This window comes from Sphingopyxis sp. LARHCG72 (assembly GCF_052871675.1).
The window spans coordinates 1-225,508 of sequence record NZ_JBIXJU010000001.1; the positions used below are offsets into that span (position 1 = coordinate 1).

Below are 225,508 nucleotides of genomic sequence, written 5' to 3' on the forward strand. Positions count from 1 at the left end.
TGCCCTCCCGAGCGTGCGAACGGCAGATATCCAAGCTCGTCGAGCACGATCAGATCGAGCCGCGACAGCTGCGCCGCCAGGGTCCCGCCTTTGCCGATCCGGGTCTCCTCTTCGAGGCGTGTCACCAGATCGACGGTGTTGAAGTAGCGGGCGCGAGCGCCCCTTCGCACGACATTGGCGGTGATCGCGATGGCGAGGTGGGTTTTGCCTGTCCCCGTGCCGCCGACCAGCACGATATTGCGGCGAGGCGGGAGGAAGGAGCCGTCATGAAGGGACCGGATCATCTCCTCATTGATCGGCGTGCCCTCGAAGCTGAACCGCTCCAGGTCCTTCACCACGGGCAGCCTCGCAGCCGTCATCCGATAGCGGATGGAGGCTGCATCCCGATGGGTCGCCTCGGCGCGGAGCAGATCGGTCAGTATCTCCATGGTGGTGCGCTTGCGCTGGAGGCCGGTGGTGACCGCCTCGTCGAACGCCGCCGCCATGCCCTTGAGTCCGAGGCCGCGCATCGTGTCGATCATATCATGCCGCTGCATCATAGCCTCGCAGCAGATCATAGCGGGCACAGTCGGCGAGCGGAGGATGCTGCAGCATCCGGTCTTCCGAAGTGACGATGCTGTGGGGTGTCGCCGGCTCGCGGCGCCGGGAGAGGATGTTGAGGATCAGCTCGTCGCTGGCCGTTCCGTTCGCCAACGCTTCGCGCACGGCAGCCTCTACCGGCTCCAGGCCATCGGTGAGCACCGCCGAGAGGACCCGCACGAACCTGCGATCGGCCTCGTCCCCGGTGCCGAGCCTTCGCCGTAATCGGTGCAGGGCGGGCGGCAGATCCCAGTCCTGGAACGGTGCGCCGTTACGCAGCGCGCCGGGCTTGTGCGCGAGGACCGGCAGATAATGCCAGGGATCGTATATCGTGCGGTTCCGACCGAAGTGGCGCTCATGCTCCCCGACGATCGCATCGCCGCAGCGTATGACGATGCGATCGGCATAGGAGCGCACCTGAACGGTCCGGCGTGCGGCCGTCGACATGACCGAGTAGCGGTTGCGATCGAAGCTGATGAGGCAGGTGCCGGTGACGGCATGCTCGCTCTCATGGAAGCCGTCGAACGGTGCCAGGATCGGCTGCAGGGCCGGTCGCTCCATATCCAGCGCCTCGGCGACGGTGATATCCCCGCGTTCGGGATGGGCATGATGCTCGGCCCAGCGCCGGCACTCGGCCTCCAGCCACCCGTTGAGCTCGGCCAGGCTGGCGAACCGGAGTCGCGGCTGGAAGAAGCGGCCTCGGATCGTCTGGACCTGCTGCTCGACCTGGCCCTTCTCCCATCCCGCCGCCGGCGAGCAGGCGGTCGGCTCGACCATGTAATGATCGGTCATGATCAGGAAGCGGCGGTTGAACACACGCTCCTTGCCGGTGAACACGGCCGTCACCGCCGTCTTCATATTATCGTAGATGCCGCGTCGCGGCACACCGCCGAAGAAAGCGAACGCCCGGGCATGGGCATCGAACAGCATCTCCTGGCCCTCGCGCGGATAAGCCCGGACATAAGGTGCGCGCGAGGCGCAGAGGCGGACATGCGCCACCTTCACCCGCATCGGCTTGCCGGCGATCTCCACATCCTCGTGGCTCCAGTCGAACTGGTAGGCCTCGCCGGGCTGGAAGGTCATCGGGATGAACGCCGGTGCGCCTTCGCCCGCATCCTTCCGCCGCGCAGCACGCCAGCGCGCCGCATAGCGGCGCACCGCATCATAAGACCCTTCGAACCCCTCGCGCACCAACAGATCATGGATACGCGTCATCCGCAGCCGATCACGGCGGCCGCTGCCCTCGTTCTCCTCGAGCAGCGCATCGAGACGATCCTGATAAGGACCGATCCGCGGCAGCGGCTGGACTTTGCGCTGATAGTTGAACGCCGCCTCCGGCGACCGGATCGCCTTGCGGACGACCTTCCGCGACAAACGAAGGTCACGAGCGATCGCCTTGATCGCCTTACCCGCTGCATGCTCACGCCGAATCCGAACCACTGTCTCCACGATCAACATCCCGTTCTCGCCAACTGATCAAAACCAGTCGGCCGACTAAATCCCCGGGATGAAGGGGTCCTTTTTGCACGCCGATCACCCCACGAAGGGGGTGCCTATTGCACGCTGATCCTCATGATTCGACATCAACCTGACATCGATCGAGGATGTCTGCCTGCGAGGGCTCGGTCATATCGTAAAGCGGCGCTGCGGCATGCAGTTGTTTGATCTCGTCGAGTACCTCGCGCTCGATGCGCTTATGCGCCGAGCGGACATCCTCGTCCGGAGCATCCGGATGACCCGCGTCCCAATCAGCCACGGCCTCGGTTTCTCGAAGGAACAATTCCCGCCAATAAAAGCGCTTGATCTTACTGGTCCGACCCGGAATCGCAGCCGCGGGCGCGGGTTCAAGCGCTAGGCCCCGGCAGCCGTTGCAGACATTGGGCTGAAACGCGATCGTCACGGGCACCCGTAACTGGGTGTCAAGTTCGCGGCCTTCGACAAGCTGGTGAGCGAGAAAGCGTCGCCCAAATGCCTCGTCGCAACTGCACATCATGACCTCCCCGCAATCGGTGCACCGATATTTGCGGATCAATTCATGCTGGTTGAGACAGGCAATGGCGCCGTGCTTGCATACGTTCGACTGACTCATCGACGCATTTCCTACGCGCCGGTGAGGACATACAATATTTCGGAGGCCTCGGCGCTCTCCGCTGCCGCCCCTGATAGACTTGCGGGTTTGAACTTCAGATGCGTCAGCAACTCGTGCGCCAACTCATCTTCACGGCGAGTTACCGCAAAAAGCGACTGGCCCTTCACCAAAGTCCGCAGCTTCGTGAAAAGCCTGGTCAACTGGCCCTTCCTTCGGTGATCTTTGTGCAAATAGAGCCAGTCGACGCGAACCCTGAACGCCTTGGGATCGGCGGATGCGCCCATTCGCTTGAACAATCGCGCTCGCCACGCGGCTCGCGGCTTACCTAGCCCAGCCACGGCGACAACCTTACCCCTATAGATGGAATAGCCGACGCGAAATGCACCGGCCAACTCTTTCCGAATCCGCGCGGGATCATGATCACCGGCAACCGCCGCGGCGATCGCATCGAGCATTTCTGGTGAACAATCCGCCGGCGCCACCCACTTCGCCTTGTAATTCTTGCGATCTTCCCGATCACATATGATCCTCGAAGCCTCAGCGAGGGCAGCCTGACCATCTTCGACAGTAAGCTCACGCGCCGGCTTTCCCCGCATCGTGTAGGACAGCTTTTGCTTGGCTAGGACGGCCTTGAGGATGTCTTTGTCCTCGCTGATCTGCTCGATCAGGTTTTCCGTGAGCTTCTTCAGCTCCCGATCGCGAACGGGGTCTTCGCGCGTGTCCTGGCGGAATATCGCGCGTAAACGATCACCGATATCGATAGTCTCGTCATCGACCCGCTTCGTATAAGCGAGAATCGTGTCGATGGTGCTCGAAGTATCGTCGAGATTGGACTGCGCCCAGCCGAGCTCGTTGCTCATGCTCCTGATCGTAGCGGAAAGAGAATCTTCGAGACTCTCGAGTTCCTCCGAAATGCTGGCGGCAGCCGTTTCGAACCGCTCGGCGAAGACCCGCGCTTCGGATTCGAGGAATATTTCGAGAAGTTCGCCGGGATGAAGCGCCCGATTGCGCGATCCGTCGCGCCGGCAGTAAATTCCCTTGGGGGTGCAATGCGGTTTCGTTGAGCTCGAAGGCACTGAAATGCGCAAGATAGGCTTGTCGTTCAAATTCTCGATGATGATGTCGACTGAAACGGGCGGCAGGCAGCTGATAGCCTTATTGAGAATCTGCAGCATCATGCTGTCGCCAATGTCGCAGCCAAGTACGACTCCAACCTGCGCGCCGGCGACACTTTGTTCGCCGACACCAGCCAATATAGTGCCACCCTCCGCCGCGTTGGCGAATGAGACGAGATCCTCGGCACTGATGCCATCAGGCGCGCGCTTGAAATCTACAAGCTGACCTTCGCCAGACGCGAGGAACTGGCGCGATATGACGCTCAATGTTTTCAGACGTTTTTGATCGGCCATGCTGCTCTCAAAACTGGCTCTTGAACGAGCGGGACACGCTGAACTGCGGGAAATATGGCTCTCGAAGTGACCCTTGCAGCAATTCGAAATATTGGGCCCAGGCAAACTTGTTCATTATCTGGTCCGGCCGTTCGAACGTATAAAGGTCTAAACCTTCGACGGAATCGGTAATCCGATACCGCGCCTTCGCTACGGGTTCGATATAGGCTCTTATGGCATAGCGAATATTATTGAGATACTCGGCGATATTGCTGGCATGGAATGCGAGCAGATGGGTGTGAAACCAGTCCCAGCAATCGGGCAGCGCGAGATAGGCGTCACTTTCGTCGATCGTGATTCCGTTCTCTAACAAGATGGCGCACAACCGGTTTGCCTGACCGCGGAGGCGCAGGAAATTGTGCTTTCCGATATCACCGCTCATCCGGATGAAATCGATTCGCTTAATCCTGAGATCTACCTCCACCTCGATATTCGAAAGCCATACGCGCGGTATGAACGCAATCTCCTCAAGCCAGTCCGCGAAGTCGCGAACGACCGATTCCAACGGGGCGATCTCGGTTCCGATTAGTGGAGATCCGCAAATCTGCCGCAGGTAGAAGAGAGTGGTGAACTCAGTTGCCTTGTTACCATCCTCTGGTCTGTCGAGGCCGAAGGGAAGAGCGTCCTTCCCCCGGGCCGTGACAGGCGACAAGAAATCGCGGAGCAATGTGCTGAACTGTCGTAAAGTTTCGGACGTTTTGGGAAGCAGGTTGGTATCACTTCGCTGTTCCCCGAGAGGGCAGAAAATCGCATGATTGACCATTTCATCGATCATTCCCATCACCGCGCCCAGCACGATGGCTTCTTGCTCGATCCGTGTGTATGTCGTCGCCATGGTCGTCCGATAGCACATTTCAAATCCAGATCGCTCGCATAGCGAAGATCGATTCAGCGGCTTGGCGTAGGGTCTAGTTGACATCGTCGTCGGCCTTCACCGCTTGAAGCGGGCGAGGATTTCTTCAGGTGACGCCAAGGCTTCCAGGGGCCCGGCCACTCGCGGTCAGCCCGAGCCTCCTGCGCGCGTAACCTCTCCCTCATTGGCCGCCTAATTGCGGGCCTCGGTTCGCCTAATGCCGTCAACCCCCGCGGGGGTTCGCCCTCGCGTTCCGCTCGGTGACGGCGGCTCACGGCCCCTCCTTCTGGCGTCATCGGGAAAGGTCCCGAGCAACCAAGGAGACTTTAAATGGCAAGCATCGCAAATCTCACTGTCAAGGACGACGGAAGCCTCGAAGGCAACCTCGCAACCCTCATGGTCACTGCTCCGATCGCAATCGTACCGAACGGCCGCAAGACGAAGGACAGCGAACCTGACTACCGCGTCATCAGCCGCAAGAATGGTTTCGAGCTCGGCGCCGGCTGGGTGAAGACCTCACAGGCCGGCGCCGAATATATCTCGGTATCGCTCTCGGCCCCCGAGCTCGGTCAGATCTTCTGCAATGTTGCGAATGCGCCGGGCGACGACCCCATGAAGAAGGTGTTGATCTGGAACGCTCCGAGCTGATCGAACATTTGGCTCCGCCGTCAGGCGGAGCCAAACTTCCCCATCGCGTCGAATTCCTTGGGCGAAAGATAGGTGCGCATCATATCTTCGCGTTCCTCATGGCTGAATTCGGATGCGCGGTCGGGGTCCATCCCTTGTTCCAGTCTCACCCGCATGGTCTCGTGCATCGCGATCGTCAGCTCGGGATAGCGACGAATTCCAAGGCCGATGATTTGCCCGTTCCGCTTCGCGGCAAGCTGTTCATCGCTCTCGATCCACTCGATCTTGGGATCCGGGATGAAAATGATCTCAGTCTCGCCGAGCGATGACGGCGTGATGCACATATATTCATGCCCATTGGTGAGAACGCTGTGAAGGATGAGGTCCGCCCCCTGGATCCACCAGCCGACGACGGCCTTCGACTGATGCGTCCAGTCGTTCGCTTCATACCACCGCGCATTCGCATGACAGTGGTTGGCCGGCATTCTCATCCATTCGAGGTCTTTTGCTGGCATCCGGCGCGCCCGAAAGGCGGGGAGAGCCGCAACCTCCATCACGAGGGCCCGCTCCCAAGGCGATGGCGGACACGTCCAGCCTTCGATCTGTTCGAGAAGCCTTTCGCGCAACAATTTCTTTCGCCGTTTCGCCTCGCCCATTTCCTATCCGCTCCATGATAGTTGCAAGTGAGGGATGTCGCACTGGCAGGCCGAGGCTGCAAGATTCCTGCACCCATCATAGCGGCCCCATCCCGCTCTCGATTGCCGCTAAACCCTTGGCCGAGGCCGGGCCTCCTTCAATCAACCCGCAAGGGGTCCCTGCGCTGCGCTTGGGCCTTCGCTGCGCTGCGGTGATTGCGGCCCGGCCCCGTCCAGCGGGGCGACTGTCGAGCGGGAATGGACCCGCTCCCGGACAGGAGCCTCGATATGCCGCTTTCCACCGCCCAATCGCTCGGCTGGAACCTCGCCCGCACGATGATGACCATCATCGTCCTGATCGAAACCGCCCAAGGATATTCGGTGATGCCGCTCGATGAATTCGACGGCGATCCCAGCTGCATCGTCTGCGAATATGATCCCTTCGCTCGCTGACATCGGCGAAAAACCCCCAAGGTGGTTCCAGTTGCGGTTCCGCCTTCGGGGCGTGCCTGCTATAATCGAAGAGCAGAATGCGCTGTGGTGGAGGTGGCGAGCGCGTCCGACGGGAGGACGCTTGTGACCTTGATGATCATCCTCGGCGGCGTGGCTGCCCTCTATCTCATCTGGCTTCTGTTCCGGCTCGCGGCCTTTGCGCTGCCGGTCTATTCCGCGGTCGGCGCCGGCCTCATTCTGCACACGCAAGGCTATGGATCCGCCGCCATGCTGCTGGCCGCCTTCACCACCGGCCTGATCGTCTATCTGACGGGTCAGGCGGTCTTGGTGTCGGTCAGGTCTCCCCTCCTCCGATTCCTTGTCGCCCTATTGTTCGCCGTGCCCGCGGGCTTTGCGGGATATCAGGCGATGACGGGGCTGCTCGGGCTGATGATCGATGACGGCATCTGGACAAATTGCCTGGCCATCTTCGCCGGTCTTGCCACTGCCTCCGCCGCATGGCGCAGTCTCGCGGGCGCTGCGCCGGCATCGGGACTCTCGGCACCGGACCCGCAATCAAAGGAACTCAACCCTGCGACGCCGCAGGCCTAGGCTTCATTTTCCTTCCCGTCCCGGCAACCCTATCCTTTCTTCCGGGCACCAGCACGGCCTCTCGACATGCGCGATCTGGCAGCAAGCCGCTGACGCTGGGCCAGCTTGCCGCAACGGCGCGCCTTCGACTTTCTTCCCCCGGCGTGCCGCCGTTCCTCGCGAGCCAAGAAAGCCGGGTCGCGCCGTCCTTCGCTTTGCTGCGGGCCCTTTGGGCTGCGGCGCCGTCCCCTTGCTGCCCACCGATGCGCATCGAGGCCGCGCTGGTGCGGCCGAGAGCAAGGAAAGGATAGCATCATGACCAAGATCGGCAGCTTCACGAAGGCCGCCTCCGGCGAATATCAGGGCGAGATCGTCACCCTCTCGGTGCAGGCGAAGAAGGTTCGCATCGTCCCCGATGCCAATGCCAGCGGCAACGCGCCGAGCCACCGCGTCCTCATCGGCGAAGCCGAAGTTGGCGCCGCCTGGCCGAAGACCACCCAGGACGACCGTCCCTATCTCTCGGTCAAGCTCGACGACCCGACCTTCTCCGGTCCGATCTTCGCGCAGCTCTTCGCGGGCGAAGGTGAAGCGCATGACCTGGTGTGGAGCCGTCCGACCCGGCGCGGCAACTGATCCGCAGGCCATCGCCGCCCGGCACCCGCCGAGCGGCGATAGTCTCAATTTGGGGCCTTTTCCCGGCGAAATCGGGAAGCGATGGGTTAAGTGTCGGTGCTTTTGCGCCGATAACCAGAAGCGGGGTCGCTGCGGGCATCGGCAGATTGTCTTTGCTTTGCACTCGCTTAGCTTCGGGAGGTGCGCATGCAGCCCATAGTCGACTGGCGGTCGCCAGATTTTCTGAAGATATTTGAACGATATGATCGCGCGGACTTCGCGCAGGAATTCCTGCGCCGCAATCCGCGCTATCGCGCCGCTTATCGTGCCGGCTCCGCGCCCGGGCGGTCGCGGACCGCGCTTCGCAGGCTCGCCCGCCACTGGGGGTTGGTCTTTCGCCTTTGATCCCGATACCCGGGCCGAGCAGGCGCCCGCCCTTTGGCGCCCCGAACTCTGTCCGTCGATCACCATAGCGGCGCCCGCCCCGTCCGGTTTCCCGGGACCCGCCTTGTCCGACGTCGCTGCTTCGGGCGGCATTGCCGCCGAATGGCTCGCATACCGTGAATGGCATCTCGTGCTCGCCATCGGCGGCCGCCGCTACCGGCTCTGGATCGCCGATTGCCTGCACAATGAGGCGCTCGCCTATGTCGTGCCGGCCGACGATCATATCGCTGAACGCCAGGCTGCGACCGGGGCACTCCACGGATGGATCATGGCGTGCTCCGCTTCGGTCCCGCCGGGTCAGCCCGGTCCCACCGAGCGCTGGCGGCTGGTGCAGTGGTTGCGTTTGCTCGACGCGCTCGACGAAAACATAGCCCCGCGCGACCTCGCCGCGACCCTCATCCTGCCCGACGCCGGCTCCTATACCGCTGCCGAGTGGGATGCGTCGAGCGAGCGCCGCCGCCTCGCGCGCTGGCAGCGTAGCGCGATCGCGATGCGCGATGGCGGCTATCTCACCCTGCTCGCGGGCGGCTGATCGGGACATTCCGCAGCGCGTCACTTTGTCCGTTCCTGAATCGCGTCCCGATTTCCGATGGTCGCCGCCTGCCCGCCGCCCCCCTCCCGGGTGTCCGGCGCGGCATCAGGAGACCCTCGATGAGCGATTTCGCCGCCCCCATTGTCCCACGATTTCTGAAAACACCCGACGCCGCCGTCCATCTCGGCTTGTCGGCCCGCACGCTCGAAAAGCATCGCTGTTACGGAACCGGCCCGGTCTATCGCAAGCTCGGTGGCCGCATCGTTTATGCGATGGAGGATCTGAACGCCTGGGCCGAAATCGGCCGGCGTCATTCGACCTCCGATCCGGGCAAAGGCACCATCCTTCCCGCACGCCCGGTGCAGCGCTGATGCGCAGCGGACAGGCTTCGAGCGGGACGGCTGGCTGCGCTGCGCCGCCGCTGGGTGCGCCGCAGGTCAGCCTGACCGAGGTCGAACTGACCTGGATCGACGGGCGCCTCGAGCAGTGGATTCGCTTCGGCCGCATCGCCGCCGAGCGCATTTTGAGCCGCAGCACCAAGCGGGTCGCCTTCCGTCCCGGCGCGACCTTTGCCTTCGTTCGCTGGACGTCGAACGACTATGGCACGGTGCATTCAAGCATTGTGATCGCATCCGCGGTTGCGACGGGGTCGTCCTATTCGACGCTGCCATTCGTTCGCCCCGGCGCCGATCTCCTGCTCCGCATCGACGGTTGGCCCAAGGTTCAACAGGTCCTGCAAGCGATCGATGCGGTCGAGGCGACCGGCATCGACGCCTGCGATGCGGCGCCCGATCATTGGCGCCATGTCGGCAACCGCATCGCGGCGGGCATGCCGTTCCGTCCCTATGGGACCGATCGCCATACGGCATGGCTTCGCCGCCGGGCGCTCGAGGCATGAACCGCCGCTATCTCCGTGCGACCGTCGCAGCCGCGTCGCTCTTTGGCACTCTCTTTGTCGCTGACGCCTGGCTGGCGCCGGCGCCGCGCCTGCTGTGGAACGCCAGCGCGAGTGCGCCGATCGGTCTTTATCGGATCGACCCGGGTGCGACTCCGAGAGCGGGCGATCTGGTCGCGATCCGGCCGCCCGCGCCGCTTGGCGGCTGGCTTGCCGAGCGCCACTATCTCCCTGCTGGCGTGCCGCTTCTGAAGCGCGTTGCCGCGCTTCCCGGTGCGCGCATTTGCCGCTCGGGTGTCTTCATAACGATCGATGGGCTTGCCGCTGCGCGCGCCATGGCGCGCGATCGCCTGGGCCGGGCGCTGCCGCTTTGGTTCGGCTGCCGGATCGTTGGCCCGGGCGAGCTCTTCCTCCTCAACGCCGCGCCGGACAGTCTCGACGGGCGATATTTCGGACCGCTGCCCTCCGCCGGGCTGATCGGCGTCGCACACCCCATCATGACCCGCCCGGCTTCCGGCGAGCCGCTTAGCGGCCACCGGCCCTCCCCGAACCAGACTTCATCCCAAGCTGAATAGGAGATCACGCATGATTATCGGAACATTCCGTCGGCAAGACGATGGCTACGCCGGCCACATCCGCACGCTCGCTTTTGATGCGGAGATCAACATCGCGCGCGCGCAGATATCGGAGACCGAGGACGCGCCGACGTGGCGCGTTTATCTCGGCGACGCCGAGGCCGGCATCGAGATCGGAGCGGGCTGGACGCGCTGCGGATCGCGCGGAATCTATCTCGCGTTGCAGATCGACGATCCACTGTTCGCCGCACCGATCAGCGCCAATCTGTTCGATTCGCGTCAGCTTGACGGCCCGCATTTGCTCTTCTGGTCTCGCGCCGACGCGAGCGAGAAGGGCTGAGCCGTGGCGCGCACTCTTCGCGCTCGTACCGGCTTCATGCTCCACTGGGCGTGTTCATGCGGTGCGCTGCTGGCAGCGCTCAGCGCGCCCACGAGCTGCACCGCCGCGACAGCGGCGACAGCGGAAACCAGCCACCCTTATGCAGCGCCGGTCGCCGAAGCATCGCAGCGCTTCGGCATTCCGGAGCGCTGGATATGGCGCGTCATGCACGCCGAAAGTCGCGGCAATCAACGCGCGGTCTCGCGTGCCGGCGCGATGGGGCTGATGCAGATCATGCCGCCAACCTGGGCAATGCTGTCGGCACGCCATCGCCTCGGCAACGATCCGTTCGATGTGCGCGCGAACATACTCGCTGGCGCGGCCTATCTGCGCGCCATGTGGGACCGCTATCGCGATGTGCGGCTAATGCTGGCAGCCTATAATGCCGGGCCGGGACGCGCCGATGCCTATGCGGCGGGGCGGCGCGGCCTGCCCGCCGAAACGCTTGCCTATGTCCGCCAGATTGCGCCCGAACTCGGCGCCTCGGACGGGCCTTCGTACGTCCGCGCTCCAGCCCTCGCTGCGCCCGGCTGGCGCAACGCATCGTTGTTCGCCGCGAGTCCACAGCTCACCGACACGGCCGAAACGCGCACGGCCGCTGCACCGACGTTGGGCGACAAAGCCGCCTCGTCGCCCGTACGGACCATGCCCGTTGCTCCGTCGAATCCGTTGTTCGTTTCGCTGTCTGGGCGAGCCGAATGACGGGGGTCGCGATCTGTCCGGGCGCAGTGATCGTCTGCCTGTTTGGGGCGGTTTTGGATGGCTGGAGGGGAAATCTGAGAGGGCGAGATAAAAGACGTGCCAGCTTCCGGCACGTAGGTGGTTGGTTTGATGCGATAATCCCATATGGCTCTGGCGCGTCCCTGCCATACATCTCCTCCGAAAATCCATATGGGGCAAAGACTTGCCGTCTGGCAGCCGCCCAATGAGCTCCGGCGACAGCGATTTTCGGATTCGGCCGGGAAGAGGGCGCGACGCGGGCCGGGGGTCGGGCGGCAAGGGGCAGCGGCTCGCGGCGCAGGTTCGCCGCGCCGCCGCGCGGCAGGGGCTCACGCCTTTGCGCAAGGGTGGCCGTGGCGGCACGCAGCGCCTCGGACGCGGCCGGCGCGCCGTAGCGGTGGCGCGTTTTCGGGCGAATGGCCGCCGCGTCGTCGTCAAGGCGCGCGTCGTGCGGCACAAGGGCATGCGTTATCGCGCCGCGCCGCTCGCCAAACATATATCCTATCTCGAACGCGACGGCGTCGCGCGCGACGGGCGCGAGGCCTCGCTGTTCGACGCCGAAGGCGACGCAGCAGACCGCAGCGCCTTCGCCGCGCGCTGTGACGGCGACCGGCACCATTTCCGCTTCATCGTCAGCCCCGAAGACGCTGGTGCGATGGACGATCTACGCGGCTTCACCCGCGACCTTATGAAGGACATGTCGCGCGACCTCGGGACCGGACTCGATTGGGTCGCGATCGATCATTGGAATACCGACAATCCGCACATCCACATCCTGGTTCGCGGCGTCGCCGATGACGGGACCGATCTTGTCATCGATCGCGCCTATGTGAGCGAGGGCATCCGCTTCCGCGCCGAGGAGCGCGTGACACTCGAGCTGGGCCTGAGAAGCGAGCGCGAAATGACCCAGGCGATCGAACGCGAAGTCGATGCCGAGCGCTGGACCAGCCTCGACCGGCAGATCGAACGCGCGACCGCCGAGAGCGGCGGGCTTCTCGATCTCCGCCCCGCACCTGACGGCGATCAGGCATCGGACCGAATGCTGCGCGGTCGCGCGGCGACGCTCGAGCGGCTCGGTCTGGCCGAGTGTCTTGGCCCCGCCATATGGATGGTCGACCCGGGCGCCGAACGCGCGCTGCGCGATCTCGCCGAACGCGGCGACATCATCAAGACGATGCACCGCGCGATGCAGCGGAGCGGGATGGCCTTCGATACGTCCGCGCTTGCGCTGCACCGGGAGACGCCGCCCGATCCGATCGTCGGTCGCCTCGTCGCGCGCGGCCTCGACGACGAGATCGACGGCAGCGCCTTCGCGATCGTCGACGGTGTTGATGGCCGCACCCATCATATCCGCTTCGACGACATCGAATGGACCGGCGATGCGAAGTCGGGCGCGATCGTCGAATTGCGGAGCTGGGAAGGGCGCGGCGGCACTTCACGGCTGTCGCTCGCGGTGCGATCCGATCTCCCGCTTGGCGAGCAGATCGGAGCGAATGGTGCGACCTGGCTCGACCGCCAGCTCGTCGCGCGCGATACCGCCCTCGCGGGATCGGGATTTGGGCTCGCGGTGCGTGATGCGATGGCCGCGCGCGCAACTTTCCTTGAAGGCGAAGGCCTCGCCCGGCGGCAAGGCCAGAGGCTCGTCATGGCGAGCGGTCTCATCGACACTTTGAAGCAGCGCGACCTCGATGCGGCGCAATCCGCCATCGCCGCACGAACAGGCCTCGCGCATCAGCCTTCGGCGAATGGCGAACATGTCAGCGGCATCTACCGCGAGCGCGTGTCGCTCGCGTCGGGGCGCTTCGCGATGATCGACGACGGGCTTGGCTTCCAGCTCGTTCCATGGCGCCCCGCGCTCGATCGCCACCTCGGACAGCATGTCGCCGGCACGATGGCTTCGGGCGGCTCGATCGACTGGTCGCTCGGGCGTGGTCGCGGGATTGGTATTTAATGAAAGGAATGCTGCAATGAACGATCGTATCCTCTGGGGCCAGATCGCCGCGGTCGGGGCGATCGTCACCACCGCGATCTGGACCGCGACGCAGTGGACCGCCGCCTCGCTGGGATTTCAGCCCGAACTTGGCGCGCCCTGGTTCCGGATCGATGGCTACCCGGTCTATCCGCCGCCCGCCTTCTTCTGGTGGTGGTTTGCCTTCGACGCCTATGCGCCGGCCATCTTCCTCAAGGGCGCCGGCATTGCCGCATCGGGAGGTTTCCTCTCGATCGTCGTCGCGATTGCCATGTCGGTCTGGCGCGCCCGCGAGCGGCGGCGCGCCGAAACCTATGGCTCGGCGCGATGGGCGAGCGAGCGCGAAATCCGCAAGGCCGGCATGCTCGGGTCCGATGGCGTCATTCTCGGTCGCATGGGCAGCGCCTATCTCCGCCACGATGGCGCCGAACATATTCTCTGCTTCGCGCCCACAAGATCGGGCAAGGGTGTCGGGCTCGTCGTCCCGACATTGCTCACCTGGCCGGGGAGCTGCATCGTTCACGACATCAAGGGTGAGAATTGGCAGCTGACCGCGGGCTTTCGCGCACAGCATGGCCGCGTGCTGCTCTTCGATCCCACCAACCGCGCCTCGGCCGCCTATAATCCGTTGCTCGAAGTCCGGCGCGGCGAATGGGAAGTGCGCGACGTACAGAATGTCGCCGATGTGCTGGTCGATCCGGAAGGCAGCCTCGAAAAACGAAATCACTGGGAAAAAACAAGCCACGCACTGCTCGTTGGCGCGATCCTCCATGTTCTTTACGCCGAACCCGACAAGAGCCTCGCCGGGGTCGCGGCCTTTCTGTCCGATCCGCGCCGGCCGATTGCCGCGACGCTCCACCGGATGAAGGCGACCCGCCATCTTGGCGACCGGCCGCACCCGGTCGTCGCCGCGGCGGCGCAGGAACTGCTCAACAAGAGCGAGAATGAACGCTCGGGTGTCCTGTCGACCGCCATGTCCTTCCTCGGCCTCTACCGCGATCCGGTGATCGCGGCGGTCACCGGATCGTCCGAATGGCGGATCGCTGATCTTTTGGCAGGTCCGGAGCCCGTGTCGCTCTATCTGGTCGTGCCGCCCGGCGATATCAGCCGGACGAAGCCGCTCATCCGCCTCATCCTCAACCAGATCGGGCGCCGGCTTACCGAGGAACTCGGGCCGCGCGATCGATCGCGGCGGTTGCTTCTGATGCTCGACGAATTTCCTGCGCTCGGGCGCCTCGACTTTTTTGAAAGCGCGCTCGCCTTCATGGCGGGGTACGGGATCAAGGCCTTCCTGATCGCGCAGTCGCTCAACCAGATCGAGAAAGCCTATGGTCTCAACAATGCGATCCTCGATAATTGTCATGTCAGAGTAAGTTTCGCGACCAATGATGAGCGGACGGCCAAGCGAATCTCGGACGCGCTAGGCACCGCCACCGAAATGCGCGCGATGAAAAACTATGCTGGCCACCGCCTCTCGCCATGGCTCGGTCATCTCATGATCTCGCGAACCGAAACGGCGCGCGCGTTGCTGACACCCGGCGAGGTGATGCAGCTCCCGCCCGACGAAGAGATCGTCATGGCGGCTGGCGTCGCACCGATCCGCGCGCGCAAGGCACGCTATTATCTTGATCGCCGATTGATGGCTCGGGTCCTACCGCCGCAGTCCGTCGGCGGATCGCCGAAGCCACGCACCGATGATTGGTCGCACTTGCCGGCGCCGCAGAGGCCTCCTCCCAAGGAGGCGAAGGCCGATGAGGAGGAAAGCGAAGCGAGCGACACAGAGAATGCCGGCATCCGGCAGGAACCCGAACTGCCGCTCCACGAAGATATCGCGCCAGTTCCACCGGCGCCCACGAGCGAATTTGATTTTGGCGAGGTCGATAGCCAGGGCGACGCTGCCCGCCTTCGTCAGGCCGCCGAACGCCGCATGGCGCGAAACGCCCGCTCGGCCTCGCTCGATCCGGATGACGGGATCGACCTGTGACCAAGGCCAGCATCAAACAGACCTACCGCCTCGATGCCGAGCTGGTCCGACTTGTTGCCGAAAGGTCGCGGCAACGCCGCGTGACGCGCACCGAAATTGTCGAGGCGGCGCTCGCGTCGCTGCTCTCGGCCGATCATGAGGAACGATTGGAGGCGGCGCTCACCAAACGGATCGACAAATTGGCGCGCGGGCTTGAACGGCTCGAATGGAATCTGGACCTGTCCAACGAAGCCTTCGCGCTTTTTGTCCGTTTCTGGCTGACGAGCACGACGCCACTTCCGGATACGGCTCTGCCCGCGGCGCAGGCGACGGGGCGCAAGCGGTGGGAAGGTTTTGTGGAGTCGCTAAGCCGTCGCATGGAGGCTGGCCCGAAACTCGCCGAAGAACTGTCTAGAGACGTAGGCAACAGCTTTTCTAACTGAATCACGCGGGCACTGTCCATGCACGGGACGCGCTATGGCAGCCTGTCATTTCCAGTTGCCGCGATTTCTGCCAGTTTGACCCATGTCCTACCTTGATCCGACCACCTGGCGCGCGTTTACCCCAGAAGAGACGAGCGCCTATCTGGATGAGCTGGGATTAAAAAAGGGCGCGAAGAAGCGCGGTGGTCGCAAGGGCGGCAACAGGCCTGTCCTTGTGCTTCAAAAGACGATTTCGCCCTTTGATGCCTATACCTATCTCCACGCGCGATTTGGTGCGCCGAACGGTCTTCAGACTTTCCTGGCGCGAGACGATTCCGACAATCTCTTCCACTGGGATTATTATCTCAAGGCTGGCGACGCGATGCTTCAGTTCATCGGTGCGACCGAAGAAGTGCATGTCTGGTTCGAAGGCAGATTCGCCGATGCCGATTGCCTGACTTTCATCGCGAACATGCGCGCCGATTTCGGCCGAGTCAGCCAAGAAAAGGGGCGGTTCGCGTCCTCGCTCGAAAAATGGAACATCTTCCCGAACCAGTATCTCGCCATCGCGAACCGCTGCGCCGAGCTCTATGAGACGATATGTGATGCCCTGCCGAAGATCCAAAAGAAGATTGTGGCAGACAATCTCGCCACCCAGAATCTGGCCCGGGAAAAGAACAACAAATCCCATGGCAAATTGATGGCCGCAATCACCACGGCGCCGACCGAGCTTTCGGTCCTGATACCTGTCATGTTCGAATCCTTCATCGGCTTAATCGTCGCCGGTTTCATTCGGCCGGAGATCAAGCGCGACCAAGCGGCCTTCACGGCATTTGTCCGGCTCCCTCTCAATCAGAAGCTCGAGCGCCTGGCGGACAATTGCCGCGGGTTTGCACGGCCGATCGAGCAGAACAATCCTGTCTTCGGTCGATACTGGTCCGTGGTGAACCGGAGGAATGACCTCCTGCACGGCAATGTGGACCCTGTTCGCGACGCGCTGGAAGTGGTCTATTTTCATGGTAAGCGCCCGCTCTACAAATCGGGAGGCGACCGAATTCGCCAGCTTTGGCTACGGCTGATCGACCAATATAATCCCCAGGGCGTGGTCGATGATTATCTCGCGATGCATGCCTTCATCATCGAAATCATGGATCATCTGACCCCTGCCAACTGCAATACCCTCGGACTGATCATGGAAGACTCGCAGCCCGGCTGGGACAACAAGCGCAAGATTTACGGGATCCTCTTTCCCGAGGTGGTGTCTACTTCGGTGTTCGGCGAGCTCCGATATGATTGGCAGCTACAGCCTCCCGTCAGGCCCAAGCGGGCAGTCTGATCAATCAGAGGCAGGTGGAAGAGCGCTGTCGATGAACGCAATTCGTCTGTCGATAAGCCTGCGCTGCTCTTCGAGTTGATTTCGATTTCCCGATAGCTTGATGTAGGACAGCAGTGCGCTGTGATTGGCGAGGTCCTGTCCTTCGAATATCCAGTGATTGATGTGACGCGAAAGCAGCATCCGCAGAAACTGACATTGGTGGTGGAGATCATCGCCGGCGCCACCGGCATGAACATAGTCATTCCGAAGCCTCGCGATATGTTCGAGCTTCCACCTCGACAATGTCGGATTGCCTTCAGCGAACAGGGCTCGGTCGAGCACCTTTTCGTTCGATCCCCCCTTCGCATCAGCCTCGACATAGAGCTGCTCCAGCGCGGACCAGTAGCGGAGGAGTCGGTGACTGCTGTCACGCGAGGCGAAGCCGTCCTGCAACAGCATCGTCGCGCGAACGAGGACGTCACGAAAAGGATGGTTTGCAAGCGCGGCCAAGGCGCGGCGCACATAGGGGATTATTTCAAGAACCCGTGACATTCTGAGCGGGTGCGTCTTCCAGCTCTCCTCGTCATAGTCTGTATTGTACCAGATCCGATCTTCGCCCCGGAAAGATCGACGCTCGAACAGAAACTGGTTCGGGCCCAGCCACAATCCGCCCTCGGTCCAGTTTCTCCCGCCCCATTCATGATAGCGACCCCACGTCTCATAGAGATTGGCAAGCCCGAGTACGAGTTGAAGGGCGTCCATCATCCGGTCGACAGCCCGCTGTTCTTCGCGCTCGTCACAGGAGAGGATGATGTGGCCGAACTGCTCGGGCCTCCTCGGGTAAATCCTGCCGACGCCGCTCAGAAGATACTCTTCAACCCGGAGCCAAGGCGGGAGGTTCGCGGTACTCCGGATGCTGACGCCATCCCACTCGAGCCGGAATCCGGGCGTATGCGACATGTTCTGCGCTCGGAACTTGGTCCACATTGTGAATTTGCGTCGGGGAACGGCCAAGGCGACGCGATGGATCGCGCTGGCGTGCTCGATCAAGGCATCAGCTGTGAGTGGTCCGGCACGGCGGCATCGAATTAACGCCTTTCTGAACAATTGGACTGCTTCCGACCGACTGATCGAAGGCGCTACCGAAAAGGCATCGGGGAGAATCTCATAAAGCTCCTGGAAGTCGTGCCTCGTATAGCTGAGCCCCTGTTCGGAGAGTTCGGTATGATCCTCGAAGTCCCGCAACAGCGCGACCAACGCGCGGTCGGGTACAAGCTTTCGGCGGGCTATTGGCATAACGAACCTTCCCGGCGACACGATCGCCTGTCTTCATATGGCTACGGCCGCCGAGGTCTAATCTCTAATCGTAGCATCGCGAGCAATTATTCGGGTTTATCCGAGAAATAGGCGCGTAGGCGATGCGCGGTGTCAGGTCGCAGCCGGACGAAGCTGCGGCGGGCATCCATTAGATCAGGCGTCCGGTCGACAAGGCCCGCGTCGCATAGCTTCTGGACGAGGCGGAGGGCGCTGCTCATCGGAATTGTCGAGGTCACGCAGAGGTCACTGGTGGATAACGGCTTTCCCTCTCCCTCATGGATGAAGAGATCGATGAGCATCTCCCAAGCGGGTTCGCCGAACAATTCCTCCGCCCCGATGAGCTGGCGGCGCAGTAATCGGCGGCGAAGCGTCGCTCGCGCATTCTCCAGCGCGACGCCGCTACCATCATTGGTTTCCTGAATCGGCGACTTGAGCGTGACGCGGGCTGTTCGCGATCGCTGGCGGGCGATCTGGTCGCGGCTGGTGATGTGACGCGTGTGGCATGCACCGACGACAATATGGTCGACGAGATTGATGTCGAGCGAACGCGCAATCGCGTCGATGTGCTGCGTCGCTTGCTCGTCCTCCTTGCTCGGGGTCGGATCGCCGCTCGGATGATTGTGGATGAGGATGATGCCCGCGGCGTTGAGCTCGAGCGCCCGGCGGAAGATCGTGCGGGGGTAAACGGCCAGGTGGGCCAGCGTTCCATCTTGGAGGCATTCGTCGGCGATCAGCCGATGGCGTGCGTCGAGGAAAAGGATCCGAAGTCTCTCATCCTTGAGCGATCCCATCGATGCAATGAGATAGCGGCGCAGGTTGGGGTCCAGCGGATCGATCGCCACCGCTTCCAGTTCACCCCGCATCGCTTCGAGGAACATATTATGCGCTCGGATCAACAGGAGCGCCGCGTTCGAATTTGCCCCGAGAACCCGGGCAAGCGCTTCGGGCGGCTGCGACCAGATATTGCCGAGACTGCGAAACTCGGCCAGCAGCGCGGACGCTATCGCTTCGCTGCCGTCGGGGTCGATCGCCGAGATAAAGGCACCCAGGACGGATCGCTGCCGTTCCGTTTTAGCCGTCGTTGATGCCGCCAGGTTGCCACGACGAGGAGCGGCGCCAGAGGCCAGGAGCCGGCAACCTGCATCGTCAGATAGGCTGCCGAGTGCAGGTCCATCTCGATCGCGCGTGTCGAATGCGCGATGAGGGGCAGGAATTGCAGCGCCGCCGCGATCATCGGCCAGAAGCGATTCGCCATCAGCGCGATGGCCAGCGTCGCTGCCGCCGCGGCGAGATCGATCAGCAGGTGCCCGGTGTCCACTGCGAGATATTGCACTGGAACGAACAAGTGCAGCGCTTGGTCCGTCAGAAGCATGGCGAGCAGCACGCCCGCCATCGCCCGTTCGGGTCCCCCGCCTTTGCGCATCGCATAGGCAAGGGCCACCAGCAGGATTGTCACGAAGAAAGCGATCCGCAGCATCGTGATCACAGACCATGCCGATGGCTCCTGGTCAATCTCGTCAAAGAGCAGCGGCAAGTGCCGCAGAATTGGGCGCAAACTCCGGGCACTCATGGAGATCGAGCCCCGCCGTCTCGCGGCCGATTTCGGCAAGCTCCCCATGAACGCGCAATATGTCGCCACTGACGCCGACGAGGGCCACTTGCGCCTTGGCCAGCCGCTGGATCGTCGCATGACCTCTGGCAGCAGGGACGCCAATCGTATCACGGCGCGCCGTGACCACGGTCGCCATCAGCGACGACACGGCGATCAAAGCGTCGTCGATCTGGGTTTCGGCGGCGGGCACCGCCTTCTGGAGTCGCGCTGCATTCAGGTTGATCGGCTGGGTCATAACTTCTCCTTTCCGAAGACGCGATGCGTCTCGGTTCAATGAGCACAAAGGGTGAAGGGATTAGCTGGAGAGCAGCCGCGTCAGCGTCTGCCCGATGGCGAGACCTGCAAGGATGATGAGAAGCAGGAACAGCAATATCGCTGCCACAATCGCCATCCTCTTTGTTGCTTTGTAATCGCGCCTCCAGATAGTCCCGGACGGCGGGCTGCTGCCCGATCGTTCGGCGTCGGTCCCGAGGCTGGCTAGCAGTCCCGGGTCGTCGGCCGAACGCCCGTCTGGAAAGTTGGATGGCACCAGCCGGGGCGGTTGGGGAAGTATGATCGGATCACATAGTATCCGATCATAGGTCTGTTTGAGGCGCGCGTAGATGATAGCGGTCTCGTCGCGGCCCGAGGCTCCCAGGATATCGCGCGCCGCGGTCAGCCTGAGATCGACGGCCTGCTTGGAAATGTCGAGACGCCGCGCGATCTGCTTCGATGTTTGCCGCTCGAGCAGCAAATCGAGACAAGCGCGCTGCTTGTCGGTCAGGCGCGCCCAGCGCGCCGCCTCGTCAGATGGGTGCGACCCCGAATCAGTCATTGTTACACTGTTGTCAAAATCGCGCGCAGCACAAGCTACCGGTTCCACTTCGCGGTTGCTTGCCCGACGTCACCTGCGCGGCGACTACGCCACTCCCTGTCTTTTTATCCCATTGTACGACGGCGCGAAAAGCTTGTTGAACTCCCGACTTTTCTGCGTCTCTTACTCGTCCCCGTCGAGCCGGGCATGTCGTCCGGCCCCAAGAAACGGGGTCCCTCATGGGCGCAGAACCGAACCGGCTGGAGGCACGTCATCGCAGCGCGCGCATGCTGCGCACGGCGCTGGGCGATGCGATCGCCGAATGGCTCGCCGATCCCCAGATCATCGAAATCATGCTCAATCCGGACGGGCGGCTGTGGGTCGATCGGCTGGGCCACGGTGTTGCGGAAAGCTGCCAGACGCTGACCCCTGCGGACGGCGAGCGCATCATCCGGCTCGTCGCCCATCATGTCGGCGCCGAAGTGCATGCCGCAGCCCCGCGCGTCTCGGCCGAGCTGCCCGAGGGCGGTGAGCGCTTCGAAGGCCTGCTGCCGCCAGTCGTGACCGCGCCGACCTTCGCGATCCGCAAACCCGCAATCGCGGTCTTCTCGCTCGAAGATTATGTCGCGGCCGGCATCATGGCTGCCGGCGAGGCCGAGTTGCTTCGCGCCGCTGTCCGTGATCGCCGCAATATCCTCGTCGCGGGAGGGACCGGAACCGGCAAGACGACGCTCACCAATGCGCTGCTCGCCGAGATTGCCGGGAGCCGCGACCGCATCGTCCTGATCGAAGACACGCGCGAACTGCAATGCGCCGCCCCCAATCTCGTCGCGATGCGCACCAAGGACGGGGTCGCTACGCTCTCCGATCTTGTCCGTTCGTCCTTGCGGCTGCGCCCCGACCGCATCCCGATCGGCGAAGTGCGCGGCGCTGAGGCGCTCGACCTCTTGAAGGCCTGGGGCACCGGCCATCCGGGCGGCGTCGGGACGATCCACGCGGGCAGCGCGCTCGGCGCGCTCCGCCGCATGGAGCAGCTGATCCAGGAAGCCGTGGTCACGGTTCCTCGAGCACTGCTCGCCGAAACCATCGACGTGGTTGCCGTCCTCGTCCGCGACGGCACCGGCCGCCGCCTGTCCGAACTGACGCGCGTCGACGGGCTCGACCCGGCGACCGGCGAATATCGCCTCATTCCCTCTGTTCCCACAGGAGACCTCACATGAAATTTGCCCGTCCCGATCGCGCGATGTTGGGCGCTGCCGCCTTCGCCATCGCCTTCGCCCTCGCGGCGCCGGCCCACGCCGGCGGCTCGTCGATGCCCTGGGAGGCCCCGCTCCAGTCTATCCTCGAGAGCATCGAAGGCCCCGTCGCCAAGATCGTCGCGGTGATCATCATCATCGTGACCGGGCTCAGCCTCGCGTTCGGCGACACGTCGGGCGGCTTCCGCCGGCTGGTCCAGATCGTGTTCGGGCTGTCGATCGCCTTCGCGGCGTCGAGCTTCTTCCTGTCCTTCTTTTCCTTCGGCGGCGGGGCGCTCGTCTGATGAGCCGGGAAGGGGAGGTGCCGGGCTTCTTCGCGCCGGTCCACCGCGCGCTCGCCGAACCGATCCTGCTTGGCGGCGCGCCGCGCAGCCTCGCCATCGTCAACGGCACGCTCGCCGGGGCGATCGGCCTCGGTCTGCGGCTCTGGCTCGCCGGCCTCGCCATCTGGGCGATCGGGCACGCTCTCTCGGTCTGGGCCGCGCGCCATGATCCGCTGTTCGTCGACGTTGCCCGGCGTCACCTCAAATATCCCGTCTGGATGCAGCCATGATGAACCTTTCCGAATATCGTACCAAATCCGCTTCACTCGCCGATTTCCTGCCTTGGGTGGCCCTGATCGCCGAGGGGGTTGTCCTCAACAAGGATGGCTCATTCCAGCGCACTGCGCGCTTCCGCGGCCCCGATCTCGACAGCGCGACGCCCGCCGAACTCGTCGCGGTGACCGCGCGGCTCAACAGCACGCTGCGGCGGCTGGGTTCGGGATGGGCGGTGTTCGTCGAGGCGCAGCGCGTGCCCGCGCTGTCCTATCCCGTGTCGGACTTTCCCGATGTGGTGTCCGAACTGGTGGATGTCGAACGCCGCGAGCAATTCCGCGAGGAAGGCGCCCATTTCGAGAGCTTCTATTATCTGACGCTCTTGTGGATGCCGCCCGCCGAGGAAGCCGCGCGCGCCGAGGCCTGGCTCTATGAGGGGCGCTCGAAGACCGGTGTCGATCCCAAGGAATTGCTGAAAAGCTTCATCGATCGCACCGGGCGCATGCTCCATCTCGTCGAAGGCTTCATGCCCGAGGCCGAATGGCTGGGTGATGGCGACACGCTGACCTATCTCCACAGCTGCATCTCGACCAAGATCCAGCGCGTCCGTGTTCCCGAAACGCCCGCTTATCTCGACGCCCTGCTCGCCGACGAGGCGCTTGTCGGCGGGCTCGAACCGCGGCTTGGGGATCATCATCTGCGCACGCTGACGATCACCGGTTTTCCGACGGTCACTTTCCCGGGACTGCTCGACGAGCTCAACCGGCAAGCTTTTGCCTATCGCTGGTCGTCGCGCGCGATCATGCTCGACAAGACCGATGCAACCAAGCTGCTGACCAAGATACGGCGCCAATGGTTCGCCAAGCGCAAGTCGATCGCGGCGATCCTCAAGGAAGTGATGACCAACGAAGCGTCGGTCCTCATGGACAGCGATGCGTCGAACAAGGCGGCCGATGCCGACATGGCGCTCCAGGAACTTGGCGCCGACGAAGCTGGCATTGCCTATGTCACCGCGACGATCACGGTATGGGATCGCGACGCCGCGCTCGCGGCCGAGAAGCTGCGGCTCGTCGAGAAGATCGTCCAGAGCCGCGACTTCACTTGCACGGTCGAGGGCGTGAATGCGCTCGAAGCCTGGTTCGGCAGTCTCCCCGGGCATGTCTATGCCAATGTCCGCCAGCCTCCCATCTCGACCCTCAATCTCGCCCACCTCATACCCTTATCAGCGGTGTGGGCGGGGGCGGAACGGGACGAGCATTTCGGTGCAGCCCCCTTGCTTTACGGCAAGACCGAAGGCTCGACCCCGTTCCGCCTAACTCTTCACGTCGGCGATGTCGGCCATATGCTCGTGGTGGGGCCGACCGGCGCCGGCAAGTCGGTCCTCCTCGCGCTGATGGCGCTCCAGTTTCGCCGCTACGAAGGCAATCAGATATTCGCCTTCGATTATGGCGGGTCGATCCGCGCCGCGGCGATCGCAATAGGCGGCGACTGGCAGGATCTCGGTGGCGCGCTCCACGATGCCGGCAGCGCCGGATCGGTCGCGCTGCAGCCGCTCGCGCGCATCGACGAAGCCGCCGAACGCGCATGGGCGGCGGAATGGCTCGCGGCTTTGCTCGCGGGCGAAGGCGTCGACGTCGATCCGGCGGCGAAGGAACATCTCTGGTCGGCGCTGACTTCGCTGGCGACCGCGCCCGTCGCCGAGCGCACGTTGACCGGTCTCGCCGTGCTTCTCCAGTCGCAGGAATTGAAGCTTGCGCTCGCGCCCTATCTGGTCGGCGGTCCCTGGGGCCGGCTGCTCGACGCCGAGGCCGAGCATCTTGGCACGGCGCGCGTCCAGGCGCTCGAAACCGAGGGCCTGGTCGGCGCGTCCTCTGCGCCGTCGGTCCTTGCCTATCTTTTTCACCGGATCGAAAGCCGTCTCGACGGGTCGCCGACGCTGATCATCATCGACGAGGGCTGGCTCGTCCTCGACAGCCCCGCCTTCGCGGCGCAGCTGCGCGAATGGCTGAAAACGCTGCGCAAGAAGAATGCGAGCGTGATCTTCGCGACCCAGAGCCTTGCCGATATCGAAGGATCACGCATCGCACCGGCGATTATCGAAAGCTGCCCGACTCGCATTTTCCTGCCCAACGAGCGTGCCGCCGAACCGCAGATCGCGCGGATATATGAGCGCTTCGGGCTCAACGAGCGCCAGATCGAAATATTGAGCCGGGCGACCCCGAGGCGCGACTATTACTGCCAGTCCCGGCGCGGCAACCGGCTGTTCGAGCTGGGCCTCGGCGACGTCGCGCTCGCCTTTACCGCCGCCTCTTCAAAGACCGACCAGATCAAGATCGGCGAGTTGATCGAGACGCGCGGCCATGCCGACTTCGCCGAATTCTGGCTCCGCCACCGCGGCCTCTATTGGGCCGCCGATCTCCTCGCCAACCTCGAAACCCCCGACCAGCTCAAGGAGTCCTTGTAATGAAGAATGTGAAGAATCGCGCGCTGCTTGCTGCCCTGCTCGCCGGATCGGCTGTCGCCGCGGGCGGGGTTTCCGTCCCCGCCGCGGCGCAGATCGGCGGCATCGTCCATGATCCCCGCAATTATGCGCAGAATATCCTGACCGCCGCCCGCACCCTCGAGCAGATCAACAATCAGATCACGATGCTGCAAAACCAGGCCACGTCGCTGGCGAACGAGGCGCGCAATCTGACGAGCCTGCCGGTCTCGACGCTGCAGGAATTGCAGGGTCAGGTCGATCGCACCCGCCAATTGCTGAGCGAGGCGCAGCGCGTCGCTTATGACGTCGGCGATATCCAGACCGCCTTCGATGCCCGCTACAAGGGCGCGGCCTTGTCGGCCCCACAGGCCGCGATGGTCGCCAATGCCGAGGCGCGCTGGAACGACAGCGTCGGCGCGTTCCAGGATGCGATGAAGGTGCAGGCCGGTGTCGTTACCAACATCGGCGGCACACGCCAGTCGATCGGAACCCTCGTCTCGGCGAGCCAGTCGGCGACCGGCGCCTTGCAAGCGGCGCAGGCGGGCAACCAGATCCTCGCCGTCCAGTCGCAGCAGCTCGCCGATCTGGCTGCGGCGATTGCCGCGCAGGGCCGTGCGCAGATGCTCGACGCGGCGCGCGGTGCCGCCGTCGAAGCCGAAGGTCGCGAGCGCTTCCGCCGCTTTCGCAAGGGCAATTGAGATGGGCCGTGCGGCGAAGATCGCGGCGGTCGCGGTGCTAGGCGGTCTGCTCATGACGCTAGCGATCCTGCACGCCTCTTCGCCGCCCGCGCCGAGTGCGTCCGCCTCGACCGTGCCTGCGGCGGACGCGCTACCGGCCGCTGCCGCCGTCTCGCAGCGTTGCCGCAGTGTCACCGTCGCCGACGCCGAATGCGAGGCAGCTTGGGAGGCCAGGCGCCGGCATTTCTTTGGCCAGAAGGACTAGCCCGATGGAAGACACCGGCGTGATCGACCAGTTTCTGGCGGTCTTCTCGACTTATATCGACAGCGGCTTCGGCCTGCTGGGCGGTGAGGTCGGTTTCCTCTCTTCGACCCTCATCGTCATCGACGTGACGATTGCCGCGCTGTTCTGGGCATGGGGCACCGATGAAGATGTGCTGCAGCGGCTCGTCAAGAAGACGATCTACATCGGATTTTTCGCCTTCATCATCGGCAATTTCCAGGCGCTTGCCGTCATCATGCTCGAGAGCTTCGCCGGTCTCGGGCTGAAGGCGAGCGGCGGGGCGATGGCGATTGGCGACTTCATGCGTCCCGGCGTGGTGGCAGCGACGGGCATCGACGCTGCGCAGCCCCTGCTCGACGCCTCCGCCGATTTGGTGGGGCCGGTCGGCCTCTTTACGAACTTCGTCCAGATCATGATCTTGCTGATCGCCTGGGTGATCGTCGTGCTCGCCTTCTTCATTCTCGCGGTGCAGGTCTTCGTCACCATTTTGGAATTCAAGCTCGTCACGCTCGCGGGCTTTGTGTTGCTGCCCTTCGCTTTTTTCGGTCGCACCGCCTTCATGGCCGAGCGCGTGCTCGGCCACATCATATCGTCGGGCATCAAGGTGCTGGTGCTCGCGGTCATCACCGGCATCGGCGTGACTCTGTTCGATCGCTTCATGCAGGCCGGACTTGGTCCGGAACCTGACATCGAACAGGTGATGGCGATCGCGCTCGGGGCGCTGACGCTGCTCGGGCTCGGCATTTTCGGTCCCTCGATCGCCAATGGCATCGTCGCTGGCGGCCCGCAGCTTGGGGCCGGTGCAGTGGCAGGAACCGCGGTTGCGGCCGGCGCGACGCTCGCTGCCGGGGCGGCGGGGGCAACACTCGCAACGGGAGCCGCCGCAGCGGCGGCGCGTGGCACCGTCGCGGCCGGCGCGCGCGGAGCCGGCAGCGCGTCGGCCGCCTATGCCGCGGGATCGGCCGGGAAGAGCGGGGCGAAGGCCTTTGGCGCGGGGCTGGCCAATGTGGCGCGGACTGCGGCCAGCGGCGCTGCAGCTCCGGTTCGCAGCATGGCCGAGCGCATCCGGTCAAACTTCGCGGCTGGCCGCGATGGTCCCGCCGACAGCGCTGCGCCCGCGCGCAGCGCGGACGGACCCCCGGCTTGGGCCGCCGCGATGCGGCGGCGCCAGGCGATGACGCAGGGCGCGACCCTCGGCGCCCAGACCCTCAAGGGCGGCGACAGCCATGGCGCCGGATCGGCGCCCGACATCAGCGAAAAGGACTGATCCCATGTTCAAAAGGCCTTCCAATCATTACGGCCGCGCGCCCGAGCCCGTCACGCCCTACCAACGCGCTGCGCAAATGTGGGACGATCGGATCGGTTCGGCGCGCGTCCAGGCAAGGAACTGGCGGCTCGCTTTCTTCGGCTCGCTGATCATCTCCGGTGGTCTTGCAGGCGGCCTGGTATGGCACTCGGCCCGCGGGACGATCACGCCCTGGGTGGTCGAGGTCGACGAGCTCGGCGAAGCGCGCGCCGTCGCGCCCGCCGACGGCGACTATCAGCCGACCGATCCGCAAATCGCCTTCCATCTCGCGCGCTTCATCGAACATGTCCGGAGCATTCCCGCCGATCCGGTCGTGCTGCGCGCCGACTGGCTCCGCGCCTATGATTTCGCGAGCGCCACCGGGGCGCAGGCGCTCAATGACTATGCGCGGACCAATGATCCCTTCGCCGAGGTCGGCAAGTTTCAGGTCGCCGTCGATGTTTCGAGCGTCATTCGCGCCTCGAAGAACAGCTTCCGCATCGCATGGAGCGAGCGCCGCTATCAGGACGGCAGCCTGATCGAGCGCTCACGCTGGTCGGCGATCGTCACCGTTACGCTCCAGCCGCCGCGCACCCCCGACGCGATCACGAAAAATCCGCTCGGGCTTTTTGTCACCGCCATCAACTGGTCAAAGGAACTCAGCCAATGACGACGTCACATTCTCTCCCGATCGCGCTCGGGGCCGCCCTTGCCCTATTCGCCGCGCCCGCCGCCGCAAGCGATCCGGCCGACCCGCGCCAGCGCGTCGGCCGCGCCAACGTCGAGGCGCGCGTGCAACCCGATCGCCAGGGCTATCGAAATGCCATCCAGCAATATGCCTGGTCAGAAGGCGCGCTCTTTCAGGTCTATGCCGCGCCGGGGCAGGTCACCGACATCGTCTTGCAGGAAGGCGAACAGCTCGTCGGTCCGGGACCCGTCGCCTCGGGCGACACCGTGCGCTGGATCATAGGCGACACGGTGAGCGGTACGGGCGCGCGGCGACGCGTCCATATTTTGGTGAAGCCAATTCGCTCGGACATCATGACCAACATGATCATCAACACCGACCGGCGTACCTATCATGTCGAACTGCGCGCGACCGCCGCATCCTATATGGCGTCAGTCTCCTGGACCTATCCCGCCGACGAGCTCATCGCCTTGCAAGTCGCCGAAGCCGAAGCGGCGCGCGCCGCTCCCGTTGCCGGGGCGATCGATCTGACGGCGCTGAACTTCCGCTACCGGATTGCGGGCGACAAGGTCGCTTGGCGTCCGGTGCGCGCATTCGACGACACGCGCCAGCTCTTCATCGAGTTTGGCGCGGATATCGCATCGGGCGACATGCCGCCGCTGTTCGTCATCGGCAGCAGCGGCGAGGCCGAACTCGTCAACTACCGGGTGCAGGGGCGCTATATGATCGTCGATCGCCTGTTCGAGCGCGGCGAACTGCGCTTGGGCGCCGGGAAACAGGCGCGCACCGTCCGGGTCGAGCGCGAGACGCCGCGCCGTAGGAGCCGGCCATGACCGAGCAGCAGGATCCCGCCGTCCCGTCCGCGGAGGTGCCGGGTGGGGATGATCGGGCCGCGGCGCAGCACGAACCCGACGCCTTCCGTTTGCGCGGTGAAGCGCCCCAGGTCATGCGCCTGTCGCGCAAGACGCTGGCGACCATCGGCGCGGCCGGGGGGTTTGCGATCGGCGGCGCCTTGCTCTGGGCGCTGCAACCCTCGCCGTCCAAGACGGCCGAGAATCTCTATTCGGCCGATACCGCGAACCGCGCCGAGGTCGTGACGGGCGGGCCCGCCGATTATGGTAAGGTGCCGAAGCTGGGACCGCCGCTTCCCGGCGACCTCGGCCGGCCGATCGTCGCGGCACAGCGCGATGGTGAAAGCGTCCCGGTGCCCGCGATGGGCAGTGCGCCTGGCACGCGCTCACCCGCCGACGAGGCGCGCGACCGGGCGCGGCAGGAGCGCGAAGCCGCCACCGCCAGTCGTCTCTTTCTTGGCGGAGGGTCCGCGGGTGCGGGCATGGCCGAGGCGCTGCGCGGATCGGTCGAGCCTGCCGTGGCCGCGCCGGCGACGGTAGCCGGTGAGCGGAGTCCGGACGCGGCGCGCCGAGCCTTTCTCGAAGGCGGCGCCGGCAAACCGAACGAAAGTCCCGAACGCATTGGCGGACCCAGCTCGCCCTATATCCTCCAGAGCGGGAGCGTCATCCCCGCCGCGCTGATCACCGGCATCCGCTCCGACCTTCCCGGGCAGGTCACCGCGCAGGTGACGCAGAATGTCTATGACAGTCCGACCGGCCGCATCCTGCTGATCCCGCAGGGTGCGCGCCTCGTCGGCGACTATGACAGCGAGATCGCCGCGGGGCAGGAGCGGCTTCTGCTGGCTTGGGACCGACTGATCTTGCCTGGCGGTCGCTCGATACGGCTTGAGCGCCAGCCTGGCGCCGACGCACGCGGCATGGCGGGCCTCGCCGACCGCACCGATCATCATTGGGGATCCATGCTGCGCGCGGCGCTGATCTCCACCTTGCTCGGGGTCGGCGCTGAACTTGGCTCGGATGGCGATGACGCGATCGTGCGAGCGCTTCGCGACGGGTCGCAAGATACAGTCAACCAGCCGGGGCGGCGGCTCGTTGAGCGCCAGATGAACATCCCGCCGACCCTCACCATCCGACCCGGTTTCGCGTTCCGGGTGCTGGTGACCCGCGACCTAATTCTCGAGCCCCAAGGAGGAGCGACATGACCAAACTCAGGCTCGGCCCGGTCGCCGACGACAAGCCCGTGAAGCTCGCCATCGAACTGCCCGGCGCGCTTCATCGCGAGCTGATCGCCTATGCCGAGGTGCATGCGAAGGCCACCGGCCTCCCCGAACCCTTGCCGCCCGAGAAGATTGCCGTTCCAATGATTGAACGGTTCATGGCGACCGATCGGGGCTTTGCGACCGAGCGGCGCAGGCGTTGAGGCTCAGCGGTCATGCGGGAGCATTGACGGGCGAGGGCGACCTCGACCGGCGGATGAACTGACGACCAGCGTTTCGCCGCGATCATGTCTTTGCCTGACGCCCGGCGCCGAGCGACCAGATGATATGATAATCGCTACGCCGCGCGACCGAGCGTAATGAAGCGCTCGAGATGATGATCCTCGTCGCCGAGTTGGTGACCGATCAGGGTGAGCCGCTTCGCATAGTGCGAGACCGGCAGTTCCCAAGTCATGCCGATCCCGCCGTGCATCTGGATCGCTTCCTCGGCGACGAGCGTGCCGACTCGGCCAATCGTGTATTTCGCAGCCGAGGCGCTGCGTTCGCGCGCGTCTCGTGAACCCTCGAGCGCGGCGGCGGCGTTGATCGCGGCAGAGCGGGCTTGCTCGATCTCGAGCGCCACCGTGGCCATCCGGTGCTGGAGTGCCTGGAACTTTCCGATCGGTGCGCCGAACTGCTGGCGTGTCCGCAGATAATCGAGCGTCGCGTCGCGAAGGACCGACATGACACCGACTGCCTCCCAGCAAAGCGCCACGAGACCAGCCGCGACGGCGTCCTCCACGAGGGGAAGCGCATCGCGCGCGAGAAGCCTCGCGGCGGCTGCGTGCAATCCCAGTTCGCCGGCGCGGCCGCCGTCGATCAGCGGATAGTCCCGGATGTCGACGCCCGTAGTGCCGGGTTCGACGAGGAAGAGGCCAATTGCCTGGGTCTCCGAGGCGCCTTCGATGCGCGACGTTACGAGAATGGCATCCGCGGATCCGAGCTGCGGGACGACCGCCTTGTCGCCCGTCAGCTCCCAGATGTCGCCCTGCGCGCGCGCGACCGTGCCGACATCCTCGAGATCGTAACGCCCCAACGGCTCCTGATGCGCGAAGGCGATCGTCATGTCGCCCCCGATCAGTCGTTCGACCAGATCGACCGAGGCCTCCGCGCGCGACAGAAGCCGGCCGCCCATCAGCGCGCCAAGAAAAGGCTCGACGACGAGCCCGCGTCCGATCTGCTCGAAGACCACGGCAATATCGAAACCGCCCCCTCCGAAGCCGCCCTCGGCCTCGCCGAACAAGGCCCCGACGACCCCGAGTTCGGCCAGGGCTTCCCAATGCTCTTTCGACCAGCCGCGGTCGGACGCGCTGATAAGGTGCCGATCTTCGATTCCATAACGCTGCATCAGATAGCGGGCGAGCGTGTCGGCAAGCATCTGCCGCTCTTCGCTGTGATTAAAGTCCATCGTCAGAGCTCCAGGATTGCTTTGGTAATGATTTCGCGCTGCACCTCGTTCGAGCCGCCGAAGATCGAGAGCTTGCGATCATTGAGGTAACGGGGGGTCACCGAGGCTGCATATCCGGGACCGACGGGTTCGCCGTTGAACCCCTCTTCGAGCGCCTCCGCAACGAAAGGCTGGGCATAGGGTCCCAGCGCGCGCCGCGCGAGGGCATCGATCTCCTGCCGGATTTCGGTGCCGCGGATCTTCAGCATCGAGCTTTCGGCGACCGGGGCGGCGCCGTGACCGGCCGCCGCGACGACGCGCAGGTTGGTGGTCTTCATATTCTCAAGTTCGATCTCGAGCCGCGCGAGGCGTGCCGCGAACAACGGGTCTTCGGCAAGCGGCAGGCCGCCCTTGCGCTGCGTCTCCGCGATCTGGCGAAGCTGCTTGAAGGCCGCCATCGACCCGCCGACGCCTGCGATATTCGTACGCTCGTAGGTCAGCAGAAACTTGGCGTAGGTCCAGCCCTTATTCTCCTCGCCGACGAGGTTCGCGACCGGGACGCGGACATCGGTGAAGAAGACCTCATTCACCTCCTGCTCGCCATCGAGAAGGGTGATCGGACGGATTTCGATCCCCGGCGTCGCCATGTCGACAAGAAGAAAGGAGATTCCTTCCTGCCGTTTGCCGCTGCTGCTGGTGCGGACAAGGCAGAAGATCATGTTCGCGTACTGGCCGAGCGTCGTCCAGGTCTTCTGGCCGTTAACGACATAATGGTCGCCATCGCGCACGGCCGTGGTCTTGACACTGGCCAAATCCGAGCCCGCTCCCGGCTCGGAATAGCCCTGGCACCACCAGTCGCTGCCGTCGAGGATGCGCGGGAGCCAGTAGCGCTTCTGCTCCTCGCTGCCATATTTGATGAGGACCGGCCCAAGCATCGACACGCCGAACGGCACGATGCGCGGCGCGTTGGCGAGCGCGACTTCGACCTCGAAGATATATTTCTGGGTGACGCTCCAGCCGGTGCCGCCATATTCCGCGGGCCAATGGTTGGCGAGCCAGCCCCGGCCGTTCAGGATGGCATGCCACTCCTCCATGTCCTGCTTCGTCAGGCGCTTGCCCGTCCGCACCTTCTCCGAGAGGCGGGGCGGAAGATGGTCCCGAAGGAAGGCGCGAACTTCCTCGCGGAAGGTCTCGTCCTCGCGGCTGAACTGCAAATCCATTGGTCAATCCTCGAACAGTCTCGCGCGGTGCCGGCGCCGTGCCCGCAGCCGCGAATGGCGTGGCGCGGCAGCGCCGCGGCGAAAATTCAGAAAGCGGCGATTCCGGTCATCGCTCGGCCGATGATCAGCGCATGCACATCATGCGCGCCCTCATAGGTGTTGACCGTTTCGAGGTTCATCAGGTGACGCATCACATGATATTCGCCCGAGATGCCGTTGCCGCCATGCATGTCGCGGGCGGCGCGCGCGATATCGAGCGCCTTGCCGACATTGTTGCGCTTGATGATCGAGATCATTTCGGGTGCGAAGCGATCCTCGTCCATCAAGCGACCGACACGGAGCGATGCCTGCAGACCGAGTGCAATCTCGGTCTCCATGTCGGCGAGCTTCTTCTGGAACAGCTGGTTGGCGGCCAGGGGCTTGTCGAACTGCACTCTGTCGAGGCCATATTGCCGCGCTGCGTGCATGCAGAACTCGGCGGCTCCGAGGCTGCCCCAGCTGATGCCGTAGCGCGCCCGGTTCAAGCATCCGAACGGCCCTTTCAAGCCCTGAACATTGGGCAGCAGCGCGTCCTCGCCCACTTCGACGTCGTCAAGAACGATCATGCCCGTGACCGAGGCGCGGAGCGACAGCTTGCCCTCGATCTTGGGAGCCGACAGACCTTTCGCCCCCTTTTCGATGACGAAGCCCCGGATCGCGCCGTCGTGCTCCTGCGATTTCGCCCAGACGACGAAGACGTCGGCGATTGGTGAATTGCTGATCCAGGTCTTCGAGCCCGACAGCAGATAGCCCGAGCCGGTTCGGACCGCCTTCGTCTTCATCCCGCCCGGGTCCGAGCCGGCATCGGGTTCGGTCAGGCCGAAGCAGCCGATCCATTCGCCACTCGCAAGCTTGGGAAGATATTTTTGACGCTGCTCGTCCGAGCCATAGGCATATATGGGGTACATGACGAGGCTCGACTGGACGCTCATCATCGAGCGATAGCCGGAATCGACCCGCTCGACCTCGCGGGCGACCAGCCCATAAGCGACATAGCTTGCCCCGACGCCGCCATAGGCTTGCGGAATTGTCGGGCCGAGCAGACCCAGCTCGCCCATCTCGCGGAAGATCGCCGGATCGGTGTGCTCGTTCTGGAACGCGTCGACGATACGAGGCGCGAGGCAGTCCTGCGCATAGGCCCGCGCCGTGTCGCGGACCATCCGCTCCTCTTCGGTCAACAGCTCGTCGATCAACAGGGGGTCGGTCCAGTCAAAGGCTTGCACTTGCTTGTTTCCTTTCCATGACGGTGTCGGAGTGCCCGGCGGGCGCATGGTCGTTCGGCCCGGATGGTCGCTTGGCGATCTCGACGGCCCGCTCCTCGATCACCCGCAGGCCATGTCCTTCCAGACCGACCAGCGAATGATGCGTGTTGGTGAGAAGTACCATGTCCTGCACGCCCAGATCGGCGAGGATCATCGCGCCCACGCCATAGTCACGCAGTTCTTCCATATCGAATTCGATGGGCTCGCCGGCCTTCATCTTCACCGCGGTCGTGAACGGGGCGGCGCGATCGCGGTTGATGACAACCACGGCACCGCTGCCATGTTCGGCGATCATCTCCATCGAGCGCGACAGCATATGCCCGCGGCTTGTGTCTTCGCCGAACATGTCGGTGAAGGGGCTAAGCGCGTGCATACGGACAAGCGTCGGGGCGGTGGGATCAATCCGTCCCTTGACCAGTGCGATCTGCTCGGTGCCGGTTGCCTTGTTGCGGTACGCGCGCACCGTCCAGTCGCCGCCCCAGCGGCTCGCGAACGACGCTTCGCTGGCGACTTCGATCAGATGATCGTGTCGGCAGCGATAGGCGATCAGGTCGCGTATCGTTCCGATCTTGAGCGAATGGCGCGCGGCAAAAGCGACGAGTTCGTCGAGACGCGCCATGGTGCCGTCTTCATTCATGATCTCGCAGATCACCCCGGAAGGGTTAAGGCCGGCAAGGCGCGCGACGTCGACGGCCGCTTCCGTATGTCCGGCGCGAACCAGTACGCCGCCATCGCGCGCCACGAGCGGGAAGACGTGGCCGGGCGTCACCAGGTCATGCTGCGTCTTCGTGGCGTCGATCGCGACGGCGACGGTGCGCGCACGATCGGCAACCGAGATGCCGGTTGTTACGCCTTCGCGTGCCTCGATCGAGACAGTGAACGCGGTTTCGTGCCGCGTGCCGTTGTTGCGGCTCATCAGGCCCAATCCGAGTTCGTCGACGCGCGCCTTGGTCAAAGCCAGGCAAATCAGGCCGCGGCCGTGTTTTGCCATGAAGTTGAGCTTCTCGGGGGTCGCCATCTGGGCCGGGATGACGAGGTCGCCTTCATTCTCGCGATCCTCGTCGTCGACGAGGATGAACATCCGCCCGTTCTTCGCCTCGTCGATGATCTCCTCGGGCGAGGAGAGATAGGCCGAGCGGAGCGGCGTCACCTTGCCCGCAGCCTGCGCCGAGGGCGCTTCACGAGTGCGACCTGCCGCGTTCATGCCGCGACCATCTGTTTCATGCGGGCGAACCCCAGTACCTGGCCCGCGACGGTGGCCAGCTGCGTCCCGTCCTTTTCCGATCGGCAGCGACCATCGTCGGCGAAAAGCCCTTCGCTGGTGTTGAGCGTGGCTCCGAACGGCGTCGGCCAGCCGCGCAGCGCGTGAATGATCGTGCGCATTGTGACCAGCGCTGTTCCGGCGGCTTGCCAGCCTCCGGCAGTGATGATGATGCCTACCGGCAGATCGGCTAGATACGGTCGATTGCCTGACCGGGCGAGCTCGAGCGTGTCGAACGCGTTTTTCATCACCCCCGAAATGGCACCATGATAGCCTGGACTGGCGACGATAACGCCATCGGCGTCCGCGAGTGCGGCGATCAGTTCGACCTGTCCCGGCGTCGGACCCGCCGGACCGGGATCGAAGACCGGGAGCGTCGCAAGAAAGGCTCCGCCTAGGAGCCTCGTATCGGCGCCGCCCCCTTCGGCAGCTCGTAGCGCTTCGGCCAGTGCAAGCTCAGTGCTCGATCCGGCTCGGACCGTGCCGCCGATGCCCACGATGACCGGACGACGTCGCGCATCTCTCGAATCGACAACCTTCATCTCGCCTCTCCTGACCTCTGATTTTGCCAGAATATGAGCAGATGACCAAAATTAGTCAATATGAATAAAGTTTGCTTTTGCTCTCTGTGGCTGGGCGAAGTCCCGAGGCTCGGCGGCATACTCCCCTCGAGGCGCGACTTGCCTTCCGCTGGGTGAATATCATTATCCTCGAAAGGCTGTCGCTCGATCCATCAATCGATCGGTCAATATCGTTCAAGTCGCTCGCTTACACGAAGCAGAACTGCGACAACGTGGCGCAGACCGTCATGGAGAATTGTGGGACCTTCTCGTCGTAAAGGAGCGAGCGACGATGGTGGGCGGCAAATCTGACATTCGGGTTGATCAGCTCGCGCGAGGTCGCGCGCGATCGCTTCAGCTGATCGCGGAGCTGAAGAAAAGATGGCACTCGATCAACGTCCATGCCGACGATTCGATCGATGACGTTATTCTCTTTCGGGAGATTATACAGCTGCGGAAAATTCAGAGTGTCATCAAGATGGCGACACATTCGGTTGGCTCACGCTCTTCACTGTGTGTGTGAGAAGTCTGAGGGCGCCGACGTGGTCAGCTTGTGCGCCGTAATCGTGGGAGATCGAGGACAACCCAAACCCCATTCCGCTTCTCGACCAGTTGCTGGTCCTTGAAATAGGTAATCTCGCGCTGGACACTCTGGCGCGTAACGTCGAAGATGTTGGCTATGTCCGATTGGGTGAACGGGAAGTCTAGCTCGATCGGTTTGGACGCATTTTCACCCAGGCAGCGTTCAGCAAAGCCGACAAACATGTGAGCGATCTGAAAGCGCAGCCGCGTGGTCGCGCGCATCTCGCGTGCGGCGAATTGCCAGCTTATGGCTTCGGCGAATTTGCGGCACAGGGCTTCGGGAATTGCACTGTGGCTGTTATAAAGCTGCCAGAAATCCCGCTCATGGAGCGCGCGGATGCGGCTGGGCACCATGGCGATCGACGTGTGATTGTAGGGCCGCCGCGAAATCATCGCGGTTTCGGCGTAGCAATTGCCTGCGACATAAATGGTAATCAGCGCCTGGCTACCGTCTTCGTGCATGCCAGTCAGGCGCACATATCCGGAAACAACCTGGAATATGCGCGTCGCATCGCGGCCCGCCTCTGCTATGACGTCCCCCACCGCGACATCGAACTCGGTCATGCGCGCAAGCACCTCGGCCCGCACGGTTTCAGGCAAGTCCCCGATCCAATTCTCGTAGGAGAATATTCGCTGCATCGCGCGTTGTTCTTTTTGCCTCCCCGCCTTTCACATAGCACCAATTTTTCCATGGGCCATGTAACATAGATGTCATGCCCCACCGAGCGTCGTGATGCACAAGGCACCTCGAATCGGGATCGGCCAAAGCCGACCTAGTGAGGGAGACGATCAAATGGCATCGACGAAGATCAATCTATTGCGCGCATCGAGCGCGCTCCTGCTTATCATGGCCAGCCCGGCATGGGCGCAACAGGGGCAGGAGGCGCCGTCGCCAGATTCCCAAGCCGATGACGCATCGGGGATTGGCGAGATCATCGTCACGGCCCGACGCCGCGAGGAGTCTTTGCAAAGCGCACCGGTCACGGTGACGGCCTTTACCGGCGAGCAACTCGCCGCCAAGGGTGTCACCGATTTCAGCCGGCTGGCACAGGCGACGCCTGGCATCAATTTCGACGCCTTCCCGAAGGCAGCGCCGCGCCCGTTCTTCCGCGGCGTCGGCAGCAGCAACCAAGGCGCCGGCGGCGATCCATCGTCGGTCGCCTTCCTCGATGGCGTCTATCTGGGTCGCGCGGCGATGCTCGGCATCGACTTTTACGACATGGAACGGGTCGAAGTCCTCAAGGGTCCGCAAGGGACGCTCTGGGGCAAAAATGTTGTGGCGGGCTCAGTCAACTTCGTAACCGCCAAACCCGTCGACATAGCCGAGGCCAATGCGCAGCTGACCTTCGGCGAATATGGCCAGATGAACGGCAATTTGATGCTCAACGCGCCAATCACGGATGGTCTCGCTGCCCGGCTGACGCTTGGCGCCGTCACGAACGATGGCTTCCGCCGAACCTTCGACGGTCGCGCGCTCGACGACGAGAATAAGCTCAGCGCGCGTCTTCATGTCCGCGCTGAACTGGGTCCCGACACCTGGTTGCTTCTGACGGGCGATATCGCGAACCAGGATCTCTCCGATAGCTCGCGCTATAATGTGATCGTCAACCCGTTCACGCCGGGTGAGGGCTATGAGGATTACGCCAAGCCGCGCCGCGCCAATCCCGATCGGTTGGGCTTCACCAAGTCGCGCACTGGCGGCGCGCGCGCTGAGCTGTCGACCGATGTGCTTGGTTTCGCCAACTGGACCACCGTCGCCGCGTGGCGCGCGCTCGACTATGATTTTTCGAACGACCTCGATGGCACCGACCCCGCCACCAACGCGGCCAACGGTTTGCCCGTGAGCGGAATCCAGGTGCTGGCGAAGGAGCATGCCAACTCCTATTCGGTCGAAAGCCGTCTTTCCTCGCTTCACGATGGGCCGGTCAGCTGGGTCGCTGGTGTTTTCTATAACCGTGACGAAGTGTCGCGGGAGCGCGAGAGCCAGCTGTCGGCGACGCCAACGACGGTCAACCGCTTCTTCGGCAACTCAATCAACGACAGCTATGCGGTGTTCGGCGAGGGGCAGTACAAGTTTGATTTCGGCCTTCGCCTGTTCGCAGGTGGTCGCTTCACGCAGGAAAAAAAGATCTATCGCGCTAGCCGCCTGCAAGGTGCGCTCGCGGCGCCCGCAACCTCCTACGACACCGGCGACGCGCCGGGAATCTTCGACAAGGGCGTGTTCACCTATCGCGTCGGCGCCGACTTCCGCTTCAGCAACAATGTCTTCGCCTTCGGCACCGTGTCGACGGGGTTCAAGTCGGGGGCGTTCCAGGAGCAGCCCGGATCGGCGGCTCTCGCTCGCATCCCGACCGACCCCGAGCGGCTGACCAACTATGAGATCGGGCTCAAGACAGACTGGCTCGATCGCAAACTGCGCGCCAACGTTTCGGCCTTCTGGATGGATTACCGCGACTTCCAGACGATCAAGGTCGTGCCCGATGCTACTCAGGGTCCGGTCGGAACCCGCGTGACGGTCGATTCCGCGGATGCCACGATCAAAGGCGTCGAAAGCGAGTTCATCGTCCAGCCCGTCGACTGGTTCGACGCGACGGTGCGCTACACCTATCTCCACCCATATTTCACCCGCTTCATCCAGACGGCGGGATTCCTCGCCGATGGCTCGCCGGTGTTCGTCGATGGAGCGGGAAATCGTCTGAGCCGGACACCCAAGCATGCGGTAACCGCCACCGCCGGCCTGCAATCGTCGCGCGATGCCGCGTGGGGCTGGCTCCGGGCCGAAGTGACGATGGATTATCAGAGTGACGTGTTCGAAAACAATATCAATGACTTCAAGGAATATCGCAAGCCGCGCACGCTCTGGGATGCGAGCCTCACCTATCATCTCGACGACCGTTATTCGGTCCAGCTCTGGGGACATAATCTGACCGACAAGGAATATCGTATCTGGCAGACCAACGGCGGAACATATCAATATGTCCAATATGGCGCGCCGCGGCAATTCGGCGTGACCCTGCGGGCGAAATTCCTGTGATGGCCGCGAATCGCGCATCGACATGCAAAATCTTCGTCCCCTCGGGTGTGCTGGGATCGGGATGCCCCGAGGACGCGCTCGAACGCGGTATCTCGCTTGCGCCTGATTGCATCTCGGTCGACGGCGGATCGACCGATTCGGGCCCCTATTATCTGGGCACCGGAACATCGAAAATGACGCGGCGGGCAACCAAACGGGATCTGCGCCAGCTGATGCTCGCGCGCGACCGACTGCAAATTCCGCTGCTCGTCGGATCGTGCGGAACCTGCGGCACCGATTCGGGCGTCGACTGGATGGCCGATATCGCGCGCGAGATCGCGCGGGAGGAGGGGCTGACCGCGCGTCTCGCGCTGGTATATTCGCAGCAGCGCCCCAGCGATCTCTTGCCGCTGCTTGATGCGGGGAAGGTCACGCCGTTGGAACCGGCGCTGCCGCTAACACATGAGCGATTGCTCGAATGCGATAACGTCGTCGGTCTTCTGGGATATGAACCGCTTGCTGATGCGATTACTGGGGGGGCGGACATCGTTCTTTCGGGCCGCACAACCGATACCGCCGTGCTCGCCGCAGTGCCATTGATGCGCGGTTTTCCGGCGAGCGCCTCATGGCATGCGGCGAAGACGGCCGAATGCGGTGGCCTCTGCACGGTGCAGACGCGGCTGGGCGGGGTGATGCTGACGATCGACGCCGAGGGTTTCGAAATAGAGCCCTTGCACGCAGATAATCGGTGTACGCCCTACACGGTCTCGGCACATCTGCTCTATGAGAACAGCGACCCCTTCCGTCTCAAGGAACCGGGCGTTATTCTCGACGCAAGCGAAGCACAATATGATGCGATTGATGAACGCGTAGTGCGGGTGACCGGCTCGCTTGCCAAGGCCATGCCATACACCCTCAAGCTGGAGGGTTCAGGCGGGACCGGATATCGGACGATGGTTTTCAGCGCGATAGCGGACCCGAAATTGCTCGCGCGCGTTGACGAGTGGCTCGGCAATCTCGAGGCCTATCTGCGCGCCGGGATCACGTCGGTGCTGGAGGTCGATGCGCAGGATTATGATCTCGAGTTTCGGGCCTATGGTCACAACGCACTAACCTCGTCGTCGTCGGTCGCTACACCGCACGAGGTGGGGCTCATGACCCTTGTGTCCGCGGTGACGCAAGAATTGGCTACCGAAATCGCCCGATATTGCAATCCTATCTTGCTCCACTTTCCGTTGAACCATGACGATCCGATGCCGAGCTTCGCCTTTCCCTTCTCACCGGCGGAGGTCGAACTCGGCCGCCAATATGAATTCAAGCTCAACCATGTCGTGCAACTCGACAGGCCGGATCAGTTGTCGCGGACGGTGATCGAAGTGATCGGGGAGAGCGACAATGACTAAGCTTGGCGAAATTGCAAAATATGTCCGTTCGAAGAACGCCGGCCCCTTTTGGGTGACGATTGATATTTTCTGTGCCGATGCCGAAAGCTTCGAACGGATCGCGCGCGCGCCACAACTGACGCCGAGGGCGATCGCCGCATTATATGACGTTTCGGAAAACGAGATCCGGCAGTTCCATGTGCCCGCGCTTAACGTGTTCAAAGTGAGTTTTCCGCGCCCGACGGCCCAAGGCTCGCTCCGCGACGTGGACTCTCACGCCGGTCAGTATTTCGTGCCGCTTCTGTCGCTCGAAATTGATTAGGAGACATCGCCGTGTCGCCTGCAATTCTTGGCTTTTCGATGGTAATCCTGTTCATGATCCTCGTGATGACGAGGCGCATGGCAGCGGTTCCGGCACTGATCTTCGTTCCGCTGCTCTTCTCGATTCTCGCTGGTCACGGCCCGGAGACGGGAGAGATGATGATGAAGGGAGTGACCCAAGTCGCCACAACCGCGGTCATGTTGATTTTTGCCATCCTCTATTTCGGGACAATGATCGACGCCGGTTTGTTCCAGCCCCTCGTCAATCGGATCGTCGCCTGGGTCGGCAATGATCCGGTGCGCGCGACGGTCGGGCATGCAACCCTTGCCAGCGCGGTCGGGCTCGACGGCGATGGTACGACGACTGCCCTGGTCGGTGTCTCGTCGATGCTGCCTGTCTACAAGCGGCTGGGCATTGATGTCATGGTGTTCGCTGTCATTGGCAGCCTGTCCTTCATCATCATGAACTTGAGTCCCTGGGGTGGTCCAGCCGCGCGTGTCGCGGCGTCTCTCCACGTCGATCCTTCGGCCCTCTTCATCCCGATGCTGCCCGTCGCGGCGACGGGGCTCGCATTTGTGTTCCTGCTCGCCTGGTGGTTCGGGCGCCGCGAACGGGCGCGCATCGGCCACATCGATCCCGCAAGGACGTCGTCACCGGAGGACCAACTTGATGCCGCCAGAATTGCGGAAATATTCCAGGCGGACCCGACTGCCCTTCGTCCGCGCCTCATCTGGTTCAACCTCGCTCTGACCCTGGCGCTGATGGCCATGGTGGTGGCCCACTTGGCTCCTCTTCCGGTTCTGTTCATGGGAGGTCTGGCTGCGGCCTTGATCGTCAACTACCCGAAACTTGCCGATCAGCGCGCCCGGCTGACCGCGCACTCGGGCAATGCTCTCAGTGTCGGTGTCATGGTCCTGGCGGCGGGTGCCTTCACAGGCGTCATGGCTGGCACGGGAATGATCGACGGCATGGCGAAATCGATCCTGGCAGTCCTGCCCCCAGCCGTTGGGCCTTATCTCGCGGTGATCACCGCGTTTATCTCCATCCCGATGAACTTTTTTCTCTCGAGCGACGCGTTCTATTTTGGCGTGGTGCCGGTGCTTGCCGAAACGGCAGGTCATTACGGTATCTCGCCCGAAGAGATTGGGCGTGCGTCCTTGCTCGGACAGCCCGTCCACTCTCTAAGCCCGCTGGTGGCCGCAGTATATCTGAAATGCGCCCTGCTGGGGATAGAACTCGGCGACTTGCAGCGCTTTGCCTGGAAGTTTGCCTTGATGCTCTGTTTTGTATTCATTGGGGCCGCGCTGCTCTTTGGCGTCATTCCGCTTTCCGCTTAGGCGAAACGCCGGGCAGCGCATGGCGACGCGGGGCGGCGGCCCTTCGTGATCGAGCGCGATATTTGATCCACGTTCCGTGTGTGGCTGTGCGGACGCATCGTTGCGCGGCGGTCCGTTGCGTCCCACGACGCCGGGCGCCGCCTCCATACCGCGAAGATGGGTGCTTGCCCCGTAAGATGATAGAGGCCGAGAGCGATGGTCTGAGCCCGCGCGACATCGAGCAAGGTCGAGATCGCCTTGGAGCATGGGAGGCACGGGCAAGGGCTGGATGATAATCTTGCTGCAGACGACAACTTCCTTGTCTGCTTAGTTTCCAACGGTTCCGGCGAGCAAGGCTTGATCGGCCATGAGCTGAGCGGCCAGCCATTCCGCGACCACCCGGAAACGCATGATGCTGGCGGTCTCCCGATGCGATAGCAGCCAGATATCCAGGGCGGGCAGTTCTTCGACGCTGAGCCGGTGGAGGCCGGGACCTTTGACGGAAATGCAGGGGAGGAGGGCAAGGCCGAGCCCCGCCTTGCACGCCTCGACGAGGATCGGAATCGCGCTCGAGCGCAGCTGGACCCGAGCATTGGGGGCCGCCTTCGCGATCCAGCGCATGGGCGAGGCGTCCGCGAGGTCGTCATTATAGAGAAGCCAGGGCTGCTCCCCCCAGGCTTCGGGGCCGATATGGGCAAATTTTTGATGCCCGTAAATCGCGGCGCCCAAGCTCCCGACGCGGCGCATCCGGATCGCAGCATCTTCGTCGGGGCGTGAGAGCCGGAGCGCCAGATCGGCTTCGCCTCGCGAGAAGGATAGCCTGCGATTTTCCGGGATCAGCTTGATCTCGAGCTGCGGATATAGTTCCAGCAAGCCGGGCAGCCGCGGTACGAGCCAGTCGGAGAGCAGCGCATCGACCGAGGTGATGCGCACCGGGCCGCTCACATCGCCTGCGGTTTGGCGGGCCTCCTGGAACAGCGCATGGACCTTGCGCTCGATCTCCTCCGCCGCCTCGACGACCGCCAGACCCGCGTCGGTCGGCTGATATCCGTCGAGATCGCGCGTGAACAATTGGGCTCCGAGGCGCTCTTCAGCGGCCGCGAGGCGCCGGCTGACGGTCGAACTGTCGACGCCAAGCGCCTTGCTGGCGGCGCGGAGGCGCCCCTCGCGGGCGATGGCGAGCAGGAGCGGGAGATCATTCCAATCGACGCGGGTTCGATGCTTCACCATGCCGCTGCGTTTATGCAACGCGGGGATGCGAATTACCATAGCGCCAAGCGGGGAGCCGCCATGGCATATCGTCGCCAGACGTCAGGGCGTTGCAGGCCGCGATGCCGCTGTTCCGGGTGGAGCGCGAAGGCTCTCGCCCAGCGGCGCGACAAGGGCCTGCGAACGCTAACCCTGAGCCTCAGGAGAAGAGCTATGAAATTTACCCAGATTCGCAGCGCGACCGTTATCGTGGAATTTGGCGGCAAGCGTTTCCTCATCGATCCCATGCTCGCCGCCAAGGACAGCTACCCGGGCTTTCCCTTTTCGGTGAACAGCCACTTGTTCTGGCCACGCGTCGACCTGCCGGTGCCCGCGACCGATTTGCTCGACGTCGATGCCATCATTCTCACCCATTTTCATCCCGATCACTGGGACGATGCGGCGACCCAGATTGTCCCGAAAGACAAGCTGATCTTCACCCAGGGCGAGCGGGACTCGGCGATCCTCGCAAGCTTCGGATTCACCAATCTGCGGATCCTCACCGCCGCGACCGAGTTCGAGGGCGTGACGCTGAAGAAGACCCAGGGCCGCCATGGCGACGAGAAATTGTTTGACGGGCCGTTCGCGGAAGCGATCGGCGATGTGTGCGGGGTCGTGTTCTCCCATCCCGATGAGAAGACGCTCTACCTCGCTGGCGACACCATCTGGTATGAAGGCGTTCAGGAAAATCTCGACACACACCAGCCGGACGTGATCATCCTGAACAGCTGCGACGCGCGCATGATCGAGCCCACGCTGGGCGAAACCTCGATCATCATGGGCAAGGACGATGTTTACAAGGTCTGCAAGGCAGCCCCGTCGGCGACGATCGTCGCAAGTCATATGGACGTTGTGAACCATGCGTGCCTCGGTCGCGCGGAGCTCAAGGCCTTCCTCGACGAGACCGGGCTTGCGGGACAGGTCCGCATCCCGGCGGACGGCGAAACCTTGCGGTTCTGAGGCCGGCGCGGCGCGACGACCCATGCGCGTTCGCCGGGTTCTGCACGCCGCGTGCGGTCGCTCTGCCGGTTGTTTCGCGCGTGCCCGCGAAATCCGCCTTTTCTGATGGAGAATAGCATGTCGATTGAAGAGAATAAGAAGCTGGTAAAGCGCTTTTACGAAGCCATCGAGCGCATGGATTTCGACGCCTTGCAGGACATGGTGCACGAGGATTTCGTCTTCTACGCCCAGATCGACAATCCGCGCCCCGGCGTCCAGGGCCTGATCGATTCCGAAAAGCCCGCCTTCGAGGCGTTCGACAGCTTTGAGTTTCCGGTCGTCTCGATGGTTGCCGAAGGCGACCAGGTCGCCGCCTATATGTACTTCATCGGCAAGGGCTATAATGGCAGCAATCCAGCCATTCCGGCGAACGGCCGTGACTGCAAAATCTCGCTGATGCATCTGCTGACGTTCAAGGACGGCAAGATTGTCGAGAAGCGGGCGCATTTCGACTCTGCGGACGTGATGCGGCAAATTACCGAATAGCTCCGGGTCGCGTGAGCTGGTCAGGGGGCGGGGCTTGGTCCCGCTCTCTGGCTACACGAGAGAGCCGCCGTTCGGATTCCCGTCGTGCATTCTTCGAACATTCGAGTGCTTATTCGCGGGTGATGAATATCGCCTCGGTCCGGTTGCCGACGCCGAGTTTGCGGAATGCCTTCTGCATATGCCATTTCACCGTCGGCTCTGACAGCGCCAGACACTCCCCGATCTCTCCATTGGTGAGCCCGCGCGCCGCGATGTCGATGATCTCGACTTCTCTCGCGGTCAATAATTTGCGCATCGACCCCTGCGATGCGAGGGGCTGCGCGCTCGAACCCTCCGGCCGATTGTCTATCGCCGCCTGCAGCCGTTCCATCTGTGACGAAAAACTGCGCATGCTGACATCGGGCCGATTGCCCGCCTGCCGGACGAGACCGATGGCGACCTCGCCCTCGTCCAGAAAGGACCGGATGAAGCCCGCCGGCAGCCCCGCGCGCAATGCCGAGATCATCTCGTTGAGCGCCGCTTCGGGCCTTCCAAGGTTGGCGAGGCACACCGCGTGCAGGATGCAAAGCTTCAGCCAGCGGCGGCGGAAACCCATATTCTTGGCTTGCGCCATCAGCCGGACAAGGCGCGGCGAGAGACTGTCGCACTCGCCGCGGGCGAGCGCGAGCCTGATCGGCAGGATATCGCGGGTCACGGCCTCGACATAGGTCATGAATTCGGTGGGAGGGGCCGGAGCGATCTGCGAAATAATATGGTTCGAGAGTTGCTCATCGCCGACGCTGAGCGCCAGATGGGCTTGTTCCCACTGGAAGGTTGCAATCATCCTGGGCAAATCCCGCTGTGCCGACATCGCCTGCGCTTCGGCAAGAATCTTGTTTGCCAGCGCATGGTCCTGACGCAGCGCCGCGATCCGGGCGGCCGTCAGATTGATGTTCAGCGCGCATTCGGACCAGCCGACCTTGGTGACCGTCTGGATGCGCCCTTCGATCGCCTGCTCGGCGTCCGCAATGCGGTTCGCCTCGTACAGCGCCTCGCAAAGGCCGCTGGCGCACAGTCCCGCTGCGTGAGAATAGGGTCCGCGTTCGGCGACGGCGTTTCCCAACGCCAACTGATGGCCCGCGATCGCATCGTTCAGGCGAAGCTCGGTCATCGCGATGATACCATCGACGACCTGGAGATAGGCGTGATTGACCGACCTGTCGGAGAGCTGCAGCGATCGCCTCGATATATCCAGCGTTCGCCGCGCCTCCTGCAGACTGCCATAGGATATCTGTGCAGAGGCGACGACAAGCGCCATTGCGGTGGTCTCGAAGCTGTTGAGCCGACGCATCGCGGGCAGGGCTTTTTCGCCCTTGGCGAGCACGTCATCGAACCGATCCGCCGCGCCATCGTTGAGAATTTCGATGCTGGCGAAATTGTCCTGAAGCAATGGTGTCAGACCCGGACCCTCGGCGAGACGGGTGTTGAACTGGACAAGCGTCTCGGTCACGAGCCGGTGATGGCCAGCAAACACCTTCGCCCATAGCCAGGATGCAAGGGCATGGGGGTAGCGGATGGCTTCCTCGATCGTCATCCGGTTGCTCCAGACGAGCAGCGTTTCAAGGTCGCCCCAACCGACATAGTCCATCGCCACCGATTCCAGCAGGCGCAGCGCATTGTCACGGTCGCCGCCCCGCATCGCGAACTCGATCGCGTCGAGCCAGCGGCCCTGCCCGGCGTACCAGGCGCTCGCCGCGCGATGAACCGTGGCGACATGACCTGCCCCCAGCAAGGCGAGCTGGCCGCGCAGAAACTCGCCGAACACATCGTGGAAGCGATAGCCCGCCACATCGCGGTCCAGCTCGACCCGGCTGAGGAACAAGCCCGCGTCCTCGAGGCGGGCGAGCACGGCAGCACTATCCTGCCTGTTGGTAATCGCGTCGCACAGATCGGCGGTCAGCACGGGAAAAATCGAGATGTGGCGGAGGAAGTCGCGCAAATCTTCCGGAAGCCGGTTGAACACGTCGTCGCGAAGATAATCGGCCATAGCCCCCTGCGCGGCGGCGTGATTGGCAAATCCAGCGATGTCGGCCTTGTTCTGAAGCGCCAGGCAAGCGAACTGCAGGCCGGCCGCCCAGCCGTCGAGACGCTCGCCCAGCCGTATCGCCTCGTCGGTGGAAATTCGGGCACCGAGGCGTGACCCGAGCATCGCGCAGACCTCAGTGTCGTCGAACTTCAGATTCGTGCCGGTCACCTCTCTCACACCGCCTTCGAGGATCAGCCGTGCCTGCCCCATGGCCGGGATGGCCCGGCCCGCTGCAATGATCGAAAAGGAAGGCCCGGTCTGCCGAACGAGGCCTTGCAGCAGACTGACCGCCTCGTCGGAAATGACGCATTCGAGCTCGTCGAGGATCAGGACCAGTGGCCGGCGCTGATCGTGTCGCCGCGCGAGGTCCTCGAAGATTCTTTCGCCGGACGATATGGCCGCTGCCGCGCCAGCCGCGCGGCGCAGTGCTGCGGCGAGGTAGGCGCTGAGCCGATCAGCGGCATTGTCCGCGCCGTCGAGCGTAAGCCACGCAACATCGACCCCGGTCAGGTGCAGCGCTCGATGCCACTGCGCCAGAAGAATGGTCTTTCCGGAACCGGCCGGGCCTTTGACGAGCGTCAGCTTGGGGAGTTCGTCGATGCCACCGAGGCTCAAGCGAGCGCGTGGAATCGTCTGCACCGGCGACCGCGGAGGTGCGAGCTTGCTGCCGACAATCGGGACTTGGCCCTTGGTGATTTTCGGTCGCGCCACAGGCTGTCCCGCTCTCCAATCCTCTTCGAATTTTGCGCGTGCAAATAGTCCGCAAAATCTCATCTACCATACTTTCGTATGGTGCGCTCTCCTTCTTGTGGCTTAGCTTCATGCGGTTCGCTGCGTCCTAGCGGAAGGCAGCTCAGCAGGAAAACAGGAGGAACAGAAACGCGCCAGCCTATCCCGGTGGCCTAGCCGACCCCGGCACTTTCAGACCACCGACCATGGGAGGTACATCGCGCCGGGCATTTCCCGGCTCCCGCTGCCGCCCTCGGGTCTTTGCTTCCAGAACCGACGGTCCCAGCGCGATCGCTCTTCTGGATCCATGCAGAGGCATTGGTCGACATCGCCCAGAAACAGAGGCGGATCGACTTTGGATAGCGCGGCGCGAACGAGCGCCTGCCGGCTTCGAACCCGGGAGGTGTGGTCGGGGACTGCCGAAAGATCGTGCGGGCCGTCCCCTCTTCGGGAGGAGCAGGATATGCACATCGAGTCGATCGCGGACCGGTCCGTTCAAGCTGTCGGAAGCCGGCGGCAGCCGCATCTGAGCCGCCCGGCCGCGGGGCAATTTGCGGCCACGCGTTGGCTGACCCCGTTGCCGACGGCGTTTACGACTTCATCAGCCGTTCGAACCTGTACCCAGGTGGGTGAGTTGACGCTCTGCCAGTTCGATGTCGCGCGGCCCTTTCTCGTTACGGAGCGGAAGCTCAACCATGGCGCAGGCCGCGATATCGTCGGCGTTTGTGCCCTCGTCACCGGTTCCGCGATCCTCAAATCGAACGGCGATATGGCCCCCGCCCATGTCGGCGACCTGATCCTCTTCGAGGCGGGCAAGAGTTTCGAACTCTTGCTGCAGGCCGACAGCAGCTGTCTCATCGTCACACTTCCGGCAGGCGTAATCCGCCCGGCTGCGTCCTCGTCGTCGCCGCCGTTGCCGGCCTATATGAACGGCGCGGAGGGCCCGGGACTCTTGCTCTCCGGCATGCTGCGAACCTTGCCAGAGGCGGTCCGGCATCTCGATATCGCTTCGCCAAGCGCTACGGCGATCGTCTCGGGGATCGAGAGTCTTCTTCTGTCGACGGCGATGCAGATTAGCGCCAGCCGCGAACCGGCGCTCGCCAGCTATGGTCGCGTCGAGCAGGTCAAGGCCTATATCCTGGCCCACCTGAGAGACCCCGATCTTTGCGTGGAGCGGATAGCCCGAGGCCTCCACATCTCCGTGAGCACGATACACCGCGCCTTTTCCAAGGAACCTTATTCGGTCATGTCCTGGATCTGGGCGATGCGCCTCGATGGCGCGCGGCGCGATCTGTCTGACGCCATGAAATCACATCGCAATATCACAGAGGTGGCGTTCAGCTGGGGGTTCAATGACACCGCACACTTCAGTCGGTCTTTTCGGTCCCGCTTCGGCCATACGCCGCGGCAGCAAAGGAACCGGCCCGCACCATGCCTCGTGGTGGTGGAGGCCTGACGCGCGAAGGCTGTGGATGTGCGGGCCGTCAACCGGGAGGGGCACATGGGTGCAATCCATCCCGCGCCGACGGGCCAGAAGCGCATCAGGCCTGCCGTTTGAGCGGTGGCGCGCGGCGGTTCTTGCGGGGCGGAGTGGCGGCTTCGGCCTGGCCGCCGCCATCCGCCTGCTGCGGGTCGGCTTTGTCCCTTTCGGCGTCGCGCTCGAAGAGCAGGCGATATTCCTCGTCGGTCAGCAGCGTCGGCGTCTTCCACGGCTGTGTCCTATCCTCTCGCTGCCAGCCGAACGCGGCCAGCTGCTCAGGCGTGACCGTCTTGGCCAATGTGACGAGCGCATGGCAGGTTATGGCGCTGTAGAGCGGCAGCTCCGATGCCCAAGGCTTCTCGCAACCGATGAACATCGTCGAGCCTGCGACACTCGCCGAGATATAAACCGCCAATGCGTCGCGCTCCTGGTCCGTAAGGCCGGGGTTCATTTCGGCGATCAGCTTCTTCAGCGACTGACGCTCCAGCAGATAGATGCTGTCCACCGCCTTGGCGACGAACGGGTCGTGATTGGACAGCGCCCACAGGTGGGGGAAAAGGCGCGTCGTCCGCCGTGTCTGGATATCGTCGAGCAGGAACCGGATGAGGCGTTCCAGCTTCTGTTCGGCAGAAAGACCCTGTTCGCGCAGGATCGCAACAATCTTGTCCGCATAGGGGACAAGCACCATGTTGATCACGTCCTGCAGCAGGTCGGTCCGGCTCTTGTAATAATAGCTTACGGCGCCAATCTGGATTTCGCACCGGCGGGCGACCTCGCGAAGCGTCAAGGCCTGATACCCACTCTCGACAATGATATCGAGCGCCGTCTCGAGGATCTGGACAACGCGTTCGCGGCCTGTCTGGTAAATCCCCGAACCCGTCCGCGTGCGAAGGCGATTAGCGCCGAACATTCCATTTCCTCATATTGCGAGACGGCCTCTCGATTGTGCCGTCCCATTCGACCGACCGGCCAGACTGGCTCGCAAGGTGACACGGCGACGGGTCGCCGCACAACCCCTTGTATTATCGACCGGCCACATTTTGATCAATTGACAAATATTGAACAGGATGCATAAAGTTCAAAAAACGACTCAGGGAGGATTCAATGGCACGCGAACTTCTGCTCAATGCTTTTGCAATGAACTGCGCAGGGCATCAGTCCCAGGGGATGTGGCGCCATCCGCGCGACAAATCCGAAAACTACAAGCACACCGACCATTGGGTCAAACTCGCGCGGACGCTTGAGCGCGGCAAATTCGATGGCCTGTTTCTTGCCGATGTCGTGGGCGTCTATGACGTTTATGGCGGCGGCCCGGACACGGCGCTGCGCGAGGCCGTGCAGGTGCCGACCAACGATCCGCTGCTCATCATCCCGCCGATGGCCGATGCGACCGAGCATCTCGCCTTCGCCGTCACGGTCAATCTTTCGCATGAAGCGCCGCTGCCGTTCGCACGCCGTATGTCGACCCTCGATCATATGACCGATGGGCGCATTGGCTGGAATATCGTCACCGGCTACCTCGACAGCGGCGCCAAGGGGGCCGGCAAAAGCGAGCAGGTCACGCACGACACCCGTTACGACATCGCTGAGGAATTCGTGACGATCCAGTATGATTTCTGGGAAGGCAGCTGGGAAGATGATGCGGTCCGAAAGAATCGCGAGGAAGGCGTCTTCACCGATCCGGCGAAGGTCCACCGGGTTGTTCACGAAGGAGAATATTTCCATGTGAATGCGGTTCATCTTTGCGAGCCTTCGCCCCAGCGCACCCCCGTCCTTTACCAGGCCGGCGCGTCCTCCAAAGGAACCGCATTTGCGGCGCGGCACGCCGAATGCGTGTTCGTCGTCGGGCATTCGAGGCCGCGGCTGGCGGAGAGCGTTGCCAATCTGCGCAAACTCGCGGTGGAAGCCGGCCGGGCGCCGAACGACATCAAGATTTTCGCGCTGACGACCGTGATCACGGGCGCGACCGATGAGGATGCGCAGGCGAAGGCGGAAGAGTATAAGGAATATCTGAGCTCGTCCGGGGCGCTGGCGCTGATGGCCGGCTGGACTGGAATCGATTTCTCCAAGCCCGACCAGGTCGGCGCGGCCGCTGCGGGCAGCAACAGCATCCAGAGTGCTGCCGCCATGTTCACCCAAGGCGGCCCGTCGGCGCACCGGGATGTCGACAGCATCGCTCGAAGCGTCGCCTTGGGCGGCGGCGGTCCCGTTCTGATCGGCAGCGCGAAGCATATTGCCGACGAACTCGTGTCCTGGGCCGAGGAATGCGATCTCGACGGGTTCAATCTCGCCTATGCGGTGATGCCCGAAACTTTCGAAGACGTCGTCGACCTGGTTGTTCCCGAGCTCCAGAGCCGCGGTTCCTTCAAGACGGAATATGCCCCGGGAACATATCGCGAGAAGCTGTTCAAGCGCGGGCCGCGTCTTGAAAGCAATCATCCTGCCGCACGCCTGCGGCATTGAGCGAAGCGATAGGTCGGGGCGGCGACGGCTGCCCCGACGCCCTGTCTGCACGCGATAACGGGAGGCTCGATTGACTCACCGACCTGCCGAGGGTTCTGTCATGGCGCCCGCTGGTCCCGCCGCCCTGCCGCCGGCATGGGTCGGCGGACTTGCGGGAAAATGGCCTTCTATCGGCGTCATCCTCGTGGCGCAGTTTGCGGCCATGGCCGTCTGGTTCGCATCGGCCGCCGCGGCGTCGGCGCTGGCCAGAAGTGCGCCGCTGTCGGGTTTCGAGGCAGCGCTGCTGACAAGTGCCGTACAGGGAGGCTTTGTCGTCGGCACGCTGGCAAGCGCGCTTCTCGGACTTCCCGACCGCTTCGACCCGCGGCGGCTCTTCATGATCTCTGCGATAACCGCCGGTATCGCCTCGGGGGCGCTGGCTGCGTTGCCGCCCACCGGCGCGACGATCCTTGGATTGCGGTTCCTGACCGGGGTCGCGCTCGCAGGCGTCTATCCGATCGGCATGCGGCTCGCTGCAACCTGGGCATCGGGCGACCTCGGCCTGCTCGTCGGTCTGCTGGTCGGCGCGCTGACCCTGGGGTCTGCAAGCCCGCATCTCCTTGCCGCCTTCACGCAGTTCGATTGGCGCCTGATCTATATCGCGGCGTCGGGGTTCGCGATCTTCGGGGGTGTCGCAATCCTTCTCGCTGGCGTTGGCCCCAACGCCCCGAGAGCGGCGCGCATCCGGCCGGGGAGCGTGGCGCAGGCGTGGCGGAACCGTCCGCTCCGTCTCACCAACCTCGGTTACCTCGGACATATGTGGGAACTTTACGCGATGTGGACGTGGCTCGCGATCTTCCTCGCCGAGAGCTTTCGGATATCGGGCGTGGCAGACGGTCACAGCCTCGCCGAACTCGTCACCTTTGCAGCGATCGCGGCCGGGGCGCTCGGCGCCTGGATCGGCGGCGTCTTCGCCGACCGTTGGGGCAGGACGACGGTCGCCATCGCTTCGATGGCGGCAAGCGGCGCGTGCGCGCTCGCAATCGGCTGGTTGCTCGGCGCAGAGCCATGGATGGTCAGTGTCATCGCCGTCATCTGGGGCATTACGATTATCGCGGACTCGGCGCAATTTTCAGCGAGCATCGCGGAGCTCAGCGAACCGGATTCGGTCGGCACGATGTTGACGCTGCAAACCTGCGCCGGATTTCTACTCACCTTGGTCAGCATTCAGTTGGTGGCGCCAATAACCCATGCGCTTGGCTGGCCCGCCGCCTTCTCCATGCTGGCCATCGGGCCGGCGCTGGGATGCGTGGCCATGGCTCGGCTGCGCGCCAGCCCGGACGCGATCCGGCTCGCGGGAGGACGCCGGTGAGCCTCACACGAATTGATCTAAGTCAGGGCGCGGCTGCCCGGCCCCAATGGAGCGAGATGCGGTAATATGTCGTCCGAAAAAACCAAGCTGCCCGCGCACGTCGATGTTCTCGTCTTGGGGGCAGGCATTTCCGGTATCGGCGCTGCTTATGAATTGCGCCGTCAATGCCCGGACCTCTCCTTCGCCGTTCTCGAAGCGTTCGAGAGCTTTGGCGGCACCTGGCTCGCGCACCGCTATCCCGGCGTGCGCTCCGACAGCGACCTTTTTACCTATGGGTTCAGCTTCAAGCCGTGGACCGGCCGTCCCATCGCTTCGCGAGATGAGATCCTCCAGTATCTGGGCGAGGCGATCGACGAAAATGGGCTGGGGCCGCATTTTCACTATGGTCACCACATCCTGTCGGCGGACTGGCGGAGCGATGAAGGCAACTGGCGCGTTGAAGGCGTGTCTGGCCCCGAACAAACGCCGTTCGAGATCCGTTGCGGTTTCCTCTGGACGTGCCAGGGCTATTATCGTCACGGGCAGGGCTACACGCCCGACTGGCCGGGGATGGACCAGTTCGAAGGGCGCATCGTCCACCCACAGACCTGGCCCGAGGACATCGATCTGACCGGCAAAAAAGTCGTCGTGATCGGGTCGGGCGCCACTGCGGCCACGCTTATCCCCTCGCTCGCGCCGGTCTGCGAACATGTTACGATGCTGCAGCGCTCGCCTACCTATTTCTCGCCGGCACCCAATCGCGATCCCCTTGCTGATACGCTCCGCGACTTGGGAGTCGAGCCCGCGATCGTGCATGACATCATACGCCGGAAGGTCGTTCGCGACCAGCAGATCATGCTGACGCGCGCCTTGGAGGATCCCGAGGCCGTCAAGGCGGCCATGCTCGAAATGGTCGAGGCCTATCTCCCGCCCGAGCAGGTGAAGGCGCACTTCACCCCCACGTACCGGCCATGGCAGCAGCGGGTCGCCCTTGTGCCGAATGGCGACCTGTTCAAGGCCGTGCGCTCGGGCAAGGCAAGCATGGTAACCGATCGCATCGAGACATTTACGCCGACGGGGCTGCGCCTCGTCTCAGGGAGCGAACTTGCGGCCGATGTGATCGTGACGGCGACGGGGTTCGAAATGGCGGCGCTCGGCGGCATGCTCCTCAAGATTGACGGCGAACCTCGAAACTTCGCCGACAGCGTGAGCTACCGGGGAATCTTGCATACCGGGATCCCGAACATGGCGCGGACGCTGGGCTATTTTCGGGTTTCGAGCTGGACCCTCCGGGTCCATTTGGTCAGCGACTTCGTCTGCCGCCTCCTCAATCACATGCGGGCGATCGGCGCTTCGAGCGTCGAGGTGGAGGTTGCGCCGGAGGATGTCGGCAGGGAGTTCAAGCCGGGCATGGACAGCGAGGTGTTCAATGCCGGTTACATCCTGCGCGGGCTCCATCTCATGCCGAAGCGCGGGCCCCGGTCCGAATGGCAAGGCAGGGACTATTGGGCGGAGCAGACCGATCTCCCCGCAGTGTCGCTCGAAGGCGATGTCTTTGGTTATCGTGACGCCGCAGGCCGACCGATCGGCAATGGTTGCCGAACCGACGCGCACTGAAGCCCCGGGCCGAGGAGACAGGCCAGCGCCCGTCTTGGGACGGGCGAGATGTCCTGGAACTTCGCGGCCGGACGCGTGCGACCGACACTTCCGTCGCCTTCAGCCCGACCGCGAGAAAATTCAGGGGAGCGGGATGGCAGCGCGATCGCCGTCACCCCGCGCGCCTGTTCAGCCGGCCGGTTTGGGCTCGTACCCAAGGATTGCCTTGGTCTCGAGAAACTCGTGGAAGCCATATTCGCCCCACTCGCGCCCATTGCCGCTCATCTTATAGCCGCCGAACGGTGCGTTCATATCGCCGCCGCCGCCATTGATCGACACCTGCCCGGCGCGCAGCTTCGAGGCAACTTGGCGCGCCTTCTCAAGGTCGGCGCCCTGCACGAACGCGGCAAGGCCATATTCGCTGTCATTCCCGATCTCGATCGCTTGCTCGACGCTGTCATAGGCGAGGATCGCGAGCACCGGGCCAAAGATTTCCTCTTTGGCAATGGTCATGTCGTTGGTGACATCGGCAAAAACGGTCGGCTGCACATAATAGCCCTTGTCGAGCCCCTCGGGTCTTCCGAGCCCGCCGCTGACCAGCGTTGCGCCTTCGTCGATTCCGGCCTGGATCAGCCCCTGGATCTTGTCGAACTGGGTCTTGTTCACGACCGGGCCAAGCTTCGCCTTGCCCTGCGGATCGCCGACGGTGATCTCGGCCACCGCATTGCGAGCGGCAGCAACCGCCTCATCCATTCGGGCGCGCGGCACGAGCATGCGCGTCGGCGCATTACACGACTGGCCCGAATTGGTCATGATCGTCGCAACTCCGCGAGCGACGCCCTCGGCGAGCGCTTCGTCGTCGAGGACGATGTTGGGACTCTTGCCGCCGAGTTCCTGGGCGACGCGCTTGACCGTCGGGGCCGCCGCTCTGGCGACCTCAATGCCCGCGCGGGTCGAACCGGTGAAGGAGACCAGATCGATATCCGGATGGGCGGCGATCGCTGCGCCGACTTCAGGGCCGTCGCCATAGACCATGTTGAAGACCCCGGCCGGCACGCCGGCGGCGTGCATGATTTCGGCAAATATCTGGGCGCTGAACGGGGCCACTTCCGACGGTTTCAGCACCATCGTGCAGCCGGTCGCGATAGCCGGAGCCACCTTGCAGACGATCTGGTTCATCGGCCAGTTCCAGGGGGTAATGAACCCGCACACACCGATCGCTTCCTTGACAATACGCGTCGGACCACGGTCGTCCTCGAACCGGAACGTCTTGAGAGCTTCGATAGCTGCGCCGAGATGGCCCAGACCGATCGGCGCCTGCGCCCGCTGCGCGAGGAAGGTCGGTGCCCCCATTTCCTCGGTGATGGCGGCCGCGAGGTCGTCAAAGCGCGCCTTATACTCTTCGACAATGCGACCGAGTACAGCCAGCCGGTCTTCGCGACTCGTCTGACTCCAGGAGGCAAAGGCATTGCGCGCGGCCTTGACCGCCCGGTCCACGTCGGTGGCCGAGCCAAGAGCGATGCGGCCGACGGTTTCTTCGGTTGCCGGATTTTCGACGTTGAGCGTCCATTGCTCGGCAGGATCGACCCACTGCCCATCGATATAGAATTTGAGGTGCTCGCGCATCTTGGTCCTCTCACTTTCCTGTTGATTGCACCGGAAAGCTGATCGCGATCGGATCCGCCCCAGTGCGCTTTTTCCATCGGCACGCCTTGGATTAAGGGCGTCCAGACTCGCTAAAAAAGCTACACTGGACCCAAAATTTCGTCAACTGACTAAAGTCATTCAGATGTTCAAATTTGTGCTTCCGGCGCTCGATGCGGACATCGGCAGCTGCGGGGCATCGCGCGACCTATACCCCGGCTTTCCGTTCGAAGGACTGCCCCGAATCGAGCGTGCGCCACAGGTCGGGACCGCCCAGAATTTCGCTGGGCGTGAGCAGGCAATTATCGAGGTCGCGTTTGAGCCGATCAAAATCGATATGTCTGCCGATGAAGACAATTTCCTGCCGGCTGTCGCCTGCGGGCTCGATCCAGGTCTCCATGATCGCGTTGCGCCGATATGCGTCCCCCGGCCATTCCACTTGGGGCACGAACCGCCACCATCGCCCGGCGAAATCCCACCGAAAAGATCCTCCGGTCTGGCTGATCCGGCCGACTTCGCGGAACTGACTGGCAAGCCAGAAGCTGCCCTTGCAGCGAAGCAGCTCGCCATTGTCCCAGGTGGCGTTGAGGAAGGCGGCGAGGCGGTCGGGGTGAAAGGGAATCCGCTCCCTATACACCCAACTACCGATGCCATATTCCTCCGCTTCCGACCGGTCGTCCGCAGCGCCGTTCATTGGCATCATCCAGTCGGCGGACTGGGCGAGTTTCGCAAGGTCGAAGCGACCCGTGTTGAGAATCGATGCCGGCTCGATATCGCCGTTGGCCATTGGCAGGATGTCGGCGGCAGGATTGAGCGCTTGCAATATCGTCCTGACGCGCTCGAACCCCGCCCTGCCAATCACATCCAGGCGGCTGACGAGGATGACGTTGGCGAATTCAATCTGGTCGACAAGCAGTTCGGCGATCGGCCGCGGCCCGTCGATCGTCGGCGCCGGCGACCCCGCTGCCGGGCCCGAACGCAGCATCGTCTCCAGGTTGCTGCCGTCGACAACCGTGACCATCGTGTCGAGCTTCGCCAACTCGCTGAGGCAGAAGCCATTGCTGTCGAGAAAGGCAAAGGTCTCCGCGACGGGTAGCGGTTCCGAAATGCCGGTGGATTCAATCAGCAGATAATCGAAGCGCCCCTGCCGCGCGAGATCGCTGACCCGCTCGAGCAGGTCCGCGCGCAACGTGCAACAGATGCAGCCGTTGCTCATCTCCACCAGTTCGTCGCGGCCCCGCTCGAGGGCGGCCTCGCGTTCGACATCGTCATGGTCGATATTGATCTCGCTCATGTCGTTGACGATGACCGCTACGCGCATGCCGCCGCGGTTTTGCAGCACATGGTTGAGCAAAGTGGTTTTTCCGGCCCCCAGAAAGCCGGACAATATGGTGACGGGAAGGCGCACCGCGCTCTGCGCCTCCATCGAATCAGGCCTGTGTGCCATCCGTTTGTGCGGCGAGGGAATCCTGAGCCGCCTCGACCCGCGTGAGATAGCCCTCGAAGAGGTCGACGACCACCGATCCTTCGCGCGCGCCTTCCCCCCACAGCGCCTTGGCGCTGAATTCGACATGATAGGTCGGCTGGTGGGCGGCGTCCTGTTGGCCATGTCCGATTGCATCGGGAAAGGGCCATGACACGGTTGTGCGATGAAGGACCGTACCACGCTTGCCGCGGCAATAGCCGGGAACGCGGATATGGCCTTCGATGTGCTCGTCGCGCACCTGCACCTCGTCGCCGATGTCGAACGGAGCGGTATTCGCCCGGGCAGGCGCGGGCCTTCCCGGGTTGTTCGAGGGCGCAGCAAGCTCGAAGTGCGATCCAAGCGCTTCGTCCAGCTCTTCTTGCGTAATCAGACCCTTTTCGACGAGGAGCGTGGCGGTACCGACGATGATCCGGTCGAAATAGGGGGCGGAGAAATACTGCCGCGCGCTCATGCGCTCGATCGCATGGCGCAATTCGTCGGTCGCATAAGCGGCGAGAAGTCCGCCCCCGACGACGGTCAGACTGTAGCCAAGATGTTCCCAGTCTTCATGAAACACCGGCTTGTAGCTCTTGCTGTTGATCCGGTGCGGCACCTTGCCAAACCCCTGAACCCCGCCGAGGTCGTGGATCCCGTCCATCGTCAAACTCCCTCTGTACCGCGCGGCAGATCGACGGCGCGCGGCCGCGCGACACCGATCAGCACATCCTTGGTGATGAGCGCGGCGAGTTCTTCCTCCGACCAATCATCGGTGCCCGCAGGCCGCACGGGAAGAACCATGTAGCGACTTTCTGCCGTCGTATCCCAGACCTTGACGACGACATCGTCGGGCAGGTCTTCCCCCAGTTCGCGCAGGACATCGGCGCCTTCGCGAACGAGACGAGCCCGAAATTCGAAACTCTTGTACCATTCCGGTGGCAGGCCAAGGACCGGCCACGCGGTGCACGAGCACAGGCTGCAGACGATCACGTTCTGCAGCGTTGGCGTGTTCTCGAGGGCTACGATATACTCGCCCTGCATCCCGGTGTATCCGAATTGCTGGCAGGCGGCGGTCCCGTCGCGCAACAGGAGTTCGCGAAACTCGGGATCGGTCCAAGCGCGCGCCACGACCCTGGCGCCGTTCGCTGGATCCCATTCCACCTCCATCGTGTGCGTGAAGGTATCGATGAACGCTTCGGGCACATATCCTCGCTCGGTCATGACCTTGAGCAGCGCATTGGCTCGACCACTGGGCGTATTGGCCAGCAGGTCGTGTGAAGTCTCTTTCATCGTTCGGCCTCGCTATGTTGATCGGCGATCCTGCGCCAAGATTATGCGTCGCTTACTTGGCCAAGCTTGAACAGGTTTCATACTCCAGGCGATACGCGTCTTCTGCAAGAGCGTCTTGCCTGGAAATGGCGTTTACTTGCTTCAGAATGTCACGCGCGCGCGGACGGCGCAGCGCCCGCAGACATCGGGTCTGCGACACTCAGGCAAGCGGCCCGCCATTTGCAGACAAGCCGACAAGTCTTCCGGTCGCTACAGTCGAGACAAATTGGGAGATCCGCCATGACGCATAAAAATGTTGACGTTCCGACCGCTGCGGCGACTGTGCCAGAGGCGCTGTTGATGAAGGCGATGGGCGGCCTCATAAAGTTCCGGCAGATGCGCCCGAATTTCTTTATCGGAAGTGACAATCCGGAGTTTCATGGGCCAACCTACAAATATTGTGATGGCGGCGACCCGAGTATCGCCGTCTCGCGGCATCCTGCGGTCCAGAGCGAGGAAGTCCGGCTGATTACCGGCGTTTGCCAGCCTGGGCAGGGCGCGCCGCTTCACAACCATACAGGCGAAGAGCTGATGTTCGCGGCGAGTGGCTCTTGGGTTGTCTATTTTGATGCCGAGGAGAAGAACAAGGTCTTTCTGGAACCGTGGGATGCCCTGGTGCTGCCGGGCGGCGTCCCGAGGGGCTGGCGAAATGTCGGCGACACATTGGGCTGCTTCCTCAACATCAGCGCCGTTACCGACAAGATGTCGCTCGTTCGCGCCGGTTGACCGGCGCAGCCTTCGAGGCGCCGCTCCTCGCAGTGCCCGCCCCCGCGGGAGGGGGCTTCAATCGAAACGCAAAGGTCAAGGTGCCGAACATGAACGCAGCGAATGACGAAATAGTCTTTCTCGATCTTCTCGAAGTCGGGAGGCGGATCCAGTCCGGCCTGATCCGCTCGGCCGAGGTAACCGAGCTGATGCTCGCGCGGATCGAAAGCCTCGACCCCAAGCTGAAGAGCTATGTGACGGTGACGGGAGACGCTGCGCGCGAACAAGCCCGCAACGCGGATGCCGAGATTGCGGCCGGGCATATTCGCGGCGCCCTCCACGGCGTTCCGGTCGCGGTCAAGGATCTGCTGTGGACTGTCGGCGCGCCGACGAGCCACGGAATGCCGATCCACCGCGACTTCCGCTCGGCGGAGAACGCAACGGTCGTGGACAGGTTGCTCGACAGCGGCGCCGTCCTGCTCGGCAAGTTGCAGCAAACCGAAGGCGCCTATGGCGCGCATCACCCCTCGATCGCGGCCCCGGTAAACCCTTGGGGCGAAAGCCTCTGGTCCGGGGTTTCGTCCAGCGGTTCGGGCGTGGCTCCCGCGGCGGGTCTCTGCTTCGCCTCGATCGGGACCGATACGGGCGGGTCCATCCGGTACCCGGCAGCCGCGAACGGCATCACCGGGATCAAGCCGACCTGGGGCCGGGTCAGCCGTTATGGTGCCTTCGAGCTCGCCGGTTCGATGGACCACATCGGGCCCCTCGCGCGAAGCACCGCGGATGCGGCCGTGGTCCTGCAGGCCATGGCCGGAGCCGATTCCAGGGATCCGACAGCCAGTCTCGCACCGGTGCCCGATTATCTTGCCATGATGACGCGCGGCGTGCGCGGCCTTCGTGTCGGCATCGACAGGCGTTGGACCATCGACGCTGCAGATGACGCAACTGGCGAATGCCTCCTTGGCGCGCTCGATAACCTCCAGAGGCTGGGTGCTCAAATCGAGACGGTTTCATTCCCCGCACCCGAGCAGGGCGTCGAAGATTGGGTGCCTCTGTGCGCTGTCGAAACCGCTTTGGCGCATGCGGATATCTTTCCGTCCCGTCGCGACGAATATGGCCCGAGCCTCGCGGCGCTCATCGAACTTGGTTCAGGCATGCGCGCGCCCGATTATCAACGGCTCATTGCCCGCAGGAGCGAACTTCGCGGGCGGGTCGATGCGTTGTTTGGGGACGTCGACCTCCTGCTTGTCCCGGTCGCCGCGCGTGCAGGCGTCACCGTTGATCAGATGAGCATGTTGGGCGACGATCTCCAGCTCTTTTCCGACATGATGCGATACACGACTCCCTTCGACCTGACGGGCCATCCGACCATCACCCTGCCGGGCGGCAGGACGCCAAACGGGGCGCCCGTCGGGTTCCAACTCGTCGCAGGGCAGTTTCGTGAAGATCTCCTCGTGCGGGCCGGCTGGGCCTATCAACAGGTCACCCGCTGGCACCTTCAGCACCCTGACATCTCCTAAGGAGCGGGATCTCGGAGGCGGATGACCCGGCCTCCGACCCGCGGGGCCACAAGCGGCTTGGTACGCGCCGCCGTTGCGCATTCCGCGTGCGGATTTGCCACCGGCCACGGCGGCCGTTCCGTCCTTCCCGGTCATATGGGTCCGGCGATCTTCTCCATGCGCGTCGCGCAATGCACTTTTGAGACTCTCGGCCAAAAAATTGGCGCCTGCAGACAGGAACCGGGCCGCGATGCCGTGCAGAGATGGCGCGGTACGGCGTACGGCATCCCTTTCGACTCCCCCCGCCCGGAAGCAAGCGTTCGCCTTTCTGCTGATGTTCTCGGGAGTATGAAATAATGCCAAGACAGAATCTGCTTTTAACGACCGCGCTTTTCCTGGCGCTTGCGCCCCAGGTTGTTCACGCCGCGACCAATGAAAAGCAGGACGCGGGGGCTGTCGAAAGCGAGGCCCAGACTTCCGAGAGCGGCGGACTAGGCGATATCGTCGTGACCGCACAAAGGCGCTCCGAGAATCTGCAGAATGTGCCTGTTTCCATTACCGCGCTCGGACGCGACACGATCGAGAATGTCGGCCTCGATTCCGCCGCCGATCTGGCCGCACTCGTGCCGAGCCTGCAGGTCCAGGGCGTGCTGGGCAAGTTCCAGCCCATCTTCGCCATCCGTGGAATCAGCCAGGCCAGCTATACGGCCAATCAAGTGGGCCCCATCGGCGTCTATGCGGACGAAGCCTACATCGGTGAGGCTTTCCTGCACGGGGCAAACCTGTTCGATCTCGAACGCGTTGAAGTCCTCAAGGGCCCGCAAGGCACGATCTACGGCAAGAATACCACCGGTGGTGCCATCAATCTCGTTTCGCGCACGCCGCGGATCGACGACAATATTTCCGGAAATCTCACGGCCGGATATGGCAATTACAAGGCGGTGCGGCTCGATGGCGGAATTGAGGGCACCCTCGTGCCCGGCAAGCTCGCCGTGCGCGTTGCGGCATATTTCGAAGATGACGAGGGTTATCAGCGCATCGTCAATTTGGGGCAACGCGCGGCCGAAACGCATAGCTGGGGCATTCGCGGCACGCTGGTGTTCGAACCGTCGGACAATTTCCAGTCGATCCTGCGCTATACGCATTCCGAAACGGATCAGACGCCTGCGATGAATCGACCGATCGGCGCGATACCTGTCGGGCCTGGCGGTGTCGGGGTGGATCTCAGCGGCTATTCCCGGCCGGCCACACTCGGCAGGCGCGATTTCGAATCGGACAACGACGGGCAATATCTGCGCGTCAGTTTCGACAAGCTGACGCTGACGAACACCCTCGGCCTGGACAGCTTCGACATCGTCTCGGTGTCGTCCTACCACCGCTCGAAGAAGCGCGTGTTCGTCGATATCGATGGCGGAGCGGGCGCTCTCGCAGACCATGATTTCGACAATGACACAAAGGCTTTCTCGCAGGATCTGCGTCTTGTAACTACGGGCAGCGGCGACGTGAAGTTCATTGGCGGCCTCTACTACGGCTATGAGAAAAACGCCCAGCGAAACACCGCCTGGCTTTACCGTTCACGGCTTCTGGGTCTCGAAGGCCTGCTGCCCTTGCTCGGGACGACGGATCCGGCGACGATCGCCTACATCTCCAATTTCTACAGCCAGTACGGCATGATCGAGGCCCGTCAGACGCTCAACCATAAGAGCTATGCGGCCTATACCGAGACTCGCTGGCAGGCGACCCCGCGCTTTGCGGTCATTGCAGGCCTGCGGTACACGCGTGATCGCGACGGTCAGATCTTCTATAATATCTCGCGCTATGCCAGCCGCGGGGGAGCGCCTATCGGCTCTTATATTCCCGGCAACATCACCGCCGGAACGGCGAACCCCATCGACGCCGCGTTCGACGCCGGTCTGACCACCTACCTCGACGGACCCTATACCACGGCCTCGGCGCCGCAGCTTTTCGTCACCAACAAGCGCGTTACCGGGAAGCTCACGCTCGAATATGAAGCGTCCGATGATGTGATGCTCTATGGGACCTACAGCCGCGGCTACCGAAGCGGCAACTTCAACGCGGGGATTCACTATCTCTTCCGCCAGCCGAACGACACGGCCTATGCCCGCCCCGAGACGATCGACGCCTATGAAATCGGGATGAAGAGCGACTTGCTCGATCGGCGACTGCGCTTGAACCTCGCGGCTTTCCAATATGATTACAAGAACCAGCAGTTCGAGGATGTCCAGGGCATCGCGACGGTGTTGCTGAATGCCGGCGCGTCGCGGCTGCGCGGGATCGAGATGGAGGCCACCGTCGCACCCGTCGACAGGCTGACGATCGCCCTCAACGCCACCTATCTCGACGCCAAGTACAAGAAGATTGTCCTCAGCGGCAACGACCTGTCGGGGAACCGGTTGATCTCGGCGCCCAAATATTCGGGTAGCGTCGCCGTCGATTATGCCGTGCCGGTGGGCGGGGCAATGGAATTGCGCTTTCATGCCGACAGCTCGTTCCGCAGTCGCCAATGGTTCTCGGCGTACAACGACAAGGCGGGCTACGACCGGATCGGTCAGAAGGCCTATGCCCTGGTGAACGGGCGTCTTGCCCTGTCGAGCGATGCGGGATGGGAGGTTGCCCTCTGGGGCAAGAATCTGTTCGACAAGAATTTCGTGACCTACGGGATCAACATCCAGTCGGCTTATGGAATGGACTATCTCATCGACGGCGCGCCGCGGACCTATGGTGTCGAACTGTCCTACAAATTCTGACCCAGTTTCGGGCCGGCGGGCTTATCCCCGCCGGCTCATGCGCAACAAATCAGGAGCGATGCTGCCAGGCCATGAATGACGGCGCCGAACAGAAGGGCCACCGCGAGCATTTTACCGCCGAGGAGCTCGGCGGCGGCTGGCGGAGCTGGGACCTCAACGACTCAACGCGTTTCAACAGCGCCATCGAGCCGCTGATGGTGCGCGTAGATCCTCCGACTGAAGACGGTCGCCCGCGTGCACGGGTGCGGATGGTTCCCGAACGCAAACACAGCAATCTCGGCGACAATGTGCATGGCGCAGCTATCGTGAGCCTCGTCGATATCGCCCTCTTCACCGCATGCCACCAGTTCGGATCGCTCAGCGCGGCGCGTTCGGTTACGCTTGATCTCTCGCTACAGTTCGTCGGTGCCGGCCGCCTTGGCGAACCACTCGATGCCGTTGTTGAAATGATACGCCAGACCAAGCGCCTGATTTTTCTCCGCGGGCTCGTCGTCCAGGGCGAAGACGACAGACATATTGTCGCCAGCTTCTCCGGCACCATCCGCAAGGGAACGGAAGCGCCTCTACTCCGATCTTGAAGGAGATGTGCAATGATACAAATTCGGCCAGTCTTGCGTGCATTCGCCCTGCCCGCAGCGATCTTCGGGGCGGGCCTCGCAGCCCATGCCCAAATCGCCCTGCCATTGTCGGCGAACAGCCATGCTTATGAAGCCTCGCCGGATGTTTACCAGCTGATCGGGGAGGACGATCATTTTCGGGTCATCCTGGCACGATGGAAACCGGGGCAGAGCGACGCGTGGCACACGCACCATGGCGACCTGGTCAACTACGCGCTCACGGACTGCAAGCTCGAAGGGCAGATTCCAAGCGGACAAAGCGGTGCGTTCGAGCGCAAGCAGGGCGAGGCTGGATTCAATCCGAAAGGCAGTATTCACAAGGTCAGAAATGCCGGAGACGGCGATTGCGTGCTGCTCATTGTCGAGCGCAAATAGCTATGGGGCGGGAAGCGACAATGGGTTCGCGAACCGATCATTGGCAGTCGCGCCCCACGCCCGCCCTCTCACGATGGGCCCGAAATCGGCCGGGCTCGATGCTGTTGCTGCCCGGCATACGCCGACCCGTTTCAACAGGCGGGCGCTTTGCCGACTATCTTCAACAGCCCCTCTCGTTAACGCGACGCAATCGACCAGAAAATCAGCGACCAACTCACCAGGATGGCCGTGCTCGAAAGGCCGCCCAGCGTGGCGGCGCTGCGCTGAACCGGACCCCCGGCAAACACGAAGGCGTTTATGCCAAATGCCCGAAAGACATAGGGCAGAGGGTTGAGCCAGGCACCGAATGCCATCAGCCACAGGACATAGGGCGCTGGCGTGATGGCGAACAACAGGATCAGCAGCCCCGCCAGTCCCTGCATCAGACCGAGCATCATCCAGTCGATGTGCGCCGCGCCGATCTGCTTGAAATTGACGCCGCCCGCCTCGCCTGCATCGCGGTTCGGACGGCGGGGGAACAACATGATCACCCCGATCCAGGCGGAGAAAAAGATCGAAATGGACCCGCTCAGGGCGAGAAATTTTGCGCTTTCAAGACTTGTCATTCTTGGTCCTCCTGTTGATCGGGACCTAGGGCCTTTGGTGTCGGTATCCTTGAATAAACGTGCATTTGGTGACGGCGCGTTTGCGATGTTGCGGTGGAAGAACATGCTTGAAGAGGTTGGCGCGACGGCCCGCGTGCGCGTGCGGGCAACACGAACGCAGGTGCATTCCAATCTCGCGGCCTGCGTTCTCTTTGGCCGCGAGCGCTCGCTGTCGATCGAGACGTCGAACGGCGCTGTTTGGGGCGATGCCATTCTTGTCGATCCCAACTGGGCGCATGTTGTCGATTTCCATGGCGGCATCGCCGAGGTCATCTATCTCGCGCCTCATCAGGGTCGCCGGCACGGCGCCCGCGCCCTTCCCAAGCCGGCCGTGCGGATATTGGAAGATCAGATCGATCGCTGGTCCGTGAATAGTGCGGCCGATCTTGTCGACTGTCTTGGATTTGCCGAGCCGCTAAGCGACCCTGCCATTTCGGCGATCCGGCACCGGATCGACTTCGATCCCATGATGCGCCTGGGCGAGATCGAGGCAAGCAGGATTGCGCGACTGGAACGGACGACCATGTTGCGGCGGTTTAAGCAGCAAACCGGAATGACGTTTCGCGCATACAAAAACTGGGCAGCGCTGAAGCATGCCGCGCGTCTGATCGGCGAAGGGGAAGCCCTGGGCGTCGCAGGTCTTGACGCAGGCTTCGCTGACGCGGCCCATTTCTCGCGTCAGTATCGCGCCACATTCGGCTTGTCGCCCACCGAAGGGCGGAACTGCGTGGTGTAAATATCGCGTGTCGCCGCGGCGCAACGATGACCCCTTTGGGCGTCTCCGGCAGCCCATATGATCGCGGAGAAGGTCCGGGAAGAGCGGGCTATAGGGTTCGACCGAGCGAATGTTTCCCGCTCATGGTCGGACCGGTTGCGCCGGGCGGGTTAACGCTACACCAACGCCGACACGTCCGCGGCCACGCGCTCGCCCGACCGGATAGCGCCGTCGATGTAGCCGACCCAGGCGTCGGCGGTCTCAGTCCCGGCCCAATGGATGCGCCCTACCGGCTCGATCAGCGCGGACCCGAAGCCCGTCAGCACCCCAGGCCCGGGCACGGCCACATAACCGCCGCGATGATGCTCGGAGAGGGTCCAGACCTCTTCGACATAATCGACAGGCGAGCGGGCAACATCCCCAAAGTAGAGCGCGATATCGTCAAGCACGCGCGCGCGGCGCTCCTCGGCCGACCTGTCAGCCCAGCGCTGCGCCGGCCCGCCGTCGAAGAATCCCACCAGCGCGCCGCCCTTTGTGAGCGTGGTGCCGCGATCGAACCACGGACCGAACTCCGTCCGGTCGGAGACGACAAGCCCAGAATATCCCTGTTCGCGCCAGAAGGCGGTCTTGTACGCGACGGCGACCTTGATCACACAGCCCATGGGCATCCGCTGCGAGAGGCCGTCGCGGCGCGCCGGAAGGGGCGGCGAATAATCGATGCGCGCCGCCATCGCGGGCGGCGCAGTAACGATGATGCGCTTCGCTCGCCATGTCCCGTTCGGCGCCGTGACGGTGACGCCGTCCTTGTCCTGCTCGATGCGGGACACCGGGGAACCGAGGACGACGGCGTCGCCCAGCTCGTCGGCCATCTTCGCCGCGATCTGCCAGACGCTTCCAGTGAAAAGCTTGTCCTGTGCGCCGCCCCTTGTCCCAATGAGCGCCTCAAGACTGCCCGCGGATGCAATATAGGCAAGATAGAAGAGGAAGGAAATTTCGTTCGCTTCGCACGAAAAAACGGCGCGCGTGACCCCGCGCAACATTTCACGGGTGGGTTCGCCAGACGTGTTGGCTCGGATCCAGCTTTCCACCGTCTGCGCATCCCATTCGGCTGCCGAAGGCGCCAGCCAGGGCCGCGGCATCTCGATTTCCCCGGCGAGGCTATCAAGTTTCGCGACAATACCGCCGAATTCTTCAAGATCGGACGGGGCGAGGCCCGGCGTTTCCCCCTTGTATCGCGCCTTGCGACCGCAGATATCGATCACATTGTCGCCGAAATCATATTGCTGCTCGGTCGTGACCCCATAATGCGCTGCCAGCGCGAGGAGATGCGTCTGGGTGGGGCCCACCCATTGGCCACCGATGTCGATCCTTTCGCCGGCCAGCGTCGCTGGTTTCGTGCGGCCCCCGACGCGGTTGTCCGCTTCGAGCACAACGACCGAGCGTCCGGCTTTGCGCAGCGCCCGCGCGGCGGTGAGGCCTGCGAACCCCGCGCCCACCACGACCACATCGACCATGGTCTGTTTTGTAGCAGATGCCGACGCCGCGGTCGGCCCGAGACCAGCCACGGTTGCGGCTCCGGCGGTGACTGCGATGGCTTGACGACGTGAGATCTTCTTTTTCTCCCGGTCCATTGTCACTCTCATGCTTTGGCGCCAAAGCCTCTAGACTCCGGTGCGCCGAGGTTTATGTCCGTACGCGTACCGATGCATACGCCTGGGAATGACAAAGCGTCAAGGAAACGGTTTTGGCAGAGTCGAAAAATGCAGAAGCGCGCGTGGATGTACGCGACCGCACCCGGCAGCGGATCGTCGCAGTCGCGCGCGAGCTGTACGAGGAAAAAGGCGTGCAAGGACTGAGCATGCGCCTCATCGCGAAGCGTGTCGGCTTGCCCACTATGACGCTATATGGCTATTTTCCGAACAAGATCGCCATCGTTCGGGCCCTCTGGTCGATGGCCTTTGATCCTTTGTTCGCGGCTATGCGGAAGGCGGAGCGCGCCCCGGCGGAGCCGGTCCAGCGCTTGAGTCTCGTGGCCAACAGCATCGTAGACTATTGGCTGGAGCATCCGGATCTCTATCGCCTCGTGTTTCTCGTCGAAGATCGCCGCGAGCGCGGGGATCCCAATTGGTTCATCTCCGAGACCGATGTCGTGGCATCCTACATGCGCCTGGCGCCCTTGATTGCCGCGGCGCGCGGAACGCCGGATATCGACTGCACCGCCGCGGCCGAGGCGTTGAACTGCGCTCTCACCGGCATCGCGCACATGAGGATTACCGTCAGCGAATATCCTTGGGCGCCGTCCGCCAGCTATGTCGACCTGATCTTGGCAGGTGTCATCCATGGCCCACTTCCTGCGCGGGACTTAGCGTCACCTGGCCAACGCTCCGCGGCGCGTTGAAGGGGGAGGCGTCGCCGACAGATCGGGCGGCGCCAAGGGTGCTATGCCGCCAGCGGCAATGCGCAATAATCCGGCCTTATCGAAGCCTTGCCCGCCGGATCTCCGTCAGGCTGCGGCCGACCGCGCAAGGTCCCGCAATATCCTGTCGCAATCTTCGGTCAATTCTCTGACGATAGCGGCCGCAGGGAGGATCGTCTCGATGCGTCCGACGCCTTGACCCGACCAGAGCGACAGCCCTTCGATGTCGCCTTCGGCATCGGGTCCAGGGGTGGTGGAGCTATATCTGAGCATCCGACCGAAGGAACCCGTCGCCAGCGTTTCATTTTCGCCCGGCCGCGTCCCCGTTACCGGACGTCCCGCTGCCTCCCACATTTCATAGGTCGAGTTGCGCAATATGCGGTGCGGGGCATCAGGCCACCCGATGTCGAACAGGCTCGTGTGCACGGTCGCCGTTTCATCCGCCGCCAGCAACAGTTCCTGGTAGCGCGGATGCACTGAGGCTTCCTCGCTAGCGAGAAAGCGCGTCCCGACCCAGGCGCCCGAGGCCCCCATTGCCAATATTGCCGCAACGCCAGCGCCATCGACGATGCCGCCTGCTGCCAGCACAGGGCGTGAACCCACGGCTTCGACCACCGATCGCACCAGGGGAAGCGTTGCGATCTCGCCGCGCACATGCCCGCCGGCCTCCCAACCTTGCGCCACCAGAATATCGACCCCGGCGCGAGCTGCCAGACGCGCTTCGGCGGCAGAGCTGACCGTTGAAGCAACGAGCGCGCCCGCCTCATGCACGCGCTCGACGAACGGCGCCGGATCGCCCCAGAAGAAGGAAATCAGCGGCACCCCCTCTTCAAGACACACGGCTAGTCGCTCATCCTGGGGGAATGCGAGAATGAGATTCACGCCAAAGGGGCGCGATGTAAGCATCTTTGTGCGACGGATTTCCTCGCGTACGCCGTCGGGAGAGTGCCATGACAGGGCGAGCATCCCAAATCCTCCCGCGTTGCTGACCGCGGCTGCCAGCGCCGGGCAACTCGCACCGCCCATCGGCGCTTGAATGATCGGCACCTCAATACCGAGCTGATCGCAGATCGTGGTACGCATCATGTCCCCCTGATTGACGGTTCATGCCGTATGTGCCCCCAGATTCTTCGCGTAAAGTCGGCTTCGACGATTTTTGGTCAGTCCACACGGTTTTTATGTTATCGGGCCTCACCCAAGCGCTGCTCGGCTCGGCGTCCCCACGTTCGAACCCGACCTTGCTTGGCTACGCATCGGCATATCGTCTGGAATTTTTCCAGGGGTCGTGACCCGCGTTACTGCGTGGTGATGCCGGTTTCATTTCTCAGTCGCCGCAGGGGCTCCAGCGTCCGAGCGGTCACTGCACGGCAAAGCAAATCGGCAGCGACCCGCTCGCTCCGCCGGCATGAAGAGGGACCGAATTTGACTGATCGAACACTGCACCCCGAAACCCTCGCGCTGCATGCGGGCTGGCGCGCCGACCCGGCTACCGGCGTCGTCGCACCGCCGATCTACCAGAGCACCTCCTACCAGTTTCAGGACGCGGACCATGCCGCGCGGCTGTTCGCGCTGGAAGAGCTCGGAAATATCTACACCCGGATCGGCAACCCCACGACCGACATTCTTGAGAAGCGCATCGCCGCGCTCGAGGGCGGGGCGGCGGCCGTCGCGGTGGCATCGGGCCAGGCGGCTTCCGCTTATGCGGTCCAGAATCTCGCGTGCGCCGGCGATAATATCGTCAGCGGCACCGACCTTTACGGCGGTACCTATAATCTCTTCGCGAACACCTTGAAGAACCAGGGCCTTGAGGTCCGGTTCGTCGACCCCGCCGACCCGGAGGCCTTTGCAAGAGCCAGCGACGATCGAACCCGCGCCTGGTATGCCGAGACTTTGCCGAACCCGAAACTGGTCGTCTGCCCGATCGCCGAAATCGCGGCGCTCGGTCGGCCGCTCGGCATCCCGCTCATTGTCGATAATACGGCCGCGCCTTTGCTGGCGCGCCCGTTCGACCATGGCGCCGCGATCATCGTCTATTCGACGACCAAATATATCGGGGGCCACGGCACATCGATCGGCGGCATGATCGTCGATGGCGGGAATTTCGACTGGAGCGCGTTGCCGGAACGGCAACCGATGCTCAATACGCCGGATCCCAGCTATCATGGCGTCGTCTGGACTGAGGCGGCAAGACCGTTGGGGCCGATTGCCTACGCGCTTCGCGCGCGAACCGTGCTTCTGCGCGACCTCGGTGCGGCCCTGTCTCCCTTCAACGCCTTTCAACTGCTTCAGGGGCTCGAGACACTGCCGCTGCGCATGCCGCGTCACTGCGAGAATGCCGTCAAGGTGGCGGCTTATCTCCAGACGCGGTCCGATGTCGTCCGCATCATCCACCCCTCGGTCCAGACGGGCGTCGAGGCCGAGCGCGCCCGCTTCTATCTGACTGGCGGTCTGGGCGGTCTGCTAGGGTTCGAGCTGGCCGGCGGACGCGAGGCCGGGCGACGCTTCATCGATGCGCTCGCGCTCTTTTATCATGTCGCCAATATCGGCGACGCCCGGAGCCTCGCGATTCATCCGGCATCGACCACCCATTCGCAGCTGTCCGAAAGCGAACAGGCTGCCACCGGCGTATCGCCGGGCTATGTCCGCTTGTCGATTGGCCTCGAACATATCGACGATATTCTCGCCGATCTCGCCCAGGCGCTTGACAAGGCGTCTGGCTGAACCGCCGCCGGTATTGCACGGGATTCGCCCGGCGGCCGCCGTATCCGGGATGCGCTGAGGTCAATGACCGGCGAGGGACAGCGCGTCCGCTCGCCGGTCATCGGTTCTGCTATCGAGCGAGATAGTCGTTCGTGGGAATGACCGAGCCATAAGCATAGGCGAGCGCCGACATATTGGCGGCATGGACATGCGCTGCCGGCACCGTAACGCCATCGAAATCGACCTCGCGGGTCGCGCAGGCATCGTGCAGAACCGTCACGCCATAGCCGAAATCGGCGGCGGCGCGTGCGGTTGCGGCGACGCACATGTGGCTCATCGCGCCGACGATCACGACATCCTTGACGCCCTTCTCGTCGAGGATCTGCTTCAGTCCGGTGTCCCGGAATGCGTTCGGATAATATTTCTGCACAAGCGGCTCGCCCTCGGCCGGGCGCACAGCGGCGTTGATTTCGGCGCCTTCGCTGCCCGGCTGGAAGATGGGCATGCTTGGATCGCCGGACAGATGCTGGACGTGCACGATGAAGCCGCCATCGGCGCGCGTCTTGTCGAGCACGCGCGCAGCGTTGGCGGCGGCCGCATCGACACCCTCGAGCGGCACATTGCCCGTGGGCCAATATTCATTCTGCAGGTCGATGACGATAATTGCGGGATCGCTCATGGGTTTTACCTTGGTTCGAGTTTCGAGACCCTTCCAAACTGGCGGTCGCGCGCGCATATTTGAACGGCCACAAGCGACAAAATCGGGGCCGGTAACGACATGCACGCGAATGAAGTGATTGAAATCGGCATCGTCGATTATGCGGGCGCCCAGATGGCGGCGATACTCGGACTGAGCGACCTCTTCATGGTTGCGGACGGTCTGGCGCGAACCAGGGGTGCCGACGGACCACGGCTTCGAATCAGCCACTGGAAGCTCGACGAGCGGGCCCTTGTCCCATCCCGGGTGTATGACAGTCTCGAGCGGGGGGATGGCATGCCGCGCGTTCTGATTTTGCCGCCGGCATTGGGCGCGCCGATCGAGCCCGCCGCGGCCGTGCGCTACGCGAGCTGGCTCAAGGAACGGCACGCGGCCGGTGTGATCCTCGCGTCGATATGCGCGGGCGCGCTCGTTCTTGGAGAGGCGGGCGCATTTGCAGGGCGGACCGTCACCACCCACTGGGGCTATGGCGCCCTGTTGCATTCGCGCTTTCCTGAGATCGCGCGCGTGGAAACCGACCGCCTGATCATCGATGATGGCGACATCATCACGGTGGGCGGGGTGATGGCATGGACGGATCTCGGACTGACCCTTGTCAGTCGCTTCCTTGGTCCTACGATCATGATCGATACCGCGCGCCAACTTCTCGTTGACTCGCCGGGGCGCGAGCAGCGCTACTACAGCCCCTTTGCGCCGCGCATGGACCATGGCGACGAGGCCGTTCTGCGGGTTCAGCATTGGCTTCAGAAGACCGGAGCGAGCGATATGAGCCTGTCCGCGCTGGCAAGCCAGGCGGGTCTGGAGGTGCGGACATTCCTGCGCCGCTTCCAGAAGGCCACCGGCTTGACGTCGACCGCTTATTGCCAACGAATAAGGATCGGGAAAGCGCAGGAGATGCTCCAGTTCAGCACCCGGCCGCTGGAACGTATCGCATGGGATGTGGGATATGCCGACGCCAGTGCTCTGCGACGGGCCTTCGTGCGGATTGTTGGCTTGACGCCGAACGAGTATCGGCAACGCTTTCGGGCCTAATCGGCCTCGAAGAAGACCGCCGCTTCGCATCAACCCCTTCGGATCAGGGGCGGTCGTCTCGCTTGTCCCGTCGGGCGCCATATCGAGGCTGGCGTTTTTCGAGGAACGCCGCGATGCCCTCCGCCGCGTCATCTTCCATCATATTTTGGGCCATGACCTCGGCGGCAAGACGATAGGCATCGCCGCGCGCGATCTCCTGCTGCGCATAGAAGAGGGCTTTTCCGTGCCGGAGCGCCGCGGCGCTTTTCGCCTCGATCTCGCGGACCAGCGCGGCGATTCGGTCGTCGAGTTGCTGCTCGGGAACGGCATCGTTGACAAGCCCCCAGTCGGCGGCGGTTTCTGCGTCGATGAAGCGCCCTGTCGCGAGCATTTCGAACGCGCGCTTCGGTGCGATGGTTCGCGACAAGGCGACGGCGGGGGTCGAGCAGAACAATCCGACGTTGATTCCCGAGACGGCGAACCGGGCCGCGCATGACGCGACCGCGAGGTCGCAGCTTGCAACGAGCTGGCAACCCGCAGCCGTCGCGATCCCGTGGACGCGGGCGATCACCGGAACGGGGAGCGCGGTTATCGCTTCCATCACGACCGTGCACTGCGCGAAGAGCCGCCGATAATAGTCGAGCGATGGAGAAGCCTGCATCTGCCGCAGGTCATGTCCCGCGCAAAAGGCCTTTCCAGCGCCGGAGATAACTACGCAGCGAGCCGTGTCGTCGTGCCGGATAGCCATCAGTTCCTGTTCAAGCGCGCTCAGCATGTCCTCGCTGAGCGCGTTGAACTGCAGCGGCCGATTGAGGCAAAGGTCGATCCTGCCGCCGGTACGCGTGACGATAACCAGGGGCTCGCAGGGGGTCGGAGCGGTCACCGGCCGGGCCTCGCGCGCACGACGACGTCGGCGGTGACCGAGTTACCGATGAAACAATTCGTGTGGGCCGCGGCATGCATCCGGTCGATCGCGGCGGCGCTTAGACGTTCGTCGCCGCCGAAGCGGATGGCTGGATGCAACTCGATGCGGCTTACCACCAATTTCCCGGCCGAGTTTTTCTCAAGATGGCCGATGGCGCGATCTTCATAGGCCTCGACCGTAAACCCTTCCTGCTCGGCAACCGCGAGAAAGACCAGCATGTGGCAGCTGGACACGGCGCCCACCAGCAGTTGCTCGGGATCGGCGCACACCGGGTCGCCCCCGAACGCGGCCGGCGCTGAAACGGCGAGAGCCTGACCGCCATTGAGCGTGACGATGTGGTTGCGGCTGTAGGTGGACGTATCGATCGGATGCGCCGTGCGGCGCCAGTCGAGCAATGCCACATGTGTCGACATATCTTCATCCTTTACGTGAGCGGCGGGCAGCCGGCTGGAAACAGGTGACTGCGAGGCGCATGTTTGGCGCTAGCCCTAAAGGCATATCTTCGCTTACCCGGGCAGCCTTTGCGGCGCGAGGCCGGCGCCCGAATCTGGTTTCACCTTCGCGGCCTTTTTTGCGACGAATTCACCGACGCGCTGCTGGACCTCGTCGCCGCTCTGGACGACGGCAATCATCAAGCCCTCGGCGAACAGACCATCGGTCGTGGACATGTCGGCAATCCGGCTGATCGAGGTGACCATCGCATAGTTGGAGAGCGGCGCGTTGCCAGCGATTTTCTGCGCCAGCTCGAGTGCGAATTCCGCCGCTGGCATGTCGCCCCTGGCAGGATCGCAGACATGGTGGGCGAGCCCCAGCCGATGCCCCTCATGGACGTCGACGATCCGGCCTGTCAGCATCATTTCGACCATGCGCGGGGCCGAAACAATGCGGGCTGTGCGGACCGTCGCGCCGCCGCCGGTGAAAATCCCGCGCGTGCCCTCTGGCAGGGCGAAATAGGTGCTGACATCGGCGACGCGGACATGCGCCGCGCTCGCGAGCTCCAGGCCTCCGCCGACGACAGCGCCCTGCAGGCAAGCAATGACCGGGATTCCGCCGAACTGGATCTTGTCGAAGGCGCGGTGCCAGCCTTGGCAAACGCGCATGAACTCGACCGGTGTCCTTTTCTTGTCAAAATGCTCCTTGAGATCGAGACCGGCGCAGAAATGTTCGCCTTCCGCCTTCAGCAGGATCGCCTTGATATGATCGGGAACCGACGAAAAATATTCCTCGATCTCGGCCAGCGTCGCTTCGTCGATCGCGTTGCGCTTGCTGGCTCGGTCGAGCGTAACGACACCCACGGCGCCAATTTCTGCTGTCTTGAGATATTGGAAAGACATCTTGTTCCTTTCAGGTCGCCGGGTATGTCGTTGAGGCGTCGGCGCGCCCGGCGTTCGGACAGGCGGAGCGGCGCTTGGCGCCCGCTGTCCGACGTTGCGCGGGTCTGGCGCGGCGGCGGCGGGTCGCGGCGGCGCGGTCCGCCGAAGCGCCGGAGCGGAGGGCTCTTCGTCCCGGTTCGGGCGAGCCCGGCGAGTTCATCGTCTGACGAAAACCGATTTGCCGCGGAGGATCGTGTGCAAGACCTTCGTGTTGCGGATGAGATCGGGCGGCACCGTGAAGAGATTCTGGTCGAGGACGATCAGGTCCGCGTCCTTCCCGACTTCGATCGAGCCGGTCCGCTTTTCGAGGCCAAGTCCGAAGGCACCGTTGATCGTTAAAATTTCCAGGCCGGTAATCAGGTCAACCGCCTCGCCGCGGCCGATATATCCGCGGTCCGGTGCGCCCGGGTTCTGGCGGGTCACGAGCGCCTGCAGCGCGAGCCAGGGGTCAGGCTCGGGAATATTGTCCCAGTCGCTGCCATAGGCCACGACGTCTCCGGCATCGAGCAGTGAACGGATCGGAGATGTTTCGCGAAGACGCTTTCGGCCGAGGACTCCTTCGGTGCTGGCCATGAGATCGTTAGGAAACAGCACCACGGGCGGCGAATTTTCGAAAACGACGTCGAGAGCGCGTGCCCGTCCCCGGTCCGCGCGGTCGACGCTGAACGTGTGCGCAATGACATGTCGTCGTCCGCGGGTGCCGTTCGCACGCCGCGCCGCCTCGATCGCGTCGAGCGACGTGCGCACTGCCGCATCGCCCATGGCATGGATCATGATCGCCAGACCGAGCCGGTCCATCTGAAGGACGGCATCGAACAGGGCCATCCGGTCGATTGCGGCGTGTCCATAAGTCGGCGCCATCGCATAAGGTTCGAGATAGGGGGACCCTGCGCCCAGCGCGATGCCGTCGGCGTAGATCTTGGCGCCGTCCGGATCGATCAATTCGGTTTGTGGCCCGCGCTCCTCGCGGCTGTCGAACCGCCCGAGCATAGCAGCGGGAGGGGCGGGGGCTAGGTTCGGGTTGAAATCCCACTGGGTCCGAACCCGAACTGTGAGCTTGCCTTCCGTCTCGAGATTGCGAAAGGCCGCGACTTCTTCTGCGCTCGCCTGCGCCGATTGGATGCTTGTTACGCCGAACGCGTTCAGCTTGCCGAACACCGATTGCGCCGCCGCCTCGATCGTTGCTTTGTCGGGCTTGGGCTTCGCGCTGAAAATCAGCCCCATCGCAGACTCGCGGAAAATGCCGGTCGGCTCGCCTGTTTGGGGATCGCGCACGATCGTCCCGCCCGGCTTTGGAACCGTGCTGCGATCGACGCGCGCGGCTGTCAGCGCCGCCGAATTGACCCAGACCACATGATTCGTGTTGTCATGGAGATAGACCGGGTTGTCGGGCGCCACATGATCGAGCATCGCCTTGTCGAGCGTGGGGGCGAGGACAGAGTTCCATTCCGCGCCTTCGATCCACTCGCCGGGTTTCTTGGCCGCAGCGCATTTGCCAACGATCGCGAGCAGTTCTCCGATCGGGGCGCTTTCGGAGAATTTGCAATAGGTGCGCTCGGCGAGCCCGCCGCGGACAGGATGGATGTGCATGTCGGTGATCCCCGGCATCGCCATCCGGCCCTTGAGATCGATCACTTTGGTGCCGGGTCCTGCGGTCGCACGGACCGCGTCGTTGCTGCCGACGACGAGGAACTTGCCGTCGGCGATCGCGACCGCTTCCGCCGTGCTCGAGAAGGCATCGGCGGTAAAAATCCGGCCGTTAATCAAAATTGTGTCGGCGAGCGGTGTATGCTGGACGGCAGCATTGTCGGCTTCCTGGCCCATGGCCGGAAGCGCCGCCGCCACGCCGAGGGCAAAGAGGGCAAGCCCGCACTTTGCCGACAGGCGGAAGTGGTCGAAGCCTGACCTTGAGGCGTGGCAGAGCCGATGTTCGATGCGTCGCATGACATTCTCCCGTCGCTTGCCGAACTTCGCACCCGCATCCTGCTCGGTCTCCGATCCGCGCCATCCCTTGATCAGGCCGGCAAAGGCGCAGGCGGAAAGGGCGAAACGACCGGCGGTCCTGTCTCAGACCTTGCGAACATAATGCGCTCGTCGGCGTTGCAGCGTGACGTACGCGTACGCCGGGGTCAAGCCAGATATTATTCACTCGACTAATTTTGTTCACTGAATATGATATTGGTCGAGACAGACGGCGGGGCGAGTCCGCCTGGTACCGTCGATTCAACAGCCGCCCTTAGCGTCTAGCGGGGCGGCGCCTCGATCTGGAAGGGGAATGCCCGTGCGCAAGACCGGTTTTATCTGGAATGAAAAATTTGCCTGGTTCGAACTGGGCAATTATGGCGGCATTATCCCCGCGCAGGCATATCACATGCAACCGGACCAGCATGTTTACGATCCCCAGGTCGTGCGTCGGTTCCGCAATCTCGTCGACGTCAGCGGGCTGCTCGACAAACTTGTCGATCTTCCTTTCGCCGCCGCAACCACCGAAGATATCGGCCGCGTCCACACGGCGGCCCACATCGACTCGGTCGTCGCGCTGTCCGCCCATCCGACCGGTGGCGATTCTGAGGACAATGCGCCGATCCCGTTCGGGGCATTTGAGATCGCATCGCTTGCCGCAGGAGGCGCGATTGCCGCGGTCGACGCGGTGATGGCGGGCGAGGTCGACAATGTGTACGCGTTGCTGCGGCCCGCAGGACATCATGCCCGGCCCGACCGCTCGATGGGCTTTTGCATCTTCTCCAATGCGGCGATCGCGGGGCGGCATCTGCTCGACGTGCGGGGCGCCGGGCGAATCGCTTTCGTCGATTGGGACGTTCATCACGGAAACGGCACCCAGGCCGCGCTTTATGACGAACCGCGCGCGCTCACTATATCGCTTCATCAGGAGCGGCTTTACCCGGTCGACGATGGCTTTATCGAACAGATCGGTGACGGCGCGGCGACCGGAACCAATCTCAACATCCCGCTGCCAGCCGGCTCGGGATCCGAGGCCTATTGCGAAGCTTATGATCGCATCGTGATCCCGGCGCTCCGGGCTTTTCGCCCGGACATCATCATCGTACCGAGCGGCTTCGACGCGGGCGCCATGGATCCGATGGGCCGCATGATGGTCCATTCGGACGGCTATCGCCAGCTCACCCAAAAGCTCATGGCCATTGCCGACGAGATTTGCGGCGGGCGCCTGGCCTTTCTACATGAGGGCGGATATTCTCGCTGGACGGTGCCATATTTCGGTCTGGCGGTCATCGAGGAGCTGTCGGGAATCTCGACCGAAGTCGTCGACCCTCATCTCGATTATCACAAGCTCGTCGCCGGCCAGGACGTGCTGCCGCATCAACGCGCCGCGATCGAGGCGGCTGCAGTGAACCTGGACCGCGTGCCCGTCCACAGCTGAGGTCTCGGCGTGTCGCACTGGGTGCGACACGCCAACCGATTGGCGGCCTCGAAATGACGAACATCGACATTGCCAGGGTCTATATTCTGGCGGTCTAGCAACGCGACCATGATGCGTTGGATCGCTGTTGACGCCGACAATCGTCTGGCCCCCGCCGGGCGACAATCGCTTTCCGGCACCCCTGTCGCCTGGCCGCCGTCCGCGGTCGGCTCGGTCAGATCATGGGGCGTCCGAGGGAAGCTTCCCGATAACCGAAGCTAGACCCTTCCTCGCGAATCGAGATTTGATCTCGGTGGTAATCGAATTTTCCGGGGGAGCACGACGGCGCAAAACTGCCGCAGCCCGGCGTCGATCTGCTTCGCATCACGGAGGGCCGGCTCGCCGAGGTCTCGCGCTTGTCGTCCGATCCCGCCGAGGAATATGCCTTCTGGGGCAGATAAGCGGCGCCATGACCAGAGCGAGCAAGGCCGCGCCGGCGTCTCGCCCCTGTTGGCAGGCTGGTGCGGCGCTGACATCGGCAGCTCTCTGTGCACGGCCGCTTTGCGTCGGTTGCGCGGTCGCTACAGAGGATGGCCGCGCTCTACCGTGCTTGTGAGCCGAATATTTTGTTATCTCGTGACGCGCCTCGCGCGGCAGCGAAGGGCAAGCTTCCGTCCAGTGGTTGGCCGCCGAAACGGCTCGCCTCCGGTGCTCGTTCTTTCCGGTTCCTGGCGACGGTCAACGCATGACCGCCGACGACCCCAATGTCGTCGGCGGTCATGCGCAATCTAAATTCCGACCGGTCAGAATTTGGCGCCCACGGTCACGCCGTAAGTCCGCGGTGCACCGACATGATTATAGTCATAACCGAAGCCGGCCTGCAGATCGATGCGCGAGGTGAAGTAGAATTTGTTGGTAAGATTCTTGCCCCAAATCGATGCGTTCCAGCGGCCGTCGGCCGATTCCCAGTCGATGCGGCCCGACAGGATCACATAGCTTTTCTGGCGGAGCCGGGGAATGTTCATCACTTCGAAATATTGGCTCGACGAATAGTTCATGTCGCCATGGAGGCTGAGCTTGCCGCTCGCGCTGTCCATCACCGTTGCATCGACACCACCGGTGAAGGTGACCGCGGGCGCGGTTGAAAGCTCGTTGCCGCTGACGTCGACACCGCTGACCACCCCGCGCTTGATCTTGGAATCGAGCAGCCCGAGTCCGGCGCGCAGCGTCAGCATGTCGGTCGCGCGGACGGTCAATTCGGCCTCGCCGCCGAGGATGCGCGATCGCGGAATGTTCACGAGCGTCTGGGTGCCGGTTACCGAATTCACGTTGATGAATTGCTGGTTTGTATAGGTGTAGTTGAAGGCCGCCATGTTGAGCGTCACGCGCCGGTCGGCGAACTGGCTCTTCAGGCCCAGTTCGAAAGCCTCGATCTTCTCCGCCTTGGCAACGGTCAATTCCGACACATCATAAAAGGCCTGCGCATTGAAGCTCGGCGCGCGGAACCCGCGGCTGTAGTTGCCATAGACCATCACGTCGGGATTGATCTTATAGTCGGCTCCGATCTTGCCCGACAGATTCTCGGTGCTGTAGCTGAGCCGCGACGAGGGAATCAGGTTCGTGACGAGCACGCCATTGGGGCCAAAGAGGTTCGACACGAAATTGCTTTGCGTGCCCTTGTCGTGCGTGAAGCGAAGGCCGCCGCGCAGCGTCAACTGGTCGGTGAGTTCGAAGCTCAGGTCCGAATAGAGCGCATAGCTCTTTTTGAGCTGGTCGAAGCTGTTGCTGGAAAGGCAGGCGGCGGGGAAGCCGATCGCGCAATCGCCCTCGGTGACGCCCGGCGACCCGTCGAGTTCGAGGTCGGTGGCGACGCCGAGGGTTGTCGCGTTATAGACTTTCTCGCGATTGAAATAGGCGCCCAGGATGAAGTCGAACGGGCCGTCGAAATCGCTGGTCAGGCGCAAATCCTGCGCGAACTGCGTCGCGCGGGCCGTGTAGGGGATTTCGAGCAGTTCGGTCCCGATGCCGTCGGTATCCTCGAAAAAGCTGAGCCGGCCCTTGTCCCACGAAGTCACGCTGGTGATGGCAAGCGTGTCGCTCAGATCGATCGTGCTGTTCAGCGACACGGCCCACGTCCGTGCATGGCGGCGGTCGGTCCTGTTCGCTTCGATCTCGCGGCGGCCGAGCCCGGGCCGATTTATCGCCGCGGGTTCGGAGTAAATGCCATAGTTGCGAGGGTTCTGGAAGCTCGTCGCGGCGCGCAGGATGAAGCGCGCGCTGTCGCTCGGTTCGAACAACAGGCTCCCGCGCACCGCATATTCGCGCACGCTCGCAAGGTCGGGCTTGCCGGGCAGCTGGTTCTTGAACCAGCCGTCGGCACGTGCGGCGGTGAACGCGACGCGCGCTGCGAAAGTTTCTCCGAGCGGCAGATTGATCGCGCCGCTCGCTTCATGACGCTGATAATTGCCATAGCCGAGATTGAGATAACCCTCGGTCTCGCCGAGCTCCGGTGCCCGGCTGATCAGATTGACCGCGCCGCCTGTGGTATTCTTCCCGTAAAGCGTACCCTGCGGCCCACGCAGCACCTCGACGCGCTCGAGGTCGTACATCGCGACGCCGAGGAAGGCGAAGTTGCCCTTGTAAACCTCGTCATAATAGGTCGCGACCGGGCTCGCCTGGTTGAGGCTGAAGTCCGACATCGACACACCGCGCAGCGCAAAGATCGGCGCATTATCCCCGACGGTCGAGGTGAGCTGGAGGTTGACGATCTTGCCCGCAAGCTCGTCGGCGTTCGTAACCCGCTGCTTCGCCAGCGCATCGCCGCCGATCGCGCTGACCGCGATCGGGACATCCTGCAGGCGCTCGGAGCGCTTCTGGGCCGTTACGACGATGTCGGTGCCATCGGTCGTCTCCGCCGCCGCCTCTTCCGGGACGGCCTGCGCGGTTGCTTCCTGCGCCAGCGCTGGCGCCGACACATCCGCAAGAAGGAGCGCGAGTGCCGAACAAGCGGTGCTCCTGGTAGTGAACTTGATCATTGGAATTCTCCCTGTTTTATTATTTGTGTTGATCCGCGTTGAACCGGGCGACCAGGCTGGCGCGCAGGACGGCCGCTTCGGTCCGCAATGGCGTTTGTCGCAGCCGTCCGACCTCCGCCGCTGTATAAGGCTGAAAGCCGGCCGGTATGTTCGCGGGGTCGAACCGCACGAGCGACCAGTTCAAAACCTCGGCAAGCTCGGCGTCGGGCAGCGCCGCAGTCGCGACGCCTGGGACCCGTGCGAGATACTCTCTGCCGCCGGGCACCTGGAGGAATTTTGCCACGAACCCGGCCATCGTCGGCGTCGTCTGCGGCGTTCCCGTCGCGTCGGCGCGGTGACATCCTTGGCACGTCAGGATCCAGTTTTGGCGTGCCCGCGCCGCGCTCTGAAGAGCGGGATTGGTGTCCGGATCGCCCAGCGCCGGAGTCATGGCAACCGCGCCAATCGCCAGAATCAGCGCGGGAGCGGCCAGCAATCTCATTTCCCGGCGGCGCTCGTCCGCAAACGGGCGACCGCTGCGCTGTTGAGCGATGCGCTCCCGGCGCGGAACCCGGCGACCTCCTTGGCCGAGAAGGGCTTGGCGGCCGAACCCCGCAGCACATGGTTGAGAACGGCAGCGACCTGCTCGTCGTTGAGCCCGCTCTGGGCCGGCATCGTACCGCGGAACGGCTTGCCGCCGACCGTGATCGGGCCCGACACACCGCGGATCACCACCAAAGCGAGATAACGGCGTCCCGTTGGCGAACCCGCCAGCGCTGCGACATCGGCTTTCAGCGGCGGGAAGGCCCCCGGTACGCCCGCTCCAGTGGGAAGATGGCACGCGGCGCAGCGCTTGAAAATCGTCGCGCCGTCCTGGGCATGAGACACAGAACCGGCGGCAATGGCACCGGCCAGGGCCAGGAGAATTGCAGCGCGGCGCATCATTTCTGCTCCAGCGCGACGCCAAGGATCACCGCGGTCGAGCAATTATAGATCGCGCTCGCGGTGCCGAGGCACCAGTTGATGTCGTTGTTCGCCTGCGGACGGACCATCGGCCGGTCGCCTTCGTTCCGATTGCACGAGCAGCGGCCGCACGCAGAGCGGCCGCAGCAGTCGTTGTAGCTGATGATATAGGCGCGATTGTCGGCAGGGTTCATGCAGGTGCCGATCCAGGTGATCGGAGACATCTCGGTTCCCGGCGGACAGGTGCTCGCCGAGCCGCCGCAGCAGCTGCACAGAAAGCCGTCGATCGCGCAGTAACGCCAATAATCGCATTTGGTCTGGTCGCCGGGATCCTGCGGGTTCCCGGTCGTTTGGGGCGCGATCGGATCGGCACCGCCCCCGCCGCCATGCCCCTGCGCCTGCGCCCGCGATACGGGGAGGACAGGGATCACCGCCGCTCCCGTAAGCGCGCCGCCGATCAGCGTCAGCAGGCTGCGCCGCGACGTCGCGCGTGCGACGCGGCGCGTCATCTTTTCCGAGAATTTGTCGAGACCCGACATGATAATCCCTTTCTGTCCTGCCGTGCTGGATCAGCCGCGCGCGAGATATTCCTGGATCGAAGCGACGCGGCGCTCCTTGGCCTCGAAAAGGCTCTCAAGATGCTCGCGATTGTTGACGAGACCGAGCGAGGCGATGTTGCCTTCCTCATCGATCAGCACCGCATAAGGGAGCTTCGAGACGCCAAAGGAACGACCGAGGTCTTCCGAGAGGACATAATCGAAGCCGGTCAGTCCTTCGGCCATCACCAGACGGCGATGCGCCGCCGCGTCGCCGTCGCTTGCCAGAACCACGTCGAGCCAACCCCGCTCGGCACTGCTCGCCGAACGAACGACGGGCAGCAGCGTCTTGCAGACCGGGCAATCGGGCGACAGGAAGAAGATGAGCTGGCCGCGACGCTCGCGCTTGCCGCCGATCGCGACCTTTTTGCCCTCCAGCGTGTCGAGCGTCATGGCGGGCGCCCTGTCGCCGACATTGACCTTTTGGTGGAGCGTCAGCGCGCCGGCGGGCGCGATGCGTTCGTGAAGAACGCCGACCTGCCGCGCCAAGGCGGCGACAAGCACACCCAGGACCAGGATGGCGATCCACAGCAGGATTTGCGACGTGAGGAAGAATCCGGTCATCGGGCGACACTCCTGGTGGGGGCGGGAAGTTGTGCGATCTCGCCCGCCGCAAAGAGCAAGGCGAGGAACGCGAGGGCGGCGAAGGCCGACCGAATGTCGACGCCGCCGCCGCCAACGGGAGAGACGAAGAGCGCTAGCGCCGCAGCGCCGAGCATGAAGGCGCGGGCAATGGCAAAGCGGCCAATCCCACCGCGTCGCTTGCCGAATTCGCAGCCGCAGTCGATACCGCCGTCGCCGCGACGGCGCGCTGCAAATAGCGCGGCGCCATAGGCTGACCAAAGGAGGGCCGCGAGCAACGCGCCGACCGGCCGCGACGCAGGAAGGACAAGCGCGAGCGCGGCCGCCGCTTCGAGAGCTGCGGCGGCCATCGTGACCGGCATGGCGACGGCCGGGTGCAGGCGCAGAAGGCCAGCGGTCGCCGCGGCGAGGCGCGCGCGTTCGACAAGCTTATGCGCCGCCGAGGCGGCAAGCACCGCAGCGAGGAACAAAGCCGCGACCTGGATGACCGTCGTCACCGCCGCACCGCCGTCATCGTTATTGGCGTATGCGCCACGCTCGCGACCGTGCGCACAAACGCGCCCGTTGCAGCGTCATAAACGTCAAGCGATCCGTCGGGGCGCGACGCGACGAGAAGCGGTTTCGCCTGCTGCGTCGCTTCGACCGAGATGCTGTGGTTCTTGAGGGCGATGCGGCGGACAAGCGTCTTGGCCACCGGGTCGATTACCCACGCCTCGGTGCCGCCATCCTTGTGCGAGCCTTCGCCGCCCTTGGGGTTCATCAGGACATAGAGAAGGCCGGCGCGGTCGGCCGAAATGACCTGCCAGCCGCCGGGACGCCATTCGGGCGTTCCGCCGGACTGGGCGGGAATGGGGAAGCTTCCAAGGACCTTTGCCGCTTCGCCGTTAAAATTGATGGCCCGCAAATTGCCTTTGAAGCTCACGAACCAGCCCGTTCGGCCGACCATTGCCGGCGTCATGAACAGCGGATCGCTGTCGATGTCATTGAAGGCTTCGCTGGTGACGGTTGCGCCCGGCTTGCCTTGGGCATCGAGCGCGATGCTCGACATCGTGCCGTCGGCGCATAGCGAGGCGAACCCGCGCGCACCCGTCGGATAGATCAACGAACAGCCGGGCAAATCGACTTCGGAGATGACCGCGCGGCTGTCGAGGTCGACGACAGTCACCGAAGAGCCCGGCGTGAAGTTGAAGATCATTGCCCATTTGTCGTTGTTCGTGAGCTGCAGGCTGTTGACCAAAGTCACGAACTGACCGCGCTTGCCGCCGGGAAGCACGATCTCTCCCTTCGGCGTCAAAGTCTTGGTATCCCAGACAGTGATCACGTCGGTGCGCTCGCCACGCGTCTGCCGCGAATAGAAGGTCTCCCCGACATAGATTTCGCTGCGCGTCGGTGACGGCGTGATGCTTCCGAAATGCGAGATCGGGATCTGCCCACGCACATTATTGTTGTCGGCCGCGACGTCGACGATCACGCCGCGCGCGTCGATCAGGCTGTTGCCGTGAAAGTCGTGAACGAAAACCCAGCTGTCGGGGTAGGACGCCGGAAGTTCTGCGACCGAGGGCACCGGCTCTTCGGCGAGCGGCTGCGGAAAATCTGCCGCAACCGTCATGCTGGCGGACATCGTCAATGCAGCGAAGGCTGCTGCTCTCGCAACGCACTTCATCCGGGCACTCCCCTATATTGATCGCAATGGGCTCTGATGGCCAATTGGTATATATTGATCGTAGGTGCAAAGTTAGTCAAGTGACTAATATAGACATGCATGTCCAAAGTTCGGGTAGCGTGGCAGGGCGCCGGATTTTGCAAGGATTCCATGTTATCGCGGCGTTCAGAGCCCATGCGGGGCGATCTCATCTACGCTGGAAATGCCGCGGTCGGGTGACTTGGTCGTCTCGATCTGCAAGCGTCGACGGCGCCCGAATCGGCGCGCGCAAAAGGGGGTAGGCAGTTCTTCCGACCGCTACCCGAGCTATGGACTGCAGCTGCGTGTCATCGCCTCACACGGAGGCCCCTTCGAGCGCTAAGGCGCGTTGAGGTAACGTAGAATCTAGGTCGACCATTTTGGCCTTTTGGTGCGTCATTGGGGTCGCAAACTGTTTCAGCCGTTTCCGCTGAGTGCAGCGCTACTCCTCGGTCTGCGCTGCACACCGTGGTGGTTGTTGCGACCCACCGCTCAAAGAACCTCTGCACCCTGAATCATGCACTCTCGGAAACCTCTGATTCCGCTCAGACATCCGACAAAAATTCTCTCATTGACTAAAATTGGTCATGAAGCATAATGTTCAATCCCGTGTCGGATTGCTTATCCGCCTTCGCTTCAGTCACGCACGCTCGCCATTTTCGGAGAAGACCTGTGAAGCCTTTTGAACCGATCATCCCGGCGGCTTTCGCGCAGGTTTATGAGAGCTATCAGTTTGCACCCGCGGTTCGGGTCGGCGGCGATGTTCATGTATCCGGCGTAGTCGGCTTCAACGAGGATGGCACCTTCCCGCCAGATTTTAGAGACCAGGCGCGCAATATATTCAGGCTGCTTGAGCATATCCTTTCCGAATGCGGCGCGACGCTTGACGACGTGTTCAGCATGACAAGCTACCACGTCGGCGATCTGCCGAAGCAGATGCGTACCCTGATCGAAGAGAAGACTGCCCGATTGGGCACGCCGCATCCAGCCTGGACCGCGGTCAGTGTCAGCGGACTCGCGGTGCCCGAAGCCATCCTCGAGATCGCTTTCATCGCTCGGCTGCAGGGACAATCTTGATCGTCGCCGCGGGAGCTGCACCCGGTAGAGGTCGAATACTGGCCTGCGGGAATTCCCGCCGATCCCTCAGGAGATGCCCATGACGACGCAATTGTTCGGCTGTGTTTGCGGCCAATATCATGCGCCGGGAAAAGCGCTTGGAATGTTCGAAAAGCGAGTGTCGGTGCCGCTTCCCTTCTACGTTATCGAGCATCCGCAGGGCGTCGCGCTGTTCGACTGCGGTCTTCACACCGACATCGGCAACCCGGAAGACCCCTATTTGAAGGGCCTGCGCGCTTATGGGATCGACGTCACTACTGAACCGGAAGAATCGGTTACGAATCATCTGGTACGGCTCGACATCGACCCGGCGCGAGTCCGCTGGGTCGTGCTCTCGCATCTCCACTTCGACCACGCCGGAGGCCTTCATCAGGTGCCCAATGCCACGATCGTCGTGCAAAGGCGCGAATGGGAGGCCGGTTTCGATGACGAGGTTGCAGCGCAGCACCATCTGCCGAGACGCTTCTTCGATCTGGGCCACAAGGTGAAGCAGATTGACGGCGAGTATGACATCTTCGGCGACGGGTCGGTGACATGCATACCGACGTTCGGCCACACGCCTGGTCACCAGTCGCTGCGCGTGCGCAGCGAGCAAGGCGATCACATCCTGGTTGGCGATGCCTGCAACAATCACAAGATTGCCGAAAGCCGACACTTTCCTTCGCCGGCGGACCCAAGACATGCCGAGATGAACCAATCTCTCGACGCGCTTTTGGCGCTGCGCGATGCGAGCACGGTCATGATCTACGGACATGACCCTGAGCAATGGCGCGATACGCCGCTTCTGCAGGGCTTTCGCACCTGACATTAATCCTATTGCCCGGGCTAGGGACCGCGCTGCCGCGCCGAGGGATAGCCCATCTCGCATTCGCTGTCTCCGGGGTCAGCTGGCGACTGCAGCCAGCGGCTTCGCCCGTCCCCGCAGCCGTGGTGCGATGTCCTGCGGCGAAGCGCGGCCCCTGCGGCGGCCGTAGAGAATGCGGATAGTGGCCAGGTGACGGGTTGAAATCTGGGGAGAGGGGGAGCCGGCCAGATCATGCCAAGTTGGTCGGCCCGAGCGTTTCAATAATCCGGCAATCATCGATTGTGCCTTGTTGGCAGGTCGTAAGCATACGGTTCAGTTCCGTCCGCATCTTTCCGAGATCGGCGATCTTCATGTCGATTTCTGCGAGATGCCGCGTCGTGATTTCATCGACCGCGCCGCATGGCCGGGATCGATCGTCGGCGAGCGTCAGAAGTTCCCGAACGTCGTCGAGACGGAAACCCAGATCGCGGGCGCGACGAATGAACAAGAGGCGTTCGCCCTGCTCCTTGCCATAGCTGCGATAATTGGCCGCCGTCCGCGCCGCCCGCGGTAGAAGGCCTTCTTTCTCGTAAAAGCGGATGGTCTCCGTTTTCGTCTTTGTAATGCGTGCAAGCTCGCCGATACGCATGATGCCAACCTTATAGTTTCTGCAAGGTGGGCATAGGATCCCGCTGGCCGTTGCTCAATGCCCGCCGAATTTGAACCGGACGCCGCCATTGACGACGAACCCGTCAGTCGGTGCCCAGGCATCGACCGTCCAGCTGCCATCGGGCGCACGCTGGGGCAGCAGAAGCGGGTCATATTTGGTCTGGCGGATGTTCAGGATATTCTCCGCGTTCACAAATAGGCTGAATTTGCCGAGATTGATTTCGCCGAGCGCTCCCAGTTCGAAATAGGGGCGGCTGCGCGTGCGGTAGGGATTGTCGTCGAGCTGCTGGCGGCCGGTGTAATAGGCCTCGATCCCGATGCGGCCCCTGCCATGTTTCTCCCACATGCCGACGAGGCCCGCGGTGTGGCGCGGCGTGCGCGGCGTGGTGCGGCGTCCACTGCCCCCGGGATCGGGTTCGCTTGCATCGAGGAAGACATAGCTGCCGGTCACCGAGAAGCTTTGCCAGCGGTAGCGCAGCGTCAATTCGCCGCCCCGCGTGCGCGTCGTGCCGAGGGCGTTGACGAGGCGGACGCTGTCGGCGTCGACATCGACGAGCTGGACGGCATTTTCGATGCCCGACGCGAAGAGGGTGAAGCTCGCCTCGACCGGACCTTTCGCATATCCGAGATCGAGCGAGGCGGTTTTCGCGGTTTCGGCTTTGAGCGGTCCGAGCGGTTCGAGGCGCGACAGGCCCGCCGCCTCGATCTCGTCGACGAACGGGGTGGGGGCATAGAAACCCTTGCCGAGCGAGGCGCGGATCGTCCACGGCCCGGGGCGATAGAGCGCCGAGACGCGCGGACTGAAACGCGTGCCGTAATCGCTGTGAAAATCGACGCGCGCGCTGCCCGCGAGCAGGAGTTCGTCGGTCAGTTCCTGTTCGACTTGTCCGAAGATGCCGGGGACGGTGTAGCTGTAGTCGAAGGCCGGAAAGGCGCGCGAGCGGTAGAGGTCGGCCTGAAACGCTGCACCTGCAAGCCAGTTCGTCGGCCCGCTTTCCCCGGCGAGCGAGGTTTCGGCGAAGAAGGTATGCTGCTTGTCGGTTTCGGCGCTGGTGCCGAAAAGCTGCCGGTGGCGCTGCGTCATCGCCGACGCGCGGACGCCGATCTTGCCGAGATTTTCGGCCGGAAACTCGGCGACGAGCCCGGCATCGAAGCGGCGGCTGTCCTGCGTCAGTGGAAAGGGTTGGCCGTCGGGGGCGGTGCGGCCGGCGAGCGTGCCGCCGGTCCGGTCTTCGTGCGTCGCGCCGACGGTGACCAATGCGGTTGCGCCGTCGTCGCCTTCCCAGAAAAGGCGCGGGCGGACCGTCCAGCGGTCGAAGCCCGGCATGTCGATCCAGCCGTCATCGTCGAGATCCTTGCGCGTCTGGCGGTGATAACCGCCGGTGAGCGAATAGCTCCAGTTCGCGCCGAGCGGCCCCGATGTATAGCCGGTCACGTCCTGCCCATCGCGGGTTGTCGCGTTGAGCAGCAATTCGGCTTCCGCGTCGGCCTTTGGGCGGCGCGAGACGAGGTTGATGACACCGCCCAGCGCCGAGGGTCCGTAAAGCGCCGACGCCGAGCCCTTGATCACCTCTACCTGGCCGAGGTCGGTCGGTGGAATTTGAAGCAGACCGATCGACGAGGGCTGGCCGCCGTAGAGCGGCAGGCCGTCCGACAGCAACTGGGTGTAGCGGCCCGACATGCCCTGCATGCGGATGTTCGACGATCCGAGCGCGGGCGAGGTGACCTGCACGCGCACGCCCGGCGTTTCGGCGACGAGCATCGAGACATTGCCCGGCGTCATCAACAGCTTTTCTTCGATTTCCTCGCGGCCGATGACCTCGACGCGGATCGCCTCGTCCTGCACGCTGCGGCCTGAGCGGGTGGCCTGGACGACGATGTCCTCGCCTTCCTCGGCTTCGTCGTGACTTTCCTGCGCTTGCGCGGAAGGCGCCCAAAGCGAGATACTGTGAAGTATTGCTCCCGCGGCGACAGGCAGGACTTTTGTAGATTTCACGTCGGCTTCCCAGGCTTAATTCGGTTGGCCGCGCATATGCGGGCCGAGCCGGCGCGTCATAAAGGTTGATGTAGCTATAAGGTCAAGCGTTCTCCCGCTTACCGTTTTCGCCTGGAGTCAGGCCGTCCGGATGAGACCGATATCACCAGTGCTAAAAGCTGATCGCCGCGTTGATCGAAATATTGAATGTGTCTCCGCCGGTCGGAGAGTTCGGCGCATCGCACAGTTACGCAGCCAGGCGCATCATACGATGTTTTTCAGCGCCGCAATTGAGCAATCGTTCAATCTCGTCGGAGGTGCGCTGGACCGCGAGCTTCAGCGCTTCGTCGATATGAACATAGTCCTGCGTAACATTCTGTGAGGCGTGGCCTAGCATTGCGCGGATTGTGAGTTCCGAAAATCCGAGGTCGCCAGCGACGCTTCCGAAAGTATGACGAAGCGTATGCGGCGTAACGCCCTTGATGCCGGCCAGCACGCATACGCGCCTCAGGCAATCGCTGACCGCGGTGAACGGGCCGTCGCCTACCGCTGAGGGAAACAGGTGCGGGTTGCCGGCAATCTCCGTCTGCGCTTCGAGCACCCGGATTGCGGCGGACCCAATCGCACGAATTTGCGCGCCGCCCTTGGTGTCGGGAAACATGACATAGCCGCGATCGGGGTGCAGCCAGCTGCGGTGCATCGCTTGGCCTTCCTGACGGCGATAGCCGGTCAGGAGCAAGGTGCGTAACACGCCAAGGGCGATCGGATTTTCCCCGCCAGCCTCGGCATAGGCGATTGCCTTTCCGAGCATCTCGATCTCGGGGGCGCTCAGGCGCCGGGTCCTTTTCTTTCCGGCGAGTTTCTTGGCCCCAAGCGTGGGATGGGTTTCGAGCAGTCCCTTATGCTTGGCGTGGCCGAGGATCGCCTGAAGCGTGCCGACGCAGCGACCTGCGACGCCGGGGCCACCGGTTACCTTTCCGCCACGGCCTCCCGTCCGGGGCTTTGCAGTCTTGCCGTTCTTTACGTCGGTCTGCATCTGCTCGACGATCGCAATTGTCAGATGCTTGACGATCCGGTTGCCGATCAGCGGCCCGATATGCGTGCGGATGCGGCTCTCATCCAGATCGAGCGACGATGTTTTGATGGGGACGTTCTTCCGGCCGAGAATGTTCCCGGCCCGAGCCTCTTCGAGATACCAGCTGCACATCTCGGAAACCGTCATACCCTTGCGAACCTGGCGGACCTTGTCGGCGGGATCTTCTCCGACAATGACCTCAGCCAGTTTCAGTTTCGCGAGATCGCGAGCCTGGTCGACAGTCAGCACGCCAAAGCGTCCGAGGTTCATACGACGCTTGATGCCCTCGGCATTTCGATACTGGACGACAAAGGTCTTGATACCCGACGCCATGATCCGAAGGCCGAAGCCCTTCACCTCGGTATCCCACAGAATGACTTGTTTCGCTTTTGGCGGAACGAGGGCGTCTATGGCCCGCTTGGTCAACTTCACTATCGGCATGCGCACCTCCTGTTGGAGACACAGCCTCGGAAATCGTCCGTGTCTCCAATGTGTCTCCAAATTCGCGGAAAAAGGGGACGACTGCAGGATACATTAGGTCGAATAGGTTTTCAATAAGTAGTGGAAAAATAGGGACATAGCGTAGTATCGGAACGTATCGAAAAGGTAGAACGGCAAGTTGCCAAGGTTGGGGTCGAGGGTTCGAATCCCTTCGCCCGCTCCAGTTTTTCCAGAAAATTTCACCCCCTTTAAAGGGATCGCTTCAGGCGCGGCCGCTCAAGCCCCGATCGCTGCGGTTTTTGGCGGGCTCCCGCCGCGCCGGCAGGGATACCCTTGTCGAATCGATAAAAGTCGAATCGATGGATGAGGTGTCACGGTTTGCCATCCGGTCGCGGACGCAGGACGATCGGTACGCTCCATGCCGCGAACAGCAGATAGGCGGTGATCCAGAGGATCGCCGACGCCTGGATGAACGGCATTGGATCGCCGGGCGCGAACGGCGCCGCGACGCGGACCAGCGCCGAAAGGTTGATCGCGGCATAGATCGCGACCGTCAGCCGATCGGCGACGAGCGCGCGGCCCGTATGCCCGCGGCAAACGCGCGACATCACCGCCAGCACCATCGTCCCGATCGCGCCTGCCGTGAGGGCGTGGATCGCCAACGTCTGCGGCACATGCTCCGGAACGAGCGTCGCGAGGGCGAGCAGCAGGCTTCCCGCCGCCATCCAGAAGTAGCCGAGATGAAGCACGAGGACGAGCGCGTCGGCCCGCGTGCGCCAGCCTTGCCAGTAAAGAAGGCGCGCTGTCGTGAGCGCGGCGCCGACGATCAGCGCCCACGCGCCGCCCCGTGCATCGGGTGCGATTGCCCAGGCACCGAGCCCGGCGAGCAGGATGACCGGCGCCGCGCGGGCAAGCGCAAGCGGCTCGTCCGGAGGCGACCGCAGATCGTGCTGGCCAAGCCAGTTGCGTGTGAAGGCCGGAATGATCCGCGCCCCGATCAGCGCAATCAGGCCGACGACGATCGCGAGCGCGAGGCGCCACCCAATACCCGGGGGGAGCCTGGTGTCGCCTATGTCCAGATACATCAGGAGATCGGCGCAACCGAACAAGAGAAGCAGCGCCACCATGACGAGGTTGCGCCGGTTGCCCACGGCAATCAGTTCGCGCGCAACGATGATCGCGACGCAGAGCGGGAACAGGCAGTCGATGATCGTAACAAGCCATGGCGGCAGCATCGGCGCGAGATTGGCGGCCCGGCCGAGACACCAGAGCAGCACGAGCGCGGCGAGCGGCGCCCCGCGCACCGGCGGACGCCCGGTCCAGTTCGCAACCGCCGTCAGCAGGAAACCGGCGATCGCGGCACCGCCGAAACCGAACAGCATCTCGTGGATATGCCATTCCATCGCGGGCAGGTGCGCCGGAACCGGAAAGCCTGCAGCGAGGCTGGCGACCCAGATGCCGAGCGCCAAGGCGCTCCAGAGGCTTCCCAGGAGGAAGAAGGGGCGGAACGCCACCGACAGAAAGGCGATGGGCGGGGTCTCGCCGGGCCGATCTTGCGTCGTCATGGCACGGCTCCGATATCCGCCGTCACCAACAGCCGCGCACGCCGGTTGGGCATGGCGTCAGTTGCCGCCGGAACGGGCAGCGAGATGCGCCTCGACAAGCGAGGTTATATGGTCCGAAACCGCCGTATGCAGCTGCGAATGGCCCTGCTCGATATGATCCTCGATATCGATCGCGCAGGCGCAGATATGACGATGCACCGCCGCCTCGACATGCTCGGCCAGCGGCCGCCCCGGTTTGCTGGCGCAAAGCGCGAGAGCCATCGCCACCGCGGCGTCCACCGCCTCCTTGTTGAACGGGTCGTCATATTCGTGCGGCATGGCAGTTTTTCCGTCAAAGCTCCGGCGGCCGGTCATGCGAGCGGGCCGTCAATCGTCGAACAAAATGGTGAGGAGCAGGCTGGAATCTTCAAGGCCGGTGACCGCGTGCGGTGTCCCGCGGTCGAGAAAGATCCAATCACCGGCACGAAGTTCGGCGGCGACGGGATCGAGCGACACCGCGCCTTCGAGGCAATGCAGCGTGACAAAGCCGGGCGTGCTGTGCGCGGGGATGGTCGCGCCCGCGAGCACGATAAGCCGGATGGCTTCGAACCGGTCGGACTTCACGAGCGCCGATGTCGCCGCGCGGCCGATCGCGGCGCCGAGCGGGCGAAGATCGACGATTTCGCCGGGCCGGGCATGATGAAGCGCCATTCGGAATCCTTCGTCGTTGCGTCAGCCTTGCGGGATGCCCTTCATATTGGGCAAGTGATGCGCGATGCCCTTGTGGCAGTCGATGCAGGTTTTCTGGCCCGTCCCCAGATATTGCTGATGGATCTGTCCGGCGCGGGGCGACTGGCGGGTGAGGTCCATCGAATCATATTGATGGCAGTTGCGGCATTCGAGCGAATCATTCGCCTTCAGCCGCGCCCATTCATGCTTGGCGAGTTCGAGCCTTTTATCGAGGAATTTCTCGCGCGATTCGATCGACCCGAAAATCTTGCCCCACACCTCCTTCGACGCCTGCATCTTGCGGCCCATCTTGTCGGTCCAATTGTGCGGGACATGGCAGTCCGAACAGACCGCGCGCACGCCCGAGCGGTTGTTGTAGTGGATCGTCGTCTTCAGCTCGGCGAAGACATTGTCGTTCATTTCGTGGCAGCTGGTGCAGAATGCCTCGGTGTTGGTCGCCTCCATCGCGGTGTTGAACCCGCCCCAGAAGATGATCCCGGCGATGAAGCCGCCGAGGGTCAGAAACCCCATGCTGAAATGCAGGCTGGGCCGCCACACCGTGGTCCAGAAGGGTTTGATCCAGCCCCAGACGCGCAGCCAGATCGCGCGAAGCCGCCCCCAGATCATTGCTTTTCCTCCTTCGCGAGGGTGGTGTTGAGGCCTTCGTACCGGTTACCGACCAAAGGTTCGGCATCGGTCTGGACGACATGGCATTGAACGCAGAAATAGCGGCGCGACGAGATTTGCTCGAGGACCTTGCCGTCGCGCGTCAGATAATGCGCGTCGCTGACCGGCGGCGCCTGGAATTTTTTCGCGGCCGACCGCGTGTGGCAGAGCATGCAACGGTTGGTGTTCACGGTGAGCTGGTAATTGTCGATCGCGTGCGGGATCGTCGGCGGCTGCATTTCGTAATTCACCGGACGGATGCGGTCGAAATTCTCGACCCGCGCCATCGGCAGCGGCGAGGCTTCCTTGTCGATCGGGACGCCGCGGCGCAGTCCGTCGATCTGTCCCGCCGCGGTGATGACGACCGGCGCGTCGGGCGCCTTGCGCGGCGTCTCCTCATGCTTCGATCCGCACGCGGCGAGGCTTGCGGCGGCGATCAGCGGCAGCAACGCGCGCAAGAGCAGCCCCCTCATGCCATCACCACCTTGACCGCGCATTTCTTGAAGTCGGTCTGCTTGGAAATCGGGCAGGTCGCATCGAGCGTCGTCTTGTTGATGAGCTGCGCGGCGTCGAACCAGGGGACGAAAACCAGCCCCGACGGCACGCGGTTGCGCCCGCGCGTCTCGACCCGGCTGCGCATCTCGCCGCGGCGCGAGATCACCTTGACCTCGTCGCCGCGCTTCAGTCCGCGTGCCTTGGCGTCGTCGGGGTTCATGAAGACGACCGCCGAGGGGAAGGCCTTGTAGAGTTCGGGAACGCGCATCGTCATCGACCCCGAATGCCAATGTTCGAGCACGCGTCCGGTCGCGAGCCACAGATCATAATCGGCATCGGGCGATTCGGCGGGCGGCTCGTAAGGCAGCGCCCAGATCACTGCGCGACCGTCCTTGTTGCCGTAAAATTGCCAGTCGGTCCCCGGCTTCACATAGGGGTCGGTGCCCTCCTTGTAGCGCCAGCGCGTCTCCTTGCCGTTCACCACCGGCCAGCGCAGCCCGCGCGCCTTGTGATATTCGTCGAAGGGCGCCAGGTCGTGGCCGTGGCCACGCCCGAACTCGGCATATTCCTCGAACAACCCCTTTTGCGGGTAAAAGCCGAACGCCGCCGCCTCGTCATTGGCATAGCCCGCCTCGACCTCGCCCGGCGCGAAGCGGTCGACCTTGCCGTTGCGGTAGAGCACTTCGAACAAGGTTTTGCCCTTGTAGGCCGGGTTGGCGGCGAGCAGCTCGGCGGGCCAGCATTCGTCGGTGGTGAAGCGTTTGGAAAATTCCATCAGCTGCCACAGGTCCGACCGCGCCTCGCCGGGTGCCTTGACCAGCTGGTGCCAGAATTGGGTGCGGCGCTCGGCATTGCCGTACGCGCCTTCCTTTTCGACCCACATCGCGGTCGGCAGGATCAGGTCGGCCGCCTGCGCGGTGACGGTCGGATAGGGATCCGACACGACGATGAAATTGTCGGGGTTGCGATAGCCCGGATAGCCCTCATTCTCGAGGTTCGCCGCCGCCTGCATATTGTTGTTCGCCATCACCCAATAGGCGTTGAGCTTGCCGTCCTTCAGCATCCGGTTCTGTTCGACGATGTGATAACCGACCTTGTCGACGATCAGCCCGTCGGGGAGTTTCCAGATTTCCTCGGCGTGCTTGCGGTGCTCGGGGTTGGTGACGACCAGGTCGGCGGGCAGGCGGTGCGAAAAGGTGCCGACCTCGCGCGCGGTGCCGCACGCCGACGGCTGGCCGGTGAGCGAGAAGGGGCTGTTCCCCGGCGTCGCGATCTTCCCGGTGAGCAGGTGGATATTATAGACCATGTTGTTGGCCCAGGTGCCGCGCGTGTGCTGGTTGAAGCCCATCGTCCACAGCGACATCACCTTGACCTTGGGGTCGGCGTAGAGTTCGGCAAGGTGTTTGAGCCAGCCCTTCTCGACCCCGCTGAGTTCGGCGGCATAGTCGAGCGTATAGGGCTCGACGAATTCCTTGAACGCGTCGAAATCGATCGGGGTGCTGCCCGTCGGGTCCTTCGAATTCTTGGCCTTCAGTTCGAGCGGATTGTCGGGACGCAGCCCGTAACCGATGTCGTCATTGCCGCGCTTGAAGCTGACATGCTTGCGGACGAAATCCTCGTTGACCTTGCCCGACTGGATGATGTGGTTCGCGATATAGTTGAGGATCGCGAGGTCGGTCTGCGGCTTGAAGATGATCGGGATGTCGGCAAGGTCGAAGCTGCGATGCTCGAAGGTCGAGAGCACCGCGACCTTCACATGGTCGTGCGACAGCCGCCGGTCGGTGACGCGCGTCCACAATATCGGGTGCATCTCCGCCATGTTCGAGCCCCAGAGCACGAACGCGTCGGCGGCTTCGAAATCATCGTAGCAACCCATCGGCTCGTCCATGCCGAACGTCCGCATGAAGCCGGTAACCGCCGACGCCATGCAGTGGCGCGCATTGGGGTCGATATGGTTCGACCGGAACCCCGCCTTCATCAACTTGTTCGCGGCATAGCCTTCCCAGACCGTCCACTGGCCCGACCCCGCCATGCCGATCCCGGTGCCGCCCTTCGCCTTCAGCACGCGCTTGAACTGCGCCGCCATGACGTCGAACGCCTCGTCCCAGCTCACCGGTTCGAAATCGCCATCCTTGGAAAACTGCCCGTCCTTCTTGCGGAGCAGCGGCGTGGTCAGCCGGTCGGTGCCGTACATGATCTTGGAAAGGAAATAGCCCTTCACGCAGTTGAGCCCGCGATTGACTTCGGCATCGGCATCGCCGTGCGTCGCGACGACACGATTGTCCTGCACCGCAACCTGCACCCCGCAGCCGGTGCCGCAGAAACGGCACGGCGCCTTCGACCATTTGACGTCGGTCGGCGCCGCGGTCGTCGCCGTTTCGGCAAAGCTCGCGGGAACCGCGATGCCGGCGGCCGATGCCGCGGCCCCCACCGCGCTGGCCCGGATGAAATCACGGCGCGTCGTCATAAACGGCTCCCCTGTTCGGCGCTGGATTGGACGATGTCGCCGAGCGCGCTGCGCGGTTCGGCATGATGATAGACAAGGCTGACCCCGACGACCCCGGCGAGCGCCTGCACCGCGTCCATGCACGCGAGCAGCTCGCGCGTCCCGCCGCCTTCGTGGAGCAGGATCGCGCGCCCCGCTTCGCGCGCCGCAATCTCGGCGCCGGGCGTCGTCGCGGCGAGATGCTCGATCGCGGCGAGCGCGCCCGGCCGGTGGTGGACGATGAAGCTCGCGATATGGACTTCGTCATCCATGGAGTTGCTCCGGTGCGGTCAGCGAAATCGCTGCGACGGGGCAGACCCCGACGCACGCGCCGCAACCGGTGCAGCGCGCGGGATCGAGTTCGGGAAGCGCGCCGCCGACGGCGGCGCGAAAGCGGATCGCCGCTTCGCCGCACGCATCGCGGCAGCTGAAACAGGTCACGCCATTCTGCGCGAGGCAGGCGTGGGCGATGCCCGCCTTGATCGTCCATGGGCCGGGCAGCCTGCCGTCGAGCGCACCGGTGTCGCAGGCCTCGACGCATTTTTCACAGAACAGGCATTCGCCCTGCCGCGGATCGAAAAGCGGATAGTCCCCGTCGCCGCGGACCAGCACATGTTCGGGACAGGCGGCGATACAATCGTCGCAGCCGGTGCAGAGATCGACGAAGCGCGCCTCGCCGAGCGCCCATGGCGGGCGTAGCGGGGATGGCGCCGCGGGCCGCCCGCGCAGGAAGGCGCGGCGGTCGGGCGAAAATGCCGCCGTGCCGGTCATACCCCCGGCGGGCCGTTGAGAAGTTGCCACATCCAGACGAGGAAGCCGTAAGCGGCCACGGTGAGTACCGCGAGCACCGGAAACAGCACCACGGTCATAAAGAGGAAGAGGCGCAGTTCCCTTTTTCTCGTCCCCGTATCAGCATTTTGACTCATCGACGGTTTCCCCCGTTCATATGCTCAAGCTGTTGTTGAAGTTTAACAGACCCTTCGCCGGTTTGCCATGCCTGCCGATCTGCTGCGTAGCTGTTTAGAGGCCTCCCTTCGTTGTGACCGTGGTTTTGATCGCTAGAGTGTCATGATCTGGAACGTCATCCCGCCTCCCGGCTAGTCGCCGACGACCACGACATCGGGAATCTCGTAACGCTCGGTCCCGATCGAAATCAGGTTGAGGTCGGAATCGCGTCGCGATCTGATCTGCGCCTTCGCCGAACCGTCGGCCTGGTTGGCGTCGAAGCCGATCGGCTTGCCCGCAGTGTCGAAGAAGATCGCGCGCTGTCCGCCGCCCGGCCAGAAGATCGTGACCGTCGCGCTTCCGTCGCCAGAGCGCACGACCCCGAAACGGCATTCGGTGGTCGGTTGCCCGGCACTACGCGCACAGGGCACGGTCCCCGTGGCGTTGAAGTTCGTTCCGGCGACGAGCGCGTCGCCGCCCTCATCGCTCACTTCGTCGGCGGGCGCGGGAACCGGCGCGGTCATGCCGCGCGCGGCCGGGACGGAAATCAGCGTCACGCCGTCGACTTCGCCGACGACCTTGCCGGCAATCGTCGTGATCGCGGTCGCGGCCGGATCGCCGGGGCGGCCGGGGCAGCCCACAAGCGCCGCCGAATCGTCGAGAAAGTCGGAGGTTGCCGCCGATTCGCCGACGCGGCGGCATGGTGCGCCGGGGGCCGGATAGCCGTCGCCGACGGTGACAAGCGATGCGGGCCAGGCGAATTCGTCCGCGGGTTTCTTCGCGTCGGGGCTGCCCGACCCGCAAGCCGACAAGGATATGATGGCGATGCCCGCGAGCAGGGTGGGAGCGGATTTCCGGACGGTCATCATTGTCCTCCTCGAAACGCGATCGGGCAACATATGAACAGCGGACAGGATCGGGAAAAGCGATGTTTCGCCCCCTGTCTCCCAATGTTCATCGCTTTTGCAAGTTTCAATTCAATGATACATGGATGGAAACCGGTTGCAAGTTCAAACCCGGCCCCAACTATACTGAATCTATTCGTACCGACTGCATGAGCTGCCGGTCCCGATGTGAGGAGCAAAGGTGATGAGGAAGACCCTGATGGCCGCCGTCCTGGTTGCCGCGCTCGCCGTGCCGTCGCTGGCGCAGGCGCCGATCCGCACCGAACGCGTGCAATTTGCCAAAGGCGCTTCGTCGAAGGCGATCAAGGCGTCGATCAAGGGGTATCAGACGGTCGACTATGCGCTCGGCGTGCGGGCCGGACAGACGATGACGGTAACGCTGACGACGAGCAATGCGTCGGCCTATTTCAACATCATCGCGCCGGGCGCCGACGCCGCGCTGTTCACCGGATCGATCGACGGCAACCGTGCCAGCGTCCAGATCCCGTCGAGCGGCGATTACAAGGTGCGCGTCTACCTGATGCGCAACGCCGCGCGCCGGAACGAGACCGCGAATTACACGCTGACGATCGGCGTCAGGTGATCGTCTTTCGCGTGCTCGCGGCGCTTTATGCGCTGCTGTGCCTGATCGCGCTCCTGTTCGTTCCGGCGAGTATCTATGGCTGGTTCGGCGTTGCACAGGATCCGCTGGGCGGCGTGTTCGCGATCCTGCTTGCGCTGCCGTGGAGTGCCGCGTTCGGGCATTTGCCGACCTTGGGGACCGCCGCCACGATGGTCTTGCTGATCGCCGCGATGGCGCTCAACATCCTGATCCTGCTCGGGATCGGCAGGCTGGCCGCGCGGTGGCGGCCCAAGCTTTAGAGGGAAGATTTCTTTGGCATTGCACCTGATTCCGCTCGGCCTGTTTGCGCTGTCGGTCGCCCTCCCCACGAGCGCACTCGCGCAGGGCGCGCATGCGACGTCGGCGGTCGAGCTGGCACGCGAGGCCGGGCGGCTGCAGCCCGGCCAGTGGGTTTGGGCGCCCGAAATTTCGCCGAAGGGCCCGGTCCTCGTCGTCGTCGACCTGTCGGCACAGGTCGCGACCGTCTATCGCAACGGCGTGCGGATCGGGGTCTCGACGGTCTCGAGCGGGAAGCCGGGGCATGAAACACCGACGGGGGTGTTCACGATCCTCCAGAAGGACCCGCACCATCGGTCGAGCACCTATAACAATGCCCCGATGCCCTATCAGGAACGGCTGACGTGGGACGGCGTCGCGCTCCATGCCGGCGGGCTGCCGGGTTATCCCGAAAGCCACGGCTGCGTGCACCTCCCGCTCGAATTTTCCAAACTGCTGTTCGGGACGACCCAGCTCGGCGGGACGGTGATCGTCAGCGGACGGGCGGGCGAGCCGATCGGCGGGGCCTCGGCGGGGGTCTTCAGCCCCGCCGGTGAACGGCGCGGGACGCATGTGCCGCTCGCCCCCGACGAAAGCTATCGCTGGCAACCCGAATTGTCGCCGACGGGGCCGCTGACGATCATCCTGTCGCGCAGCGACGGGCGCGCGATCGTGATGCGCAACGGGATCGAGATCGGCCGCGCGCGCGTCGAACTACCCGATCAGAATTTCGAAACGCATGTGCTGAGCTACATCGCGGGCGCGGGCGGCGCCGAAGGGCATTGGACCTATGTCGCGGTCCCGGGGCACGATGGCGACCAGGGGCGGCCGCTCGATATGAGCATCGCCGACAAGGCGCGGATTCCTGAAGCCTTTCGCAAGGCGGTGCTCGGTGCGGTCACCTCGGGGACGACGATGCTGGTGACGCAGGCGCCCGTGCTGCCCGCGTCCACCGGCGGCAAGCTGACCGTGCTGGCGAGCGAAGAAGCGAAATGATGCGCGCGCCGCGCATCGCGGCCCTCGCGCTGGCCATGCTGGCGGCGTTGCCTGCGTATGGGCAGCCGGCGGCGGTGCCGCCGCCCCCCGACCAGCCGGTCATCGATTGCGCGCGACCCGTCTATGCGATCGACACGATGATCTGCGACGATCGCGACCTGGGCGCGGCGAATGCCGAAATGAACGGCCTGTTGGCGGGGCTGTCTTTCGCCGGGCTCGATCCCGACCGCATCGAGCCGCAGGCCGACTGGGTGCGGCGCCGCGCTCTGTGTGCGCTCCAGTCCGACGGGCGCGCCTGTGTCGCCGGTGCCTTCGCCGAACGCCTTGCGATATTGCGGGCGCTGCGCGGTCCTGCCGCGGCGAACGCCACGAAGGCGCAGTGCCGCGGCGCGGGGCGAGCGGAGGGCATGACGGTCGAGCGATATCCCCCCGCGATCCTGTTGCGCGACACCGAAGGCCGCGTGCGCCTCGTCGCGGTGGCGCCGGGGGCGTCGTCGTGGCGTCCCTTCGTCATCATCGAACGCGATGCGGGCCGGCAGCTCGTGATGAAAGCGAAGGCGGCGCGGACAAGCTGCAAGATCGCGCGAGCGGCCCGATAGTGGGGGACGCGTCCATCGATCCCGCGAAATCAGGGCCTTTTGGCGAGCAACCACCTTTGGGCTGACACGTTGACCCGGTGATTGCGAAAGGAAAACAGGATGCGAAATCTCTTTCTCCCGCTCGTTCCGCTGGCGCTCGTCGCGGCGTGCACCGACAAGAATGATGCCGCCGAGGACAAGATGGAACGCACCGCCGAGAAGAGCGCGATCGCGGCCGGTCCGGCTCCCGTCGCCCTCGGCCTCAGCGAAGCGCAGCTCCTCGATGCCGAACTGATCGGCAGCGACGGTACCGAACTTGGCGACGTCGCCGCAGTGATCAAGGATGCGGGCGGCAAGGTCGACCGGCTGCTCGTCGAGATCGAGGACAGCCATCCCGACCGCTTCGTCCATGTCCCGGTCGCGGGGCTCAAGACACTCGTGCGCGGCGATGACACCGACCTGTCGACGCCGATGACCAAGGCCGAACTTGCCGCCTTGCCCGAGGTCAAGCTTCCCGCGCCTTGAGCGTGAGGGGCAGTCCGGCGGTGAGCAGGACGACCTCGTCCGCCGATGCGGCGACCGCCTGGTTGATCTGTCCCGCCGCATCACGGAACTGCCGGGCGAGCGCATTGTCGGGGACGATGCCCAGCCCGACCTCGTTGGCGACGAGGATCAGCGATCCCTCGAACCGGGCGACCGCGGCGCAGAGCCCGGCGGTCGCGGCGGGGATGTCGGCGTCGGCGAGCAGCAGGTTAGACGCCCACAGCGTGAGGCAATCGACGAGCACAACCGCCCCGCCGTCGTTGAGCGCATCGATTGCGGCGGGCAGGTCGCGGGGCGCCTCGACGGTGCGCCAGCGCGCGTCGCGGTCAGCGCGGTGCTGCGCAATCCGCGCACGCATCTCGTCGTCGAACGCCTCCGCCGTCGCGACGAAGACGGGTTTTTCTCCCGCCGCTTCGGCGCGGGCTTGCGCATAGCGACTCTTCCCCGACCGCGCGCCGCCGATCACGAACAGTACGGTCATGCGCCCGCCTCCGCGATCCGCAGCAGCCCGTCGATGTCGGCGTGCGCGGCGAATTCTTCCGCGATTTCATCGAGCGCGGCATCGAGGTCGGCGGCATAGTCGCGCCCACCGCCTGCGACGCCGATCCGGGCGAGCAATGCGCGCCGCATGTCGGACGATGCGAACAGGCCGTGCAGATAGGACCCGATCACATTGCCGCCCCGGTTGATCGCGCCGTCGTATGCGCCGTCGTCGAGCCGCGCAAAGGGGCGCTCGATACCGGGACCCGAGGTTTCGCCCATGTGCATTTCATATCCCTCGATCGCCGCACCGAGCGCGGTGCCGCGGATATGGCGCAGCGTCTTCGCTGGCGAGAGTGTCGTTTCGACGTCGAGCAGGCCGAGCCCGTCGATGGCCGCCGGTTCGCCTTCGAGCCCGAGGGGGTCGGCGATACGCCGCCCGAGCATCTGATAGCCGCCGCAGAGGCCCACGATCAAACCGCCGCGCCGGTGATGCGCGAGGATGTCGATATCCCAGCCCTCGGCGCGCAGCGCGGCCATGTCGGCAATCGTCGCCTTCGAACCGGGCAGGACGATCACTGCGGCCTCGGCGGGGATCGGCCGGCCGGGCGGCACCATGACGAGTTCGATCCCGGGTTCGAGCTTCAGCGGGTCGAGATCGTCGAAGTTCGAGATGCGCGGCACGATCGGGCACGCGATCAGCTTGCGCCCCTCGCGCGGATCGGCGGGGCGCTCGAGGATCACCGCATCCTCGCTCGGCAGGCGCGCGGCCGCTTTCAGCCAGGGAATGACCCCGAATCCGGGCCAGCCGCTGCGCGCCTCGATCGCGCGATAACCATCGTCGAACAGCGCGGGGTCGCCGCGGAACTTGTTGATCAGGAAGCCGCGGATCATCGCGGCGTCTTCCGCCTCGATCACCGCGCGCGTGCCGACGAGCGAGGCGATCACGCCGCCGCGGTCGATATCGCCGATCAGCACGACGGGGACGTTCGCGGCGCGCGCGAAGCCCATGTTCGCGATATCGCCCGCGCGCAAATTGATCTCGGCGGGCGATCCCGCGCCCTCGACGACCACGATGTCGCATGTCGCGCGCAGCCGGTCATAGCTTTCGAGCACCTCGGTCATCAGCGCGCCGCGCGCTTCGCGGAAATTACCGCTGCCGAGCGTGCCGCGCACGCGGCCGTGGACGATCAATTGCGACGTGCGGTCGGCCTGCGGCTTCAGCAGCACCGGGTTCATGTCGCTGTGCGGCGCCACCCGGCACGCGATCGCCTGCAGCGCCTGCGCGCGCCCGATCTCGCCGCCGTCGGCGGTGACCGCGGCATTGTTCGACATATTCTGCGGCTTGAACGGACGGACGCGGAGCCCGCGGTTGGCGAGCGCGCGGCACAGCGCGGCGACGAGCACCGACTTGCCGACGTCGGAGCCGGTACCCTGCAGCATCAGCGCAGCCACAGCGCGCCTCCCGCGATCAGCCACAGCAGCAGGCAGGCGCGCACAAAGATGGCGAGCGCGCGGTCGATGTCCTCGCCGCCCGCGTCGCTGCTGCTGTCGCCGATCCATGGTTTGTCGTGCATGACGCCGTCATAGGCGATTGGCCCCGCGAGCCGAAGCCCGAGTGCGCCTGCCATCGCCGCCTCGGGCCAGCCGGCATTGGGCGACGCATGTTTGCGTGCATCGCGCCACAGAATGCGCCAACCGCCCCCGCCCGCGAGGCACAGCAGCACGCCCGACAGGCGCGCCGGAATCCAGTTGGCGAAATCGTCGGTCCGCGCGGCGGCCCAGCCAAAGGCACGCCATCGGTCCTCGCGGTGGCCGATCAGGCTGTCGGCGGTATTCACCGCCTTATACGCCCACACGCCGGGCAGGCCGAGGAGGAGGAGCCAGAAGAGCGGCGCGGCGACGCCGTCGCAAAAGCTTTCGGCGAGGCTTTCGATCGCCGCGCGCGTGACGCCGCATTCGTCGAGCGCGGCGGTGTCGCGCCCGACGATCATCCCGACGGCGGCGCGCGCGCCGGTCAGGTCGCCCGCGTCGATCCGCTCGCCGACCGCGCGGACATGGTCGAACAGGCTGCGCTGCGCGAGTGCGGGCCAGGCGAGGATCGCAACCCCGACCCACCCCCACGTGCCGAAGGCAGTGAGCAGCAGGTGCTGCGCGGCCCAGCCCAGACCCGCCGCGACGAGAAGCAGGATGAGCAGTGTCATAATGCCGAGCGCGCGCCGCGTCGCGAAGCGATAGGCGCGCCGGTTCCATCGCGCCTCGCAGTCACCGATGACGCGCGCGAACAGCCCGACCGGATGGCCGATGCGGTCGTAGAGCGGCTTGGGCCAACCAAACGCCGCGTCGAGCGCAAGCGCGGTGAGCGCGACGGGTTCAGCCATCGACGAGCGCCGCGTCGAGCCGCTCCAACGCAACGGCATCGGCGGGAAGGCCGAGGCGCAGCCAGCGCGGCTGGTCGGCGAAGGGACGGGTCAGGATCGCGCACCGGGCGAGCCGCTCGAACAGCGCATGCGCATCGTCGACCTCGATCAGGCGAAAGAGCGGGCAGGCGCCCACCGGACGATGGCCCCGGCGAACCAGCATCGCATCGAGCGCGGCCGCCTCTTCGCCAAGGCGCTGCCGCGCCGCGGCGATCCAGCCGGCGTCGGCATAGGCGGCGGTGCCGATCGCGATCGCCGCCGCCGACAAGGGCCATGCGCCCAGCCGTTCGCGCAATGCTGCGACGATCGCCTGCGGGGCGAGGACGAAGCCGAGCCGCACCCCCGCAAGGCCAAAGAATTTACCGAACGAGCGGAAGACGACGAGCCGCCGACCGTCGCCCGCCGACGCCGCGATGCTTGATGCCGGATCGGCGTCGGCGAAGGCTTCGTCGACCAGCAGCCAGCCGGATCGGCGTTCGAGCAAATCCTGCATCGCACCGGCGGCGAGGGCGCGGCCGTCGGGATTATTCGGATTGGCGAGGATCAGGTGGCCAGCGCGGTCGCCCATATCGGGCCAGGTCACCGCCGCGCTGCCCGCGATCATCGCGCCATGCGTGCGATAGCCGGGGGCCATATGCTGCGCGGGGCCGCCGATGAGGGCACCGACAAGGCGCAGGCCGATTTCGGTGCCGGGCACTGCGCAGACATGGCGCGCATCGACGCCGAAATAGCCGGCGGCAACCGCTTCGAGCCGCGCGAGATCCTGCGTGTCGGGCAGTCGCTGCCAGTCGAACGCCATGGTCGCGGCACCCGGCCAGGGATGCGGGTTGATCCCCGTCGACAGGTCGATCCAGTCGGCACCGCCGAAACGACGCTTCGCGGCTTCGAGGCCCCCGCCGTGCCAGGTCCAGGGGTCGCTCATGCCATATGCGCCAGCAGCAACGCCGCGGCGAGCAGCAGGCTTTCGCCGATCTCGATCCCCGCGCCGTGCCCATCGCCCGAAATCCCGCCGATCTTGCGCAGCAGCCACCAACCCCAGAGGAGGAAGACGAGCGGCGCGACCAGCAGCGACGGCAACGCCCATGCCGCTGCGACGAGCGCGAGGCTCCAGAACAGGAAATCGAGCGGACGCACGGCGTTGCGGAAACGCGAGCCCAGTCCGGCGTGGAGGTCGGGCAGCGCGCGCGACCAGACGAGCGGGCCGATCCGCGCGGCAAAGGGTATGAGCGCGATGGCAACGAACGCTTGGCCGTCGAGCAGCGCGTGGAGCAGCACGAGCTTCGTCATCAGTTGCAGCGCAATCGCGACCACCGCGAAACTGCCGACATGCGGGTCGCCGAGCACGGCGATGAGGCGTTCGCGGTCCTTATGCGCCGCGCCGCTCGCATCGGCGATATCGCCGAGCCCGTCGAGATGGAGCGCGCCGGTGACTGCAACCCACAGGACCAGCGCGGCGAGCGCCCCCGTCCATGGATCGATCCGTGCGCCCGCCCAGCCCGCGCCCGCGACGAGCGCGCCGACGATCAGCCCGACGGCGGGAAACCAGCGCATCGACGCCGCGAACTCGTCGCTCGACACCGTTACGCGCGGCGTCGGCAGCCGCGTCAGGAACTGGATCGCGACGATGAGGCCCTTCATGGATAGAGCCCCGCGATCTGCGCGCCCGGCCGTTCGCCGGGCCAGACGCGGAGCGAAAGCAGCGAGGCATAAGGGAGGTCGAACGCCCAAAGCTGGCGCTGGTCGAACCCGCACAGGGCGTGGAGCGCGGCACGCATCGCGCCGCCGTGGGTGACGATGAGCGTCGGGACGGGCGCGAGGTCGGCGAGGGCGGCCGACACGCGCGTGACGAGCGCCGACCAGCGCTCGCCGCCCGGCGGCGGATTTGCGTCGGGATCATCCCAGAAACGGCCGAGCGCGTCCGGATCGACCGCGCTGCCCGGCTTGCCGTCCCACGCGCCGAAATCGAGTTCGCGCCAGCGCGGATCGATGGCGAGCGGTATGCCCGCGGCCGCGCCGATTACTTCGCCCGCCGCGCGGCTGCGCCGCAGGTCCGTTGCGATCAGCCGCTCGATGCCGAGGCCGCCGGCTTGCGCCGCGCACGCGGCGATGCCGTCCGCTGTCGGTGCGCCATCGGTGCGGCCCATCAGCAATCCCGGCGTTTCGGGCGCGCCGTGGCGCAGCAGATGGAGCGCGAAATCGCTCACAGCGATGCCGAAACCTGCGCTTCGGCAAAGGTCGCCATCCGGTCGTGCGCCGCGAGCGCGCTGCGCACGATATTCGCGGCGACCGCGGCGCCGCTGCCTTCGCCCAGCCGCATGTCGAGCGACAGCAAAGGATCGAGCCCGAGCAGCGCGAGCAGGCGCTTGTGCCCCGGCTCGGCCGAACAATGGCCCGCGATGCAATGGCCCGCGATTGCGGGATTGTCGGCGGCGAGCGGCGCAATCGCCGAGGTGCAGATAAAGCCGTCGAGCAACACCGGCACGCCGAGCTGGCGCGCGCGCAGGATCGCGCCGGCGATCGCCGCAATCTCGCGCCCGCCGACACGGCGTAACGTCTCGAACGCCGACCGCGGCGCATCCATGTGAAAGGCGAGCGCGCGTTCGATGACCTCGACCTTGCGCGCGACGCCTTGCCCGTCGACGCCGGTGCCGGGGCCGACCCATCCCGCCACGCCGCCGGCGAGGCTACGCGCGCATAGCGCCGCGGCAGCGGTCGAATTGCCGATGCCCATCTCGCCGAGGATGATCAGGTCGAGATCGGCGTCGACGACCGCGGCGCCGCGGTTCAGCGCATCGAGGCATTCGGCCTCGCTCATCGCTGCATCGACCGTAAAGTCGGCGGTCGGCCGGTCTAGGTCGAGTGCGACGACCGTCAGCTCAAGCGCCGCTGCGCCCGACAGGGCGTTGATCGCGGCGCCGCCGTTCGCGAAATTGGCGACCATCTGTGCGGTAACGCTGGGCGGAAACGCACTGACGCCGTGGACGGTGACGCCATGATTGCCCGCGAAGATCGCGGCGCGGGCGTGGGTGATTTTCGGCCGCGCCTTGCCTTGCCAGCCGGCGAAAAAGATAGCCAATTCTTCGAGCCGCCCCAGCGAACCCGCGGGCTTGGTCAACTCGCCCTGCCTGATGCGTGCGTCGGCCGCGGCCCCGTCATCGGGTTCCCGCAAGTTCGCGAGCGCGAGCTCGAAGGCATGGGCGGAAGCAAAACTGGTCATTCGGCGACGAATCCTGGTGGCGGGGTACGCGTGATGAAATGCCCTTTGACGCCCTCGGGCCAAAGCGAAAAGGGGACGCGGCCATGCTCGCTCGCGGCATAGTGGACGGCATAGTCGAGGATCGCGCGCGCCGACGCTTCGTCGCCGGTGAACCGGCCGAGGACATATCCGACCTTGTCGGGCGCGCGCAGGTGGACGGTGCAATGGTCCTGGCACGCGAAGAGGCACGCCATTTCCTGCACCGCGATGCCGGCGTAGCGCGGCTCGTCCCGCTTGAGGCTTTTCAAGGCCTCGACGAGCCGCGCACCGCCACGCACGCCTGTCGCGTCGTCCCGGGACGTGCGGCTGTGGCGGCAGGTGTTGCACACCACGACCGCCGGGCCCGGGTCGACGCGCGTCAGCATCAGGCGGCTGCCGCTTTCGGCGGCGCCGGGACCCCGATCGCGACGAGCGCGCGATACAGGGCATAGAGTCCGATCAGGATCGCACCGTTACGCACGAACTGTTCGGCGAGCAGGTCGGGCGCCATCGCGGTATGCAGCCCGCCGAGGACGAGCGCCCAGCCGAGGATGATCGCCTTGAACGCCGTGAACCCCGCCGCATAGGCGAGGCCGAGCCGCGCCGCGACCGAACGGTAGGGGAGCGCCTGCAACGCCGCATAGCTTGCGAGCGCCGATCCCACCGCCGCGGTACCGAGCCCGGCGCCCCACGCGAGCGTGCTTCCGTCGCGCGGATAACCGAGCAGGAAAAAGCCGACGAACTGGCTCGCCGCCCACGCGAGCAGCATCAGGGCGATGCCGCCCCGGCGGTGCATATGCACCGCCGCGAGCGCCGCGAGCGAGGGAAAGGGCGTCGCGCAGCCCAGCGCGAGCGTCGTCACTGTGCTCGCCGCGGTGAGCAACGACACCCAGAGCGCCGACGCGCCGCGCTGCGACAACGCGGCCATCAGAAGCGCCCCCTTATGCCGGCATAGATGCTGCGGCCGAGCGAGCCATAGCGGAACGCGGTCATATATTGCTCGTCGAAGATATTCTCGGCGCGCGCGAACAGCTTGACCTCGTCCGACAGCGCGAATTCCGCGCGCAGGTCGACGAGCGTATAGTCGTCGAGCCGCTGGGCGTTGCTCGCATTGTCATAGCTTTTGCCCGACCAGCGCACCGCCGCGCCGAGTTCGAGTCCGAAGTCGAAGCCATAGCTTGCCGAGGCGTTGGCGGTATTGCGCGGACGGCGCGGCAGCCATTTGCCGAAATTGGCGGTACCCGGCGACCGGTCCTCGGCGACGATCCAGCTGTAATTGCCGTCGATCTTCAGCCCGCCGAGCGCCAGTGCGGCGGTGGCTTCGACCCCGTGCGCCTCGCTGCGCGCGACGTTCGAATAATAGCCGAAACGCCGCGTCGTCGGGTCGCCCGGCACGAAACACATCGGGTTGGTCGTCGTCGACGAACAGCTGTTGTAGATGATCTGGTTCTTCGTCTTGCGGTCGAACCAGGTCGCGCCGACGACGAATTTGCGGTCGAACAGATATTGTTCGATGCCCGCTTCCCAGCCATGCGCCTCTTCGGGGTCGAGCCCGACATTCCCGTACTCGCTGAACTGCTGGTAGAGCGACGGCGCCTTGAACCCTTCGCCATAGCTCGCGCGCAGCACCGTGCCGGTCGACAGGCGCCACACGCCGCCCGCAGCGAACAGCGTCTGGCTGCCAAAGCTGTCATGATCGTCGTAGCGGACGCCGCCGTTGAGCGTGAGCCCGTCCACCGGCTCGACGCTGAGCTGGCCATAGACGCTCGTCAGCTCGGCCTTGCCGCGCGCGAAGGCGGGTAGCGGTGTGGCGAGCGAGGCCGCGGGCGAACGGCTGCGGAAATCCGACCGTTCATTCTCGGCCCCGAAGATCGCGGTGATGCGATCGGTAAAATCGAAGCTGCCCTGATATTCCCAGCGCTTGTTCTTGCCGTCGGCCTCGAAGCTTTGCGGACGCGCGCGGTCGGGGTTGAAATTGTCGCGGTTGGTGTCGGTATAGGCGTAAGCGACGCGGTTGCGGAAGCGCCCGTCCGCGAGGTCGAAATTCAGCCCCGCATAACCGACGAATTCCTTGTTGAGCCCATAGTCGTTGCTGTCGACGTTGAAGCCGTCGAATTCGACCCGGCCGCTCGAATAATAGCCGCGCACATCGACGCTGACATTGTCGGCGAGCGCCAGTTCGGCGCGGCCCGACACGCTGTGGTTGCGATAGCCGTCGCGCTCGACCCCGCCGAACGCCTTTGCGTGCGACGAAATGCCGTCGGTGGTGAAGCGCTGGCCGCCGATGCGCCAGCTCAGAGGTCCGGTACGGCCCCCGATCGCCGCGCGCGCGTTCACGGTCTCGCGCGATCCGGCCTCGAGATCGAAGCTGCCTTCGAGGCTCTTTTCGGGCGAGGCGGTCACGACGTTGACCACGCCGCCGATCGCCTGGCTACCCCACAGGATCGACTGCGGCCCGCGCAGCACCTCGATGCGCGCAATGTCGCCCGCGAGCAAATTGGTGAAGTTGAAGCCGCCGCCGGTCGACGACGGGTCGTTGAGCTTCACCCCGTCGATCACGACGACGCTATGCTCGGATTCGGCGCCGCGAATGCGCAGCGAGGTCGACGTGCCGTACCCGCCGTTGCGCGAGATGCTGATGCCCGGCGTGCGGAGCAGGAGTTCGGTCACCCCGATGTCCTGCGCGCGGTCGATCGCTTCCTTGTCGAGCACCGCGATCGACGAGGGCACCTCGTCGAGCGTCAGCGGTGCGCGCGTTGCGGTGACGATGATGCTGTCGCCATCGGCGGCGACGGCGTGCGCGGTCGCCGCTTCGTCGGCGGCCGCGGCGGAGGAGGCCGCGACGGCGGCAAGGCAGATCGAACTTCGGAAAATCACTTTGAACATTGGGTACCCCATCGACAAGGCCGCCCATGTGCACGGTCGATGCGGTTGTCCCGGGGACGCACGCCATCGCCCGCGCCCATGCGCAGCCAACTTTGTCGTCATGCGGGTTCACCCCCGTCCGCCCGGCACACCCTGTCCGGTCGAAAGACGACGGCGACGGGCAGGTCTCCTGGCTTGCGGGTCAGCGCCGGTCGGCCGCCTTCTCGAGACCGGAATCCCAATGGCAAGTGGCCGATGGCTCGCCGCGTACAGTTGCAGGGGCAGCCGGGGTTTTCCCGTTCCCTCTTCGTCCCCGTCGCCGGGGAACCTGTCGCTTGCCGCGGCCGTTAGCCCGATTTCCGGGGCGCGGTCAATTGCTGCAATGCAGCAGGGCGTTCGTCAGAACAGCCCCGGCAGGTCGCGCTGTGCCGCGCTTGGCCGGTCGGCCATCAGCATTTCTGGCCGCTCGGGCGCCAATGACCGGCTGCTGCGCGCGGCGGCGCCGGCGCTCGCGCCGGCGATGCGCGTGGTACAGGCGGTCCCGGACAGGAAGCCGATCGCCGCGCGCACCGATGCTTCGCGGGGATCGCCGAGCGGCAGGCTCAGGTCGTCGTTCGCGGCGCAGCTGTTCGCGATCTTGGGCGCCAGCCCGTCATAATAGTCGCTTGCGCCGGCCGAATTGGCGGTCGCAAAGGCGATCACGCGCATCCGGTCGTCGCACTCCGCCCGGTCGAGCGCGATCTGGCCGACGGGCTTGCCATAGGTGTTGGCGCCGACGAGCGTCATGTTGGTACCGAGATAGGGCAGCATCGAATTGATCACGAGCTCGCTCGCCGATGCGGTCGATCCGGTGCCGATGAAGGCGATGCGCGTCGGTGCGATCGATTCGGGCTGCGCGGCGAAATAGCGCGTTTCATTGTTCGCCGACGCCTTCGACGGCCGGAAGACCATCTGCGAGAAAACCTCGCTCGAGGTGCGATTGCGCCCGAGCAGGTCGCCCATCAACCCGGCGGTCGAAACGAGCCCGCCGCCATTGTAGCGGAAGTCGATGATGACGTCGGTCACCCCCTGGTTCCGGAAATTCAGGAACGCCGTGCGAAGCTGCGGGTCGGCGGACGAGATGAAGCTGCGCAGGTTGATATAGCCATAGTTCCGCCCGCCCTCGCTGATGATCTTTGCACCATAGCGGTCGGAAACGGGGTCGAGCGAATAGTCGGCCTTGGCCACCGTGACGTCGCGCGTGCCGGCGGCGTCGGTGATGCGCAGCACGCGGCTCACGCCCGGATCGTTCGGGCCGAGCGCATTGGTCAGCCCCGCGGTCCCTTCGGACGCGACGATGCTCGATACGCTGCGCACGGTGCCGGCGGTCGTGCCGATCCCGACGATCGCGGTCCCGCGATCGATCCCCGCGGCAAAGGCGGGCGCGCCTTCATAGGCTTCGGCGATGACGATCCGCTGGTTCGCCGCATCATAGGCCATGCGAACGCCGAATCCGGCGCTCGATCCGTTGGCGTAGAAGGCGTTCTCCTCGGCGATCGAGGTGATGTAGGTGAAGAAACGGTCCTTGTTCAGTGCCCGCGCGGGCGCGACCAGCGCGTCGATATAGGATTGGACGGTGCCATGGCTCGCCGGATTGACGCCGCTCGCGACGTCGTTCGGGAACAGATACCATTCGTCGATCACCGCCTTGGCGAAGGACTGGCGCGCGGAGAGGCCGCAGTTAGCGGTCGGGGTCGGCGTCGGTGTCGGGGTGGGCGGAACGGTGATCGGGCCCCCGCTTCCGAGGCTGCCGTCGCCGCCTCCACCGCACGATGCCAGCATCAGCGCTGCCAGTGTCACGGCCGCGACCGACTGCCTCGACTTGCCCATCAATATTCTCCCCCGGATGCGACCCATTCGCGTTCTATTCCGTCTCCGCTTCCGCCCCGTCGCCGCGGCCTTTGAAGCCCTGCGCGATGACATAGAGTTCGGGCGACCCCTTGCGGCTCGCCGGCGGCTTGGCGTGCTTTACCGTCGAAAAATGACGTTTGAGTAAAGTCAGAAGTTCGCGGTCAGCGCCGCCGGCGAACACCTTGGCGACAAAGGCGCCGCCGGGCTGCAAATTCTGCACCGCGAAATCGGCGGCGGTCTCGGCCAGCCCGATCGTGCGGAGGTGGTCGGTCTGCGGATGGCCTACGGTGTTCGCCGCCATGTCCGAAATCACGAGATCGGGGGCGCTGCCGAGCGCCTCGATCAGCGCGTCGGGCGCCGCATCGTCCATGAAATCCATCTCGAGGATCGCGACGCCCTCGATCGGTTCGCAGTGGAGCAGGTCGATCCCCGCGACGCGCGCGCGCGGGTTCGCCTTGCGCACGACCTGCGACCAGCCGCCGGGCGTGATGCCCAGGTCGACGACCGCGCGCGCTTTCTTGAGGAAGCCGAACTTGTCGTCGAGTTCGATCAGCTTGTACGCGGCGCGCGAACGATAGCCCTCGGCCTGTGCGCGGCGGACATAGGGGTCGTTGAGCTGGCGTTGCAGCCAGCGCGTCGACGACACGCTGCGTTTGCGTGCGGTCTTGACGCGCACGTGCAGGCCGCCCCGGCCGCCGCCACCTTTTCCGCTGCCGCCGCTCATTTGCGATACTCGCGGCGGGTGACCGGAATGTCTCGGCCCTGCACCGCAAGGCAGCGCAATATGCCCTCGCGGATGCCGCGGTCGGCGACGCCGACGCGGGCCGCGGGCCACAGGTCGATGATGCTTTCGAGGATCGCGCAGCCGGCGACGACCAGGTCGGCGCGCTCGCGGCCGATGCACGCGATCTCGGCGCGGTCGGCGATGCTCGCGTCGGCAAGGCGGCGGCTGATGTCGCGCATCGCATCCGACGGGACGACGAGCCCGTCGACCGCGCGACGGTCGTAGCGCGGCAGGTCGAGGAAAACGCTGGCGAGCGTCGTCACCGTGCCGCTGGTTCCGAGCAGGCGGAGCGGTTGGCCAGCGAAGCGTTCGGCGCGCCCGGCAAAGGCGGCAAAGGCCTCGCGCGTCACTTCGCGCATATGCGCATAGGCGGCCTGGCGCCCGGCAAGGCTGTCCTCGGGCAGCGGGGCGTGCTCGGTCAGCGACACGACGCCCCACGGCACGCTGATCCAGTCGTGGATCTTGACGTCATGGTCGGACACGTCGACGTGCATCAGTTCGGTCGAACCGCCGCCGATATCGAAGATCAGCGCCGGACCGTCGCCGGGCTCCATCAGGTTATGGCAGCCGAGGACGGCAAGGCGCGCCTCTTCGGCGGCCGAAATGATGTCGAGGACGATGCCGGTTTCGCGGCGGACGCGCTCGGCGAGTTCCTCGCCATTGGTCGCGCGGCGGCATGCTTCGGTCGCGACTGCGCGCGACAGCGAAACGTGACGGCGGCGGAGCTTGTCGGCGCAGATCGCGAGCGCCGCGACGGTGCGGTCCATCGCCGCATCGCTGATCTTCCCGGTGCCGTGCAGGCCTTCGCCGAGCCGGACGATGCGCGAAAAGGCGTCGATCACGACAAGCTCGCCATTTTGCGGTCGCGCGATCAAAAGCCGGCAATTGTTGGTGCCAAGGTCGATCGCGGCATAGCTACGCGGCCGCGTGACCGGCATCGGGCGCGCATCGCCGCCCGCCTTGTTTCGTCCTTTTACCGCCGGGCCGGGCCGCGGCGGTCGCCTCGATGGCGCTGCCATTTGCCGCATGGCTATTATTACCTGTCTGCTCACGCGCCCGCAAAACCGCGGGCGTGCACTTGGCGGCAAACCTAGGCTTCCCCGGCCTTTATGGCAAGCTTCTCCTCCCGCGGCGGCACGGCGCAAAGAAAACCCCGCCCGGCGCGGGGCCGGACGGGGTGAAAGGGGGAGAGGAATTATTGGGGGTCGGGACTGCCTCTTAACGGCAGCCGTCATTCCCCTTGTCGATCGCGCGGCCGGCGATGGCGCCGACGGCGCCGCCGATGATCGTGCCGACCGTACGGTCGCCGCGGCCGGCGATTTCATGACCGGCAAGGCCGCCCGCGATCGCACCGATCACGGTGCCGCCGGTGCCCTTGTCGCACTGGCGATAGTTGCGGCGGTCGCCACGATAAGAGCGACGGTCGTTGCGGTAATCGCGGCGGTTGTCGCGGCGATAGTCGCGGCGGTCATAGCGACGGTCGTCGCGATCATAGCCGCTGTAATAGCTCGAATAGCCGTCACGGTCGTAATAGCCGTTCTGCGCCGCGGCGGGAGCCGCCATGCCCAGCGTCGCGGTGGACATCAGGGCGGCGATCGAGAGGGTCACCATCTTTTTCATTGTCGTTCTCCTTCGTCGTCATTGGCCCGACTGGGCTTTGTCGATGAAACGGTTTTGCCCGATTCGCATTGAGCGAAGCCTGAACATGGTTGTTGGCCAATGTTCAGCTTTCTGCGGTGAACTGCTTTCCTTTCCGGCAGCGGCGCCTTAACCCCGCGGCGATGCGCCGCCTGCTCCTCGCCGCCCTGATTTTCCTTGCCGTCGGCCCGGTGCCCGGCGCCGTGATACGCTATCCGCAGGAAGACCTGACCCAGAGCGCCGCGGCGCGCCCACTGGCCTTCGCGCCCGAAGAAGGCGGGGGCATGCGCTTTGTGCGTGGTTGGCGTCTCGTCAGTCCGCACAGTCGTTTCGGGGGTTTCTCGGCGATTGCGCGCACCGCGCCGGGGCAGTTCCTGCTGATCGGCGACAATGGCTATTCGACCCGCCTGTCGCTCGATAAGCGCGGGGCGGTTTCGGATGTCTCGATTCACGCGCTGCCGACGATCGATGGCCGCCCGGCTCGCAAGGCGGCCGCCGATACCGAGGCGATGTTCGTCGACGCGGCCAGCGGCAAGGTCTGGGTCGCGCTCGAAGGCATCAACGCGATATGGCGGCTCGATCCGGGGCTTTCGCAGATCGAATCGCGCCGCAAGCTCCCCGGACCGCGCTGGCCCGCGAATCGCGGGCCCGAAGCGATGGCGCGGCTCGCCGACGGGCGGACCGTGGTATTTTCGGAGGATGCCGACGACGATCCGCGCGGGCGCGCGGCGTTGATCTACAGCGGCGATCCCGCCGCACCGGGGCCGCCGCCCGTCCGCTTTTTTTACGATTCGGCCCGGCGGGGACTGGTCAGCGACGCGGCCGCGTTGCCCGACGGGCGCATCCTGCTCGTGCACCGACGGCTCGGGTTCAACCCGGTGTTCACCACGATCGTGGCGATCGTCGACCCGGCGGACATAAAGGCCGACGCCGTCGTGCGCGCGCGGACGGTCGGGCGCGTGCCGCGGGCGCTTGCCGAAAATTACGAAGGCGCGGCGATTTCGGTCGAAGAAGGCCGCACTTTTCTCTGGCTCGTCGCCGACGATAATTTCAACGTGTGGCAGCGCAGCCTGCTGCTCCAGTTCGAGCTGGTCGACCTGCCGTCCAAAAAGGCGCCGGACAGCAAAAAGGCGGCCCGGTAACCCGGCCGCCTGATTGCTTCAGCGATTCGAAAGCGCTTAAGCGGCCTTTTCGGCCAGCTTCTTTGCGACTTCCTTCTTCACCTTGCGTGCGCCAGCCGACAGCTGGTCGTCGCCGGCCTTGAGCAGCCAGTTGTCGAGGCCGCCATTATGCTCGACCGTGCGCAGGCCGTGGGTCGACACGCGCAGCTTCACGCCCTTGCCGAGCGCGTCCGACAGCAACGTCACATTCTGCAGGTTCGGCAGGAAGGTGCGCTTGGTCTTGTTGTTGGCGTGGCTGACATTGTGGCCAACCTGGCGGCCCTTGCCGGTCAGTTCGCAGATGCGCGACATGGTCTTCGTCCTCGTCAAAAAATTTCGGATCGGCGTCCGGGCACTTCCCGCAAAACGGGTAGAACAGGACCGGAGTGAGCCGGGAAAGGCGCGCGCTTATCGGCTTGCCGGAGATTCGTCAAGCGAATAGGGCGCTTTTATGCCCTCGTTCCCGCTCCCCGAACCCATGCGCCGCGCGCTCGATCTCGCGCGTATCGCCGCCGAATGGGGCGAAGTGCCCGTCGGCGCGGTGATCGTCAAGGACGGCGCGATTATCGCCGAGGGGCATAACCGCCCACGCGAATCGCACGATCCGACTGCGCATGCCGAAATCGTCGCGATTCGCGTCGCGGCGGCAAAGCTCGGCAACGAGCGGCTCGATGGCTGCGACCTTTATGTCACGCTCGAACCCTGCGCGATGTGCGCCGGCGCGATCGCGCATGCCCGAATCGCACGCCTCTATTATGGCGCCGACGATCCGAAGGGCGGGGCGGTCGTCCACGGCCCGCGGACCTTCGCGCAGCCGACGATCCATCATCGGCCCGAAGTCTATGACGGCATCGGCGAAAGCGAGGCCGCAGCGCTGCTGCGCGACTTCTTCTCGGCCCGTCGCTAGCCGAGCATTTCCCCGACCCACTGCGGCACCAGCCGCGTCGCCGGGCCATGCCGCGCTTCGTCGAACCAGTGGCTGCCCTGGCTCGGTTCCATATTGAGTTCGAGCGTTCGCGCACCCGCCGCGCGCGCCTCGCGTACGAACCCCGCGGCGGGATAGACCGCGCCCGAGGTGCCGATCGACACGAACAGGTCGGCGCGGTTCAGCGCGTGATAGATATCGTCCATCCGGTACGGCATCTCGCCGAACCAGACGATGTCGGGGCGCAGATGGCCGACGATGCCGCACGCGCTGCACGCTGGGCGATCGAGCAGCGGGCCCGTCCACGGGCTCCGCGTGTCGCATGCGGTGCACCAGGCGTTCAGATGCTCGCCGTGCATGTGGATCAGCCGCTTCGCCCCCGCGCGCTCGTGGAGGTCGTCGACATTCTGCGTGACGATCAGGAGTTCGCCCGGCCACGCCGCGTCGAGCCGCGCCAGCGCCTCGTGCGCGGCGTTCGGCGTCTTGGTCTGGATCGCTTCGCGCCGCATGTCGTAGAATCGCAGGACGAGGTCGGGATCGCGCACAAAGGCCTCGGGCGTCGCGACATCCTCGACGCGGTGCTGTTCCCAGAGGCCCCCGGCGTCGCGAAATGTGTCGATGCCGCTTTCGGCCGAAACCCCGGCGCCGGTCAGGATGACGATATTCTGGATCGGGGACATGCTATCCTGTTCTTCTTGATTCGGGGGCCACAGCCGCTAGGCGGACGGGTGCTGAACGCGCTTCAGCATGACGGGGGCAGGAAAGGCAAGCCATGACCAGCATCGGCATTATCGGCAGCGAAGGGCGGATGGGCGTCGCGCTCGCCGCCGCCATATCCGAAGCGGGGCAGCGCTATTGCGGCGTCGACCGCGGCGGCAATGTCGTGAAGCTCGCGAGCGAAAGCGACGTGCTCGTCGATTTTTCGTCGCCCGCGGCGCTCGAAGCGACGCTCGACGCGTGTGTCGCGGCGCGGAAACCGATCGTTATCGGCACCACCGGGCTCGAGGAGCGCCATCATTATCTGATCGACGATGCGGCGCGCGACATCGCGGTGCTCCAGACGGGCAACACTTCGCTCGGCGTCACCCTGCTCGCGCATCTGGTACGCGAGGCGGCGGCGCGGCTCGACCCCGAATATGATATCGAGATCGTCGAGATGCACCACCGGATGAAGGTCGACGCGCCGAGCGGTACCGCGCTGCTGCTGGGGCAGGCGGCGGCCGAGGGGCGCGGGATCAACCTTGCGACCTGCTCCGAACGCGGCCGCGACGGCGTGACCGGTGCGCGCGGCCATGGCAAGATCGGCTTTGCGAGCCTGCGCGGCGGCACCGTCGCGGGCGACCATGACGTCATCTTCGCCGGTCCCGAGGAAATGATCACCCTCGCGCACCGTGCCGAAAACCGCATGATCTTCGCGCGCGGCGCGGTGCGCGCGGCGCTGTGGCTGCTCCGCCAGAAACCCGAGCGCTATACGATGCCGCAGGTGCTGGGGCTGTCGTAACCGCGATGAAGAAAGCCGATATTTTCGAATTCTACCGCCGCCTCGCCGAGCTCAATCCGAGTCCCGAGACCGAGCTGCAGTTCGGCAATACCTATCAATTGCTCGTCGCGGTGGTGCTGTCGGCGCAGGCGACCGACGTTGGGGTGAACAAGGCGACGCGGCTGCTCTTCCAGGATGTGAAAACGCCGCAGGCGATGCTCGACCTCGGTGAGGAGGGGCTGAAGCAGCACATCAAGACGATCGGGCTGTTCAATGCGAAGGCGAAGAATGTCATCGCCCTCAGCGAAATCCTCGTCCGCGATCTCGGCGGCGAGGTGCCCGCCGACCGCGACACGCTGGTCGAGCTGCCCGGGGTCGGGCGCAAGACCGCCAATGTCGTGATGAACTGTGCCTTCGGGGCCGAGACCTTCGCGGTCGACACGCATATCTTCCGCGTCGGCAACCGCACCGGGCTGGCGCCGGGCAAGACGGTGCTCGCGGTCGAAAAGAAGCTCGAGAAGGAGACGCCCGCGCCCTTTCGCGTCGGCGCGCATCACTGGCTGATCCTCCACGGCCGCTACATCTGCAAGGCGCGCACGCCCGAATGCTGGCGCTGCCCGGTCGACGACCTGTGCCGCTACAAGCCGAAGACCCCGGCGCCGAAGGCCAAAAGGGCGGCGGCCTGAAATTCCGCTCGACAAGCGCGGCGCGAACCGATTGAACACAGCCGTTCAAAAAAGAGGGTCGAAAATATGCGCCTTGTTTCCGCGTTTCTTGCTTCCGCCGCCCTGCTCGCCGCTGCGCCCGTCCACGCCAAGCCGGCCGATACCGAGACGGCGAAGAAAATCCTGAAGGACAGTATCGCGATCCCGACCGTCGAGGGCCGCGGACAGGTGCCCAAGCTCGCGGCTTATTATGCGGGCGTGCTCAAGGCCGCGGGCTATGCCGACAGCGATATCGAGATCACGCCGATCGGCGAAACCGCGACCTTCGCCGCGACGCTGCACGGGACGACGAAGGCGAAGCCGATCGTCCTGCTCGGCCATATGGACGTCGTCGAGGCCGACCCCAAGGACTGGACCCGCGACCCGTTCGTGCCGGTCGAGGAGAATGGCTATATTTTTGGCCGCGGGTCGGAGGACAACAAGTTCGACGTGTCGATGATGGTCGCGACGATGGCGCAGCTCAAGAAGGACGGCTTCAAGCCGAAGCGCTCGATCATCCTGCTGCTGTCGGGCGACGAGGAAACCTCGATGACGACGACGCGCGCGCTTGCCGCGAAGTATAAGGGCGCCGAATTCGCCTTGAACGGCGACGGCGGCGGCGGGACGATCGGCGAGGACGGCAAGCCCAAATATTACGGGCTGCAGGCGGGCGAGAAAACTTATGCCGATTTCACGCTCGAGGTCACCAATCCCGGCGGCCACAGCTCGCGTCCGTCCGACACCAATGCGATCGTCCAGCTCTCGACGGCGCTCGCCAAGGTCGGCGCCTATCGTTTCACGCCGCAGCAGAATGAGCTGACGAAGATCGGCATGCCGATCGTTGCCGATCAGGTCGGCGGCGATATCGGTGCGGCGCTCAAGGCCTTTGCCGCCAACCCCGCCGATCCGGCGGCGATCGCGAAGATCCGCTCCGACCCCGAATATGTCGGGCAGATCGGCACCACCTGCGTGCCGACATTGGTCAAGGGCGGCCACGCCGAAAACGCGCTGCCGCAGCGCGCCACCGCGAACATCAATTGCCGCATCTTCCCCGGCGTCGCGGTCGAAACGGTGCGCGCCGAGCTCGAAAAGGTCATCGGTGATCCGGCGATCAAGGTGAACACCGATCCCGACGCCAGCGCGAGCGACGCCTCGCCGCTGCGGCCCGACGTCGTGGCGGCGGTGACGAAGGCGGTCCATGCGCGCGCACCGGGCCTGCCGATCATCCCGTCGATGAGCGCGGGCGCGACCGACTCCTATCATTTCCGCATCCAGGGCGTGCCGAGCTATGGCGTCGCGGGTCTGTTTTCCAAGGCGAGCGACAGCTTCGCGCATGGGCTCAACGAACGCGCGCCGGTTGATGCGATCGCCCCGGCGCTCGCGCATTGGGACAGCCTGTTGCGCGATCTGTCCAAATAGGAGCCGGTCCTAAGCCGACAATCCGAACTCCGGCGCCGCGCGCAACCGAGCGGCGTCGCGCAGCGGTGGCAGGCTGAAGACCCGGCTGTAGTCGCGATTGAACTGCGACGGGCTTTCGTAACCGACCTGAAAGCCCGCGCTCGCCGCGTCCATCGCTTCCGATACCATCAGTCGCCGTGCTTCGAGCAGGCGCAGCCGGGTGCGATATTGCAGCGGGCTGAAACGCGTCACGCTCTTGAAATGCGCGTGGAAGGATGACGGGCTCATCCCCGCCAGCCCCGCCAGATGGTCGATCCTGACCGGGTCGGCGTAATGATCCTTGATCCACGCCACCGCGCGGCCGATCTGGTGCAGCCGCGTGTCGGCGGTCGCGATATGGCGCAGCATCGCGCCCTGCGATCCGGTCAGCAGCCGATACAAAATTTCGCGTTCGACGAGCGGCGCCAGCGCGGCAATATCGTCCGGCGTGTCGAGCAGCCGCAGCAGGCGGAGCGCGGCGTCGAGCAGGCCCGCGCCGGTGTTCCCGACCGCGATCGACGGCGCATGGTCGCTTCGCGGCACGCGCGCATCGTGCGCCAACAGCAATTCGCCAAGCACTGTAACGTCGAGATCGAGCTTCAGGCACAGATAGGGATCGTCGGCGCTGGCATCGACGACCATGCCGCTCACCGGCAGGTCGACCGACACCACTAGGAACTGCGCGCTGTCGTAGATGAAGCTCGCATCGCCCAGCAGTACCCGCTTGCGTCCGCTGACTGCGAGGCAAAGCGACGGTTCGTACACGACGGGCATGGGCTCGCTCGGCTCGGAGCTACGGACAAGCGACACGCGCGGCAGCGAGCAGGGGTGAATCCCGTCGGTCGGGCGGTGTCGAAGCAGGATCGATTGCATTTCTCTGAGTATCGTCATGGCTCAGGTCTTGCAGTCTTGCCGCGCCCCAGCAAGCGCAAAGCATCTCATCCGGAGGATCGTGCAATCATCGCGGAGGCCCGTTCTACCACCGCCCGGCCGGATGGGTCCAAAAGCCGGTCAACGGACGGCAGAGGGCCGACCGGCTTTGATGGAGACGATCATGACCGCCACTACCGATAAAGTCATCCTGATCACCGGCGCGAGCAGCGGCATCGGCGCCGCGACGGCGCGCGAACTTGCCGCCACCGGCGCGAAACTGCTCCTCGGCGCCCGCCGTACCGACCGGCTCGAAGCGCTTGCGGCGGAAATCGTCGCTGCGGGTGGCACCGCCGAGTTTCGCGCGCTCGATGTCACCAGCCGCGCCGATATGCAGGCGTTTGTCGATCACGCGGTTGCGCGCTTCGGCCGCGTCGACGTGCTGATCAACAATGCTGGCATCATGCCGCTGTCGCCGCTCGCGGCGCTGGAGGTGCAGAACTGGGACGCGATGATCGACGTCAATATTCGCGGCGTCCTGAACGGCATTGCGGCGGCGCTTCCGCGCTTCACCGCGCAGGGGTCGGGCCATTTCGTCAACGTCGCCTCGCTCGGCGCCCATTATGTCGTGCCCACCGGGGCGGTCTATTGCGCGACCAAGTTCGCGGTCTGGGCGATCACCGACGGCATCCGGCAGGAACATCAGGACGTCCGTGCGACGATCATCTCGCCCGGCGTCGTCGAATCGGAGCTCGGCCATGACATCACCGATCCGGGCAGTGCCGCCGCGATGGCCGAATTTCGCAGCATCGCGATCACGCCCGACGCGATCGCGCGCGCGATCCGCTTTGCGGTCGAACAGCCCGCGGATGTCGACGTCAGCGAGATCATCGTGCGCCCGGTGAAGGGCAGCTTCTGACGCTTTCCGTCGGCGGCGTCGCTAGTCGAGCAGCGCCGCCACGGCTTTCTCCACCATCGACGCCGCCGCTTCCGCACCGAAGCTGGCGGCGTCGAGCGACAGTTCGAGCCAGAGGCCATCGACCATCGCGGTCAGCATGATCGCGAGCCGCCCGGCATCGGCGGCGCCACACGCATCGAGCAGTTCCCTCAGCCGTTCGCGATAGCCCGCGTAGCTTGTCGCATGGATCGCGGCCATCCGGGCATCGCTGCGGGCGAGTGCCCAAAAGGCGGTCCATGCGCCGAGCAGTTCGGGGTCGGTCACCGGCGGGCGGAAGCTCGCGGTGAGATACGCCATCAGCCGGGCGCGCGGATCGGGTCCTGCGCCCGCGACCGCGACCGCGAAAATCGCATCCATCCGGTCGCTCGTCGCCGCATAAGTCGCCGCGACCAGATCGTTTATGCCATCGAAATAGTGGCGCAAAAGGCCGGGCGATACCCCCGCTTTCGCGCAGATCGCGCGGACGTTCGTCCCCGCCAGCCCCTGTTCAGCGAGCACCGCCGCAGTCGCCTCGATCAGGGCCGCCCGGCGGGCGTCGGCGCTTTCGCGCGTAAAGGCTTGGCGAGCGGCGGTCATATTGTTATACATATGTATAACAAGGAACGAACCATGGCAACTGCACCGCTTCGCGATTCGAACATCGACCCGCTCGACGGCTGGTCGCTGCCGGCATGGACATACAGCGATCCCGATTTCTACGCGGCGGAAATGGAACGGATTTTCCGTCCGAGCTGGCAGGTCGTCTGCCACGACAGCGACATTCCGAACCCCGGCGACTGGCACAGCATCGACTATTGCGGCGAGAGCGTGATCCTGGTGCGCGGCACCGACCGGACCGTGCGAGCCTTCACCAATGTCTGCCGCCACCGCGGCTCGCGCCTTGTCGACGGCGCGGCGGGCTGCGCGAAGAAGCTGGTCTGCCCCTATCATGCCTGGACCTACGAGCTCGACGGCCGGCTGACCGGCGTGCCCGACAGCGCGAGCTATCCGACGCTCGACAAGAGCAGGGCGGGGCTCGTCCCGGTCGGCCTCGAACAATGGCGCGGCTTCTGGTTCGTGCGGCTCGAAGATGACGGCGGTCCGTCGGTCGCATCGATGATGGCGCCCTATGAGGTACAGGTCGCGCCCTATCGCTTCGAGGACCTCGGTGCGCTTGGCCGCGTCACGCTGCGCCCGCGCGAGGTGAACTGGAAGAATGTCGGCGACAATTATTCGGACGGCCTCCACATTCCCGTCGCCCATCCGGGCCTCACGCGCCTGTTCGGCAAAAGCTATGGCGTCGAGGCCGAGGAACGCGTCGACCGCATGTGGGGCGATTTGATCGACCGGCCGTCGGTCAACTGGTCCGAGCGCATGTACCAGCGGATATTGCCTGCGGTGCCGCATCTTCCGGCCGCCAATCAGCGGCACTGGCTCTATTTCAAGCTCTGGCCGAACGTCGCCTTCGACATCTATCCCGACCAGGTCGACTTCATGCAGTGGCTGCCCACGGGACCGACGACGTGCCTGATCCGCGAAATCTCCTATGTGCTCCCCGATGAGCGGCGCGAGATGAAGGCCGCGCGCTATTTGAACTGGCGCATCAATCGCCAGGTCAACGCCGAAGACACCGAGCTGATCACGCGTGTCCAGATGGGGATGCAGTCGAAAAGCTTCACCATGGGGCCGCTCAGCGACAAGGAGGTGTGCCTCAAGCATTTCTGCTCGCGGATGCGCGACATCATCCCCGAAGCGCGGCTTGAGTACGCGCCGGCGCCGGGATGGAGCCGCCGTTGAGCGCCGAGGCGCCCGTGGTGATCGTCGGCGGCGGCCCCGCCGGCATGGTCGCGGGGCTGCTCTTCGCGCGCGCCGGGGTGCGCGTCACCGTGCTCGAAAAGCACGCCGACTTCCTCCGCGATTTCCGCGGCGACACGGTGCATCCCTCGACGCTGGAACTGTTCAACGAGATCGGGCTGCTGGGCGAACTGCTCAAGGAACCGCACGCCGCGATCGACACGATGACGCTCAACCTGCTCGGGCAGCGCTATACGATCGCGACAATGAAGCACCTGCCCGTCGCGGCGCGCTTCGTCGCGATGATGCCGCAATGGGACCTGCTCGATTTCATCGCAGGGCAGGGCAGGCTTTACCCAACCTTCGACCTGCGCATGTCGACCGAGGCGACGGGGCTGACCTTCGACACCGCCGGCCGCGCCAGCGGTGTGACGCTCGCGAGCGGCGAGACCTTGCCCGCACGGCTCGTCATCGCTGCCGACGGGCGCCGCTCGGTGCTGCGCGAGGCCGCCGAATTGCCGCTCGACGATCTGGGCGCGCCGATGGATGTGCTGTGGTTCCGCATTCCGGTTCCCGCGGGCATGGACATGTCCGAAGTCGCGCTTGGCACGATCGACAAGGGGGGGATGGTCGTCGCGATCCCGCGCGGCGATTATTGGCAATGCGCGCGGATCATCGAAAAGGGCGGTTTCCCGCCGATCGAGGCGCGCGGGATCGCGGCCTTTCGCGACGAGATCGTCGCGATCGTGCCCGGCCTTGACGCCGGGATCGATGCGATCCAGAGCTTTGACGATGTGAAATTGCTTTCGGTCGCGCTCGACCGGCTGACGCGCTGGTCGCGCCCCGGCCTGCTCGCGATCGGCGACGCCGCGCACGCGATGTCGCCCGTCGGTGGCGTCGGGATCAACCTTGCGGTGCAGGATGCGGTCGCCGCCGCGAACATCCTCGCCGCGCCGCTCGCCCTCGGCGCCAATCCCGACCCGTTGCTTGCCAAGGTGCAGGAACGTCGCTGGAAACCCACAACGCGGATGCAGGGCCTCCAGCGTTTTGCGCATCAACGCGTGATCGAACCGATGCTGCGCGGAGAGATCACCCGCGTACCCTTCGCGGTGCGCCTGCTCGACCGCGTTCCGCTGCTGCGCCGGATTCCGGGCCGGGTCCTCGGCCTCGGCTTCGGCCGCCAGCATGTCCAATCCCCGCTTGCGAAAGACTTTCCATGACCAAAGCCTATGACGCGCTGATTATCGGCGCCGGCCACAACGGCCTCGTCTGCGCCTTCTATCTCGCGAAGGCGGGGCTGAAAGTGCGGATCGTCGAGGCACGCGACGTCGTCGGCGGCGCCGCGGTGACCGAGGAATTCGCGCCGGGCTTCCGCAATTCGGTCGCGAGCTACACGGTGAGCCTGCTCCAGCCCAAGGTGATCGCCGACATGAAGCTCGCCGATCATGGCTATCGCGTCATCGAGCGGCCGATCAGCAATTTCCTGCCGCAGGAGGATGGCGGCTATCTCAAGCTTGGCGGCGGGCTCGAACGCACGCAGGCCGAGTTCCGCAAATTTAGCGCGCGCGATGCCGAGGTGCTGCCGCAATATTATGACGCGCTCGAAAATGTCGCCGAACTGCTCCGCGACCTCGCGCTGCGCGTGCCGCCCAATGTCGGCGAGGGTCTGCGCGCCTTGCTCGACGGTGCGCGGCAGGGGCGGCGTTTCGCGGGGCTCAGCCTCGAACAGCAGCGCGACGTACTCGACCTGTTCACCAAATCGGCGCGCACGATGCTCGACAGCTGGTTCGAAAGCGAGGCGGTGAAGGCCGCCTTCGGCTTCGACGCCGTCGTCGGCAATTATGCCAGCCCTGACACGCCGGGCAGTGCTTACGTACTTCTCCACCACGTCTTCGGCGAAGTGAACGGCAAGAAGGGCGCGTGGGGCCACAGCGTCGGCGGGATGGGCAAGATCACCGAGATCATGGCGAAGGTCTGCCGCGATCATGGGGTCGAAATCAGCCTCGAAAGCCCGGTTGCGAAGGTGCTCGTCGACGGCGGCAAGGCGGTCGGGGTCAAGCTCGTCGGCGGCGAAGAGATTGCCGCGGCGCGCGTGATCGCCAATGTCGGGCCGAAGCTGCTCTACGAGCGGATGATCGACGCATCCGACCTGCCCGCCGATTTCCAGCGCCGCATCAAGGGCTTCAAGGCGGGCAGCGGCACGTTCCGCATGAATGTCGCATTGTCGGAGCTGCCGAAGTTCACCTGCCTTCCGCATAACGAAAAGGATGGGCCCGGCGAGCATCACCAGTCGGGGATCATCCTCGCGCCGACGCTCGATTATATGGACCGCGCCTTCCTCGACGCGAAACAGCATGGCTGGTCGAAGGCGCCAATCGTCGAGATGCTGATCCCCTCGACCGTCGACGACAGCCTCGCCCCTCCCGGCCAGCATGTCGCCAGTCTCTTCTGCCAGCAGTTCGCGCCCGAACTTCCGGACGGTCGCGACTGGGACGACGAGGAAGACGCCGCGGCCGACTGCATCATCGACACGGTCGAGCAGCACGCACCCGGCTTCCGCGCGAGCATCATCGCGCAGACGCGCCTGTCGCCCAAGGGGCTCGAACGCAAGTTCGGGCTCGTCGGCGGCGACATCATGCACGGCAATATGAGCCTCGACCAGCTCTGGGCGGCGCGCCCGGTACTCGGCAACGGCGGCTACCGCGGGCCGGTGAAGGGGCTCTATATGTGCGGCGCGGGGACGCACCCCGGCGGCGGCGTGACCGGCGCGCCGGGGCACAATGCCGCCGAGGTGATCCTACGCGACCGGGGTTTCTTCGCGCCCCGGTGGCGCTAGCGCCGGCACTGCGCCGAAACCGATCGCCTGCGGCATCGCGGGACGCGCCGCCCGCTCGCGCCGCAGCCGGTCGAGCAGCGCCGCATCGTCGAGCGTGCCGAGGAAACGCGCCTGACGCGCAACGACCGCGAAATCTCCGAGCGTCAGCCCGTCGAGCCGGTCGAGTGCCACAGGGGCGTCGCGGCCGAAGAAATGCGCGAACGCCCGCCGTGCGCGCGCCTCGTCGAGCCGTCGCATCTCGACCTTGAAGACAAAGCGCCGCGCCGACGCCGGGTCGAGCTTCGCCGCATGGTTGGTCGCCGCGGCGAAGGGCAGCGGATGCTCCTCCATCCAGGTCAGCAACTCGTTGACCTGGCTGACCTCCCAGCCGCGCGTCGCACCCCCGCGATCGGCGAGGAGCGAGTCGACCTCGTCGAAGAAGAGCATCGCGCCCTGCCGCTTCGCGTCGGCAAAGGCGGCGGCGATCGCCTTTTCGGTCTCGCCCACCCATTTCGACATCAGGTCCGATGCGCGCTTGACGTGTAGAGGCCGCCCGAGCCGACGTGCGAGCGCCTGCACCGCTTCGGTTTTGCCCGTTCCGGGTGGTCCGGTGAGCAGCAGCGAGAAATCGGCGGGCGCGCCCGCCTCGGCGAGCCGTGCGAACAGCGCGGAGAGGTCGGTGTCGGCGGCGAGCAGGCTCTCGTCGAACGCGCGCGGCGCGCGCGCCTCGACCGCCTCGCCGCGCATCGCGCCGAGGATCGAACCCGCAAAGCGGTTCGCGGCGGCCGGATCGCCGGCCAGCGCGGCCGCGCGCGCCGCGACGCGGAACAGCGACGCGGTTTCGGGGGCGCGCGCCGCGAGCGCCTGCAGCGCGGGGTCGACCGCGACCTGCTCTTCGGCGCTGACGCGCGCGAGCATCGCCGGGCTGTGACCCTGGCCGGGGAAGTCCATGCGGATCGACAGGCTGAAGCGGCGGAGGATCGCGGGGTCGAGGTCGGCGATGCAGTTCGACGTCCAGATCACGGGGACGACATTGTCCTCGATCAGCCGGTTGACGAACAGCTTCGACCCCGCGCGCTTGCGCACGCGGCCGCCCTGCTCGATGCGCGTGTCGCCGAGCATATCCTCCATCTCGTCGAACAGCAGCAGCGCGCGCCCGCGCTTTTCGAGCGTACGCAGCGCCAGCCGCAGCGCGGCGAGACGGTCGAAGCGGCTTGGCTCTTCGCCATCGCTGTCGGCTTCGCCCACCGCGTGCAGCGGTTCGCAGAGCGTCGCGGCGAGCGTGCGCGCCAGTTCGGTCTTGCCCGTGCCGGGCGGGCCGTGGATCAGGATGTTGATCCCGCGCGCACCGTTCGCGAGCGCGCCGCCGAGAAGCGCCAGCGCCAGTTCGGCATCGCGCTGCTGCGCCGGGAAGGCGGCGAGCGCGTGGCGCGCCGTCTGGCGCCGGCCGAGCAGGCCGTCGATCAGGCTGTCATGCTGCTCGGGCCGCGCATCGAGCAGCCGCTCGAACGACCAGCAGAGCCCGAATTCGACCTTGCCTTCCTTGTTCGTCCAGCGCCCGACGAGATCGAGCCGCACCACCTCGGCGCTGCGGATCGCGTGCGGCGCGAAGCCGGTGAGCGCGCTCACCAGCGCCTCCATGTCGAGCGCCTCGCTTTCGACGAGTTTGGCGAGGCTGCGCGTCAGCGGGCCGCGCTCCATCGCCGTCGCGAGCAGCAACAGCGCACGCTCGTCGGCGGCGAGGTCGAGCGCGTCGGCCAGCCGGTTCGCCTTCACAAGGCTGTCCTCTTCGACCGCCCCTTCGGGTGCCGCTTGCGGGCCCGCGAGCAGCATCGCGCGATCGATCTCTTTTTCCGTGAGCCCGAACTGGCTTGCGCGCGTGCGAGCCCAGCCGAGCAGCGCGCGCCCGGCCTTGCTTCTGCCCGGATGATCGAGGGCGATGGCCCGCGCGAGCGCGCGAGCCCAATGACTGTCGTGCAACATGAATATCTGCCTGCGGCCGGCGCGCAGACGCACTGCGCCTGCCGGCGAAAATCATAGTGGGGGATTGAGGGTGCGGCGCCGCCAGCAGGCGCACCGCGTCAGGAAAAACGCGCTACGACAGCGGGCGGACGCCGCAGGGTATCAAGCCCTGGTAGTTCTGGCGTTCCGACACTTTACGTCTCCGATAAGCCCGAATCCGGGCAGGTGGGTGCGGCCGTTAGGCGATTTCGCGCCATTTCGCAAGGCCGTCAGGCGGCCGCCACGCGTCGTCGCCGCATCGCGAAATAGATCGGCAAGCCTGCGGCGGTCATCAGCAGGCTCCACAGGCTGGCCTCGAGCCCCGCGCCATAGAAAGCCCAGCAGCTATAGGCGAAGCCGAAGATCGTCGCGGCGGCGAAGCCCGCCGAAACCCTGATCGTGCCCTGTCGCTCGAGGACCAGCGCCGACGCTGCACCGACGATATAGAGGATGATCGCGGTCGAGGTCGTCACCTTGACCATGAAGGCGAACAGGTCGGCGAGCCCGCGCGAATAATTGGCGTAAACGATCAGGCTGGCGAGTCCGCTCGACACGATCTGGGTGATCCACGGCGACGCGAATTTGTTGTCGCGCGCGAAGGCCCCAGGGAGCAGGCGGCGGTGCGCGAGATCGCGCGGGATGTCGCCCTGGAGCAGCACGAAGCCGTTGAGCGCGCCGAGCGCGGCGATCGCCGCGAACAGCGCGACCACGTCGCCTGCCTCGGGGCTGACGAGGCGTCCGAAAAAGGTCGCGTAGGCGGCGTTCGACTCGTGCAGCACGTCGAGCGGCACCATCAACGTCACCGTCGTGCACGACAAGAGGTAGAGCAGGCCGACCGCCGCCGCCGCGATCACCGTTGCGCGCGGGATCGTGCGTTCGGGATCCTTGACGCGGTCGCTGACGACGCAGGCGCTTTCAAAGCCGAGCAACGCGAACAGTGTCAGCGTCGCGGCCGCGCTGACGCCGGACAGGCTGACCGGCTCGGTGCCCGCCATTGTGGGTGGGGGCGCCGCGCCGGTCCCGAGCGCCCAGACACCGACGAGCACCGCACCGATCACCGGAATCAGCTTGAGCCCGAGGGTCAGGAGCTGCGCCCCGCCCGCGCGGCGGACCCCGAACAGGTTGACCAAGGTGAAGAACCAGATGCAGCCGATCGCGATCCACGCGGGCAGGGCGCCCTTGTCCGCGAGCCATGGCATCAGGATCGACATGTTGCTGATCGCCGCGACCGCGAGCGTCGCGACCACGGTCCAGCAACTGATCCAGTAGCTCCATGCGACGATAAAGCCCGTGCCCGGGCCGAAGGCCGCGGCGCCATAGGTGAAGGCGGCGCACCCCTCGGGCAGTCTTTTCGCGAGCCGCGCGAACACGACCGCGAGGCAGAGCGTGCCCGCGATCGATACGCCCCAACCGATGATCGCATTCCAGCCGAGCGGCGCGAGGTCGCGCGGGAGCAGGAAGACCCCCGACCCGATCATATTGCCCATGCCGAGCGCGATGCACATCAAAAGGCCGAGCTTTTGGCCCGGCCTTTCGCTGTTGGTTGTCACATCGGTCACCCGGTCAGAATTCCTTGCTGACCTTGATCCCGATCAGCCGAGGCCGCACGACCGTGTCGTAGAAGACACCGCCGTTCGGGGTCACGCCGTCGGGATCGCCGCAGGTGGTTTCGAGGCACTGGACGCCGGCATTGATCGTGCCGTTGCTGTCGAACAAATTGGTCGCGAAGACCTCCGCCTTCCAGCTTTCGCCCTTCACCCCGACGCTGACGTCGGCGGTCGTATAGGCGTCGAACATCCCCTTGATGCCGTTTTCCTGCGTGCGAAGATCGCTGCGCCGCTTGCCGATATGATTGACCGCAAACTGGACATGCGCGTTGAGGTCGCCGACCGGGAATTCATAGCGCGCGACGATATTGCCCTTGAACTTCGGCGTGACGGGCAGGCTGGTCCCCTTCGGCGCCAGCGTCGCGTTGATTTCGCTGTCATCGTCGATCGCGCCGCTTCCGTCGAGGTCGGCATCGAGCGAGCAATCGAACTCGGGATTGGCGATGGCGCAGAAATCGCGGCGGATCTCGGCATCGTTATAACTCATGCCGGCGTTGATCGAGAAGCCGTCCTGCCGGTAACCGAGGTCGAGTTCGATGCCGCGAATGCGCGCGACGCCCGCGTTCCGGATTTCGCTGAGCCCGTTGAGCCCGAGGAAGGAGAGCTGGATGTCGTTCCAGTCCTGCTGATAGACCGCGCCGTTGAAGCGCACCGGCCCCCAGCTCGTCTTCCACCCGAATTCGTAATTGTCGAGCGTGTCCGACCCGTAAGGCGGCAGCGAGCCGCGCCGGTTGATCCCGCCGGGGCGGAAACCGCGCGACCAGGTCGCGTAGACGAGCGCATCGTCGTTGAACTTGTAGGTCAGGTTGAGTTTGTGGATGAAGTCGGTCTTCTTCGTCCTTTTGTCGAGGTTGGTGCAGGGCGAGCCGTCGACCACCGGGGGGCCTTGGCACGCATAGACCGGATTGCTGCTGAAACCGGGGTTGTTGTACCCGAAAAAGCCGACGAGGCTGTTGTCGAACTTGTACACGCGGCCGCCGCCGGTCAGCGTCAGCTTGTCGGTGATGTCGAAGCTGATTTCGCCGAACGCCGCATAGTCGCGGTCGACGCGGATTTGCTTGGTCAGCCAGATATTGTCGACCGTGCCGGGGACCTCGAGGTCGTCGGACAGGTCGTCGATGACATAATGCTGCTCGATATTATGCTTCTGGCGCTGCCAGAAGAGGCCGCCGATGAAGCGGATGCGGGCATCGGCGGGCGATGCGACGCGCGCTTCGAAGAAATTGCGGCGGTACCGGTCGATGCCCCTGATATACTGGTTGGGGCTGATCTGGTCGCCGGCATTGTCATAGAGATAGACCGCCGATCCGGCGAGCGCGTCATAGAAATAGGCGTAATCCGAATAGTCGCTCTGGACATCGGTCTTGCGGCGGAGGTGGCCGCCCGTGACGGTCAGGTCCCAGTTGCCGAGCTTGCCCTCGATCGTCAGCGCGGCCTGCAGCCATTTGTCCTTCGACGATTCAGGATTGTACTGGACCGTCTGCAGCTTGCCGGTGACCGAATTCGACCGCTCCTGCGCAAAGCTGCCGTTGGTCTTCTGGATCTGGCCCATGATCGTCGGACGCAATGTCCAGTCGTCGTCGAGATCGATGCCGAGCGCGAGGCGCGCGCCATAGGTGTCGGCGTCATTATAATTCTTCTTCGCCAGATCAGCGTTGGTCTGGGTGATGTCGTCGCCGGGCGCGTCGACGAGCGTGTCATTCTCGCCATCGCCGTCGGTATCGGTCGGTTGCCAGATGCGATAGGTGCGGCTGCCCGGGATATTGTCGATATAACCCGCGTCGTGGCGGTACCAGCCGACGAGGCGCAGCGCCGCGCGCTCGCCGAGCGGGGCGTTGATGAACCCCTCGACGACGCCGCCGAAGTCGCCGTGCGCGACATTGTTGAGCTCGACCCCGACCTCGCCATAGGTGCCGCTGGTGTCGGGCTGGTTGGTGACGAGCTTGATCGTGCCCGCCATCGAACTCGCGCCATAGAGCGTACCCTGCGGCCCCGCGAGCGCCTCGACGCGCGCGAGATCATAGGCATGGATATCGAGCGCGCCCTGGATCGTCGTGATCGGCATTTCGTCGAGATAGGTGCCGACCGTCGGCAGCGACGCCGAATGGTTGGCATTCTCGCCCGACGCGACGCCGCGGAAATAGACCTGGCTGAACCCCGGCGCGGCGGTCTGGATCGTCACCGACGGCAGGAATTTGACGACGTCCTGGAATTCCTTCACCTGCAGCTCGTCGAGCCGCTCGGTCCCGATCGCGGTGATCGCAAGCGGCACATCCTGCAGATTCTGTTCGCGCTTCGACGCGGTGACGACGATGTCGCGGTCGTCGTTGGTGTTGCTTTGCTGGGCCAGCGCGGTTCCCGAGGTGCACAAGATCGTGCTGCCGAGCAGGAAAGCGCCGCTTTTGGTCAATACTGCCGATAGTTTCCGCATGGAATCCCCCTCACATGACAGTCCTGTGACGGAGCATGACGCAGCATTGCGCAAGCGCAAGCATTGTTGGCGCGGCGGCGCGGTCGCTGGTCGAAAATGTCGTCCGCTGTTGCCCAAAGGCAACGTTTTGTCGCGCGCCGTTCAGCCGAAATCGGCGGGAGCGGCGGGGTAGGCGCCGAGGACCGGGCCGAGCGCCTGTTCGAGCGGGTCGAGCCAGGCCGCATAGGGTTGCCACTGGCCGACGCCGTCGCGATTGATCGGCTTGCGCACCTGTTCACTCGACGCGGTGCGCACCGCGCGCGCATTGGTGTGGAACGCCAGACACGCCTCCTCGAAGGGCAGGCCCAGAAAGGCGAGCATCGCACGCACCTCGGCCTCGGGATCGTCGAGCAAAGCTTCGTGGATCACGCGGTGGGCGCGGCCGGGTTGCACCGCGTCGATATGCGCCATCAGCCGGACATAGTCGCGGTAATAGCCGCCGACGTCGGCGAGGCCGTAGCTGAACGCCTGGCCCCTCGCATAATGCTGGCGGAAGTTCGAAAAGCAGCAATCGAGCGGATGGCGCCGCGCGTCGATGATCTTCGCATTTGGCAGGGTCAGGCAGATAAAGGCGGTGTAGAGCCAGTTGTTCGGCAGCTTGTCGATATAGAAAGGTTTGGCGGTCTTGCGCTGCACTGCGGTGCGCTGGAGGAAGGCCGCGCCGAGTTCGGCGAGCCGCGCGGGCGGCGTTTCGGCCAGCGCCTCGATCCAGCGGCGGCCGTCGCCATATGCCTCGCGCCCGAGGCCGAGCGCGAGCGCGGGGATGTCGGGCAATTCCATCGTGCCCTCGATCGCCGAATGGCAGCTGAGGATCTGTTCGATCAGCGTCGATCCGGCACGCGGCATACCGAGGATGAAGATGGGATCGGGTGCGGGATCGCCTGCGCCCGCACGCGACGCGAAAAATTCGGGCGTGCAGGCGGCGATGATCGCGTCGACCATGGCGCTCGTTTCGGTGGATCGATAGCCAAGCTGGCGCGACCGGATCGCGTTGCCCGCGGCATAATGGCGAAATGCCGCCTCATGCTCGGCCGCATCGTCATACGCCTTGCCGAGCGCGAAATGCAGGTGCAGCCGGTCGTCGGCGCGCGCGTCGCTGTCGGGTTCGGCCGCCACCAGCGCCGCCTCCATCGCCGCGCGGTCGCCGGCATCGAAGCGGATCGTCTTGAGGTTCGCGAGGCTCCACCAGATTTCGCCGAGCCCCGGATCGGCGGTGAGCGCGCGACGATAGGCGGCGATGCTGTCGTCCTGCCGCCCCACGGTCTTGAGCATATGACCATGGCTCATCCACAGCTTGGCATGATCGGGAAAGCGGCGCGTCAGCTCCTCGTAGAGCGCGAGCGCCTCGTCATAGCCGCCGATGCGCCCGAGCGCGGCGGCGCGCAGGTTCGCGTGCGCGGGATTGTCGGGATCGTCGCCCAGCACCGCTTCGAGCGTCGCGGCGGCCTCGGCGAAGCGGTTCTGCTTGTAATAGACCGTCGCGAGATTGGCGCGCGCGGCACCGAAGCCCGGCGCAAGCTGCAACGCGCGCGACAGCAATTTTTCGGCATCGTCATAGCGCCCGATGCGCCCGGCGACCTCGGCGAGCATCCGGATAGCCGCGACATCGGTCGCATCCTCGCGCAGCCGCTGGCGGAGCGCCGCCTCGGCGTCGGGGAGGCGATCCTCGGCGAGTGCGAGCGCCGCGTCGACCATCGCCTCGTCGTGGATCGTCGCCCCGACCGCGGCAAGCGAGGCGGCCTGCGCCTCTTCCTCGCGGCCCAGCGCGCGCAAGGCATGGGCGGACAGGCGGTGCGCCGCCGCCGAGGTGGGGACGGCTTCGATGATCGCCTGCGCCTGCGCGAGCGCGGCGGCCGGCTCTCCGTTCAGCAGGCGGCGGGCGTTGGCGAGCGCTTCATCGTGCGAGACGGTCGCCATGCCCGCGCCGCTCAGCTTTTCGCCGCGCGGGCCTTCGCGACGGCCTGTTTCAAACCGTCGTAACCGATCTGCCCCTGGAACAGCTGGTTGCCGACGATCCACGTCGGGGTGGCGTTGAGCTGGAGCTGGGTCGCGATCGCGAGGTTGCTGTCGAGTTCGCGCTGGAACAGCGCCTCGTTCGCGGTCGCATCGGCGGTGCCGTCGGTGACGACGCCGACCTTCTCGGCCGCCGCGGCGATCGCAGCCTTGTCGAGCGAGCCCGCCGCGAACATCGCGTGGTGGAAGGCGTCATATTTGCCCTGCCGCGCGGCGGCGAGCGCCATGATCGCGGCATCGCGGCTCTGCGGTGCGATGATCGGCAGTTCGCGGAACACGACCTTCAGGCGCTTGTCTTCGCGGATCAGCCGGTCGACGTCGGGCACGCTCGCGCGGCAGAAACCGCACGCATAGTCGGTGAATACCACCAGTGTGACGTCGCCATCGGCATTGCCCGCCCATGCCCCGGCATAGGGTTTTTCGAGCGCGGGGCGGATCGCGTCGATCGCCTTGGCGACTTCGCGCCCGCGCTGCGCCTCGAGCGCCTCGGGAATGAGCTGCGGGTTCGCCTTGATATAATCGGCGACGATGGTTTCGACCTCGCCCTTGCTCATGCCGCCGCCGAGGCGGCCGCCGAGCCAGAAGACGGCGGCGAGCAGCAATAGGCCGCCGAGCGCCAGGCCCCATTTACGCGTGAAAACGCCTTCCATCCCGGTCCCCTCGATGCGCGGCAAGCGCTGCGACGCCATGGCTTTGGCGCCCGCGGTTTTTTTCGGCGGCTGCGCGACCGGCGAACGGTCGTCGCCTTCCATGGCATATGCGGTGCCCGCGGGCGCCGGCTTCGCCACCGCCGGGATCGCCGCGTCGCCCGCGAACAGCGGCAGGTCGGGCGCGGCGCTTGCGACGGCAGCCGCTTTCGCTTCCGCCTCTTCGCGTGCGAGCAATTGTTCGAGCCCCGAAGGCGGCGGCGCCAGTTCCTCACGCGGTGCGGGGCGCAGCTTGCTGGCGGCATCGCCGATGCCGTCGCGCAGGCTTTCGCCGCTGGCCTTGGCGATATCCACGACCCCGGCCTTGGTCTTTTCCGCGACTTCGCCGAGCCCGCGGCCGGCCTCGCTCGACAGCTTCCGTGCCTTGTCGCCTAGCGCCATCTTGTCCCACGCCTCGCCGCTGGCCTTTGCCGCGGCGCGGCCCGCCTGCGCCGATCCGCGCCCCGCGGCGCGTGCGGTACGCGCGGTCAGGGCACCGGTTTTCGCGGCAAGCTCGCGCGAGCGGCGCGGGATTTCCATGGCCTCGACCCGCGCGGGGATGTCGGCGCGTTCGCCGACGCGGATCGTCCATTCGGCAAAGGCGCTGCTGCCGTCGCGCAGCACCCGCCACAGCCCCGCGGCGGCCGCGCTGACCTGGTCCGACGTGACCACGGGTTTGCGCGCGGGCGCGTCATGCGCGGGATAGCGCGACACGTCGATGCCGATGGGGGGCGTTTCGCGCGGTTTTGCCAATCCCTCGTCGGGCGCCGCGGGCGGCAGCGGCGCTGCGTCCGGCGTCGGCGCGGGATCGCGCAGCCACGGCTGGTAATAATCGTCTTTTCTATCAGTCACTTGTTGCCCTTGCGCATCATTGGCGATGCGGTTCCCGCTTTATCTCGATTGAATCTAACGCCGTTTGCGCTCGCGTTCCACCTCGGCGCGAGCGACCAGCGAAATATCCTGTGCACGGATCCAGTCGGGCGACCCCTGGGGCAGGCCCTGCATCGCGGTTTCGGCATTACGCAGCGCGAGCCCCGACTGTCCACCCTCCAAACTGTAGCGTTCCGCCGAGGCGAGCGCCGCGCGCGCCTGATCGCCCTTGTTCGCATAGACGATCCCGAGCTGGTACCAGGCGAAGGGGTTCTGGTTGTCGAGCGCCACCGCGGTTTTCAGCACCTCTTCGGCTTCGGCGAAATTGCCGGGATCCTCGGTCGCGATCAGCGCATGGCCGAGCGTCGCGCTGATCAACGGCTGCGACCGCGACTGGGCGACAGCCTTGCGCAGTGCGGGGATCGCTTCCTTCGGGCGCCCCGATTCGAGCAGGACCTGGCCTTCGAGTTCGAGGAAATAGGGATCGTTCGGATTGGTCGCGAGCAGCCCTTCGACCTCCGCCAGCGCTTTCTGCGGGTAGGCGCTCTTGTGCCAGGCATAGGCGCGGGCATAGCGCGCCGGAATGCTGGTGTTGCTTTCGGGGAATTTGCGCAGCGTTCGTTCGGGCTCGGTCATATAACCCGACAGCTTGGCCTTGATGCGCTGGAATCGCTTTTCGATCGCGGGGTCGGCGGGCTTGGCCCACGCCGGGTCGATCACATAGACCTCGCGCAGCGCCTGTATACGGTCGCCCGACATCGGGTGGGTGCGGCCATAGGCCTGGTCGTCGTCCTGCTTCACGGCGTAGCGGAATTCGAGATTCTGCAATTTCTTGAAGAAGGCCAGGCTGCCGCGGCCGCTGATCCCCGCCTTCGACAGATATTGCGCGCCGGCGGCGTCGGCGGTCGATTCCTGCACGCGGCTGAAGGCAAGAAACTTGCCGAGCGCGGCCTGCTGGCCCGCCATCATCACGCCCATGCCGGCCTCGCCCGCACCCGCCGCGATCGCGGCGGCGCCGAGGAGCAGGCTGAGGAGCGAGATGCCGGTCGCGGTCTTCGCGCCCTCGTTCACGCGGATCGCGTGGCCGCCCATCACATGGCCGAGCTCGTGCGCGAGTACGCCCTGCACCTCTTCGGCGCTGTCGGCAGCCTCGATCAGCCCGCTGAAGACGTAAATGTCCTGACTGCCCGCGACAAAGGCGTTGATGCTGCGATCGCCGAGCAAATGGACGCGCACCTGCCCGGGCTGGAGCCCCGCGGCGACGAGCAGCGGGTCCATCATGTCCTGGAACAGCGCCTCGGTTTCGGCGTCGCGCAGGATCGACTGCGCCATCGCCGGGCGCATCGCGATGGCGAACATCGCGAGCAATGTCAGCAGGATACGGAAAATCGGGCGCAGCCTTTGCGCCCCGGACACGGTCTGCGGCGGGAAAGCGGTCATCCCCGCCTCTCTTGCGCCGCGCGCCTGAACCCCAAGTGAAGCCATATGGGCTTATTGGGGGCCAGCACGCGCGGACGCAAGGTCAGCTTGTGAATTCTGCGACGGGTGGTCGCGCGTTTGAGAATGATGAGCGGTCGGCGAAGTCCGCGTGCCCCGCCTTCGCGGGGACACGCGGCCTTTTCTAATTGCTGGGTATCAGTTGCCGAACGTGCGTTGCCACCAGCCGCGGCGCGGTTCGCCGTCGGGGCTTTCGCCTTCCTCGTCGCCGTTCGCGGCAACCGGTTCGGCCTCGCGCGTGGCGGCGGCTTCCGGAGCGGCTTCGGCGGCGACGGCCTTTTTCGCCCGGCTGGCGCGCTTCTTCGGCGCGGGCTTGGCGGGCTCGGCCTCGGGCTCGGCGGCGGGGGCTTCGGGTTCGGCCACTGCGGCTTCGACCGGAGCTTCGGCCGCGACCGTCTCGGCTTCCGCCGCCGCTGCTTCGGCGGCGGCCGCAGCCTTGGTCTTGCGCGGCGCGCGCTTGCGCTTCGGCTTTTCCTCGGCGACCGGGGCTTCTTCGGCGACAGCTTCGACGGCTTCGACCACCTCTACCGGTGCGATTTCCGCCTCGGCTGCCGCTTCGTCGGCGGTCTCCACCGTATCGGCCTTCTTGCGGCCACGGCCACCCCGGCGGCGGCGCGGCTTGGCGTCGGCCTCCTCAGCGTCCGCCTCGGGCGCAGCCTCGACCGCCTCGACCGGTGCGGTTTCGCCTTCGTCGGCCTCGGCGCTGTCGTCTTCGCGGTCGTCGTCGCCTTCGCTGCCTTCGGCGATTTCATTGCCCTCGTCGTCGCGGCGGCCGCGGCGGCCACGGCGGCGGCGGCGGCGGCGCTTGCGGCCCTCACCATCGCCTTCACCGTCCTCACGGGCGCCTTCTTCGCGGTCACGCGAACGCGCGGGGCGCTCGTCGGCCGCCTCTTCTTCGGCTTCTTCTTCCTCGTCCTCGGGATAATCGTCGTCATCGTCCTCGATCGGCGCGATCGGGGCGAAGCTGCGGCGCGCGATCGGCGGCGGGCCGCTGACTTCGACCGCCATGCGCGCACCCTCGGTCTCGCCGTCGGGCAGGATTTCGACCGTGACGCCGTAAAGTTCCTCGATCTCGCGCAGTTCGCGGCGCTTTTCGTTGAGGAGGTAGAAGGTCGCTTCCTGGCTCGCGCGCAGGGTGATCTTGTTGCCCTTACCGCGTGCAGCTTCCTCTTCGATCAGGCGCAGCGCGCTGAGCCCCGCCGACGAGGCGGTGCGGACGAGGCCGGTGCCTTCGCAATGCGGGCACGGACGCGTCGAGGCTTCGAGCACGCCGGTGCGCAGGCGCTGGCGGCTCATCTCCATCAGGCCGAAGCCCGAAATGCGGCCGACCTGGATGCGCGCGCGATCGTTCTTCAGCGCATCCTTCATCGCGCGTTCGACCTTGCGGACGTTCGAGCCATGATCCATGTCGATGAAGTCGATCACGACGAGCCCGGCCATGTCGCGCAGGCGGAGCTGGCGCGCGATTTCGTGCGCAGCCTCGAGGTTGGTGCTGAGCGCGGTCTGTTCGATATTATGCTCGCGCGTCGACCGGCCCGAGTTGATGTCGATCGACACCAGGGCTTCGGTCGGGTTGATCACGAGGTAACCGCCCGATTTCAGCTGGACGACGGGATTGAGCATCCCCGCAAGCTGGTCCTCGACGCCGTAGCGCTGATAGAGCGAGACGGGGTCGGCATATTGCTTCACGCGGCGCGCGTGGCTCGGCATCAGCAGCTTCATGAACTGCTTCGCGGCCTTGTAGCCCTCGTCGCCCTCGACGAGCACTTCCTCGATGTCCTTGTGATAGATATCGCGGATCGCGCGCTTGACGAGGTCGCTGTCCGAATGGATCAGCGCGGGGGCCGAGCTGCCGAGCGTGTTTTCGCGGATTTCGTCCCACAGACGCGCGAGATAGTCGAAGTCGCGCTTGATCTCGACCTTGGTGCGGCTCATCCCCGCGGTGCGGACGATGCAGCCCATCGTCGGCGGCAGCGCGAGTTCGTCGATCATCGCCTTCAGCTTGCGGCGATCGGCGCCGTTCGAAATCTTGCGGCTGATCCCGCCACCATGCATCGTGTTCGGCATCAGCACGCAATAACGGCCGGCGAGCGACAGATAGGTGGTGAGCGCGGCGCCCTTGTTGCCGCGTTCTTCCTTGACGACCTGGACCAGCATCACCTGGCGGCGACGGATGACGTCCTGGATCTTGTAGCGGCGGCGCAGCGACATGCGGTTTTCGCCGTCTTCGTCGTCACCGCGACGGCTGCGGCCACGTCCGCCCTTGCGGTTGTTGCCACGCCCGCGGCCGCGACCCCGGCGATCGCCGCGGCCGTCCTTGCCTTCTTCGGCGCCTTCTTCCTCTTCGGCATCGCCATCTTCGGCGTCGCCGTTTTCTTCGTCCGAATCGCTGTCTTCGCCAACGGTTTCGGGGGCAGGGGCATCGCCGTTTTCGTCTTCGTCATGATATTCGACGTCGGCGACATCGCCTTCGAGCTCGTCGAGGTCTTCCTCGGCGCGCTGCGCGGCGGCGGCGGCATGCTCGGCCTCTTCGCGCAGCAGCGCGTCGCGGTCTTCCTTCGGAATCTGGTAATAATCGGGGTGGATTTCGCTGAACGCGAGGAAACCGTGGCGATTGCCGCCATATTCGACGAACGCCGCCTGAAGCGACGGTTCGACACGGGTAACCTTGGCCAGATAGATATTGCCCTTGAGCTGCTTGTGCTCGGCGGACTCGAAATCAAACTCCTCGATGCGGTTTCCCTTGGTGACGGCGACCCGGGTTTCTTCCCGGTGCCGAGCGTCGATCAACATGCGCGTGGTCATTAGATACACTCCAAGCGCGCCTCGGCGCGCCCTCAAAAAATCCCGCGACCCTCCCCGAGGAAAGGCCGCGGCGGATACGGGTGAAAGGATAAAAGACGTTATTGCCGAAAAGGGCCTGCGTCCGGTCCTGGACGCGCATGCGGTCTTCAAATCCGGCGACGGCCGGGGCGAAAGCGCCCGCGTCGGGATCCAAAGAGGGCATGGCAAGCCTCATGCGGCATCAACCTGTTACGGGATGAGCGGGCGGGCAGGGCGGGCGTGATGCGCACGCCCCGACTGTCCGGTCAACCGGGTGGACTGGCGGCAGGTCGCCCTTCCCCGTATGTCCGGCGCCAAGGCGGCCATGTTCCGCAGCTTTGCGGAGCAGGCCTTCCCCTCAAAAGGCCGGACGGCACCGGGAACGACACCGTCAGTGAGGGCGTGCTAGCATCGGCACAGGCCGACGGCAACCACAACCACGGTGCAAAGATGGGATGGCGGCGCGCTGTTGCAAGAATGTCATCATCGTGAAAGCGATTGAATCGCGGGCGAAGCTTGCTGGCAGAGCGGTCGCCGCGCGCGGTGGCTAATGCCCGGTTCACGACATTCTGCCGCCGCGGCGCAGCTGTTTTTCAATAAGCGCTGGACCATCGCGCATCGCGGGCGGCATAGACGCCGCATGGGCCACCTGCTCGTCCTGCTTGGCATGATCGGGATTCCGTCGGCGGTGCTGGCGGGACCGGTCGCGGCTCGCGATTCGGGCGCGGAAGAGCGCCTTTTGGCCGCCGGCTCCGCAGATATGTTCGAACACGTCACGCGCGGCGCGCGCGCCGAGCGCCAGCCGTCTGCGGGTTTCCGCGCCAAGCGGCCCGGAAAACGCTACAGTGTCACCGTCCCGATCGGAAAGCCGAAACCGTCGGTGACGCTGCCGCGGATCGAGGGGCCGGCGGACAGCCGCCTGCCGCTCGTCGTGATCGATGCCGGGCATGGCGGGCACGATCCCGGCGCGATCAGCCCGCATAACGGCAGCCGCGAAAAGGATATCACGCTGGCGCTCGCCCGCGCGATCCGCGCCGACCTGCTCGCCTCGGGGCGCGTCCGCGTCGCCCTGACGCGCGCCGACGACCGCTTTCTCGTGCTCGAAGAACGCTTCGGCATCGCGCGGCGGTTGAAGGCCGACCTGTTCATTTCGGTCCACGCCGATGCCGCCGAAAACCGCGACGCGAGCGGGGCGTCGGTGTACACGCTGTCCGAAGTCGCCTCGGACCGCGAAGCGGCGCGGCTCGCGGCGCGCGAGAACAAGGCGAATATCATCAACGGCGTCGACCTTGGCGCGCACAGCGGCGATGTGTCGTCGATCCTGCTCGACCTGACCCAGCGCGAGACGATGAACACGGCGTCCGACTTTGCCCGGCTGCTCCAGCGCGAGGCGGGCGAAGCGGTGAAGTTCCGCACCCATGCGCATCGTTTCGCATCCTTCGTCGTGCTGAAAGCGCCCGATACGCCGTCGGTCCTGTTCGAAACGGGCTTCATCTCGAACAAGGGCGACGCCGAGTTCCTCGCGTCGCCTGCCGGGCAGAAGAAGGTCGCGCGCGGGGTACGCGATGCGGTGCAGCTCCACTTCGCGCGGCGAATCACGGCGCGCTGATAGCGCCCACCGGTTATAATATAGTCTTGACTAACTTTTTGTGCGGCGACAGCTTCGCCGCAGGGAGAGCGGCATGGGCTGGAGCAACTGGTCGGGAAGTGTCACCGCGGCGGCCGAGGTTGTGCGTCCGCAAAGCGTCGATGAATTGGCCGCGCTTGTTCGCAGCGCGAACCGGTTGCGCGTCACCGGCGCCGGGCACAGCTTCATGCCGCTGTGCAAATCGGGCGAGCTGATCGTCAGCCTCGACGACATGGCGGGCACGATCCATATCGCCGCCGATCGCCGCACCGCGCGCATCCCCGCGGGATGGAGCATCCGGCGGCTGACCGCGGCGCTGTGGGAGGAGGGGCTGGCGCTCGCCAACCAGGGCGACGTCAATCCGCAATCGCTGGCCGGCGCGATGGCGACGGGCACACATGGCACCGGCGTCGAGCTCGGCTCGCTCGCGACCTTTGCGCGTGGATTCGAGCTTGTCGGGGCCGATGGCGAAACGCGCTGGTGCGATGCGACGACGAACCCCGACCTCTATCAGGCGCAGCGCCTGTCGCTCGGGCTGTTCGGCGTCGCGACCGAGATCGAGGTCGCGGTCGTGCCCGCCTTTCATCTTTCCGAGCGGATCGAAAAGCGCCGCTGGGCCGAAATCCGCGAAAGCTACGACGAGCTGGCGCAGCAGCACCGGCATATCGAATTCTGGTTCTTCCCGCACAGCGACGATGTGATCCTGAAAACGCTCGACCCGTGCGATCCGTGCGACCCGCCCCCCACGACGACCGACATGGAGGAAGCGACTTTCCGCCGCATCCTCGACATTTCGGCGCGCCTGCCGTTCCTCACGCCCTTCCTCCAGCGGCTGATGATGAAAAGCGGCATTTCGGGCCGTCGCCGCGGCCCCGCGCACAGCATCTTCCCCTCCGACCGCACCTTGCGGTTCGAGGAGATGGAATATGAAATGCCCCGCAGCGCCGGGCTGGAGGCGTTGGAAGAGGTGGTGGGCTGGATCCGGCGGAAACGCCTGCCCGTGACCTTTCCCTTCGAATATCGCACCGTCGCCGCCGACGATATCTGGATGAGCCCGATGAACGCGGGGCCGGTCGCGGCGATTTCGATGCACCAATATGCGAAGATGCCGTGGGCGGCGCTGTTCGCCGAGGCCGAAGCCATCTTCCGCGGCGGGGGCGGGCGCCCGCATTGGGCGAAACGCCACACATTGAGCCGCGCCGACGTCGCCGCGCTTTACCCGATGGCGGGGCGCTATATTGCGGTGCGCCGCGCTGCCGATCCGCACGGCAAATTCCTCAACGCGCATATGGAGAGCCTGTTCGCATGACCACCGACCGTGAATTGCACGACCATCTGATCGGCCGGCAAGGCTCGCGCGCCGACCTCAATACACCGGTTCTCGTGCTCGATGTGGGTGCGCTCGACCGCAATATCGCGGCGATGGCGGCGCTTGTCGCAGGGCACCGCGTCGCGCTCCGCCCCCACGCCAAGACGCACAAGAGCGTTGATATCGCCAAGCGTCAGGTTGCAGCGGGCGCGGTCGGGGTGTGCTGCGCCAAGATCGGTGAGGCCGAGGTGCTCGCCGATGGCGGCGTGACCGGCATCCTCATCACCTCGCCCGTCGCGGCGCCCGGCGCGGTCGATCGTCTCGCAAAGCTCGCGGCAACCGCGCAGGGGCTGATGGCGGTGGTCGACCATCCCGGCGTTGCCGGGCGTATCGACGCGGCGCTCGCGGACGCCGAAACAAGGCTCGACGTCATCATCGACATCGATCCCGGCATCGCGCGTACCGGCGTCGCGTCGGCCGAGGCGGCCGTCGCGCTGGCGCATGCGATTTCGGAAGCGCCGAACCTCACCTATCGCGGGGTGCAATTTTACTGCGGATCGCAGCAGCATATCGAAAGCTACGCCGACCGCCGCGCCGCGATCGTCGAGCGCACCGCCTATTTGCAGGAGGTGATCGCCGCGCTTTCCGATGCGGGTTTCGCCCCCGGTATCGTCACGGGGTCGGGCACCGGCACCCACCGGATCGACCTCGACCTCGGCGTCTTCACCGAATTGCAGGCGGGCAGCTATGTCTTCATGGACAAGCAATATCTCGACTGCGAGATCGCGGACGGCGGCGAAGCGCCGTTCGAGGTATCGCTTAGCGTCGACGCGCGCGTCGTCAGTGCGAATCACGGCGGCCTCATCACTATCGATTCGGGCTATAAATCGCTGTCGACCGACGGCGGCGTCGCGGTTGTGCAGCGCGGCGCGCCCGAAACCGCCTTCTTCGCCTTCATGGGCGACGAACATGCCGCGTTGATCGCGCCGGGTATCGGGACCGAGCTCCAGCCCGGCGATCCGGTCAGCCTGACCGTGCCGCACTGCGACCCCACAGTGAACCTCTATGATTGCTACCATGTCGTTGCGGGCGACACGCTGGTCGACATCTGGCCGGTGAGCGCGCGCGGCGCCGCGCGGTGACGCTCGCCGCGCGCCGTCCGCCGCAGCAGGCGCGCGCGCATCAGACGCAGGGCCGCCTGCTCGACGTCGCGGGCGAATTGCTCGCCGAGGTCGGGATCGAGCGCATCTCGACCAACATGATCGCGGCGCGGGCCGGGCTGAGCCCGCCGGCGCTCTACCGCTATTTCGGCGACAAATATGCGGTGCTCGAAGCGCTCGGGCGGCGGCTGATGGAGCGCCAGAATGAAGTGCTCGACGCCTGGCTCGCGCGCCACGCGTCCGGCGGGATCGCCGCGATGGCCGACCATATCGGCGACCTGCTCGCCGAAAATGCTGCGGCGACGCGCGCCGAGCCGGGGGCGGTGTGGGTATTGCGCGCGCTCCACGCGACGCCGCGGCTTGTCCACATCCGGCTCGAATCGCATCGCCATGTCACCGGCCGCCTCGTCGATGCCTGCGCGCCGCACCTTCCCCGGATCGACCGTGAAACGCTGTGGCTGCGCCTCCGCCTCGCGGTCGAACTCGGCTTTGCGGCCGACGAGATGCTGTATGAAGAGGACCGGGTTTCGGCCGACGCGGTGCTTGGCGAAGTTGCTTCGATGCTTCGCGCGGCGCTGCTCGACCTGACGGCCGCCGACTAGTCGCGCGCCTCGCCGCAACCATACTTCCCTTTCGGCGAGTCAGGCTTTAGAGGCGGGGACATATGGCCGCTGACAGTCCGCCCGATTTCCGCCTTCGCCTCCGCCGCGACGGCAATGCCGTCATCGTCTGGTTCCGCGACATGTGGACGCGGCGCTGGTTCCGCTGGCTCGGCTATCTCCTGCTCGCGGGGCTGCTCGGCATCGTGCTGATCTGGGCGATTTTTGCGCGCGACCTGCCCTCGGTCGACCAGCTTCGCGATTACGAGCCGCCGCTGCCGACGATGGTCCGCGACGGCGAGGGCAAGCCGGTGCACAGCTATGCCCGCGAACGCCGCGTCCAGCTCGAATATAGCGAATATCCGCAGCTTCTCGTGCGGTCCTTCCTCGCGGCCGAGGACAAGACCTTCTTCAGCCACGGCGGCATCGACTATCCGGGCATCGCCTCGGCGATCGTCACCAACCTGACGAACAGCGGCCGCCCCGTCGGCGCCTCGACGATCACCCAGCAGGTCGCGAAGAACCTGCTGCTGACCAACGAGCTCAGCTATCGCCGCAAGGTACGTGAGGCGATCCTCGCGATGCGCATCGAAAGTGCGCTGACCAAGGAACAGATTCTCGAGCTCTATCTGAACGAAATCCCGCTCGGCCGCCGCAGCTTCGGCGTGCAGGCGGCGAGCCGCGCCTATTTCGACAAGGACGTCGACCAGCTCCAGCTGCACGAAATGGCTTTCCTCGCCATCCTCCCCAAGGCCCCCGAAAAATACGGCCGCGCCCGCTTCGAGCGCGAGGCGCTGGCGCGGCGCAATTTCGTGCTCGGGTCGATGGAGAGCAACGGCTGGATCACGGCGGCGCAGCGCGACGCTGCGCGCGGGATGCCGCTCGGGCTCACCAACACGGGCAACACCGCGATCGCGCAGGTCGGCGGCTATTATATGGAAGAGGTGCGGCGCCAGCTGATCGCCGAGTTCGGGGAGACCGCCGAGGACGGCCCGCTCAGCGTCTATGGCGGGGGCCTCTGGGTGCGCACGCCCTATGACACGAGGATGCAGCAGGGCGCGACGATGGCGCTGCGCAAGGGGCTCCAGCGCTATGATGCGGGCAAGGGCTGGTCGGGGCCGATCGCGACGATCGAGGCCGACGACCAGTGGCAGGGCCGTCTCGCGTCGAGCTTTATCGGCATCGATTACGACAATTGGCGCGTCGCCACTGTCATTTCCAAATCGGCGGGCGCCGCGCGCATCGGTTTTGCCAATGGCGACACCGGCACGCTGCCCGCGAGCGCGGCGACGATGGGCTATCGCAAGACTGGCGGCAGCGCCTTTTCGGCGATGCGTCCGGGCGACCTGATCGCGGTCAAATCGACCGGCGGCAGCAGCTACGCGTTACGCAATATCCCCGAGGTTTCGGGCGGCATGGTCGTCGAAAGCCCACATTCGGGCCGTATCTATGCGATGCAGGGCGGCTTCGACGTCCGCCTCTCGCCATTCAACCGCGCGACGCAGGCCGAACGCCAGCCGGGTTCGACGATCAAGCCCTTCGTTTACGCCGCCGCGCTCGACAATGGCATGACCCCCGCGACGATGATCGTCGACGGGCCGTTCTGCGTCTATCAGGGCGCACGCTTCGGCAACAAATGCTTCCGCAACTTCGGCGGTGCGGGCGGGTCGGGCGAACATACGATGCGCTGGGGCCTCGAACAGTCGCGCAACCTGATGACGGTGCGCGCCGCGAGCCAGGTCGGCATGGAACCGGTGGTCGACATGATCAGCACGATGGGGATCGGCAAGCACGAACCCTATCTGTCGACCGCGCTTGGCGCCGGGTCGACGACGGTCGAAAAGATCACCAATGCCTATGCGATGCTCGCCAACCATGGCCGCGAGCTGAAGCCGCGCGTGATCGATTACGCGCAGGACCGCCGCGGCAAGGTGATTTTTCCGAAAAACTGGCGGCCGTGCGAGGGCTGCAACAAGAAGGACTGGGACGGCCGGCCGATGCCGCGCTTCGCGCGCTCGGGCAAGCAGCTGATGGATCCGATCACCGCCTATCAGGTCGTCCATATGCTCGAAGGCGTCGTCCAGCGTGGCACCGCGGTGCGGCTGCGCGACCTCGACGTGCCCCTGTTCGGCAAGACGGGCACGACCTCGGGCCCGAACGACGTCTGGTTCGTCGGCGGCACCCCCGACGTGGTCGCCGGCATGTATATCGGCTTTGACCAGCCGCGCAGCATGGGCGGTTACGCGCAGGGCGGCAGCTATGCGGCGCCGATTTTCAAGGACTTCGCGCTCGCCGCGCTCGCCGATCGCCAGCCGATACCCTTTTCGGCGCCGAAGGGCGTGCGCATGGTGCGCATCGACCGCCAGTCGGGCCGCCGCGTCTATGGCGCCTGGCCGGGTACCGATCCCAAGGCATCGATCATCTGGGAGGCGTTCAAGCCCGAAAGCGAACCGCGCCGGACGATCCGCGAAGACGAAATCAAGCCGATCAAGGCGCCGAAGCGGCAGAGCGCGCCGACGCAGAAGGGGACGTCGGGACGGACCGACAGCGACTTCCTCGACGACCGCGGCGGCATCATCTGACGGTTCGGCACTGCCTTCCCCTGCGGCCTTTCTGGCCGTAAGGGCGGGACCAACATATTTCAGGAGCAAGGACATGCGCGCCGAAGCGCAGGATCATATCGACAAGATTGGCGCCGCGCTGGCGCTGCTGCGGCGTTTCCTCGACTGGGATCGCGCGGTGCGGCGGCTCGACGAACTCAATGCGAAGGTCGAAGACCCGACGCTGTGGAACGACGCGAAGGCGGCGCAAGAGGTCATGCGCGAACGCCGCCGGCTCGACGAGGCGATCACCGCGACGCGCGCGATCGAGACCGAATGCGCTGATACCGCCGAACTGATCGAGCTCGCCGAGATGGAAGGCGACGAGGCGATGGTCGACGAAGCCGTCGCGTCGCTTGCCGCGCTCGCCGAGCGCGCCGAGGAAGACAAGATCAAGGCGCTGCTCGCGGGCGAAGCCGATGCCAACGACTGCTATATCGAGGTCCATGCCGGCGCCGGCGGGACCGAAAGCCAGGACTGGGCCGAGATGCTCCAGCGCATGTATATGCGCTGGGCCGAAAAGCGCCGGATGAAGGTCGAGCTGGTCGAATATCAGGCGGGCGAACAGGCGGGGATCAAGTCGGCGACGATGCTGGTGAAGGGCGAAAACGCCTATGGCTATGCAAAGACCGAAAGCGGCGTGCACCGCCTCGTCCGCATTTCGCCCTACGACAGTTCGGCGCGCCGCCATACCAGCTTCTCGTCGGTGTGGGTCTATCCGGTGATCGACGACAATATCGAGATCGAGATCAACGAGGGCGACCTCAAGATCGACACCTATCGCGCCTCGGGTGCGGGCGGGCAGCACGTCAACACGACCGACTCGGCGGTGCGCATCACGCACATCCCGACCGGCATCGTCGTCGCGAGCCAGAACGACCGGTCGCAGCACAAGAACCGCGCGACCGCGATGGGGATGCTGAAGGCACGCATGTACGAGGCCGAGCTGCAAAAGCGCGAGGCCGCGGCGTCGGGTGAATATCAGGCGAAGACCGAGATCGGCTGGGGCCACCAGATCCGCTCGTACGTCCTCCAGCCCTATCAGCTGGTGAAGGATCTGCGCACCGGGGTAACCTCGACCGCGCCGGGCGACGTGCTCGACGGCGCGCTCGATCCTTTCATGGCGGCGGCATTGTCGCAGAAGGTGACCGGCGAAAAGGTCGAGGTGGAGGACATCGATTGATGAAGCGCGCCGCGGTCGTCCTGCTGGCGCTCCTGCCGCTGCTGACCGGCTGCGATGCGCCGTGGGACGATGGCAGCGACCGTACCGAGACCGCGCGCGAATTCCCGCCGGCCGACCGGCCCGTCGCGCCGACCGTTTCGACCAAATGGTCGACCGAGGAAGCGCGCGACCGGGTCAACGAGGCCGAGGACGTCATGGACTCCGCCGACGTCCGGCCGAACATGACCGTCGCCGACATCGGCGCGGGCGACGGCTATTACACCGTGCGCCTCGCGCAGCGGGTCGGCGCGGGCGGCCGCGTGCTCGCGCAGGACATCATCCCCGAGGTGATCGAACGGCTGGCCGACCGTGTCGCGCGCGAACGGCTCGACAATGTCTCGCTGAAACTCGGCGCGGTCGACGATCCGCGCCTGCCCGCGGCGAGCTTCGACCGCGTCTTCATGGTCCATATGTATCACGAGATCGGCGAGCCTTATGCTTTCCTGTGGCGGCTGCGCCCGGCGCTCCGCAAGGGCGGGCAGGTGATCGTCGTCGACGGCGACCGCCCGATTGCGCAGCACGGCACGCCCTTCCGCCTGCTCGTCTGCGAGTTCGAGGCGGTGGGCTACAAGCTCGTCTCCTACGACGACAAGCAGCATGCCGGCGGCTATCTCGCGCGCTTCGCGCCCGAGGGCAAACGCCCCGAAGCCGACGCAATCAAGGTGTGCGACAATCCCTGAGTTTCGGCGCTAATAGACGATCAGCCGGTCCTCGGCGCTCACTTCGGCGAGGAAGCTGACCAGCCCAGCGGCGCGAACATGCGGCACAAGCTCGGTTGCCGCAATGCCGACGAGCGCCATGCCCGACTGGCACACGAACAGCGCGACCTCCATCGCGATTGCTTCCTCGACGAGCCATGAGAGGTCGGGCTGTCCCGCCGCGCGGCGCGCCTCGTCGCCCGCGAAGGCGACCGGATCGCGCAGCAGCGCGGCGGCTTCGCCCTGCAGGAAGATACGCACCGCGCGCCCGAGCGCCGCCGCCGCCATTCCCGCCTCGAGCGCGGCGTACAGCCGCCGCCCCTCGGCGACCGCGACAATGATGTTCAGGCTTTGCATATCGGGCATTCGGGATCCTCGGGCACGCCGACTTCGCGCCAGCGCCGCTCGAGCATGTCGACGATCGCGAGGCGGCCCGTCAGCGGCGCGCCCCAGCCGGTCAGCGCGCGCACCGTCTCCAGCGCCGCCATCGTCCCGACCATCCCCGCGAGCGCGCCCATCACGCCCGTTTCGGCGCAATTGATCCCCTCGCGGTCGGGATCGCTGCCGACAAGGCAGGCGTAGCAGGCCTGTCCGGCGCGCCAGCCTTCGTAAAGCGCGACCTGCCCCTCGAACGCGCCGATCGCGGCGCTGAGCAGCGGGACGTGCAGCGCGACCGCGGCGCGGTTCACCGCGAGCCGCGTATCGAAATTGTCGCAGCCGTCGAGGATCAGGCTTGCGCCCGACAGCAGCTGTTCGGCGTTCCCGTCGTCGAGCCGTTCGGCGACCGCGACCGCCTCGACATGCGGGTTGATCCGCCGCGCCGCATCGGCCGCGACATCGGCCTTGCGCGCGCCGATGTCGGCGTCGGTGAACAGCGGCTGACGGTGCAGGTTCGACAGCTCGATCACGTCATGGTCGATAATCGTCAGCTTGCCGACGCCCGCCGCGGCGAGATAGATGATCGCCGGACAGCCGATCCCGCCCGCGCCGATGATCGCGACATGCGCGCTCTTCAGTTTCGCCTGCCCGGCGCCGCCGAACGCCGGAAGGATGATCTGGCGCGCATAGCGGTCGAGTTCGGCGTCGCTCAGGCTCATTGTGGCAGCCGCATCGCAACGCGGAACCGATATCGCGTGGTGTGACGGACGGGCTTGAAGTAGGTCCGCGGCGCTGTTTGCAGCCACTTCCTGACATGGATGACGCGTTCCCAGGCACAGTCGGGCGCCTCTATCCGGATGTCGCGTGGCGCAGCCTTCGGGGGCAGGGTGATCCCGATCATCATATTATAATCACCGCACCGCCGGTCTTCGTGCAAGGCGAGCGGGTCGGACAACCGCGCGACAAATATCTGCTGGGCGGCCGCGTCGTTGAACGGCCGTTCGACCTTGATCGGAACCGATCCGGCGAGCAACAGAACGGCGACGCCGACCGCCACCTATTCGCCCGGCTGCCGTATCTTCATGGCGGACAGCGATCCGACATTGTCGGGCACGAAATCGTCGTCGGGCACCTCTTCGCCGCTCGCGCTCGCAACCCCGGTCGAGCCGAAACCGCCCGCGCCGCGCGCCGTTTCGTCGAGCGTTTCGACCTCGGAAAAGGCCGCGCGCTGGACGGGGGCGGGGACGAGCTGCGCGATGCGGTCGCCGCGCGCGATCTCGAAATTATCCTCGGACAGATTCGCGAGGATCACCTTCACTTCGCCGCGATAGTCGCTGTCGATCGTGCCGGGGGTGTTGAGGCAGGTGATGCCGTGCTTGAGCGCGAGGCCCGAGCGCGGGCGCACCTGCACTTCGTAACCCGCCGGGATCGCCATCGCGAAACCCGTCGCGACCGCGTGGCGCGCGCCGGGGCGGAGCGTCAGCGTTTCGGCCGCGACGACGTCCATTCCCGCCGCGCCATCGCTCGCATAGGCGGGCAGGGGCAGGCCGCCGCCGTTGGGCAGCCGCTGGATAGCGATTTCAATCTCTTTGAACGGGTGCACGGGTTTCGAGCTCATCGGCGATCTTTTCCATCAATTTGCGGGCGACGGCGTCCTTGGGCAGCCGGTCCCAGCTGTCTACGCCGTCTTTGCTAACGATATGCACCCTGTTGTTCGCGCCGCCCATCGGGTCGGCGGCGACGTCGTTGGCGACGATCCAGTCGCAGCCCTTGCGCACGAGCTTCGCCTGCGCATGGGCGATGACGTCGTTGGTTTCGGCGGCAAAGCCGATCAGCAGCGGCGGGCGGTCGGCGCTTTTGGCGACGCTGGCGAGGATGTCGGGATTTTCGGTGAGCGCGAGCGGCGGGACCTGTCCGCTGCCGTCCTTCTTGATCTTTTGCGGCGCGGTGTCGGCGGCGCGCCAGTCGGCGACCGCGGCGACCATGATCGCGGCATCGACGGGCAGGCCCTCGGCGACTTCGGCCGCCATTTCGACCGCGGTCTCGACATCGACGCGGATCACGCCGGGCGGGGTGGGCAGGTCGACCGGCCCCGCGACCAGCAGCACCTCGGCGCCGGCTTCGGCGGCGGCGGCGGCGATCGCAAAACCCTGCTTCCCGCTCGACCGGTTGGCGATATAGCGCACCGGATCGATCGGCTCGTGCGTCGGCCCCGCGGTGATCAGGATGCGGCGGCCGAACAGCGGGCGATGGTTCGCGGGCGCGAAATCGGGCTGGCCGGTCAGCGGAACCGGTGCGGGGGCGCTCGCAAGCGCCGCATCGATCGCGACCTTGATCGCTTCGGGTTCGGGCAGGCGACCGGGGCCATATTCGCCGCACGCCATCTCGCCCTCGTCGGGTTCCATCACCGTCACCCCGTCGCCGCGCAGCGTGGCGACGTTGCGGCGGGTTGCGGCGTGCAGCCACATGCGCACATTCATCGCGGGCGCGGCGAGCACCGGCTTGTCGGTCGCGAGCAGCAAGGTCGTTGCAAGATCGTCGGCAATGCCCGCGGCCATCTTTGCCAGCAGGTCGGCGGTCGCGGGCGCGACGACAACGAGGTCGGCCTCGCGGCTGAGCTGGATATGCCCCATCTCGACCTCGTCCTTGAGGTCGAAGAGGTTGGTATAGGCCTTGTTTTCGCTGAGTGCCGCGAGCGTCAGCGGGGTCACGAACTGCTCGCCCGCGCGCGTGATCACGCAGCGGACGATGTACCCCGCCTTGCGGAGCAGGCGGACGAGTTCGATCGATTTATAGGCTGCGATACCGCCGCCGACGATGAGCAGGATGCGAGGCTTGGTCACGCGCCTGCATATGGCGTGAAAAAGCCCCGCCGACTAGGCCCTCTTCGCCGCGACACGATCGGCTATTTGTTGCCGGCGAGCGTGAAGGGGGTCGAATAGAAGATCGAAATCACCGTCGCCTTGTCCTCGCCGCCACCCCATTCGTGGGAGAGCTGCAAGCCGCCATTCAGTCCGTTTTCCTTGTCGAAGGCGACATAGAAGGGCGCGACCGCCTTATAGCGATCTTCGATCTCGCTATAGGTGAAGGACGGGGCGAGGCCGATTTCGGGCAGATAGCGGTGCAGACGCGTCAGCGGGATGCGCGTCCGGACCTCTGCGCCCAGCTCGAACCCCGAATCGCGCGAGGGCGGCGCTATGTTGAACTTCTCGCATTTCCGGTTGCTCGCCCCCGCGACCGGTACCCCGCCGGCCAGCGGCGGGTCGATCGTGCAGAATTCGACGTCCTTCGCCGCCTTTGCGATACTCCATTTCCGACCGAATTTGGCGCGCGGGATAAGCGTCAGGCCGTCGAGCAGGGGCAGGTCGACGGGCCAGTGATAAAAGACATATCCGTTGAGCGACCAGTCATAGGTGACCTTCCTGTCCCCGCCGAGCGTTTCGAATTTCAGCGTCGAGAGCAAGGGCGGATTCGTTGCCGGAAGCAGGACGGAGGGCGGAAAGCCCGCGGGGTCGATGAAGGAAAAGCGCTGGCGCGTGAATTCGCCCGACAGGCCGAAGCCGAACTCGGGGAGTTCTTCCTTTCCGGGGGTAATCCAGAAACCGGCATTATAGGCGTCGATCGCCTCCGGCCGCTTGAAGGCGCCATGCTTTTTCGTCGCGAATGCCCAGCGCAGCAAATTTTCATAGCGGCACGGATCGTCGGCACCGGCGGTTGCCGCGTCGCCGCTAGCCGGTTGCGGATCGAAAATATCCGCCTGGAGTTTTGCGTCGTCGGCCTTCTTCTTCTCATCGGCCCGGCATAGCGCGACAAGCGCCGCAACCTTCTCCTTGCCCAGCGTCGCGAGCGTCGCTTCGCCTTTCTCTTCGGAGGACTTCGGCCGCCATGGATAATATTGCATGCTGAAACCCAGCGACAGGCCCAGCGGCTTGTCGGACAGGTCGGAGAAGTCGCCGATATAGCCGCCATTATCCTCGTCGAAGGTCGCGCTCGCGCCGAGCGAAAGCGTTCGCGTGATCGCGCGCAGATTCCCTTCCTCATCGTCCTCCTTCAGACGGCTGAGCGGGAAATCGTTGACCAGCCCGACATTCGTGCCCTTTTTCGAGGCGGTGATCGCGCCCCGGAAGTTGCCGGTCGAGCTTCCGAGGCTTCGGGGCGGCGGGCCGCCGGTGCGCCAAACCTCCGTCCCGTCCGGCTCCCTGACCTTCGTCGCCAGATGCCCGAGGAGCTGGTCTTCCTTGTCGTCGGTTCGCTCGACATAGTCGCGGAAGCTGTGGTCGCAATCGAGATAGGGTGCCGCCGACAATTGGCTCGGCGGTACCGGCTTGGCGCATTGCGCGATATCTGCCTGTGCGGTTTCGACCGGGCGCGGGGATGACCCCGATTGCCGATCGAGCAGGTCCCGGATCAGCGCCTCGGCTCTCGCAGCGGACGCTTCGGCTGCCTTCGCATCCCTGCGCGCCTGCTCGGCGGCCTTGCGCAACTCGGCGATCTGCGCCTCGAGCGATACGGACGCATTTTCGGCGGGCGCCGGCGGGGCGGGCTGTGCACCGACGGGCGTTGTCCATGCCGCACATGCCAGGCTCGTGCCCGCTGCCAACAACCCCGATCGCACAGACGTGCGTGTCCATCCCGCCATAACACCCCCCGATGTTTGCCCTATGAAATGCAGGGACTAGGGCGTGATCAACGGCTCCGATAGGATCGATGCGTCAAAAATGGACCGATTCAGGCTAGCCACCACATCGCGCCGACCCCGGCGGCCGCGCCGGCCAGCGCGGTCAGCGCATAACGCCACCAGCGCTTTCGTTCGCCCTTGTCCCACATCAGCGGAATGTCGGGCAGTGGCGGCGCGGGCGGCGCGCCGCCGGGCTTCGGCAATTGCGCGTCGAGGCGGCGGATGATGTCGGGAATCAGCGCGAGCGTCTTACCCTGTTCGCGCAAACCATCGGCGAGCGCGGCTTCGGGGCCGAGTTCGTCGCGGATCCATTCGCTGACGAAGGGACCCGAGACATTCCACATGTTGATCTTCGGGTTCAGCATCGTCGCGACGCCTTCGACCATCACCATCGTCTTCTGGAGCAGCAGCAGGTGCGGCTGCGTCTGCATGTCGAAATCGCGCGTGATCGCGAACAGCCCGTCGAGCATCTGCCCGACGCTGAGTTCGCTTACCGGCTTGCCGCGCATCGGCTCGCCGACCGCGCGCAGCGCCGTCGCGAATTCCTCGACGCTGTGATAGGCGGGCACATATTGCGCCTCGAAATGGATCTCGGCGACGCGGCGGTAGTTGCCGGTGGTCAGCCCATAAAGGATTTCGGCGAGCCAGTAACGCGCCTGCCGGTTGATCCGGCCCATGATGCCGAAATCGACCGCGGCGATCGTTCCGTCGGCCTTCACGAACAAATTGCCCTGGTGCATGTCGGCGTGGAAGAATCCCTCGGCGATCGCCTGGCGCAGGAAGGCGTTGACGAGGTTCGCCGACAAGGCCTCTATGTCGTGCCCCGCCGCGATCAGCCGGTCGCGGTGCGAGATTTTGATGCCGTCGATCCAGCTCATCGTCATCACGCGGCTCGCGGTGCGGTCCCAGTCGATCGCGGGCACTTCGTATGTCGGCACTCCGACCATCGCGTCGGCGAGCTCGGATGCCGACGCGGCCTCGCGCCTGAGGTCGAGTTCGCGAAGCGTCCAGCGGCGGAAATTGGCGATCACTTCGCGCGGGCGCAGCCGCGTCGCTTCGCCGCCGAGCGCCTCGAGATGCGCGGCCGCCCATTCATAGGTGTCGATATCGCGCGCGAATTGCTTGTCGATACCGGGGCGGCGGACCTTGACCGCGACCGTGCGGCCTTCGGTCGTCACCGCGCGGTGGACCTGCGCGATCGAGGCCGAGCCGACGGGTTCGGGATCGAATTCGCTGTAGAGGCTTTCGAGCGGGACTTCGAAGACCGCCTCGATCTCCTGCTTGATGCGCTCGAACGCGACTGGCGCGAGCGCGTCCTGCAGGCTCAGCAGGTTGCGCGCCGCTTCCTCACCGACAAGGTCGGGGCGCGTCGCGAGCGTCTGGCCGAGCTTGACCGCGGCGGGGCCGATCGCCTGGAAGGCGGTGGCGTAATCGGGGATTTTCGGCTGGATCGTGCCGAAACGCGCGATCCGGCACAGGCGCTTGACGCCCGGCGGGGTCGTCGGCGCACTCTCGATCCCGCGCAGCGCGCCGTGGCGCGCGAGGATACGCCCCCACTTCAGCAGGCGGACGATATGGGTGACGGGTCGGGTCAAGCTTTCCACCCGCTATGGATCGCGACGAGGCCGCCGAGGATCGGTTCGACCTTCACCGATGTGAAGCCCGCTTCGCGGATCATTGCCGCGAACTTGGGCATCGGCGGGAAGCGGCGGATCGATTCGATCAGGTAACGATAGCTGTCCTCGTCGTCGGCGATCAGCTTGCCGAGCTTGGGGACGAGGTGGTGCGAATAGGCGTCATAGGCCTGCGCGAAGCCCGGCCATTCGTTGGTCGAAAATTCGAGGCAGAAGAAGCGCCCGCCATAGCGCAGCACGCGGTGCGCTTCCTGCAGCGCGGCCGGGATGTCGGTGACGTTGCGGATGCCGAAGGCGATCGTATAGGCGTCGAAAAACTGGTCGGGGAAGGAGAGCTTCTCGGCATTCTGTTCGGACCAGACGAGGCTGTCGATGCCGCGCTCGGCGGCGCGCTCGACGCCGACGCCGAGCATGTCGGGGTTGATGTCGGCGACGGTGATGCTCGCGCCGAAGCGCTCCATGCGAAAGGCGATGTCGCCGGTACCGCCCGCCATGTCGAGGATCGTCTCGCCCTCGCGCGGCTTCACGCGGCGCACGAAGCGATCCTTCCACAGCCGGTGCATCCCGCCCGACATCGCGTCGTTCATGATGTCATATTTGCGCGCGACGCGGCTGAACACCTCGCCGACCATCGCGGTCTTCTCGCCCGCGGGGACCTGTTCATAGCCGAAGCTGACGGTGTCGGGAGTGGCCATGGAGTGCGCGCCTTTGCGGGGGAGAGGTAAAGTCGAACGGCCTTTAGCGGGGCCTTGCCGCCCACGCAAATGGCGCGTAGCCCGATGCGCGATATGCCTGAATTGCCCGAAGTCGAAACCACCGTCCGCGGCCTTGCGCCCTTCCTCGAAGGGCAAAGGCTGACCACGGTCACCACCTTCCGTCCCGACCTCCGCCGGCCGTTTCCGGCCGACCTTGCGCAGCGTCTTACCGGCGCGACGGTGACCGGCCTGTCGCGTCGCGCCAAATATGGCGTGATCTCGACCGACCGCGACGATCATATGATCTTCCACCTCGGCATGTCGGGGCGCTGGCGGACCGAGGGCGGCGAGGCGGGCAAGCACGACCATCTGTTGCTCGAAACGGCGGGACACCGGCTGTTCCTCCACGATCCGCGGCGTTTCGGTTCGGTCGACCTGGTAAGCGGCGACCCGCTGATCCTGTTTCCCGCCTTTGTCACGCTCGGCCCCGAACCCTTGTCCGACACTTTTGATGCTGCCTATCTGGCGAAGGCGCTCGCGGGGCGCCGCGCGCCGATCAAGGCGATGCTGCTCGACCAGACGGTCGTTGCGGGGCTCGGCAATATCTATGTGTGCGAGGCGCTCAACATGGCGCGGATCGCACCGACGAAGCCGGCGGCCGACGTCTCGAAGGCGAAACTTGCCGTGCTGGTGCCCGCGATCAAGGAGGTGCTGATCGCCGCGATCGCGGCGGGCGGGTCGACCCTGCGCGATTTTCTGAGCCCCGAAGGCGACCTTGGCTATTTTGCGAAGGACTGGCGCGTCTATGGGCGCGAGGGCGAGGCTTGCGCGTGCGGCGGGACGATCGTGCGGATCGTGCAGTCGGGCCGGTCGACCTTCTATTGCCCCAAATGCCAGCGGTAATGCGGGGCTTTCCCGCAATAGGCATTGACCAAAAGGGCCAAGCTGGCTATGCGCGCACCCTTCGAGCAGGGTCCGGTCGTCCGGAACCGGCCGCATCCGGACATTGATTCGCTGCAACTCGCGCGATTCGGCTGCTCCGCTGAGGCTGTGCTCCGACCATGTAGACCGTTTGAAAGACTAGAGGAATTTATGGCCAATACGCCGCAGGCAAAGAAGCGCATCCGCCGCAACACCGCGCGCACCGTCGTGAACAAGAATCGCGTTTCGCGCATTCGCACGCTGGTGAAGAAGGTCGAGAACGCCGTCGCCGCCGGTGACAAGGACGCCGCCGCGACCGCGCTGAAGGCTGCGCAGCCCGAAATGGCGCGCGGCGTTGCCAAGGGTGTGCTGCACAAGAACACCGTGGCCCGCAAATTCTCGCGCCTGACCAAAAGCGTCAACGCGATCGCCTGATTCGGCTGTCCCGAAAGGGAACAAAAAGGACCCGCTGGCGTCATGCCCGCGGGTCCTTTTTTGCGTCCGTTATTGTGACAGCGCGATGGCAATAGTGTTGCAGCGCGGTAAGTGACGGATTTACGGCGATTCGTTGCTTGGCCGCGCGCATGCCACTGTTAACATACTGAAATATAGAGACAAAATGGGGGTTTCGCGCGATTCCGGTGCCCCCGATGAGTCAAGATTTTTATTTCAGTATTTTTACATGGCCAGCCCTTGATCGACTCACCGACCCTTGCCTAGACAGGGGGTGTCGTCGGCCTTCGCCGGCGGCCGCCACATCGACATGATTCGCGACTTCTCGGGCTGCTTGCCCCGGATAGTATGCCTGCGCCCTGCGCAGGCGACGAATTGGCGCGTGGACGGCCGCCGCCCGATCGCTCGGCGCCAGGGGACCTGAGGGGGCGGCACAGCGTGACGGAAAGCGGCAATCAGCATGGGAATGACGCAAAGGGTGGAGCGATGAACGGCGATGCCGCAACGCTCTGGCCGCGCGTCGCCGAAGGGCTGCGCCGCGACCTCGGCGTCCGTACCTTCGATCATTGGCTGAAGCCCGTGCGCTTTGCCGACTATTGCACCTTGTCGGGCGTCGTGACGCTCGAAACCGCCAGCCGCTTTTCGGCGAACTGGATCAACGAACGTTTCGGCGACCGGCTCGAACTGGCGTGGCGGCAGCAGCTGCCGGCGGTTCGCAGCGTCATGGTCCGCGGCGGCGCGGCGGCGAACGAGCGCGCCGCGGCGCTGTCGTCGCAGCCACTGCCGAGCTTCGAGACGCCGCCGCCGGCTCCCGCCGCGAACCCGGCGCTGCTCAATTTCGATCCGCGCCTGTCGTTCGGCCGCTTCGTTGTCGCGCGCAGCAACATCCTTGCCGCCAACGCCGCGCGCCGCATGGCGATGGTCGAGGCGCCGCAGTTCAACCCGCTCTACCTCTGCTCGGGCACCGGGCAGGGCAAGACGCACCTCCTCCAGGCGATCGCGCAGGATTATGCCGCGGCGCACCCGACCGCGAACATCATCCTGATGTCGGCGGAAAAATTCATGCTCGAATTCGTCGGCGCGATGCGCGGCGGCGACATGATGGCGTTCAAGGCGCGGCTGCGCGCCGCCGACCTGCTGCTGCTCGACGACCTCCAGTTCGTGATTGGCAAGAATTCGACGCAGGAGGAACTGCTCCACACGATCGACGACCTGATGACCGCGGGCAAGCGCCTCGTCGTCACCGCCGACCGCCCGCCGGCGATGCTCGACGGGGTCGAGGCGCGGCTGCTGTCGCGCCTGTCGGGCGGGCTCGTCGCCGACATCGAGGCGCCGGAGGATGACCTTCGCGAACGCATCATCCGCCAGCGGCTCGCCGCCATGCCGATGGTCGAGGTGCCCGACAATGTCGTCGCCTATCTGGTCAAGCATTTCACGCGCAACATCCGCGAGCTCGAGGGCGCGCTCAACAAGCTGCTCGCCTATGCGGCGCTCACCGGCACGACGGTCGACCTCGCGCTCGCCGAGGACCGGCTCGCCGAAAATGTCCGCACCGCGCGCCCGCGTATCACGATCGACGAGATCCAGCGCGCGGTCTGCGCGCACTACCGGCTCGACAAGAGCGAAATGGCGTCGAAGCGCCGCGTCCGCGCGATCGCCCGCCCGCGGCAGGTCGCGATGTATCTCGCGAAGGAACTGACGCCGCGCTCCTACCCCGAAATCGGGCGCCGCTTCGGCGGGCGCGACCATTCGACGGTGATCCACGCCGTGCGCACGGTCGAGGCGCTGCGCGTCGCCGACAGCGAGCTCGACGCCGAAATCGCCGCGATCCGGCGCAGTCTCAACAGCTGATCCACAGGCTTGTCCCGGGCTTATCCCCGGAGATATCCACAGCAACAAAAAGGCCCGCCTTCCGATCGGAGGGCGGGCCTTTGCTTAGGCTTTGAGGCGCCTCAGCCCTTTTCGGGCGGCGCTACCGTAATCCGCACCCGCTCACCCGAATTGCCGGGGAAGCCGGTGAACATCGCCTCGACGAGGTTCGGGACGATCGTCTGCAGGTTGTTGTCGCGCGACTGCGCCTCGGCATGGCCTTCGAACAGGCGCGCGCCGTCGACGGCGCGGTTGATCTGCAGGTTCAGGCCGCTGGTGTAGACGGTGTAGCTGCTGACGTCGGTGCCGCCCCAGCCGGGTCCGAAACCGCCCCACAGGAACGGATCGCGATAGCCATAGACATAGCGGCGTCCGCCGCGGCCGCTGACGATCACCGGGCGATAGAAACCACGGCCATAATAGCCGCCGTACCAGGGATCGCCGAAGCTCGGGCTCGACACGACGCGCTCGCGCCCCTTGTCGACGCCGTAATCCATGCGGACGACCATGTCGGCGCGCTCGCCATTGGCGGCGGGGCGATAGCCGTAGCGCGTCAGCTCGCCCGCGACGAGGTTCGCATATTGGCCGAATTCGATCCCGCCTTCGAGTGCGGGGTTGCTCGCTTCGATGACGAAGCTCTGGCCTTGCGGCGCGGGAAGCTGCGTCTGGAAGCGTGCGACGTCGGCCTTGAACGGCGTCGCGCAGCCGGCCAGCGCGAGTGCTGCGCCGGTCATGGCCGCGAGGCCCAGTCGCCGGAAATTGATCTTGCTCATCGTCTTGGCTCCGTGATTCGGGTGCGCGGTCAGGCCGCACTTTCATACCATAGACTATGCCGATGCGACTTAACCTTGGTTGAACCCGCTTCGTCGCACGGCGTTCCACGTCCCCGATATGGGGACGCGCGCTGTAAAAACAAGAAATTTCGCGCCGGAACAGCGGTGTGTCAGCGGCAGAGCCCCAAGGCGGCATAAGCGGTGTCGAGTGTCGGCTTCGCCAGTGCGCGCGCCTTTTCCGCCCCCTTGTCGAGGATGGCATCGAGCGCGGCGGCATCGTCCTTCAGCGCGACGTAGCGCGCGTTGATCGGCCCCAGCTTCTCGATCAGCAATTCGCCCAGCGCGGGCTTGAAGGCGCCGAACCCCTGACCCGCATGGTCGCGCAGCACCGCGTCGACGCTCGTGTCGGCGAGCGCGGCATAGATGCCGACAAGGTTGCGCGCCTCGGGACGCCCCTCGAGCCCTTCGGCTTCGGACGGCAGCACCTCGGGGTCGGTCTTTGCCTTGCGGACCTTCTGCATCATCGTGTCGGCGTCGTCGGTCAGGTTGATGCGGCTCATGTCCGACGGGTCGGACTTGGACATTTTCGCACTGCCGTCGCGCAGGCTCATGATGCGCGCCAGCCCCGCCGGGATGATCGGTTCGGGCAGGGTGAAGACCGGCGCCTCTTCGCTCGCATAGTCGTTGTTGAACTTCTGCGCGACGTCGCGGGCGAGTTCGAGATGCTGCTTCTGGTCCTCGCCGACGGGCACATGCGTCGTCTGGTAGAGCAGCACGTCGGCCGCCTGCAGCACGGGATAGGTGTAGAGCGCCGCCGATGCGCTTTCGCGGTTCTTCCCCGACTTGTCCTTGAACTGCGTCATGCGGTTGAGCCAGCCGAGCCGTGCGGTGCCGTTGAGCAGCCATTGCAGTTCGGCGTGCGCGGGAACGCGGGCCTGGTTGAAGAGGATCGAGCGGTCGGTGTCGATGCCGCAGGCGACGAGCGCGGCGGTCATCGCGCGCGTGTTGGCGGTGAGCTCGGCGGGGACGTGCGGCATCGAAATCGCGTGCAGGTCGGCGAGGAAATAGAGTTTGTCGCCCTCCATCTCGTCCTGCATGCGCACCCAGTTGCGGATCGCGCCCAGATAATTGCCGAGGTGCAAATTTCCGGTGGGCTGAATGCCCGAAAGCGTCCGCATGTCTTACTCCTGAGTTCCGGCAGCTTTGCCGCGCCGCCGCGTGAGCATGGCGACCAGATCCTTGTCAAGCGCGCCGACGAGGAAGGCGACCGCGAAGAAGACCGCGCCGCCCGCCGTGCAGAGCGCGAAAAGCGACCAGATGCGATCGAACACGCCGCCGCCATAATAGGGCGCGAGTCGCGGCATCATCCACCAGAGCAGCGCCGACATCGCCGCGACCGCGACGAGTTGCCTCGCGATCCGCCCGGCGAGCCGCGCGGTGAAATGGAACCAGCCGCGGCGGTGGAGCATGGCATAGAGCAGGATGCAGTTGAGCGACGCCGATGCCGCGGTCGCGCCTGCAAGGCCGACGATGCCATAGCGTTCGACGACATAGAGGTTGATCGCGATATTGACGATCAGCGCCGCGAGCGCCGTCCACACCGGCGTGCGCATGTCCTCGCGCGCGAAAAAGCCGGGGTTCAATATCTTGACGATGACATAGGCGGGGAGGCCCGCGACGAGCGCCGCGACGATCTGCGCCATGATTGCGCCGTCGGCGTCGGTGAACTTGCCGCCGACGAAGAAGGCCGTGACGAAGGCGGGGGCGCAGATTGCGAGCGCGGCCGCGGCGGGCAGCGTCAGCAGCGTCGCGATCTCGAACGCATTGCCCTGGAGCCGCTGCGCTTCGGCGGCGTCGCCCGAATGGATATGGCGCGACAGCATCGGCAGGATCGCGGTGCCGAGCGCGATGCCGACGATACCAAGCGGCATCTGGTTCAGCCGGTCGGCGAGCTTCAGCAGCGTCAGCGATCCCTGCGGCAGCGAGGTGGCGAAGAAGGTGTCGACGAACTGGCTGATCTGGTAAATGCCGGCGCCGAAGGTCGCGGGCAGGATCAGCAGGCCGAGCTTCTTCACCTCGGGAGTGAATTTCGGAAAGCGCCAGTGGAGGCGGAGGCCCGCGCGCCGCACCGACCAGATGAGGTAGGCGAGCTGAGCGACCCCGGCGAGGCTGACCGACACGGCGAGCGCGACCGCGACGATCCGGTCGTCATGGCTGTCGCCGCGCAGCCACCAGCCCAGCGTGATGCCCGCGATCAATACGATGTTGAGCAGGACGGGGGCGAAAGCGCCCGGCGCAAAGCGCGAGCGCGCGTTGAGCAGCCCCGACAGCATCGCGACGAGGCTGATCAGCCCGAGATAGGGAAAGGTCAGCCGGCTGAGGAAGACGGCGAGTTCGAATTTGCCGGGCACCTCGTGGAAATCGCGCGCGAGCAGCCAGACGACCCCCGGCATCGCGATCATCATCACGGCCGAAAAGGCCAGCAATACCCAGAGGAAGACCGCGAGCACGTCGTCTGCGAATTTCGCCGCCGCCGCCTCGCCCTCCCTTTCGTCTTCGGCGCCATGCAGCGCGCGGCTGTACATGGGCACGAAGGCGACCGAGAAGGCGCCTTCCGCAAACAGCCGGCGAAAGGTGTTGGGCAGCGTGAAGGCGAGCTGGAACGCATCGGCCGCGAGGCCGGCGCCCAGCACGCGCGCGAGCAGCATGTCGCGGGCGAAGCCGAAGATCCGGCTGACCATCGTCAGCCCGCCGATCGTCCCGACATTCTTGATCAGGCTGCTCACCCCGTCAGCCCGCCCGTCCTATGGCGTCAGGCCTGGCCAACCGGCGCGACCGCGCCCGCCTGCTCGGCTTCGACTTGCTGGACCTGCTGCATGAACAGGCCGTGGAAATCGATGGGTTCGAGCAGCAGCGGCGCGAAGCCGCCGTCGCGGACAGCATCGGCGACGACGCGGCGCGCGAAGGGGAAAAGGATGCGCGGCGCTTCGGCGAGGAAGAAGGGCTGAAGCTGGTCGTCGGGGACATTACGCACGCCGAACAGGCCGGCATATTTGAGGTCGATGACGAAGCTGGTCCCCTGGTCGGTCTTCGACGTCACATCGATCTTCAGCGTCACTTCGTACAGATTCTCGCCCACGCTGTCGGCGGCGATGTTGAACTGCACGTCGACCTGCGGCGCGTCCTGCCACTGATAGACCGCGGGCGCGTTCGGGTTTTCGAACGACAGGTCCTTCACATATTGCGAAATCAGGCCGATCGCCGGGCTCGTGTCTTCGCCGTTGGGCTGCAGGGCGGGGTTGTTGATGTCGGCGCTGGTCTCGTCGGCCATGATGAAGATGCTTTCGCTGGAAAGTTGGAAACAATATCCGCATCCGCGAGCCGTGTCGGGACCGCGGCGGACGGTTGCCGCGGCGCTTAGCAGTGCCCGGCGAACAGCACAATGGGGCCCTGTGTCCCGCTATAGTTAAGGCCGAATCGTTGACCCGCCGCACGCCAACGGCCATGGTCATTTGAAACCGGGGCGCGTATCGCCTATGTATCAGCCAGATTGTTTCCGTTCTTCCGCATTGGACAGTTGCCCGTGACCGCTTTTTCGATCGTCCTGCTCGCCATGATTGCCGCCTTCCTCGGGATGCGGCTCTACTCGGTGCTCGGCAAGCGCACCGGGCACGAGCAGGAACCCGTGCTGCCGCGCGAGCGCACCGCTGCGGCGCCGGTTCGGCTCGACGAGAATGACGGATCGCAGGCCGCTGCCGCCGCGCCTGCCGACACCTCGGGCCTCGTTTACGAACCCGCTGCCGAAGCCGGTCTTCGCCAGCTTCTCGCGACCGACCGCAATTTCGATGCCGGCCGCTTCATGGAAGGCGCCGAAGCGGCGTATCGCATGATCCTCGAGGCCTATTGGAAGGGCGATCGCGACACGCTTCGCGACCTGTGCGACGACGACAGCTACGACGCCTTTGCCGAAGCGATCGCGGCACGCGAGGCGCGCGGCGAAACGCTCGACAATCGCCTGGTCGGTATCGATTCGGCCAAGATCACCGCGGTCGAACTGAACCGCGGCGAGGCACGCGTCACCGTGCGCTATCATGCCGATATCAGCGCCGTGACGCGCGACGCCGACGGCAAGCTGATCGCCGGATCGATGAGCGACGCGGCGCAGACCGACGACCTCTGGACCTTCCGCCGCCAGATCGGCAGCAACGACCCCAATTGGGTGCTCGACGAAGCCGAATCGGCCTGATCGCATGATCCGGGCGGTGGGGGCGCCGCGCGCGCGGGCTTTCGGATTCGCGCTCCTCGCTGCCCTGCCGATGCTTTCGGGCTGCGCTTCGGTGGTCCCGGCGGCGGACAATCGTCCCGCGACCGCAACCCCGGCACCCCCGCGCCCGACAGGGACGCCGCGTGTCTATGTGCCGCGGCCGTCCGAACGCCCCGGTCCCGCTGCGCAGCCGATCCCCGCAACGCCGCGCGCGCCGCTGCCCGCGGCGGCGGTGCCCGCCGACGCGACGACCGCCGCGGCCAGCGGCGTGATCGCCGGTCCCGACTTCGCGACGCTCGGCGTCACCGCCGAACAGGCGGCGACGGCGCTCGCCGCCTTCCGTATCAGCTGCCCCTCGGTGCAGCGCCGCGCCGATGCGAGTGGCCTGACGCAGGGCGCCGACTGGACCGAAAGCTGCACCGCCGCAAAAAACTGGGCGGACAGCGACGCGCTCGCCTTTTTCACACGCTATTTCGGGACGGTGCAGGTCGGTGCGGGCAGCGCGTTTGTGACCGGCTATTATGAACCCGAAATCGCGGGTTCGCGCACGATGCGGCCGGGCTTCGACGTTCCCATCTATCGGCGCCCGAGCGACCTGGTCGAGGTCGACCTTGGCCAGTTCTCCGACGATCTGAAGGGCAAGAAGGTCCGCGGCCGGGTCGATGGCGGCAATCTCGTGCCCTATTACGACCGCGCGGCGATCGAGAGCGGCGCGCTCGCCGGACAGGGGCTCGAAATCGCCTATGCCGCCGACGCGGCCGAATTCTTCTTCCTGCAAGTGCAGGGGTCGGGGCGCCTGCGTCTACCCGACGGCGGCGTCATGCGCATCGGCTATGATACCCAGAACGGCCGCGGTTATGTCGGCATCGGCAAGCTGCTGCTCGATCGCGGCGCGTTGCAGCGCGGGCAGGCGTCGATGCAGGGCATCCTCGATTATCTCCGCGCCGACCCCGTCCGCGGCGCGGCGGTGATGAACGAGAACCCGAGCTGGGTCTTCTTCCGCGAACTCACCGGCCCCGGCCCGCTCGGGGCATTGGGCGTGCCGGTCACCGGCCGCGCGAGCGTCGCCGCCGATCCCAAATATGTGCCCTTGGGCGCCCCCGTTTTCCTCTCGCTCGATCGCGCCGAACCGAATGGTATCTGGATCGCGCAGGACACCGGCGGCGCGATCAAGGGCGCGAACCGCTTCGACAGCTTCTGGGGCGCGGGCGACGATGCGCGCGCGATCGCCGGCGGCATGGCGGCGCGTGGATCGGCCTTGCTCCTGCTGCCGCGTACGAGCATCGCGCGGTTGATCCCGGCGCCTTGATGTGCCGCGGCGCCTCGATCCCGACGAAAGCGCGCTGTGGAAGAAGGTCGCAGCGACGGTAAAGCCGCTGCCCAGGGCGAAGGCGCCGCTCGCGCCCGCCGCGCTGCCGACCGTGAGCCCGCCGAAACCCACCCCGCGCAGCACCGCCGCGCCCGCCGCCGCGCCACGGGCCCCCGCGAAATTGCCGCCGCCGCGGCGGACGCATCAAGCGGCGACGCTCGACGGGCATTGGGACCGGCGTTTGCGCAAAGGGCTCGTGCGCCCCGATCTCAGCATTGATCTCCACGGTCACACGCTCGCCTCCGCGCAGGCGCTGCTCGACGACGCGATCGGCCGCGGGCTGATGCGCGGCGCGCGCGTGTTGCTGGTGGTCGCGGGGCGGCTGCGCCCCGGCGCCGACCGCCTGCCGCAGATGCACGGCGACCCGCGTCCGCGCGGCGCGATCCGCGCGTCGCTGCCCGACTGGCTCGCTTATTCGCCCCACGCCGACCAGATCGTCGCGCTGCGCCCTGCGCATATCAGCCACGGCGGCGCGGGGGCGGTTTATGTGATCCTGCGTCGGAGCCGCGAGGACTAGAGGAAGGCGCGGATCAGGATGCCCTGATAGATGGCGGTCAGCGTACGGAGATCCTCGACCGCCACCGCCTCGTCGAGCTTGTGCATCGTGGCGTTGGTCAGCCCGAATTCGACCACCGGGCAGAGCGCATGGAGGAAGCGCGCGTCCGATGTCCCGCCCGTCGTCGACATTTCGGGAGTCACGTCGGTCTCGGCGTGGATCGCCTCGGCGACGAGCGCCGACAGGTCGCCCGGCGGGGTGAGGAAGGCTTCGCCCGAAATCTTGCCGACGACCCTGGCGTTCGGTTCGACGTCGTGCGCGAGGCGCTCGACCATCGCGACAAGGTCGGCGCCGCGATGCCGATCGTTGAAACGGATCGACAGCCGCGCGCGCGCCGATGCGGGGATGACGTTGGTCGCGCCATTGCCGACCTCGATATCGGTGAATTCGATGTTCGATGGCTGGAACCAGTCGGTCCCGGCATCGAGGCTGACGGTGTCGATAGCGGCGAGTATCCGGACCAGCTTCGGGATCGGATTGTCGGCGAGGTGCGGATAGGCGACGTGCCCCTGCGTCCCCGGCACGTCGATCCAGATATTGACCGACCCGCGCCGCCCGATCTTCACCATGTCGCCGAGCCGGTTCACCGAGGTCGGCTCGCCGACGACGATCATGTCGGGCTTCACCCCGCGCGCGTCCATATGCTCCATCAGCGCGCGCGTGCCGAAGATGGCGGGGCCCTCCTCGTCGCCGGTGATGATCAGGCTGATCGTTCCGGCTTCGGCCGGCGTCGCGGCGGCGGCGGCGACAAAGGCCGCGATCGAACCCTTCATGTCGACCGCGCCGCGCCCGTAGAGCAGCTCGCCGCGAATCTCGGGCGCGAACGCGTCGCCCGTCCAGCCTACGCCCGGCGGTACGACGTCGAGGTGCCCGGCAAAGCCGAAATGCTTCGGCCCCTTGCCGGTGCGCACCGCGAGCAGATTCTCGACGGGACCGTCGGGTTCGATGCCGTCGATGAAGCGCTCGACGGTGAAGCCGAGCGGGGTGAGCGCGGCCTCGAGCGCGTCGAACACGGCGCCGGTGGCAGGGGTGACGCTCGGCGCGGCGATCAGCGCCTTGGCCAGTTCGACGGGATCGACAGGATGGGTCATGCCCGCCCTTTACGCCTTCGCACCGCGCGAAGTCGAGGCTTTGCATCGCACGCGCTTTGTGCGAAACAAATATAGAACAAATCCACGAGGACTGCGATGCCCAAGCTCGATCTCGATACCATCCCGCAGACGAATACGACCGGCTATCCCGCGCCTTACGATGCGCCCGTGCAGGGCCGCTGGTACCGCCGCCTTGCGCCCGCCACGGGCCTCAGCGATTTCGCGGCGAGCCACGTCGTGCTGAAGCCCGGCGCCTGGTCGTCGCAGCGCCACTGGCACGACGGCGAGGACGAGATGCTCGTGATGATTTCGGGCGAAGCGGTGCTGGTCGAGGATGACGGGCGCTGGCCGATGCGCGCGGGCGACATCGCCGTGTGGCCGAAGGGCAGCACCAACGGCCACCATCTGGTCAACGAATCGGACGCTGATTGCATCTTCGTCGCGCTCGGCGGCGGCAAGAAATACGACACCGGCGGCGGCTATTCGGACATCGACATGCTGTTCACGCCCGACGGCTATTTCCACAAGGACGGCACGCCCTATCCGACGTCGCGGATACCCTAAAGGATCCGGAAGCTCAGCAGCGTGAAACGCGCCGGCGCGGTCGCATAGACGCCGTGGCCGCGCGCTGCGGTCGATCCGAAGACCAGCCCGATGCGGTCGATATCGGCGAGCGCCGACTGCAATGCAGCGGGGTTGGATCCCGCGGTTCGGGCCTGGACGGAAATCCAGTCCGGATCGTCGAGGCGAACGCTGATTTCATGCTCGCCCGGCGCGATCTCGCGCACCGTCGCGCCCGGCGCATACCAGCGAAAATATTCATACCGCCCTTTCGCGCTCCAATTGTCGCCGCGCCGCTGGAAATAGAGCGACACGGTACCGCGCAGTTCGGGGCTTTCCTGCGGCACGAAGCGTGTCCCCGCACGGGCGTCGACGCGGTAGCGCACGACGATGCGCGACCGCGGGGCGACCGGACCGGGGCGGAAGGTGACATAATGGACATGTCCCGCCTCGCGGCTGCCGACGGGAAAATCGAACGACCAGCCGGTGCGCGTCGGCTGCGGACGCAGCGGCATGCCCTGCGAATAATTCTTGCCGCGGATGATCGGGCCGATTTCCCAGCTCGCGGCGTTCTGCGCGGCGGCCGGGCCGGCGCCGGCGAGCAGGGCGAAGGTGGTCAAGGCGGCGAGGGCGCGTGTCTGCATCGGCATGCCTTAGCAGATTCGGGTGGCCGCGTCGTGAACGGGCGGTTCAGCGCGGCGACAAGCAGCCGGTTCAGCCCTCGATCCGGCCCTCGAACTTTTCGATGATCCAGTCCTCGGCCTGTGCGCCGCCGATCCATTCCTGCATGCACGGATGGCTGATCACCGCCTGCGCATAGGCGGCGGCAAAGCGCGGTAGCGGGATCGAATAGGTGATGAAGCGCGTCACCACCGGCGCGAACATGATGTCGGCGGCCGACCAGTTGCCGAAGAGGAAATCGCCTTCGCCGCCGAAGCGTGCGCGGGCCTCGGCCCAGATCTGGAAGATGCGCACGACATCGGCCTGCACTTCGGGGAGCAGTTCGGCGGGGGGATAGATGCGCCGGATGTTCATGCTGTGGTTGCGGCGGAGCGCGGCGAAGCTCGAGTGCATTTCGGCGGCCATCGAGCGCGCCATTGCGCGCGCGGGCATGTCGTCGGGCCAGAAATGCTTCGTCCCGCCGGTCTTTTCGTTAAGATAGTCGATGATCGCGAGGCTGTCCCACACGACGATATCGTCGCCGTCCCACAGGATCGGCACCTTGCCGCCCGACGGCGCGAACTCGTCGCCCTCGCGCCGGTTCGACCAGTCCTCGTCGTAAAGCGGGACAGTGACTTCCTCGAACGGCAGGCCGCTATGCTTGACCGCGAGCCAGCCGCGCAGGCTCCAGCTGGAGTAGGCCTTGTTGCCGAGGAAGAGTTTCATGCGTCGTCCTTTTGTCTCCGTCCCGCTTGCGGGAGGAGAAAGCTGACGTCAACTCTCGACCGCCTCCAGCACCGCGGTGCGCAATTCGGCGATGCCCATGCCCTTTTCGCTGCTCGTCGCGATCACCTGCGGGTGCGCGGCGGGGTGCTTGCGCGCTTCGGCTTCGGTCGCGGCCTGCACCGCTTCGAGTTCGGTCGCCTTGATCTTGTCGGCCTTGGTCAGGACGATGCGATAGCTGACCGCGGCGGTGTCGAGCATTTCGAGCACGTCGCGGTCGACATCCTTGATCCCGTGGCGGCTATCGATCAGCACGAGCGTGCGTTTCAGCACCGCGCGGCCGCGGAGGTAATCGTTGATCAGGAAGCGCCATTTCTTGACGACATCCTTCGGCGCCTTGGCAAAGCCGTAACCGGGCATGTCGACAAGGCGGAAGATCAGCGGATTCTCGCCGACGTCGAAATAGTTGAGCTCCTGCGTCCGCCCCGGCGTCACGGAGGTACGCGCAAGCCCGTTGCGGTTCGTCAGCGCGTTGAGCAGCGACGACTTGCCGACGTTCGAGCGGCCCGCGAACGCGATCTCGGGCACGCTCGGCACCGGCAGATGCTGGAGCGCGGGCGCCGATTTCAGGAACGCGATCGGTCCCGAAAACAGCTTGCGCGCGCGCTCGGCAGTTTCGGCCGCCCGCTCGGGATCTTCAATTTCTTCAGTCATATTCGGCCGTACCCCTGCGAAAGCAGGGGTCCATCTCCTGTTGTTTTACTACCGAAACCACCGGAGATGGGTCCCCGCCTTCGCGGGGACGCACGCCGATGAAGACGGCGCTACTTCGTCGCCACGGCCGCCTTCAGCGCCGGGAACTTGCGATACATCCACTGCTGCTGCGCGATCGACAGCAGGTTGTTGGTGATCCAGTAAAGCAGCAGGCCCGCCGCGAACGGCGCCATGATGAACATGAAGAGCCAGGGCATGATCTTGAACACCTGCTGCTGCACGGGGTCGGTCGCCTGCGGGTTCAGACGGAACTGCAGGAACATCGTGATGCCGAGGATCACCGCGAGGATGCCGATCGACAGGATCGACGGCGGGGTGAAGGGCAAGAGACCGAACAGGTTCAGGATGTGCAGCGGGTCGGGCGCCGACAGATCCTTGATCCACAGGATGAACGGCTGGTGGCGCATTTCGATCGCCAGCATCAGCACCTTATAGAGTGCATAGAAGATCGGGATCTGGATCAGGATCGGCAGGCAGCCGGCGAGCGGGTTGATTTTCTCGTCCTTGTAGAGCTTCATCAGCTCCTGCTGCTGTTTCGGTTTGTCGTCCTTGTAGCGTTCCTGCAGCGCCTTCATCTTCGGCTGGACGAGGCGCATCTGCGCCATCGAGCCAAACTGGCGCTGTGCGATCGGGAACATCAGCGCGCGGATGATCAGCGTCAGCGCCATGATCGCGAGGCCGAAATTGCCGAGCTGGAGGAACAGCCAGTGGAGCAGTTTGAAGATCGGCACTTCGAAAAATTCGAACCAGCCCCAGTCGATCGCGTTCGACAGGCGGGGGATGCCCTGGTCGTCCTGATATTTCGACAGGATCTCGACTTCCTTCGCGCCGGCAAAGATGCGGCTGGTCGTCGTGACCTGCTTGCCGGGCGCCACCTGCGTGAAGTCGCGCGCAAACAGCGTCTGGTAGTTGTTCGCCGCAGGCGAGCTGATCGCCGCTGTCACGCGCTCGCCCTTTGCCGGGACGATCGCGGCGAGCCAATATTTGTCGGTGAAGCCGAGCCAGCCTGCCGAATTGTAGCGCACGGTGCGGTTCGGGGCTTCCTCGACATCGTCATAATCGGTGTCGAACACCGACTTGCCGTCGAGATAGCCCGTCGGGCCGATGTGGATCGTCCAGCTGTCCTGTTCGTGCGGGTCGGTCGGCTTGCCGAGGCGGTCGATCAGCGCAAAGCTGCTCGCGCTCACCGGCGCGGTGCCGGTGTTGGCGATCGTCTGCTTCGCGGTGATCAGGTAATTGGCGTCGATGCTGTACTCGATGCGGAAGGTCTGGCCGGTCGTGTTCGCCCAGCTCAGCGCCACCGGGGTTGTCGGGGTCAGCTTCGCTCCGGTCGCGGTCCAGACGGTGTTCGCACCGGGCACCGCGATGCCCTGTGCCGCCCAGCCGATGCTGGCGAAATAGGCGGCCGGGGTCCCGCCCGGGGCGAACAGGCGCACCGCGGGCGAATCCTTCTTGATCGTCTGGCGATATTTGGTGAGCGTGATGTCGTCGATGCGTGCGCCGACGAGGTTGATCGACCCCTTGATCTCGGGCGTTTCGATCGGGATGCGGTTGCCCTCGGCCAGCACGGCATCGACCGGGCGGATCGCCGTGCTCGCGGGCGCGGCGGGCGCACCCGGCGTCGGCAAGGCGCTCGGCTGGCCCTGCGCTGCCGGGGTGGCGGCGGGGGCGCCGTTGGCGCCCGCGACCGTCTTGGTCACGTCGGGCTTGTCGGGCGTCGGAAAGAATTTCTCCGAAACGAAGTTCCAGCCGATCAGGATGGCTACGGACAGCAAAATCGCCGCGATCATGTTACGCTTGTCGTCCACGCTCTTCGGTCTCTCTTCGTCTCAAAATGTCGGGGGATGGCGCCTTACGGCACCGGGTCGTGGCCGTGGCCGCCCCAAGGATGGCAGCGCAATAGCCGCTTTGTCGCCAGCCAGCCACCCTTGATCGCACCATGGCGCTGGAGCGCGGTGATCGCATAGGCGCTGCACGATGGCGAATAGCGGCAGGTCGGCGGAAGGATACGCGAGGGGCCGATTTGCCATCCCCGCGCGATCAGGATGAGCAGCTTTGCGATCACGATGGCTTCGCCGCGAGTTTCTTCGCCGCGCGCTTCAGCGCCGAATCGAGATGCTCGCCGAGTTCGGCAAAGACGATGTCGTTGCCGCCCGGCCGGCCGATCAGCACATGGTCGGCGCCGGCGATTCCCGATTCGGGCAAGGCGGCTCGGCACAGCGCGCGCAGTCGGCGCTTCATCCGGTTGCGCGTGACCGCGTTGCCGACCTTCTTGCTGACGGTATAGCCAATGCCCAGCGCATCCTCTCCGTCGCCGCGGTGGCGGACGAGCAGGACAAAGCCGGGCATGGGAAAGCGAAGGCCGCGGTTGGCGGCCAGGAATTCGCTGCGTTTTGAAAGCGTTCGCACCAGTGTGACTGGCGCAGAAGCGTCAGCGATCAGGCCGACAGCTTCTTGCGGCCCTGGGCGCGGCGGTTGGCGAGAACCTTGCGGCCGCCGACAGTCGCCTTGCGGGCGCGGAAACCGTGGCGACGCTTGCGAACGAGGCGGCTCGGTTGATAGGTACGCTTCATCGCGGTATCCCCAAATTCTCTTTAAAGGCTCTAACAGAAAAGGGCCGCCAAACGTGGGCGGCCACTGATGGGGGCGCGGATAAGCGAGAGTCGGGGCAAAGTCAATCGCCATCGCGGCGGTTTTCCGGTGCCTTGCCGCGAAATGCCGCGGACTTCATCGCATCGAGTGCCGCGCGTTCGCGCTTTCGTGCCGCGCTCGCGCGTTGCATCACGCGGTCGGTCCATGCGGCATAGCGCGGGTGGCGCCATTTGAACCGCACATAGATGCGCTTCGCCCACGCGCTGTTCTGCAGGCACAGCATCAGGCCGAGCGGGAAGAGGATGATGAAGCCGGGGCCGGGCAAAATGCCGACGATCGGCGAGATCGCCATCATCACGACGCCGAGGATGAACAGCGCCAGCCGGACCTGCGCGGTCGATCGCAATCGCTGATAAAGGCTCCGCTTCGCCATGGGGGCGATGTGGGGGAGGCGACGGCGTGTTACAAGGCTAAAGCAGCGCCGACGCGCTGCGGCGTCAGTGGAGCGTGACGAAACGCGCCATGTCGTCGCGCGTCAGATAGCGGACGTCATCGAACGGCGTCGCGTTGGTCAGCGCGTAAAAGGCGCGCGCCTTCGCGGCGTCCATGCCCATTTCGCGGTAATAGCCGAGATATTCGGCGTGGACCGGATCGCTTGCCGGATAGTCGTTCGCTTCGCGCCCATATTCGTCGGCCCAGCTATGGACGCCGAACTCGGCGTCGGGCGCGGCGCGGCGGGTCACCCCGGCGAGCCACAATTCGACCGCGCCCGAACGGATCGATCCGCCCGCGGGAACGACGGTCTCCATGCCCTGTCGGCGAACCGCGCGCGCGAGGATCAGATTGGCTTCCTCGTCGAGGCTGCCGGGGCAGTCGACCATTTCGAGCCGCTTGAGCCCCGGAAAGGCCGCGAGCATCGCGGCGAACTGGCGCGGGGTTGCCGAGGTGACGTCGCCCGCCATGCGAACCGTCGTGCCATCGATCACCGAAAAGGGGCCGTAGGTCGCTTTCGCATGGCCGAGCGTCGCGAGTGCGGCATGCGGCGCATAGCGGCGGGTCGCGGCGAAATCGGCGTCCTCGGTGAGCGCTTCGTCATCGAGGAGCGCGGCGCCTTCGTCGCTATAGTCGGCGCCTTCGCCCGCATCGTCATAGGTCCACGTCACCGTCGTCGTGACGGTCACGACCTGCTGCGCATGCGCCGGCGCGAACGCCAGCACCGCCGCGAGCGCGGCGACGACGAGCGTACGGACGAAGGCGGACGGCGAAACCATGCGTCCGCCTTCGCGCGTGCGCGCCTATCAAATGGCGAACAGGCAGCGTCAGCGGGCCGTTAACCCTGTTTCGGCACGCCCGCGCTCAATCGCGGTCCGGCGCGCCGAGCGGAAAGTAGGCCCGGTACGGCCGCGCATCCTCGACGCAGCGCGATATCGTCGGATGCGCGAGCAGCCGCGCGCGATAGGCACGCAAATTCTCGTATTGATCCGGAATCTGATAGACCCAGTCGGCGTAGAAAAGCGACGGCGCCGCCGCGCAATCGGCCAGCGTGAAGCCATAGGGTGTCGCCCAGCCGCCGCCCGCTAGCTCCTTGTCGAGCCAGACATAAACATTTTCGAGCGCCGCCTCCGCCTGTTCGACGATTGCCGGCACATGCGCATCGGGGCCGCGCAGCGCATCGGCGACCACCGACTGCATCCGGCCCATCACATGATTGTCGAACACGCGGTCGAGCAGCCGCACCCTCAGCGCCGCGTCGAAATCCTGCGGGATCAGGCGCGGCTCGGGAACGAGGTGGTCGAGATATTCGATGATGATCGACGATTCGAACCAGGGCACGCCGTCGTGGACGAGCAGCGGGAACTGCCCGACCGGCCAATGCGCCTTGAGCTCGGGCATATGCTCCGGAAACGCCGGGTCGACCGAGCGATAATCGAATTCGATCCCCTTCTCGTAGAGCGCGATCAGCACCTTCCACGTGTAGGAGGAGAAGGGGTGGCCATAATAGATCAGCATCAATTGCCATCCTTGCGCGTCAGCCAGGCGAGCGGCCAGCCGACGAAGAAAATGTGCGGGAAGAGCGCGATCGCACCCTTGGCGAGGTCGGTCGGCGGGAAGGGCGAGCCGAAGCGGAGCGGCAGCACCACGCCGTTCATGATGACATAGAGCAGCAGCCCGTAGAGCGTGCCGGTCAGCCACCACGGCCACGTCGCCAATGCGGTCCAGCGCCGGGCGACGAAGAACCACGCCGCGACCATCGCGCCCATGATCGCGAAGTGCGTCGCGAGGCCCGCGATATCGCCGCCGATGCCCCATTGCTGCGCGCCGTCGCCGAACGGCCCGCTCGCCACCGCGTGGAGCATCGAAGAGACGGTGCCGCCCCGCAGCACGCTCGATACCGCCGCATAGACGATGTCGAGCGTGCCGCAGAGCAGCCAGGCGAAGAGCGCCGGGCTACGCCGCGCCAACGGCTTCGCCCCGCACCGCGGCCTCGATCTTCGCGATGTCGATCTTCTTCATCGTCATCATCGCCTCGAACGCGCGTTTGGCGGCGGCGGGGTCGCCGCCCATCGCCGCGTCGGTCAGCGCGCGCGGCGTGATCTGCCAGCTCAGCCCCCATTTGTCCTTGCACCAGCCGCACATGCTTTCCGCGCCGCCATTGCCGACGATCGCGTTCCAGTAGCGGTCGGTTTCTTCCTGCGTGTCGGTGTGGACCTGGAAGGAAAAGGCCTCGCTATGCTTGAAGGCGGGGCCGCCGTTGAGCCCGACGCACGCTATGCCGAGCACGGTGAAGTCGACTGTCAGCACCTCGCCTTCCTTGCTGCTCGGATTGTCGCTCGGCGACCGGTGGACCGCGCCCACGCTGCTGTTCGGGAAGGTCGCGGCATAGAAGTTCGCGGCTTCCTCGGCGTCCTTGTCGTACCAGAGGCAGAGGCTCACCGGTTGGCTCGTCGGTTGGTTCGTCATCGTCTCTCTCCTTGTCTTTCTTGGGGGGATTATGGCTTGCGCGGGCCGACGAAGCCGATCGGCGCGCCCTGCGGGTCGATCGCGTTCATCGCATACTCGCCGCCCGGGATTTCCATCGGTTCGTTGGTGATCGTGCCGCCGTTCGCGGTCACCTCGGCGTGGGCGCGGTCAATATCGTCGACCCCGATGTAGACATTCCACACCGGCACCGGATAGCCGTCCATCAACGGCATCACCGCGCCCAGCCCGACGTCGCCGCGCTGGATGAAGCGGTACGCGCCGAGTTCGCCCATCGGCATCTCGCCTTCCTGTCCCCAGCCGAAATGCTTCTTGTAAAAGGCGATGGCGGCGTCGGGATCGCTCGTCGCGAGCTCGTTCCAGCGCACATGCTGCGCCTCGGTGACCGAGAAAACGTCGCTTTCCATGCCCTCCATGCCTTCGGGGGGGATGGGCTTCATGACATAGAAGACCGCGCCCTGCGGGTCCGACACCATCGCGATCCGGCCGACGGGGAGGTCGGTCGCGGGCATATGGACCGCGCCCCCGTCGGCCTTGATCGCGGCGATCTTGGCATCGACATCGTCGACCTCGAGATAGCCCATCCAGCCCGGCCGCGCGCCGCCGGCGAGCATGTCGGCGTTCAGCGCGAGCACCCCGCCGGCATTGCCGCCGTCGGCGCGGCCGATCATGCGGTAATCGACGTCGCCCGCCGCCGGATCGGGGGTCGCCGCGATGGTCCAGCCCACGACCGCACCATAAAAGCGCGCCGCGCCCGCGGGGTCGGGGGTCATCAGTTCGTACCAGATGAAGTTCGATGCTGCGTTCATCGTCGCTCTCCTCGGTTGGGTGTCAGTAAGTCAGGCTGGGGAACCAGTCGCCGCGCCCCTCGGGCGTCATGTCGAGCAGGCCCCAGAGCGGATCGACAAGGTCGCCGGCGCGGTGGTGCTGGCCGGGATCCTCTGGTGCATAGGCCATCTCGCTCGCCCAGACGTGGCGGACGCGCGCGCCGTCCTTGCGAAAGACGTTGAAGATCGTCTCGTCCCAATTCTCGCCGGGTTTCACGCCATGCTCGGCGCGCTTGGCGTCGGTCAGGTTCGACGTGTCGCCGAAATAATCGGCCGAATAGCGGCCCTCGACGTCCGACAGGAAGGCAAGGTGCGGCCAGCGCCGGTCCTTCGCCCAGGCTTCGAGCCGCGCGATCGGCGACTTGGCGACGACATAGAGCGGCGCACGCTGCCCGACATGGCGCGCGCTGCCGTCGATCGCGTCGAGCATGTGGGTGCAGCCGTTGCACGGCTTGTCGCGCTCGGGCCCGAACATGAAGCTTTGCAGGATGATGCTCGGCTTGCCTTCGAACAGCTCGGACAGTTTCACACGCTCGGGCCGCTGGAAGGCGCCGATCCGCTCGAAGCCATAGTCTTCGGGCACTTCGCCGCCGGGCGGCAGCGCGCGGCGTTTCGCGGCGACCGCCTCGATCTGGCGGCGCAGCGCGATCTCGTCGGCGAGCAGTTCGGCGCGCGCGGCGCGATATTCGGGGCTTTCGCCGGGGAAGGACAGATGTTCCATGGCCTGGCTTCCTTCTGGGTCCGTTTATAGCCGGTGCAGCCGCAGCGGCTTCACATTTTCGCGCGCGATCAGCCCACGCGCCTCAAGATCGAGCTGAACGCCCTTCAACCACCAGCCCGCCTTGGCGCCGCCGGGGAACAGGTCGTCGGGCAGCAAGGGCAGCACGCGCGCCTTGATCTCGGCAACCGTCAGCCCGGGCAGAGTGGCAGGGACAGCGGCGAGAAGCGCGCCGCGCATCGCGTCATATTTCGCCTTTTCGACGCGCACCACATGGCCGGGGCTCGTTGCATTGAGCATCTCGACGCGCTCGACGACGGCCTTGCTCACCCTGCATATCCCTTCGTCGCTTCGATCGCCGGCGCGCGAAAACCCATCGCGGCCCATGCGGTCAGCAACCGCCACATGAACTTGCCCGACGGCGTCCGGTAATTTGGGATATCGTCGGGCAGCTCGACGCCCTCGGGCCGGTCGCCGACGATCGTCCGCATCTCGGCCGCCGGGCGCTGATCCTCCGGGATGCGTCCCGAATAGATGCTCAGCCAATGCCCCTTGGTGAATTCGAGCGCGATCGGGGTGTTGCAGCAACGCGCGACGAAACGCCGCGTCGGCGAATCGGGTTTCAGCCGATGTTCTTCGAGCCGGTCCGACCCCGACAGCCATAGGAGCCGGTCCTTGCGCATCAGGACATAGGGCGTTCCGCCGTCGGAGCCCACGACGCCGGGTGCGCCGGGCGCTGCGGCAAAAGTCCGTCCCGCCTGCTGGCAGCTATGGCAATAACAGGTCGCCGCCATGATCGGCTTGCCGGTGAGTTCGAGCGTCACCGCGCCGCACTGGCAGGAGGCGGTGCGCGATTCCGTTTGTTGCGTGCTCGGCATTGGTCTCTCCTTTGATCCTCCCTGTCGCGAAGCGATGGGGAGGGGGACCATCCGAAGGATGGTGGAGGGGCGGCGACGGTGCGCCATCGCCCCTCCGTCAGCACCGCGGGCTGCTACCTCCCCATGGCCTCCGGCCACAGGGAGGATTCACTGGTCACGCCTCGACGATCGGGGCGAAGCCGCCGTAGATCATGCGCGCGCCGTCGAAGGGCGTGTTGTCGGGATCGGGCTTCATCCGCTCGTCGGCCATCATCTTTTCCCAGCCCTGCGTGCGCGCTTCCTTGCTCGGCCATTCGACCCAGCTGTAGACGACGCTCTCACCGTCCTTCTTGTGCGCCGCGCGCGCATAGTCGGTGACCTTGCCGTCGGGGACGTCGTCGGCCCACGCCTCGACGACGCGCGTCGCGCCATAGTCGCGGAACACTTCGGACGCCTTCTGCGCCAGCGCGCGATAGGCTTCCTTGTTGCCGTCGGGGACGGGCACGACATAGCCGTCGACATAGGCGGTCGAGCCCGCGGCCCGGTCGTCGACGATCGAATCGAAGCCGCCGATGATCATCCGTTTCGCGTCGAACGGCATCGCTTCGCCCATGCTCTGCATCCGGGGATCGCTCATCATCTTTTGGTTCGCGGCGTCGCGCGTCGCCCGGTCGGGATATTCGAACCAGCTGAACACGACGGTTTCGTCGTCCTTCGCCTGCACCGCGCCTTTCAGGTCGTTGACCTTGCCGTCGGGGACGTCGTCGCCCCAGCATTCGACCATGCGGGCGACGCCGAATTCCTTGAACAGCGGCGCGGCGTCGGCGGCGTGCTTGCGATACGCTTCCTTGTTGGCGGTCGGCACCGCGACCACAAATCCTTCTACATAGGTCATCTTGTCTCTCCTTAGGGGGGTGGGAGGGGGTTTCAGGCGGCGGGCGGTCCCGCTTCTTCACTGAAGGCGGCCAGCTGCGCGTCCATCGCGCGCTGGAAGGCGGGGCGGGCGAGGCAGCGGTCGAGATAGGCCTGCAACCGCGGCTGCTCGGCGATGAGGCCCGCTTCGACGGCTTCGCGCAGCACGGTGGCCATCGCGATGTCGGCGACGGTGAATTCGCCCGTCAGATAGTCTTTGTCGCCGATCGCGTCGTTGAGGCGGCCGAGCCGGCCCTGGATGAATTCGATCAGGCTCGGACGGCGCAGCTTCGCCCATTCTTCTTCGGTCGAAAAAATGTCGACATTGCCGAGTTCGAACAGCATCGGCTCGACGCTGTTATAGGCGGCGAACAGCCAGGCGAGCGTATTGGCGCGCGCCTGCGGATCGCGGGGCATCAGGCGCGCGTCCTTTTCGGCGAGGTGGAGCAGGATCGCGCCGCTTTCGAACAGGCGGATGCCGCCGTCGTTCAGCACCGGCACCTGCCCCCATGGCTGGAACAGGAAATGGTCGGCGGGGCGGTTGATCGCGCTGATCAGATGCTCGGCATAATCGAGCCCGATTTCCTCGCACGCCCAGCGCGGGCGCAGGTCGCGGACATAGCCGCGCGCAAAATCGGGGACCCAGTCGAAGGCGGTGACTTCGATCTTGCTGTCGGGGTTCACAGGCATGGCGATCTCTCCTCGGTTGCGGGGTTCAGGCAGGTTGTGGTTCGCCGACCGCGCAGTCGGCCAGATGCGCCGTCATGGCGCTCTGAAAGGCCGGGCGGGCTTTGCCGCGCGCGACATAGGCGGTCAGATTGGGATGCGGCGCCAGCAATTCCGGATTTGCGTTGCGGAGCACATCAATCATCACGATGTCGCCGATCGAAAAACGATCTTCCAGCCAGTCGCGGTCGCCCAGCGCCTGCGACAGTCGGGCCAGCCGCTGCTCGGCAAAGGGTTTCGCCGCTTCGATGGCACCGACGAGCCAGTCGGTGCCCTGTCCCTTGACGGTCAGCACGACCAAGGTCTGGATCATCGGTTCGACGCTGTTGAGCGCGGCGATCATCCAGCTGATCGCGCGCCCGCGTCCTTTTGCATCGCGCGGCAACAGCCGCGCGTCGGCTTCGCCGATGTGGATCAGGATCGACCCCGTCTCGAACAGGGTCAGATCACCCTCCTTATAGACGGGAACCTGCCCGAACGGTTGATCGGCAAGATAGGTGGGTCCCTTGTCCTCGAAAATGCAGCCGATCAGCCGCGTGCGATAGGGTTGGCCGATTTCGTCGAGCGCCCAGCGAACGCGGATGTCCTTGATGCGGCCGTAGGCGAAATCCGGCACCGATCGGTAGGCAGTGATTTCGGGTGCGGCTTCAGGTCGGACGGACATGATCAGTTCCTCTTCCCTTTGATCCAGGCGACGATCGACATCGCATGGCCGTGGCCCAGGTCGTAATCATCCTTGAGCCAGTCGATGATCGCGCCGGCTTTGATGCCCGGAGCGAGCCCGTTTTCGTCGGCGAGGCCCCTGCCGATCGCGATGCTTTTCAGCGCGTCGGCCGATTGGCCGGTCTTGGCTTCGACATTGTCGATATAGGCCTGAAAGCTCATGCGGCCGCTCCCGCCCGAAACGGGATCATCGCGCGGAGGCGGGGATCGCGCAGCCAGAGGCCGCCCCACAGCATCAGCCCCAGGTAGACGCCGAACAACATGTGGCTGAACAGCGGGTTGCCGACGCGGACCTGCGTCGCGATGGCGCCGCCGAGATAGCCGGTGATCAGGATCGCGCCGAGGATTGCGGTACGCGGCCAGATATGGAGCAGGGTCGGTACCAGCAGCAGGATCGCCAGCAGGTACATCGTCTCGATCTTGGGCGGCCAGCCGAGGTTCGGCGGGCCGTTGTCGATCGCGAATTGCGGCGCGACGAGCTTCAATCCGGCGTCGAAGAGCAGGAAGAGGATCACAAGGCCGCTCAGTACGCGGCCGGCGATCAACTGGCCCTTGGTGGGGGACGTGTCGGTCATCCTCTTCCTCCTCCCTTATGCTTGTTATGCGGCGGCTTCGGCGGGTTCGCCGGCGGGAATTGCGGTCGGGTCCATCCACATCACTTCCCAGATATGGCCGTCGGGATCCTCGAAGCTTCGGCCGTACATGAAGCCATAATCCTGCGTCGGGGTCGGGTCGGCCTTGCCGCCCGCCTTGACCGCCTTGTCGACCTGTCCGTCGACCGCATCGCGGCTGTCGGCCGACACGCAGATCAGGACCTGCGCGGTGGTGTGCGCGTCGGGGATTTTCTTCGAGGTGAAGGTCGCCCATTTGGCGTGGGTCAGCAGCATCACATGGATCGACCCCTCTTCGACGACCATGCACGCGGCGGTGTCGTCGGTGAAGGCGGGGTTGTTCGCGGCGCCGACCGCTTCATAGAAAGCTTTCGACTTGTCGAGGTCGGTGACCGGCAGGTTCACGAAAATCATCTGGGGCATCTCTTCTCTCCTTGGGGGTTGTTGTTGCTTGAAGTCAGCGTGTGCGCTGTACGGCGGCAATTACCTGTCGCATCATGGCGTGCCGCCGGCGCCGAACAGCATCCGGACATAACGCTTCAGATGGGTGACGGTGCCGCGTGCAATCGCCGGATCGTTCGTCGTTTTGGCCAGGACGAAGGCGCCCTGCAGAACCGACTGGACATGCTGCGCAAGGCCGAGTGCGGTGACGTCGTCGGGTACGCCGTGAATATCGATCGCCGCCTGGATGTCGGGGGCGAGTGCCTGGCAATAGGCGTTGATGCTCGCCTCGCACGCGGCGCGGATGCGGTCGTTCGTGGCATAGGCTTCCTGCACCATCGTGCCGACGAAGCAGGTGTAATCCTCGGTCGGGCCGTCGAGCATCGCGAGGCGGAAATCGATATGGCCGAGCAGGCGGTCGAGCGGGTCCTCCAGCTGCACATGCGGCGGCAGTTCGAACATCGGGCGCGCGCGGTCGGTCCAGCCCTCGGCCGCCGCGACCGCGAGGTCTTCCTTCGATGCGAAGTGATGGAAGAAGGCGCCCTTGGTCACGCCCGCGGCGGCGCAAATCTGGTCGACCGTCGTCGCCGAATAGCCCTGCTTGCGCACGGTGGCGTGCGCCGCCGCGATCAGCCGCGCCCGGGCGCTGCCGCGCGGGGCGCGGGCGTCCGGGGCGCCGCCGCCCGCCGAGGGGACGCGGGCGGCGGCTGCGGGGATCGAGGGGGGCTGATTCGTCGTCATGCGAATCGACATACCGACTAGTTGGTATGTTGTCAAATCGACGCCGGCATCCCCGATGTGCGCGATGATCGAGAAGTTGCGAAAAGACTCGACCTTCCCGCCGCTTCGCCTAAACAGGGCATCGGAACAAAGGGGGCACATCGGTGCAGTTCCGGGGGGAATATGGTCGCAGTCGTCTCAACCACGGCCTATCTCGGCATCGACGCGCGCGGGGTCGAGGTGCAGTGCCAGATCACGCCGGGGGTACCGCGCTTCGTCGTCGTCGGCCTGCCCGACAAGGCGGTGGGCGAAAGCCGCGAGCGCGTGCGCGCCGCGATGGCGGCGATCGGCCTGTCGCTTCCGCCCAAGGTGATCACCGTCAACCTGTCGCCCGCCGACCTGCCCAAGGAAGGCTCGCACTACGACCTGCCGATTGCGCTCGCGCTTTTGGGCGCGATGGGGGTGATCGATCCCGAAACGCTGGCCTCTTACGTCGTCGTCGGCGAACTCGGGCTCGACGGGCGCGTCGCGCCGTCGCCCGGCGTGCTGCTCGCCGCGATCCATGCGGGCAGCGTCGAGCGCGGGCTGATCTGCCCCGCGGCGCAGGGGCCGGAGGCGGCGTGGGCGGGAAATGTCGAGGTGCTCGGCGCCCCCGACCTCCTGTCGCTGCTCAATCATTTCAAGGGCCACGCGCTGCTGGCGCCGCCCGTCCCGGGCGAGGTCGACATGCCGGCGCGCGCCGCCGACCTGGCGCAGGTCAAGGGGCAGGAGACCACGAAGCGCGCACTCGAAATCGCCGCCGCCGGCGCGCACAACCTGATGATGTCGGGACCGCCCGGCGCGGGCAAGTCGCTGATGGCGGCATGTATGCCGGGCATCCTCCCCGACCTCACCCCCGCCGAGGCGCTTGAAGTCTCGATGATCGCCTCGGTTGCCGGCAACCTCGAAGGCGGGCGCCTGATCCGCGCACGCCCCTTCCGCAGTCCGCATCATTCGGCCTCCATGCCCGCGCTCGTCGGTGGCGGCCTGCGCGTCCGCCCCGGCGAGGTCAGCCTCGCGCATCTCGGCGTATTGTTCCTCGACGAGCTCCCCGAATTCCAGCGCGGGGTGCTTGATTCGCTGCGCCAGCCGCTCGAAACGGGGGAGGTCAGCGTCGCGCGCGCCAACGCGCATGTCACCTTCCCGGCGCGCGTCCAGCTGGTCGCCGCGATGAACCCGTGCCGCTGCGGTCATCTCGGCGATCCCGCGCTCGCGTGCAGCCGCGCGCCGCGCTGCGCCGCCGATTATCAGGCAAAGCTGTCGGGGCCGTTGCTCGACCGCATCGACCTGCACGTCGAGGTGCAGGCGGTGAGCGCTGCCGATCTCGTCTTGCCGCCGCCCGCCGAAGGCAGCGCCGAGGTCGCGGCGCGCGTCGCGGCGGCGCGCGATGTCCAGACCGCGCGCTACGCCGGGCATAAGGCGCGGACCAATGCCGAGATCGACGGCGACCTCCTCGAAGCCGTCGCGACGCCCGACGAGGCGGGACGCAAGCTGCTCGCGCAGGCGGCCGAGGCGATGCGGCTGTCGGCGCGCGGCTACACGCGGATATTGCGTGTCGCGCGGACGATCGCCGATCTGGCGGGCGCCGCGGACATCGGCCGCATCCATATCGCCGAGGCGTTGAGCTATCGGCGGCAGGCACCGAGGAACTGATGCCCATGGATGACGCGATCGCCTTTGAAGCCGCGATCATCGAATGGCGCGGCCCCGCGCCCTTCCTCTTTGCCCGGGTTCCCGACGAACATGTCGGCGCGATCCGCTATGCCGCGATGACCGAGAGCTATGGCTGGGGCGTCGTTCCCGTCGTGGCAAGGGTCGGGAACAGCGAATTCGCGACCTCGCTTTTCCCGCGCGATGGAAGCTACCTGCTCCCGATCAAGGTCGCGGTCCAGAAGGCCGAACGCGTCGGACTGGGCGACAAGGTCATGGTGCGGATGCGGGTCGGCCGCCCCGACCGGCGCTGAAATTGCGGTTTTCCGGGCGGTGGTAAACATTTCTCGAACAGTTTCATGCGATAGGGCTGCCATGACTGCGGCGGGCGATCTTGTGGCAAAGCTGTGCGGGCGGCTCGTGCTGGGCTTCGCGGCCCTGCTGCTCGGCTGGCCGGCGGCGCCTGCGGCGGCGCGGACGCTCGATATCGATCGTGACGTCTGTCACGCGGTGAGCGGCACGGCACTCCCAGACAAAAGCCTGGCCGCGCTGCGTTTTTCCTGTCGAGCGGCGCCCGCGGGGTACCAACAGGCGAGCCTCTGGCTTCGCGCCCCGCTCGATGGCGCGGCGGCGCAGCGCGGCGATGTCGCGCTGATGGTCCATCAATCGCGGTTCGACCGGCTCGCCGTCGCCTTTTCCTACGCCGACGGTGCGACGCGCTGGCAAGGCGTGCGCGCGGGCGATTATGGATCGCACTGGCGCGCGGGCGGGCAGATCTTGTTCGAAGCGCCCGACCGCAACGTGCCGCTGACCGCGGTGACGATGCGCTTCGATCGCCTTTCGGGGCACGCGTTCGTCCACGCGCGGATCGTCCCGAAGGGCGAGGCGGGAATGCAGTCGGCGGGCATGGCGGCCGCGGTCGGCGCGGCGCTCATGCTGCTTCTTGTCAGCTGCATCTACAGCCTGTCGCTGGCCTTTGCCGTTCGCCGCCAATATCTGGCCTGGCAGGCGGCGTGGGCGGGTACGATGCTGCTTTGGGGCGCGCTCTGGTCGCAGGTCCATCTCGCGCTCGTGCCGCGGCTGGCCGGGACGGTGACGACACAAATCTGTACCTTTCTTGCGTGCCTAGCGATTGCGCTCGCGACGGTCAGCGCGGTGACCGCCGTCGATCGCGGAAGGGCGCCGAAATGGCTTCGTATTACCGCGTTCGCCCTCGGCCTTGGCGTCGGAATCGCGGGTGTCCCGCTCGCGCTGATCCGCGGCGACAGCCTCGGGTTGCTCGCCGACATATTGGGACTGGTCATCATCGCCGACCTGCTGGCGGTGACCGCCTATGTCGGCTGGGCGTGGCGGCGCGGATCGGTCGAGGCGCGCGATTTCCTCGCCGCCTGGGGGCTGCCGATGGCGATGCTGGCTATCGTCCATATCGTCGACGTCGAGGATGGATTCTGGGGCGGCGGATCGAAGCTGCTGGTGCTCGTCGCGGCGACCTGGCAGGCGTTGTGGCTGGCGGCCGCGGCGACGCGGCGGCTTGCGCACCTGCGGATCGAGCGCGACCATGCGCGCAGCGCCGCAGCGACGGCGCAGCAACTCGCGCGCCGCGACCCGCTCACTGGCCTGCCCAACCGCCGCGGTTTCGTCGAGAGCGTGACGCCGCTCCTCGAGCGCGCGCGTGCCGACAATTTGCCTGCGGCCTTGCTGCTCGTCGATATTGACCGGTTCAAGTCGATCAACGACATCCACGGCCATGACGCGGGCGACGTGGTGCTGTGCGGCATCGCGCGGCGGATCGAGCGGTGGGAGGGGCCGATGTGCACCGTCTCGCGGCTCGGCGGCGAAGAATTCGGCTTGCTGACGATCGGGATGGAAGGGATCATCCTCGCCCGCTTCGCCGAAAGCATCCGGCGCGGGATCGCCGCTTGCGACCATAGCGAGGCGGTAGGGGACCGGCTGGTCACCGCCAGCGTCGGGGTCGCCGAAGTGCGGCCTGCGTGCGATTTCCAGCAGCTATACCGGCTCGCCGACGAGGCGCTTTACGATGCGAAGCGCGGCGGACGGAACAAGGTCGTCGTCCAGCGGCACCATGACGTAACCGGACTCGCTCCGGGCCGCGAGGTCGCGCGGTCGAATTGAAAAGGCCGCGCCGTAGCGCGGCCCCTTTACGGTCCGAACGGATCAGAGGCCGGCGGACGCCGACTTGTTCTCGATCACCTCGAGCGGCGGCGGTGCTTTCGCGGCGCCCGCGCCGTGGCGGCGGTGGCTGAGCTTGCCTTCGACCTTGCCGCCGTTTTCGATGGTGATGCTCTCGTAGGTCACGTCGCCGGTGATCCGCGCGGTGGCGTGGACGATCAGCGTCTTCGCCTCGATCGCGCCGTCGAGCAGGCCCGCGATCTTCGCCGTTTCGGCGACGACCGAACCCTTGATCTCGCTCGCCTCTCCCTGGACCAGGTTGGCGCATTTCAGGTCGCCGTCGATCTTGCCATCGACGTGCAGGTCGACGCTGGCGGCCACATTGCCGGTGACGACGACATCCGATCCAAGGATCGAAAAGGTCGTATGACGCGCGCCGGTCGCCATCTTAGCGGGCACCACGGACGGCAGCGACGGAACCGACTCGCTGTCGGGCGTCGTCTTTGACTTCGAGAACATCGGCTTTGGCCTCCAGGAAGCGGCGCGGGTTCACCGCGACGCCGTTCAAACGGACTTCGAAATGCAGGTGGCTGCCGGTCGAACGGCCGGTCGAGCCCATTTTGGCGATCTGCTGCCCCGCGGCGACCTGCGCGCCGACGGTCGAGGTAAAGCCCGACAAATGGGCGTAGCGGGTCAGGATGCCCTGGCCGTGGTCGACCTCGACGACATTGCCGTAACCCGACTTCTGCCCGACATAGACGACGCGGCCGGGGGCGGCGGCGAGGATCGGGGTGCCGATCGGGCCGGGGAAATCCAGCCCCGAGTGCATCGCGCCGGCACCGGTGAACGGATCGCTGCGATAGCCGAAGCTCGACGAGAGCATCAGCACGTTCGCGGGCTGGCCCGACGGGATCGCGACGAGCGTGCGCTCGAGCACTTCCATGCGGAACAGGGCGCTTTCGAGCGCGGCAAAGGATTTGCCGAGCGTGCTCGCGCGGCCGGCGCGGCCGCGATAGGGAATGAACGGACCACCGCGGCCGGCCGCGGCGTTGCGGACGAGTGCGGCGGGGTTCATGCCCAATTTGGCGACGGCGCCCTCGGCCTTTGCCGCGCGTTCGTTGACTGCGGTCAGCAGGCGCGTCGCGAAATCTTCCTGCCGCGCTTCGAGGCGGGCGAGGACCTGCGCTTCGGGCGGCAGGTTCGGATCGATCATCGCGCTGGTCTTGAGCGGGGCCTTTTCGGCCGCCGGAGTGCCTTCGGTGCCAATCTCGGGCGTCACCGCCGCGGGTTCGACACCGAAATGGACTTTCGACCATTCTTCGAGCTGTTCCTGCCGGTCTTCGAGGTCGGCGGCGGTTTCGGCGACATTGTCGCGATATTTCGCGATGCGCGCTTCCGATGCGGCGGCGGCGGCCTGTTGCTGTGCCACCGCTGCGCGTTCGCCCGAGGTGAGAAGCTGGTTGACGAGCACCGCCAAGGTCGCGCCGGCCCATGCGAGCAGTACGACAGCGGCGATCAGCGCGACGCGCTTTTGCCAGACCGCGCTGACGCGCAGGAAGCGGACATGGCCGTGCGTGCGAACGAAGATTTCATGGTCCTGAAACAGCGCAGAAAAACGCTGGCGCAAATCGCGCAGACCCGTTGTTTTCGATGACAAGTGGCGACCCCATCTTGTGTTTTATTGGAGCCCTCCGCCCCGATTGATGCGCGCTGTATCAGGCCGACGGAGGCGGTGCGAATCTTTGCGCGCCGAGTCGCGCCGAGTCGAAACCATCGCGCGGTGAACGGTGTCAAAGCGCAGGAACGCTGCCAATTTGGCGGGAAATGGCGGGCGAATCGGCCTTTTGTATTGACGGCTTGCTTACCATTTTCGGCTAGGGCTAAGCGGGTGAATATCATGGCCAATTCCGCTCAACCCGGCCCGCACGAATCGGCGGGCGACCCGTCGGCGCCGGCCGACGTGCGCCCGCGTTCGGCGGTCAGCGCGGGGGTCGGCATCGTCGGGCTCGCGGGGCTGGTGAGCTATTTGCTCATCGCGCGCTTCGCGCCCGAGATCGCGGCCTTCCTTGGCATCGACTGGGGAACCCGCGGGCCGATGAGCGGGCCGAACTCGGCGATCGCGAGCGTACTCGCCTGCGGTATCCCGATGGTTTTATGGTCGGTGTTCGTCGACAAGGTGCATCGCAATCCGTCGACCGGCATCGACTGGGCGCAGCGTCGTCCGTGGCGCGAGACGGTCGATATCAGCCTGACCAAGCTCGCCGGCCTGTGGGCGACATGGGGGCTGATCGCGCTGACCTACGCGACGATGCGCTATTATTGGGAGGGCAATTACGCCTTCTCGATGAAGCTCCTCGAAACCGTCGTGCCGTGGCTGCTGCTCGTTTCGGTGCCCTATATGCTGTGGCTCGACCGCCGCCTGGTCGAACCGCGCGACGGTTGCTACGCCTTCGGCCGATGGCTGATCGCGCCCGGCCAGCCCGTCGACGGCCGCGCCATCGGACATCATCTGCGCGCCTGGGCGGTGAAGGGCTTTTTCACCGCCTTCATGCTCTCGATCGTTCCGGGCAATTTCTCGGCGCTGGTCACCGTGCCGATGAGCGAAGTCCTCGCCAATCCGTACAGGACGGGAATCTGGACGATCAATTTCCTCTATCTGATCGACGTCCATATCGCGACGGTCGGCTATATCCTGACCCTGAAGCCGCTGGACGCGCATATCCGCACCGCCAATCCCTATGGCATGGCATGGGTCGCGGCGCTCATCTGCTACCCGCCCTTCATCCTGATGAGCGGCGGGCCGCTCGATTACCAGATGTACGGCTCCGACTGGGGCTATTGGCTGGCGGGGCATGACGGGTTGCTGACCGTCTGGGCGATCGCGCTCGTGCTGCTGACCGCGGTCTACAGCTGGGCGACGATGGCATTCGGGATCCGCTTTTCGAACCTGACGCATCGCGGAATCATCACCCACGGGCCTTATGCCTTCACGCGCCATCCCGCTTATATTTCAAAGAATATGACCTGGTGGATCGGGTCGCTGCCCTTTCTCGTCACCGCGGGCGGCTGGGTCGAGGGCGCGCGCAACGTCGTGCTGCTCGGCCTCGTCAGCGGCGTCTATTACTGGCGCGCGAAGACCGAGGAGAAGCATCTCCTCGCCGATCCGGCCTACGTCGCTTATTGGAACTGGGCGCAGGCGAATGCGCTGGTGCCGCGCCTGTTCGCGAAGCTGACGGGGCGGGCGCGCCCGCTCATCCGGCTCGAACCCGACCCGCGTATCGGGCCGGTCGCCTAATCCTTCAGCGGATCGGTGGTGGCGCTCGCCGCTTCGGCGGCGCGCCGCGCCTGCAACTGGGCATAGCCGTCGGCGATGATGCGCCATGCGCTGTCGCAGCGGCGCTGGTCGGACCGCAGCTTGCTGCTGCATACCGCTTCCAGCCGCTGCAACAGCCATTTGCGCTCTTCCTCGCGGGTGCGGGGGTAGATACGGACGGCATTGCCATAAGCGCTGGCGCCGAAGTCGGCGGCCGAATTCACATCGCTGGCGAAAACGGCGGCCGGACTGGACAACAGGCCGATGGCGACAAGGCTGGCGATCAAACGGGACATCATCGTCTCCCACATCGTTGCAGGCCGATGATAACATGGAAATATTCGGATGCGAAGGCCGGTCCGCGCGAAAGGAAAAGCCGCGCGGACCGGAAGCATTCCTAGAATTTATAACCCGCCTCGATGCCCCAGATGCGGGGCTCGTTGACGAAGCCGGTCAAATTGTTGAAATCGATCGCACCCACCGCCGACACGTCGTTCGTGATGTTCCGCGCGAAGGCGGCGATATCATAGCGGTCGGTGCGGTAACCGACGCGCAGCCCACCCTCGAGCATATGGTCGTCGTTGAACTCGGCCGATTCATACAGGAAGAAATTGACCTTCGAACGATACGCCCAGTCGGTGAAGACATAGACTTCGCCGTTGCCGACCGGCACGCCATAGCCCGCGGTCCAGTTGATCGACCATTTCGGTGCCTGCGGCAGCTGGTTGCCGTCGATCGAATAGATGCCCGGCGATCCCGGACGAACCGGGTCGAGCACGGTGCAGCCGCCGCCGCACCCGGTGATGAAGGCGTTGGGATCGTCGATCTTGGCGTTGTTGTAGCTGATGCCCGCGGTCAGGACCATATTGTCGACCGGGCGCGCGTCGAGTTCGGCCTCGAAGCCATAGCCGTGGACATTGTCGACGTTGATAAGCCGTGCGGTGTTGATCGTGCCGCCGACCGCGGTGAGCTGTGCATCCTTGAGGTCGTAGACGAAGCCCGACAGGTTGAAGCGGATGCGGCGGTCGAACTGGGTCTTGATCCCCGCTTCGTACGACATGATCGTTTCGCTGTCGGCGGTGCTGATCGCGTCCTGCACCGTCGTGAAGACGAACAGCGCGCGGCCCTGGATGCTCGGCGCGCGATAGCCCTTGGCGACGCGGGCGTAGAGGTTGACCGCATCCGATGCTTCATAGGTCGCCGACAGGTCCCACGTCAGATTGTCGTCCTTCACCGCGGCAAAGCCGGTGCCGATCGCGCCGAAAAAGCCGGTGCGGTCGACCGTCATGCGGCGGCGATCCTCGTTGTAGCGCGCGCCAGCGGTCAGCTTGAGCTGCTCGGTGACGGGAACGGTGACCGATCCGAACAGGCCCCACGCGCGCGAATCCTGCCGCTGCATCGCGATGACGCTGGGGGTCGTGTCGGTGGGGTTGTCATAGTTGATCGAACCGATGTCGATATTTTCGTCGAAGTAGAAGAAGCCCGCCTGATAATCGATCGCGCTGCCGGGGTTCGACGCGATGCGGATTTCCTGCGTGAGCTGGTCGAGGCTGGGCACCTGGTCCTGCGACTGGGCGGGGAAGGGGATGATCCCCGGACCCGAGTTCGGCAGGAAGCTGGCGCCGAACCCGCCGTCGACGTCGCCGCGGCTGTCGTAATTGCCGTTCCAGTAGGCGGTGACCGAGGTCAGCGTGACCGGGCCGAAATCATATTCGAGCGTCGCGGCGGCGTTATAGAGCTCGAGCTTCTGGAAATTGATCCCGTCGGTGCGCACCACATTGCGGTCGAAATCGACCGGTGCGGTGGGCGTCTGGCCGGGGTTCTGCACGCCGGGGTAGAAGATCAGGTCGTTGCTGCCCGGACGGAAGATATTGGCGCGGAACACGCGCGCAGTGCCGTCGAACTTGCGATACTGGCCGGTGAAGCGCAGCTTGAGCGCGTCGGTCGGCTCGAACTGGAGCTGGCCGCGCACCGCGATATCTTCATAGCCTTCGAGGTCGTTCTTGCCGGGGGTCGCGAGATTGTCGACCCAGTCGCTGCGACGCTGGTACATCGCCGAAAGGCGCGCGGACCCGGTGTCGGAGAGATGGCCGCCGGCCGCACCCTCGATGTTGATCGAATCGAAACGGCCGTAGCTGCCCTTGATATAGCCGCCGTCGCGGTCGGGGCGGACGCTGTCGAACTTCACAATGCCGGCGGGCGTGTTGCGGCCGAACAAGGTGCCCTGCGGCCCGCGCAGCACTTCAACGCGGTCGAGGTCGAAGATCGGGAAGCCCTTCAGGATCGGATTTTCGAGCACGACGTCGTCATAGACGAGGCTGACCGGCTGCGATGCGTTGAGGTCGAAATCGGTGTTGCCGAGCCCGCGGATGTAGAAGCGCGGGAAGGTGCGGCCGAACGAGCTTTCGATGTTGAGGCTGGGGACGCGGCCGGCCAGCGCGCGAATGTCGCCGCCCCCTGAATTGATCGCGTCGAGCTTTGCGCCGCTGACGACGTCGACCGAAAGCGGGATGTCCTGGATATTCTGTTCGCGGCGCTGCGCGGTGACGATGATTTCGCCGACGCCGACGCCGGCGTCGTCGGTCGCGGCGGGCGCGTCCTGTGCCGCGGCGGGGACGGCCCAGCCGGCGGCGGCGAGGGCGAAGCTTATAGCGATAGTGGAAGGAAAGTGGCGCATGGGCGAGCTTCCTGAAACAGAGTTGACGATGGGAGAGTGGAAAAACCGGAGCCTGTTTGGCTTCGCGCGCGCGCGCAATCAATCGCCGAAGCGGCCGCCGCTGACGTTCATGTCCGCAGTGTTGCGCAATTGCTGCACTTTGGGGGCGGTCGCTCCCGGCCCCGGAAGGCGTTCCTAGAAGCTCAGCTCGTCATAGATTTTGGAAAGATCGCCGCCCCACGGGCCTTCGTACCGGTCGAGCAGGTCGTGTGCGGGCGACTTGCCGTTCTTGGCGATGCGGCGGAGCGGTTCGAGGAAGCCGACCTCATTGTCGCCCATCGAATTGACCTCGCCGCGCGCAGCGAGCCCTGCCGCAGCGATGTCGAGCACGCGGTGCGCGAGTTCGCCGACCGTGCCGCCGCCGGGCGCGGGGGCGTCGAGGCCTTCGCTGGGGACGGCGTCGCGCAGCGTCTGCTGTTCCTCGATGCTCCAGCCCTTGACGAGATCCCACGCCGCGTCGAGCGCGCCCTGGTCATAGAGCAGCCCGACCCACAGCGCCGGGAGCGCGCAGATACGGTTCCACGGGCCGCCGTCGGCGCCGCGCATTTCAAGGAAGCTTTTGAGGCGCACTTCGGGGAAGGCGGTCGACAGATGGTCGTTCCAGTCGGAAAGCAGGGGTTTCTCACCGGGAAGCGCGGGCAGCTCGCCCTTCAGGAAATCGCGGAAGCTCTGCCCCGCGGCATCGACATATTTGCCGTCGCGGAAGACGAAATACATTGGCACGTCGAGCATATAGTCGACATAGCGTTCATAGCCGAAGCCATCCTCGAACACGAAGGGCAGCATGCCGGTGCGCGCGGGGTCGGTGTCGGTCCAGATATGGCTGCGATACGACATATAGCCGTTGGGCTTGCCCTCGGTGAAAGGCGAGCTGGCGAACAGCGCGGTCGCGAGCGGCTGGAGCGCCAGCGAAACACGGAACTTCTGCACCATGTCGGCCTCGGACGAATAATCGAGGTTGGTCTGGATCGTGCAGGTGCGCAGCATCATGTCGAGCCCCATGCTGCCGACGCGCGGCATATGGTCGAGCATGATCTTGTACCGCCCCTTGGGCATGATCGGCAGTTCGGCGCGCGTCTTGTCGGGCCACATGCCAAGGCCGAGGAAGCCAAGCCCGAGTTCGGCGCCGACTTCCTTCACCTGTTTGAGGTGACGGCCGGTTTCGGCGCAGGTCTGGTGGAGGTTTTCGAGCGGCGCGCCCGAGAGTTCGAGCTGCCCGGCAGGTTCGAGGCTGACGGTGCCGTCGCTGCCGGCAAGCGCGATAACCTTGCCCCCCTCGATCACCGGCTCCCAGCCGAAGCGGGTGAGCGCCATCAACAGGTCGTGGATGCCGCCGGGCTCGTCATAGCTGGGCGCGCGGTGATCGGCGGTCCGATAGACGAATTTCTCGTGCTCGGTGCCGATGCGCCAGCGATCCTTGGGCTTTTCGCCCTTGATCATGGGGACCGCGAGCTGGTCGCGGCTTTCGACGATGGGATCGTTGCTGTCCGAGGCGGTGCGCGTGCTCATATCGCGCCATTATACGGTTCGGTACAGAATGCAATCGGCTGTTGTTCGCGCGCTATTTGACGCGCGCGCGGAGGTTGATCGTGAAGCTCGAACCCGGCGCCATCGCGCCCTTGGGCCGGATGCGGACGTGGGTGATCGCCGGATCGACGCCATCGGCGTCGGGAGTCGGCGCATAGGTCCAGCTGGCACCGCCATTGTTCGAAAATTCGAGATCGTCGGCATTGTTCGACAGGCTGGTGAAGCCATAGGTCAGCCCGCTGCCGCCCGCAGTGAACAGGATCGGGCCCGGGCCGGGCGCGTAGGTGCCGACGAACAGGCTGAGGTTCGCCGGGATCGCGTCGGTGACGATCACGCTGCCCGCCGTCGGCGCGGTGCCCGAGGGCGCGGTGACGGTCAGGCTGTAGTTGGCAAAGGCGCCGGGGATCAATTTGGGGTTGGTCAGCCCGTTCACCGGGTCGCTGTACGCCAGCGATGCCTTCGCGATCGACAGCGGCACGACATAGGTGTTGGTGAAGGTGCAGACGATGGCCGTGTCGGCGGCCGCGACCGTGAGCATATTGCCCGCGAGCGCGGTTGCATTGCCGGTGCAGGCGAGCGCCTGCGAATAATTCGCCCCGTTGCCAACGGTGAAGATTTCGCTGAGGACCGCGCTTTCGGCGGCATAGACGGTGACCGCGGCGTTGGTGTCGGTCTCGTTCGCGCTGTTCGCGACCGAGGCGAGGCTGGCGTTGTTGATGAGCCCGCTCGTCGCAACCGTCACGGCATTGGAGACCTGTGCATTCTGCCATGTCTTGCGCACGACAAGCGTCGCCGACTTGCGGCTGTTCGTCCAGCTGCAGGTGAGCGAGCTGCCCGTGGGCATGACGACGGTGCGGCTGAGCCCGCTCCCCGACGTCGCGACCACCGCATTATCGCTGTTGCGCCGGCACTCGAGGCTGCTGGTGTAATTCGCTGCATTGCCGGCGGTATAGGCTTCGGTCAGGGTCAGCGTGCTGCCGGGGGTGGCGATGGCCGTCGCGTTGGTCGCGGCGCCGCCGACGGTCGAGCTGCCCGCCGTCGGCAACACTCCGCCCGCGATCGAGAGACTCACCGCGTCGCCCGCGATGCCGTTCGTCCAGTTCTTCGCGAGCACCACGGGCGAATCATTGTCGGTGATCGTGTATGTGCTCGCGGTACGCGGCGTGCCGCCGCAACTCGACGTGCTCGACACGGTGTATCCGGTGCCGCTGTTCAGCGCGATCTGGATCGTTTCGCTGCCCTCGGTCGCGGTGTCGTCGACGATCTGGATGCCGAGCGGGACGGTGACATTCTGGTACGTCCCTGCGGGAATGGTGACGGTGAAGTTCGCGCCGCCGCCGGGCGTCGTATAGTCGGTGCCGCGCGTCGCCGTGCCGCCGGTGATGCTGACATTGACCGTGCGCGGCGTGAACAAAGTGCCGCTGACGACCAGCCCCGGCACGTTCGCCGAGGCGATCGATTCGACCCCCGAGGCGCTCGCCGTCGACAGTTCGACGAAGGGATTGAGCGTGATCCGGATGTCGTCGAGGAAATTGCCGAGGCTGCCCGCGTCGGTCGTGATGAACTGGACACGCTGCACCCCCGACGCGCCGCTATAGGTGGTCGACCCGGTGTTGACGTTCCACACGTTGTTTACCGTCGAGGCCTGCGTCGCGAGGCTCTGGATCAGTGTGCCCGTGTTGCTGGCGATCTGGAAGCGCGCGGTTTGTGTCGCCGGGCCGCCCGATCGCGCACGATGGGCAAAGGTCCAGCCGATCGTCTCGCCGGTGACCATGCAGATATTCTGGTAGAGCGCACCGGGGACATTCGCGTTCATTTCGGCGAAGACCGAGCCTTCATAGGCGGGCACGCCCTGGAAATTGGTATCCCACAGCTCGATCTCGCCCGACGCCGAATCCCAGCCGGTGACCGAGCCGTTCGAATAGATTTCGTAATTGGCTGCGCCTGCGCCTTGCGGATTGTTCGCTTCGAACGACGGATTGACGATCACGCGTTGCGCCGCGGCGGGCGGTGCGATCGCCAGCGCTGCGGCAACAACGACGAGGACGCCGCGTCGCGCGAGGCGGGGACGGCCGAACATCAGTTGATTGTCACGTCGAAGGCAACCGCCATCGCGTTCGCGGGAAGCAGTGTCGGGGTCGTTGCGGCGACGGTCGTGCCGGTGATCGACGCCCCGAACGGGTCGTTTTCGTCGGCGCCGCTCGCGTTGTCATCCTCGACCGTCGTCGCGCTGGCACAGCTTGCGCCGCTGCGTAGCGAACCCGGAACGAAGGTCGTGCTGGCGGGCAGCGCGTCGGCGATATTGATGCCCGTCGCGGTACCGCTGCCGTTGTTGGTGACAAGGATGCAATAACGCACCGTCGCGCCGGGGATCGCCTTGGGATCGGTCGTGCCGTTCACCGGATCGCCGACGACGTTGCTCGTCTTCGCGATCGTCAGGTTGGTCGTGGGGCGACAGAAGGTGAGATCGTGGATCGCGGCGCCCTGCTGCCCCGGATCGGCGGGTGCGAGGCTGTGGCTGCCATAGGTGATGACGATGGTGTCGACCGGCGCGGCAAAGGTCACGACGACATTGCCGTTGGCGCTGCCGTCGGCCGAGGTGGCGTCGCCATAGGCGCTGTTGCCGATGACATAATTGCTGACGCCATTGGTGAGCGTGGGGGTGACCGGGGTGCCGTTGAAACTGCCCATGACGGTCAGGCGGTCGGCGAACTGCCCTGCGGCATAATCGATGTCGAACACGCGAAACTGCACACCCGGCACCGCGGTCGGCAAGGCGATCGTCGAGGTGATCGCGCCCGCCTGGCTGGTGAAATCGGCGATCTGGAATATCGAAAATTGCGCGGGCGCCAGCCCGCCGGTGACGGCGTTCTGGCGCGTCGGCGACTGGCCGCCATAGGTCGCGTTGTTCAGGAAACTGCCGCCGCTGATCGCGATGTTGAAATTCATCGTGCCGATCGCGGTCAGGGCATAGCTGCCGCTTGTCGTCCCTGCGGACCAGCTGACGCTGTCCCAGTCGTGCACTGTCGTGCCCACCGGGCAGACCAGCGTCGGCGGCGTTCCCGCGACGCGGGTGCCCGACACCGTGAAGCTCGCGCTGTCAGTATCATCCTCACCCGCCGCGCCGTTGCCCGGGGTGGAATCGGGATCGAACGCCGACGAGGCGCTGATCTCGGCGATGTTGGTGACGCTCGCGCCCGCGGTCGCCGCAACGGTGCCGGAAATCGTCAGCGTCCGCGTCGTTCCCGGCGGGATGCTGCCGACAGTCCAGACGCCGGTGGTGCTGTTGTAGCTGCCGAAGCCCGCGGCGCTGGTGAAGCTGACGCCCGCGGGCAGCGTGTCCTGCACCGTCACGCCCGTCGCGGTCAGCGTCGAGGCGCCCGCATTGGTGACGCTCAGCACATAGTCGATGCTGGTCCCGGATGCCGGTGCGGCGTTGCTCACCGACTTGGCCAGCGACAGGTCGGCGTAGGGCACCAGCGGCACCGTCGTCAGCGTCAGGTCGGACCGCGTGAAGGCACCGCTGTCGCCATTCAGCGAATCGCAGATGGTGAGCTGCCAGGTGCCCGCCGATCCTTCGCCGTTGAAGCTCGCGAGCGTACCCTGCGGGCGGAACGTCCGCTGATAGGGCGGCGCGGTCGCGGTCGAATCATTGTTCGCGGTGTGCGTCGTGATACTCGCTGCGGCGCTGTCGTCGAACAGGACATTCAGATTGTCCATCGACGTCCCGATATTGGTGATCAGGTTGACCACTGTCCCCGCGGGAGACACCAGCGTCGCGCGGACATCGCCGCGGTATGTGTGTGTGAACTGGACGCCGATATTGACGTCGGTGACCTGCGCGTTGGCCGCGACGGTGAAACTCCGCACCATCGGGCCGGTGCACGATGTCGCGTTTTCGCTGATCGTGCCGGTCGTCGTGTTGCTGTAACTGCTCGTGGTCTGTGCGGCGGCGGGATTCGCGGCCAGCCCGAAGGCCAGCCAGACAAGCATGATACATGCTCGCACAGACTGCAAACACTGGCCCCCACGCCAGCGGTATCGGCTCTGGTCCCGCCGTTGCATGACGCCGCTATGGCGTCCGCATAGCTAATATCCGGTTAAAATCGGTAACTTGGCCGCGTTTCTGTTCGGGTGTGGGACAATATTGCCCTATTCGACCGACCAGTCGCCATGCTGCGCCATCCAAAGGCTGACCGCGGCGATCGCCGCGGTCTCGGCACGCAGGATGCGCGGGCCGAGCGCGATACGGCGCACCGCGGCATGCCCCATCAGCATGTCGCGCTCGCGGTCGGTGAAGCCGCCTTCGGGGCCGGTCAGGATCGCCGCTGGCGCCGGTGCGTCGACCTTTGCGAGCGGGACGCCGCCGGCTTCGTCGGCGAACAGCAGCGCGCGATCCGCCGGCCAGTCCTTCAACAGCTGCGGCAGCTTGACGGGCTCGGCCAGCGTTGGAAGCGCGGTGCGTCCGCATTGTTCGCACGCCTCGACGATCTGCGCTTCGATCCGTTCCTGCTTGACGCGCTCGACGATCGTCCGTTCGGTGATCACGGGCTGCAGCCGCGCGACCCCCAGCTCGGTCGCTTTCTCGATGATCCAGTCGAGCCGCGCCTTCTTGACCGGCGCGAAGCAGAGCCAGAGGTCGGGGACCTGCTCGAGCGCGCGCATCTGGCGCTCGATGCGCAGCGTCAGCGACCGCTTTGCGGCGTCCGCGATGACCGCGAGCCATTCGCCGCTGCGATTGTCGAACAAAAGCACGGGGTCGCCCGCCTTCATTCGCATCACGCCGAGCAGATAATGCGCGGCGGCGCCGTCGATCAGCGGTGCGGCATCGGGTCCCAGCGGGAAATCGACGAACAGGCGGGGCGTGCTGGCGGGTGGCCAGGCGGGAGTCGCGGGCATGGCTGCGCGAATAGCAGAAGGCGGTATTTTGTGCATCCTTTGCCACGGAGCGATCGGCTATGTCCCGATCCGGGTCAAAACCGCCGTTAACGGCCGAAGCCGCAGCCCCCGATTAGCATTTTGGTAAGCAGTCCTCCCCTAGTGCGAGTTTACCAGCGGCCCATCTGGTGGGGCGTGCCGCGGGCCGAAGAGGGGTTTAAACCATGCGAGGGACCGTATTGAGCCGCGTGCGGCTCGGCGCCAAACAGCTTCTGCGCGACCAGGGCGGCAACGCCCTGATGCTGACGGCTGCCGCCGTCGTGCCGGTTATCGGGATCGTCGGTTCGGCGGTCGACATCGGCCGCGCCTATATGACCCAGCTGCGCTTGCAGCAGGCCTGCGACGCCGGCGTTCTCGCCGGTCGCCGCGCGATGGCGGGCGGAGACTATAATGATCCCCCGAAGGCCGAAGCGAACAAGATGTTCAACTTCAACTTCCCCGCGAATATCTACGGCAGCGAGAATATCAGCTTCACGTCGACGGCGAGCAGCAACAAGACCGACGTCAGCGGCACCGCCAGCGCGACCTTGCCGTCGGCGATCATGTTCATGTTCGGGACCGATCAGTTCAATCTGACCGCCAACTGCGCCGCGAAGCTTGAAATTTCCAACACCGACGTGGTCCTCGTCCTCGATGTCACCGGGTCGATGGAGTCGAAAAACCCGGGCGATTCGGATTCGAAAATCGTCGGGCTGCGCAACGCGGCGATGGTGTTTTTCGATACGCTGACCAAGGCCGAGATCGGCGATGGCCGGCTGCGTTTCGGGGTCGTTCCATACAGCGGTACGGTCAACGTCGGCGCCATTCTGAATTCGGCCAATCCGGCCTGGATTTCCGATTCGGTGACGGTGCCTTCGCGCTCGCCGCGCTATAAATCGAACGGAAGCTTCGACAAATATCGCTACGAAAACCGGACCTTCAACGTTTCCGGCGGCAAGGGCGGCGCGAACATGACCTTCAACACCGGGAAGGACGGCGCCAATTTCACGTCCAACTGGGACGGTTGCATCATGGAGCGCAAGACCACGACCTTCAACAAGAACACGACCGCACCGGCGGACGCGTACGACATGGACGTCAACTTGGTGCCGACGTCGAACGACGACACCAAGTGGAAGATGTTCCTCGCCGATTTCGCCTATAGCCGCTCGGGATCGGCCACCGAAGACAGCACGAGCAACAACACCAGTTTCGGCAAGGCCGCGGATGATCCCGATACCGATACCGGCGCCTGCCCGGTCCCGGCGATGAAGCTGACCGAGATGGACACGGCGGGTAAGCAGAAGTTCAAGGACAAGATCGCCGAGCTGAAGCCGCAGGGCTATACCTATCATGATTCGGGGATGGCGTGGGGCGCACGCCTCATCTCGCCCACCGGCCTCTTCGCTACCGAGAATACCACGGTGACGAACAAGCGCCCGATCAGCCGCCACATCATCTTCATGACCGACGGCGCGATGACCACGCCGCGCGCCAATTTCTCGCATCAGGGCCAGGAACGGGTGATCGCGCGGGTTGGCGCTTCGGACGACAACGACGCGGTCGCTCGCCACAACAATCGCTTCGAACAGCTATGCGCCCGGGCCAAGAATATGCCCGTCGGCAAGAATGACGCGCCGGTGGTCATCTGGGTGATCGGCTTCGGCGTGTCGCTCAACGACCAGCTCACCCGGTGCGCGACGGTCGGCAAGGCCTATCAGACGGGCAGCAACAAGAAGCTCCAGGACATATTCCAGTCGATCGCCGACCAGATTTCGCGCCTGAGGCTGTCGCAATGACCCGGCGCTTCATCGACCTCGCGCGGCGCCTCCGGGGGAATCAGCGCGGCACCGCGATCACCGAGTTCGCGCTGACCGCGCCGCTCTTCCTGCTGCTCCTGATGGGCATCTTCGACTATAGCTGGCAATTCTATGCCCGGCAGGTGTTGCAGGGCGCCGTCGCAAAAGCGGCGCGCGATTCGACGCTCGAAGGCAACGCCGCGAACCAGGCCGTGCTCGATGAAAAGGTCCGCACGGCGGTCAAGAATGTGTTCGGCAAGGCGACCGTCACCTTCACGCGCCAGACCTACGACAGCTTCGACGCGGTCGGTAAACCCGAACCGTTCAAGGACAAGAACGGCAACAATCAATATGACGCCGGTGAGTGCTTCGAGGATATCAACGCCAACGGCAGCTGGGACGCCGACCGCGGCCGCGCCGGCAATGGCGGCGCTGACGACATCGTGCTCTATACCGCGTCGATGGAGTTCAACCGGATCTTGCCGGTGTGGTCGATGCTGGGGCAGCCGCAAAAGACGATCCTCAAGCAATCGACCGTGCTGCGTAACCAGCCCTATAATGCCGGCACCAACGCCAACCCGGTGAAATGCACATGATCGCCCGGCTGACCTCTATGCGCCGCGTGATCGTGCAGCTGTGGCATGATTGCCGCGCGACGGTGATGGTCGAAATGGCTTTTGCCATTCCGTTCCTCGTGTTGGTCGGCTTTGCCGGCCTCGAAATCGCCAATGTGACGCTGACCAAGACGCGTATCAGCCAGATCGGCCTCAGCGCGGCCGACAATGCGTCGCGCATCGCGTTCGGAAGCGCCCTGTCGCAACCCTCGATCCGCGAGATCGACATCAACGAAGTATTCACCGGGGTCGAAGAACAGGCAAAGGGCCTGAATTTTGCGACGCGGGGGCGCGTCATCCTCTCCAGCCTCGAACAGAATGAAGACGATGGCCAGTGGATTCACTGGCAGCGTTGCTATGGCAACCTCGACGTCGATTCCGAATATGGTCCGCAAGGTACGGGGGCGACGGGCACCGACTTCCCCGGAATGGGACCGGCGGGTGCGGAGATCAAGGCTTCGACGGGCACCGCGGTGATGTTCGTCGAGATCGTTTATGACTATGAGCCCTTGCTCTATGGCAAGGCGCTGGGGACGCAGCGGATGCGGTCGACCGCGGCCTTCAATATCCGCGAAGGACGCGACCTTTCGCAGGTCTATAATCCCTCGCCGTCGGTGACCGTTTCGACCTGCTCCTGATCACGCGCGGCTGCCGGATCGAATCAGCCATTTATCGCTGGCCCGGCCGCTGCTACACGCGCCGATGCCAATGACTGCCACCCATCCTCCCGACAGCCAGCTTCGCGGTTTCGTGGCCCTGCTGCCGTCCGCGGCGCGGCCCTATGCGCTGCTCGCGCGTTTCGACCGGCCCATCGGCTGGTGGCTGCTTTACTGGCCATGCGCCTGGGCTCTCGCGCTTGGCGGCGGCGCGCTCAGCCATTGGCCGCTGTTCCTTTGGCTCCTCGCCGGCGCGATCGCGATGCGCGGCGCGGGCTGCGTCTATAACGACATCGTCGACCGTGACCTCGATGCGAAGGTTGCGCGCACTGCATCGCGCCCGGTTGCGAGCGGGGCGGTGTCGGTACGCAATGCGCTTCTGTGGACCCTGCTGCTCTCGCTCGTCGGCCTGCTCGTGCTGCTCCAGCTCCCGCGTCCGGCACAGATCGTCGCGCTCGGCAGCCTGGTGCTTGTCGCCGGCTATCCGTTCATGAAGCGGATCACTTGGTGGCCGCAGGCGTGGCTGGGCCTCGTGTTCAGCTGGGGCGCGCTCGTCGCGTGGGTCGCGGTCGGCGGGCAGGACGGACTGGCGCTGCCGTTGCTCTATGCGGGGTGCATCGCGTGGGTGATCGGGTACGACACCATCTATGCGCTGCAGGATATCGAGGACGATATGCTGATCGGCGTGAAGTCGAGCGCGCGCGCGATGGGGCGCCATGTAAAGGGCGGCGTCGCGATGTGCTACGCGGTTGCGCTCGCTTGCTGGGGCGGCGCGCTGTGGGCGGTGCGGCCCGACCCGCTGGTGTTGGTGGCCTTGCTCCCCGCCGCGGTGCACCTCACCGGACAGGTGGTGACGCTCGACCCCGCCAATGGCGAGGATGCGCTGGCGAAGTTCCGCAGCAACCGTTTTGCCGGCCTGCTGATCTTTGCCGCGATGCTGGTGGTGGGCAGCGCGCCCTAGCCGGCTATTCGGCCGCGAGCAGTTCCTCGGCGCCGCCGAGGTCGACCGAAACGAGGCGGCTCACGCCCCGCTCGACCATCGTCACCCCGAACAGGCGGTGCATGCGCGCCATCGTCACCGCATTGTGGGTAACGATCAGGTAGCGTGTGTTGGTTTCGCGCGCCATGCGGTCGAGCAGGTCGCAGAAACGCTCGATATTGGCGTCGTCGAGCGGGGCATCGACCTCGTCGAGGACGCAGATCGGCGCGGGGTTGGTCAGGAACAGGCCAAAGATCAGCGCGACCGCGGTCAGCGCCTGTTCGCCGCCCGACAGCAGGGTCAGGGTGCCGAGCCGCTTGCCCGGCGGCTGCGCCATGATTTCGAGCCCCGCCTCGAGCGGGTCGTCCGAATCGACGAGTTCGAGATGCGCCTGCCCGCCGTTGAACAGGGTGGTGAACAGGCGCTGGAAATGGGTGTTCACCGCCTCGAACGCCGCGAGCAGGCGCACGCGGCCCTCGCGGTTGAGATTGCCGATCGACCCGCGGAGACGGTGGACCGCCTGCGTCAGCTCCTCGATCTCGGCGGCGTTCTTCTCGCGTTCGGTGTCAAGTTCGACGAGTTCGTCGGCCGCGACGAGATTGACCGGACCGAGCCGTTCGCGGTCGGCGATCAGCCGGTCGTGCTGCGCCGATTCAGCGCTGGCGTCGCCGACGCTCGCGCTTTCGAACCCGGCCTTTTGCGGCAGCAGCGGCGGCGGACACTCGAAGCGTTCGCCCGACAGGCGCCCCATTTCGATGCGGCGCAGTTCGGCATTTTCAGAGCGCGCGATCGCCCCGGCGCGGGTCTCGCGCGCGCCGGAAACGCGCTCGCGGATCGCATTGAGTGCGGTTTCGGCCTCGCGGAGCGCGGCTTCGGCGACGCGTTCCTGCGCTTCGGCCGCGGCGACCTTGTCGCGCAGGGCTTCCTGCTGCGCCTCGGCGGCGGCGCGCTGTTCGGCAAGCTTTGCGGGCGCGTCGGCCAATTTGGCGGCTTCGGCGGCAAGCGCGTCGGCGCGCTTGTCCATTTCGGTCACGCGCCGCGCGGCTTCGCCGGCGCGGGCTTTCCAGCTCTTGATCTCGGCGCTGACGACCGCCTGCCGTTCGCTGAGGCCGGCGAGGGTGCGTTCGTGCGCGGCCAATGCGTCGCGTGCGGTTCCGGCGTCGGTGCGGGCGCGTTCGGCCGCCTGCTCTTCGCCTTCGAGCGCGGCGCGCGCGATGCTGTCGTCGGGCAGCGCGGCGAGTGCGGCTTCGTGCGACGACAGCGTTTCGGCCGCCTCCTTGGCGGCTTCGGCGATCTCGGCGAGGCGGCGATCGAACAATGCTGCGGCGTCGCGGTGGCGGTCGAGCGCCGCCTGCGCCTGATCCGCGGCGCGCAGCGCGGTCCGGCGCGCTTCATCGGCCGCGGCGAGCGCCTTGCGCGCGGCCGCGGCGGCTGCGGTCAGCTCGGACGCCTTGGCGGAGGCGGCGTCGCGGCGGTCGCGGAGTTCCTGCACACCCAGTTCGACCTGCGGGCGCTGCGCCGCGAGCGCGTCGAGGCGGTTCTGGCGTTGCAGCCGTTCGGTCGCGGTCGCGCCGTCGCCGCGCGTGATGAAACCGTCCCAGCGGCGCATCACGCCGCCCAAGGTAACGAGGCGCTGGCCGACCGCGAGCGGCTGGCCCTCGTCGTTTTTCGCAACCGCAACTTGACGGAGGCGGCGGGCGAGAGCGGCGGGCGCCTGGACGAACTCGGCAAGCGGACTGGTGCCGGCGGGCAGCGCGGGGTCGTCCTTCGCCGCATCGGCGCCACCCCAGCTGCGTGCCGCGTCCCTGTCGGTTCCGGCATCGAGATCGTCGCCAAGTGCGGCGGCGAGCGCGGCTTCGTAACCTGGCGCCACGCGAAGCCGGTCGAGGATGCGATCTTCGTCGCTGCGCGCGGCAGCGAGCGCGCGTTCGAGCGTTGTCGCTTCACCCTCCAGCGCCGCCAACGCGGCGCGCGCTTCGGCCAGCCCCGCCTCGACACCTGCGAGGTCAGCGGCAGTGGCTTCGCGATCGGCCTCGGCCTCGTGCAATGCGGTTTCGGCGGCGGCGATCGCCGTTTCGGCCGCTTCGGCGGTTTTCACGCTCTCGGCGTGCTTCGCGGCGAGCGCGGCGCTGTCGCCAAGCGCAGCGATCTCGGCGTCGACACGGGCCTTGTCGCCGGCAACGCGGCGCACGGCGGCTTCGGCGCCGTCGCGCGCCGACACCGCGATGCGCCGGTCGGCCGCCTCGCTTGCGGCCTTGGCGCGCGCCTGCGCCAGCGCGACCTCGGCATCGCGAAGGCGTGCTTGCGCCGCGAGATTGGCTTCGGCGAGAGCGGTCTTGCCCGCGTCGTGCCCGGCGATGTCGTTCGCGAGCGATTTCGTTTCGGCATCGAGCGTGGTCAGCGCGCCATGCGCTTCGCGCGCGAGTTCGCCTTCGTGTGCGCGGTCGTCGGCGATACGCCTTTGCTGCGTCGCCAGATCCTCCAATCGCTGGAGCGCGGCACGCTCCTCACCCTGAAGGCGTACCTGCGTCGCGGTGACTTCGGCGAGCGCATCGCGCTGCGCTTGCGCATCGCTGCGCGCCGCGGCGACGCGTGTGGCGACTTCGGTCTGGGCCTTCGATATGGTTTCGAGCTCGTCCTGCGCGGTCTTCACCGCGGCTTCGGCGGCGTCGGCATCGCGGCGCGCCTGGTCGGCGGCGGCGGCGGCATCGCGCCAGCGCGCATAGATCAGCCGCCCTTCGGCGATACGGATATCGTCGCTGAGTTTCTTGTATTTCTCCGCCGCGCGCGCCTGCCGCCGCAGTGCGTTGGCGCGCACCTCCATGTCGGCGACGATTTCGGAGAGGCGGGTGAGGTTGGTTTCGGTCGCGCGCAGCTTTTGCTCGGCGTCCTTGCGGCGGACGTGCAGCCCGGCGATGCCCGCCGCTTCCTCGAGCATCGCGCGGCGATCGGTCGGCTTGGCCGCGATGACATTGGCGATCTTGCCCTGGCTGACCAGCGCGGGGCTGTGGGCGCCGGTCGCCGCGTCGGCAAAGATCAGCGCGACGTCCTTGGCGCGCACGTCGCGGCCGTTGGCGCGATACGCGCTGCCCGCGCCACGCTCGATACGGCGTATCACTTCCAGATCGTCGCCGTCGCCGCCGTCGGACAGGCCCGCAACGAGCGCGCCTTCGGTGTCGCAGTGCAGCGCGACCTCGGCAAAATCGCGCGCCGGGCGCGACGAGGTGCCGGCGAAGATGACATCCTCCATCCCGCCGCCGCGCATCGATTTGGGCGATGATTCGCCCATGACCCAGCGGATCGCTTCGAGCAGGTTCGACTTGCCGCAGCCGTTGGGGCCGACGACGCCGGTCAGCCCGGGTTCGATGCGCAATTCGGTGGGTTCGACGAAGCTTTTGAAACCGGTCAGGCGCAGCCGCTTTATCTGCACGGGCTATCCCCGTGCAGCGCGTCGAATCGGAGCTGGTGCAACCTTGGTGTCACATATCCCCCTGCAAACCGTCATGCCGCGTGGCCGGGGGAGTCGCAAGGGGCAGGTTTCGCCCGCCCCTTGCTTCAAATCAGGATCAGCGTGCACCCATCGTGCGCAGGCGGTCGCGCAGCGGGCCCCACGAAGCAACGCCTTCGGCGACCTGGCCGTTGATGATGAAGGTTGGCGTACCCGTGATCTGATATTTCTCGACCCCGGCGTTGGTGCCCTTTTCGATCGCCTCGACATTTTCGACCTTGCTCAGGCACTGCTGGATCGTCGCGGCGGGGACGCCGCGCTGCTGATAGAATTGGTCGATGCCCCAGCCCTTGGCGAGCGCAACGAAGCGCTGCGCGGGCGGCAGCTTCATCGCTTCTTCGATTCCCGGCTGCGGCTTCGACGCGCCCGCGACAAAGGCTTCATGTTCGAGGAAGGTCGCGTCGGCGAGCGGGAAGAAACGGTCGGGGCCGGTGCATTTGACGATTGCGCCCGCAATCGCGTCGACCGGGTGGAGCATGAACGGCGTCAGCTTGTACGACACGCGGCCGGTGTCGACGAAATCGCGCTTCAGCTCTTCGTGCGAGTCCTTCGCGAACTGGGCGCAATGGCCACAGGTGAAGGCGCCATATTCCTCGAGCTTGATCGGCGCGTCGGGGTTGCCCATCACGACGCCATCGCCGTCGACGCGTACGACCTGCGACCAGCTCTTGCCGGCGGGGGGGGCGACCTTGGCGACGACCTCCTGCTCCTTGCTCTGGTCGGTTGCGCTGCCGCCGCAACCGGCAAGGGCGAGCGCGCCGAGCGAAGACAGAAGGGCGATACGAAGCGATGCGGTCATGTCATTCTTTCTCCACGGAAGGGAATGCGGGGCTTTTACGAGGCCTTGAGTGCAAGGTCGAGTTTCGATTTGAGCGCGGGCCAGGCGGTGACCCCGGCGTTGCGGCCGTTGACGAAAAAAGTCGGCGTGCCACCGACGCGGTCGGCGTTGAGGCCGATGTTGGTCATGCCGGTGAGTTCGGCCTGTGCAACCTCGCTGTCGAGCGCGGCGTCGATCTGCACCTGTGTGTAGCCGCGGGCGCGCATCAATGCGGTGAGGCCGGTGCCCGCAGCGATCTTGCGCGCGCGCTCGGCGGTGGTGCCCTCGAACCAGCTCTTCTGCTGCGCCTCGGTCGCTTTCTGGACCTTTGCGATGAAGGCCGGAAAGGCGGCGAAGATCGCCTGGTGATTGCCGGCAAAGGCCTTGGGTCCGCCGCAGCGCGCGAGCAGCGCGGCGGTCATGTCGACCGGGTCGCGAACGAGGTTGCGATATTCGAACAGGACGAGCCCGCGGTCGACATATTGCGTCTTGAGCGGCAGCGAGCCCGCCTTCGCGAAATCGGCGCAGACGTGACAGGTGTAGCTGAAATATTCGACGAGCCGCACCTTGGCGTCGGGGTTGCCGACGAGGAAGGCGCCGATCGGGCTGGTGGTGACGGTCTGCGACCATGCCGCGGGTTTTGCGGGCGTCGCTGCGAGCAGCGTCAGCGCGGCGCCCGAAAGCGCCAGCACCGCGGTGCGGCGATCGAGAAGCGGGTCGTCAAAAGCGGACATCCGTCTTTCCTAACTGATACGGGGAAGCTTGGGCGGCGTCGCCAGCCCTGCCGCCATGCGTTCGAGCACGGTGCGCAGTTCCGGGTCGCCGATGTCGCGCAGGCTGTCCCCCAGTTCGGCGGGTACGGGCTTGAGCATTGCCGGCGGCTGAACGGGCGCGGCAGGGGTGACCTGTCCGTGCGTCATGCGGACGCCGGCGATCGCGGCATAGCCGAAGAAGCGGTTGACCGCGGCGATGATGTCGGGCGCGACATGCTGGAGCATCGGCGCATGCGCGCCGCTGATCGTGAGGTGCAGCGTGCCGCCCGCTTTCTGGCCCGCGGGAAAGCGGATCATTGCGGGCTGGGTGACGTCGGCGAGCCGGTCGCCGACGATCTCGCGCCAGCGGCTGACGACCGACGACTGGACGAAGCCGAATTTGCGAAAGGCGGTGCGGCCGATTTCGGGGACGAGGTCGGAAATCGAGCGCGCTTCGCCGCCGCGCGGGCGCTCATAGGGACGCGCGGCGGGCTTGGCTGATTTCGCCTTGCCCTTGGCCTTGGCCTTTTTGGCCGGCCCATCCTCTCCTGCGTCTTTCGCCATGCCCGGCGCCATGCCATAGGCGGGGGGTGAGCGTCCAGACTTCCAGCATCATCGACGCCGTCGCCGACGACTTCGCGATCCGCCTGCTTGGCTGGTACGACCGCGCGGCGCGCGACCTGCCCTGGCGTATCGCGCCGGGGAGCGACGCCGTTCCCGATCCTTATCGCGTGTGGCTGGCCGAGGTGATGCTCCAGCAAACGACGGTCGCCTCGGTCGCGGGTTATTTCGCGCGCTTCACCGCCCGCTGGCCGACGGTAGCCGACCTCGCCGCGGCCGCCGACGCCGACGTCATGGCGGCGTGGGCGGGGCTTGGCTATTATGCCCGTGCGCGCAACCTGCTCGCCTGCGCGCGAGCGGTCGTTGCGGATCATGGCGGACGTTTTCCGGGTAGCGAGGCGGTGCTGCGCGCGCTGCCGGGGATCGGCGATTATACCGCCGCCTCGGTCGCGGCGATCGCCTTTGGCCGCCCGGCGGTGGTTGTCGACGCCAATATCGAGCGCGTGATCGCGCGCCATCGCCTGATCGAGACGCCGCTGCCGATGGCGAAGCGCGAAATCCGCGCCGCGCTGGCACCCGTCGTCCCCGCGGACCGCCCAGGAGATTTCGCGCAGGCGCTGATGGATCTGGGCGCGACAATCTGTACGCCGCGGTCGCCCGCCTGCGCGATCTGCCCGCTGATGGCCGATTGCCGCGCACGCGGACGCGCCGACGTCGAACGCCTGCCGGTCAAGCCGCCGAAAAAGGCGAAGCCGCATCGCCATGGCCTCGCGCACTGGATCGAGCGCGATGCGGCCATCTGGCTGGTCCGCCGCCCAGACAAGGGCATGCTCGGGGGGATGCGCGCGCTGCCCGGCGGCGATTGGGGCGACGCGCGCCCCGCCGAGTCGGGAATCGCCAGCGTCGACCATGGCTTCACCCATTTCGACCTGACGCTGACCCTGGTGCGGCGCGAAGTCCCCGATGCCGCAGCGGAAGGCCTATGGTGGCCGATCGCGGACCTTGACGCGGCGGGGCTGCCGACGCTCTATCGCAAGCTGACCGACAAGATGCTGGAGAGAGACGCATGAACATGATGGTTTCGCGCCGCGCGCTGATGGGCGGGATGGCGCTGGGCGGCGCCGCGGCGCTGCTGCCGCGCGCCGCGCTCGCGTGGAAGGCCGACGGCGCCGCGCTCTATCCCGCGACCAATGCGTTCATCAAAGGCTTCGTCGAGCGACGCGAACTCGCCGGCACGCTCGCTGCGATCGGCAAGGGACAGGAGGCGCCGCTGTTCCTCGGCGCCGGGGTCCAGTCGAACGATTCGGCGACGCCGGTCGGTCCCGACACGCTGTGGCGCCTGTATTCGATGACCAAGCCCGTCACCGGCATCGCCGCGATGCTGCTGATCGAGGACGGCAAGATGAAGCTCGACCAGCCGATCGCCGATTTCCTGCCCGCCTTCGCGAACATGACGGTCCAGAATACGCCCGACGGGTCGATCACCGATGTCCGGCCCGCGAAGGGCCCGATCACGGTGCGCCACCTGCTCACCCACACGGCGGGGCTCGGCTACAACATCATCCAGAAGGGGCCGATCAAAAAGGCGTATGACGACGCGGGCATCGTCGGCGGGCAGGCGAGCCGCCTGCCGATCCCGGGGCTCGCGCCGGTGACCCCTGCGCCGAGCCTCGCCGTCATGGCCGACCGGCTCGCGGCGCTGCCGCTCGTCTATGAGCCCGGAACCAAGTGGAGCTATTCGATCAGCCTCGACCTTTTGGGCCGGGTGATCGAGGTCGTGTCGGGGCAGCCGTTCGACGCGTTCCTCAAGGCGCGCTTGTTCGACCCGCTCGGCATGGCGAGCACGGGCTTCATGGTGAACGCAAAAGACGTCGGGCGCTTCACGAGCAATTATGCGCCCTTCGGCGGCGCGCTGATTCCCTTCGATCCCGCGACGAGCTCGATCTATCTCGACCCGCCGCCCTATCCGTTCGGCGGCGGCGGGCTCGTGTCGAGCGCGCGCGATTACGACCGCTTCCTCGCGATGCTGCTCGGCGAAGGCGCGACGGGCGGGGTACGGGTGATGAAGCCCGAGACCGCGCGGCTTGCGATGTCGAACCTCATCGCCGACAGCGTCGACCGCAAAGGGACCTTCATCGACGGGCAGGGCTTTGGCGCGGGCGGCCGCGTGTCGCTCCCGACCTCGCCGGGCGGCGAGGGGATTTTCGGCTGGGCGGGCGCCGCGGGGACGATCGGCTTCGTGCACCGCAAACTCGGCTATCGCGCCGCGGGTTATACGCAGATCATGCCGCCCGACGCGGTGCCGTTCCAGAACAAGTTCGGCGAGACCTTCTTCAAGGACGTGATGGCCTGATGCCGCTTCCGCTCGGCTTTACCGGGGCGTGGCTCGACCGCGCCGACCAGCTTCGCACCGATGCGGCGCGGTTCGGGGAGGCCGTCGCCGACCCGCGCGCGCGCTGCCTGCTGCTCGACGGCATCGATTTCGTGCCGAGAGAGGGCGGCGGGCTGCGGTGGGAATCGCTCGATCCGGCCGATGAGCGTGCGCTGATGCTGCTCGGCATCGACGACGCCGGCATCCCGCATTTCGTCCGCGAAGCGCCCGTCGGCGCGCGGATCGACGCACGATCACGCACCGTAATGCGGCTGCTTCCCTTGCTGTCGGCCGCGGAGGCCGCGCTGTACGGCGGCGCGCGCAGCCTCGTCGACTGGCATGCGCGGCATCGCTTCTGCGCGGTGTGCGGGGCGCCGACCGGCCTGTTCCGCGGCGGCTGGGGTCGGCGCTGCGACAGCTGCAACGCCGAACATTTTCCGCGCGTCGACCCGGTCGTGATCATGCTCGCCGAATATGAGGGCCGCGTGCTCGTCGGACGCCAGCCGGGCTTCCCGCCGGGCTTCTTCTCTGCGCTCGCCGGCTTCGTCGAGCCCGGCGAATCGCTCGAGGAGGCCGTCGCGCGCGAACTGTGGGAAGAAGCGGGCATCCGCGTTTCGGACGTCAGCTATGTGGCGAGCCAGCCCTGGCCCTTCCCCTCGTCGCTGATGATCGGCTGCCGCGCGGTCGCGCACGACCTCGCGCTGACGCTCGACACGACCGAGATCGAAGCGGCGATGTGGGTCGACCGGGCCGACGTGCGCGCCGCGCTGGCCGGCGACATGGGCGCGCCGTTCATGGCGCCGCCGCCGCTGGCGATCGCGCGCCACCTGCTGGAAGAATGGGCGGCGGGTTAGCGCAGGTTAGAAGCGCTTGCCGGTGATCCGGCTGATTTCCTTCGCCACCATCGCTTCGACGAGCGAGGGCAGGTTGGTGTCGAGCCAGTCCTTGAGCATCGGGCGTAGCGCGTCGAGGACGACGTCCTCCATCGTGCGGTCCGCGGCGGCGGGCGCCGCAACCGCGGCTGTCGCGACCGGCGCAACCGCGGCGGTCAGAGCTTCGAGCGACTGGCGCGCGGCGTCGGCGCTGGCGTCGGAGACGAGGTCTTCGGTGGCGGGCGCCGCTTCGGCCGCGGCATCTTCTTCGTCCTGAAGGTCGAGAATATCGTCGGCTTCGACGCTCCGCGATTCGCGTGCCGGGCCCGGCGCTTCGTCACGTGCGATGACGCGCCGAATCGACGACAAGATATCTTCCATCGACGGTTCTCGCGACATGTCGCCCATCAATCCAGCCCCCTCAGCCCCATGAATTAAGGGCGGTTAACCATCTTCTACCGTTCGGGGGCGGGCTTTGCCAAGCCTTATTGTTTCGGCCCGACCTCGACATAGGCGGGGACGCTGGCGGTGGCGGCGGGAACGGCCTTCGTATCGGTCGCCACCTGCTGCGGCGCCGGATCGTCGGCCCAATCCCAGATTTCGCCCTTCACGCGGCGATAATTGACCTCGGGGTCGTACAGCGCGCCGCCCTCGATGCCGAGGTCGCGCGCTTCGGCCTTGCCCATCGCGGCGAGGACCGAAAAGGCTGCGACATAGCTGTTGCGCCGTGCCGACACGAGCTGGACCTGCGTGTTCAGATATTCCTGTTCGGCGTTCAAAATGTCGAGGATCGAGCGGGTGCCGACGCTGTTTTCGGCGCGCACGCCTTCGAGCGACAGGCCGTTCGCGCTCACCGCCTGCTGCGTCGCGGCGATGATGCGTTCGTTCGCCTGCCATGCGGCATAGGCACCGCGCGTCTGCGCGATCACATCGCGTTCGATCGCGACATAATTTTCGATCGCCTGGCTCGTCTGCGCCTGTGCCTGGCGTACGCGCGCCGAGGCGCGGCCGCCCTGGAAGATCGGGAGCGTCATCGACACGCCGGCGATGGTGCTCGTCGTCGTATTCTCGGACGTCGTATTGCCCGCGGGGATCGAATTCAGATTGTTGTTATAGCCGCCGGTGACCGTCGCCGACACTTTGGGCGCGCGCGTCGCCTGCGCGGCGCCGATATCGGCGCGCGAGGCGCTGAGGCGCTGGTTCGCGGCCTCGATATCGGGATTGTTGTTGAGCGCGATCGCCACCGCCTCTTCGCCCGTCGCGGGCAGGTTCGGCAGGACCGGCGGCGGTTGCAGGTCCACGGGGGCGTCTCCGACGAGCCGGATATAGGATTCGCGGCTGCGGATCAGGTTCGATTCGGCGGTGCGCAAATCGCCTTCGGCCAGCGCGAGCCGGGCTTCCGACTGGGCGACGTCGGTGCGCGTCAGGTCGCCGATCTCGAAACGATCGCTCGTCGCCTGCAGGTTGGTGCGCAGGACCGACACATTCTTCTGGTTGAGCTGGACAATCGCGATGTCGCGGATGACGTCCATATAGGCGCCGACGACCTGCGAAAAGACGCTCGCTTCGGTGGCGCGGAGGTCGGCCTGTCCGGCCTCGACGCGGAATTTTGCCGCTTTGACGGCGTTGCGCACCGCGCCGCCCTGATAGATGGGCACCGAAAGCTGCGCCCCGGTCGACAGCGAGCGGCCGGGCGTGAAAAAGCTGTTGCCGGGGACGACCAGATTTTCCTGGAAGTCGACGCTGACGCCGACCGACGGCAGTCCCGATGCCTTCTGGATCGGGACATTTTCATCGTTCGCGCGCTGTCCGGCGCGCGCGGCGGTCAGCGTCGGATTATTTTCATACGCCTTGGCCAGCGCGTCCTGCAATGTTTCGGCCTGCGCCGCGCCAGGCAGCATCAGGGCACCGGCCGCGAGACCGGCAAGCCAGCGGGCACGACGAAGAGTCTGTTTCTTATCGGTATCGATCATCGTGGTGTCAGCCTGAAACAAGGAGGGATGGGGCCTTCAGAACCGGAAACCCGCCGGGGCGGCAAAGCCGGGCAGGGGGGCGACGTCCATGTCGGCAAAGCTGCGCAATGCCACGGTGCCGCCCGTCTTCACGCCTTCGACCAGCCGGGTGACCGCGCCGTCGCGCCGCGCCGTGACCAGTCGGCCGCCTTCGGCCAATTGCGCGACGAGCGTGTCGGGCAGCGTTTCGATTGCGCCCTCGATGATGATGCGGTCGAACGGTGCGGCGTCGGGCGCGCCGGCGTTCAGCGGGCCTTCGACCCAGCGGATCGTGTCGTGGGTGGTCGCGGCCTGCGCTGCGGCCATCAGCTCGCTTGCTTCCTCGACCGCGGTGACCTCGGCTCCGAGCTGTGCGAGCAGCGCGGCGGTATAGCCCGTCGCGCTGCCGACCAGCAGCACGCGCTGGCCGGGGCGGACCGCCGCGGCGACAAGCATCCGGCCGGTGACGAGCGGCGCGTTGAGCGCGCGGCCCTCGCCGAGCGCGATCGCGCGATCCATATAGGCGACGCTAGCCAGCGCGGCGGGGACATGCGCCTCGCGCGCGACCGCGCCCATCGCGCCGACCACGGCCGGATCGATGACGTCGTTGGTCCTGAGCTGGCTGTCGATCATGGCGGAGCGCATCTCCGCCGCCGTGATTTCGCTAAACTTCGTCGCCATCAGCCTTTTCCGATTCTCTGGGCATGAACCTTTGCGGAGCAGCTCTAGCCGAAGCAATGCTGTATTGCAATAGTAATACAGCCCCGCAGCCGCATCGCCGCCGCGCATAGCTGTCAACGTGGGTGGCGCCAACCCCGCATCGCGTGGTGCGGCGCCCATCGCGGCGCCGTTCCGGCGAATCCTTGACAAGGCGGCGAAACCCCCTCACTAGCGGCGCCGTTCCACACCCGGCCGGCCCGCATATGCGGCCCGGCGTTCGGCATGAGGCCCGATGGCGGAGTGGTGACGCAGCGGACTGCAAATCCGCGCACGCCGGTTCGATTCCGGCTCGGGCCTCCACACTCCCTCCCCCTGTTCAAGCCGACGCCATGGATGTCCTAGCGTCGTTTCTTGACGACAGCCTGACGGGCCGGGTTTCCACTTGCCGTTTCGGCAGCGGCCCGGAATATTGGCGCGATCCGCCCATCGGAAAGGACACGCAATATGGCTCATGGTACGGCCCGCATCGGCAACGATCATTATCGCACCGAAATCAATGTGAGCGGCCATGACCTGGTCGGCGACGAGGGGCCGGGGCTGGGTGGGCAGAATCTCGGGCCTGCGCCCTATGATTTCCTGCTCGCCGGGCTCGGTGCCTGCACCGCGATCACGCTGCGCATGTATGCCGATCGCAAGGAATGGCCGATGGAATCGGTCGAGGTCGGCTTACGGCTCCAAAATCAGGACGGGCTCAGGATCGACCGGGTCCTGACGATCGTCGGGCTCGATGACGAGCAAAAGGCGCGGATGGCCGACATCGCCGAGCGCACGCCGGTCACGCTCACGCTGAAGGGCGGGCTGCCGATCGACACGCGGCTCGCTTAGGTCCTGACCCTGACCGGCGCGCCACTGGACAAGTTGCAATCGACCACTTATATACCAGCCGTTATGGAAATCGAAACCGCCCCCGTCGCCCCGTCGCACAAGGGCCGCCCGCGCGAATTTTGCGTCGATGCGGCCTTGGCAGCGGCGCTGCGCGTCTTCTGGTCGAAGGGTTATGAAGGCGCCTCGATGGCCGACCTGACCGAGGCGATGGGGATCACCAAGCCCAGCCTGTACGCCGCTTTCGGCAACAAGGAGGCGCTCTTCAACAAGGCGCTCGATCTCTATGAGCGCGAAAAGGCCGACTATATGCACGCGGCGCTCGACGCGCCGACCGCGCGCGGCGTCGCCGAACGGCTGATGTATGGCGCGCTCGACATGTACACTTGCCCCGAGAATCCGAACGGATGTCTGGGTGTCATCACGTCGGTTGCGTGCGGGGCCGAGGCCGAATGTATTCGCCAGGCCGTGCTCGAACGCGGCGCGGCGGCGAAGCGGGCGATGCTCGAACGCTTCGCGCGCGCCAAGGAAGAGGGCGATTTTCCGCCCGACACCGACGCCGAAGGCCTTGCCGCTTTCCTGACCGCAGTGAACCAGGGCATGTCGGTGCAGGCGGGCGCGGGGGCGACGCGCGCCGAGCTCGAACGGCTCGTCGAAACCAGCCTGAAGCTGTGGCCGGGGCGCTAGTAGAAAAATTTTTACTGCCCGGTACAGAATGCGGTTGACGCAGCGCAGCATGACTTATATACCACCCAGTATACAAAGATAGGCTCTCCCCCGAGACCGGCCGCTGCATGACACGAATCATGCGGCGGTCGGAACCTTCATCACCGATTATTTTCCCGGGAGCGGGTCCTGTTCCGGTCGGGCGCTCGTTGGCGCTCGCCCGCAAGGCATAACAGGGAGCCGGCGCGCGCATTTTCGATGCGGGTGACCGGAGGGGCGGTCGTCCTCTTCGAAGAGGGCCGTCCAGCAATAAGGACTGTTTCGAGACTGGACCGAAGGCACGCGCTTTCGGGGCCGAGACCCGCTGCGCCCCGCGCGCGGCCGAACCGAATAAAGAGAAGAGGGCATCCGATGACCGTCCACACCCCGATCGAAAAGCTCGACCCCGCCGACGCGAAGGTCCGCCGCGAACTCAAGACATTGCTCCATCCCGGCCGCGGCCGCCGCGCTGCGTGGATCGGGGCTTTCCTCATACTCGTCGTCGGCGCCTGGTGGCTGCTGCGCGATGGCCCGCCCCCGGCCGCCGCCGCGCCCGCGCCGGTGCTCACCGTCGCGGCGCCGATCGCGCGCGATGTGACGCTGTGGGACGATTATATCGGCCGCTTCGAAGCGTCGAAGGCGGTCGAGGTGCGTCCGCGCGTCTCGGGCGCGATCACCGCGATCCACTTCACCGACGGCCAGATCGTACGCCAGGGTCAGCCGCTCTTCACCATCGACCCCCGTCCCTATCGCGCCGCGCTCGCCGAAGCGCGCGCGTCAGCGGCGAGCGCGCGCAGCGACCTCGCGCTCGCGCGGCTCGAACTCGAACGCGCCGGGCGTCTCGTCGATGTCGAGGCGGTGTCGCAGAGCGAGATCGACCGGCTGCGCGCCCGCGTCAATGCTGCTTCGGCGGCGCTCGCCGGCGCCGACGCCCGCATCGCGGCGCGTGCACTCGACGTCGAGTTCACGACCGTCCGGGCGCCGCTGAGCGGCCGCATTTCGGACCGCCAGATCGATGCGGGCAACCTCGTGTCGGCGGGCGATGCCGGCGGCACCTTGCTCACGACGATCAATGCGCTCGATCCGATCTATTTCACCTTCCAGGGCTCCGAAGCTTTGTTCCTCAAGACCAAGCGCGAGGGCGGCGACAAAGCCGCGGCGATCGAAGTTCGTCTGCAGGACGAAGGCGATTATCGTTGGAAGGGCCAGCTCGACTTCACCGATAATGGCCTCGATCCGCGTTCGGGCACGATCCGCGCCCGCGGCCGCTTCGCCAACCCCGAAATGTTCCTGACCCCCGGCATGTTCGGCAACATGCGCCTGTCGACGGGCCAGACGACCCGCGCGCTGCTGGTCCCTGCCGCAGCGGTCCAGACCGATCAGGCGCGCAAGATCGTCTATGTCGTCGGCAAGGACGGCATGGTCGCGGCGAAGCCCGTCGAACTCGGCCCCGAAGTCGACGGGCTCAGCGTTATCCGTGCGGGCCTGACGCCGACCGACCGTGTCGTGATCGCCGGATACCAGTTCGCGCGTCCCGGCGAAAAGGCGGTGACCAAGCCCGGCAGGATCGCCGTGGTGGCGCCGAAGCAGGGCACGGCCGCCGCGGCCGAACCGGTGTCGGCGCAGGCGACCTTCGCGAAGTGAGTTGAGTTAGGCCCCTCCCGTTCAGGGAAGGGCTGGGGTGGGTGCTGCGGTGTCCCCTACGGCCGACAGCCCCACCCCGCTGCGCCCCGGATCCCCGGGGCTCGCTGTCCCTCCCCTGACGGAGAGGGGTTGGTCCAGACCGTTTTCAAGACAGGGGCTCTCCCATGCGCCTATCCCGCTTTTTCATCGACCGGCCGATCTTCGCCGCCGTGCTCGCCGTCATCATCACCATCGTCGGTGCGGTCGCCTATATCGGCCTGCCCGTCTCGCAATATCCCGACATCGTCCCGCCGACGGTGACGGTGACCGCAACCTATCCGGGCGCATCGGCCGAAACCGTTGCCGAAACGGTCGCGGCGCCGATCGAGCAGGAAATCAACGGGGTCGACAATATGCTCTATATGAGCAGCCAGTCGACCGGTGACGGCGTCGTCACGATCACCGCGACCTTCAAGATCGGCACCGACCTCGATGCCGCGCAGGTGCTGGTGCAGAACCGCGTCGCGATCGCGACGCCGCGCCTCCCCGAAACGGTCCAGCGCCTCGGCGTCGTGACGCGCAAGACGTCGCCCGACTTCCTGCTGATCGTAAACCTCGTTTCGCCCGACAAGTCGCTCGATCGCGCCTATATCTCCAACTATGCGCTGACCCAGCTCCGCGACCGCCTGTCCCGTATCGACGGCGTCGGCGACGTGCGGCTGTTCGGCAACCGCGATTATGCGATGCGCGTGTGGATCGATCCCGGCCGCGCCGCCGCGCTCGACCTGACCGCGGGCGAGATCGTCACCGCGCTGCGCCGCGAAAATGTGCAGGTCGCGGCGGGATCGCTCGGCCAGCCGCCTTACGCGAATGGCAGCAGCTTCCAGCTCAATGTCGAAACGCAGGGCCGCCTGACCGACCCCAAAGATTTCGCCAATATCGTCATCCGCAGCGATGCCGACGGGCGGCAGGTCCGCGTGTCGGACGTCGCGCGCGTCGAACTCGGCGCATCGGACTATAATTCGAACACCTATCTGTCGGGCGACCCGACGGTCATCCTGGCGACCTTCCAGCGTCCCGGATCGAATGCGCTTGCCGCTGCGCAGGCGGTCGAGGCCGAAATGGCGGCGGCATCAAAAAGCTTTCCCAAGGGGCTCGAATATCGGGTCATCTACAACCCCACCGAATTCATCGCCCAGTCGATCGACGCGGTGATGGACACACTGCTTGAAGCCGTCATCCTCGTCGTGATCGTCATTCTCGTGTTCCTGCAGAAATGGCGCGCGGCGATCATCCCGGTGCTCGCGATCCCGGTCTCGCTGATCGGTACTTTCGTCGTGCTTGCCGGGTTCGGCTACAGCCTCAACAACCTGTCGCTGTTCGGGCTGGTGCTGGCGATCGGCATCGTCGTCGACGACGCGATCGTCGTCGTGGAAAATGTCGAGCGCAACCTCGAAAAGGGGATGTCCGCACTCGAAGCCGCACGCACCTCGATGGACGAGGTGTCGGGAGCGCTCGTCGCGATCGTGCTCGTGCTTTGCGCGGTGTTCGTGCCGACCCTGTTCCTCACCGGCCTGTCGGGCGCCTTCTACCAGCAGTTTGCGGTGACGATCTCGACCGCGACGATCATCTCGCTCGTCCTCTCGCTCACCCTCTCGCCCGCGCTCGCGGCGATCCTGTTGCGCGGCCATTCGGCGCCGGCGAACGAGGGCAAGGGCATGCAATATGTCCGCCGCGCGGGCGATGCGTTCAACCGCGGCTTTGAACGGATGAGCGACGGCTATGCGCGTCTCACCGACCGGCTGGTGCGCGCGCCGAAAAAGATGATGGTCACCTATGCGGGGCTGATTGCCGCGACCGCGGGTCTGTTCTGGGCGACGCCCACCGGCTTCATCCCGGCACAGGATCAGGGCTATTTCCTCGTCGTCGCCAAGCTGCCCTCCGGGGCTTCTGTCGAGCGCACCGATGCGGTGCTCAAAAAGGTCGCCGCGCGCGTGCTGCCGGTCGAGGGTGTCCTCGGCTCGGTGATGCTCGCGGGTTTCGACGGCCCGTCGCAGACGCTCGCGCCGAACTCGGCCGCCGCCTATTTTCCGCTCAAATCCTTTGAGGAACGGAAGAAGCTCGGCGTGACGTTCGAGGACATCATGGCCGAGGCGCACAAGCGGACCGCCGACATCACCGACGCGCAGATCGTGATCATTCCGCCGCCGCTGATCCAGGGGATCGGTTCGGCCGGGGGTTACCGGATGGTCGTGCAGGATCGCGGCGGCCATGGCTATGCGGCGCTCGCGAATGATACGAACAAGCTGATCGGCAAGGCGAACGAAACCCCCGGGCTCGCGAACGTCTTCACCTTTTTCGATCCGACGAACCCGCGAGTTTTTGCGGACATCGACCGGGCGAAGGCGAATGCGCTCGGCGTTCCGCCCGAGCGGGTGTTCGAGGCGTTGCAGGTCTATCTGGGCTCGGCGTTCGTGAACGACTTCAACCTGCTCGGCCGCACCTATCGCGTCACCGCACAGGCCGACGCGCCCTATCGCCAGACCGTCGCCGATATCGCGAACCTGCGCACGCGATCCGATTCGGGCGCGATGGTGCCGATCGGCTCGGTCGCGAATTTCGAGGACCGCACCGGGCCGTACCGCGTCACGCGCTACAATCTGTTCCCCGCGGTCGAGATCGACGGCGACACGGCGCCGGGTTCGTCGTCGGGCGCGTCGCTGACGACGATGGAAAAGCTCGCGTCGGATTCGCTGCCCGCGGGTTACGGAACCGAATGGACGGGCATCGCCTTCCAGCAAAAGGCGGCGGCGAACACCGCGGGCATCGTCTTCGCGCTCGCGGTGGTCTTCGTCTTCCTCGTGCTCGCGGCGCAATATGAAAGCTTGATGCTGCCGCTGGCGATCATCTTCATCGTCCCGATGTGTCTGCTCGCGGCGATGGTCGGGGTCAATTTGCGCGGCATGGACAATAATGTGCTGACGCAGATCGGGCTCGTCGTGCTCATCGCGCTTGCGGCGAAGAATGCGATCCTAATCGTCGAATTCGCCAAGCAGGCGGAGGAACAGGACGGGCTGTCACCGGTCGAGGCGGCGGTGCGCGCAGCGCGCGACCGTCTGCGTCCGATCCTGATGACCAGCTTCGCCTTCATCCTGGGCGCAGTGCCGCTCCTGATCGCGAGCGGGGCAGGGGCGGAACTGCGCCAGGCGCTCGGCACCGCGGTCTTCTTCGGCATGCTCGGCGTGACGGCGTTCGGCCTCATCTTCACCCCGACCTTCTACGTCGTCGCGCGCGCGCTCAGCCAATGGTCGGCCGAGCGGCGCGCACGGCGCGGGTCGGACGACCACGGGACCGCATTGCCGGTGCCGGCGGAATAAGGAGCCAGATCATGATCCTTCGCAACATCCTCACCGCCGCTTCGGCGCTCGCGCTCGCCGCCTGCGCGGTCGGCCCCGACTATAAGGCCCCGCAATCGGCCTCAGCGCCCGCCGCCACAGCGCCGTTCGTCTCGGCGAACAGCCCCGCGGTGACGCTCGCGCCCGTCGCGGGCGACTGGTGGCGGCTCTATGACGATCCTGTTCTGGACGGGCTCGTCGCCGATGCGCTTGCCGCCAATACCGACGTTCGCGTCGCGGTAGCGAATATCGCTCGTGCCCGCGCGTCGTTGCGCGGCGCGCGCGCCGACCGGCTGCCGCAGGGCGAGATCGGCGCGGGTGCCAATTACGGCCGCAGCCCCGAAGGCCAGCGCGTGCCGGGGGCTGATCGCGAGGACTGGGCCGTCGATGTCGGGATCAACGTCTCGTACGAGGTGGACCTGTTCGGCCGCGTCAGCCGTTCGATCGAGGCCGCGCGGGGCGATGCCGCCGCGGCCGAAGCCAATGCCGATGCGGTCCGCGTCATCGTCGCCGCCGACACTACGCAGGCCTATGCCGACGCTGCCTCCGGCGCCGCGCGGCTCGACGTTGCGCGGCGGATCGTCGACCTGCTGGGTCAGCAGGTGAAGCTGACCCAGCGGCGCAAGGAGGTCGGCATGGCGACGGGGCTCGACCTCGCACGCATCACGACGCTGCGGGACCAGCGCGCAGCCGACATTCCCTCCATCGAGGCCGAGCGGCAGGCGGCCTTGTTCCGCCTCGCGACCCTGACCGGTCGTGCACCCGCTGCGCTCCCCGCGATCGCGGCGGACCGCAACATCAGCCTCGAGATCACCGATCCCATCCCGGTCGGTGATGGGGCGGCGCTGCTGAAGCGCCGTCCCGACATTCGCGCCGCCGAGCGCCGTCTCGCCGCCGATACGGCGCGTATCGGCGTCGCGACGGCGGACCTTTATCCGCGCATCACGCTGGGCGGGTCTGCCGGCTCGACCGGATCGGGCTTCGGCGACATATTCGGCGGCGGTCCGATCCGTTGGCTGCTCGGGCCACTCCTGAACTGGGCCTTCCCCAATCAGGAACCCGCGCGGGCGCGAATCGCGGCGGCCGAGGCCGACACGCAGGCATCGCTCGCCGAATTCGACGGTACGGTGCTGCGCGCGCTCGAGGAAACCGAAACCGCGCTGTCCTCTTACGCGCGCTCGCTGGAACAGCGTCAGGCGCTGCGCGCTGCGCGCGATCAAGCCGAACGCGCCGCACGGATTGTGCGCGCCAAGCGGCAGGAGGGTGCGTCGGACTCGCTCGAATGGCTCGACGCCGAACGCACCTTCGCCGAGACCGAAGCCGTGCTCGCGGCGCAGGACGGCCAGGTTTCGCGCCGTCAGATCGCCTTGTTCCGCGCGCTTGCGGGCGGCTGGTCGAGCTGATCCATACGTCTGCATGATTTGCCAAGTCGCGGATTAACCGGGATAGATGCCTGTCCCGGTTGATCCACGAAGGAAGGAAGTCATGCGGAGCCTGTTGGCCGTTTTTGCGCTGCTTGCCGCGGTCCCGGTCGCGGCGCAGCAGGCACGCCCGTCGGAGACCGCAGCGTCGCCCGATGGCCGGGTCGTCCTCACCGTTTCGACCGATAATGACGAGCGGCCGATCTGGTCACTGTCGCGCAAGGGCAAGCTGCTCATCGCGCCATCGAGCCTCGGCTTCCTACTCGCGGACGGCCCCGCGCTCCAGCGTGGTTTCCGAATCGACGGCGCCGAACGCGGTCAGGGCGATGCGACATGGGAATTGCCGTGGGGCGAGCGCCGCTTCGTCCGCGACCATCATAACGAACTGCTTGTCCGCTTTCGCCAGCATGAGAGCCGCGGCGGGCATGTGATGCACGTGCGTTTCCGTCTGTTCGACGACGGCATCGGCTTTCGCTACGAACTGCCCGAACAGCCGACGATGAAGACCGCCCGCATCGCCGACGAGGTCACCGAATTCGATATCGCTTCGCCCGGCACCGCCTGGTGGATCACCGGCGGCGAATGGAACCGCTACGAGCAGATTTATCAGAAGACGCCGATCGACGGTGTGGCGACCGCGCACACGCCGATCACGATGCGGCTCGACGACGGCACGCACCTCGCGTTTCACGAG

General features: G+C 65.4%; 221 protein-coding genes, 1 tRNA gene, 2 pseudogenes and 1 riboswitch (1 of these 225 cut by a window edge). Of the genes and pseudogenes, 94 read left to right on the forward strand and 130 right to left on the reverse strand.

Annotated features, from left to right (window positions below):
- The 5 genes from ACIPPQ_RS00005 to ACIPPQ_RS00025 all read right to left on the reverse strand — a co-directional run.
- The coding region (locus tag ACIPPQ_RS00005) for an ATP-binding protein (RefSeq protein ID WP_127690534.1) at positions 1-536 on the reverse strand (536 nt) is incomplete at its 3' end.
- A complete protein-coding gene (gene istA / locus ACIPPQ_RS00010; RefSeq protein ID WP_446542186.1) occupies positions 523-2,037 on the reverse strand; it encodes an IS21 family transposase in 1,515 nt (504 codons plus the stop codon). The genes istA and ACIPPQ_RS00005, both read right to left, overlap by 14 nt.
- Before the next feature lie 112 nt (positions 2,038-2,149).
- A complete protein-coding gene (locus ACIPPQ_RS00015; protein WP_446542187.1) occupies positions 2,150-2,668 on the reverse strand; it encodes a hypothetical protein in 519 nt (172 codons plus the stop codon).
- Positions 2,669-2,679: 11 nt separating this feature from the next.
- Positions 2,680-4,077 carry an AlbA family DNA-binding domain-containing protein gene (locus ACIPPQ_RS00020; protein WP_446542188.1) on the reverse strand — a complete coding sequence of 466 codons (1,398 nt, stop codon included), beginning with the start codon at positions 4,075-4,077 and terminating at the stop codon, positions 2,680-2,682.
- Between the two features lie 7 nt (positions 4,078-4,084).
- Positions 4,085-4,951: a hypothetical protein gene (locus tag ACIPPQ_RS00025; RefSeq protein WP_446542189.1), complete on the reverse strand. Its 867-nt coding sequence runs from the start codon at positions 4,949-4,951 to the stop codon at positions 4,085-4,087.
- Between the two features lie 348 nt (positions 4,952-5,299).
- Here ACIPPQ_RS00025 and ACIPPQ_RS00030 point away from each other — a divergent pair, with 348 nt between their 5' ends.
- Positions 5,300-5,617 (forward strand): DUF736 domain-containing protein, encoded by a 318-nt coding sequence (locus ACIPPQ_RS00030; RefSeq protein WP_446542190.1) that lies wholly within the window; start codon positions 5,300-5,302, stop codon positions 5,615-5,617.
- A gap of 20 nt (positions 5,618-5,637) precedes the next feature.
- On the opposite strand, the gene ACIPPQ_RS00035 is transcribed toward ACIPPQ_RS00030, so the two are convergent.
- Positions 5,638-6,252 (reverse strand): hypothetical protein, encoded by a 615-nt coding sequence (locus ACIPPQ_RS00035; protein ID WP_446542191.1) that lies wholly within the window; start codon positions 6,250-6,252, stop codon positions 5,638-5,640.
- A gap of 267 nt (positions 6,253-6,519) precedes the next feature.
- Between ACIPPQ_RS00035 and ACIPPQ_RS00040 the strand changes: the two genes are divergently transcribed.
- From ACIPPQ_RS00040 to ACIPPQ_RS00105, 14 genes are all read left to right on the forward strand, one after another.
- Positions 6,520-6,684, forward strand: coding sequence for a hypothetical protein (locus tag ACIPPQ_RS00040; RefSeq protein WP_192878823.1), 165 nt, complete (start codon positions 6,520-6,522; stop codon positions 6,682-6,684).
- A gap of 132 nt (positions 6,685-6,816) precedes the next feature.
- Positions 6,817-7,275, forward strand: a complete 459-nt coding sequence (locus ACIPPQ_RS00045) for a hypothetical protein (protein ID WP_446543084.1) — start codon at positions 6,817-6,819, stop codon at positions 7,273-7,275.
- A 294-nt stretch (positions 7,276-7,569) separates the two neighbouring features.
- Positions 7,570-7,887: a DUF736 domain-containing protein gene (locus ACIPPQ_RS00050; RefSeq protein ID WP_294029120.1), complete on the forward strand. Its 318-nt coding sequence runs from the start codon at positions 7,570-7,572 to the stop codon at positions 7,885-7,887.
- A 186-nt stretch (positions 7,888-8,073) separates the two neighbouring features.
- Positions 8,074-8,271 carry a transcriptional regulator domain-containing protein gene (locus ACIPPQ_RS00055; RefSeq protein WP_294029121.1) on the forward strand — a complete coding sequence of 66 codons (198 nt, stop codon included), beginning with the start codon at positions 8,074-8,076 and terminating at the stop codon, positions 8,269-8,271.
- 103 nt (positions 8,272-8,374) lie between these two features.
- Positions 8,375-8,842, forward strand: a complete 468-nt coding sequence (locus ACIPPQ_RS00060; protein ID WP_446542192.1) for a DUF2285 domain-containing protein — start codon at positions 8,375-8,377, stop codon at positions 8,840-8,842.
- Positions 8,843-8,961: 119 nt separating this feature from the next.
- A complete protein-coding gene (locus tag ACIPPQ_RS00065; RefSeq protein WP_105999327.1) occupies positions 8,962-9,213 on the forward strand; it encodes a helix-turn-helix transcriptional regulator in 252 nt (83 codons plus the stop codon).
- Positions 9,213-9,740, forward strand: coding sequence for a DUF2840 domain-containing protein (locus tag ACIPPQ_RS00070; protein WP_446542193.1), 528 nt, complete (start codon positions 9,213-9,215; stop codon positions 9,738-9,740). The genes ACIPPQ_RS00065 and ACIPPQ_RS00070 overlap by 1 nt, the downstream gene beginning before the upstream one ends.
- A complete protein-coding gene (locus ACIPPQ_RS00075) occupies positions 9,737-10,312 on the forward strand; it encodes a S26 family signal peptidase (protein WP_446542194.1) in 576 nt (191 codons plus the stop codon). Before ACIPPQ_RS00070 ends, ACIPPQ_RS00075 begins: the two co-directional genes overlap by 4 nt.
- A 10-nt stretch (positions 10,313-10,322) precedes the next feature.
- Positions 10,323-10,652, forward strand: coding sequence for a DUF736 domain-containing protein (locus ACIPPQ_RS00080; protein WP_446542195.1), 330 nt, complete (start codon positions 10,323-10,325; stop codon positions 10,650-10,652).
- A 3-nt stretch (positions 10,653-10,655) separates the two neighbouring features.
- Positions 10,656-11,393 carry a lytic transglycosylase domain-containing protein gene (locus ACIPPQ_RS00085; protein WP_446542196.1) on the forward strand — a complete coding sequence of 246 codons (738 nt, stop codon included), beginning with the start codon at positions 10,656-10,658 and terminating at the stop codon, positions 11,391-11,393.
- A 223-nt stretch (positions 11,394-11,616) separates the two neighbouring features.
- Entirely contained in the window at positions 11,617-13,362 is a 1,746-nt protein-coding gene (locus ACIPPQ_RS00090) for a relaxase/mobilization nuclease domain-containing protein (protein WP_446542197.1), read from the forward strand.
- A gap of 16 nt (positions 13,363-13,378) precedes the next feature.
- Positions 13,379-15,364: a conjugal transfer protein TraG gene (locus ACIPPQ_RS00095; protein ID WP_446542198.1), complete on the forward strand. Its 1,986-nt coding sequence runs from the start codon at positions 13,379-13,381 to the stop codon at positions 15,362-15,364.
- A complete protein-coding gene (locus ACIPPQ_RS00100) occupies positions 15,361-15,786 on the forward strand; it encodes a CopG family transcriptional regulator (protein WP_446542199.1) in 426 nt (141 codons plus the stop codon). Before ACIPPQ_RS00095 ends, ACIPPQ_RS00100 begins: the two co-directional genes overlap by 4 nt.
- Before the next feature lie 82 nt (positions 15,787-15,868).
- Entirely contained in the window at positions 15,869-17,101 is a 1,233-nt protein-coding gene (locus tag ACIPPQ_RS00105) for a hypothetical protein (RefSeq protein ID WP_446542200.1), read from the forward strand.
- Here the strand turns inward: ACIPPQ_RS00105 and ACIPPQ_RS00110 are convergent, their stop codons facing one another.
- The 5 genes from ACIPPQ_RS00110 to ACIPPQ_RS00130 form a co-directional block, all read right to left on the reverse strand.
- Positions 17,102-18,376: a hypothetical protein gene (locus tag ACIPPQ_RS00110; RefSeq protein WP_446542201.1), complete on the reverse strand. Its 1,275-nt coding sequence runs from the start codon at positions 18,374-18,376 to the stop codon at positions 17,102-17,104.
- Between the two features lie 86 nt (positions 18,377-18,462).
- Entirely contained in the window at positions 18,463-19,275 is an 813-nt protein-coding gene (locus ACIPPQ_RS00115; RefSeq protein ID WP_446542202.1) for a JAB domain-containing protein, read from the reverse strand.
- 122 nt (positions 19,276-19,397) lie between these two features.
- Complete coding sequence (locus tag ACIPPQ_RS00120; RefSeq protein ID WP_446542203.1) at positions 19,398-19,883, reverse strand: hypothetical protein; 486 nt, start codon at positions 19,881-19,883, stop codon at positions 19,398-19,400.
- A gap of 31 nt (positions 19,884-19,914) precedes the next feature.
- Complete coding sequence (locus ACIPPQ_RS00125) at positions 19,915-20,244, reverse strand: hypothetical protein (protein ID WP_446542204.1); 330 nt, start codon at positions 20,242-20,244, stop codon at positions 19,915-19,917.
- Positions 20,245-20,304: 60 nt separating this feature from the next.
- Positions 20,305-20,871, reverse strand: coding sequence for a LuxR C-terminal-related transcriptional regulator (locus ACIPPQ_RS00130; RefSeq protein WP_446542205.1), 567 nt, complete (start codon positions 20,869-20,871; stop codon positions 20,305-20,307).
- Between the two features lie 170 nt (positions 20,872-21,041).
- On the opposite strand from ACIPPQ_RS00130, the gene trbB reads away from it, so the two are divergent.
- Genes trbB through ACIPPQ_RS00185 form a run of 11 tightly spaced genes read left to right on the forward strand, consistent with a single transcriptional unit; the run spans position 21,042 to position 30,280 of the window.
- A complete protein-coding gene (trbB, locus tag ACIPPQ_RS00135; RefSeq protein WP_446542206.1) occupies positions 21,042-22,022 on the forward strand; it encodes a P-type conjugative transfer ATPase TrbB in 981 nt (326 codons plus the stop codon).
- A complete protein-coding gene (locus tag ACIPPQ_RS00140; protein ID WP_446542207.1) occupies positions 22,019-22,342 on the forward strand; it encodes a TrbC/VirB2 family protein in 324 nt (107 codons plus the stop codon). Before trbB ends, ACIPPQ_RS00140 begins: the two co-directional genes overlap by 4 nt.
- Positions 22,342-22,611 carry a VirB3 family type IV secretion system protein gene (locus tag ACIPPQ_RS00145; RefSeq protein ID WP_446542208.1) on the forward strand — a complete coding sequence of 90 codons (270 nt, stop codon included), beginning with the start codon at positions 22,342-22,344 and terminating at the stop codon, positions 22,609-22,611. Before ACIPPQ_RS00140 ends, ACIPPQ_RS00145 begins: the two co-directional genes overlap by 1 nt.
- Positions 22,608-25,058 (forward strand): conjugal transfer protein TrbE, encoded by a 2,451-nt coding sequence (trbE, locus tag ACIPPQ_RS00150; RefSeq protein WP_446542209.1) that lies wholly within the window; start codon positions 22,608-22,610, stop codon positions 25,056-25,058. Before ACIPPQ_RS00145 ends, trbE begins: the two co-directional genes overlap by 4 nt.
- Entirely contained in the window at positions 25,058-25,774 is a 717-nt protein-coding gene (trbJ, locus tag ACIPPQ_RS00155; protein ID WP_446542210.1) for a P-type conjugative transfer protein TrbJ, read from the forward strand. The genes trbE and trbJ overlap by 1 nt, the downstream gene beginning before the upstream one ends.
- Positions 25,775-25,826: 52 nt before the next feature.
- Positions 25,827-26,018 (forward strand): putative entry exclusion protein TrbK-alt, encoded by a 192-nt coding sequence (gene trbK-alt / locus ACIPPQ_RS00160; protein ID WP_446542211.1) that lies wholly within the window; start codon positions 25,827-25,829, stop codon positions 26,016-26,018.
- Between the two features lie 4 nt (positions 26,019-26,022).
- Positions 26,023-27,303 (forward strand): P-type conjugative transfer protein TrbL, encoded by a 1,281-nt coding sequence (gene trbL / locus ACIPPQ_RS00165; protein ID WP_446542212.1) that lies wholly within the window; start codon positions 26,023-26,025, stop codon positions 27,301-27,303.
- A gap of 4 nt (positions 27,304-27,307) precedes the next feature.
- On the forward strand, positions 27,308-27,991 hold the full coding sequence (gene trbF / locus ACIPPQ_RS00170; RefSeq protein ID WP_446542213.1) for a conjugal transfer protein TrbF: 684 nt from the start codon (positions 27,308-27,310) through the stop codon (positions 27,989-27,991).
- Positions 27,988-28,842 carry a P-type conjugative transfer protein TrbG gene (gene trbG / locus ACIPPQ_RS00175; RefSeq protein ID WP_446542214.1) on the forward strand — a complete coding sequence of 285 codons (855 nt, stop codon included), beginning with the start codon at positions 27,988-27,990 and terminating at the stop codon, positions 28,840-28,842. The genes trbF and trbG overlap by 4 nt, the downstream gene beginning before the upstream one ends.
- The gene (locus tag ACIPPQ_RS00180; protein WP_446542215.1) at positions 28,839-30,062 is read left to right on the forward strand and encodes a TrbI/VirB10 family protein; all 1,224 of its coding nucleotides are present in this window, start codon (positions 28,839-28,841) and stop codon (positions 30,060-30,062) included. The genes trbG and ACIPPQ_RS00180 overlap by 4 nt, the downstream gene beginning before the upstream one ends.
- The gene (locus ACIPPQ_RS00185; protein ID WP_446542216.1) at positions 30,059-30,280 is read left to right on the forward strand and encodes a DUF2274 domain-containing protein; all 222 of its coding nucleotides are present in this window, start codon (positions 30,059-30,061) and stop codon (positions 30,278-30,280) included. Before ACIPPQ_RS00180 ends, ACIPPQ_RS00185 begins: the two co-directional genes overlap by 4 nt.
- Before the next feature lie 134 nt (positions 30,281-30,414).
- Here the strand turns inward: ACIPPQ_RS00185 and ACIPPQ_RS00190 are convergent, their stop codons facing one another.
- From ACIPPQ_RS00190 to ACIPPQ_RS00220, 7 genes are all read right to left on the reverse strand, one after another.
- The gene (locus tag ACIPPQ_RS00190; protein ID WP_446542217.1) at positions 30,415-31,524 is read right to left on the reverse strand and encodes an acyl-CoA dehydrogenase family protein; all 1,110 of its coding nucleotides are present in this window, start codon (positions 31,522-31,524) and stop codon (positions 30,415-30,417) included.
- A gap of 2 nt (positions 31,525-31,526) precedes the next feature.
- Positions 31,527-32,723, reverse strand: coding sequence for an acyl-CoA dehydrogenase family protein (locus ACIPPQ_RS00195; RefSeq protein WP_446542218.1), 1,197 nt, complete (start codon positions 32,721-32,723; stop codon positions 31,527-31,529).
- An 86-nt stretch (positions 32,724-32,809) separates the two neighbouring features.
- Positions 32,810-34,033: an acyl-CoA dehydrogenase gene (locus ACIPPQ_RS00200; RefSeq protein WP_446542219.1), complete on the reverse strand. Its 1,224-nt coding sequence runs from the start codon at positions 34,031-34,033 to the stop codon at positions 32,810-32,812.
- Entirely contained in the window at positions 33,972-35,228 is a 1,257-nt protein-coding gene (ribB, locus tag ACIPPQ_RS00205; protein WP_446542220.1) for a 3,4-dihydroxy-2-butanone-4-phosphate synthase, read from the reverse strand. The genes ACIPPQ_RS00200 and ribB overlap by 62 nt, the downstream gene beginning before the upstream one ends.
- Complete coding sequence (locus tag ACIPPQ_RS00210; RefSeq protein ID WP_446542221.1) at positions 35,225-35,827, reverse strand: NADPH-dependent FMN reductase; 603 nt, start codon at positions 35,825-35,827, stop codon at positions 35,225-35,227. The genes ribB and ACIPPQ_RS00210 overlap by 4 nt, the downstream gene beginning before the upstream one ends.
- A gap of 226 nt (positions 35,828-36,053) precedes the next feature.
- The gene (locus ACIPPQ_RS00215) at positions 36,054-36,335 is read right to left on the reverse strand and encodes a hypothetical protein (RefSeq protein ID WP_446542222.1); all 282 of its coding nucleotides are present in this window, start codon (positions 36,333-36,335) and stop codon (positions 36,054-36,056) included.
- 56 nt (positions 36,336-36,391) lie between these two features.
- Positions 36,392-37,027 carry a Crp/Fnr family transcriptional regulator gene (locus ACIPPQ_RS00220; protein ID WP_446542223.1) on the reverse strand — a complete coding sequence of 212 codons (636 nt, stop codon included), beginning with the start codon at positions 37,025-37,027 and terminating at the stop codon, positions 36,392-36,394.
- A gap of 193 nt (positions 37,028-37,220) precedes the next feature.
- Between ACIPPQ_RS00220 and ACIPPQ_RS00225 the strand changes: the two genes are divergently transcribed.
- The 4 genes from ACIPPQ_RS00225 to ACIPPQ_RS00240 all read left to right on the forward strand — a co-directional run bounded on the left by ACIPPQ_RS00225 (position 37,221) and on the right by ACIPPQ_RS00240 (position 42,481).
- Positions 37,221-39,461: a TonB-dependent receptor gene (locus tag ACIPPQ_RS00225; protein WP_446542224.1), complete on the forward strand. Its 2,241-nt coding sequence runs from the start codon at positions 37,221-37,223 to the stop codon at positions 39,459-39,461.
- 173 nt (positions 39,462-39,634) lie between these two features.
- Positions 39,635-40,843, forward strand: coding sequence for an acyclic terpene utilization AtuA family protein (locus ACIPPQ_RS00230; protein WP_446542225.1), 1,209 nt, complete (start codon positions 39,635-39,637; stop codon positions 40,841-40,843).
- Positions 40,836-41,144 (forward strand): DUF4387 domain-containing protein, encoded by a 309-nt coding sequence (locus ACIPPQ_RS00235; protein WP_446542226.1) that lies wholly within the window; start codon positions 40,836-40,838, stop codon positions 41,142-41,144. Before ACIPPQ_RS00230 ends, ACIPPQ_RS00235 begins: the two co-directional genes overlap by 8 nt.
- A gap of 11 nt (positions 41,145-41,155) precedes the next feature.
- On the forward strand, positions 41,156-42,481 hold the full coding sequence (locus ACIPPQ_RS00240; RefSeq protein ID WP_446542227.1) for a CitMHS family transporter: 1,326 nt from the start codon (positions 41,156-41,158) through the stop codon (positions 42,479-42,481).
- 306 nt (positions 42,482-42,787) lie between these two features.
- On the opposite strand, the gene ACIPPQ_RS00245 is transcribed toward ACIPPQ_RS00240, so the two are convergent.
- Both ACIPPQ_RS00245 and ACIPPQ_RS00250 read right to left on the reverse strand, forming a co-directional pair.
- Positions 42,788-43,531, reverse strand: coding sequence for a LysR family transcriptional regulator (locus ACIPPQ_RS00245; protein WP_446543085.1), 744 nt, complete (start codon positions 43,529-43,531; stop codon positions 42,788-42,790).
- A 15-nt stretch (positions 43,532-43,546) separates the two neighbouring features.
- Positions 43,547-43,729: pseudogene (locus ACIPPQ_RS00250) on the reverse strand (helix-turn-helix domain-containing protein); the annotation flags it as partial.
- 153 nt (positions 43,730-43,882) lie between these two features.
- Here ACIPPQ_RS00250 and ACIPPQ_RS00255 point away from each other — a divergent pair.
- Positions 43,883-44,668, forward strand: coding sequence for an MBL fold metallo-hydrolase (locus ACIPPQ_RS00255; protein ID WP_446542228.1), 786 nt, complete (start codon positions 43,883-43,885; stop codon positions 44,666-44,668).
- A gap of 117 nt (positions 44,669-44,785) precedes the next feature.
- Positions 44,786-45,193 (forward strand): ester cyclase, encoded by a 408-nt coding sequence (locus ACIPPQ_RS00260; protein WP_446542229.1) that lies wholly within the window; start codon positions 44,786-44,788, stop codon positions 45,191-45,193.
- A 109-nt stretch (positions 45,194-45,302) separates the two neighbouring features.
- Here ACIPPQ_RS00260 and ACIPPQ_RS00265 read toward each other — a convergent pair whose 3' ends face one another.
- On the reverse strand, positions 45,303-47,873 hold the full coding sequence (locus ACIPPQ_RS00265) for a LuxR C-terminal-related transcriptional regulator (RefSeq protein WP_446542230.1): 2,571 nt from the start codon (positions 47,871-47,873) through the stop codon (positions 45,303-45,305).
- A 577-nt stretch (positions 47,874-48,450) separates the two neighbouring features.
- Here ACIPPQ_RS00265 and ACIPPQ_RS00270 point away from each other — a divergent pair.
- Positions 48,451-49,443, forward strand: coding sequence for an AraC family transcriptional regulator (locus ACIPPQ_RS00270; RefSeq protein ID WP_446542231.1), 993 nt, complete (start codon positions 48,451-48,453; stop codon positions 49,441-49,443).
- Positions 49,444-49,528: 85 nt separating this feature from the next.
- Here ACIPPQ_RS00270 and ACIPPQ_RS00275 read toward each other — a convergent pair whose 3' ends face one another.
- Positions 49,529-50,377: a TetR/AcrR family transcriptional regulator gene (locus tag ACIPPQ_RS00275; protein WP_446542232.1), complete on the reverse strand. Its 849-nt coding sequence runs from the start codon at positions 50,375-50,377 to the stop codon at positions 49,529-49,531.
- A 194-nt stretch (positions 50,378-50,571) separates the two neighbouring features.
- Between ACIPPQ_RS00275 and ACIPPQ_RS00280 the strand changes: the two genes are divergently transcribed.
- The 3 genes from ACIPPQ_RS00280 (at position 50,572) to ACIPPQ_RS00290 (ending at position 54,877) form a co-directional block, all read left to right on the forward strand.
- On the forward strand, positions 50,572-51,930 hold the full coding sequence (locus tag ACIPPQ_RS00280) for an LLM class flavin-dependent oxidoreductase (RefSeq protein WP_446542233.1): 1,359 nt from the start codon (positions 50,572-50,574) through the stop codon (positions 51,928-51,930).
- Positions 51,931-52,030: 100 nt separating this feature from the next.
- Positions 52,031-53,281, forward strand: a complete 1,251-nt coding sequence (locus ACIPPQ_RS00285) for an MFS transporter (protein WP_446542234.1) — start codon at positions 52,031-52,033, stop codon at positions 53,279-53,281.
- Positions 53,282-53,347: 66 nt separating this feature from the next.
- Complete coding sequence (locus ACIPPQ_RS00290; protein ID WP_446542235.1) at positions 53,348-54,877, forward strand: flavin-containing monooxygenase; 1,530 nt, start codon at positions 53,348-53,350, stop codon at positions 54,875-54,877.
- 168 nt (positions 54,878-55,045) lie between these two features.
- Here ACIPPQ_RS00290 and ACIPPQ_RS00295 read toward each other — a convergent pair whose 3' ends face one another.
- The 4 genes from ACIPPQ_RS00295 to nthA form a co-directional block, all read right to left on the reverse strand.
- Complete coding sequence (locus tag ACIPPQ_RS00295; RefSeq protein WP_446542236.1) at positions 55,046-56,482, reverse strand: aldehyde dehydrogenase family protein; 1,437 nt, start codon at positions 56,480-56,482, stop codon at positions 55,046-55,048.
- 226 nt (positions 56,483-56,708) lie between these two features.
- On the reverse strand, positions 56,709-57,947 hold the full coding sequence (locus ACIPPQ_RS00300; RefSeq protein WP_446543086.1) for a GTP-binding protein: 1,239 nt from the start codon (positions 57,945-57,947) through the stop codon (positions 56,709-56,711).
- Complete coding sequence (nthB, locus tag ACIPPQ_RS00305; RefSeq protein ID WP_446542237.1) at positions 57,931-58,623, reverse strand: nitrile hydratase subunit beta; 693 nt, start codon at positions 58,621-58,623, stop codon at positions 57,931-57,933. Before nthB ends, ACIPPQ_RS00300 begins: the two co-directional genes overlap by 17 nt.
- Before the next feature lie 2 nt (positions 58,624-58,625).
- Entirely contained in the window at positions 58,626-59,252 is a 627-nt protein-coding gene (gene nthA / locus ACIPPQ_RS00310) for a nitrile hydratase subunit alpha (protein ID WP_446542238.1), read from the reverse strand.
- 279 nt (positions 59,253-59,531) lie between these two features.
- On the opposite strand from nthA, the gene ACIPPQ_RS00315 reads away from it, so the two are divergent.
- The 5 genes from ACIPPQ_RS00315 (at position 59,532) to ACIPPQ_RS00335 (ending at position 65,255) form a co-directional block, all read left to right on the forward strand.
- On the forward strand, positions 59,532-60,017 hold the full coding sequence (locus tag ACIPPQ_RS00315; protein WP_446542239.1) for a cupin domain-containing protein: 486 nt from the start codon (positions 59,532-59,534) through the stop codon (positions 60,015-60,017).
- Positions 60,018-60,106: 89 nt separating this feature from the next.
- Positions 60,107-61,516, forward strand: coding sequence for an amidase (locus tag ACIPPQ_RS00320; RefSeq protein ID WP_446542240.1), 1,410 nt, complete (start codon positions 60,107-60,109; stop codon positions 61,514-61,516).
- A gap of 485 nt (positions 61,517-62,001) precedes the next feature.
- The gene (locus tag ACIPPQ_RS00325; RefSeq protein ID WP_446542241.1) at positions 62,002-64,263 is read left to right on the forward strand and encodes a TonB-dependent receptor; all 2,262 of its coding nucleotides are present in this window, start codon (positions 62,002-62,004) and stop codon (positions 64,261-64,263) included.
- A gap of 71 nt (positions 64,264-64,334) precedes the next feature.
- The gene (locus ACIPPQ_RS00330) at positions 64,335-64,841 is read left to right on the forward strand and encodes a PaaI family thioesterase (protein ID WP_446542242.1); all 507 of its coding nucleotides are present in this window, start codon (positions 64,335-64,337) and stop codon (positions 64,839-64,841) included.
- Positions 64,842-64,853: 12 nt separating this feature from the next.
- Positions 64,854-65,255, forward strand: a complete 402-nt coding sequence (locus ACIPPQ_RS00335; RefSeq protein ID WP_446542243.1) for a hypothetical protein — start codon at positions 64,854-64,856, stop codon at positions 65,253-65,255.
- A gap of 176 nt (positions 65,256-65,431) precedes the next feature.
- Here the strand turns inward: ACIPPQ_RS00335 and ACIPPQ_RS00340 are convergent, their stop codons facing one another.
- On the reverse strand, positions 65,432-65,779 hold the full coding sequence (locus ACIPPQ_RS00340; protein ID WP_446542244.1) for a hypothetical protein: 348 nt from the start codon (positions 65,777-65,779) through the stop codon (positions 65,432-65,434).
- Between ACIPPQ_RS00340 and ACIPPQ_RS00345 the strand changes: the two genes are divergently transcribed.
- The gene (locus ACIPPQ_RS00345) at positions 65,778-66,635 is read left to right on the forward strand and encodes a helix-turn-helix domain-containing protein (protein ID WP_446542245.1); all 858 of its coding nucleotides are present in this window, start codon (positions 65,778-65,780) and stop codon (positions 66,633-66,635) included. The two genes, ACIPPQ_RS00340 and ACIPPQ_RS00345, sit on opposite strands and share 2 nt — an antisense overlap.
- Positions 66,636-66,790: 155 nt before the next feature.
- Here ACIPPQ_RS00345 and ACIPPQ_RS00350 read toward each other — a convergent pair whose 3' ends face one another.
- A complete protein-coding gene (locus ACIPPQ_RS00350) occupies positions 66,791-68,179 on the reverse strand; it encodes a flavin monoamine oxidase family protein (protein ID WP_446542246.1) in 1,389 nt (462 codons plus the stop codon).
- 179 nt (positions 68,180-68,358) lie between these two features.
- Here ACIPPQ_RS00350 and ACIPPQ_RS00355 point away from each other — a divergent pair, with 179 nt between their 5' ends.
- Positions 68,359-69,012, forward strand: coding sequence for a TetR/AcrR family transcriptional regulator (locus tag ACIPPQ_RS00355; protein ID WP_446542247.1), 654 nt, complete (start codon positions 68,359-68,361; stop codon positions 69,010-69,012).
- Positions 69,013-69,117: 105 nt separating this feature from the next.
- Here the strand turns inward: ACIPPQ_RS00355 and ACIPPQ_RS00360 are convergent, their stop codons facing one another.
- On the reverse strand, positions 69,118-70,116 hold the full coding sequence (locus ACIPPQ_RS00360; protein ID WP_446542248.1) for an NAD(P)H-dependent flavin oxidoreductase: 999 nt from the start codon (positions 70,114-70,116) through the stop codon (positions 69,118-69,120).
- A gap of 336 nt (positions 70,117-70,452) precedes the next feature.
- On the opposite strand from ACIPPQ_RS00360, the gene ACIPPQ_RS00365 reads away from it, so the two are divergent.
- Complete coding sequence (locus ACIPPQ_RS00365) at positions 70,453-71,751, forward strand: O-acetylhomoserine aminocarboxypropyltransferase/cysteine synthase family protein (protein WP_056372921.1); 1,299 nt, start codon at positions 70,453-70,455, stop codon at positions 71,749-71,751.
- Positions 71,752-71,860: 109 nt separating this feature from the next.
- On the opposite strand, the gene ACIPPQ_RS00370 is transcribed toward ACIPPQ_RS00365, so the two are convergent.
- Positions 71,861-72,409: a cysteine hydrolase family protein gene (locus ACIPPQ_RS00370; protein WP_446542249.1), complete on the reverse strand. Its 549-nt coding sequence runs from the start codon at positions 72,407-72,409 to the stop codon at positions 71,861-71,863.
- A gap of 99 nt (positions 72,410-72,508) precedes the next feature.
- On the opposite strand from ACIPPQ_RS00370, the gene ACIPPQ_RS00375 reads away from it, so the two are divergent.
- Positions 72,509-73,480 (forward strand): GlxA family transcriptional regulator, encoded by a 972-nt coding sequence (locus tag ACIPPQ_RS00375; RefSeq protein ID WP_446542250.1) that lies wholly within the window; start codon positions 72,509-72,511, stop codon positions 73,478-73,480.
- 43 nt (positions 73,481-73,523) lie between these two features.
- Here ACIPPQ_RS00375 and ACIPPQ_RS00380 read toward each other — a convergent pair whose 3' ends face one another.
- From ACIPPQ_RS00380 to ACIPPQ_RS00395, 4 genes are all read right to left on the reverse strand, one after another.
- Complete coding sequence (locus ACIPPQ_RS00380) at positions 73,524-74,342, reverse strand: enoyl-CoA hydratase (protein ID WP_446542251.1); 819 nt, start codon at positions 74,340-74,342, stop codon at positions 73,524-73,526.
- Positions 74,339-74,797, reverse strand: a complete 459-nt coding sequence (locus ACIPPQ_RS00385; RefSeq protein ID WP_446542252.1) for an OsmC family protein — start codon at positions 74,795-74,797, stop codon at positions 74,339-74,341. The genes ACIPPQ_RS00380 and ACIPPQ_RS00385 overlap by 4 nt, the downstream gene beginning before the upstream one ends.
- Before the next feature lie 93 nt (positions 74,798-74,890).
- The gene (locus tag ACIPPQ_RS00390) at positions 74,891-75,718 is read right to left on the reverse strand and encodes a crotonase/enoyl-CoA hydratase family protein (RefSeq protein WP_446542253.1); all 828 of its coding nucleotides are present in this window, start codon (positions 75,716-75,718) and stop codon (positions 74,891-74,893) included.
- A 195-nt stretch (positions 75,719-75,913) separates the two neighbouring features.
- Positions 75,914-77,701, reverse strand: coding sequence for an amidohydrolase (locus tag ACIPPQ_RS00395; RefSeq protein WP_446542254.1), 1,788 nt, complete (start codon positions 77,699-77,701; stop codon positions 75,914-75,916).
- A 337-nt stretch (positions 77,702-78,038) separates the two neighbouring features.
- Here ACIPPQ_RS00395 and ACIPPQ_RS00400 point away from each other — a divergent pair, with 337 nt between their 5' ends.
- Positions 78,039-79,157 (forward strand): class II histone deacetylase, encoded by a 1,119-nt coding sequence (locus ACIPPQ_RS00400; protein WP_446542255.1) that lies wholly within the window; start codon positions 78,039-78,041, stop codon positions 79,155-79,157.
- A gap of 782 nt (positions 79,158-79,939) precedes the next feature.
- On the opposite strand, the gene ACIPPQ_RS00405 is transcribed toward ACIPPQ_RS00400, so the two are convergent.
- The 7 genes from ACIPPQ_RS00405 to ACIPPQ_RS00435 are packed head-to-tail and all read right to left on the reverse strand — an operon-like array spanning position 79,940 to position 85,900.
- Complete coding sequence (locus ACIPPQ_RS00405) at positions 79,940-82,171, reverse strand: TonB-dependent receptor (RefSeq protein ID WP_446542256.1); 2,232 nt, start codon at positions 82,169-82,171, stop codon at positions 79,940-79,942.
- A 19-nt stretch (positions 82,172-82,190) separates the two neighbouring features.
- Entirely contained in the window at positions 82,191-82,652 is a 462-nt protein-coding gene (locus ACIPPQ_RS00410) for a cytochrome C (RefSeq protein ID WP_446542257.1), read from the reverse strand.
- Positions 82,649-83,095: a c-type cytochrome gene (locus tag ACIPPQ_RS00415; protein ID WP_446542258.1), complete on the reverse strand. Its 447-nt coding sequence runs from the start codon at positions 83,093-83,095 to the stop codon at positions 82,649-82,651. The genes ACIPPQ_RS00410 and ACIPPQ_RS00415 overlap by 4 nt, the downstream gene beginning before the upstream one ends.
- Positions 83,092-83,652 carry a methylamine dehydrogenase light chain gene (locus ACIPPQ_RS00420; RefSeq protein WP_056372910.1) on the reverse strand — a complete coding sequence of 187 codons (561 nt, stop codon included), beginning with the start codon at positions 83,650-83,652 and terminating at the stop codon, positions 83,092-83,094. The genes ACIPPQ_RS00415 and ACIPPQ_RS00420 overlap by 4 nt, the downstream gene beginning before the upstream one ends.
- 30 nt (positions 83,653-83,682) lie before the next feature.
- Positions 83,683-84,273: a redoxin family protein gene (locus tag ACIPPQ_RS00425; protein WP_446542259.1), complete on the reverse strand. Its 591-nt coding sequence runs from the start codon at positions 84,271-84,273 to the stop codon at positions 83,683-83,685.
- Complete coding sequence (locus tag ACIPPQ_RS00430; protein WP_446542260.1) at positions 84,270-84,788, reverse strand: MauE/DoxX family redox-associated membrane protein; 519 nt, start codon at positions 84,786-84,788, stop codon at positions 84,270-84,272. The genes ACIPPQ_RS00425 and ACIPPQ_RS00430 overlap by 4 nt, the downstream gene beginning before the upstream one ends.
- Positions 84,785-85,900 (reverse strand): amine dehydrogenase large subunit, encoded by a 1,116-nt coding sequence (locus ACIPPQ_RS00435; RefSeq protein ID WP_446542261.1) that lies wholly within the window; start codon positions 85,898-85,900, stop codon positions 84,785-84,787. The genes ACIPPQ_RS00430 and ACIPPQ_RS00435 overlap by 4 nt, the downstream gene beginning before the upstream one ends.
- A 744-nt stretch (positions 85,901-86,644) precedes the next feature.
- On the opposite strand from ACIPPQ_RS00435, the gene ACIPPQ_RS00440 reads away from it, so the two are divergent.
- Both ACIPPQ_RS00440 and ACIPPQ_RS00445 read left to right on the forward strand, forming a co-directional pair.
- Complete coding sequence (locus ACIPPQ_RS00440; protein WP_446542262.1) at positions 86,645-87,049, forward strand: Rid family hydrolase; 405 nt, start codon at positions 86,645-86,647, stop codon at positions 87,047-87,049.
- A gap of 79 nt (positions 87,050-87,128) precedes the next feature.
- Positions 87,129-87,893, forward strand: coding sequence for an N-acyl homoserine lactonase family protein (locus ACIPPQ_RS00445; RefSeq protein ID WP_446542263.1), 765 nt, complete (start codon positions 87,129-87,131; stop codon positions 87,891-87,893).
- Positions 87,894-88,122: 229 nt separating this feature from the next.
- Here ACIPPQ_RS00445 and ACIPPQ_RS00450 read toward each other — a convergent pair whose 3' ends face one another.
- The 13 genes from ACIPPQ_RS00450 to ACIPPQ_RS00510 all read right to left on the reverse strand — a co-directional run bounded on the left by ACIPPQ_RS00450 (position 88,123) and on the right by ACIPPQ_RS00510 (position 99,762).
- Positions 88,123-88,521 (reverse strand): MerR family transcriptional regulator, encoded by a 399-nt coding sequence (locus ACIPPQ_RS00450; RefSeq protein WP_446542264.1) that lies wholly within the window; start codon positions 88,519-88,521, stop codon positions 88,123-88,125.
- A 54-nt stretch (positions 88,522-88,575) separates the two neighbouring features.
- Positions 88,576-90,537: a TonB-dependent receptor plug domain-containing protein gene (locus tag ACIPPQ_RS00455; protein ID WP_446542265.1), complete on the reverse strand. Its 1,962-nt coding sequence runs from the start codon at positions 90,535-90,537 to the stop codon at positions 88,576-88,578.
- 226 nt (positions 90,538-90,763) lie between these two features.
- Positions 90,764-92,032, reverse strand: a complete 1,269-nt coding sequence (locus ACIPPQ_RS00460; RefSeq protein WP_446542266.1) for a tyrosine-type recombinase/integrase — start codon at positions 92,030-92,032, stop codon at positions 90,764-90,766.
- A 371-nt stretch (positions 92,033-92,403) separates the two neighbouring features.
- On the reverse strand, positions 92,404-93,597 hold the full coding sequence (locus ACIPPQ_RS00465) for an NnrS family protein (RefSeq protein WP_446542267.1): 1,194 nt from the start codon (positions 93,595-93,597) through the stop codon (positions 92,404-92,406).
- 57 nt (positions 93,598-93,654) lie between these two features.
- The gene (locus ACIPPQ_RS00470) at positions 93,655-93,951 is read right to left on the reverse strand and encodes a hypothetical protein (RefSeq protein ID WP_446542268.1); all 297 of its coding nucleotides are present in this window, start codon (positions 93,949-93,951) and stop codon (positions 93,655-93,657) included.
- 12 nt (positions 93,952-93,963) lie between these two features.
- Entirely contained in the window at positions 93,964-94,287 is a 324-nt protein-coding gene (locus tag ACIPPQ_RS00475; protein WP_446542269.1) for a cupin, read from the reverse strand.
- 21 nt (positions 94,288-94,308) lie between these two features.
- Positions 94,309-94,932 carry a NapC/NirT family cytochrome c gene (locus ACIPPQ_RS00480; RefSeq protein ID WP_446542270.1) on the reverse strand — a complete coding sequence of 208 codons (624 nt, stop codon included), beginning with the start codon at positions 94,930-94,932 and terminating at the stop codon, positions 94,309-94,311.
- Entirely contained in the window at positions 94,929-95,444 is a 516-nt protein-coding gene (locus tag ACIPPQ_RS00485) for a nitrate reductase cytochrome c-type subunit (protein WP_446542271.1), read from the reverse strand. Before ACIPPQ_RS00485 ends, ACIPPQ_RS00480 begins: the two co-directional genes overlap by 4 nt.
- A complete protein-coding gene (napA, locus tag ACIPPQ_RS00490) occupies positions 95,441-97,933 on the reverse strand; it encodes a periplasmic nitrate reductase subunit alpha (RefSeq protein ID WP_446542272.1) in 2,493 nt (830 codons plus the stop codon). Before napA ends, ACIPPQ_RS00485 begins: the two co-directional genes overlap by 4 nt.
- Positions 97,930-98,223: a chaperone NapD gene (locus ACIPPQ_RS00495; RefSeq protein ID WP_446542273.1), complete on the reverse strand. Its 294-nt coding sequence runs from the start codon at positions 98,221-98,223 to the stop codon at positions 97,930-97,932. The genes napA and ACIPPQ_RS00495 overlap by 4 nt, the downstream gene beginning before the upstream one ends.
- Positions 98,216-98,722 (reverse strand): ferredoxin-type protein NapF, encoded by a 507-nt coding sequence (gene napF / locus ACIPPQ_RS00500; RefSeq protein WP_446542274.1) that lies wholly within the window; start codon positions 98,720-98,722, stop codon positions 98,216-98,218. Before napF ends, ACIPPQ_RS00495 begins: the two co-directional genes overlap by 8 nt.
- A complete protein-coding gene (napE, locus tag ACIPPQ_RS00505) occupies positions 98,719-98,877 on the reverse strand; it encodes a periplasmic nitrate reductase, NapE protein (RefSeq protein WP_446542275.1) in 159 nt (52 codons plus the stop codon). The genes napF and napE overlap by 4 nt, the downstream gene beginning before the upstream one ends.
- Before the next feature lie 171 nt (positions 98,878-99,048).
- Entirely contained in the window at positions 99,049-99,762 is a 714-nt protein-coding gene (locus ACIPPQ_RS00510; protein ID WP_446542276.1) for a hypothetical protein, read from the reverse strand.
- Between the two features lie 238 nt (positions 99,763-100,000).
- Here ACIPPQ_RS00510 and ACIPPQ_RS00515 point away from each other — a divergent pair, with 238 nt between their 5' ends.
- The 5 genes from ACIPPQ_RS00515 to ACIPPQ_RS00535 all read left to right on the forward strand — a co-directional run bounded on the left by ACIPPQ_RS00515 (position 100,001) and on the right by ACIPPQ_RS00535 (position 102,777).
- Positions 100,001-100,384, forward strand: a complete 384-nt coding sequence (locus ACIPPQ_RS00515; protein WP_446542277.1) for a hypothetical protein — start codon at positions 100,001-100,003, stop codon at positions 100,382-100,384.
- Positions 100,381-100,662: a hypothetical protein gene (locus ACIPPQ_RS00520; RefSeq protein ID WP_446542278.1), complete on the forward strand. Its 282-nt coding sequence runs from the start codon at positions 100,381-100,383 to the stop codon at positions 100,660-100,662. Before ACIPPQ_RS00515 ends, ACIPPQ_RS00520 begins: the two co-directional genes overlap by 4 nt.
- 13 nt (positions 100,663-100,675) lie before the next feature.
- The gene (locus ACIPPQ_RS00525; RefSeq protein WP_446542279.1) at positions 100,676-101,674 is read left to right on the forward strand and encodes a L,D-transpeptidase; all 999 of its coding nucleotides are present in this window, start codon (positions 100,676-100,678) and stop codon (positions 101,672-101,674) included.
- Positions 101,671-102,273 carry a hypothetical protein gene (locus tag ACIPPQ_RS00530; RefSeq protein WP_446542280.1) on the forward strand — a complete coding sequence of 201 codons (603 nt, stop codon included), beginning with the start codon at positions 101,671-101,673 and terminating at the stop codon, positions 102,271-102,273. The genes ACIPPQ_RS00525 and ACIPPQ_RS00530 overlap by 4 nt, the downstream gene beginning before the upstream one ends.
- A 99-nt stretch (positions 102,274-102,372) precedes the next feature.
- Positions 102,373-102,777 (forward strand): PRC-barrel domain containing protein, encoded by a 405-nt coding sequence (locus ACIPPQ_RS00535; RefSeq protein WP_446542281.1) that lies wholly within the window; start codon positions 102,373-102,375, stop codon positions 102,775-102,777.
- Here the strand turns inward: ACIPPQ_RS00535 and cobU are convergent.
- The 14 genes from cobU to ACIPPQ_RS00605 form a co-directional block, all read right to left on the reverse strand.
- The gene (gene cobU / locus ACIPPQ_RS00540) at positions 102,758-103,276 is read right to left on the reverse strand and encodes a bifunctional adenosylcobinamide kinase/adenosylcobinamide-phosphate guanylyltransferase (protein WP_446542282.1); all 519 of its coding nucleotides are present in this window, start codon (positions 103,274-103,276) and stop codon (positions 102,758-102,760) included. The two genes, ACIPPQ_RS00535 and cobU, sit on opposite strands and share 20 nt — an antisense overlap.
- Positions 103,273-104,730, reverse strand: coding sequence for a cobyric acid synthase (locus ACIPPQ_RS00545; protein ID WP_446542283.1), 1,458 nt, complete (start codon positions 104,728-104,730; stop codon positions 103,273-103,275). The genes cobU and ACIPPQ_RS00545 overlap by 4 nt, the downstream gene beginning before the upstream one ends.
- A complete protein-coding gene (gene cbiB, locus ACIPPQ_RS00550; RefSeq protein WP_446542284.1) occupies positions 104,718-105,656 on the reverse strand; it encodes an adenosylcobinamide-phosphate synthase CbiB in 939 nt (312 codons plus the stop codon). The genes ACIPPQ_RS00545 and cbiB overlap by 13 nt, the downstream gene beginning before the upstream one ends.
- On the reverse strand, positions 105,649-106,617 hold the full coding sequence (locus ACIPPQ_RS00555) for a threonine-phosphate decarboxylase (RefSeq protein ID WP_446542285.1): 969 nt from the start codon (positions 106,615-106,617) through the stop codon (positions 105,649-105,651). The genes cbiB and ACIPPQ_RS00555 overlap by 8 nt, the downstream gene beginning before the upstream one ends.
- Positions 106,614-107,333, reverse strand: coding sequence for an adenosylcobinamide-GDP ribazoletransferase (locus ACIPPQ_RS00560; RefSeq protein ID WP_446542286.1), 720 nt, complete (start codon positions 107,331-107,333; stop codon positions 106,614-106,616). The genes ACIPPQ_RS00555 and ACIPPQ_RS00560 overlap by 4 nt, the downstream gene beginning before the upstream one ends.
- Positions 107,330-107,899, reverse strand: coding sequence for a histidine phosphatase family protein (locus ACIPPQ_RS00565; protein ID WP_446542287.1), 570 nt, complete (start codon positions 107,897-107,899; stop codon positions 107,330-107,332). The genes ACIPPQ_RS00560 and ACIPPQ_RS00565 overlap by 4 nt, the downstream gene beginning before the upstream one ends.
- Entirely contained in the window at positions 107,896-108,912 is a 1,017-nt protein-coding gene (gene cobT, locus ACIPPQ_RS00570; RefSeq protein ID WP_446542288.1) for a nicotinate-nucleotide--dimethylbenzimidazole phosphoribosyltransferase, read from the reverse strand. The genes ACIPPQ_RS00565 and cobT overlap by 4 nt, the downstream gene beginning before the upstream one ends.
- The gene (locus ACIPPQ_RS00575; RefSeq protein WP_446542289.1) at positions 108,909-109,316 is read right to left on the reverse strand and encodes a DUF1636 domain-containing protein; all 408 of its coding nucleotides are present in this window, start codon (positions 109,314-109,316) and stop codon (positions 108,909-108,911) included. The genes cobT and ACIPPQ_RS00575 overlap by 4 nt, the downstream gene beginning before the upstream one ends.
- Positions 109,316-109,858: a hypothetical protein gene (locus ACIPPQ_RS00580; RefSeq protein WP_446542290.1), complete on the reverse strand. Its 543-nt coding sequence runs from the start codon at positions 109,856-109,858 to the stop codon at positions 109,316-109,318. The genes ACIPPQ_RS00575 and ACIPPQ_RS00580 overlap by 1 nt, the downstream gene beginning before the upstream one ends.
- Positions 109,858-111,816: a TonB-dependent receptor plug domain-containing protein gene (locus ACIPPQ_RS00585; protein ID WP_446542291.1), complete on the reverse strand. Its 1,959-nt coding sequence runs from the start codon at positions 111,814-111,816 to the stop codon at positions 109,858-109,860. The genes ACIPPQ_RS00580 and ACIPPQ_RS00585 overlap by 1 nt, the downstream gene beginning before the upstream one ends.
- Before the next feature lie 142 nt (positions 111,817-111,958).
- A riboswitch (cobalamin riboswitch) is annotated at positions 111,959-112,142 on the reverse strand.
- 52 nt (positions 112,143-112,194) lie between these two features.
- On the reverse strand, positions 112,195-113,664 hold the full coding sequence (locus ACIPPQ_RS00590) for a S41 family peptidase (protein WP_446542292.1): 1,470 nt from the start codon (positions 113,662-113,664) through the stop codon (positions 112,195-112,197).
- Positions 113,665-113,698: 34 nt separating this feature from the next.
- Positions 113,699-114,409, reverse strand: coding sequence for an RlmE family RNA methyltransferase (locus tag ACIPPQ_RS00595; RefSeq protein ID WP_446542293.1), 711 nt, complete (start codon positions 114,407-114,409; stop codon positions 113,699-113,701).
- On the reverse strand, positions 114,406-115,497 hold the full coding sequence (locus tag ACIPPQ_RS00600; protein ID WP_446542294.1) for a Ppx/GppA phosphatase family protein: 1,092 nt from the start codon (positions 115,495-115,497) through the stop codon (positions 114,406-114,408). The genes ACIPPQ_RS00595 and ACIPPQ_RS00600 overlap by 4 nt, the downstream gene beginning before the upstream one ends.
- A gap of 190 nt (positions 115,498-115,687) precedes the next feature.
- Positions 115,688-116,089, reverse strand: a complete 402-nt coding sequence (locus tag ACIPPQ_RS00605; RefSeq protein WP_446542295.1) for a glycine zipper 2TM domain-containing protein — start codon at positions 116,087-116,089, stop codon at positions 115,688-115,690.
- Positions 116,090-116,250: 161 nt separating this feature from the next.
- Between ACIPPQ_RS00605 and ACIPPQ_RS00610 the strand changes: the two genes are divergently transcribed.
- Entirely contained in the window at positions 116,251-117,249 is a 999-nt protein-coding gene (locus ACIPPQ_RS00610) for an esterase-like activity of phytase family protein (RefSeq protein ID WP_446542296.1), read from the forward strand.
- 36 nt (positions 117,250-117,285) lie between these two features.
- Here ACIPPQ_RS00610 and rpmB read toward each other — a convergent pair whose 3' ends face one another.
- Positions 117,286-117,579, reverse strand: coding sequence for a 50S ribosomal protein L28 (rpmB, locus tag ACIPPQ_RS00615; protein WP_093509717.1), 294 nt, complete (start codon positions 117,577-117,579; stop codon positions 117,286-117,288).
- 139 nt (positions 117,580-117,718) lie between these two features.
- Here rpmB and tadA point away from each other — a divergent pair, with 139 nt between their 5' ends.
- Positions 117,719-118,174 (forward strand): tRNA adenosine(34) deaminase TadA, encoded by a 456-nt coding sequence (gene tadA, locus ACIPPQ_RS00620; RefSeq protein WP_446542297.1) that lies wholly within the window; start codon positions 117,719-117,721, stop codon positions 118,172-118,174.
- Here the strand turns inward: tadA and ACIPPQ_RS00625 are convergent.
- Positions 118,171-118,872, reverse strand: coding sequence for an NAD-dependent deacylase (locus tag ACIPPQ_RS00625; protein WP_446542298.1), 702 nt, complete (start codon positions 118,870-118,872; stop codon positions 118,171-118,173). The genes tadA and ACIPPQ_RS00625 overlap by 4 nt on opposite strands.
- Before the next feature lie 92 nt (positions 118,873-118,964).
- On the opposite strand from ACIPPQ_RS00625, the gene dapB reads away from it, so the two are divergent.
- From dapB to ACIPPQ_RS00640, 3 genes are all read left to right on the forward strand, one after another.
- A complete protein-coding gene (gene dapB / locus ACIPPQ_RS00630) occupies positions 118,965-119,693 on the forward strand; it encodes a 4-hydroxy-tetrahydrodipicolinate reductase (protein ID WP_446542299.1) in 729 nt (242 codons plus the stop codon).
- Between the two features lie 5 nt (positions 119,694-119,698).
- A complete protein-coding gene (gene nth / locus ACIPPQ_RS00635) occupies positions 119,699-120,358 on the forward strand; it encodes an endonuclease III (RefSeq protein ID WP_446542300.1) in 660 nt (219 codons plus the stop codon).
- Positions 120,359-120,424: 66 nt separating this feature from the next.
- On the forward strand, positions 120,425-121,795 hold the full coding sequence (locus tag ACIPPQ_RS00640) for a M20/M25/M40 family metallo-hydrolase (protein ID WP_446542301.1): 1,371 nt from the start codon (positions 120,425-120,427) through the stop codon (positions 121,793-121,795).
- A gap of 9 nt (positions 121,796-121,804) precedes the next feature.
- Here the strand turns inward: ACIPPQ_RS00640 and ACIPPQ_RS00645 are convergent, their stop codons facing one another.
- Complete coding sequence (locus tag ACIPPQ_RS00645; RefSeq protein ID WP_446542302.1) at positions 121,805-122,704, reverse strand: AraC family transcriptional regulator N-terminal domain-containing protein; 900 nt, start codon at positions 122,702-122,704, stop codon at positions 121,805-121,807.
- Positions 122,705-122,867: 163 nt separating this feature from the next.
- On the opposite strand from ACIPPQ_RS00645, the gene ACIPPQ_RS00650 reads away from it, so the two are divergent.
- Complete coding sequence (locus ACIPPQ_RS00650; RefSeq protein WP_446542303.1) at positions 122,868-123,602, forward strand: SDR family oxidoreductase; 735 nt, start codon at positions 122,868-122,870, stop codon at positions 123,600-123,602.
- A 21-nt stretch (positions 123,603-123,623) separates the two neighbouring features.
- Here the strand turns inward: ACIPPQ_RS00650 and ACIPPQ_RS00655 are convergent, their stop codons facing one another.
- Positions 123,624-124,217: a TetR/AcrR family transcriptional regulator gene (locus ACIPPQ_RS00655; RefSeq protein ID WP_446542304.1), complete on the reverse strand. Its 594-nt coding sequence runs from the start codon at positions 124,215-124,217 to the stop codon at positions 123,624-123,626.
- Positions 124,218-124,250: 33 nt separating this feature from the next.
- On the opposite strand from ACIPPQ_RS00655, the gene ACIPPQ_RS00660 reads away from it, so the two are divergent.
- From ACIPPQ_RS00660 to ACIPPQ_RS00670, 3 genes are read left to right on the forward strand one after another with little or no spacing between them, the layout of a single operon-like run.
- The gene (locus ACIPPQ_RS00660; RefSeq protein ID WP_446542305.1) at positions 124,251-125,417 is read left to right on the forward strand and encodes an aromatic ring-hydroxylating oxygenase subunit alpha; all 1,167 of its coding nucleotides are present in this window, start codon (positions 124,251-124,253) and stop codon (positions 125,415-125,417) included.
- Complete coding sequence (locus ACIPPQ_RS00665; RefSeq protein ID WP_446542306.1) at positions 125,414-126,634, forward strand: FAD-dependent oxidoreductase; 1,221 nt, start codon at positions 125,414-125,416, stop codon at positions 126,632-126,634. The genes ACIPPQ_RS00660 and ACIPPQ_RS00665 overlap by 4 nt, the downstream gene beginning before the upstream one ends.
- Positions 126,631-128,250 carry a phytoene desaturase family protein gene (locus tag ACIPPQ_RS00670; protein WP_446542307.1) on the forward strand — a complete coding sequence of 540 codons (1,620 nt, stop codon included), beginning with the start codon at positions 126,631-126,633 and terminating at the stop codon, positions 128,248-128,250. The genes ACIPPQ_RS00665 and ACIPPQ_RS00670 overlap by 4 nt, the downstream gene beginning before the upstream one ends.
- Here the strand turns inward: ACIPPQ_RS00670 and ACIPPQ_RS00675 are convergent.
- From ACIPPQ_RS00675 to ACIPPQ_RS00705, 7 genes are all read right to left on the reverse strand, one after another.
- Positions 128,212-130,212 (reverse strand): AAA family ATPase, encoded by a 2,001-nt coding sequence (locus ACIPPQ_RS00675; RefSeq protein ID WP_446542308.1) that lies wholly within the window; start codon positions 130,210-130,212, stop codon positions 128,212-128,214. The two genes, ACIPPQ_RS00670 and ACIPPQ_RS00675, sit on opposite strands and share 39 nt — an antisense overlap.
- A gap of 248 nt (positions 130,213-130,460) precedes the next feature.
- Entirely contained in the window at positions 130,461-131,789 is a 1,329-nt protein-coding gene (locus tag ACIPPQ_RS00680) for an APC family permease (protein ID WP_446542309.1), read from the reverse strand.
- A gap of 4 nt (positions 131,790-131,793) precedes the next feature.
- Entirely contained in the window at positions 131,794-134,268 is a 2,475-nt protein-coding gene (locus ACIPPQ_RS00685; RefSeq protein WP_446542310.1) for a TonB-dependent receptor, read from the reverse strand.
- 141 nt (positions 134,269-134,409) lie between these two features.
- On the reverse strand, positions 134,410-136,224 hold the full coding sequence (locus tag ACIPPQ_RS00690; RefSeq protein ID WP_446542311.1) for a sulfotransferase: 1,815 nt from the start codon (positions 136,222-136,224) through the stop codon (positions 134,410-134,412).
- An 11-nt stretch (positions 136,225-136,235) separates the two neighbouring features.
- A complete protein-coding gene (locus ACIPPQ_RS00695) occupies positions 136,236-137,858 on the reverse strand; it encodes a DsbA family protein (RefSeq protein ID WP_446542312.1) in 1,623 nt (540 codons plus the stop codon).
- A gap of 54 nt (positions 137,859-137,912) precedes the next feature.
- Positions 137,913-139,316 (reverse strand): M48 family metalloprotease, encoded by a 1,404-nt coding sequence (locus tag ACIPPQ_RS00700; RefSeq protein ID WP_446542313.1) that lies wholly within the window; start codon positions 139,314-139,316, stop codon positions 137,913-137,915.
- A gap of 195 nt (positions 139,317-139,511) precedes the next feature.
- On the reverse strand, positions 139,512-142,178 hold the full coding sequence (locus ACIPPQ_RS00705) for an Rne/Rng family ribonuclease (protein ID WP_446542314.1): 2,667 nt from the start codon (positions 142,176-142,178) through the stop codon (positions 139,512-139,514).
- A gap of 568 nt (positions 142,179-142,746) precedes the next feature.
- Here ACIPPQ_RS00705 and ACIPPQ_RS00710 point away from each other — a divergent pair.
- From ACIPPQ_RS00710 to ACIPPQ_RS00740, 7 genes are all read left to right on the forward strand, one after another.
- Positions 142,747-143,805: an N-acetylmuramoyl-L-alanine amidase family protein gene (locus ACIPPQ_RS00710; protein WP_446542315.1), complete on the forward strand. Its 1,059-nt coding sequence runs from the start codon at positions 142,747-142,749 to the stop codon at positions 143,803-143,805.
- A 73-nt stretch (positions 143,806-143,878) separates the two neighbouring features.
- Positions 143,879-145,132, forward strand: a complete 1,254-nt coding sequence (locus tag ACIPPQ_RS00715) for a D-arabinono-1,4-lactone oxidase (protein WP_446542316.1) — start codon at positions 143,879-143,881, stop codon at positions 145,130-145,132.
- A complete protein-coding gene (locus ACIPPQ_RS00720) occupies positions 145,129-146,274 on the forward strand; it encodes a DSD1 family PLP-dependent enzyme (RefSeq protein WP_446542317.1) in 1,146 nt (381 codons plus the stop codon). The genes ACIPPQ_RS00715 and ACIPPQ_RS00720 overlap by 4 nt, the downstream gene beginning before the upstream one ends.
- Complete coding sequence (locus ACIPPQ_RS00725; protein ID WP_446542318.1) at positions 146,271-146,894, forward strand: TetR/AcrR family transcriptional regulator; 624 nt, start codon at positions 146,271-146,273, stop codon at positions 146,892-146,894. Before ACIPPQ_RS00720 ends, ACIPPQ_RS00725 begins: the two co-directional genes overlap by 4 nt.
- Before the next feature lie 62 nt (positions 146,895-146,956).
- Positions 146,957-149,473, forward strand: coding sequence for a penicillin-binding protein 1A (locus ACIPPQ_RS00730; RefSeq protein WP_446542319.1), 2,517 nt, complete (start codon positions 146,957-146,959; stop codon positions 149,471-149,473).
- A gap of 73 nt (positions 149,474-149,546) precedes the next feature.
- Complete coding sequence (gene prfB / locus ACIPPQ_RS00735; protein ID WP_327452054.1) at positions 149,547-150,674, forward strand: peptide chain release factor 2; 1,128 nt, start codon at positions 149,547-149,549, stop codon at positions 150,672-150,674.
- Positions 150,674-151,393 carry a class I SAM-dependent methyltransferase gene (locus ACIPPQ_RS00740; protein WP_446542320.1) on the forward strand — a complete coding sequence of 240 codons (720 nt, stop codon included), beginning with the start codon at positions 150,674-150,676 and terminating at the stop codon, positions 151,391-151,393. The genes prfB and ACIPPQ_RS00740 overlap by 1 nt, the downstream gene beginning before the upstream one ends.
- A 9-nt stretch (positions 151,394-151,402) precedes the next feature.
- Here ACIPPQ_RS00740 and ACIPPQ_RS00745 read toward each other — a convergent pair whose 3' ends face one another.
- The 8 genes and pseudogenes from ACIPPQ_RS00745 to ACIPPQ_RS00780 form a co-directional block, all read right to left on the reverse strand.
- Complete coding sequence (locus ACIPPQ_RS00745) at positions 151,403-151,777, reverse strand: DsrE family protein (protein WP_446542321.1); 375 nt, start codon at positions 151,775-151,777, stop codon at positions 151,403-151,405.
- Entirely contained in the window at positions 151,756-152,508 is a 753-nt protein-coding gene (locus tag ACIPPQ_RS00750; RefSeq protein WP_446542322.1) for a HesA/MoeB/ThiF family protein, read from the reverse strand. Before ACIPPQ_RS00750 ends, ACIPPQ_RS00745 begins: the two co-directional genes overlap by 22 nt.
- Positions 152,505-152,846 (reverse strand): hypothetical protein, encoded by a 342-nt coding sequence (locus ACIPPQ_RS00755; protein ID WP_446542323.1) that lies wholly within the window; start codon positions 152,844-152,846, stop codon positions 152,505-152,507. The genes ACIPPQ_RS00750 and ACIPPQ_RS00755 overlap by 4 nt, the downstream gene beginning before the upstream one ends.
- Before the next feature lie 99 nt (positions 152,847-152,945).
- Positions 152,946-153,407, reverse strand: a pseudogene (dut, locus tag ACIPPQ_RS00760) (dUTP diphosphatase); the annotation flags it as partial.
- Positions 153,370-154,632 carry a bifunctional phosphopantothenoylcysteine decarboxylase/phosphopantothenate--cysteine ligase CoaBC gene (coaBC, locus tag ACIPPQ_RS00765; RefSeq protein WP_446542324.1) on the reverse strand — a complete coding sequence of 421 codons (1,263 nt, stop codon included), beginning with the start codon at positions 154,630-154,632 and terminating at the stop codon, positions 153,370-153,372. The pseudogene dut and the gene coaBC, both read right to left, overlap by 38 nt.
- 62 nt (positions 154,633-154,694) lie before the next feature.
- On the reverse strand, positions 154,695-156,404 hold the full coding sequence (locus ACIPPQ_RS00770; RefSeq protein WP_446542325.1) for a hypothetical protein: 1,710 nt from the start codon (positions 156,402-156,404) through the stop codon (positions 154,695-154,697).
- A 113-nt stretch (positions 156,405-156,517) separates the two neighbouring features.
- Complete coding sequence (gene ubiB, locus ACIPPQ_RS00775) at positions 156,518-158,062, reverse strand: 2-polyprenylphenol 6-hydroxylase (RefSeq protein ID WP_446542326.1); 1,545 nt, start codon at positions 158,060-158,062, stop codon at positions 156,518-156,520.
- Complete coding sequence (locus tag ACIPPQ_RS00780; RefSeq protein WP_446542327.1) at positions 158,059-158,796, reverse strand: class I SAM-dependent methyltransferase; 738 nt, start codon at positions 158,794-158,796, stop codon at positions 158,059-158,061. Before ACIPPQ_RS00780 ends, ubiB begins: the two co-directional genes overlap by 4 nt.
- A 93-nt stretch (positions 158,797-158,889) precedes the next feature.
- Between ACIPPQ_RS00780 and mutM the strand changes: the two genes are divergently transcribed.
- The 3 genes from mutM to dnaA all read left to right on the forward strand — a co-directional run bounded on the left by mutM (position 158,890) and on the right by dnaA (position 162,021).
- A complete protein-coding gene (gene mutM, locus ACIPPQ_RS00785; protein WP_446543087.1) occupies positions 158,890-159,699 on the forward strand; it encodes a bifunctional DNA-formamidopyrimidine glycosylase/DNA-(apurinic or apyrimidinic site) lyase in 810 nt (269 codons plus the stop codon).
- Between the two features lie 189 nt (positions 159,700-159,888).
- On the forward strand, positions 159,889-160,152 hold the full coding sequence (rpsT, locus tag ACIPPQ_RS00790) for a 30S ribosomal protein S20 (RefSeq protein WP_037514171.1): 264 nt from the start codon (positions 159,889-159,891) through the stop codon (positions 160,150-160,152).
- 504 nt (positions 160,153-160,656) lie between these two features.
- A complete protein-coding gene (dnaA, locus tag ACIPPQ_RS00795) occupies positions 160,657-162,021 on the forward strand; it encodes a chromosomal replication initiator protein DnaA (RefSeq protein ID WP_446542328.1) in 1,365 nt (454 codons plus the stop codon).
- A gap of 101 nt (positions 162,022-162,122) precedes the next feature.
- Here dnaA and ACIPPQ_RS00800 read toward each other — a convergent pair whose 3' ends face one another.
- The 4 genes from ACIPPQ_RS00800 to secB all read right to left on the reverse strand — a co-directional run bounded on the left by ACIPPQ_RS00800 (position 162,123) and on the right by secB (position 166,143).
- Complete coding sequence (locus ACIPPQ_RS00800; protein ID WP_446542329.1) at positions 162,123-162,812, reverse strand: DUF4136 domain-containing protein; 690 nt, start codon at positions 162,810-162,812, stop codon at positions 162,123-162,125.
- 170 nt (positions 162,813-162,982) lie between these two features.
- The gene (trpS, locus tag ACIPPQ_RS00805; protein ID WP_446542330.1) at positions 162,983-163,990 is read right to left on the reverse strand and encodes a tryptophan--tRNA ligase; all 1,008 of its coding nucleotides are present in this window, start codon (positions 163,988-163,990) and stop codon (positions 162,983-162,985) included.
- A gap of 3 nt (positions 163,991-163,993) precedes the next feature.
- Positions 163,994-165,598 carry a murein biosynthesis integral membrane protein MurJ gene (gene murJ, locus ACIPPQ_RS00810; RefSeq protein WP_446542331.1) on the reverse strand — a complete coding sequence of 535 codons (1,605 nt, stop codon included), beginning with the start codon at positions 165,596-165,598 and terminating at the stop codon, positions 163,994-163,996.
- A gap of 26 nt (positions 165,599-165,624) precedes the next feature.
- Positions 165,625-166,143 (reverse strand): protein-export chaperone SecB, encoded by a 519-nt coding sequence (gene secB, locus ACIPPQ_RS00815; RefSeq protein ID WP_327452023.1) that lies wholly within the window; start codon positions 166,141-166,143, stop codon positions 165,625-165,627.
- Positions 166,144-166,395: 252 nt separating this feature from the next.
- Between secB and ACIPPQ_RS00820 the strand changes: the two genes are divergently transcribed.
- From ACIPPQ_RS00820 to ACIPPQ_RS00830, 3 genes are read left to right on the forward strand one after another with little or no spacing between them, the layout of a single operon-like run.
- Complete coding sequence (locus tag ACIPPQ_RS00820) at positions 166,396-167,058, forward strand: Tim44/TimA family putative adaptor protein (RefSeq protein ID WP_446542332.1); 663 nt, start codon at positions 166,396-166,398, stop codon at positions 167,056-167,058.
- 4 nt (positions 167,059-167,062) lie between these two features.
- On the forward strand, positions 167,063-168,385 hold the full coding sequence (mltA, locus tag ACIPPQ_RS00825; RefSeq protein ID WP_446542333.1) for a murein transglycosylase A: 1,323 nt from the start codon (positions 167,063-167,065) through the stop codon (positions 168,383-168,385).
- A 1-nt stretch (position 168,386) separates the two neighbouring features.
- Positions 168,387-168,962, forward strand: coding sequence for a Smr/MutS family protein (locus ACIPPQ_RS00830; RefSeq protein ID WP_446542334.1), 576 nt, complete (start codon positions 168,387-168,389; stop codon positions 168,960-168,962).
- Here ACIPPQ_RS00830 and dapE read toward each other — a convergent pair.
- The gene (gene dapE / locus ACIPPQ_RS00835; protein ID WP_446542335.1) at positions 168,959-170,092 is read right to left on the reverse strand and encodes a succinyl-diaminopimelate desuccinylase; all 1,134 of its coding nucleotides are present in this window, start codon (positions 170,090-170,092) and stop codon (positions 168,959-168,961) included. The two genes, ACIPPQ_RS00830 and dapE, sit on opposite strands and share 4 nt — an antisense overlap.
- A gap of 96 nt (positions 170,093-170,188) precedes the next feature.
- On the opposite strand from dapE, the gene ACIPPQ_RS00840 reads away from it, so the two are divergent.
- Positions 170,189-170,656 (forward strand): cupin domain-containing protein, encoded by a 468-nt coding sequence (locus tag ACIPPQ_RS00840; protein ID WP_446542336.1) that lies wholly within the window; start codon positions 170,189-170,191, stop codon positions 170,654-170,656.
- On the opposite strand, the gene ACIPPQ_RS00845 is transcribed toward ACIPPQ_RS00840, so the two are convergent.
- From ACIPPQ_RS00845 to ACIPPQ_RS00955, 23 genes are all read right to left on the reverse strand, one after another.
- On the reverse strand, positions 170,653-171,297 hold the full coding sequence (locus tag ACIPPQ_RS00845; RefSeq protein ID WP_446542337.1) for a hypothetical protein: 645 nt from the start codon (positions 171,295-171,297) through the stop codon (positions 170,653-170,655). The genes ACIPPQ_RS00840 and ACIPPQ_RS00845 overlap by 4 nt on opposite strands.
- Before the next feature lie 70 nt (positions 171,298-171,367).
- The gene (locus ACIPPQ_RS00850) at positions 171,368-172,039 is read right to left on the reverse strand and encodes a glutathione S-transferase family protein (RefSeq protein ID WP_446542338.1); all 672 of its coding nucleotides are present in this window, start codon (positions 172,037-172,039) and stop codon (positions 171,368-171,370) included.
- A gap of 48 nt (positions 172,040-172,087) precedes the next feature.
- Positions 172,088-172,750 carry a ribosome biogenesis GTP-binding protein YihA/YsxC gene (gene yihA / locus ACIPPQ_RS00855; protein WP_446542339.1) on the reverse strand — a complete coding sequence of 221 codons (663 nt, stop codon included), beginning with the start codon at positions 172,748-172,750 and terminating at the stop codon, positions 172,088-172,090.
- A 110-nt stretch (positions 172,751-172,860) separates the two neighbouring features.
- Positions 172,861-174,618 carry a membrane protein insertase YidC gene (gene yidC, locus ACIPPQ_RS00860; protein ID WP_446542340.1) on the reverse strand — a complete coding sequence of 586 codons (1,758 nt, stop codon included), beginning with the start codon at positions 174,616-174,618 and terminating at the stop codon, positions 172,861-172,863.
- A gap of 44 nt (positions 174,619-174,662) precedes the next feature.
- The gene (gene yidD, locus ACIPPQ_RS00865; protein WP_039570339.1) at positions 174,663-174,875 is read right to left on the reverse strand and encodes a membrane protein insertion efficiency factor YidD; all 213 of its coding nucleotides are present in this window, start codon (positions 174,873-174,875) and stop codon (positions 174,663-174,665) included.
- Positions 174,872-175,219, reverse strand: coding sequence for a ribonuclease P protein component (rnpA, locus tag ACIPPQ_RS00870; protein ID WP_446542341.1), 348 nt, complete (start codon positions 175,217-175,219; stop codon positions 174,872-174,874). Before rnpA ends, yidD begins: the two co-directional genes overlap by 4 nt.
- Positions 175,220-175,248: 29 nt before the next feature.
- Complete coding sequence (gene rpmH, locus ACIPPQ_RS00875) at positions 175,249-175,383, reverse strand: 50S ribosomal protein L34 (protein ID WP_054586364.1); 135 nt, start codon at positions 175,381-175,383, stop codon at positions 175,249-175,251.
- A 101-nt stretch (positions 175,384-175,484) separates the two neighbouring features.
- Positions 175,485-175,835, reverse strand: a complete 351-nt coding sequence (locus ACIPPQ_RS00880) for a hypothetical protein (RefSeq protein ID WP_446542342.1) — start codon at positions 175,833-175,835, stop codon at positions 175,485-175,487.
- Positions 175,836-175,899: 64 nt separating this feature from the next.
- On the reverse strand, positions 175,900-176,673 hold the full coding sequence (locus tag ACIPPQ_RS00885) for an alpha/beta hydrolase (RefSeq protein ID WP_446542343.1): 774 nt from the start codon (positions 176,671-176,673) through the stop codon (positions 175,900-175,902).
- Positions 176,674-176,758: 85 nt separating this feature from the next.
- Positions 176,759-177,412, reverse strand: coding sequence for a glutathione S-transferase family protein (locus tag ACIPPQ_RS00890; protein WP_446542344.1), 654 nt, complete (start codon positions 177,410-177,412; stop codon positions 176,759-176,761).
- A complete protein-coding gene (locus ACIPPQ_RS00895; protein ID WP_446542345.1) occupies positions 177,412-177,864 on the reverse strand; it encodes a hypothetical protein in 453 nt (150 codons plus the stop codon). The genes ACIPPQ_RS00890 and ACIPPQ_RS00895 overlap by 1 nt, the downstream gene beginning before the upstream one ends.
- Positions 177,851-178,363: a VOC family protein gene (locus tag ACIPPQ_RS00900; RefSeq protein ID WP_446542346.1), complete on the reverse strand. Its 513-nt coding sequence runs from the start codon at positions 178,361-178,363 to the stop codon at positions 177,851-177,853. Before ACIPPQ_RS00900 ends, ACIPPQ_RS00895 begins: the two co-directional genes overlap by 14 nt.
- 29 nt (positions 178,364-178,392) lie before the next feature.
- The gene (locus ACIPPQ_RS00905; protein WP_446542347.1) at positions 178,393-179,190 is read right to left on the reverse strand and encodes a VOC family protein; all 798 of its coding nucleotides are present in this window, start codon (positions 179,188-179,190) and stop codon (positions 178,393-178,395) included.
- Positions 179,191-179,212: 22 nt separating this feature from the next.
- Positions 179,213-179,929, reverse strand: coding sequence for a DUF899 family protein (locus ACIPPQ_RS00910; RefSeq protein WP_446542348.1), 717 nt, complete (start codon positions 179,927-179,929; stop codon positions 179,213-179,215).
- A 24-nt stretch (positions 179,930-179,953) separates the two neighbouring features.
- Positions 179,954-180,256, reverse strand: a complete 303-nt coding sequence (locus ACIPPQ_RS00915) for a DUF6958 family protein (RefSeq protein ID WP_446542349.1) — start codon at positions 180,254-180,256, stop codon at positions 179,954-179,956.
- Positions 180,253-180,804, reverse strand: a complete 552-nt coding sequence (locus ACIPPQ_RS00920) for a GFA family protein (protein WP_446542350.1) — start codon at positions 180,802-180,804, stop codon at positions 180,253-180,255. Before ACIPPQ_RS00920 ends, ACIPPQ_RS00915 begins: the two co-directional genes overlap by 4 nt.
- Positions 180,805-180,958: 154 nt before the next feature.
- The gene (locus tag ACIPPQ_RS00925) at positions 180,959-181,678 is read right to left on the reverse strand and encodes a DUF1428 domain-containing protein (protein WP_446542351.1); all 720 of its coding nucleotides are present in this window, start codon (positions 181,676-181,678) and stop codon (positions 180,959-180,961) included.
- A 32-nt stretch (positions 181,679-181,710) separates the two neighbouring features.
- Positions 181,711-182,385: a glutathione S-transferase family protein gene (locus ACIPPQ_RS00930; RefSeq protein WP_446542352.1), complete on the reverse strand. Its 675-nt coding sequence runs from the start codon at positions 182,383-182,385 to the stop codon at positions 181,711-181,713.
- A gap of 25 nt (positions 182,386-182,410) precedes the next feature.
- Positions 182,411-183,085, reverse strand: coding sequence for a glutathione S-transferase family protein (locus ACIPPQ_RS00935; RefSeq protein ID WP_446542353.1), 675 nt, complete (start codon positions 183,083-183,085; stop codon positions 182,411-182,413).
- Positions 183,086-183,087: 2 nt separating this feature from the next.
- Positions 183,088-183,306 carry a DUF4287 domain-containing protein gene (locus tag ACIPPQ_RS00940; protein ID WP_446542354.1) on the reverse strand — a complete coding sequence of 73 codons (219 nt, stop codon included), beginning with the start codon at positions 183,304-183,306 and terminating at the stop codon, positions 183,088-183,090.
- Entirely contained in the window at positions 183,303-183,719 is a 417-nt protein-coding gene (locus ACIPPQ_RS00945; protein ID WP_446542355.1) for a DoxX family protein, read from the reverse strand. Before ACIPPQ_RS00945 ends, ACIPPQ_RS00940 begins: the two co-directional genes overlap by 4 nt.
- Positions 183,720-183,743: 24 nt before the next feature.
- A complete protein-coding gene (locus ACIPPQ_RS00950) occupies positions 183,744-184,178 on the reverse strand; it encodes a VOC family protein (protein ID WP_446542356.1) in 435 nt (144 codons plus the stop codon).
- Positions 184,179-184,250: 72 nt separating this feature from the next.
- A complete protein-coding gene (locus tag ACIPPQ_RS00955) occupies positions 184,251-184,937 on the reverse strand; it encodes a TetR/AcrR family transcriptional regulator (RefSeq protein WP_446542357.1) in 687 nt (228 codons plus the stop codon).
- Positions 184,938-185,099: 162 nt separating this feature from the next.
- Here ACIPPQ_RS00955 and ACIPPQ_RS00960 point away from each other — a divergent pair, with 162 nt between their 5' ends.
- The 3 genes from ACIPPQ_RS00960 to ACIPPQ_RS00970 all read left to right on the forward strand — a co-directional run bounded on the left by ACIPPQ_RS00960 (position 185,100) and on the right by ACIPPQ_RS00970 (position 188,738).
- Complete coding sequence (locus tag ACIPPQ_RS00960) at positions 185,100-186,608, forward strand: YifB family Mg chelatase-like AAA ATPase (RefSeq protein WP_446542358.1); 1,509 nt, start codon at positions 185,100-185,102, stop codon at positions 186,606-186,608.
- Positions 186,609-186,613: 5 nt separating this feature from the next.
- Positions 186,614-186,919, forward strand: a complete 306-nt coding sequence (locus ACIPPQ_RS00965; protein ID WP_446542359.1) for a DUF1905 domain-containing protein — start codon at positions 186,614-186,616, stop codon at positions 186,917-186,919.
- Positions 186,920-186,980: 61 nt separating this feature from the next.
- The gene (locus ACIPPQ_RS00970) at positions 186,981-188,738 is read left to right on the forward strand and encodes a diguanylate cyclase (protein ID WP_446542360.1); all 1,758 of its coding nucleotides are present in this window, start codon (positions 186,981-186,983) and stop codon (positions 188,736-188,738) included.
- A 42-nt stretch (positions 188,739-188,780) separates the two neighbouring features.
- On the opposite strand, the gene ACIPPQ_RS00975 is transcribed toward ACIPPQ_RS00970, so the two are convergent.
- Both ACIPPQ_RS00975 and ACIPPQ_RS00980 read right to left on the reverse strand, forming a co-directional pair.
- Complete coding sequence (locus tag ACIPPQ_RS00975; protein ID WP_446542361.1) at positions 188,781-189,254, reverse strand: bactofilin family protein; 474 nt, start codon at positions 189,252-189,254, stop codon at positions 188,781-188,783.
- Positions 189,184-190,392 (reverse strand): M23 family metallopeptidase, encoded by a 1,209-nt coding sequence (locus ACIPPQ_RS00980; RefSeq protein WP_446542362.1) that lies wholly within the window; start codon positions 190,390-190,392, stop codon positions 189,184-189,186. Before ACIPPQ_RS00980 ends, ACIPPQ_RS00975 begins: the two co-directional genes overlap by 71 nt.
- Before the next feature lie 240 nt (positions 190,393-190,632).
- Between ACIPPQ_RS00980 and ACIPPQ_RS00985 the strand changes: the two genes are divergently transcribed.
- Positions 190,633-192,030 carry a methyltransferase family protein gene (locus ACIPPQ_RS00985; protein WP_446542363.1) on the forward strand — a complete coding sequence of 466 codons (1,398 nt, stop codon included), beginning with the start codon at positions 190,633-190,635 and terminating at the stop codon, positions 192,028-192,030.
- Here ACIPPQ_RS00985 and ACIPPQ_RS00990 read toward each other — a convergent pair.
- The 6 genes from ACIPPQ_RS00990 to ACIPPQ_RS01015 form a co-directional block, all read right to left on the reverse strand.
- Positions 192,027-192,344, reverse strand: a complete 318-nt coding sequence (locus tag ACIPPQ_RS00990) for a hypothetical protein (RefSeq protein WP_446542364.1) — start codon at positions 192,342-192,344, stop codon at positions 192,027-192,029. The two genes, ACIPPQ_RS00985 and ACIPPQ_RS00990, sit on opposite strands and share 4 nt — an antisense overlap.
- Positions 192,345-192,445: 101 nt before the next feature.
- Positions 192,446-194,725 carry a TonB-dependent receptor gene (locus ACIPPQ_RS00995; protein WP_446542365.1) on the reverse strand — a complete coding sequence of 760 codons (2,280 nt, stop codon included), beginning with the start codon at positions 194,723-194,725 and terminating at the stop codon, positions 192,446-192,448.
- Between the two features lie 174 nt (positions 194,726-194,899).
- Positions 194,900-196,273 carry a glutamate--cysteine ligase gene (locus ACIPPQ_RS01000; RefSeq protein WP_446542366.1) on the reverse strand — a complete coding sequence of 458 codons (1,374 nt, stop codon included), beginning with the start codon at positions 196,271-196,273 and terminating at the stop codon, positions 194,900-194,902.
- 52 nt (positions 196,274-196,325) lie between these two features.
- Positions 196,326-198,371 (reverse strand): hypothetical protein, encoded by a 2,046-nt coding sequence (locus tag ACIPPQ_RS01005; protein WP_446542367.1) that lies wholly within the window; start codon positions 198,369-198,371, stop codon positions 196,326-196,328.
- Positions 198,371-200,284, reverse strand: a complete 1,914-nt coding sequence (locus tag ACIPPQ_RS01010) for a proprotein convertase P-domain-containing protein (protein ID WP_446542368.1) — start codon at positions 200,282-200,284, stop codon at positions 198,371-198,373. Before ACIPPQ_RS01010 ends, ACIPPQ_RS01005 begins: the two co-directional genes overlap by 1 nt.
- 159 nt (positions 200,285-200,443) lie before the next feature.
- Complete coding sequence (locus ACIPPQ_RS01015) at positions 200,444-201,190, reverse strand: 16S rRNA (uracil(1498)-N(3))-methyltransferase (RefSeq protein ID WP_446542369.1); 747 nt, start codon at positions 201,188-201,190, stop codon at positions 200,444-200,446.
- A gap of 203 nt (positions 201,191-201,393) precedes the next feature.
- On the opposite strand from ACIPPQ_RS01015, the gene ACIPPQ_RS01020 reads away from it, so the two are divergent.
- From ACIPPQ_RS01020 to ubiA, 4 genes are all read left to right on the forward strand, one after another.
- Entirely contained in the window at positions 201,394-203,007 is a 1,614-nt protein-coding gene (locus tag ACIPPQ_RS01020; protein WP_446542370.1) for a pilus assembly protein, read from the forward strand.
- Positions 203,004-203,603, forward strand: coding sequence for a TadE/TadG family type IV pilus assembly protein (locus ACIPPQ_RS01025; RefSeq protein WP_446542371.1), 600 nt, complete (start codon positions 203,004-203,006; stop codon positions 203,601-203,603). Before ACIPPQ_RS01020 ends, ACIPPQ_RS01025 begins: the two co-directional genes overlap by 4 nt.
- Positions 203,600-204,259: a TadE/TadG family type IV pilus assembly protein gene (locus ACIPPQ_RS01030; protein WP_446542372.1), complete on the forward strand. Its 660-nt coding sequence runs from the start codon at positions 203,600-203,602 to the stop codon at positions 204,257-204,259. Before ACIPPQ_RS01025 ends, ACIPPQ_RS01030 begins: the two co-directional genes overlap by 4 nt.
- Before the next feature lie 70 nt (positions 204,260-204,329).
- Entirely contained in the window at positions 204,330-205,238 is a 909-nt protein-coding gene (ubiA, locus tag ACIPPQ_RS01035) for a 4-hydroxybenzoate octaprenyltransferase (RefSeq protein ID WP_446542373.1), read from the forward strand.
- Positions 205,239-205,242: 4 nt separating this feature from the next.
- Here ubiA and smc read toward each other — a convergent pair whose 3' ends face one another.
- The 4 genes from smc to ACIPPQ_RS01055 form a co-directional block, all read right to left on the reverse strand.
- A complete protein-coding gene (gene smc, locus ACIPPQ_RS01040) occupies positions 205,243-208,686 on the reverse strand; it encodes a chromosome segregation protein SMC (protein WP_446542374.1) in 3,444 nt (1,147 codons plus the stop codon).
- Positions 208,687-208,822: 136 nt separating this feature from the next.
- A complete protein-coding gene (locus ACIPPQ_RS01045; protein ID WP_446542375.1) occupies positions 208,823-209,563 on the reverse strand; it encodes a DsbA family protein in 741 nt (246 codons plus the stop codon).
- Positions 209,564-209,598: 35 nt separating this feature from the next.
- Positions 209,599-210,315, reverse strand: a complete 717-nt coding sequence (locus tag ACIPPQ_RS01050; RefSeq protein WP_446542376.1) for a thioredoxin domain-containing protein — start codon at positions 210,313-210,315, stop codon at positions 209,599-209,601.
- Between the two features lie 9 nt (positions 210,316-210,324).
- Positions 210,325-210,897, reverse strand: a complete 573-nt coding sequence (locus tag ACIPPQ_RS01055; protein WP_446542377.1) for a DUF721 domain-containing protein — start codon at positions 210,895-210,897, stop codon at positions 210,325-210,327.
- 26 nt (positions 210,898-210,923) lie between these two features.
- Here ACIPPQ_RS01055 and ACIPPQ_RS01060 point away from each other — a divergent pair, with 26 nt between their 5' ends.
- The 3 genes from ACIPPQ_RS01060 to nudC are packed head-to-tail and all read left to right on the forward strand — an operon-like array spanning position 210,924 to position 214,119.
- A complete protein-coding gene (locus ACIPPQ_RS01060; protein WP_446542378.1) occupies positions 210,924-211,964 on the forward strand; it encodes an A/G-specific adenine glycosylase in 1,041 nt (346 codons plus the stop codon).
- On the forward strand, positions 211,961-213,247 hold the full coding sequence (locus tag ACIPPQ_RS01065) for a serine hydrolase domain-containing protein (RefSeq protein ID WP_446542379.1): 1,287 nt from the start codon (positions 211,961-211,963) through the stop codon (positions 213,245-213,247). Before ACIPPQ_RS01060 ends, ACIPPQ_RS01065 begins: the two co-directional genes overlap by 4 nt.
- Positions 213,247-214,119 (forward strand): NAD(+) diphosphatase, encoded by an 873-nt coding sequence (nudC, locus tag ACIPPQ_RS01070; protein WP_446542380.1) that lies wholly within the window; start codon positions 213,247-213,249, stop codon positions 214,117-214,119. The genes ACIPPQ_RS01065 and nudC overlap by 1 nt, the downstream gene beginning before the upstream one ends.
- A 6-nt stretch (positions 214,120-214,125) precedes the next feature.
- On the opposite strand, the gene ACIPPQ_RS01075 is transcribed toward nudC, so the two are convergent.
- From ACIPPQ_RS01075 to ACIPPQ_RS01085, 3 genes are all read right to left on the reverse strand, one after another.
- A complete protein-coding gene (locus ACIPPQ_RS01075; RefSeq protein ID WP_446542381.1) occupies positions 214,126-214,518 on the reverse strand; it encodes a DUF2497 domain-containing protein in 393 nt (130 codons plus the stop codon).
- Positions 214,519-214,622: 104 nt separating this feature from the next.
- Positions 214,623-216,110, reverse strand: coding sequence for a TolC family outer membrane protein (locus tag ACIPPQ_RS01080; protein WP_446542382.1), 1,488 nt, complete (start codon positions 216,108-216,110; stop codon positions 214,623-214,625).
- A gap of 36 nt (positions 216,111-216,146) precedes the next feature.
- Positions 216,147-216,809 (reverse strand): protein-L-isoaspartate O-methyltransferase family protein, encoded by a 663-nt coding sequence (locus ACIPPQ_RS01085; protein WP_446542383.1) that lies wholly within the window; start codon positions 216,807-216,809, stop codon positions 216,147-216,149.
- Between the two features lie 265 nt (positions 216,810-217,074).
- Between ACIPPQ_RS01085 and ACIPPQ_RS01090 the strand changes: the two genes are divergently transcribed.
- From ACIPPQ_RS01090 to ACIPPQ_RS01120, 7 genes are all read left to right on the forward strand, one after another.
- A tRNA-Cys gene (locus ACIPPQ_RS01090) sits at positions 217,075-217,148 on the forward strand.
- A gap of 144 nt (positions 217,149-217,292) precedes the next feature.
- The gene (locus ACIPPQ_RS01095; protein ID WP_446542384.1) at positions 217,293-217,673 is read left to right on the forward strand and encodes an OsmC family protein; all 381 of its coding nucleotides are present in this window, start codon (positions 217,293-217,295) and stop codon (positions 217,671-217,673) included.
- A gap of 63 nt (positions 217,674-217,736) precedes the next feature.
- On the forward strand, positions 217,737-218,357 hold the full coding sequence (locus tag ACIPPQ_RS01100; RefSeq protein WP_327451904.1) for a TetR/AcrR family transcriptional regulator: 621 nt from the start codon (positions 217,737-217,739) through the stop codon (positions 218,355-218,357).
- Between the two features lie 390 nt (positions 218,358-218,747).
- On the forward strand, positions 218,748-220,019 hold the full coding sequence (locus tag ACIPPQ_RS01105; RefSeq protein WP_446542385.1) for an efflux RND transporter periplasmic adaptor subunit: 1,272 nt from the start codon (positions 218,748-218,750) through the stop codon (positions 220,017-220,019).
- A 164-nt stretch (positions 220,020-220,183) separates the two neighbouring features.
- Positions 220,184-223,375, forward strand: coding sequence for an efflux RND transporter permease subunit (locus ACIPPQ_RS01110; protein ID WP_446542386.1), 3,192 nt, complete (start codon positions 220,184-220,186; stop codon positions 223,373-223,375).
- A gap of 11 nt (positions 223,376-223,386) precedes the next feature.
- On the forward strand, positions 223,387-224,796 hold the full coding sequence (locus ACIPPQ_RS01115; protein ID WP_446542387.1) for an efflux transporter outer membrane subunit: 1,410 nt from the start codon (positions 223,387-223,389) through the stop codon (positions 224,794-224,796).
- Between the two features lie 82 nt (positions 224,797-224,878).
- On the forward strand, positions 224,879-225,508 hold the 5' end (the start) of the coding sequence (locus ACIPPQ_RS01120; RefSeq protein ID WP_446542388.1) for a glycoside hydrolase family 97 protein. It continues 1,395 nt past the right edge of the window; only the first 630 of its 2,025 coding nucleotides appear in the window; the start codon lies at positions 224,879-224,881; its stop codon lies off the right edge, out of view.

Coding starts and splice junctions, on each gene's coding strand:
- istA (WP_446542186.1), bottom strand. CDS start 2,037: ATGTTGATCGTGGAGACAGTGGTTCGGATTCGGCGTGAGCATGCAGCG.
- ACIPPQ_RS00015 (WP_446542187.1), bottom strand. CDS start 2,668: ATGAGTCAGTCGAACGTATGCAAGCACGGCGCCATTGCCTGTCTCAAC.
- ACIPPQ_RS00020 (WP_446542188.1), bottom strand. CDS start 4,077: ATGGCCGATCAAAAACGTCTGAAAACATTGAGCGTCATATCGCGCCAG.
- ACIPPQ_RS00025 (WP_446542189.1), bottom strand. CDS start 4,951: ATGGCGACGACATACACACGGATCGAGCAAGAAGCCATCGTGCTGGGC.
- ACIPPQ_RS00030 (WP_446542190.1), top strand. CDS start 5,300: ATGGCAAGCATCGCAAATCTCACTGTCAAGGACGACGGAAGCCTCGAA.
- ACIPPQ_RS00035 (WP_446542191.1), bottom strand. CDS start 6,252: ATGGGCGAGGCGAAACGGCGAAAGAAATTGTTGCGCGAAAGGCTTCTC.
- ACIPPQ_RS00040 (WP_192878823.1), top strand. CDS start 6,520: ATGCCGCTTTCCACCGCCCAATCGCTCGGCTGGAACCTCGCCCGCACG.
- ACIPPQ_RS00045 (WP_446543084.1), top strand. CDS start 6,817: ATGATCATCCTCGGCGGCGTGGCTGCCCTCTATCTCATCTGGCTTCTG.
- ACIPPQ_RS00050 (WP_294029120.1), top strand. CDS start 7,570: ATGACCAAGATCGGCAGCTTCACGAAGGCCGCCTCCGGCGAATATCAG.
- ACIPPQ_RS00055 (WP_294029121.1), top strand. CDS start 8,074: ATGCAGCCCATAGTCGACTGGCGGTCGCCAGATTTTCTGAAGATATTT.
- ACIPPQ_RS00065 (WP_105999327.1), top strand. CDS start 8,962: ATGAGCGATTTCGCCGCCCCCATTGTCCCACGATTTCTGAAAACACCC.
- ACIPPQ_RS00070 (WP_446542193.1), top strand. CDS start 9,213: ATGCGCAGCGGACAGGCTTCGAGCGGGACGGCTGGCTGCGCTGCGCCG.
- ACIPPQ_RS00075 (WP_446542194.1), top strand. CDS start 9,737: ATGAACCGCCGCTATCTCCGTGCGACCGTCGCAGCCGCGTCGCTCTTT.
- ACIPPQ_RS00080 (WP_446542195.1), top strand. CDS start 10,323: ATGATTATCGGAACATTCCGTCGGCAAGACGATGGCTACGCCGGCCAC.
- ACIPPQ_RS00090 (WP_446542197.1), top strand. CDS start 11,617: ATGAGCTCCGGCGACAGCGATTTTCGGATTCGGCCGGGAAGAGGGCGC.
- ACIPPQ_RS00095 (WP_446542198.1), top strand. CDS start 13,379: ATGAACGATCGTATCCTCTGGGGCCAGATCGCCGCGGTCGGGGCGATC.
- ACIPPQ_RS00105 (WP_446542200.1), top strand. CDS start 15,869: ATGTCCTACCTTGATCCGACCACCTGGCGCGCGTTTACCCCAGAAGAG.
- ACIPPQ_RS00110 (WP_446542201.1), bottom strand. CDS start 18,376: ATGCCAATAGCCCGCCGAAAGCTTGTACCCGACCGCGCGTTGGTCGCG.
- ACIPPQ_RS00115 (WP_446542202.1), bottom strand. CDS start 19,275: ATGTTCCTCGAAGCGATGCGGGGTGAACTGGAAGCGGTGGCGATCGAT.
- ACIPPQ_RS00125 (WP_446542204.1), bottom strand. CDS start 20,244: ATGACCCAGCCGATCAACCTGAATGCAGCGCGACTCCAGAAGGCGGTG.
- trbB (WP_446542206.1), top strand. CDS start 21,042: ATGGGCGCAGAACCGAACCGGCTGGAGGCACGTCATCGCAGCGCGCGC.
- ACIPPQ_RS00140 (WP_446542207.1), top strand. CDS start 22,019: ATGAAATTTGCCCGTCCCGATCGCGCGATGTTGGGCGCTGCCGCCTTC.
- ACIPPQ_RS00145 (WP_446542208.1), top strand. CDS start 22,342: ATGAGCCGGGAAGGGGAGGTGCCGGGCTTCTTCGCGCCGGTCCACCGC.
- trbE (WP_446542209.1), top strand. CDS start 22,608: ATGATGAACCTTTCCGAATATCGTACCAAATCCGCTTCACTCGCCGAT.
- trbJ (WP_446542210.1), top strand. CDS start 25,058: ATGAAGAATGTGAAGAATCGCGCGCTGCTTGCTGCCCTGCTCGCCGGA.
- trbK-alt (WP_446542211.1), top strand. CDS start 25,827: ATGACGCTAGCGATCCTGCACGCCTCTTCGCCGCCCGCGCCGAGTGCG.
- trbL (WP_446542212.1), top strand. CDS start 26,023: ATGGAAGACACCGGCGTGATCGACCAGTTTCTGGCGGTCTTCTCGACT.
- trbF (WP_446542213.1), top strand. CDS start 27,308: ATGTTCAAAAGGCCTTCCAATCATTACGGCCGCGCGCCCGAGCCCGTC.
- trbG (WP_446542214.1), top strand. CDS start 27,988: ATGACGACGTCACATTCTCTCCCGATCGCGCTCGGGGCCGCCCTTGCC.
- ACIPPQ_RS00180 (WP_446542215.1), top strand. CDS start 28,839: ATGACCGAGCAGCAGGATCCCGCCGTCCCGTCCGCGGAGGTGCCGGGT.
- ACIPPQ_RS00185 (WP_446542216.1), top strand. CDS start 30,059: ATGACCAAACTCAGGCTCGGCCCGGTCGCCGACGACAAGCCCGTGAAG.
- ACIPPQ_RS00190 (WP_446542217.1), bottom strand. CDS start 31,524: ATGGACTTTAATCACAGCGAAGAGCGGCAGATGCTTGCCGACACGCTC.
- ACIPPQ_RS00195 (WP_446542218.1), bottom strand. CDS start 32,723: ATGGATTTGCAGTTCAGCCGCGAGGACGAGACCTTCCGCGAGGAAGTT.
- ACIPPQ_RS00200 (WP_446542219.1), bottom strand. CDS start 34,033: ATGCGCCCGCCGGGCACTCCGACACCGTCATGGAAAGGAAACAAGCAA.
- ribB (WP_446542220.1), bottom strand. CDS start 35,228: ATGAACGCGGCAGGTCGCACTCGTGAAGCGCCCTCGGCGCAGGCTGCG.
- ACIPPQ_RS00210 (WP_446542221.1), bottom strand. CDS start 35,827: ATGAAGGTTGTCGATTCGAGAGATGCGCGACGTCGTCCGGTCATCGTG.
- ACIPPQ_RS00215 (WP_446542222.1), bottom strand. CDS start 36,335: ATGTGTCGCCATCTTGATGACACTCTGAATTTTCCGCAGCTGTATAAT.
- ACIPPQ_RS00225 (WP_446542224.1), top strand. CDS start 37,221: ATGGCATCGACGAAGATCAATCTATTGCGCGCATCGAGCGCGCTCCTG.
- ACIPPQ_RS00230 (WP_446542225.1), top strand. CDS start 39,635: ATGACGCGGCGGGCAACCAAACGGGATCTGCGCCAGCTGATGCTCGCG.
- ACIPPQ_RS00235 (WP_446542226.1), top strand. CDS start 40,836: ATGACTAAGCTTGGCGAAATTGCAAAATATGTCCGTTCGAAGAACGCC.
- ACIPPQ_RS00255 (WP_446542228.1), top strand. CDS start 43,883: ATGAAATTTACCCAGATTCGCAGCGCGACCGTTATCGTGGAATTTGGC.
- ACIPPQ_RS00260 (WP_446542229.1), top strand. CDS start 44,786: ATGTCGATTGAAGAGAATAAGAAGCTGGTAAAGCGCTTTTACGAAGCC.
- ACIPPQ_RS00270 (WP_446542231.1), top strand. CDS start 48,451: ATGCACATCGAGTCGATCGCGGACCGGTCCGTTCAAGCTGTCGGAAGC.
- ACIPPQ_RS00275 (WP_446542232.1), bottom strand. CDS start 50,377: ATGTTCGGCGCTAATCGCCTTCGCACGCGGACGGGTTCGGGGATTTAC.
- ACIPPQ_RS00280 (WP_446542233.1), top strand. CDS start 50,572: ATGGCACGCGAACTTCTGCTCAATGCTTTTGCAATGAACTGCGCAGGG.
- ACIPPQ_RS00285 (WP_446542234.1), top strand. CDS start 52,031: ATGGCGCCCGCTGGTCCCGCCGCCCTGCCGCCGGCATGGGTCGGCGGA.
- ACIPPQ_RS00290 (WP_446542235.1), top strand. CDS start 53,348: ATGTCGTCCGAAAAAACCAAGCTGCCCGCGCACGTCGATGTTCTCGTC.
- ACIPPQ_RS00295 (WP_446542236.1), bottom strand. CDS start 56,482: ATGCGCGAGCACCTCAAATTCTATATCGATGGGCAGTGGGTCGATCCT.
- ACIPPQ_RS00300 (WP_446543086.1), bottom strand. CDS start 57,947: ATGGCACACAGGCCTGATTCGATGGAGGCGCAGAGCGCGGTGCGCCTT.
- nthB (WP_446542237.1), bottom strand. CDS start 58,623: ATGGACGGGATCCACGACCTCGGCGGGGTTCAGGGGTTTGGCAAGGTG.
- nthA (WP_446542238.1), bottom strand. CDS start 59,252: ATGAAAGAGACTTCACACGACCTGCTGGCCAATACGCCCAGTGGTCGA.
- ACIPPQ_RS00315 (WP_446542239.1), top strand. CDS start 59,532: ATGACGCATAAAAATGTTGACGTTCCGACCGCTGCGGCGACTGTGCCA.
- ACIPPQ_RS00320 (WP_446542240.1), top strand. CDS start 60,107: ATGAACGCAGCGAATGACGAAATAGTCTTTCTCGATCTTCTCGAAGTC.
- ACIPPQ_RS00330 (WP_446542242.1), top strand. CDS start 64,335: ATGAATGACGGCGCCGAACAGAAGGGCCACCGCGAGCATTTTACCGCC.
- ACIPPQ_RS00335 (WP_446542243.1), top strand. CDS start 64,854: ATGATACAAATTCGGCCAGTCTTGCGTGCATTCGCCCTGCCCGCAGCG.
- ACIPPQ_RS00345 (WP_446542245.1), top strand. CDS start 65,778: ATGATCACCCCGATCCAGGCGGAGAAAAAGATCGAAATGGACCCGCTC.
- ACIPPQ_RS00340 (WP_446542244.1), bottom strand. CDS start 65,779: ATGTTGTTCCCCCGCCGTCCGAACCGCGATGCAGGCGAGGCGGGCGGC.
- ACIPPQ_RS00360 (WP_446542248.1), bottom strand. CDS start 70,116: ATGATGCGTACCACGATCTGCGATCAGCTCGGTATTGAGGTGCCGATC.
- ACIPPQ_RS00370 (WP_446542249.1), bottom strand. CDS start 72,409: ATGAGCGATCCCGCAATTATCGTCATCGACCTGCAGAATGAATATTGG.
- ACIPPQ_RS00375 (WP_446542250.1), top strand. CDS start 72,509: ATGCACGCGAATGAAGTGATTGAAATCGGCATCGTCGATTATGCGGGC.
- ACIPPQ_RS00385 (WP_446542252.1), bottom strand. CDS start 74,797: ATGTCGACACATGTGGCATTGCTCGACTGGCGCCGCACGGCGCATCCG.
- ACIPPQ_RS00390 (WP_446542253.1), bottom strand. CDS start 75,718: ATGTCTTTCCAATATCTCAAGACAGCAGAAATTGGCGCCGTGGGTGTC.
- ACIPPQ_RS00395 (WP_446542254.1), bottom strand. CDS start 77,701: ATGCGACGCATCGAACATCGGCTCTGCCACGCCTCAAGGTCAGGCTTC.
- ACIPPQ_RS00405 (WP_446542256.1), bottom strand. CDS start 82,171: ATGATCAAGTTCACTACCAGGAGCACCGCTTGTTCGGCACTCGCGCTC.
- ACIPPQ_RS00410 (WP_446542257.1), bottom strand. CDS start 82,652: ATGAGATTGCTGGCCGCTCCCGCGCTGATTCTGGCGATTGGCGCGGTT.
- ACIPPQ_RS00415 (WP_446542258.1), bottom strand. CDS start 83,095: ATGATGCGCCGCGCTGCAATTCTCCTGGCCCTGGCCGGTGCCATTGCC.
- ACIPPQ_RS00420 (WP_056372910.1), bottom strand. CDS start 83,652: ATGTCGGGTCTCGACAAATTCTCGGAAAAGATGACGCGCCGCGTCGCA.
- ACIPPQ_RS00425 (WP_446542259.1), bottom strand. CDS start 84,273: ATGACCGGATTCTTCCTCACGTCGCAAATCCTGCTGTGGATCGCCATC.
- ACIPPQ_RS00435 (WP_446542261.1), bottom strand. CDS start 85,900: ATGACGGTTGCGGCAGATTTTCCGCAGCCGCTCGCCGAAGAGCCGGTG.
- ACIPPQ_RS00445 (WP_446542263.1), top strand. CDS start 87,129: ATGACGACGCAATTGTTCGGCTGTGTTTGCGGCCAATATCATGCGCCG.
- ACIPPQ_RS00450 (WP_446542264.1), bottom strand. CDS start 88,521: ATGCGTATCGGCGAGCTTGCACGCATTACAAAGACGAAAACGGAGACC.
- ACIPPQ_RS00460 (WP_446542266.1), bottom strand. CDS start 92,032: ATGCCGATAGTGAAGTTGACCAAGCGGGCCATAGACGCCCTCGTTCCG.
- ACIPPQ_RS00465 (WP_446542267.1), bottom strand. CDS start 93,597: ATGACGACGCAAGATCGGCCCGGCGAGACCCCGCCCATCGCCTTTCTG.
- ACIPPQ_RS00470 (WP_446542268.1), bottom strand. CDS start 93,951: ATGACCGGCCGCCGGAGCTTTGACGGAAAAACTGCCATGCCGCACGAA.
- ACIPPQ_RS00475 (WP_446542269.1), bottom strand. CDS start 94,287: ATGGCGCTTCATCATGCCCGGCCCGGCGAAATCGTCGATCTTCGCCCG.
- ACIPPQ_RS00480 (WP_446542270.1), bottom strand. CDS start 94,932: ATGATCTGGGGGCGGCTTCGCGCGATCTGGCTGCGCGTCTGGGGCTGG.
- ACIPPQ_RS00485 (WP_446542271.1), bottom strand. CDS start 95,444: ATGAGGGGGCTGCTCTTGCGCGCGTTGCTGCCGCTGATCGCCGCCGCA.
- napA (WP_446542272.1), bottom strand. CDS start 97,933: ATGACGACGCGCCGTGATTTCATCCGGGCCAGCGCGGTGGGGGCCGCG.
- ACIPPQ_RS00495 (WP_446542273.1), bottom strand. CDS start 98,223: ATGGATGACGAAGTCCATATCGCGAGCTTCATCGTCCACCACCGGCCG.
- napF (WP_446542274.1), bottom strand. CDS start 98,722: ATGACCGGCACGGCGGCATTTTCGCCCGACCGCCGCGCCTTCCTGCGC.
- napE (WP_446542275.1), bottom strand. CDS start 98,877: ATGAGTCAAAATGCTGATACGGGGACGAGAAAAAGGGAACTGCGCCTC.
- ACIPPQ_RS00510 (WP_446542276.1), bottom strand. CDS start 99,762: ATGACCGTCCGGAAATCCGCTCCCACCCTGCTCGCGGGCATCGCCATC.
- ACIPPQ_RS00515 (WP_446542277.1), top strand. CDS start 100,001: ATGGCCGCCGTCCTGGTTGCCGCGCTCGCCGTGCCGTCGCTGGCGCAG.
- ACIPPQ_RS00530 (WP_446542280.1), top strand. CDS start 101,671: ATGATGCGCGCGCCGCGCATCGCGGCCCTCGCGCTGGCCATGCTGGCG.
- ACIPPQ_RS00535 (WP_446542281.1), top strand. CDS start 102,373: ATGCGAAATCTCTTTCTCCCGCTCGTTCCGCTGGCGCTCGTCGCGGCG.
- cobU (WP_446542282.1), bottom strand. CDS start 103,276: ATGACCGTACTGTTCGTGATCGGCGGCGCGCGGTCGGGGAAGAGTCGC.
- cbiB (WP_446542284.1), bottom strand. CDS start 105,656: ATGGCTGAACCCGTCGCGCTCACCGCGCTTGCGCTCGACGCGGCGTTT.
- ACIPPQ_RS00555 (WP_446542285.1), bottom strand. CDS start 106,617: ATGAGCGACCCCTGGACCTGGCACGGCGGGGGCCTCGAAGCCGCGAAG.
- ACIPPQ_RS00560 (WP_446542286.1), bottom strand. CDS start 107,333: ATGAAGGGCCTCATCGTCGCGATCCAGTTCCTGACGCGGCTGCCGACG.
- cobT (WP_446542288.1), bottom strand. CDS start 108,912: ATGACCAGTTTTGCTTCCGCCCATGCCTTCGAGCTCGCGCTCGCGAAC.
- ACIPPQ_RS00575 (WP_446542289.1), bottom strand. CDS start 109,316: ATGCTGACGCGCGTCGACCCGGGCCCGGCGGTCGTGGTGTGCAACACC.
- ACIPPQ_RS00580 (WP_446542290.1), bottom strand. CDS start 109,858: ATGGCCGCGTTGTCGCAGCGCGGCGCGTCGGCGCTCTGGGTGTCGTTG.
- ACIPPQ_RS00585 (WP_446542291.1), bottom strand. CDS start 111,816: ATGTTCAAAGTGATTTTCCGAAGTTCGATCTGCCTTGCCGCCGTCGCG.
- ACIPPQ_RS00590 (WP_446542292.1), bottom strand. CDS start 113,664: ATGGGCAAGTCGAGGCAGTCGGTCGCGGCCGTGACACTGGCAGCGCTG.
- ACIPPQ_RS00595 (WP_446542293.1), bottom strand. CDS start 114,409: ATGAGCGGCGGCAGCGGAAAAGGTGGCGGCGGCCGGGGCGGCCTGCAC.
- ACIPPQ_RS00600 (WP_446542294.1), bottom strand. CDS start 115,497: ATGCGGCAAATGGCAGCGCCATCGAGGCGACCGCCGCGGCCCGGCCCG.
- ACIPPQ_RS00605 (WP_446542295.1), bottom strand. CDS start 116,089: ATGAAAAAGATGGTGACCCTCTCGATCGCCGCCCTGATGTCCACCGCG.
- ACIPPQ_RS00610 (WP_446542296.1), top strand. CDS start 116,251: ATGCGCCGCCTGCTCCTCGCCGCCCTGATTTTCCTTGCCGTCGGCCCG.
- rpmB (WP_093509717.1), bottom strand. CDS start 117,579: ATGTCGCGCATCTGCGAACTGACCGGCAAGGGCCGCCAGGTTGGCCAC.
- tadA (WP_446542297.1), top strand. CDS start 117,719: ATGCCCTCGTTCCCGCTCCCCGAACCCATGCGCCGCGCGCTCGATCTC.
- ACIPPQ_RS00625 (WP_446542298.1), bottom strand. CDS start 118,872: ATGTCCCCGATCCAGAATATCGTCATCCTGACCGGCGCCGGGGTTTCG.
- dapB (WP_446542299.1), top strand. CDS start 118,965: ATGACCAGCATCGGCATTATCGGCAGCGAAGGGCGGATGGGCGTCGCG.
- nth (WP_446542300.1), top strand. CDS start 119,699: ATGAAGAAAGCCGATATTTTCGAATTCTACCGCCGCCTCGCCGAGCTC.
- ACIPPQ_RS00640 (WP_446542301.1), top strand. CDS start 120,425: ATGCGCCTTGTTTCCGCGTTTCTTGCTTCCGCCGCCCTGCTCGCCGCT.
- ACIPPQ_RS00645 (WP_446542302.1), bottom strand. CDS start 122,704: ATGACGATACTCAGAGAAATGCAATCGATCCTGCTTCGACACCGCCCG.
- ACIPPQ_RS00650 (WP_446542303.1), top strand. CDS start 122,868: ATGACCGCCACTACCGATAAAGTCATCCTGATCACCGGCGCGAGCAGC.
- ACIPPQ_RS00655 (WP_446542304.1), bottom strand. CDS start 124,217: ATGACCGCCGCTCGCCAAGCCTTTACGCGCGAAAGCGCCGACGCCCGC.
- ACIPPQ_RS00660 (WP_446542305.1), top strand. CDS start 124,251: ATGGCAACTGCACCGCTTCGCGATTCGAACATCGACCCGCTCGACGGC.
- ACIPPQ_RS00670 (WP_446542307.1), top strand. CDS start 126,631: ATGACCAAAGCCTATGACGCGCTGATTATCGGCGCCGGCCACAACGGC.
- ACIPPQ_RS00675 (WP_446542308.1), bottom strand. CDS start 130,212: ATGTTGCACGACAGTCATTGGGCTCGCGCGCTCGCGCGGGCCATCGCC.
- ACIPPQ_RS00685 (WP_446542310.1), bottom strand. CDS start 134,268: ATGCGGAAACTATCGGCAGTATTGACCAAAAGCGGCGCTTTCCTGCTC.
- ACIPPQ_RS00690 (WP_446542311.1), bottom strand. CDS start 136,224: ATGGCGACCGTCTCGCACGATGAAGCGCTCGCCAACGCCCGCCGCCTG.
- ACIPPQ_RS00700 (WP_446542313.1), bottom strand. CDS start 139,316: ATGACCGCTTTCCCGCCGCAGACCGTGTCCGGGGCGCAAAGGCTGCGC.
- ACIPPQ_RS00705 (WP_446542314.1), bottom strand. CDS start 142,178: ATGACCACGCGCATGTTGATCGACGCTCGGCACCGGGAAGAAACCCGG.
- ACIPPQ_RS00710 (WP_446542315.1), top strand. CDS start 142,747: ATGCCCGGTTCACGACATTCTGCCGCCGCGGCGCAGCTGTTTTTCAAT.
- ACIPPQ_RS00715 (WP_446542316.1), top strand. CDS start 143,879: ATGGGCTGGAGCAACTGGTCGGGAAGTGTCACCGCGGCGGCCGAGGTT.
- ACIPPQ_RS00720 (WP_446542317.1), top strand. CDS start 145,129: ATGACCACCGACCGTGAATTGCACGACCATCTGATCGGCCGGCAAGGC.
- ACIPPQ_RS00730 (WP_446542319.1), top strand. CDS start 146,957: ATGGCCGCTGACAGTCCGCCCGATTTCCGCCTTCGCCTCCGCCGCGAC.
- prfB (WP_327452054.1), top strand. CDS start 149,547: ATGCGCGCCGAAGCGCAGGATCATATCGACAAGATTGGCGCCGCGCTG.
- ACIPPQ_RS00740 (WP_446542320.1), top strand. CDS start 150,674: ATGAAGCGCGCCGCGGTCGTCCTGCTGGCGCTCCTGCCGCTGCTGACC.
- ACIPPQ_RS00745 (WP_446542321.1), bottom strand. CDS start 151,777: ATGCCCGATATGCAAAGCCTGAACATCATTGTCGCGGTCGCCGAGGGG.
- ACIPPQ_RS00750 (WP_446542322.1), bottom strand. CDS start 152,508: ATGAGCCTGAGCGACGCCGAACTCGACCGCTATGCGCGCCAGATCATC.
- ACIPPQ_RS00780 (WP_446542327.1), bottom strand. CDS start 158,796: ATGGCCACTCCCGACACCGTCAGCTTCGGCTATGAACAGGTCCCCGCG.
- mutM (WP_446543087.1), top strand. CDS start 158,890: ATGCCTGAATTGCCCGAAGTCGAAACCACCGTCCGCGGCCTTGCGCCC.
- rpsT (WP_037514171.1), top strand. CDS start 159,889: ATGGCCAATACGCCGCAGGCAAAGAAGCGCATCCGCCGCAACACCGCG.
- dnaA (WP_446542328.1), top strand. CDS start 160,657: ATGAACGGCGATGCCGCAACGCTCTGGCCGCGCGTCGCCGAAGGGCTG.
- ACIPPQ_RS00800 (WP_446542329.1), bottom strand. CDS start 162,812: ATGAGCAAGATCAATTTCCGGCGACTGGGCCTCGCGGCCATGACCGGC.
- trpS (WP_446542330.1), bottom strand. CDS start 163,990: ATGCGGACGCTTTCGGGCATTCAGCCCACCGGAAATTTGCACCTCGGC.
- secB (WP_327452023.1), bottom strand. CDS start 166,143: ATGGCCGACGAGACCAGCGCCGACATCAACAACCCCGCCCTGCAGCCC.
- mltA (WP_446542333.1), top strand. CDS start 167,063: ATGATCCGGGCGGTGGGGGCGCCGCGCGCGCGGGCTTTCGGATTCGCG.
- dapE (WP_446542335.1), bottom strand. CDS start 170,092: ATGACCCATCCTGTCGATCCCGTCGAACTGGCCAAGGCGCTGATCGCC.
- ACIPPQ_RS00840 (WP_446542336.1), top strand. CDS start 170,189: ATGCCCAAGCTCGATCTCGATACCATCCCGCAGACGAATACGACCGGC.
- ACIPPQ_RS00845 (WP_446542337.1), bottom strand. CDS start 171,297: ATGCAGACACGCGCCCTCGCCGCCTTGACCACCTTCGCCCTGCTCGCC.
- ACIPPQ_RS00850 (WP_446542338.1), bottom strand. CDS start 172,039: ATGAAACTCTTCCTCGGCAACAAGGCCTACTCCAGCTGGAGCCTGCGC.
- yihA (WP_446542339.1), bottom strand. CDS start 172,750: ATGACTGAAGAAATTGAAGATCCCGAGCGGGCGGCCGAAACTGCCGAG.
- rpmH (WP_054586364.1), bottom strand. CDS start 175,383: ATGAAGCGTACCTATCAACCGAGCCGCCTCGTTCGCAAGCGTCGCCAC.
- ACIPPQ_RS00880 (WP_446542342.1), bottom strand. CDS start 175,835: ATGGCGAAGCGGAGCCTTTATCAGCGATTGCGATCGACCGCGCAGGTC.
- ACIPPQ_RS00885 (WP_446542343.1), bottom strand. CDS start 176,673: ATGGTTTCGCCGTCCGCCTTCGTCCGTACGCTCGTCGTCGCCGCGCTC.
- ACIPPQ_RS00890 (WP_446542344.1), bottom strand. CDS start 177,412: ATGCTGATCTATTATGGCCACCCCTTCTCCTCCTACACGTGGAAGGTG.
- ACIPPQ_RS00900 (WP_446542346.1), bottom strand. CDS start 178,363: ATGACGAACCAACCGACGAGCCAACCGGTGAGCCTCTGCCTCTGGTAC.
- ACIPPQ_RS00905 (WP_446542347.1), bottom strand. CDS start 179,190: ATGAACGCAGCATCGAACTTCATCTGGTACGAACTGATGACCCCCGAC.
- ACIPPQ_RS00910 (WP_446542348.1), bottom strand. CDS start 179,929: ATGGAACATCTGTCCTTCCCCGGCGAAAGCCCCGAATATCGCGCCGCG.
- ACIPPQ_RS00920 (WP_446542350.1), bottom strand. CDS start 180,804: ATGCCGAGCACGCAACAAACGGAATCGCGCACCGCCTCCTGCCAGTGC.
- ACIPPQ_RS00925 (WP_446542351.1), bottom strand. CDS start 181,678: ATGACCTATGTAGAAGGATTTGTGGTCGCGGTGCCGACCGCCAACAAG.
- ACIPPQ_RS00930 (WP_446542352.1), bottom strand. CDS start 182,385: ATGCCTGTGAACCCCGACAGCAAGATCGAAGTCACCGCCTTCGACTGG.
- ACIPPQ_RS00935 (WP_446542353.1), bottom strand. CDS start 183,085: ATGTCCGTCCGACCTGAAGCCGCACCCGAAATCACTGCCTACCGATCG.
- ACIPPQ_RS00940 (WP_446542354.1), bottom strand. CDS start 183,306: ATGAGCTTTCAGGCCTATATCGACAATGTCGAAGCCAAGACCGGCCAA.
- ACIPPQ_RS00945 (WP_446542355.1), bottom strand. CDS start 183,719: ATGACCGACACGTCCCCCACCAAGGGCCAGTTGATCGCCGGCCGCGTA.
- ACIPPQ_RS00950 (WP_446542356.1), bottom strand. CDS start 184,178: ATGCCCCAGATGATTTTCGTGAACCTGCCGGTCACCGACCTCGACAAG.
- ACIPPQ_RS00955 (WP_446542357.1), bottom strand. CDS start 184,937: ATGACGACGAATCAGCCCCCCTCGATCCCCGCAGCCGCCGCCCGCGTC.
- ACIPPQ_RS00960 (WP_446542358.1), top strand. CDS start 185,100: ATGGTCGCAGTCGTCTCAACCACGGCCTATCTCGGCATCGACGCGCGC.
- ACIPPQ_RS00965 (WP_446542359.1), top strand. CDS start 186,614: ATGGATGACGCGATCGCCTTTGAAGCCGCGATCATCGAATGGCGCGGC.
- ACIPPQ_RS00970 (WP_446542360.1), top strand. CDS start 186,981: ATGACTGCGGCGGGCGATCTTGTGGCAAAGCTGTGCGGGCGGCTCGTG.
- ACIPPQ_RS00975 (WP_446542361.1), bottom strand. CDS start 189,254: ATGTTCTCGAAGTCAAAGACGACGCCCGACAGCGAGTCGGTTCCGTCG.
- ACIPPQ_RS00985 (WP_446542363.1), top strand. CDS start 190,633: ATGGCCAATTCCGCTCAACCCGGCCCGCACGAATCGGCGGGCGACCCG.
- ACIPPQ_RS00990 (WP_446542364.1), bottom strand. CDS start 192,344: ATGTCCCGTTTGATCGCCAGCCTTGTCGCCATCGGCCTGTTGTCCAGT.
- ACIPPQ_RS00995 (WP_446542365.1), bottom strand. CDS start 194,725: ATGCGCCACTTTCCTTCCACTATCGCTATAAGCTTCGCCCTCGCCGCC.
- ACIPPQ_RS01000 (WP_446542366.1), bottom strand. CDS start 196,273: ATGAGCACGCGCACCGCCTCGGACAGCAACGATCCCATCGTCGAAAGC.
- ACIPPQ_RS01005 (WP_446542367.1), bottom strand. CDS start 198,371: ATGTTCGGCCGTCCCCGCCTCGCGCGACGCGGCGTCCTCGTCGTTGTT.
- ACIPPQ_RS01010 (WP_446542368.1), bottom strand. CDS start 200,284: ATGCTTGTCTGGCTGGCCTTCGGGCTGGCCGCGAATCCCGCCGCCGCA.
- ACIPPQ_RS01015 (WP_446542369.1), bottom strand. CDS start 201,190: ATGCCCGCGACTCCCGCCTGGCCACCCGCCAGCACGCCCCGCCTGTTC.
- ACIPPQ_RS01020 (WP_446542370.1), top strand. CDS start 201,394: ATGCGAGGGACCGTATTGAGCCGCGTGCGGCTCGGCGCCAAACAGCTT.
- ACIPPQ_RS01025 (WP_446542371.1), top strand. CDS start 203,004: ATGACCCGGCGCTTCATCGACCTCGCGCGGCGCCTCCGGGGGAATCAG.
- ACIPPQ_RS01030 (WP_446542372.1), top strand. CDS start 203,600: ATGATCGCCCGGCTGACCTCTATGCGCCGCGTGATCGTGCAGCTGTGG.
- ubiA (WP_446542373.1), top strand. CDS start 204,330: ATGACTGCCACCCATCCTCCCGACAGCCAGCTTCGCGGTTTCGTGGCC.
- ACIPPQ_RS01045 (WP_446542375.1), bottom strand. CDS start 209,563: ATGACCGCATCGCTTCGTATCGCCCTTCTGTCTTCGCTCGGCGCGCTC.
- ACIPPQ_RS01050 (WP_446542376.1), bottom strand. CDS start 210,315: ATGTCCGCTTTTGACGACCCGCTTCTCGATCGCCGCACCGCGGTGCTG.
- ACIPPQ_RS01055 (WP_446542377.1), bottom strand. CDS start 210,897: ATGGCGAAAGACGCAGGAGAGGATGGGCCGGCCAAAAAGGCCAAGGCC.
- ACIPPQ_RS01065 (WP_446542379.1), top strand. CDS start 211,961: ATGAACATGATGGTTTCGCGCCGCGCGCTGATGGGCGGGATGGCGCTG.
- nudC (WP_446542380.1), top strand. CDS start 213,247: ATGCCGCTTCCGCTCGGCTTTACCGGGGCGTGGCTCGACCGCGCCGAC.
- ACIPPQ_RS01075 (WP_446542381.1), bottom strand. CDS start 214,518: ATGGAAGATATCTTGTCGTCGATTCGGCGCGTCATCGCACGTGACGAA.
- ACIPPQ_RS01080 (WP_446542382.1), bottom strand. CDS start 216,110: ATGATCGATACCGATAAGAAACAGACTCTTCGTCGTGCCCGCTGGCTT.
- ACIPPQ_RS01085 (WP_446542383.1), bottom strand. CDS start 216,809: ATGGCGACGAAGTTTAGCGAAATCACGGCGGCGGAGATGCGCTCCGCC.
- ACIPPQ_RS01095 (WP_446542384.1), top strand. CDS start 217,293: ATGGCTCATGGTACGGCCCGCATCGGCAACGATCATTATCGCACCGAA.
- ACIPPQ_RS01100 (WP_327451904.1), top strand. CDS start 217,737: ATGGAAATCGAAACCGCCCCCGTCGCCCCGTCGCACAAGGGCCGCCCG.
- ACIPPQ_RS01105 (WP_446542385.1), top strand. CDS start 218,748: ATGACCGTCCACACCCCGATCGAAAAGCTCGACCCCGCCGACGCGAAG.
- ACIPPQ_RS01110 (WP_446542386.1), top strand. CDS start 220,184: ATGCGCCTATCCCGCTTTTTCATCGACCGGCCGATCTTCGCCGCCGTG.
- ACIPPQ_RS01115 (WP_446542387.1), top strand. CDS start 223,387: ATGATCCTTCGCAACATCCTCACCGCCGCTTCGGCGCTCGCGCTCGCC.